Origin of the sequence: Lysinibacillus capsici (genome assembly GCF_020217405.1) — a bacterium.
Lineage (GTDB): Bacteria > Bacillota > Bacilli > Bacillales_A > Planococcaceae > Lysinibacillus > Lysinibacillus capsici.
Map to the genome: position 1 here is coordinate 4,094,678 of NZ_CP084108.1, position 230,686 is coordinate 4,325,363.

203 protein-coding genes, 9 tRNA genes, 6 rRNA genes and 5 riboswitches (2 of these 223 cut by a window edge) are annotated in these 230,686 nt (G+C 37.7%); of the genes, 53 read left to right on the forward strand and 165 right to left on the reverse strand.

The window, feature by feature from the left end:
* The 5 genes from pcrA to LCP48_RS20320 form a co-directional block, all read right to left on the reverse strand.
* Positions 1 to 630, reverse strand: partial view of a DNA helicase PcrA gene (pcrA, locus tag LCP48_RS20300; RefSeq protein WP_004225713.1) — the 5' end (the start) only. Its footprint begins 1,623 nt before the window's first position; the window shows 630 of its 2,253 coding nt (coding positions 1–630); it begins with the start codon at positions 628 to 630; its stop codon lies beyond the left edge, outside the window.
* 32 nt (positions 631 to 662) lie between these two features.
* A complete protein-coding gene (locus tag LCP48_RS20305) occupies positions 663 to 1,352 on the reverse strand; it encodes a heptaprenylglyceryl phosphate synthase (protein WP_004225715.1) in 690 nt (229 codons plus the stop codon).
* Positions 1,353 to 1,463: 111 nt separating this feature from the next.
* Positions 1,464 to 1,784 (reverse strand): YerC/YecD family TrpR-related protein, encoded by a 321-nt coding sequence (locus LCP48_RS20310; protein ID WP_004225717.1) that lies wholly within the window; start codon positions 1,782 to 1,784, stop codon positions 1,464 to 1,466.
* A gap of 15 nt (positions 1,785 to 1,799) precedes the next feature.
* Entirely contained in the window at positions 1,800 to 2,855 is a 1,056-nt protein-coding gene (locus tag LCP48_RS20315) for a DUF3048 domain-containing protein (protein WP_004225719.1), read from the reverse strand.
* Positions 2,856 to 2,924: 69 nt separating this feature from the next.
* Positions 2,925 to 4,646, reverse strand: a complete 1,722-nt coding sequence (locus tag LCP48_RS20320) for an adenine deaminase C-terminal domain-containing protein (protein WP_004225722.1) — start codon at positions 4,644 to 4,646, stop codon at positions 2,925 to 2,927.
* Positions 4,647 to 4,845: 199 nt separating this feature from the next.
* Here LCP48_RS20320 and LCP48_RS20325 point away from each other — a divergent pair, with 199 nt between their 5' ends.
* Complete coding sequence (locus tag LCP48_RS20325; protein WP_004225724.1) at positions 4,846 to 5,271, forward strand: YgaP-like transmembrane domain; 426 nt, start codon at positions 4,846 to 4,848, stop codon at positions 5,269 to 5,271.
* Positions 5,272 to 5,377: 106 nt separating this feature from the next.
* Here the strand turns inward: LCP48_RS20325 and purD are convergent, their stop codons facing one another.
* From purD to LCP48_RS20465, 28 genes are all read right to left on the reverse strand, one after another.
* Complete coding sequence (gene purD, locus LCP48_RS20330; protein ID WP_004225727.1) at positions 5,378 to 6,634, reverse strand: phosphoribosylamine--glycine ligase; 1,257 nt, start codon at positions 6,632 to 6,634, stop codon at positions 5,378 to 5,380.
* Positions 6,635 to 6,715: 81 nt separating this feature from the next.
* Entirely contained in the window at positions 6,716 to 8,242 is a 1,527-nt protein-coding gene (gene purH / locus LCP48_RS20335; RefSeq protein WP_004225728.1) for a bifunctional phosphoribosylaminoimidazolecarboxamide formyltransferase/IMP cyclohydrolase, read from the reverse strand.
* A 113-nt stretch (positions 8,243 to 8,355) separates the two neighbouring features.
* Complete coding sequence (gene purN / locus LCP48_RS20340) at positions 8,356 to 8,925, reverse strand: phosphoribosylglycinamide formyltransferase (protein ID WP_004225729.1); 570 nt, start codon at positions 8,923 to 8,925, stop codon at positions 8,356 to 8,358.
* Positions 8,925 to 9,980 (reverse strand): phosphoribosylformylglycinamidine cyclo-ligase, encoded by a 1,056-nt coding sequence (purM, locus tag LCP48_RS20345; RefSeq protein ID WP_004225731.1) that lies wholly within the window; start codon positions 9,978 to 9,980, stop codon positions 8,925 to 8,927. Before purM ends, purN begins: the two co-directional genes overlap by 1 nt.
* A gap of 84 nt (positions 9,981 to 10,064) precedes the next feature.
* Positions 10,065 to 11,489 carry an amidophosphoribosyltransferase gene (gene purF, locus LCP48_RS20350; RefSeq protein WP_004225733.1) on the reverse strand — a complete coding sequence of 475 codons (1,425 nt, stop codon included), beginning with the start codon at positions 11,487 to 11,489 and terminating at the stop codon, positions 10,065 to 10,067.
* Positions 11,465 to 13,699, reverse strand: coding sequence for a phosphoribosylformylglycinamidine synthase subunit PurL (gene purL / locus LCP48_RS20355; RefSeq protein WP_004225735.1), 2,235 nt, complete (start codon positions 13,697 to 13,699; stop codon positions 11,465 to 11,467). The genes purF and purL overlap by 25 nt, the downstream gene beginning before the upstream one ends.
* Positions 13,686 to 14,369, reverse strand: coding sequence for a phosphoribosylformylglycinamidine synthase subunit PurQ (gene purQ, locus LCP48_RS20360; RefSeq protein WP_004225738.1), 684 nt, complete (start codon positions 14,367 to 14,369; stop codon positions 13,686 to 13,688). The genes purL and purQ overlap by 14 nt, the downstream gene beginning before the upstream one ends.
* 2 nt (positions 14,370 to 14,371) lie before the next feature.
* Positions 14,372 to 14,620, reverse strand: coding sequence for a phosphoribosylformylglycinamidine synthase subunit PurS (purS, locus tag LCP48_RS20365; protein WP_004225741.1), 249 nt, complete (start codon positions 14,618 to 14,620; stop codon positions 14,372 to 14,374).
* A 2-nt stretch (positions 14,621 to 14,622) separates the two neighbouring features.
* Complete coding sequence (purC, locus tag LCP48_RS20370) at positions 14,623 to 15,333, reverse strand: phosphoribosylaminoimidazolesuccinocarboxamide synthase (protein ID WP_004225744.1); 711 nt, start codon at positions 15,331 to 15,333, stop codon at positions 14,623 to 14,625.
* A 129-nt stretch (positions 15,334 to 15,462) separates the two neighbouring features.
* Positions 15,463 to 16,758 (reverse strand): adenylosuccinate lyase, encoded by a 1,296-nt coding sequence (purB, locus tag LCP48_RS20375; protein WP_004225746.1) that lies wholly within the window; start codon positions 16,756 to 16,758, stop codon positions 15,463 to 15,465.
* Positions 16,759 to 16,771: 13 nt separating this feature from the next.
* Positions 16,772 to 17,896: a 5-(carboxyamino)imidazole ribonucleotide synthase gene (purK, locus tag LCP48_RS20380; protein ID WP_004225748.1), complete on the reverse strand. Its 1,125-nt coding sequence runs from the start codon at positions 17,894 to 17,896 to the stop codon at positions 16,772 to 16,774.
* A complete protein-coding gene (purE, locus tag LCP48_RS20385) occupies positions 17,893 to 18,381 on the reverse strand; it encodes a 5-(carboxyamino)imidazole ribonucleotide mutase (RefSeq protein WP_004225751.1) in 489 nt (162 codons plus the stop codon). Before purE ends, purK begins: the two co-directional genes overlap by 4 nt.
* 214 nt (positions 18,382 to 18,595) lie before the next feature.
* Positions 18,596 to 18,694: riboswitch (purine riboswitch) on the reverse strand.
* 93 nt (positions 18,695 to 18,787) lie between these two features.
* Positions 18,788 to 18,982, reverse strand: a complete 195-nt coding sequence (locus LCP48_RS20390; protein WP_004225753.1) for an NETI motif-containing protein — start codon at positions 18,980 to 18,982, stop codon at positions 18,788 to 18,790.
* A 139-nt stretch (positions 18,983 to 19,121) separates the two neighbouring features.
* Positions 19,122 to 19,388: a hypothetical protein gene (locus tag LCP48_RS20395; RefSeq protein ID WP_004225754.1), complete on the reverse strand. Its 267-nt coding sequence runs from the start codon at positions 19,386 to 19,388 to the stop codon at positions 19,122 to 19,124.
* A 148-nt stretch (positions 19,389 to 19,536) separates the two neighbouring features.
* Positions 19,537 to 19,652 (reverse strand): 5S ribosomal RNA (rrf, locus tag LCP48_RS20400).
* Between the two features lie 115 nt (positions 19,653 to 19,767).
* A 23S ribosomal RNA gene (locus LCP48_RS20405) occupies positions 19,768 to 22,695 on the reverse strand.
* A 181-nt stretch (positions 22,696 to 22,876) separates the two neighbouring features.
* Positions 22,877 to 24,429, reverse strand: a 16S ribosomal RNA gene (locus LCP48_RS20410).
* The 16S, 23S and 5S rRNA genes sit together here, the layout of an rRNA operon.
* Positions 24,430 to 24,852: 423 nt before the next feature.
* On the reverse strand, positions 24,853 to 26,154 hold the full coding sequence (locus LCP48_RS20415) for an NCS2 family permease (protein WP_004230532.1): 1,302 nt from the start codon (positions 26,152 to 26,154) through the stop codon (positions 24,853 to 24,855).
* A 131-nt stretch (positions 26,155 to 26,285) separates the two neighbouring features.
* Positions 26,286 to 26,387, reverse strand: a riboswitch (purine riboswitch).
* 209 nt (positions 26,388 to 26,596) lie between these two features.
* A complete protein-coding gene (locus tag LCP48_RS20420) occupies positions 26,597 to 27,265 on the reverse strand; it encodes an MOSC domain-containing protein (RefSeq protein ID WP_225340485.1) in 669 nt (222 codons plus the stop codon).
* A gap of 174 nt (positions 27,266 to 27,439) precedes the next feature.
* Positions 27,440 to 28,993 carry a glutamine-hydrolyzing GMP synthase gene (gene guaA / locus LCP48_RS20425; RefSeq protein ID WP_004230525.1) on the reverse strand — a complete coding sequence of 518 codons (1,554 nt, stop codon included), beginning with the start codon at positions 28,991 to 28,993 and terminating at the stop codon, positions 27,440 to 27,442.
* 156 nt (positions 28,994 to 29,149) lie between these two features.
* Positions 29,150 to 29,251: riboswitch (purine riboswitch) on the reverse strand.
* A gap of 32 nt (positions 29,252 to 29,283) precedes the next feature.
* Positions 29,284 to 31,467 carry a transglutaminase TgpA family protein gene (locus LCP48_RS20430; protein ID WP_225340486.1) on the reverse strand — a complete coding sequence of 728 codons (2,184 nt, stop codon included), beginning with the start codon at positions 31,465 to 31,467 and terminating at the stop codon, positions 29,284 to 29,286.
* Positions 31,464 to 32,645, reverse strand: coding sequence for a DUF58 domain-containing protein (locus tag LCP48_RS20435; RefSeq protein ID WP_004230521.1), 1,182 nt, complete (start codon positions 32,643 to 32,645; stop codon positions 31,464 to 31,466). The genes LCP48_RS20430 and LCP48_RS20435 overlap by 4 nt, the downstream gene beginning before the upstream one ends.
* On the reverse strand, positions 32,642 to 33,586 hold the full coding sequence (locus LCP48_RS20440; RefSeq protein WP_004230520.1) for an AAA family ATPase: 945 nt from the start codon (positions 33,584 to 33,586) through the stop codon (positions 32,642 to 32,644). The genes LCP48_RS20435 and LCP48_RS20440 overlap by 4 nt, the downstream gene beginning before the upstream one ends.
* Before the next feature lie 194 nt (positions 33,587 to 33,780).
* The gene (locus LCP48_RS20445) at positions 33,781 to 34,074 is read right to left on the reverse strand and encodes a hypothetical protein (protein ID WP_225340487.1); all 294 of its coding nucleotides are present in this window, start codon (positions 34,072 to 34,074) and stop codon (positions 33,781 to 33,783) included.
* A 48-nt stretch (positions 34,075 to 34,122) separates the two neighbouring features.
* Positions 34,123 to 34,746: a hypothetical protein gene (locus tag LCP48_RS20450; protein ID WP_225340488.1), complete on the reverse strand. Its 624-nt coding sequence runs from the start codon at positions 34,744 to 34,746 to the stop codon at positions 34,123 to 34,125.
* Positions 34,747 to 34,959: 213 nt separating this feature from the next.
* Positions 34,960 to 35,280 carry an NAD synthetase gene (locus LCP48_RS20455; protein WP_202342910.1) on the reverse strand — a complete coding sequence of 107 codons (321 nt, stop codon included), beginning with the start codon at positions 35,278 to 35,280 and terminating at the stop codon, positions 34,960 to 34,962.
* Positions 35,281 to 35,439: 159 nt separating this feature from the next.
* A complete protein-coding gene (gene nadE / locus LCP48_RS20460) occupies positions 35,440 to 36,264 on the reverse strand; it encodes an ammonia-dependent NAD(+) synthetase (protein WP_004224483.1) in 825 nt (274 codons plus the stop codon).
* An 18-nt stretch (positions 36,265 to 36,282) separates the two neighbouring features.
* Entirely contained in the window at positions 36,283 to 37,743 is a 1,461-nt protein-coding gene (locus tag LCP48_RS20465) for a nicotinate phosphoribosyltransferase (protein ID WP_202342909.1), read from the reverse strand.
* 312 nt (positions 37,744 to 38,055) lie between these two features.
* On the opposite strand from LCP48_RS20465, the gene LCP48_RS20470 reads away from it, so the two are divergent.
* The gene (locus LCP48_RS20470; protein ID WP_004224478.1) at positions 38,056 to 38,397 is read left to right on the forward strand and encodes a P-II family nitrogen regulator; all 342 of its coding nucleotides are present in this window, start codon (positions 38,056 to 38,058) and stop codon (positions 38,395 to 38,397) included.
* Between the two features lie 14 nt (positions 38,398 to 38,411).
* Positions 38,412 to 39,710 carry an ammonium transporter gene (locus LCP48_RS20475; RefSeq protein ID WP_004224475.1) on the forward strand — a complete coding sequence of 433 codons (1,299 nt, stop codon included), beginning with the start codon at positions 38,412 to 38,414 and terminating at the stop codon, positions 39,708 to 39,710.
* A 154-nt stretch (positions 39,711 to 39,864) separates the two neighbouring features.
* Here LCP48_RS20475 and LCP48_RS20480 read toward each other — a convergent pair whose 3' ends face one another.
* On the reverse strand, positions 39,865 to 40,389 hold the full coding sequence (locus tag LCP48_RS20480) for a methylated-DNA--[protein]-cysteine S-methyltransferase (protein WP_004224473.1): 525 nt from the start codon (positions 40,387 to 40,389) through the stop codon (positions 39,865 to 39,867).
* Positions 40,390 to 40,481: 92 nt separating this feature from the next.
* Here LCP48_RS20480 and LCP48_RS20485 point away from each other — a divergent pair, with 92 nt between their 5' ends.
* The 3 genes from LCP48_RS20485 to LCP48_RS20495 all read left to right on the forward strand — a co-directional run bounded on the left by LCP48_RS20485 (position 40,482) and on the right by LCP48_RS20495 (position 43,011).
* On the forward strand, positions 40,482 to 41,213 hold the full coding sequence (locus LCP48_RS20485; RefSeq protein WP_004224470.1) for an ABC transporter ATP-binding protein: 732 nt from the start codon (positions 40,482 to 40,484) through the stop codon (positions 41,211 to 41,213).
* The gene (locus tag LCP48_RS20490) at positions 41,210 to 41,962 is read left to right on the forward strand and encodes an ABC transporter permease (protein ID WP_004224467.1); all 753 of its coding nucleotides are present in this window, start codon (positions 41,210 to 41,212) and stop codon (positions 41,960 to 41,962) included. The genes LCP48_RS20485 and LCP48_RS20490 overlap by 4 nt, the downstream gene beginning before the upstream one ends.
* 74 nt (positions 41,963 to 42,036) lie before the next feature.
* The gene (locus tag LCP48_RS20495; RefSeq protein WP_004224465.1) at positions 42,037 to 43,011 is read left to right on the forward strand and encodes a proline dehydrogenase family protein; all 975 of its coding nucleotides are present in this window, start codon (positions 42,037 to 42,039) and stop codon (positions 43,009 to 43,011) included.
* A 44-nt stretch (positions 43,012 to 43,055) separates the two neighbouring features.
* Here the strand turns inward: LCP48_RS20495 and LCP48_RS20500 are convergent, their stop codons facing one another.
* The 10 genes from LCP48_RS20500 to LCP48_RS20545 form a co-directional block, all read right to left on the reverse strand.
* Positions 43,056 to 43,667, reverse strand: coding sequence for a response regulator transcription factor (locus LCP48_RS20500; RefSeq protein WP_004224461.1), 612 nt, complete (start codon positions 43,665 to 43,667; stop codon positions 43,056 to 43,058).
* Positions 43,668 to 43,683: 16 nt separating this feature from the next.
* Complete coding sequence (locus LCP48_RS20505) at positions 43,684 to 44,832, reverse strand: sensor histidine kinase (protein ID WP_009374109.1); 1,149 nt, start codon at positions 44,830 to 44,832, stop codon at positions 43,684 to 43,686.
* 130 nt (positions 44,833 to 44,962) lie between these two features.
* Positions 44,963 to 45,994, reverse strand: a complete 1,032-nt coding sequence (locus tag LCP48_RS20510) for a Delta(5) desaturase DesA (RefSeq protein ID WP_004224454.1) — start codon at positions 45,992 to 45,994, stop codon at positions 44,963 to 44,965.
* Between the two features lie 109 nt (positions 45,995 to 46,103).
* Positions 46,104 to 46,604, reverse strand: a complete 501-nt coding sequence (locus LCP48_RS20515; RefSeq protein ID WP_225340489.1) for a GNAT family N-acetyltransferase — start codon at positions 46,602 to 46,604, stop codon at positions 46,104 to 46,106.
* A 100-nt stretch (positions 46,605 to 46,704) separates the two neighbouring features.
* Positions 46,705 to 50,136, reverse strand: coding sequence for a methionine synthase (metH, locus tag LCP48_RS20520; protein ID WP_225340490.1), 3,432 nt, complete (start codon positions 50,134 to 50,136; stop codon positions 46,705 to 46,707).
* Positions 50,129 to 51,976, reverse strand: a complete 1,848-nt coding sequence (locus tag LCP48_RS20525; RefSeq protein WP_225340491.1) for a bifunctional homocysteine S-methyltransferase/methylenetetrahydrofolate reductase — start codon at positions 51,974 to 51,976, stop codon at positions 50,129 to 50,131. Before LCP48_RS20525 ends, metH begins: the two co-directional genes overlap by 8 nt.
* Before the next feature lie 89 nt (positions 51,977 to 52,065).
* A riboswitch (SAM riboswitch) is annotated at positions 52,066 to 52,166 on the reverse strand.
* A gap of 99 nt (positions 52,167 to 52,265) precedes the next feature.
* On the reverse strand, positions 52,266 to 53,660 hold the full coding sequence (locus tag LCP48_RS20530; RefSeq protein WP_004224444.1) for a protoporphyrinogen oxidase: 1,395 nt from the start codon (positions 53,658 to 53,660) through the stop codon (positions 52,266 to 52,268).
* A gap of 237 nt (positions 53,661 to 53,897) precedes the next feature.
* Complete coding sequence (locus LCP48_RS20535; protein ID WP_009374113.1) at positions 53,898 to 55,190, reverse strand: globin-coupled sensor protein; 1,293 nt, start codon at positions 55,188 to 55,190, stop codon at positions 53,898 to 53,900.
* A 630-nt stretch (positions 55,191 to 55,820) separates the two neighbouring features.
* Positions 55,821 to 57,107, reverse strand: coding sequence for a tetratricopeptide repeat protein (locus LCP48_RS20540; RefSeq protein WP_225340492.1), 1,287 nt, complete (start codon positions 57,105 to 57,107; stop codon positions 55,821 to 55,823).
* Positions 57,108 to 57,178: 71 nt separating this feature from the next.
* The gene (locus LCP48_RS20545) at positions 57,179 to 58,195 is read right to left on the reverse strand and encodes a YdcF family protein (RefSeq protein WP_004224439.1); all 1,017 of its coding nucleotides are present in this window, start codon (positions 58,193 to 58,195) and stop codon (positions 57,179 to 57,181) included.
* A gap of 184 nt (positions 58,196 to 58,379) precedes the next feature.
* Between LCP48_RS20545 and LCP48_RS20550 the strand changes: the two genes are divergently transcribed.
* On the forward strand, positions 58,380 to 58,841 hold the full coding sequence (locus tag LCP48_RS20550; RefSeq protein WP_225340493.1) for a hypothetical protein: 462 nt from the start codon (positions 58,380 to 58,382) through the stop codon (positions 58,839 to 58,841).
* Positions 58,829 to 59,116 carry a DUF2653 family protein gene (locus LCP48_RS20555; protein WP_004224435.1) on the forward strand — a complete coding sequence of 96 codons (288 nt, stop codon included), beginning with the start codon at positions 58,829 to 58,831 and terminating at the stop codon, positions 59,114 to 59,116. The genes LCP48_RS20550 and LCP48_RS20555 overlap by 13 nt, the downstream gene beginning before the upstream one ends.
* A 50-nt stretch (positions 59,117 to 59,166) precedes the next feature.
* Here the strand turns inward: LCP48_RS20555 and LCP48_RS20560 are convergent, their stop codons facing one another.
* The 4 genes from LCP48_RS20560 to LCP48_RS20575 all read right to left on the reverse strand — a co-directional run bounded on the left by LCP48_RS20560 (position 59,167) and on the right by LCP48_RS20575 (position 62,783).
* Positions 59,167 to 59,535: an ion channel gene (locus LCP48_RS20560; RefSeq protein WP_009374114.1), complete on the reverse strand. Its 369-nt coding sequence runs from the start codon at positions 59,533 to 59,535 to the stop codon at positions 59,167 to 59,169.
* 106 nt (positions 59,536 to 59,641) lie between these two features.
* Positions 59,642 to 61,267, reverse strand: a complete 1,626-nt coding sequence (locus LCP48_RS20565) for an S-layer homology domain-containing protein (RefSeq protein ID WP_004224429.1) — start codon at positions 61,265 to 61,267, stop codon at positions 59,642 to 59,644.
* 109 nt (positions 61,268 to 61,376) lie between these two features.
* Positions 61,377 to 62,543 carry an endonuclease Q family protein gene (locus LCP48_RS20570; RefSeq protein ID WP_004224426.1) on the reverse strand — a complete coding sequence of 389 codons (1,167 nt, stop codon included), beginning with the start codon at positions 62,541 to 62,543 and terminating at the stop codon, positions 61,377 to 61,379.
* 69 nt (positions 62,544 to 62,612) lie between these two features.
* Complete coding sequence (locus tag LCP48_RS20575) at positions 62,613 to 62,783, reverse strand: hypothetical protein (RefSeq protein WP_009374116.1); 171 nt, start codon at positions 62,781 to 62,783, stop codon at positions 62,613 to 62,615.
* 169 nt (positions 62,784 to 62,952) lie between these two features.
* Here LCP48_RS20575 and LCP48_RS20580 point away from each other — a divergent pair, with 169 nt between their 5' ends.
* The 3 genes from LCP48_RS20580 to LCP48_RS20590 all read left to right on the forward strand — a co-directional run bounded on the left by LCP48_RS20580 (position 62,953) and on the right by LCP48_RS20590 (position 64,273).
* On the forward strand, positions 62,953 to 63,531 hold the full coding sequence (locus tag LCP48_RS20580) for a TetR/AcrR family transcriptional regulator (RefSeq protein ID WP_009374117.1): 579 nt from the start codon (positions 62,953 to 62,955) through the stop codon (positions 63,529 to 63,531).
* A 74-nt stretch (positions 63,532 to 63,605) separates the two neighbouring features.
* Positions 63,606 to 63,959 carry a DMT family transporter gene (locus LCP48_RS20585; protein WP_004224419.1) on the forward strand — a complete coding sequence of 118 codons (354 nt, stop codon included), beginning with the start codon at positions 63,606 to 63,608 and terminating at the stop codon, positions 63,957 to 63,959.
* On the forward strand, positions 63,959 to 64,273 hold the full coding sequence (locus LCP48_RS20590) for a DMT family transporter (protein ID WP_004224417.1): 315 nt from the start codon (positions 63,959 to 63,961) through the stop codon (positions 64,271 to 64,273). The genes LCP48_RS20585 and LCP48_RS20590 overlap by 1 nt, the downstream gene beginning before the upstream one ends.
* Before the next feature lie 90 nt (positions 64,274 to 64,363).
* Here LCP48_RS20590 and dapF read toward each other — a convergent pair whose 3' ends face one another.
* The 3 genes from dapF to LCP48_RS20605 are packed head-to-tail and all read right to left on the reverse strand — an operon-like array spanning position 64,364 to position 67,113.
* Complete coding sequence (dapF, locus tag LCP48_RS20595; protein WP_004224415.1) at positions 64,364 to 65,218, reverse strand: diaminopimelate epimerase; 855 nt, start codon at positions 65,216 to 65,218, stop codon at positions 64,364 to 64,366.
* A 51-nt stretch (positions 65,219 to 65,269) separates the two neighbouring features.
* The gene (locus LCP48_RS20600) at positions 65,270 to 66,061 is read right to left on the reverse strand and encodes a heme ABC transporter ATP-binding protein (RefSeq protein WP_004224412.1); all 792 of its coding nucleotides are present in this window, start codon (positions 66,059 to 66,061) and stop codon (positions 65,270 to 65,272) included.
* Positions 66,062 to 66,066: 5 nt separating this feature from the next.
* Positions 66,067 to 67,113 (reverse strand): FecCD family ABC transporter permease, encoded by a 1,047-nt coding sequence (locus LCP48_RS20605; RefSeq protein ID WP_009374118.1) that lies wholly within the window; start codon positions 67,111 to 67,113, stop codon positions 66,067 to 66,069.
* 146 nt (positions 67,114 to 67,259) lie between these two features.
* Positions 67,260 to 67,447, reverse strand: a riboswitch (cobalamin riboswitch).
* A 154-nt stretch (positions 67,448 to 67,601) separates the two neighbouring features.
* Here LCP48_RS20605 and LCP48_RS20610 point away from each other — a divergent pair.
* The gene (locus tag LCP48_RS20610; RefSeq protein WP_004224408.1) at positions 67,602 to 68,198 is read left to right on the forward strand and encodes a biotin transporter BioY; all 597 of its coding nucleotides are present in this window, start codon (positions 67,602 to 67,604) and stop codon (positions 68,196 to 68,198) included.
* Positions 68,199 to 68,312: 114 nt separating this feature from the next.
* On the forward strand, positions 68,313 to 68,882 hold the full coding sequence (locus LCP48_RS20615) for a YdhK family protein (RefSeq protein ID WP_004224407.1): 570 nt from the start codon (positions 68,313 to 68,315) through the stop codon (positions 68,880 to 68,882).
* Positions 68,883 to 68,922: 40 nt separating this feature from the next.
* Here LCP48_RS20615 and LCP48_RS20620 read toward each other — a convergent pair whose 3' ends face one another.
* The 6 genes from LCP48_RS20620 to LCP48_RS20645 form a co-directional block, all read right to left on the reverse strand.
* The gene (locus tag LCP48_RS20620) at positions 68,923 to 69,624 is read right to left on the reverse strand and encodes a response regulator transcription factor (RefSeq protein ID WP_004224406.1); all 702 of its coding nucleotides are present in this window, start codon (positions 69,622 to 69,624) and stop codon (positions 68,923 to 68,925) included.
* On the reverse strand, positions 69,602 to 70,996 hold the full coding sequence (locus tag LCP48_RS20625; protein WP_009374119.1) for a HAMP domain-containing sensor histidine kinase: 1,395 nt from the start codon (positions 70,994 to 70,996) through the stop codon (positions 69,602 to 69,604). Before LCP48_RS20625 ends, LCP48_RS20620 begins: the two co-directional genes overlap by 23 nt.
* A gap of 127 nt (positions 70,997 to 71,123) precedes the next feature.
* Positions 71,124 to 71,666 (reverse strand): NADPH-dependent FMN reductase, encoded by a 543-nt coding sequence (locus LCP48_RS20630; RefSeq protein ID WP_004224403.1) that lies wholly within the window; start codon positions 71,664 to 71,666, stop codon positions 71,124 to 71,126.
* A gap of 63 nt (positions 71,667 to 71,729) precedes the next feature.
* Positions 71,730 to 72,347 carry a nitroreductase family protein gene (locus LCP48_RS20635; RefSeq protein ID WP_004224402.1) on the reverse strand — a complete coding sequence of 206 codons (618 nt, stop codon included), beginning with the start codon at positions 72,345 to 72,347 and terminating at the stop codon, positions 71,730 to 71,732.
* Between the two features lie 70 nt (positions 72,348 to 72,417).
* Positions 72,418 to 73,401 carry a ring-cleaving dioxygenase gene (locus LCP48_RS20640; protein ID WP_004224401.1) on the reverse strand — a complete coding sequence of 328 codons (984 nt, stop codon included), beginning with the start codon at positions 73,399 to 73,401 and terminating at the stop codon, positions 72,418 to 72,420.
* A gap of 50 nt (positions 73,402 to 73,451) precedes the next feature.
* On the reverse strand, positions 73,452 to 73,886 hold the full coding sequence (locus LCP48_RS20645) for a MarR family winged helix-turn-helix transcriptional regulator (RefSeq protein WP_004224400.1): 435 nt from the start codon (positions 73,884 to 73,886) through the stop codon (positions 73,452 to 73,454).
* 152 nt (positions 73,887 to 74,038) lie between these two features.
* Here LCP48_RS20645 and LCP48_RS20650 point away from each other — a divergent pair, with 152 nt between their 5' ends.
* Positions 74,039 to 76,033, forward strand: a complete 1,995-nt coding sequence (locus tag LCP48_RS20650; RefSeq protein ID WP_009374120.1) for a catalase — start codon at positions 74,039 to 74,041, stop codon at positions 76,031 to 76,033.
* A 47-nt stretch (positions 76,034 to 76,080) separates the two neighbouring features.
* Here LCP48_RS20650 and LCP48_RS20655 read toward each other — a convergent pair whose 3' ends face one another.
* From LCP48_RS20655 to LCP48_RS20665, 3 genes are all read right to left on the reverse strand, one after another.
* A complete protein-coding gene (locus LCP48_RS20655) occupies positions 76,081 to 76,545 on the reverse strand; it encodes a YusW family protein (protein WP_004224394.1) in 465 nt (154 codons plus the stop codon).
* A gap of 105 nt (positions 76,546 to 76,650) precedes the next feature.
* A complete protein-coding gene (locus LCP48_RS20660; RefSeq protein ID WP_225340494.1) occupies positions 76,651 to 78,858 on the reverse strand; it encodes a YcdB/YcdC domain-containing protein in 2,208 nt (735 codons plus the stop codon).
* A gap of 128 nt (positions 78,859 to 78,986) precedes the next feature.
* Complete coding sequence (locus LCP48_RS20665) at positions 78,987 to 80,159, reverse strand: glycosyl hydrolase family 18 protein (RefSeq protein WP_412759236.1); 1,173 nt, start codon at positions 80,157 to 80,159, stop codon at positions 78,987 to 78,989.
* Between the two features lie 629 nt (positions 80,160 to 80,788).
* Here LCP48_RS20665 and LCP48_RS20670 point away from each other — a divergent pair.
* Together LCP48_RS20670 and LCP48_RS20675 are read left to right on the forward strand one after the other, a co-directional pair.
* A complete protein-coding gene (locus LCP48_RS20670; protein ID WP_004224384.1) occupies positions 80,789 to 81,208 on the forward strand; it encodes a hypothetical protein in 420 nt (139 codons plus the stop codon).
* Positions 81,209 to 81,220: 12 nt separating this feature from the next.
* Positions 81,221 to 86,311, forward strand: coding sequence for a DUF4132 domain-containing protein (locus LCP48_RS20675; RefSeq protein ID WP_004224381.1), 5,091 nt, complete (start codon positions 81,221 to 81,223; stop codon positions 86,309 to 86,311).
* Positions 86,312 to 86,354: 43 nt separating this feature from the next.
* On the opposite strand, the gene LCP48_RS20680 is transcribed toward LCP48_RS20675, so the two are convergent.
* Together LCP48_RS20680 and LCP48_RS20685 are read right to left on the reverse strand one after the other, a co-directional pair.
* Positions 86,355 to 87,086: a hypothetical protein gene (locus LCP48_RS20680; RefSeq protein ID WP_004224378.1), complete on the reverse strand. Its 732-nt coding sequence runs from the start codon at positions 87,084 to 87,086 to the stop codon at positions 86,355 to 86,357.
* The gene (locus LCP48_RS20685; protein WP_004224377.1) at positions 87,079 to 88,416 is read right to left on the reverse strand and encodes an AAA family ATPase; all 1,338 of its coding nucleotides are present in this window, start codon (positions 88,414 to 88,416) and stop codon (positions 87,079 to 87,081) included. Before LCP48_RS20685 ends, LCP48_RS20680 begins: the two co-directional genes overlap by 8 nt.
* Positions 88,417 to 88,565: 149 nt before the next feature.
* Here LCP48_RS20685 and LCP48_RS20690 point away from each other — a divergent pair, with 149 nt between their 5' ends.
* The 4 genes from LCP48_RS20690 (at position 88,566) to LCP48_RS20705 (ending at position 95,262) form a co-directional block, all read left to right on the forward strand.
* Positions 88,566 to 89,027, forward strand: coding sequence for a hypothetical protein (locus tag LCP48_RS20690; protein ID WP_009374122.1), 462 nt, complete (start codon positions 88,566 to 88,568; stop codon positions 89,025 to 89,027).
* Between the two features lie 526 nt (positions 89,028 to 89,553).
* On the forward strand, positions 89,554 to 91,302 hold the full coding sequence (locus LCP48_RS20695) for a methyl-accepting chemotaxis protein (protein ID WP_004224372.1): 1,749 nt from the start codon (positions 89,554 to 89,556) through the stop codon (positions 91,300 to 91,302).
* Between the two features lie 136 nt (positions 91,303 to 91,438).
* Positions 91,439 to 94,609 carry a non-ribosomal peptide synthetase family protein gene (locus tag LCP48_RS20700; RefSeq protein ID WP_004224369.1) on the forward strand — a complete coding sequence of 1,057 codons (3,171 nt, stop codon included), beginning with the start codon at positions 91,439 to 91,441 and terminating at the stop codon, positions 94,607 to 94,609.
* A complete protein-coding gene (locus LCP48_RS20705) occupies positions 94,606 to 95,262 on the forward strand; it encodes a 4'-phosphopantetheinyl transferase family protein (RefSeq protein WP_009374124.1) in 657 nt (218 codons plus the stop codon). Before LCP48_RS20700 ends, LCP48_RS20705 begins: the two co-directional genes overlap by 4 nt.
* Positions 95,263 to 95,340: 78 nt before the next feature.
* Here the strand turns inward: LCP48_RS20705 and LCP48_RS20710 are convergent, their stop codons facing one another.
* The 5 genes from LCP48_RS20710 to groES form a co-directional block, all read right to left on the reverse strand.
* The gene (locus LCP48_RS20710) at positions 95,341 to 96,351 is read right to left on the reverse strand and encodes an ABC transporter substrate-binding protein (RefSeq protein WP_009374125.1); all 1,011 of its coding nucleotides are present in this window, start codon (positions 96,349 to 96,351) and stop codon (positions 95,341 to 95,343) included.
* Positions 96,352 to 96,361: 10 nt separating this feature from the next.
* Entirely contained in the window at positions 96,362 to 97,123 is a 762-nt protein-coding gene (locus LCP48_RS20715; protein WP_004224363.1) for an ABC transporter ATP-binding protein, read from the reverse strand.
* A 4-nt stretch (positions 97,124 to 97,127) separates the two neighbouring features.
* Positions 97,128 to 98,207 carry a FecCD family ABC transporter permease gene (locus LCP48_RS20720; RefSeq protein WP_009374126.1) on the reverse strand — a complete coding sequence of 360 codons (1,080 nt, stop codon included), beginning with the start codon at positions 98,205 to 98,207 and terminating at the stop codon, positions 97,128 to 97,130.
* Positions 98,208 to 98,560: 353 nt separating this feature from the next.
* Positions 98,561 to 100,192, reverse strand: a complete 1,632-nt coding sequence (gene groL, locus LCP48_RS20725) for a chaperonin GroEL (protein ID WP_004224361.1) — start codon at positions 100,190 to 100,192, stop codon at positions 98,561 to 98,563.
* A 129-nt stretch (positions 100,193 to 100,321) separates the two neighbouring features.
* Positions 100,322 to 100,606, reverse strand: coding sequence for a co-chaperone GroES (groES, locus tag LCP48_RS20730; RefSeq protein ID WP_004224358.1), 285 nt, complete (start codon positions 100,604 to 100,606; stop codon positions 100,322 to 100,324).
* A gap of 171 nt (positions 100,607 to 100,777) precedes the next feature.
* On the opposite strand from groES, the gene LCP48_RS20735 reads away from it, so the two are divergent.
* Positions 100,778 to 101,542, forward strand: a complete 765-nt coding sequence (locus LCP48_RS20735; protein WP_004224356.1) for a CPBP family intramembrane glutamic endopeptidase — start codon at positions 100,778 to 100,780, stop codon at positions 101,540 to 101,542.
* 86 nt (positions 101,543 to 101,628) lie between these two features.
* On the opposite strand, the gene tatC is transcribed toward LCP48_RS20735, so the two are convergent.
* The 3 genes from tatC to LCP48_RS20750 all read right to left on the reverse strand — a co-directional run bounded on the left by tatC (position 101,629) and on the right by LCP48_RS20750 (position 103,429).
* The gene (tatC, locus tag LCP48_RS20740) at positions 101,629 to 102,453 is read right to left on the reverse strand and encodes a twin-arginine translocase subunit TatC (RefSeq protein WP_004224353.1); all 825 of its coding nucleotides are present in this window, start codon (positions 102,451 to 102,453) and stop codon (positions 101,629 to 101,631) included.
* Positions 102,454 to 102,473: 20 nt separating this feature from the next.
* A complete protein-coding gene (gene tatA, locus LCP48_RS20745; RefSeq protein ID WP_004224351.1) occupies positions 102,474 to 102,668 on the reverse strand; it encodes a twin-arginine translocase TatA/TatE family subunit in 195 nt (64 codons plus the stop codon).
* A 125-nt stretch (positions 102,669 to 102,793) separates the two neighbouring features.
* Positions 102,794 to 103,429, reverse strand: a complete 636-nt coding sequence (locus LCP48_RS20750; protein ID WP_004224350.1) for a redox-sensing transcriptional repressor Rex — start codon at positions 103,427 to 103,429, stop codon at positions 102,794 to 102,796.
* Between the two features lie 253 nt (positions 103,430 to 103,682).
* Here LCP48_RS20750 and LCP48_RS20755 point away from each other — a divergent pair, with 253 nt between their 5' ends.
* The gene (locus LCP48_RS20755; protein WP_004224348.1) at positions 103,683 to 105,626 is read left to right on the forward strand and encodes an ABC-F family ATP-binding cassette domain-containing protein; all 1,944 of its coding nucleotides are present in this window, start codon (positions 103,683 to 103,685) and stop codon (positions 105,624 to 105,626) included.
* A gap of 432 nt (positions 105,627 to 106,058) precedes the next feature.
* On the opposite strand, the gene tsaD is transcribed toward LCP48_RS20755, so the two are convergent.
* From tsaD to LCP48_RS20785, 6 genes are all read right to left on the reverse strand, one after another.
* The gene (gene tsaD / locus LCP48_RS20760) at positions 106,059 to 107,075 is read right to left on the reverse strand and encodes a tRNA (adenosine(37)-N6)-threonylcarbamoyltransferase complex transferase subunit TsaD (RefSeq protein WP_004224346.1); all 1,017 of its coding nucleotides are present in this window, start codon (positions 107,073 to 107,075) and stop codon (positions 106,059 to 106,061) included.
* A complete protein-coding gene (gene rimI, locus LCP48_RS20765; protein ID WP_004224343.1) occupies positions 107,075 to 107,527 on the reverse strand; it encodes a ribosomal protein S18-alanine N-acetyltransferase in 453 nt (150 codons plus the stop codon). Before rimI ends, tsaD begins: the two co-directional genes overlap by 1 nt.
* Entirely contained in the window at positions 107,520 to 108,227 is a 708-nt protein-coding gene (gene tsaB / locus LCP48_RS20770; RefSeq protein WP_004224340.1) for a tRNA (adenosine(37)-N6)-threonylcarbamoyltransferase complex dimerization subunit type 1 TsaB, read from the reverse strand. The genes rimI and tsaB overlap by 8 nt, the downstream gene beginning before the upstream one ends.
* On the reverse strand, positions 108,224 to 108,673 hold the full coding sequence (gene tsaE / locus LCP48_RS20775) for a tRNA (adenosine(37)-N6)-threonylcarbamoyltransferase complex ATPase subunit type 1 TsaE (protein WP_004224337.1): 450 nt from the start codon (positions 108,671 to 108,673) through the stop codon (positions 108,224 to 108,226). Before tsaE ends, tsaB begins: the two co-directional genes overlap by 4 nt.
* Positions 108,674 to 108,846: 173 nt before the next feature.
* Positions 108,847 to 109,185, reverse strand: a complete 339-nt coding sequence (locus tag LCP48_RS20780; protein ID WP_004224334.1) for a hypothetical protein — start codon at positions 109,183 to 109,185, stop codon at positions 108,847 to 108,849.
* A 468-nt stretch (positions 109,186 to 109,653) separates the two neighbouring features.
* A tRNA-Asp gene (locus LCP48_RS20785) sits at positions 109,654 to 109,729 on the reverse strand.
* Positions 109,730 to 109,872: 143 nt separating this feature from the next.
* Between LCP48_RS20785 and LCP48_RS20790 the strand changes: the two genes are divergently transcribed.
* The 5 genes from LCP48_RS20790 (at position 109,873) to LCP48_RS20815 (ending at position 115,396) form a co-directional block, all read left to right on the forward strand.
* The gene (locus LCP48_RS20790; protein WP_004224330.1) at positions 109,873 to 110,964 is read left to right on the forward strand and encodes an aminopeptidase P family protein; all 1,092 of its coding nucleotides are present in this window, start codon (positions 109,873 to 109,875) and stop codon (positions 110,962 to 110,964) included.
* 115 nt (positions 110,965 to 111,079) lie between these two features.
* The gene (opp3b, locus tag LCP48_RS20795) at positions 111,080 to 112,003 is read left to right on the forward strand and encodes an oligopeptide ABC transporter permease (protein WP_004224327.1); all 924 of its coding nucleotides are present in this window, start codon (positions 111,080 to 111,082) and stop codon (positions 112,001 to 112,003) included.
* Positions 112,004 to 112,006: 3 nt separating this feature from the next.
* Positions 112,007 to 113,035: an oligopeptide ABC transporter permease gene (gene opp3C, locus LCP48_RS20800; RefSeq protein ID WP_004224325.1), complete on the forward strand. Its 1,029-nt coding sequence runs from the start codon at positions 112,007 to 112,009 to the stop codon at positions 113,033 to 113,035.
* 13 nt (positions 113,036 to 113,048) lie between these two features.
* Positions 113,049 to 115,037, forward strand: coding sequence for an ABC transporter ATP-binding protein (locus tag LCP48_RS23445; protein ID WP_009374128.1), 1,989 nt, complete (start codon positions 113,049 to 113,051; stop codon positions 115,035 to 115,037).
* Positions 115,034 to 115,396 (forward strand): DUF3899 domain-containing protein, encoded by a 363-nt coding sequence (locus tag LCP48_RS20815; RefSeq protein WP_009374130.1) that lies wholly within the window; start codon positions 115,034 to 115,036, stop codon positions 115,394 to 115,396. The genes LCP48_RS23445 and LCP48_RS20815 overlap by 4 nt, the downstream gene beginning before the upstream one ends.
* A 512-nt stretch (positions 115,397 to 115,908) precedes the next feature.
* Here LCP48_RS20815 and LCP48_RS20820 read toward each other — a convergent pair.
* Positions 115,909 to 117,591, reverse strand: a complete 1,683-nt coding sequence (locus tag LCP48_RS20820; RefSeq protein ID WP_004224317.1) for a peptide ABC transporter substrate-binding protein — start codon at positions 117,589 to 117,591, stop codon at positions 115,909 to 115,911.
* 138 nt (positions 117,592 to 117,729) lie between these two features.
* On the opposite strand from LCP48_RS20820, the gene LCP48_RS20825 reads away from it, so the two are divergent.
* On the forward strand, positions 117,730 to 118,794 hold the full coding sequence (locus tag LCP48_RS20825; protein ID WP_004224314.1) for a M24 family metallopeptidase: 1,065 nt from the start codon (positions 117,730 to 117,732) through the stop codon (positions 118,792 to 118,794).
* Between the two features lie 246 nt (positions 118,795 to 119,040).
* Positions 119,041 to 120,327: an RNA polymerase factor sigma-54 gene (gene rpoN, locus LCP48_RS20830; RefSeq protein ID WP_225340495.1), complete on the forward strand. Its 1,287-nt coding sequence runs from the start codon at positions 119,041 to 119,043 to the stop codon at positions 120,325 to 120,327.
* Between the two features lie 67 nt (positions 120,328 to 120,394).
* Here the strand turns inward: rpoN and LCP48_RS20835 are convergent, their stop codons facing one another.
* The 5 genes from LCP48_RS20835 to LCP48_RS20855 are packed head-to-tail and all read right to left on the reverse strand — an operon-like array spanning position 120,395 to position 125,908.
* A complete protein-coding gene (locus LCP48_RS20835) occupies positions 120,395 to 121,879 on the reverse strand; it encodes an aldehyde dehydrogenase family protein (protein WP_216486221.1) in 1,485 nt (494 codons plus the stop codon).
* A 17-nt stretch (positions 121,880 to 121,896) separates the two neighbouring features.
* Positions 121,897 to 122,799, reverse strand: coding sequence for a 4-hydroxy-tetrahydrodipicolinate synthase (dapA, locus tag LCP48_RS20840; protein ID WP_202342876.1), 903 nt, complete (start codon positions 122,797 to 122,799; stop codon positions 121,897 to 121,899).
* Between the two features lie 26 nt (positions 122,800 to 122,825).
* Positions 122,826 to 123,698, reverse strand: a complete 873-nt coding sequence (locus tag LCP48_RS20845) for a proline racemase family protein (RefSeq protein ID WP_225340496.1) — start codon at positions 123,696 to 123,698, stop codon at positions 122,826 to 122,828.
* A 12-nt stretch (positions 123,699 to 123,710) separates the two neighbouring features.
* On the reverse strand, positions 123,711 to 124,730 hold the full coding sequence (locus LCP48_RS20850) for a proline racemase family protein (RefSeq protein WP_004224302.1): 1,020 nt from the start codon (positions 124,728 to 124,730) through the stop codon (positions 123,711 to 123,713).
* Positions 124,727 to 125,908, reverse strand: coding sequence for an NAD(P)/FAD-dependent oxidoreductase (locus LCP48_RS20855; protein ID WP_004224299.1), 1,182 nt, complete (start codon positions 125,906 to 125,908; stop codon positions 124,727 to 124,729). The genes LCP48_RS20850 and LCP48_RS20855 overlap by 4 nt, the downstream gene beginning before the upstream one ends.
* A 175-nt stretch (positions 125,909 to 126,083) precedes the next feature.
* On the opposite strand from LCP48_RS20855, the gene LCP48_RS20860 reads away from it, so the two are divergent.
* From LCP48_RS20860 to LCP48_RS20880, 5 genes are all read left to right on the forward strand, one after another.
* Complete coding sequence (locus tag LCP48_RS20860) at positions 126,084 to 127,775, forward strand: sigma-54 interaction domain-containing protein (RefSeq protein ID WP_192807123.1); 1,692 nt, start codon at positions 126,084 to 126,086, stop codon at positions 127,773 to 127,775.
* A 150-nt stretch (positions 127,776 to 127,925) separates the two neighbouring features.
* Entirely contained in the window at positions 127,926 to 128,195 is a 270-nt protein-coding gene (locus LCP48_RS20865; RefSeq protein WP_004224294.1) for a (2Fe-2S)-binding protein, read from the forward strand.
* The gene (locus tag LCP48_RS20870) at positions 128,192 to 128,533 is read left to right on the forward strand and encodes a (2Fe-2S)-binding protein (RefSeq protein ID WP_004224292.1); all 342 of its coding nucleotides are present in this window, start codon (positions 128,192 to 128,194) and stop codon (positions 128,531 to 128,533) included. Before LCP48_RS20865 ends, LCP48_RS20870 begins: the two co-directional genes overlap by 4 nt.
* Positions 128,523 to 129,740 (forward strand): NAD(P)/FAD-dependent oxidoreductase, encoded by a 1,218-nt coding sequence (locus LCP48_RS20875; protein WP_004224291.1) that lies wholly within the window; start codon positions 128,523 to 128,525, stop codon positions 129,738 to 129,740. Before LCP48_RS20870 ends, LCP48_RS20875 begins: the two co-directional genes overlap by 11 nt.
* Before the next feature lie 283 nt (positions 129,741 to 130,023).
* Positions 130,024 to 131,478, forward strand: a complete 1,455-nt coding sequence (locus tag LCP48_RS20880; protein WP_004232871.1) for an alanine/glycine:cation symporter family protein — start codon at positions 130,024 to 130,026, stop codon at positions 131,476 to 131,478.
* Positions 131,479 to 131,522: 44 nt separating this feature from the next.
* Here the strand turns inward: LCP48_RS20880 and rrf (LCP48_RS20885) are convergent.
* From rrf (LCP48_RS20885) to acpS, 23 genes are all read right to left on the reverse strand, one after another.
* Positions 131,523 to 131,638: ribosomal RNA gene (rrf, locus tag LCP48_RS20885) — 5S ribosomal RNA — on the reverse strand.
* Positions 131,639 to 131,753: 115 nt separating this feature from the next.
* Positions 131,754 to 134,681, reverse strand: a 23S ribosomal RNA gene (locus LCP48_RS20890).
* 181 nt (positions 134,682 to 134,862) lie between these two features.
* Positions 134,863 to 136,415, reverse strand: a 16S ribosomal RNA gene (locus LCP48_RS20895).
* Positions 136,416 to 136,612: 197 nt separating this feature from the next.
* A tRNA-Gly gene (locus LCP48_RS20900) sits at positions 136,613 to 136,686 on the reverse strand.
* Positions 136,687 to 136,703: 17 nt separating this feature from the next.
* Positions 136,704 to 136,780 (reverse strand) — tRNA-Arg (locus LCP48_RS20905).
* 18 nt (positions 136,781 to 136,798) lie between these two features.
* Positions 136,799 to 136,884: transfer RNA gene (locus tag LCP48_RS20910), tRNA-Leu, on the reverse strand.
* 66 nt (positions 136,885 to 136,950) lie between these two features.
* Positions 136,951 to 137,023 (reverse strand) — tRNA-Lys (locus tag LCP48_RS20915).
* Between the two features lie 15 nt (positions 137,024 to 137,038).
* A tRNA-Gln gene (locus LCP48_RS20920) sits at positions 137,039 to 137,113 on the reverse strand.
* A 5-nt stretch (positions 137,114 to 137,118) separates the two neighbouring features.
* Positions 137,119 to 137,194: transfer RNA gene (locus LCP48_RS20925), tRNA-Asp, on the reverse strand.
* Between the two features lie 30 nt (positions 137,195 to 137,224).
* Positions 137,225 to 137,296: transfer RNA gene (locus LCP48_RS20930), tRNA-Glu, on the reverse strand.
* A 1-nt stretch (position 137,297) separates the two neighbouring features.
* Positions 137,298 to 137,374: transfer RNA gene (locus LCP48_RS20935), tRNA-Asn, on the reverse strand.
* Positions 137,375 to 137,465: 91 nt separating this feature from the next.
* Positions 137,466 to 137,927, reverse strand: coding sequence for a SprT family protein (locus LCP48_RS20940; protein WP_004232061.1), 462 nt, complete (start codon positions 137,925 to 137,927; stop codon positions 137,466 to 137,468).
* A gap of 67 nt (positions 137,928 to 137,994) precedes the next feature.
* Positions 137,995 to 140,166 (reverse strand): Tex family protein, encoded by a 2,172-nt coding sequence (locus LCP48_RS20945; protein WP_004232060.1) that lies wholly within the window; start codon positions 140,164 to 140,166, stop codon positions 137,995 to 137,997.
* A 135-nt stretch (positions 140,167 to 140,301) separates the two neighbouring features.
* The gene (gene sigB, locus LCP48_RS20950) at positions 140,302 to 141,087 is read right to left on the reverse strand and encodes an RNA polymerase sigma factor SigB (RefSeq protein WP_009370668.1); all 786 of its coding nucleotides are present in this window, start codon (positions 141,085 to 141,087) and stop codon (positions 140,302 to 140,304) included.
* Positions 141,065 to 141,535 (reverse strand): anti-sigma B factor RsbW, encoded by a 471-nt coding sequence (rsbW, locus tag LCP48_RS20955; protein WP_004232058.1) that lies wholly within the window; start codon positions 141,533 to 141,535, stop codon positions 141,065 to 141,067. Before rsbW ends, sigB begins: the two co-directional genes overlap by 23 nt.
* Complete coding sequence (locus tag LCP48_RS20960; protein WP_004232057.1) at positions 141,535 to 141,867, reverse strand: STAS domain-containing protein; 333 nt, start codon at positions 141,865 to 141,867, stop codon at positions 141,535 to 141,537. Before LCP48_RS20960 ends, rsbW begins: the two co-directional genes overlap by 1 nt.
* Positions 141,868 to 141,930: 63 nt before the next feature.
* Positions 141,931 to 142,881: a PP2C family protein-serine/threonine phosphatase gene (locus tag LCP48_RS20965; RefSeq protein WP_009370666.1), complete on the reverse strand. Its 951-nt coding sequence runs from the start codon at positions 142,879 to 142,881 to the stop codon at positions 141,931 to 141,933.
* Positions 142,882 to 142,939: 58 nt separating this feature from the next.
* Entirely contained in the window at positions 142,940 to 143,341 is a 402-nt protein-coding gene (locus tag LCP48_RS20970; protein WP_004232055.1) for an anti-sigma regulatory factor, read from the reverse strand.
* Positions 143,342 to 143,702: 361 nt separating this feature from the next.
* Positions 143,703 to 144,053, reverse strand: a complete 351-nt coding sequence (locus LCP48_RS20975) for a type II toxin-antitoxin system PemK/MazF family toxin (protein ID WP_004232054.1) — start codon at positions 144,051 to 144,053, stop codon at positions 143,703 to 143,705.
* A 4-nt stretch (positions 144,054 to 144,057) separates the two neighbouring features.
* Entirely contained in the window at positions 144,058 to 144,321 is a 264-nt protein-coding gene (locus LCP48_RS20980; RefSeq protein WP_004232053.1) for a hypothetical protein, read from the reverse strand.
* Positions 144,322 to 144,622: 301 nt separating this feature from the next.
* Complete coding sequence (gene alr, locus LCP48_RS20985; RefSeq protein WP_009370664.1) at positions 144,623 to 145,744, reverse strand: alanine racemase; 1,122 nt, start codon at positions 145,742 to 145,744, stop codon at positions 144,623 to 144,625.
* Between the two features lie 181 nt (positions 145,745 to 145,925).
* Complete coding sequence (locus tag LCP48_RS20990) at positions 145,926 to 146,984, reverse strand: LolA family protein (protein ID WP_004232051.1); 1,059 nt, start codon at positions 146,982 to 146,984, stop codon at positions 145,926 to 145,928.
* A 124-nt stretch (positions 146,985 to 147,108) separates the two neighbouring features.
* On the reverse strand, positions 147,109 to 147,462 hold the full coding sequence (acpS, locus tag LCP48_RS20995; protein WP_004232050.1) for a holo-ACP synthase: 354 nt from the start codon (positions 147,460 to 147,462) through the stop codon (positions 147,109 to 147,111).
* A 65-nt stretch (positions 147,463 to 147,527) separates the two neighbouring features.
* On the opposite strand from acpS, the gene LCP48_RS21000 reads away from it, so the two are divergent.
* Entirely contained in the window at positions 147,528 to 148,151 is a 624-nt protein-coding gene (locus tag LCP48_RS21000) for a rhomboid family intramembrane serine protease (protein ID WP_004232049.1), read from the forward strand.
* A gap of 65 nt (positions 148,152 to 148,216) precedes the next feature.
* Here LCP48_RS21000 and LCP48_RS21005 read toward each other — a convergent pair whose 3' ends face one another.
* From LCP48_RS21005 to LCP48_RS21040, 8 genes are all read right to left on the reverse strand, one after another.
* Positions 148,217 to 148,792 carry a GNAT family N-acetyltransferase gene (locus LCP48_RS21005; protein ID WP_004232046.1) on the reverse strand — a complete coding sequence of 192 codons (576 nt, stop codon included), beginning with the start codon at positions 148,790 to 148,792 and terminating at the stop codon, positions 148,217 to 148,219.
* A 111-nt stretch (positions 148,793 to 148,903) separates the two neighbouring features.
* Positions 148,904 to 150,370, reverse strand: coding sequence for a PH domain-containing protein (locus LCP48_RS21010; RefSeq protein ID WP_004232031.1), 1,467 nt, complete (start codon positions 150,368 to 150,370; stop codon positions 148,904 to 148,906).
* Positions 150,363 to 150,842 (reverse strand): PH domain-containing protein, encoded by a 480-nt coding sequence (locus LCP48_RS21015; protein ID WP_004232029.1) that lies wholly within the window; start codon positions 150,840 to 150,842, stop codon positions 150,363 to 150,365. The genes LCP48_RS21010 and LCP48_RS21015 overlap by 8 nt, the downstream gene beginning before the upstream one ends.
* Before the next feature lie 134 nt (positions 150,843 to 150,976).
* Positions 150,977 to 152,500, reverse strand: a complete 1,524-nt coding sequence (locus tag LCP48_RS21020) for a degradosome RNA helicase CshA (protein WP_004232027.1) — start codon at positions 152,498 to 152,500, stop codon at positions 150,977 to 150,979.
* 352 nt (positions 152,501 to 152,852) lie between these two features.
* Positions 152,853 to 153,545, reverse strand: coding sequence for an alpha/beta hydrolase (locus LCP48_RS21025; protein WP_004232026.1), 693 nt, complete (start codon positions 153,543 to 153,545; stop codon positions 152,853 to 152,855).
* A gap of 75 nt (positions 153,546 to 153,620) precedes the next feature.
* A complete protein-coding gene (locus LCP48_RS21030; protein ID WP_004232025.1) occupies positions 153,621 to 154,988 on the reverse strand; it encodes a UDP-N-acetylmuramoyl-tripeptide--D-alanyl-D-alanine ligase in 1,368 nt (455 codons plus the stop codon).
* Between the two features lie 11 nt (positions 154,989 to 154,999).
* A complete protein-coding gene (locus tag LCP48_RS21035; protein WP_004232024.1) occupies positions 155,000 to 156,079 on the reverse strand; it encodes a D-alanine--D-alanine ligase in 1,080 nt (359 codons plus the stop codon).
* 244 nt (positions 156,080 to 156,323) lie between these two features.
* Entirely contained in the window at positions 156,324 to 157,076 is a 753-nt protein-coding gene (locus tag LCP48_RS21040; protein ID WP_004232022.1) for a hypothetical protein, read from the reverse strand.
* Between the two features lie 353 nt (positions 157,077 to 157,429).
* On the opposite strand from LCP48_RS21040, the gene LCP48_RS21045 reads away from it, so the two are divergent.
* Positions 157,430 to 158,617 (forward strand): FtsW/RodA/SpoVE family cell cycle protein, encoded by a 1,188-nt coding sequence (locus tag LCP48_RS21045; RefSeq protein WP_004232020.1) that lies wholly within the window; start codon positions 157,430 to 157,432, stop codon positions 158,615 to 158,617.
* A gap of 57 nt (positions 158,618 to 158,674) precedes the next feature.
* Here LCP48_RS21045 and LCP48_RS21050 read toward each other — a convergent pair whose 3' ends face one another.
* The gene (locus LCP48_RS21050; protein WP_004232019.1) at positions 158,675 to 158,812 is read right to left on the reverse strand and encodes an Lmo0850 family protein; all 138 of its coding nucleotides are present in this window, start codon (positions 158,810 to 158,812) and stop codon (positions 158,675 to 158,677) included.
* A gap of 368 nt (positions 158,813 to 159,180) precedes the next feature.
* On the opposite strand from LCP48_RS21050, the gene LCP48_RS21055 reads away from it, so the two are divergent.
* A complete protein-coding gene (locus LCP48_RS21055) occupies positions 159,181 to 160,341 on the forward strand; it encodes an MFS transporter (protein ID WP_004232017.1) in 1,161 nt (386 codons plus the stop codon).
* 218 nt (positions 160,342 to 160,559) lie between these two features.
* Entirely contained in the window at positions 160,560 to 162,017 is a 1,458-nt protein-coding gene (gene cls, locus LCP48_RS21060; protein ID WP_004232015.1) for a cardiolipin synthase, read from the forward strand.
* A gap of 49 nt (positions 162,018 to 162,066) precedes the next feature.
* On the opposite strand, the gene LCP48_RS21065 is transcribed toward cls, so the two are convergent.
* The 4 genes from LCP48_RS21065 to LCP48_RS21080 all read right to left on the reverse strand — a co-directional run bounded on the left by LCP48_RS21065 (position 162,067) and on the right by LCP48_RS21080 (position 165,042).
* Positions 162,067 to 162,846 carry a M15 family metallopeptidase gene (locus LCP48_RS21065; protein ID WP_004232013.1) on the reverse strand — a complete coding sequence of 260 codons (780 nt, stop codon included), beginning with the start codon at positions 162,844 to 162,846 and terminating at the stop codon, positions 162,067 to 162,069.
* A 150-nt stretch (positions 162,847 to 162,996) separates the two neighbouring features.
* Positions 162,997 to 163,245 (reverse strand): hypothetical protein, encoded by a 249-nt coding sequence (locus LCP48_RS21070; RefSeq protein WP_004232012.1) that lies wholly within the window; start codon positions 163,243 to 163,245, stop codon positions 162,997 to 162,999.
* A gap of 64 nt (positions 163,246 to 163,309) precedes the next feature.
* Positions 163,310 to 164,071 (reverse strand): membrane protein insertase YidC, encoded by a 762-nt coding sequence (yidC, locus tag LCP48_RS21075; protein WP_004232011.1) that lies wholly within the window; start codon positions 164,069 to 164,071, stop codon positions 163,310 to 163,312.
* A gap of 176 nt (positions 164,072 to 164,247) precedes the next feature.
* Positions 164,248 to 165,042, reverse strand: coding sequence for a helix-turn-helix transcriptional regulator (locus LCP48_RS21080; protein WP_004232009.1), 795 nt, complete (start codon positions 165,040 to 165,042; stop codon positions 164,248 to 164,250).
* 505 nt (positions 165,043 to 165,547) lie between these two features.
* Here LCP48_RS21080 and LCP48_RS21085 point away from each other — a divergent pair.
* From LCP48_RS21085 to LCP48_RS21095, 3 genes are all read left to right on the forward strand, one after another.
* Positions 165,548 to 166,198, forward strand: a complete 651-nt coding sequence (locus LCP48_RS21085; protein ID WP_004232004.1) for a LytTR family DNA-binding domain-containing protein — start codon at positions 165,548 to 165,550, stop codon at positions 166,196 to 166,198.
* A gap of 340 nt (positions 166,199 to 166,538) precedes the next feature.
* Positions 166,539 to 168,059, forward strand: a complete 1,521-nt coding sequence (locus LCP48_RS21090; RefSeq protein ID WP_004232003.1) for a succinyl-CoA:acetate CoA-transferase ScpC — start codon at positions 166,539 to 166,541, stop codon at positions 168,057 to 168,059.
* 154 nt (positions 168,060 to 168,213) lie between these two features.
* Positions 168,214 to 169,356, forward strand: coding sequence for an MFS transporter (locus LCP48_RS21095; protein WP_004232001.1), 1,143 nt, complete (start codon positions 168,214 to 168,216; stop codon positions 169,354 to 169,356).
* Positions 169,357 to 169,373: 17 nt separating this feature from the next.
* On the opposite strand, the gene LCP48_RS21100 is transcribed toward LCP48_RS21095, so the two are convergent.
* The 12 genes from LCP48_RS21100 to LCP48_RS21155 all read right to left on the reverse strand — a co-directional run bounded on the left by LCP48_RS21100 (position 169,374) and on the right by LCP48_RS21155 (position 181,317).
* Positions 169,374 to 169,682: a hypothetical protein gene (locus LCP48_RS21100; RefSeq protein ID WP_004232000.1), complete on the reverse strand. Its 309-nt coding sequence runs from the start codon at positions 169,680 to 169,682 to the stop codon at positions 169,374 to 169,376.
* A 499-nt stretch (positions 169,683 to 170,181) separates the two neighbouring features.
* Entirely contained in the window at positions 170,182 to 170,463 is a 282-nt protein-coding gene (locus LCP48_RS21105) for a GNAT family N-acetyltransferase (RefSeq protein WP_004231997.1), read from the reverse strand.
* A gap of 229 nt (positions 170,464 to 170,692) precedes the next feature.
* Positions 170,693 to 171,607 (reverse strand): DUF1002 domain-containing protein, encoded by a 915-nt coding sequence (locus LCP48_RS21110; protein ID WP_004231995.1) that lies wholly within the window; start codon positions 171,605 to 171,607, stop codon positions 170,693 to 170,695.
* A 158-nt stretch (positions 171,608 to 171,765) separates the two neighbouring features.
* The gene (locus LCP48_RS21115; RefSeq protein ID WP_004231994.1) at positions 171,766 to 172,623 is read right to left on the reverse strand and encodes a CvfB family protein; all 858 of its coding nucleotides are present in this window, start codon (positions 172,621 to 172,623) and stop codon (positions 171,766 to 171,768) included.
* Between the two features lie 29 nt (positions 172,624 to 172,652).
* Positions 172,653 to 173,072, reverse strand: coding sequence for a transcriptional regulator MntR (gene mntR, locus LCP48_RS21120; protein WP_004231993.1), 420 nt, complete (start codon positions 173,070 to 173,072; stop codon positions 172,653 to 172,655).
* A gap of 122 nt (positions 173,073 to 173,194) precedes the next feature.
* Positions 173,195 to 173,491: a late competence development ComFB family protein gene (locus LCP48_RS21125; protein ID WP_004231991.1), complete on the reverse strand. Its 297-nt coding sequence runs from the start codon at positions 173,489 to 173,491 to the stop codon at positions 173,195 to 173,197.
* A 170-nt stretch (positions 173,492 to 173,661) separates the two neighbouring features.
* Complete coding sequence (locus tag LCP48_RS21130; protein ID WP_004231989.1) at positions 173,662 to 175,785, reverse strand: heavy metal translocating P-type ATPase; 2,124 nt, start codon at positions 175,783 to 175,785, stop codon at positions 173,662 to 173,664.
* Positions 175,766 to 176,137, reverse strand: a complete 372-nt coding sequence (locus LCP48_RS21135; protein WP_004231987.1) for an ArsR/SmtB family transcription factor — start codon at positions 176,135 to 176,137, stop codon at positions 175,766 to 175,768. The genes LCP48_RS21130 and LCP48_RS21135 overlap by 20 nt, the downstream gene beginning before the upstream one ends.
* 142 nt (positions 176,138 to 176,279) lie before the next feature.
* A complete protein-coding gene (locus LCP48_RS21140) occupies positions 176,280 to 178,649 on the reverse strand; it encodes a penicillin acylase family protein (RefSeq protein ID WP_004231984.1) in 2,370 nt (789 codons plus the stop codon).
* A gap of 419 nt (positions 178,650 to 179,068) precedes the next feature.
* Positions 179,069 to 179,824: an exodeoxyribonuclease III gene (locus LCP48_RS21145; RefSeq protein ID WP_004231983.1), complete on the reverse strand. Its 756-nt coding sequence runs from the start codon at positions 179,822 to 179,824 to the stop codon at positions 179,069 to 179,071.
* A gap of 52 nt (positions 179,825 to 179,876) precedes the next feature.
* A complete protein-coding gene (gene murB / locus LCP48_RS21150) occupies positions 179,877 to 180,791 on the reverse strand; it encodes a UDP-N-acetylmuramate dehydrogenase (RefSeq protein ID WP_004231982.1) in 915 nt (304 codons plus the stop codon).
* A gap of 220 nt (positions 180,792 to 181,011) precedes the next feature.
* Positions 181,012 to 181,317: a winged helix-turn-helix transcriptional regulator gene (locus LCP48_RS21155; protein WP_004231981.1), complete on the reverse strand. Its 306-nt coding sequence runs from the start codon at positions 181,315 to 181,317 to the stop codon at positions 181,012 to 181,014.
* A 359-nt stretch (positions 181,318 to 181,676) separates the two neighbouring features.
* Here LCP48_RS21155 and LCP48_RS21160 point away from each other — a divergent pair, with 359 nt between their 5' ends.
* Entirely contained in the window at positions 181,677 to 182,204 is a 528-nt protein-coding gene (locus LCP48_RS21160; RefSeq protein ID WP_004231980.1) for a YceI family protein, read from the forward strand.
* Between the two features lie 34 nt (positions 182,205 to 182,238).
* Positions 182,239 to 182,604, forward strand: a complete 366-nt coding sequence (locus LCP48_RS21165) for a DUF2500 domain-containing protein (RefSeq protein WP_004231978.1) — start codon at positions 182,239 to 182,241, stop codon at positions 182,602 to 182,604.
* 31 nt (positions 182,605 to 182,635) lie between these two features.
* Here LCP48_RS21165 and LCP48_RS21170 read toward each other — a convergent pair whose 3' ends face one another.
* From LCP48_RS21170 to LCP48_RS21180, 3 genes are all read right to left on the reverse strand, one after another.
* The gene (locus LCP48_RS21170) at positions 182,636 to 184,996 is read right to left on the reverse strand and encodes a bifunctional 2',3'-cyclic-nucleotide 2'-phosphodiesterase/3'-nucleotidase (RefSeq protein WP_009370650.1); all 2,361 of its coding nucleotides are present in this window, start codon (positions 184,994 to 184,996) and stop codon (positions 182,636 to 182,638) included.
* Between the two features lie 303 nt (positions 184,997 to 185,299).
* A complete protein-coding gene (locus LCP48_RS21175; protein ID WP_225340497.1) occupies positions 185,300 to 185,926 on the reverse strand; it encodes an FMN-dependent NADH-azoreductase in 627 nt (208 codons plus the stop codon).
* A 173-nt stretch (positions 185,927 to 186,099) separates the two neighbouring features.
* Positions 186,100 to 186,807, reverse strand: a complete 708-nt coding sequence (locus LCP48_RS21180; protein ID WP_004231975.1) for a DsbA family oxidoreductase — start codon at positions 186,805 to 186,807, stop codon at positions 186,100 to 186,102.
* A gap of 125 nt (positions 186,808 to 186,932) precedes the next feature.
* On the opposite strand from LCP48_RS21180, the gene LCP48_RS21185 reads away from it, so the two are divergent.
* Entirely contained in the window at positions 186,933 to 188,312 is a 1,380-nt protein-coding gene (locus LCP48_RS21185) for an FAD-dependent oxidoreductase (RefSeq protein WP_004231974.1), read from the forward strand.
* A gap of 38 nt (positions 188,313 to 188,350) precedes the next feature.
* On the opposite strand, the gene LCP48_RS21190 is transcribed toward LCP48_RS21185, so the two are convergent.
* Positions 188,351 to 189,277, reverse strand: a complete 927-nt coding sequence (locus tag LCP48_RS21190) for a manganese-dependent inorganic pyrophosphatase (RefSeq protein ID WP_004231973.1) — start codon at positions 189,275 to 189,277, stop codon at positions 188,351 to 188,353.
* A 436-nt stretch (positions 189,278 to 189,713) separates the two neighbouring features.
* Here LCP48_RS21190 and LCP48_RS21195 point away from each other — a divergent pair, with 436 nt between their 5' ends.
* Positions 189,714 to 190,544 (forward strand): GNAT family N-acetyltransferase, encoded by an 831-nt coding sequence (locus tag LCP48_RS21195; RefSeq protein ID WP_004231972.1) that lies wholly within the window; start codon positions 189,714 to 189,716, stop codon positions 190,542 to 190,544.
* Between the two features lie 110 nt (positions 190,545 to 190,654).
* Here LCP48_RS21195 and LCP48_RS21200 read toward each other — a convergent pair whose 3' ends face one another.
* Positions 190,655 to 191,518: a MurR/RpiR family transcriptional regulator gene (locus LCP48_RS21200; RefSeq protein ID WP_004231971.1), complete on the reverse strand. Its 864-nt coding sequence runs from the start codon at positions 191,516 to 191,518 to the stop codon at positions 190,655 to 190,657.
* A gap of 316 nt (positions 191,519 to 191,834) precedes the next feature.
* Positions 191,835 to 193,064, reverse strand: coding sequence for an MFS transporter (locus LCP48_RS21205; protein ID WP_004231970.1), 1,230 nt, complete (start codon positions 193,062 to 193,064; stop codon positions 191,835 to 191,837).
* A gap of 204 nt (positions 193,065 to 193,268) precedes the next feature.
* On the opposite strand from LCP48_RS21205, the gene thrC reads away from it, so the two are divergent.
* The 3 genes from thrC (at position 193,269) to LCP48_RS21220 (ending at position 196,017) form a co-directional block, all read left to right on the forward strand.
* Entirely contained in the window at positions 193,269 to 194,321 is a 1,053-nt protein-coding gene (gene thrC / locus LCP48_RS21210) for a threonine synthase (protein ID WP_004231969.1), read from the forward strand.
* Positions 194,318 to 195,232, forward strand: coding sequence for a homoserine kinase (thrB, locus tag LCP48_RS21215; RefSeq protein ID WP_004231968.1), 915 nt, complete (start codon positions 194,318 to 194,320; stop codon positions 195,230 to 195,232). The genes thrC and thrB overlap by 4 nt, the downstream gene beginning before the upstream one ends.
* A 98-nt stretch (positions 195,233 to 195,330) precedes the next feature.
* Positions 195,331 to 196,017 carry a 2-hydroxy-3-keto-5-methylthiopentenyl-1-phosphate phosphatase gene (locus tag LCP48_RS21220; protein WP_225340498.1) on the forward strand — a complete coding sequence of 229 codons (687 nt, stop codon included), beginning with the start codon at positions 195,331 to 195,333 and terminating at the stop codon, positions 196,015 to 196,017.
* A gap of 55 nt (positions 196,018 to 196,072) precedes the next feature.
* Here the strand turns inward: LCP48_RS21220 and zupT are convergent, their stop codons facing one another.
* The 8 genes from zupT to LCP48_RS21255 form a co-directional block, all read right to left on the reverse strand.
* A complete protein-coding gene (gene zupT, locus LCP48_RS21225) occupies positions 196,073 to 196,882 on the reverse strand; it encodes a zinc transporter ZupT (RefSeq protein ID WP_004231965.1) in 810 nt (269 codons plus the stop codon).
* A 157-nt stretch (positions 196,883 to 197,039) separates the two neighbouring features.
* Positions 197,040 to 197,648 carry a phosphatase PAP2 family protein gene (locus LCP48_RS21230; protein WP_004231963.1) on the reverse strand — a complete coding sequence of 203 codons (609 nt, stop codon included), beginning with the start codon at positions 197,646 to 197,648 and terminating at the stop codon, positions 197,040 to 197,042.
* Between the two features lie 85 nt (positions 197,649 to 197,733).
* On the reverse strand, positions 197,734 to 197,865 hold the full coding sequence (locus tag LCP48_RS23400) for a hypothetical protein (protein WP_004231961.1): 132 nt from the start codon (positions 197,863 to 197,865) through the stop codon (positions 197,734 to 197,736).
* Positions 197,866 to 197,904: 39 nt separating this feature from the next.
* The gene (locus LCP48_RS21235) at positions 197,905 to 198,804 is read right to left on the reverse strand and encodes a hypothetical protein (RefSeq protein ID WP_004231960.1); all 900 of its coding nucleotides are present in this window, start codon (positions 198,802 to 198,804) and stop codon (positions 197,905 to 197,907) included.
* Between the two features lie 400 nt (positions 198,805 to 199,204).
* Positions 199,205 to 199,816 carry a response regulator transcription factor gene (locus LCP48_RS21240; RefSeq protein WP_225341057.1) on the reverse strand — a complete coding sequence of 204 codons (612 nt, stop codon included), beginning with the start codon at positions 199,814 to 199,816 and terminating at the stop codon, positions 199,205 to 199,207.
* Positions 199,800 to 202,088 carry a sensor histidine kinase gene (locus LCP48_RS21245; RefSeq protein WP_225340499.1) on the reverse strand — a complete coding sequence of 763 codons (2,289 nt, stop codon included), beginning with the start codon at positions 202,086 to 202,088 and terminating at the stop codon, positions 199,800 to 199,802. Before LCP48_RS21245 ends, LCP48_RS21240 begins: the two co-directional genes overlap by 17 nt.
* Before the next feature lie 5 nt (positions 202,089 to 202,093).
* Positions 202,094 to 202,252, reverse strand: a complete 159-nt coding sequence (gene comX / locus LCP48_RS21250) for a competence pheromone ComX (RefSeq protein WP_004231957.1) — start codon at positions 202,250 to 202,252, stop codon at positions 202,094 to 202,096.
* Positions 202,253 to 202,264: 12 nt separating this feature from the next.
* Positions 202,265 to 203,167, reverse strand: a complete 903-nt coding sequence (locus LCP48_RS21255; protein WP_004231956.1) for a polyprenyl synthetase family protein — start codon at positions 203,165 to 203,167, stop codon at positions 202,265 to 202,267.
* Between the two features lie 338 nt (positions 203,168 to 203,505).
* On the opposite strand from LCP48_RS21255, the gene LCP48_RS21260 reads away from it, so the two are divergent.
* Positions 203,506 to 204,051, forward strand: a complete 546-nt coding sequence (locus tag LCP48_RS21260) for a hypothetical protein (protein ID WP_004231955.1) — start codon at positions 203,506 to 203,508, stop codon at positions 204,049 to 204,051.
* Positions 204,052 to 204,142: 91 nt separating this feature from the next.
* Here LCP48_RS21260 and LCP48_RS21265 read toward each other — a convergent pair whose 3' ends face one another.
* The 12 genes from LCP48_RS21265 to putP all read right to left on the reverse strand — a co-directional run bounded on the left by LCP48_RS21265 (position 204,143) and on the right by putP (position 217,684).
* The gene (locus LCP48_RS21265; RefSeq protein WP_225340500.1) at positions 204,143 to 204,457 is read right to left on the reverse strand and encodes an antibiotic biosynthesis monooxygenase family protein; all 315 of its coding nucleotides are present in this window, start codon (positions 204,455 to 204,457) and stop codon (positions 204,143 to 204,145) included.
* Between the two features lies 1 nt (position 204,458).
* Positions 204,459 to 205,484 carry a siderophore ABC transporter substrate-binding protein gene (locus LCP48_RS21270; protein WP_004231952.1) on the reverse strand — a complete coding sequence of 342 codons (1,026 nt, stop codon included), beginning with the start codon at positions 205,482 to 205,484 and terminating at the stop codon, positions 204,459 to 204,461.
* Positions 205,485 to 205,546: 62 nt separating this feature from the next.
* Positions 205,547 to 206,308, reverse strand: a complete 762-nt coding sequence (locus LCP48_RS21275) for an iron ABC transporter ATP-binding protein (RefSeq protein ID WP_004231950.1) — start codon at positions 206,306 to 206,308, stop codon at positions 205,547 to 205,549.
* Positions 206,305 to 207,258, reverse strand: coding sequence for an iron chelate uptake ABC transporter family permease subunit (locus LCP48_RS21280; RefSeq protein ID WP_004231949.1), 954 nt, complete (start codon positions 207,256 to 207,258; stop codon positions 206,305 to 206,307). The genes LCP48_RS21275 and LCP48_RS21280 overlap by 4 nt, the downstream gene beginning before the upstream one ends.
* On the reverse strand, positions 207,251 to 208,201 hold the full coding sequence (locus LCP48_RS21285; RefSeq protein ID WP_004231947.1) for an ABC transporter permease: 951 nt from the start codon (positions 208,199 to 208,201) through the stop codon (positions 207,251 to 207,253). The genes LCP48_RS21280 and LCP48_RS21285 overlap by 8 nt, the downstream gene beginning before the upstream one ends.
* Positions 208,202 to 208,485: 284 nt before the next feature.
* The gene (locus LCP48_RS21290; protein ID WP_004231946.1) at positions 208,486 to 209,538 is read right to left on the reverse strand and encodes a YkvI family membrane protein; all 1,053 of its coding nucleotides are present in this window, start codon (positions 209,536 to 209,538) and stop codon (positions 208,486 to 208,488) included.
* 50 nt (positions 209,539 to 209,588) lie between these two features.
* Positions 209,589 to 210,695, reverse strand: coding sequence for an o-succinylbenzoate synthase (gene menC, locus LCP48_RS21295; RefSeq protein ID WP_004231944.1), 1,107 nt, complete (start codon positions 210,693 to 210,695; stop codon positions 209,589 to 209,591).
* 21 nt (positions 210,696 to 210,716) lie between these two features.
* A complete protein-coding gene (locus LCP48_RS21300; RefSeq protein ID WP_225340501.1) occupies positions 210,717 to 211,541 on the reverse strand; it encodes a GNAT family N-acetyltransferase in 825 nt (274 codons plus the stop codon).
* A complete protein-coding gene (locus LCP48_RS21305; protein WP_004231941.1) occupies positions 211,541 to 212,686 on the reverse strand; it encodes a M20 peptidase aminoacylase family protein in 1,146 nt (381 codons plus the stop codon). The genes LCP48_RS21300 and LCP48_RS21305 overlap by 1 nt, the downstream gene beginning before the upstream one ends.
* A gap of 204 nt (positions 212,687 to 212,890) precedes the next feature.
* Positions 212,891 to 214,378: a peptide MFS transporter gene (locus LCP48_RS21310; protein WP_004231940.1), complete on the reverse strand. Its 1,488-nt coding sequence runs from the start codon at positions 214,376 to 214,378 to the stop codon at positions 212,891 to 212,893.
* Positions 214,379 to 214,777: 399 nt separating this feature from the next.
* Positions 214,778 to 216,064 carry a GTPase HflX gene (gene hflX, locus LCP48_RS21315; RefSeq protein ID WP_004231938.1) on the reverse strand — a complete coding sequence of 429 codons (1,287 nt, stop codon included), beginning with the start codon at positions 216,062 to 216,064 and terminating at the stop codon, positions 214,778 to 214,780.
* A 132-nt stretch (positions 216,065 to 216,196) separates the two neighbouring features.
* Positions 216,197 to 217,684 carry a sodium/proline symporter PutP gene (gene putP / locus LCP48_RS21320; RefSeq protein ID WP_004231936.1) on the reverse strand — a complete coding sequence of 496 codons (1,488 nt, stop codon included), beginning with the start codon at positions 217,682 to 217,684 and terminating at the stop codon, positions 216,197 to 216,199.
* 198 nt (positions 217,685 to 217,882) lie between these two features.
* Here putP and LCP48_RS21325 point away from each other — a divergent pair, with 198 nt between their 5' ends.
* Positions 217,883 to 219,043 carry a class I SAM-dependent methyltransferase gene (locus LCP48_RS21325; protein ID WP_225340502.1) on the forward strand — a complete coding sequence of 387 codons (1,161 nt, stop codon included), beginning with the start codon at positions 217,883 to 217,885 and terminating at the stop codon, positions 219,041 to 219,043.
* 62 nt (positions 219,044 to 219,105) lie between these two features.
* On the opposite strand, the gene LCP48_RS21330 is transcribed toward LCP48_RS21325, so the two are convergent.
* A complete protein-coding gene (locus LCP48_RS21330; RefSeq protein WP_004231933.1) occupies positions 219,106 to 220,425 on the reverse strand; it encodes an ABC transporter permease in 1,320 nt (439 codons plus the stop codon).
* A gap of 1 nt (position 220,426) precedes the next feature.
* Positions 220,427 to 221,113: an ABC transporter ATP-binding protein gene (locus LCP48_RS21335; RefSeq protein WP_048394180.1), complete on the reverse strand. Its 687-nt coding sequence runs from the start codon at positions 221,111 to 221,113 to the stop codon at positions 220,427 to 220,429.
* 425 nt (positions 221,114 to 221,538) lie between these two features.
* On the opposite strand from LCP48_RS21335, the gene LCP48_RS21340 reads away from it, so the two are divergent.
* From LCP48_RS21340 to LCP48_RS21350, 3 genes are all read left to right on the forward strand, one after another.
* On the forward strand, positions 221,539 to 222,159 hold the full coding sequence (locus LCP48_RS21340; RefSeq protein ID WP_004231927.1) for a DUF47 domain-containing protein: 621 nt from the start codon (positions 221,539 to 221,541) through the stop codon (positions 222,157 to 222,159).
* 21 nt (positions 222,160 to 222,180) lie between these two features.
* Complete coding sequence (locus tag LCP48_RS21345) at positions 222,181 to 223,197, forward strand: inorganic phosphate transporter (RefSeq protein ID WP_004231925.1); 1,017 nt, start codon at positions 222,181 to 222,183, stop codon at positions 223,195 to 223,197.
* Positions 223,198 to 223,302: 105 nt separating this feature from the next.
* Positions 223,303 to 225,414 carry an MMPL family transporter gene (locus LCP48_RS21350; RefSeq protein ID WP_004231922.1) on the forward strand — a complete coding sequence of 704 codons (2,112 nt, stop codon included), beginning with the start codon at positions 223,303 to 223,305 and terminating at the stop codon, positions 225,412 to 225,414.
* Positions 225,415 to 225,461: 47 nt separating this feature from the next.
* On the opposite strand, the gene LCP48_RS21355 is transcribed toward LCP48_RS21350, so the two are convergent.
* The 7 genes from LCP48_RS21355 to LCP48_RS21385 all read right to left on the reverse strand — a co-directional run.
* Positions 225,462 to 226,070, reverse strand: coding sequence for an alpha/beta hydrolase (locus LCP48_RS21355; protein ID WP_004231919.1), 609 nt, complete (start codon positions 226,068 to 226,070; stop codon positions 225,462 to 225,464).
* A gap of 17 nt (positions 226,071 to 226,087) precedes the next feature.
* On the reverse strand, positions 226,088 to 226,279 hold the full coding sequence (locus LCP48_RS21360; RefSeq protein WP_004231917.1) for a hypothetical protein: 192 nt from the start codon (positions 226,277 to 226,279) through the stop codon (positions 226,088 to 226,090).
* 22 nt (positions 226,280 to 226,301) lie between these two features.
* A complete protein-coding gene (locus LCP48_RS21365) occupies positions 226,302 to 226,766 on the reverse strand; it encodes a hypothetical protein (protein ID WP_004231915.1) in 465 nt (154 codons plus the stop codon).
* A gap of 134 nt (positions 226,767 to 226,900) precedes the next feature.
* Complete coding sequence (locus tag LCP48_RS21370) at positions 226,901 to 227,524, reverse strand: NUDIX hydrolase (protein ID WP_004231914.1); 624 nt, start codon at positions 227,522 to 227,524, stop codon at positions 226,901 to 226,903.
* An 11-nt stretch (positions 227,525 to 227,535) separates the two neighbouring features.
* The gene (locus tag LCP48_RS21375) at positions 227,536 to 228,627 is read right to left on the reverse strand and encodes an AI-2E family transporter (RefSeq protein WP_004231912.1); all 1,092 of its coding nucleotides are present in this window, start codon (positions 228,625 to 228,627) and stop codon (positions 227,536 to 227,538) included.
* 165 nt (positions 228,628 to 228,792) lie between these two features.
* Positions 228,793 to 230,490, reverse strand: coding sequence for a M3 family oligoendopeptidase (locus tag LCP48_RS21380; RefSeq protein WP_004231910.1), 1,698 nt, complete (start codon positions 230,488 to 230,490; stop codon positions 228,793 to 228,795).
* Between the two features lie 140 nt (positions 230,491 to 230,630).
* Positions 230,631 to 230,686, reverse strand: the 3' portion of a protein-coding gene (locus tag LCP48_RS21385) for a YdcF family protein (RefSeq protein ID WP_004231908.1). The gene runs 505 nt beyond the window's last position; the window shows 56 of its 561 coding nt (coding positions 506–561); the start codon falls outside the window, past its right edge — the gene reads right to left on this strand; its stop codon occupies positions 230,631 to 230,633.

A 230,686-nucleotide genomic window follows, 5' to 3' on the forward strand; every position in this document is an offset into this window, starting at 1 on the left:
AGGTACACGTTTAAACAACGTAATCGTCGTCATAATCAAATCATCAAAATCAAGGGATTGGTTGCGGCGTAATCTTTTCTCATAGCCTTTATAGACACGTGCAACTGTTTGTTCATAAGGGTTTTTATCATTCATTTGTCCAGCGTAATCATCCGCTGCTATACACTCGTTTTTTGCCGCACTAATAGCATTTAAAATTGCTCGTGGCTCAAAACGTTTTGGGTCAATATTTTCTTCCTTCATCACATTTTTGATGACTGAAAGCTGATCCGTAGAATCTAAAATAGAGAAATTACGAGAAATGCCTAGTTGATCGATATTACGACGTAAAATCCTTACACACATGGAGTGGAAAGTCGATACCCACATACTATCGCCAGTACCATTGCCAAGAATGCCATCAATACGATCTCGCATTTCTCGTGCTGCTTTATTTGTAAATGTAATCGCTAAAATTTTAGAAGGATATACTTCCTTTTCGATAACTAGGTAAGCAATACGATGTGTTAAAACTCGTGTTTTTCCTGACCCAGCACCTGCCATAATGAGTAATGGTCCTTCAGTTGTTTTAACTGCTCTTTCTTGTTCAGGATTCATGCCTGCTAGTAAATTTTTTGTTAACTGTTCCATTTCGCACCGCCTTACAAACATTTGTTCTAAAATTATAACGTATTTTTAACAGCCTTAACAGTCGCAAGTGCAGCTTTTAAATCTTCGTAAATAATATTTCCAACTACTACCGTATCAGCAATGCGTGCCATTACCTCTGCTTGCTTTGCAGATGTTATGCCACCACCGTAAAAGAGTTTGGTATGCTTCAGTTCGTTTTTCACAGCACTGACTACCTCTAGATTGCCATACATTCCACTGTACTCTAAATAAAAAACAGGCAGTTTAAAGAAATTCTCTGCCATGCGTGCATAAGCTACCACATCATCAATCGTTAAATCTGTTTTCGCACCCGTTACATGGGCTACTTTACAATCAGGATTTAAAATACAATATCCTTCCGCTACTAATTCATCCCATACCATAATATCACCGTATTCTTTAATAGCCTCATGATGTAAATTTTTAATCCATTTTGGATCATCACTATTTAATACCGTTGGGATGAAATAATAGTCGTAACCTGGTGTTACCGCATCAATCGTAGAAATTTCAAGCGCTATTGGCACCTCAAAACGACGCACTCGAACAAGTAAATCTAATACCCCATCCAACGTTACATTATCTGTTCCCCCAACTAAAATAACATCTGTCCCCGACTCGCAAATTTTTTCTAATGCTTCATCGGAAATGTCCTTCGCTGGATCTAGCTTGAACACATGTCTCCATTCCAAATAATCCATCTATGTTTACCACCTATCATTTTCTATCTATTCGTTTACAAGTATAGCTTATGATTCACGACAAAAAAATGAAAAAGACCGAGTAGAACTTCTACTCAGCCTTTTTTCTGACTATTCTTTTGGTGCTTGGAATGGTTTTTCATCTGGATACAAACGACCTAACATTTCATCATATGTATCATTCCCATAATCGAAGCAGCGACGCACGCGCGAAATAGTTGCAGTACTTGCCCCTGTTTCCTTTTTAATGGATTCGTAGGTTTTCTTTAATCGTAATAAATGTGCAACCTCAAAGCGTTGTGCCAACGATTGAATTTCACTAATCGTACATAAATCATCAAAAAACTTATAGCATTCCTCGATGTCCTTCAACTCTAACACTGCTTTAAATAATTGATCTGTTTGATGCCCCCGAATTTTTTCGATTTGCATGCAATTTTCCTCCCTTTAAGGCTGCGTTTTCACCATTGCTTGTAACCCTGGCGAAGATGGTACGAAATGAACCCACGACTTTCCTGGTACAAGCTTTACAGGATCCCCCGTTTGCTCTACAGCCATTGGTATTCCATTAACATTAGCCCACTTGACTTCCCTCAAATAGCCATTTTGAAATACATACGCATTTCCACCAGACGTTAAATCAATTGCTTGGCGACCAATATCATCGATTGTTTGGTGATCCATTTCGAAAAATAGAACATTTGCCAATGACACTGTTTCGCCTGTTAACATATCTTTTGTATCCACGCTAGCCGATTGTCGTTCATAGTGATTAGTTTGATGATCATACACATACGCGTTATGGAAATCTTCATTATTTCCGTAATAAATGTCAATTTGACTTGTTTCAATACCTATTTTACCACGTTCATCAGGTTCATAAAAAGCCTGAAGTACTTTTTCACTGTAATTCATTGAAGCGCCTACCATTTCAGCACCTTTTAGAATGTTGTCTGATGTAATATAGGAATTGTGTGGCGCAACGCGGTCGTTAGAACGTTTAAACAGAATACCATCATAAGCCATACCGTTGATATTGTCGACGATACGATGATCAAGCATTGTTTTCGCCTCCGGACTATAGCCATGTGCTACATAAAAGGCATCAAATCCCTTGGCCATATCGATAAAATAAGAGCGTGCACTACGAACCGGCCCAATATTTTCAGGCAGTTCACTTTGGTATACTGCTAAAAAGCGTGTCACATTACCTTCTGCAAGCATTTCATAAATAATATCAGCCGCAGCTAAGCCTGACTGTGGACGTGCCGCTGGATGATTATTAATGGTTACGATAATTGGTCGCTGTGTAATTTCTTCTTGTACAGCCTCCCCAGTAAGTGGTGCAACAAAAGCTGGTTGTTGCACAGGCTCCTCCACTACTGCTTCTTCCTCTACAATTGGTTCTTCATCCTCTTTGACTTTTGGTGTATCCTTTGAACATCCCCCGATCACCAAAGCACTAAATGCAAAAGCAATCCATAATTTTTTCGATTTGAACACAAGCATATCTCTCCTTTGAACAATTACACATATTTGTAATTGTTTAAACAACTGAAACACTTTCATGAATTAGCGCATAACAGCAGGTAATAATAACTTATTCTTCATCACATCGAAAATTCCTTGTGGTGTTATACGAATATATGGTAAATGAGTAGATTGTAAAAATAATAATGTATAAATGGCATCTCCTAATTGATAGCCTCTATCTGCTAAAGCTTGTTTTAAAGCCTTTTCTTTCTCTGTTAAAGTGAATACATCTCCATCATATAAAAGTCCACCAATTGTTAATGGTATATCCGCTATAACTTCTCCTTTTTCGACGAGAACAATACCACCATTCATTGCCTTCATTTCTTCGAAGGCTTTCATCATATCGTCTTTATTTTTTCCAATTAACAATATGTCACCTGTGTTCGAATAAGAGGATGCAAAGCCTTGGACATCTGTTGCAAATCCTTTAATCATTGTATTTACATGCCAGTTGCCTTTTCGATTAATGAGCATTAAATAGCACTCATCATGATTTGCCAATTGCCCTTCTTTAGCAATTAAAGAATTATAAGGCTTTGTAATCACATCATTAACTAATTGAATCCCAAACGGCATAGAAAACTGAAAATCCTGTGAATCTAATGAGAAATCTAAATCTAGAGCTGGGATGGCAGAATAATCAATTGTCGACATTCTATGCACCCGATCCCCATCACGCTTCAACCAGACACCCTTTGATAAGACACTTTCTGGAACAGGATGATACTCATCTTGTAAAATATTGAGTGAAGCAAAACGTCCTGTTGCGATAAAACCATGTAAATTAGACATGTTGTAATAACGTGCTACATTATAGGAAGCCATTTGGTAAGCATCAATAGGAGATACCCCTGCATCTAAAGCTACTTGAATGCATTTATCCATCACACCATCCTCATGGAATGAAGGTGTTGAACCGTCTGTTGTCATCATTAAATGATCAAAGATTGGAAGTTCTTTTTCTACTATTCCTTTTAGTAGATGTGGTAAATCTGGTCGAATGGAAGAATGACGTAAAGTTACAGCATAGCCCTGCATAATGCGACGCTCTACCTCTTCTACTGTCATTGCCTCATGATCACCATCAGCACCAAGCAGTTTCATGCGTGCCAATGTTCTTTCTGAAGCTCCAGGGAAATGTCCTTCAATTTTTTTTCCCAGTCCCTTAGCCATTTGCATACGATAAAGCATTTGATCGTCACCATGCAACAGCTTAGGCCAACCTGTCAACTCTCCACCAAGTAAGACATCACTTCGCTCTAACCACTCTAATATAGAAGTATTAGAGAAAACCTCTTCCTCTTGCTCCAATTCAGTTTGTGAGTCAAAGCGAGTCCACCAATAAAAAGAAAACGGTAGCTTTTTCAAACTCTCTAAAATTGAAAACGCTTTCTTATTTTCTAAATTTAAAACAAAGCTTAAATTATCCGAAATAAAAGTTGTTGTCCCAAGCTGACCACAAAAATCTGCAAATGACTGTGGATGATAAAGCTGGAATGGGTGTACATGTGGCTCAATATAGCCAGGTACGATTGTTTTTCCTGTACAATCCACCACTTCTGTTCCTTCTAATAAAGGAGGCATTCTGTCACCAGCATAGACAATGCGATCTCCCAAAATCCAAATGTTTCCTACTATGAATTGCTTTAACATACTATGCAAATAACGTGCATTCTTCAGCACGATATCTGGTGCCTTTTTCCCATCGATTACTGCTAATTGTTGACGTAATTTTGTTATTTTCCATACTGGATCCATGCTATTCGCTCCTTCCTAAATTACGTAATTTTTCATTGTGTAAATCCAACTTGAAATCACATACTACTACTGCATAAACGCATATTTTCATAAAAATTATGCTTTATGCAATCATCTTGTTTCAATCGTAACACAGCACTTTCATAAAGCAAAGTGCACCTCGCTTATTTTTTCCACAATGACTAAAGGAGGAAGTATGATGATGCAGCAAGCAAATTTAAGCGAAAAGAATGCATTTTGTCGTTTTGCCATGGGGACGAGTTTGACCGCATTTGGTATCGCTAAAGTTTCTAGAAATCCTAATTGTACAAAAGGTCGATTAATGATTGCATTAGGTGCCATGAAAATGGCCGAAGGACTTTTTAAATATTGTCCAACGAAAGCAGTTTTAAGCTCCAATATGCAGAATGCCATGAACACCTCTATGCAAAGTATGTTCAGCGGGCAAAATTCTATGTCTACTGAACAAATCGATAAGCTCATGAAGGATTTTTCCTCTGCTATAGCTGGTAATTCTTCAAGTTCACAAGCCACTGTTTCAAAACAATCTGACACCAGCACTTCAACTCAAAATTCCTCAAAGAGTAGCGATTCTTCAACGAATAAAGCTCAGAATCCTTCTTAGTCAAAGGAGCCGTCCCAATCTATTATTGAGACGGCTCTTACCTCTTACGTTTTGAAACAACAAGAGGTTTCAAAAGACGATAAAAAATATTTAGTGAAGATAATAATTACTTAAATGTACGCCAGCCAATATCTTTACGGAAGAAAAAGTGATTCCATGTTTCCGTTGCAATACCTTCATAAACCTTTTCCTGTGCTTCTTGTAAAGTAGCTGCTTTTGCACCAACTAACAGTACACGTCCACCATTACCAACGAATTGACCGTCTACTAATTTTGTACCTGCATGGAAAACTGCAAGAGATGTCGAAAGTGCCTCTAAATTTGGTAATACCTTACCTTTTTCAACGTCTCCTGGATAACCCTCTGCAGCAATGACTACACCAAGCATTGCTTCTTCTGACCATTGTAAATCAAAAGGCTGTTCATCCATTAACGCCATCATAAATGCACCAAAATCTGAAACCATACGTGGCAATACAACTTGCGTTTCTGGATCACCAAAACGAGCATTAAACTCTATAACCTGAGGACCTTTCTTCGTTAAAATTAACCCTGCGTATAAAATACCTGTAAAGGAAGCACCATCTGCCTCCATCCCTTTAACAGTTGGTTCTACAATAGTTTGAAATGCAATATCTACTACCTCTTGTGGAATTTGTGGTACTGGTGAATAAGCACCCATACCTCCTGTATTTGGTCCTTTATCACCGTCATAAGCTCGTTTATGATCTTGTGCAATAACCATCGGATAAATTTGTCCTTTGTGTACAAAAGACATAAAGGAGAATTCTTCACCGTCTAAAAATTCCTCAACGACAACTCGTGAAGAGGATTCACCAAAACGTTGGTTTCCAATCATATCCTCTACAGCTTCAATTGCTTCTTCCTCTGTCATTGCCACGACAACGCCCTTACCAGCTGCTAAACCATCAGCCTTAATGACAATAGGTGCCCCTTGTTCTTTAATATAGGCTATTGCTTTTTCTGCTTCAGTAAATGTTTCATGTGCTGCTGTAGGAATATTATATTTATTCATAATTTCTTTCGCATAGGATTTACTGCTTTCTATTTGAGCAGCAACTTTTGTAGGACCGAATATACGTAAACCTCTAGCTGTAAAGAAATCGACAATGCCTTCAGCAAGCGGCTGTTCTGGGCCAACAAATGTTAATGCAATATCATTTTCCTTGGCAAATTGAGCGAGACCTGCGAAATCCATTGTATCAATAGCAACAACTTCTACTTCGCCTTGCATCCCATCATTTCCTGGCGCTACGAACACGTTGTTTACTGATGGAGAAATGCTAAATTGTTTAGCGATTGCATGCTCACGGCCACCGCTTCCGATTACTAATACATTCATTTTAGAGAATCCTCCTCTTTGTAAGTAAGACCGAGATGAACCAACATCTCGGTCTGTTTTCATTTCTATATAATTCAACAATTAATGTTTAAAATGACGTACACCTGTGAATACCATTGCAATGCCGTATTCATTTGCTTTATCAATGGAATCTTGATCTTTAATGGAACCACCTGGTTGAATAATTGCTGTAATTCCTGCAGCTGCTGCCGCCTCCACAGTATCGCTCATTGGGAAAAATGCATCTGATGCTAATGCAGCACCTTTCGCTTTTTCTCCAGCTTGTTCAAAGGCAATTTTAGCTGCACCTACACGATTCATTTGCCCTGCGCCAACCCCAAGTGTCATTTGAGAATCTGTTACAACAATCGCATTCGATTTCACATGTTTGACAACAGACCAACCAAGTTGCAATGCTTCCCATTCTTGCTCTGTTGGTTCTCGATCTGTCACCACTTTAATATCCGCATTGCCAAAGCCATAACGATCTGGCTCCTGTACAAGAAGGCCACCCTCAACTGATACTACATTGAATGCATCCTGTTTCGCTTGCTCGAAAGGAATTGTTAGTAAGCGGATATTTTTCTTTTTCGTTAAAATATCTAATGCTTCTTGTGAGAAAGCAGGTGCAATAATAATTTCTAGGAAAATATGACTTAGCTTCTCAGCAGTTGCAGCATCCACTTCCATATTTAATGCGATAATACCGCCAAAAATAGATGTTGGATCTGCTTCATATGCTTTATCGAATGCTGCCTCTAACGTGACACCAGTGCCAACACCACATGGATTCATATGTTTCACCGCTACAGCAGCTGGCATTTCAAATTCTTTTACAATTTGCAATGCTGCATTACCATCTTGAATATTATTATAAGATAATTCTTTCCCGTGTAATTGTGTAGCATAAGCTAATGAAAAGTCAGAGCCAAGACGCTTTTGGTAGAAGGCCGCTTTTTGGTGAGGGTTTTCGCCATAGCGTAAATTTTGCTTTAATTCATATGTCATCGTTAAGCTCTCTGGGAACTCTTCTTCAGTCAGGTAGTTCGAAATATAAGAATCATAAGCGGCTGTGTGACGGAAAACTTTCGCAGCTAGTTTACGACGTGTTTCAATTGTTGTGGCACCGTCTGCTTTAAGTTCCTCTAATACTGTTGCATAGTCATTGCTGTCCACGATTACTGTAACATATTGATGGTTTTTTGCAGCAGAACGTAACATTGTTGGTCCACCGATATCAATGTTTTCAATTGCATCATCCCAAGTTACATTAGGCTTTGAAATTGTTTCAACAAACGGATAGAGATTAACACAAACAATTTCAATTGGCTCAATTCCATGCTCATTCATCTGTGCCTGATGAGAGACATCATCAAACTTTCCTAATAGACCACCGTGAATCATTGGATTTAAAGTTTTCACACGACCATCTAAAATTTCAGGAAACTTCGTAACTTCATCTACTGCTGTTACAGCTACCGCATTATCCTGTAACATTTTTTTTGTACCGCCAGTTGATAAAATTTCATAACCTAATGCTACTAATTCCTTTGCAAATTCTAAAATACCATCTTTATTGGAAACACTGATTAATGCACGTTTTGTCACAACAATATCCTCCTAATTTTTATCGTGCTGTCCACGAACTGACTTGCTTCAATAGATTAATAGAGTTAGGTCTTACTTGTTGAGTAGGATTCTCGACCTAACTCCTTTTTCAGTTACTGTAATAATTGCTGTAATGCCTTTGTATATAATAAATGCTCTTGTTTATGAATTTCAGCTTCTGTTGCTTCGCGATTTCCTTCAATGACAGGTACCGCTGCCTGAGCGATAATTGGTCCCGTATCCATTCCTTCATCAACAAAATGCACTGTGACACCTGTTATTTTCACACCATGATTAATGGCTTGTCCAATAGCGTCCTTTCCAGGAAAGGCAGGCAATAGGGACGGGTGAATATTAACAATTCGCTGTGGAAAGGCTGCTAATAATACGTCACTGATTAAACGCATATACCCAGCAAGCACAATCCATTTCACATCACACTCATGTAAAGCTTCGATAATTGCTGTCTCATAAGCTGACTTTGAGACAAACTCTTTTGGATTCAATGCTAACACTGGAATCCCAAAGTTTTCAGCACGCGTTACTACAAATGCTCCAGGCTTATCTGTGACCACTAGTGCGACCTTTGCATGGAGTTCACCACGTTCAATGGCCTCTTGAATGGCTTGAAAATTGCTACCGCTACCTGACGCGAACACGGCTATTTTTGTTGGTGCAGTCATTACACTAAACTCCCATCATGTGAGCCATTAAATACTACTCCGTCACCTTTAATAACACGTCCGATTGTATAAGTCTTTTCACCATTTGCTTCAACTGCAGCGATTACTTTATCAGCTTCAGTTTCTGGTACAGCTATTACAAAGCCAATACCCATGTTAAACACATTATATAAATCTTTATCTTCTAGCTGACCCTTATCTTTTAGGAATTCAAAAATACGTAATACAGGCCAAGAACCTAAGTCGATTTCCGTTGCTAGTCCCTCTGGCATCATGCGTGGTAGATTTTCATAGAAACCGCCACCTGTAACATGTGCACAGCCATGTACATCTGCTGCCTTTAAAGCTGCTAGCACCGGTTTAGCATATAGCTTTGTTGGCACGAGAAGCGCCTCACCGATTGGGCCTAGATCTTCATAGCCTTCTACAATAGCATCCACAGCATATTGATGATCTGCAAAGACAATTTTACGCACTAAAGAATAACCGTTTGAATGTACACCACTTGATGCAATCCCAATAAGTACATCGCCTTCTACGATTTCTTCACCTGTTACGATAGCAGACTTTTCACAAGCACCTACCGCAAAGCCAGCTAGATCATATTCATCTTCTTCATAAAGTCCAGGCATTTCCGCAGTTTCGCCACCTATTAGGGCCGCACCTGATTGCACACAGCCATCTGCAACACCTTTGACAATTTGTTCGATTTTTGCAGGCTCTGCTTTTCCAAGAGCTACGTAATCTAAAAAGTACAGCGGTTCTGCTCCTTGAGCAACAATATCATTTACACACATTGCTACACAGTCCACACCGATTGTATCGTGCTTGTCTACCATGAAGGCTAGCTTTAGCTTTGTTCCAACACCATCTGTCCCCGAAATAAGAACAGGTTCTTTAAGATTCAGTTCTGACAAGTCAAACATGCCACCAAAACCACCAAATGTCCCCATTACACCCAGACGGTTCGTACGTTCAACATGAGACTTCATTCGTTTTACGGCTTCATAGCCCGCTTCAATATTTACACCTGCTTGTTCATATGCCTTTGACACGCAGAGTTCCTCCTTATCATCCAAGTCGCCTAAGTTTCCTAGATAGAAATGACTGTAAGACACTAATTTGTTGCGATGTTGTTCTTAACGTAATAATTCTTTTTCATGTGGCAAAATCGTATCCGGGAAAATCTCTGTTGGATATTTGCCTGTAAAGCATGCAAGACAAAGTCCTCGGTTTTCATCTTCGTATGGTCGTGCAATTGTTTCTACCATCCCCTCAACAGAAAGGAATGTCAGAGAGTCTGCACCAATTGCTTCACGAATTTCATCTACATTATGACTAGAAGCAATTAGTTCTTCATGCGTTGATGTATCAATGCCATAATAACAAGGATTTGTCATCGGCGGTGATGAAATCACAACATGAACTTCCGCTGCACCAGCATCTTTTAGCATTTTGACAATGCGACGAGATGTTGTACCACGAACGATAGAATCATCAACCATTACTACTTTTTTTCCTTTTACGACTTGAACAACAGGTGAAAGTTTCATTTTCACACCACGTTCACGTAGCTCCTGTGTCGGCTGAATAAACGTACGACCAACATAACGGTTTTTAATAAGACCTAATTCATAAGGGATTCCACTTTCTTCTGCAAAACCAATCGCTGCGGAAATACTTGAATCAGGAACACCTGTTACAACATCTGCTTCAATATGCGCACACTCACGAGCAAGCTGTTTACCCATACGTTTTCGTGCCATATGAACGTTAATACCATCAATATCCGAATCAGGACGTGCTAAATAAACATATTCCATCGCACACATCGAACGTTTATCCATATCAGCAAAACGATCTGATTTCACGCCCTCATCATTAATAATGATTAATTCACCTGGTTCTACCGAACGAACAAATTCTGCACCAATTAAATCGAATGCACAAGTTTCAGAAGCTACCACCCAGCCATCTCCTAGCTTTCCAAGAGATAGTGGACGTAAACCATGTGGATCACGTGCAACAAGCATTTCATCCTTTGTCATAATTAAGAAAGAATAGGCACCCTTTAAAAGAGATAGGGCATTTTTTACCTTCGCACGGAATGGTGAATGCGAACTTTTCTTAATAAGATGCGCCAACACTTCTGTATCAGAGCTAGAGTGGAAAATGCTACCTTGTCGCTCTAAATATTGCTTTAAATGTGTCGCATTGACTAAGTTACCGTTATGGGCAATTGAAAGGCTACCAGTTGAGGAGTGGAATAATAATGGCTGTACATTTTCAATACCGCCACCACCAGCAGTCGTATAACGAACATGCGCAATAGCTGCTTTGCCGTTCACTGCTTTTAATTTATCTTCGTTGAAAACATCATTAACTAGTCCTTCGCCTTTCACCGCGCGAAGATGCTGTCCGTCTGAAACGACAATTCCAGCACCTTCTTGTCCACGGTGTTGAAGAGCATGAAGCCCGTAATAGCTAAGGTGTGCTGGATTTGGGTTACCCCAAATACCAAACACCCCACATTCTTCGTTTAAGCCTCTGAGTTCAGCAAGCATGGGATTGCTCCTTTCCAATTAGAACGGAATTCCTCCACTGTACCTTCTACAAGCACACCTTTGTCCCCGTTGATTTTCACAAGTGCATCGTTTGTTACGACACCAATTTTTTGAGCATCTTTCATGATTTCTACAAATGCTGCCGCATTTTCTTCTTTAACTGTGACAACAAAACGAGATTGACTCTCACTGAATAGCGCAGTTGTTGCAGAGCCTGTTAATGTTACATCCACACCAAGACCGTTAGCACCAAATGTTGTTTCAGCAATCGCCACAGCTAGACCTCCCTCTGCTACATCATGCGCAGATTGAACAAGACCTGCTTTAATCGCCTTTAATAAAGCTTGCTGACGTGTCGCTTCAACCTCTAAATCAATAGCTGGCGCTTTCCCTGAAATAACACCATTATTTAAAAGTTTTTGAAGCTCTGAACCACCAAATTCTGTTTTTGTCTCACCAATGACAAAGACAAGATCTCCTGCTGCCTTTACATCCTGTGTCGTTACATGCGCTAAGTCTTCAATAAGACCAACCATACCAATTGTCGGTGTTGGATACACCGCTTCACCTGAACGTTCATTATAAAGAGAAACGTTACCTCCGATTACTGGAGCATTTAATGCCGTACAAGCTGCCGAAATACCATCCGCAGATTTTTCAATTTGCCAGAAGATTTCTGGTTTCTCTGGATTACCGAAGTTTAAGCAGTCTGTAATCGCAAGTGGCGTACCACCAGTTGCCACGATATTACGAGCTGCTTCGGCTACTGCGATAGCACCACCCACTTCTGGATCTAAATAGATATAACGTGAGTTACAGTCTGTTGTCATTGCCAACCCTTTATTTGTGCCACGTACTCGAATAACAGCAGCGTCAGAGCCTGGTTTAACAACTGTTGATGTACGTACCTGATAATCATATTGATCGTATACCCATTCTTTAGAAGCAATTGTCGGTGCTTTTAATAAAGCAATTAGTGTTTCTTTGTAATCAGTCACAGCAGGTTCAGTGTTTTCGATTGCTTGGAACTGAGCATAGTATGCAGGTTCCGCAGATGGTTTATGATAAACAGGTGCATCTTCTGCTAATGCGTCTGCAGGTACCTCTGCCACTACTTGTCCTTTGTGTAGCAGACGAAGCATTTTATCATCTGTAACGCGACCAATCGCTACTGCATCTAAATCGTATTTATCGAAAATCGCTTTAATTTCCTCTTCGCGACCTTTTTTCACCACTAAAAGCATACGTTCTTGAGACTCAGACAACATCATTTCATACGCTGACATTCCTGTTTCACGCTGAGGCACTAAGTCTAAGTTCATTTCTACACCAGAACCAGCCTTTGAAGCCATTTCTGCTGAAGAAGACGTAAGACCAGCTGCACCCATATCTTGAATACCAACTAGAGCATCCGATTTTACAACCTCTAAACAAGCTTCAAGTAAAAGCTTCTCCATAAATGGATCTCCAACTTGTACTGCTGGACGTTGGTTTTCTGATTCCTCAGTTAATTCCTCAGAGGCGAATGTTGCACCATGAATACCATCACGGCCTGTTTTCGCTCCAACATACATCACTGTATTACCTACTCCAGCTGCAATGCCTCGTTGAATATCCTTATGATCAATTAAACCAACACACATAGCATTCACAAGAGGATTACCTTCATAGCAAGGATCAAATTGAATTTCGCCACCTACTGTTGGGATTCCGATACAGTTACCATATCCTGCGATTCCCGCTACTACTTCTTCAAATAGATATTTACCACGTGCTGACTTTAATTCACCAAAGCGTAAGGAGTTTAACATAGCGATTGGACGTGCACCCATTGAGAAAACGTCACGGATAATACCACCCACACCCGTTGCAGCCCCTTGATAAGGTTCGATTGCAGATGGATGGTTATGTGATTCCATTTTAAACACTACTGCTTGTTCGTCACCAATGTCAACAATACCTGCACCTTCACCTGGTCCTTGTAATACCTGAGGCCCTTTAGTAGGGAATTTACGTAGTACTGGCTTTGAATTTTTGTACGAGCAGTGTTCAGACCACATTACTGAGAAAAGACCTGTCTCTGTCCAGTTAGGTAGACGTCCTAAAATACCTTCTACCATTGCAAATTCTTCGTCTGACATCCCCATTCCAGCGTATAGCTTCTCATCTTTAATCTGCTGTGCTGTTGGCTCAAACTTAGTTGTTGACATGATTTTCCCTCCACTGCTTCACGATTGATTTAAATACTGCTAGACCGTCTGCGCCGCCCACCAGTGCATCAACAGCTCGCTCTGGGTGTGGCATCATCCCTAATACATTGCCGCGCTCGTTTATAATCCCTGCGATATCTTCTAAAGAACCGTTTGGATTGTCACCTGAGTATGTGAATACGATTTGATTATTATCTTTTAGTGTTTGTAAAGTTTCCTCGTCACAGTAGTAGTTACCTTCACCATGTGCGATTGGAATATTGATGATTTGACCTTGCTCATATTGATTTGTGAATAATGTATTGTTGTTTTCAACTTTAAGCTGCACTGTACGGCACATAAATTTTAAGTTTTTATTGCGCAATAAAGCTCCTGGCAATAAACCTGCTTCTGTTAGGATTTGGAAGCCATTACATACACCTAATACAGGTTTACCAGCATCTGCTGCCTTCTTAACTTCTGTCATAATGTTAGATTGATTAGCCATTGCACCACAACGAAGATAATCCCCATAGGAGAATCCTCCAGGTACTAATACACCATCAAAACCACTTAGATCTGTTGCTGTATGCCATACATATTCTACTTCTTCACCTAGCTCGTCTTTAATCGCATGATACATATCGATGTCACAGTTTGACCCAGGGAATACGAGTACTGCGAATTTCATGATTAAATAGCCTCCTCGACTTCGTAACGGTAGTCTTCAATTACAACGTTCGTTAAAACCTTTTCACACATTTCTTTTACTAGAGTATCAATGTCACGTTCTGAATCTTTAATTGATAGTTCAAGATATTTACCGATACGTAAATCTTCTACTTCACCGTAGCCCATCTTCGCTAAAGAACCTTGTACTGCAGAGCCTTGAGGATCAAGAATGCTCTCACGTAATGTTACATAGATTTTTACTTTTTTCATTGTTATTTGCCTCCGAGTCTAGAAAGTATAATAGTATAAACTTCAGTTAAATTACCAAGGTCACGACGAAAAACATCTTTGTCTAACTTTTGCTTCGTTGTTGCATCCCAAAGTCGGCATGTATCTGGTGAAATTTCATCTGCCAATAATACATGACCATCCATATCACGGCCAAACTCTAATTTAAAATCAATCAATGTCACATTGACATCTGCAAAGATCGGCTGTAGCACTTTGTTAACGGCTAATGCACCATCATAAATAGCTGTTACTTCAGTTGGTGTGGCAAGTCCAAGAACATCAATATGTTCTGTCGTAATAAGTGGGTCGCCTAAATCATCGTCTTTATAATAAAATTCAACGATTGGTCGTTTTAAAGGTGTCCCTTCTTCAAGACCTAGACGCTTTGCTAAACTTCCAGCAGCAATATTACGAACAACTACCTCAATCGGAATAATTTCTACTTTTTTTACAAGTTGTTGTGTATCGGATAATTGTTTTACGAAATGTGACGCAATTCCGTTAGCTTGTAATTTTTCGAAAATTAATGAAGTAATGCGATTATTTAAAATGCCCTTACCTTCAATTTCCTCTTTCTTTTCACCATTGAATGCTGTTGCACTATCCTTGTACTCAACAAGTAGCACATTTGGCTCCTCTGTTGTGAACAATTTTTTTGCTTTACCTTCATACAAAAGTTGACCTTTAGTCATTTCGTTTTCCCCCTGATATTATGAGATACGCTTGTAATAATGTTCAGAATTGAACCGTATCTCTACGATTCAACTCTGAAACTTTTTACTGGTGGCTCTAACATTTATTAGTAGATGGCTAAATAAATATTAGTTAAGTCCTAGTCGTTCAAAAATCATATCAACATGCTGTAAGTGGTAGTTGTAATCAAAACAATCATCCAACTCTTCTTTTGTTAAATAAGATGTGATTTTTTCACTTGCATCGACTAATGTACGGAACTGAACTTGCTCGTCCCAAGCCTGCATTGCTAAAGGTTGTACTGTATCATAAGCTTCTTCACGTACTAGTCCTTTATCAATCAATGCTAGTAAGATGCGTTGAGAATAAATAAGACCAAATGTACGATCCATATTACGTTTCATGTTCTCAGGGAATACTGTTAAGTTTTTCACAATATTACCGAAGCGATTTAGCATATAGTTCAGAGTAATAGTTGCATCCGGTAAAATAACACGCTCTGCAGATGAATGTGAAATATCACGTTCATGCCATAAAGCGACATTTTCATAAGCAGTCACCATATAACCTCGCATTAAACGAGACATACCAACCATGTTTTCAGAACCGATTGGATTACGCTTATGTGGCATTGCTGATGATCCTTTTTGACCTTTTGCAAAAGCTTCCTCCACTTCACGTGTTTCAGATTTCTGTAGTCCACGAATTTCTGTTGCGAATTTTTCAATTGAAGTAGCGATTAAAGCTAATGCACCTAAATACTGAGCATGGCGGTCACGCTGTAATGTTTGTGTTGAAATCGGTGAAGCTGCAAGGCCTAATTTGTCGCAAACATATTGCTCAACACGAGGATCGATATTGGCATATGTTCCAACAGCTCCAGACATTTTTCCTGTTTCAATTACTTTGGCAGCTGCTTCAAAACGTTCAAGGTTACGCTTCATTTCCTCATACCATAAACCAAGTTTCAAACCGAAAGTTGTTGGTTCAGCATGAACACCATGTGTGCGTCCCATCATAACTGTATGTTTATGTTCTTTTGCCTTAGTAGCAATAATATCAATGAAATTTACGATATCTTTTCGTAAAATATCATTTGCTTGTTTGATTAAATAAGAAAGTGCTGTATCTACTACGTCCGTAGAAGTTAAACCATAATGTACCCATTTGCGCTCTTCTCCAAGTGTTTCAGAAACAGCACGAGTAAAGGCTACAACGTCATGACGAGTTTCTTGTTCAATTTCTAATATACGATTCACATCAAATGAAGCATTTTCGCGAATTTTAGCAACATCCTCTTTAGGGATATCTCCTAACTCTGCCCATGCTTCACAAGCTAAAATTTCAACCTCTAGCCAAGCTTGGTATTTATTTTGTTCTGTCCAAATTGCGCCCATTTCGGGTCTTGTGTAACGTTCAATCATCGCGTATCTCCTTCTATTCTGACCAAATGCCAGAACTCTCGATTTGTTGTAGTGTAGCTTCTAAATCTTTTGTCATAATCGTCACATGGCCCATTTTACGGTTGACCTTAGCTTCAGCTTTCCCATAAAGATGTATGGACCATTCAGGATATTTAGCAATTGAGTTACTGAGTGGCACGACATGCTGCCCTAATACATTGACCATAATGGATGGTGCCCATAGTTGTGGCTTACGTAACGGCCATCCACAAACAGCACGAATATGCTGATGGAATTGTGAAACATTACATGCTTCAATTGAATAGTGACCAGAATTATGAGGTCTTGGTGCTAATTCATTGATAACAATACTACCATCTTCTAATACAAACATTTCTACCGCTAGCGTTCCTACTAAATGTAAATAATCTGCAATTTTCAAAGCTTCCCGTTCTGCAGCTTGAGCTGTGCTTTCAGTTATGCGAGCAGGTACTATTGTCTCGTGAAGAATATGATGAACATGAATGTTCTCTCCAACTGGCTGGCAATACGATTCACCATGACCATTTCTTTGAACAATGACCGATACTTCCTTTACGAAAGGAACAAATCCTTCTGCAATACATTGCGAATGCGTGAATAATTCTTTCGCTAAAGGCAAATCTTCAGTTGATTTTAAAAGCTGCTGTCCCTTGCCATCATAACCACCTCTTGCTGTTTTGACTATACAAGGATAACCAATCGAATCAATATTGGCTACTAATTCTTCATAAGTTTTTGCAACAATATATGGTGCTACTGGGCAACCAGCTTTCACAATAGCTTCTTTCTCTGTTATACGGTTTTGTGTAATACGTACCAACTCTGCTCCTTGAGGAACATAAGCCATTTGTGATAAACGCTTTAAGCCTTCATAATCAATATTTTCAAATTCATATGTGATAATATCACTTACTTCTGCAAGTTCTTCTAAAGCAGCTTCATCATCATATGGAGCTACAATGCGAATATCTGCTACCTGCCCACAAGGTGAGTCCATTGCTGGTTCAAGAACAGCCACTTTAAAACCAGACTCCTTTGCAGCAAGTGCCATCATTCGACCAAGTTGTCCTCCACCGATAATGCCTATCGTTTGTCCAGGATAAATAATCTTCGTCACACTAAGTCACCTGTACTTTCTAATACTTGCTGCTTTGTTGCTTCACGTCTAGCATCTAATTTATTAGCAAGCTCGGCATCTGTTGTTGACAAAATTTGAGCTGCAAGTAACCCTGCATTCGTCGCTCCTGCTTTGCCAATCGCTACAGTTGCTACAGGCACGCCACCAGGCATTTGAACGATGGATAATAGTGAATCAAGTCCATTAAGTGCACGTGATTGAACAGGTACACCGATGACAGGTAGTGTTGTTTTAGCTGCTACCATTCCTGGTAAATGTGCGGCACCGCCTGCTCCAGCAATAATTACTTGTATTCCTCGCTCGCGAGCTGCCTCTGCATATTCAAACATTAAATCAGGTGTACGATGTGCAGATACAACTTTCTTTTCGTACGGTACTTGTAATTCATCTAAAATATCACATGCATGTTTCATTGTTTCCCAGTCACTTGAACTACCCATAATGACACCGATTTTCGGATTCATAAATTGTCGCTCCTTTTAAACGATAGAAAAATGATCAATTATTTATTGTGCTAGCCTCTATTTGAATAGCTACTGCAATTCTTATTTACAAAGAAAATCCCCAAATAAACTACTCTCTACCGGTACACGTGAAAGCAGTTTACTTGAGGATTATTCGGACAAGGTCGTCTCAATGTACATAGAACATAGCTGTACAAAGACCTTCTCACCATACGCCAAAAGTGCTTTCCCGCATAGTCCAGCATTTACGGTGCCGGGTAGAGACACTAGAGCCAATCCTCTAGCATATATGTGGGATCTATTTGTTTTTCCTTCTCACATTTTAACAAGGGATTGTCTTATCGTCAATCCAAAAATGCGAACATTTTTTATTAGGTCGAAAAAAATGTTCGGTTTTTAGTCAAAATCATTCGATATCTTGAGCAGGTATACCTTTAAACTGAATTTTTTGGCGCAGATAAGCTGGCTCACCATCTACGATATGAAAAAGTGGCTCTTCTTTTCGTCCTATGACCATAAAGCCTTCTTTCCGCATTCTTGCCAAACAATCCTCGATTGACTCGTTTTCCTGTACCTCATACCAAATTTGCTTTTTTCCCAACTTTTTCTTCCTTTCCATTGTACATATTCATTCACAATCAATTTGTAATTCATTATACCTTTTGTTGTTTACAGAAGTATGTAAGAACTTAAATAAATAGAAAAAACTGCAGATTCCTCTCCGCAGTTTTAATGAATGCTCATGGAACATAAAATGCCTTTAAATAGATACAAAAAAATAATAGCATTAGGAACAAATGAAGGACAACAAGAACCGTACGATATCCTTTGATGCCAAATAGGGCACTGGTGATGCCTACACCACCTAAAATAAACGGTATAAACATATTTACACGATAGAGAAATGTAAAAAGATTTCCATACCATTTGGTTGAATCGTAGCCAAACATAAAGAATATAAGTAGTAGACTTGTGATCGAAATCGCAGAAAAAATGTTCTGCCTCATTTTGATTCCTCCATTATTAAATCCAGAATGTATCTAGGTGAAAGAATTTTCGTTTAAATCCACTTGAAAATATTAAATATATTATAGCATTTTATGAATAGTTCACAAAATAAAAAAAGTCATGGAATAGATCCATGACTTTATAATTGCCTAGCGACGTCCTACTCTCACAGGGGGAAGCCCCCAACTACCATCGGCGCTAAAGAGCTTAACTTCCGTGTTCGGTATGGGAACGGGTGTGACCTCTTTGCCATCATCACTAGACTTTTATTCGACCTCCAATACACGGCGTATTACGGCGTCTTGAAGCTCTCTTTTTTGTTGAAAGAATTATTCTTTCAAAACTGGATAAACGGTGCATTGAATGTTTCAAACTTTTTTGGTTAAGTCCTCGATCGATTAGTATTCGTCAGCTCCATGTGTCACCACACTTCCACCTCGAACCTATCTACCTCATCGTCTTTGAGGGATCTTACTTACTTGCGTAATGGGAAATCTCATCTTGAGGGGGGCTTCATGCTTAGATGCTTTCAGCACTTATCCCGTCCACACATAGCTACCCAGCGATGCCTTTGGCAAGACAACTGGTACACCAGCGGTGTGTCCATCCCGGTCCTCTCGTACTAAGGACAGCTCCTCTCAAATTTCCTACGCCCACGACGGATAGGGACCGAACTGTCTCACGACGTTCTGAACCCAGCTCGCGTACCGCTTTAATGGGCGAACAGCCCAACCCTTGGGACCGACTACAGCCCCAGGATGCGATGAGCCGACATCGAGGTGCCAAACCTCCCCGTCGATGTGGACTCTTGGGGGAGATAAGCCTGTTATCCCCGGGGTAGCTTTTATCCGTTGAGCGATGGCCCTTCCATGCGGAACCACCGGATCACTAAGCCCGTCTTTCGACCCTGCTCGACTTGTAGGTCTCGCAGTCAAGCTCCCTTGTGCCTTTACACTCTACGAATGATTTCCAACCATTCTGAGGGAACCTTTGGGCGCCTCCGTTACCTTTTAGGAGGCGACCGCCCCAGTCAAACTGTCCGCCTGACACTGTCTCCTGCCCCGCTAAGGGGCATGGGTTAGAATTTCAATACAACCAGGGTAGTATCCCACCGACGCCTCCTTCGAAGCTGGCGCTCCGAGATCTCTGGCTCCTACCTATCCTGTACAAGTTGTACCAAAATTCAATATCAGGCTACAGTAAAGCTCCACGGGGTCTTTCCGTCCTGTCGCGGGTAACCTGCATCTTCACAGGTACTATAATTTCACCGAGTCTCTCGTTGAGACAGTGCCCAGATCGTTACGCCTTTCGTGCGGGTCGGAACTTACCCGACAAGGAATTTCGCTACCTTAGGACCGTTATAGTTACGGCCGCCGTTTACTGGGGCTTCAATTCGCAGCTTCGCTTGCGCTAACCACTCCTCTTAACCTTCCAGCACCGGGCAGGCGTCAGCCCCTATACGTCACCTTACGGTTTTGCAGAGACCTGTGTTTTTGCTAAACAGTCGCCTGGGCCTATTCACTGCGGCTCTCATGCGCTTGCACGCTCAAGAGCACCCCTTCTCCCGAAGTTACGGGGTCATTTTGCCGAGTTCCTTAACGAGAGTTCTCTCGCACACCTTAGGATTCTCTCCTCGACTACCTGTGTCGGTTTGCGGTACGGGCACCTCTCACCTCGATAGAGGCTTTTCTTGGCAGTGTGAAATCAGGAACTTCGTCCATACGGACTCGCCATCACAGCTCAACGTTACAGTGTGCGGATTTGCCTACACACACGCCTTACTGCTTGGACGCGCACAACCAACGGCGCGCTTACCCTATCCTACTGCGTCCCCCCATTTCTCAAACGGTGAGGAGGTGGTACAGGAATATCAACCTGTTGTCCATCGCCTACGCCTATCGGCCTCGGCTTAGGTCCCGACTAACCCTGAGCGGACGAGCCTTCCTCAGGAAACCTTAGTCATACGGTGGACGGGATTCTCACCCGTCTTTCGCTACTCATACCGGCATTCTCACTTCTAAGCGCTCCACCAGTCCTTCCGGTCTGACTTCAACGCACTTAGAACGCTCTCCTACCACTGACATCGTAGATGTCAATCCACAGCTTCGGTGAATCGTTTAGCCCCGATACATTTTCGGCGCAGCGTCACTCGACCAGTGAGCTATTACGCACTCTTTAAATGATGGCTGCTTCTAAGCCAACATCCTGGTTGTCTGTGCAACGCCACATCCTTTTCCACTTAACGATTACTTTGGGACCTTAGCTGGTGGTCTGGGCTGTTTCCCTTTTGACTACGGATCTTATCACTCGCAGTCTGACTCCCGTGTATAAATATCTGGCATTCGGAGTTTGTCTGAATTCGGTAAACCGGGATGGCCCCCTAGTCCAAACAGTGCTCTACCTCCAGTATTCTCATCACGAGGCTAGCCCTAAAGCTATTTCGGAGAGAACCAGCTATCTCCAAGTTCGATTGGAATTTCTCCGCTACCCACACCTCATCCCCGCACTTTTCAACGTGCGTGGGTTCGGGCCTCCAGTAAGTGTTACCTCACCTTCACCCTGGACATGGGTAGATCACCTGGTTTCGGGTCTACGACCACGTACTACTTCGCCCTATTCAGACTCGCTTTCGCTGCGGCTCCGCCTTCTAAAGCTTAACCTTGCACGTAATCGTAACTCGCCGGTTCATTCTACAAAAGGCACGCTATCACCCATTAACGGGCTCTAACTACTTGTAGGCACACGGTTTCAGGATCTCTTTCACTCCCCTTCCGGGGTGCTTTTCACCTTTCCCTCACGGTACTGGTTCACTATCGGTCACTAGGTAGTATTTAGCCTTGGGAGATGGTCCTCCCGGATTCCGACGGAATTTCACGTGTTCCGCCGTACTCAGGATCCACTCAGGAGAGAACGAACTTTCGACTACAGGGCTTTTACCTGCTCTGGCGGACCTTTCCAAGTCGCTTCATCTAACTCGCTCTTTTGTAACTCCGTATTGAGTGTCCTACAACCCCAAGAGGCAAGCCTCTTGGTTTGGGCTCTTCCCGTTTCGCTCGCCGCTACTCAGGGAATCGATTTTTCTTTCTCTTCCTCCAGGTACTTAGATGTTTCAGTTCCCTGGGTCTGCCTTCAAGACGCTATGTATTCACGTCAAGATACTACGCGATTAAACGTAGTGGGTTCCCCCATTCGGAAATCTCCGGATCAAAGCTCACTTACAGCTCCCCGAAGCATATCGGTGTTAGTGCCGTCCTTCTTCGGCTCCTAGTGCCAAGGCATTCGCCGTGCGCCCTTAATAACTTAACCAAGTTATTAAGCCTATAAAAAAACTTAAAAAATAAATGTGTTTGTTACAATTTCAATGTCGTTTTATCCAGTTTTCAAAGAACAAGTTTTGAAGTGTTTCATTCAGAAGAATGAACCTTCAAAACTGAACGCAAAACGTAATCTTACAAACCCAAGGTTTGTATTCCGAAAGTATCCTTAGAAAGGAGGTGATCCAGCCGCACCTTCCGATACGGCTACCTTGTTACGACTTCACCCCAATCATCTATCCCACCTTCGGCGGCTGGCTCCAAAAGGTTACCTCACCGACTTCGGGTGTTACAAACTCTCGTGGTGTGACGGGCGGTGTGTACAAGGCCCGGGAACGTATTCACCGCGGCATGCTGATCCGCGATTACTAGCGATTCCGGCTTCATGTAGGCGAGTTGCAGCCTACAATCCGAACTGAGAACGACTTTATCGGATTAGCTCCCTCTCGCGAGTTGGCAACCGTTTGTATCGTCCATTGTAGCACGTGTGTAGCCCAGGTCATAAGGGGCATGATGATTTGACGTCATCCCCACCTTCCTCCGGTTTGTCACCGGCAGTCACCTTAGAGTGCCCAACTAAATGATGGCAACTAAGATCAAGGGTTGCGCTCGTTGCGGGACTTAACCCAACATCTCACGACACGAGCTGACGACAACCATGCACCACCTGTCACCGTTGCCCCCGAAGGGGAAACTATATCTCTACAGTGGTCAACGGGATGTCAAGACCTGGTAAGGTTCTTCGCGTTGCTTCGAATTAAACCACATGCTCCACCGCTTGTGCGGGCCCCCGTCAATTCCTTTGAGTTTCAGTCTTGCGACCGTACTCCCCAGGCGGAGTGCTTAATGCGTTAGCTGCAGCACTAAGGGGCGGAAACCCCCTAACACTTAGCACTCATCGTTTACGGCGTGGACTACCAGGGTATCTAATCCTGTTTGCTCCCCACGCTTTCGCGCCTCAGCGTCAGTTACAGACCAGAAAGTCGCCTTCGCCACTGGTGTTCCTCCAAATCTCTACGCATTTCACCGCTACACTTGGAATTCCACTTTCCTCTTCTGCACTCAAGTCCCCCAGTTTCCAATGACCCTCCACGGTTGAGCCGTGGGCTTTCACATCAGACTTAAAGGACCGCCTGCGCGCGCTTTACGCCCAATAATTCCGGACAACGCTTGCCACCTACGTATTACCGCGGCTGCTGGCACGTAGTTAGCCGTGGCTTTCTAATAAGGTACCGTCAAGGTACAGCCAGTTACTACTGTACTTGTTCTTCCCTTACAACAGAGTTTTACGATCCGAAAACCTTCTTCACTCACGCGGCGTTGCTCCATCAGGCTTTCGCCCATTGTGGAAGATTCCCTACTGCTGCCTCCCGTAGGAGTCTGGGCCGTGTCTCAGTCCCAGTGTGGCCGATCACCCTCTCAGGTCGGCTACGCATCGTCGCCTTGGTGAGCCGTTACCTCACCAACTAGCTAATGCGCCGCGGGCCCATCCTATAGCGACAGCGAGATGCCGTCTTTCAGTCTTTCACCATGAAGTAAAAGAGATTATTCGGTATTAGCCCCGGTTTCCCGGAGTTATCCCAAACTATAGGGTAGGTTGCCCACGTGTTACTCACCCGTCCGCCGCTAACGTCAAAGGAGCAAGCTCCTTTTCTGTTCGCTCGACTTGCATGTATTAGGCACGCCGCCAGCGTTCGTCCTGAGCCAGGATCAAACTCTCCATAAAAGAAATTTGATTAGCTCAAATTGTTTTGCTGTCATCATGTTTGATGTCCAAAATTGTGTTTCGTTCACTAGCAAAGCTAGCTACTTAAAACTTTATTGATTACGTTTTGCTTGTTCAGTTTTCAAGGTTCATTTACTAGTTACACTAAGTAACTTTTTATAATTTAACATAATGTCAACTTGTTGTCAACTGTTTATGTTAATATTTTTAAGTTGTTCGTTTGTTTCGTAACAACGTTTTTAAATATATCATCACAAATTCAAGTTTGCAAGTGTTTCATTAAAGTAAAACTATTCGCATTATTTAAAACCGAGTTTCTTCTATATAAATGTAAAAATAATAACTTCTTTTATTTTGGATCAACTTAATAAAAAACACCTCTAATTGTTAGCAACTTACTAACAATTAAAGGTGTCTGTTTAACTATCGTACCCAAATGAAGTATGCAAGGAAAACAAAGAAGAGACCATACATCATTGGATGAATTTCTTTTTTACGACCTGCTAATAACATTGTAATTGGGTAGAATACAAAGCCAATTGCAATACCAGTAGCAATTGAATAACCAAGTGGCATCATTAACACTGTAAAGAATGCAGGTACTGCTATTTCGAATTTGTCCCAATCAATTAAACGTAAGGACGATACCATTAGTACCCCTACGATGACTAAAGCTGGAGCAGTAACTGCTGGTGTTACCACCGCTAGTAATGGTGAGAAGAATAAAGCAACTAAGAACAGTACTGCTGTTACCACTGCTGAAAATCCTGAACGAGCGCCTGCAGCAACTCCAGAAGTTGACTCTACGTACGCTGTTGTTGTTGACGTACCAAATAAAGAACCTATAGTTGTTGCTAGTGCATCTGCCATTAAGGCACGTCCTGCACGCGGTAATTTATTATCTTTTACTAAACCTGCTTGTGTCGCTACAGCCATTAAAGTACCAGCTGTGTCAAAGAAATCAACAAACAAGAATGTTAACACTACTACTAAAAACTTCACGTTAAATAATGTACCGAAGTCACCAAGTGGTTCTAGTGCTACCATGAATGTAGAATCTACACTTGGAATAGCTGATACCACGGCTGTCGGAGGATCGATGATACCTGTGATCATCCCAATAACTGCAGTAATCACCATTCCTAAGAAAATACCGATACTGCGCAATTTAATAATAAGAATAACTGAAAGAATAATTCCGAATACCGCTAATAATGTAGCGCCTGTGAAACTTCCTAAAGTGACTAAAGTAGCTGGGCTATCAACAATGATCCCTGCTCCTTGTAAACCAACAAAAGTGATAAATAAACCAATACCTGCAGAAACTGCATATTTAAGTTGTACTGGAATAGCATTAATAACAGTTTCGCGGATACCAGTTAAAGATAAAATAATAAAGATAATCCCTGAGAAGAACACACCTGTTAAACCAGTTTGCCACGGAATACCGTATGCTCCGACTACAGTAAATGCAAAGAATGCATTTAACCCCATCCCAGGAGCAAGTGAAATCGGGAACTTAGCGAAAATCCCCATAATCAAAGAACCGACTGCTGCTGCTAATGCTGTTGCTACGAAAACAGCACCTTTATCCATCCCTGCATTTTCTAGAATACCTGGGTTAACAGCTAGAATATATGCCATTGCAAGGAAGGTTGTAATACCGCCTATTATTTCGCGGCGATAATTAGTTCCTAATTCATCGAACATGAAATATTTTTTCATTATCAAAAAATCCTCCGTGTGGTCGTCTTCAATATCGAAAACAAAAAAGACACGCTGACTACTCTACTAGTCGCATGTCTACGATATATTTCATCACAATTAGTGTGTGAAACAAATTAGTGTTTATACGTTTATGTATAAACCTAAATCGTAGTCAAGTTATTTACGGTAACTTGGTAGAAACTCACGGGCCTTATCCCCGACATTATACGACGACGTATTTAATTTACATTCGTAATATATCATTTCGTTTTTTAGATTTCAACCCTATTTCCGAACATTTTTCTAAAAAGAAATACGAAAGTTCGTGTAAAATCCTTATTTAATGTTCAGGTTCTATTAAATATATTACTAAAGAGGCTTTGTGCTGAATATTCCACCAATCAGTTTAAAGAAAAAATCCCCTAGGAATTCTAGAGGATCCTCCTTTTGAGCTTATGTTTTAACTCATCACTTTACTTTGCAAGACTTGAATTCTTTTTTCTAATTTTTCTTTCCAATCGTCTGCTAATGCATCTATTGCTTGTATTTGTTTCATAGCGATTGCATCATTGTTTTTGAAGTACACTTCATTGCAATACAACACAGAGATACGTGCAGGATGCTTTTCTACAAGCTCAATTGTTGAATCTGCACAGATTGCCCCTTCTTCAAGAACACGCGCAAGGAAACCTGTATAGCCAGTTTCGATTAAACGTTTGAGTAATATGTTTGCCTCCGTATATCTATCAATCGTACTACATGGAATACGTCCCTGTGTAATTTGAATGACAGCATCCCCAATTTTATAAATATCACCAATACAAACATCTGCTTCTAACATATTTGTTACGGTTAAATTTTCGCCAAATGCAGCAATGGGTAACGTTTTTCCAAGTTCCTGTTCCCATTGTATGTAATGCTCCGCAGGATATAAACAAACTGCTCGATCAGGGCCACCATGATGTTTTTTATCAGCTACATCATCCCCTTCAAAGCCTTGAGAGGATAAATAAACTTCTTGCACTCGTTGCTTTTCAATCCCTGTAATCATTGAACGTCCTTTGCTATCAATTAATTCTTTTGGCATCCCAACCGTTAATGTATGAATCATTGGTTTATTTTTCTCCATTTAAATCCCCCCTAATCTGAATAGTATAAATTCTTGTGCATTCATTTAGTTTACTACATACAACACTTTACCAGCAATTTTTGCAGTTGAGATACTTCATTTAGCAATAAATTCAGAAGGAATTAAATCAAAAAAAGCCCTAAAAACCTCTCAGGGCTTTTAGGGCTTTTGCTATTATTCCCACTCAATCGTTGCTGGTGGCTTAGATGTAATATCATATAGCACGCGGTTCACGTGTTTTACTTCGTTTACAAGGCGGACAGAGATTTTCTCTAGTACATCCCAAGGAATACGTGCCCAGTCAGAAGTCATACCATCGATAGATGTAACGGCACGGATACCGATTGCATAGTCATACGTACGAGCATCGCCCATTACACCAACTGAACGGATATCAGGTAATACCGTAAAGTACTGCCAAATGTCACGATCAAGGCCAGCTTTGGCGATTTCTTCACGTAGAATGAAATCAGATTCGCGAACGATTTCTAATTTTTCTTCTGTTACTTCACCAAGTACACGGATACCTAATCCAGGACCTGGGAATGGTTGACGCCAAACGATTTTTTCGTCAAGTCCAAGCTCTAAACCTAGCGCACGTACTTCATCTTTAAATAAAGTTTTCAGTGGCTCGATTAGTTGGAATTGCATATCTTCAGGAAGACCACCAACGTTATGGTGTGATTTGATTGTTTGTGCAGTTGAAGTACCAGATTCAATAATATCTGTGTAAAGAGTTCCTTGCGCTAAGAAATCCATACCTTCAAGTTTAGATGCCTCTTCATCAAATACATAAATGAATTCATTACCGATAATTTTACGTTTTTTCTCTGGATCAGAAACGCCAGCAAGTTTGTCCATGAATCGTTTACGTGCATCAATTTTAATAAGATTCATGTCAAAGTCTTCTGTAAATGTTTTCATTACTTGCTCAACTTCACCTTTACGGTTTAAGTTGTGGTCTACGAACATACAAGTTAATTGATCGCCGATTGCTTTATGGATTAACACCGCTACAACTGATGAGTCTACACCACCAGAAAGCGCACATAATACTTTTTTATCGCCAACGATTTCACGAATTTTTGCAATTTCAAGCTCAATGAAGTTTGCCATTGACCAATCGCCTTTCGCTTCACAGATGTCGAATACGAATTGACGTAATAGATCACTACCATATACAGAGTGACGTACTTCTGGATGGAATTGTACAGCATATAGTTTACGTTCAACGTTTGCCATTGCAGCAATCGGACAAGATGCGCTAGTTGCGATGACTTCAAATCCAGCTGGAACTTCTGTTACATGGTCGCCATGGCTCATCCAAACGATTTGTTCTGTAGGTAACTCACCAAATAATTTGTTTGGTGTTGTTACTTGAATTTCAGCTTTACCATACTCGCGTGTTTCAGCACCTTCAACTTTACCACCGTTTGTATGTGCCATTAATTGCATACCATAGCAAATACCTAAAATAGGTAAACCTAATTCGAAAATAGCTGGATCCACATGAAAGGCATTTTCATCATAAACAGAGTTTGGACCACCTGAGAAAATAATACCTGTTGCGTTCATATCTTTAATTTCTTCTGCAGTTACCGTATGTGGATGTAATTCACTGAAAACACCAAATTCACGAATACGACGTGTAATTAATTGGTTAAATTGGCTACCGAAGTCTAGTACAACAATTTTTTCTTGCTCTCTTAATAAAGGGCTAGCTGTCAAAATTTCCACCTCTTCTATTATTTTTAAAGGATATTTTCATGTGTTCAAAGAAAAACGCGAAGAAAGTAAAAAAACTTTCTACGCGTTCATAAGCTCTAGAATATTGATAAAGGCGAATGCGTAGCAAAGTAAAGTGATTTACTATACTTTTCACCTAACGAAAACATCCGCCTTCATAGAGAAATCATTTAAGGTGATTTCGTAGAAACATCCGAACCCTATTATCGAACTTATATGAAAGCAATCCTTGCATTTAATTTTTTTCATTTTACTCTTTGTCTACGTTAAAATCAACTGATAGTGCGATTGATTAAATATTCCCAACTTTCTTTCAGCTTCATAAAATCAACATCTTCTTTGTCTTTCCCATAAATATGTTGCTCGTAGACTACCGTTAGCTTTTGCATTTCATCTGTTTCTAATGCTGCGTCCACACGCTCTGCGAATGCACTTAACGTTTCTCCATCTTTTCTGCGCAAGCCAATACGAGATAATTGCCTCAATAAAACATGGTAAGAAGAATCGAAATTTGACCAATCTGCTACTTTTTTACGGTATGCTCGAACATGCATCTTCGGAATCCACGTTTTACGCTGTAAGAATAAAGAAATACCCATGATTATTAATAATACAACAATTATCACCCAAACATAGGCAAACTTTTTCATCCATAACCACATTGCATCAAAGCTAAATGTTGAGTTCGGTTGTTCCTTCTCGGTTACCTGTTCTTGTGGTTGTGGCTGCTCAGGTTTTTGTTCTGGCTGCAATACTTCTTCCTCGTCAGACGTATCTAACGGGATATCATAATCAATGTTGACATTGCCGGAAAAGCCGATTGTCGGTTCAAACTCCATCCATCCCGTTCCAGGTATAAAAGCTTCTACCCATGAGTGCGCATTGTCATTCGTGATGCGATATTCACGTAATCCATCTGACATGGGGCCTGCAGTTCCTGGTGCAAAACCCTTTACCCAACGAGCTGGGATCCCTACTGAACGTAAAAGAACCACCATTGACGTGGAGAAATTATCACAATACCCTACTTTTGTATCGAACAAAAATTGATCGACATAATCTTGATTTTCAGCAGGAATAGCGGCTTGCGTTTTATCGTACTTAAAACCATTTGTTCTAAAATAACTTTCTACAGCCTTAATTTGTTCATAAACGGTATCATTCTTTTGCGTTATTTCAGACGCTAAGTCCCTTACACGCTGGGGAAGTTGGTTTGGTAACTGCAAAAATCGGTCAAAGGAAGAATCCATTGTTTCAAGTGTTGCTGGATATGACAATTGGAGCTGCTCCATACTATAAACAGGCTCGCTATAAGACAATGAATAGTTTGATAATGATTTCGATTCCCCTACCTGTTGTTCTATATTCATTCTTTCAGTCTGCTCATCTTGAATAAATAAAGTGGAATCCTGAGCCGAAACAGCAAGCATACCATATGTTTGAATTAAATATGGCATTGGAACAGCAATATCTAATTGAATCTGACGTTCATTTTCGGGTGGCCCAACTTGTAAAGAAGTCAGAATGGGTGTATTTGACTCATAAACATTTTTCCCAAAGTTCCCCTCTGAAACAACCCAACCTTTCGATGTATACGTATCTTTTGTTTCAATGCGCCAGTAATGGCGATCACGAGAAGAGGCAGTGAAAATTAAAGTATTATCTCCTTGGAACGGACCACCTAACTGACTATCATCTTGGCTATAACCAACTGATTTTTGACCATTTCCATTTCTATCTTGTCCAGTAACCCCTTGGATAAACGGCACAGGATCTGCCCATGTTGGTCCAGTCTTTGGTAAAAAGAATGCTACAGAACTAATGAGCAATACAGATACTAGCATGGGAATAACAATTTTCCATTTCTCCATTGCCGTACTTGTAGTTTCCACTTGAAGCCATAGACGCTTGACAAAAAGAACACCTGTCATGATTAACCCTAAAACAACAACTTTTACAATTGCCGCTTTACCATCATAGTCACTAAATGTATCCAAAGTAGCAATAAAGAATACGGTCATGGCAAAGAAGTAGAATATATTTTTTCGCACCGAAACCCAATGGTGAATTAAATAAACTAGCATCCAAATCAACACAAGGAATAATACTGTTCTGAAAACATCTGAAACCTGTCCAAAGTCACCTGTTAGAATCGTGGCCATGTTCCCTTTCCATTCAGCCAATAAAAAAGGCAATGTATCACCAGATAATACAGGACTAGGGCTATAGATAAAAACGATAAACCAGGTAATATAACCAAACTTCACTAATCCTGATAACAATGGATGTACGCGGAAAAGACTTAGCGCTAAAGACATACCGATAAACACTAAGAAAAGATGCATCCCACCTGTATTCGTTAATTGCATAATGGGAATAAGCCATTCACGCAAAATGAAAAATACAATAACATAAGCTATGGCTAATTCTAAAAATTCTCCTAATGATTGCTTCACGGTCTCATCACCTCCGTGAATAAATGATAGAAATCTGCTGGCTTCACATAAATAACTTGAATATGTTTATACCGCATCGCAAGCTCAGATTGCACTGGTGGCTGCTTTGCCACTACAAAACAAATACAGCTTTTCACTATATTTGCAAGAGTATGTAGTAATTCATCTGAAACATCACTTGTCACGTAAAGCATTGTTGCAACTTGCTTAAAGGCTTGTTGATCATGAAATCGAAACTTGACATTCTCCGTAGGTTTTATCGCAGCTAAATGATACATTACTTGATCTAAATGCTTGTCCCCCTGTATAGCAGGGAATACTTTCGTCATTTCTCCAGCAGAAATAAATGATAAATCTCCTCGTTCTTGAACGATCATCTGTAGCATTGAAGCTACTATTTCCACTTTTTCTTCAAACAATGAGGATTTCGTAGCGTCCAGCACTAACAGTAGTTCTGATGATTGTCGATCCTCAAATTCCTTAGACTGCAACTTTTGCGTACGGGCAAATGATTTCCAATGAATCCAAGAAAAACGATCTCCTGGAACGTACTCTCTTAATCCAACAGCCATGGATGTGTCCTTCACTATAGAGTATGGTGACATCATCGGGCCAACATCATATTTTGTTTGAAGCGCAGCATATTTCATCTCTTGTATTCTTGGGTAAACTAAAATAGTTTGGTCCTTTTCTGCTACGACAACCTTTTTAGCCCAGCCAAAAAAATCGTAGAAAACAATTGTAACACCTAGGTAGCGATGTTCACCGCGTGGCATATTTTCCAATTCATATTGCCAGCTAAAGTTTTTTTTAAATCCAACGAACTTTATGGCATTCGCATTTTGGATTTTAGCTTGCACTAATCCCTCACTATCCACAAGTTCCTCCATTACGATATAGGCAAATGGAAAACGTGTTTTACGTTCTATCGTAATAAGCACCTTCGCTGATTGACCTCGTTCTATATGAATCGGGTCGATCTTGCGTTCGATTAGTAAAATATCTTCTTTAACGACAAAGAACATGAATGCATATACTAAAAACGGACTAACCGTAAAAAATACAAACCAGCTAACAAATCCACCTTGGAACATTGCATAACAAAATGTTACGATCATCAAGAAAGCAATTAATAGGAAATGTTTACTTTTTTCTACAAAAGCTTTCCATTGCCTCATTGTTCTGCAAACCTCTTTGTCGGAACTGGTGTTTTAGCAATGATACGCTGGATAATTTCATCTGCTGTCACGTTATCATAGCGTGCATCTGGTTTTAAAACTAAACGATGGCTAAAAACAAATGGCACTAAATATTGAACATCATCAGGGGTAACATAGCTTCGTCCTTTCAAAAATGCGTAAGCCTGCGAAGCTTTCATTAGCGCTATTGTGGCACGTGGACTCACGCCTAAAAAGACATAATTATTTTCCCTTGTTAGGGTAGCAAGCTCCACCATATAATTTTTAACAGAATCTTCTACATACACACCTTGAACAAGCTCCTGTAATTCGATTAATTGAGCTACTGTTAATACTGCTTCGATTTTTTCAATGGCTTTACCATTCTCAGCTCTTCGTAAAATTTCAACTTCCTGCCCCCTAGATGGATAACCCATTTTTATCTTTAAGAGAAAGCGATCTAGTTGTGCTTCGGGTAAAGGATAGGTACCTTCATGTTCAATGGGATTTTGTGTAGCCATAACAAAAAATGGCTGATTGATCATCAGCGTTTTCCCATCAATTGTAACAGAAGCCTCTTCCATCCCCTCTAACAAGGCTGATTGAGTTTTCGGAGACGTTCGGTTAATTTCATCAGCTAATACCACATCCCCCATAATTGGCCCTGGACGAAATTCAAACTCCATTGTCTTAGGATTATAAATTGAAATACCGACTACATCTGATGGCAATAGATCTGGCGTAAATTGAATACGCTTAAATTGTGCATCAAAAGATTTTGCAAGTGCTCGCACCATCATTGTCTTTCCTACTCCAGGTACATCCTCCAACAAAACATGTCCCCTTGCTAATAATGCGACAATACTGAGCTCAGCAACTTCTCTTTTACCAATCATTACTTTTTCTATATTTTCTAAAACGTTCTGTATTTGAGCATTCATTAATCAAAAAGCCTCCCATTCCATCAAGCAATTGTGTGAATTGCAAGCAAACTTAATCTAAGCATAGCGAAATCTGTCCTGTAAAACAATTATCTGAAACTTCTACTTCCTACGAACATTCATAAAAAAGGCTTGTTTGACAACATTCAAACAAGCCTAATCCTTATTATATAACGTCATTATCCATTAGAATGTTACAAATTCAATCTTTTTAACCATATTTCTTCTAAGGATGTAGAATTTTCTTGTAAGAAAATTTCAGTTATCGCCCCAGAAATAATAATTTCACCTTCATGTAAAACTAATAGATCATCTGCTATTTCTTCAGCAAATGACAGCAGATGAGTAGAGAAGATAACTGTATTACCTTTTCCCTTCTCCTCCAACATCATATTTTTCAACTGTGCTATCCATATTCTGCATATACCGTTTGACTTGTAATTAGAAAAAACAAAAAGAACAACATGATTTGCTTCATCACTTTCCACCTCCTCATTGAGCAAGAAAAGACTAGAGGATTTCCCCTAGTCTTTGATTTAATGACCGTGCCCTTCTTCATTCATTTCATTCGAATGCATAGAGCCGGATGCATCTTTTTCATCCTCAGCCTTTTTTTGCATCTTTTTCTTACGTCTCTCCAATGCATCATCTTTAATTTTTTGTAGTTCCTCCACATAAGCTTTCGAATTTTCTTGCATATATTTATCTGCTTCAGCCTTGTCCACGAAATAAATATAGCCCCAGTTCATGGGAGATTTCAGCTCCGTTTTTATAATTGTTACATCTTCAATCTTTGCCCAATCTTTCGTTACAAAATCACGTACAAACTTTTCGTTTTTTTCTTCATTAGCAACCTCTGCATTTAATAAACAGCCAATATCGTCATAAAAAGCGATTGTTCCATCTTCTTTTATTGCCTGTGCTGAAAATACACCCATCTCATGGTCTTTCATATAAACTTTCATATTACACATTTCACAAATTGTATCTTCTCCTGGCTCTTGTAACCGTGTATCTACTAGTGAAGCAACTTGTACGGTTTCTGATTCATTTTTCGTAGTTTCTTGCTCCATTCCCTTTTCTTCTACCTGTTTTTTTTCGCTACCACAAGCTGCAAGTACAAATAATAATATTAGTGCAGGTAACCATAATTTTTTCACAACTTTATCCTCCTAAGTTTAGTTTAGTTTTTTATTGCCATCTCCTACATTACAGATTAGTTGTGAAATTAGTTGAAAATCGCTGTGAAGAAATGGAAAAATTACCTTGAACATTCCATGAACATCTTCACTTCAAATATTTTGAACTTAGTGCTTTCACTTACTTCTCCTCAATAATAAAAAAACTCCCCACACTGATGTGGAGAGTTTAGCTTATATGGAAGAACGATAACTATTGAGTCGCTTCTTTTGTTTGTTTAAACGACTGAGCTTTAGTGCCGTTTCATTTAATTCACGGCGAATTTCCAAATCACTAGCGCTATCTACATGGATAGGTGCAATCGGTTGCTGCTGTTGTGAATTTACAGAAATAGCTGTTGAATTGTACGTCTTCTCTTTATTTTTTTGTAATCTATTTCGAAATTGCTTTTGTGGATTTTGCCCAAAGTTATGGCTGAGATCACCAGCATGTAAATACTGTTGTTCCTGCCGAAAAACACTACTTGTCGTTGCACTCACTCTAGAAGTCCTCATAAAAAGTTACCCTCCTCTACATTTTACTATCCTTATAGGTAATTATATCGACATTATATGCTGACAATTAACAACATAGAACCATAATTCATAAAAAAAGAGTGAAAAGAGCTATTTTTAAAAGTGTAAACACTTTCCTTATAACCCTTTTCACTCATCTTACTTCCAAAAATCGTCAAATATTGTTATTGGCATATGACGCTTATGTTGGGAACGCAAATAATACCCTTCTAATCTTTGGCGAGGTTCTTCTGGAATTTCTTTCCCCTCTAAATAATCATCTATTTGATCATACGACACACCTAGCGCCACTTCGTCTGGCAATGAGGGACGATCTTCTTCTAAATCTGCTGTAGGCACCTTTTTATATAGATGCTCAGGGCATTGAAGTTCAGCTAGCAATTGCTTTCCTTGTCGTTTATTTAAACGAAAGATTGGCATCAAGTCTGCTCCACCATCTCCAAACTTTGTATAGAAGCCTGTAACAGCTTCCGCAGCATGATCTGTTCCTAATACAACCGCTCCATTCATTGCAGCAATGGAATATTGGACCTTCATACGCTCACGAGCCTTTTCATTCCCTTTCACAAAGTCATTCAGCTCAACACCTGCATTTGTTAGAGCTCTCACACTAGCATCCACTGCGTCTTTTATATTTACTGTATAAACCTTCGTTGGCTTTATATAATCAATGGCATCTTGGCAATCTTGTTCATCAGCTTGTACGCCATATGGTAATCGTACAGCGAAAAACGAATACTTCATTTCTCCCTCTTCTGCATTTAATTCATCAATCGCCAATTGCGCTAGTTTACCTGTTAATGTTGAATCTTGACCACCAGAAATACCAAGAACAAACCCTTTTACAAAACTATAGCGTTTTGCATATTCCTTTAAAAAATCAATGGATTTACGTATTTCCCCCTGTACATCAATGTTAGGCAATACGCGTAATTCCTCAATAATTTGTTGCTGTAAAGTCATTGCACCTGTCACTCCTTTTTACATTCGTTTAACCATCGCATGCACTTCTTCAATATTACGCATCTTATTATCCCAGCATTTTTGACTGAGATCGACTGGATATTCTTCAGGATTCATCGCACGCTTATATTCATCCCATAACAGCTCTAAATTCTCCGCCGCGTAATCACGCATTTCCTCTAATGTAGGGTTTTGATAGTTGATCGCTCCAGTTTTAATAACATGCTGATGTAAATTCTTGGCATCAAAATTTGTAACAAACTTTGAGACAAACGTATGAATCGGATGGAACATTTTGATACGTTCCTCAGCTTGAGGATTTTCATCGTGCATTGTGATGTAGTCTCCTTCTGCCTTTCCGTTCTTTTTATCGATAATACGATAGACATTTTTCAAGCCTGGCGTTGATACCTTTTCCGCATTAGCTGAGATTTTTATCGTATCTTCAAGTTGCCCTTCGCTATTCTCGATGGCCACCATTTTATATACTGCACCTAACGCAGGTTGGTCATAAGCTGTAATAAGCTTTGTACCGATTCCCCAAACATCCACTTTTGCTCCTTGAGCTTTTAAATTTAAGATGGTGTATTCATCTAAATCGTTTGAAACAATGATTTTGGCATCATGGAAGCCTGCAGCATCCAACATACGGCGAGCTTCTTTCGACAAGAAAGCAATATCGCCGCTATCTAAACGTATGCCAATAAAGTTAATTTTGTCTCCTAGCTCTTTAGCTACTTTAATAGCAGTTGGCACCCCTGATTTCAATGTATTATAAGTATCTACCAAAAACACACAATCGCGATGACGTTTAGCATAAGCATGGAATGCATCATAATCATTTTTATAAGCTTGTACTAATGCATGGGCATGTGTACCAGAGACAGGAATTTTAAAAAGCTTACCTGCCCGCACATTACTTGTGGAAGCAAAACCACCGATAAACGCTGCACGTGTTCCCCAAATAGCAGCATCCATTTCTTGTGCACGCCTTGTACCAAATTCCATCGCCACTTCATTTTTAATAATTTGTTTGATACGGCTAGCCTTTGTAGCAATTAATGTTTGATAGTTAACAATATTAAGTAATGCTGTTTCAATTAGCTGCGCTTCTACTAATGGAGCTTCGATTCGGACAATTGGTTCATTTGCGAAAACTAGTTCCCCTTCTACCATGGAATACATATCTCCTGTAAATCGGATGTTCTTTAAATACTGGATAAAGTCCTCTTTATAACCTACTTCATCACGTAAATACGCAATATCCGATTCACTAAAATGAAAATCACGTAGATAATCAAGCATTCGCTCTAACCCAGCAAATATGGCATAGCCATTACCAAAAGGTAATTTTCTAAAATACAATTCAAAAACTGCTTTTTTATTATGTATGCCATCCGCCCAGTAGGATTCTGCCATATTGATTTGATATAAGTCTGTGTGTAGCGCTAAGCTATCATCTGCATAGTTTGATCTCAAAAGAAACCCCTTCTTCCGCTTTGATAATTAGTCCTAGTATACACTATATACCCAAATTCTTGCGTATTACATTCCCTCTTATAGATGTTAGGTTTTCTAACATAAATAGTCAGAAAATTTAGAACTGTACACATTTTAGACACAAATTTTAATACCGCTTTCATTCCCTTTATAAAAACCTTTTTCCCAAAATATTTCGGGACTAGAAATAATTAATGTAAACTAACCTTACATATAATCTAAAAAAACAATTGCACTGTTTTTAATACCGTTTTAACATGTAAATTAAATTCACGCAAGGAGCTGGTACACATGAAAAAAATTGAAGTAATCATTCGTCCTGAAGTTTTTGGAGCAGTTCGGGATGGTCTTGCACAGGAAGGAATTGCAGGGTTAAGCGTTTCTGAAATCGCTGGTTGTGGACGTCAGCTAGGTCGAACAGGACTCTTCCGCGGCAATACGTATGAAATTGAATTTTTACCTAAATTAAAATTAGAAATGATTGTAGACGATGGCAAAGTTGATGCCATTGTAGAGATTTTATTGCGTGAAGCAGCAACCGGTAAAGTTGGGGACGGGAAGATTTTCATTTATCCAGTAGAACAAGCAATTCGTATCCGAACAAAAGAAGTCGGATCGATTGCAGTAGAATAAAGGGGGCGATATAGATGGATGAAGTACTATTATCTGTTAATTTAATTTGGGTGATGCTTGGCGCTATTTTAGTATTCTTTATGCATGCAGGTTTTGCTATGGTTGAGGCTGGATTTACCCGCTCAAAAAATGCAGTCAATATCATCATGAAGAATTTTCTTACTATTTCTCTTGGTGGGATCGTCTATTTTTTATGTGGCTATGCCATTATGTTCGGAGACTCAGTAGGTGGCATTTTCGGCACAAGTGGCTTTGCTTTAAAAGGAGTAGATGATCTTTCTTTCTTTATCTTCCAAACAATGTTTGCTGCAACTGGAGCAACTATTTTATCGGGGGCTGTTGCAGAACGTACTAATATTTTCGCTTATGTTGGAGTTATTATACTTATGTCTTTAGTTGTTTATCCTGTAGTAGGCCACTGGGTTTGGAGTGGGCAAGGTTGGTTAACAGATTTAGGTTTTGTTGATTTTGCTGGCTCGACAGTTGTTCACTTAACAGGGGCTGTTGCAGCATTTGTCGCAGCAGTTATGGTTGGACCTCGACTAGGCAAATATGAAAATGGTCGAGTAAATGTTATTACAGGACACAGTATTCCATTAGGTGCATTAGGCGTATTTTTACTTTGGTTTGGCTGGTTCGGCTTCAATGGTGCTTCTACATTAGCTGCTGATCCAGAGCTAGTTCCTAGTGTTATTGCTAATACGTTTTTTGCAGCTGCAGCTGGTGTCGTTGCCACTGCTTTCTATACAAAATTTCGATACGGACATATTGATGGTTCTCTTACATTAAATGGTGCATTAGCTGGGCTTGTAGGGATTACTGCTGGTGCAGCGAATGTCAGCATTTTTGGCTCGCTTATCATTGGTTTAATTGCTGCACCTTTACTTGTGGAATGTGTACGCTTCCTAGAGTGGAAGCTAAAAGTTGATGATCCTGTTGGAGCAATTGCTGTTCATGGTATTTGTGGTATTTGGGGAACGCTGGCAGTTGGCCTATTTGATATTGGTGGGCAAGGCTTATTTTATGGTGGGGGTTTTGGTCTATTAGGTATTCAAGCAATTGGCGTTATTGCAACTATTGCTTGGGTTAGTGTATCTGTAGCAGCAGGTTTATTGATCATCAAAGCATTTGTCCCATTACGAGTAACGGCTGAAGAAGAAATTGCTGGATTAGATGTAATGGAACACGGAACGCCTGCGTACGAATACCAAGATATTTTTAAAAGCTCCGCTGTACGAGGCGAAACCTTCGCTCATCGTTTAACACATTTCGGTAAAACACAGAACAATGTTCAAGAAGAACAACATGTATAGCTAGTGATCTGCTCCTTTATCTCTGGATAATGGGGCAGATTTCTTTTGGTGTACTCCTACATTGGAAACCGTTCATTTACAGATGAAGTAGGTTACTTTGTTTGAAGTAATCAAGTCTATAGAAAAAGCGCTCTTTCCATCATTTAGCAAGAGATTAACATTTACCACTTCTATCGAGCGATTCCTTCTCTAACTCAAGTAAAAATTGTTTCATAGCTAAGCCGCTTCTAAAGCCTGTTAATTGACCATTTTTGCCAATGACCCGATGACATGGAATAATCGCCAGGATTGGGTTTGCTCCAATAGCAGTCCCTACTGCTCGAACCGCTTTGGGATTACCAATGCGTTGAGCAATATTTCCGTAAGTTGTTGTTGTACCATAGGGTAATTCTTTTAGTGCATCCCACACTGCTAATTGAAATGCTGTCCCTTTTACATGGATTGGAAGATTAAATTCAATAAGTTCCTTCTTAAAATAGGCTGTTAACTGCTCTTTATATGGGAGCAACTTTTCTGAATCCTCTTCAAAGCAATATCCTTTAAATGGTTTTTCAGCCCACTCCTTTACTTCTTCGAATGATGCATTTGGTGTACCTATATATACAAGTCCTTTGTCTGAAGCCACTACATACATATCACCTTGTGCATAGGTTAATGTATCGAAATACAATATTTCCATTCCCAAATCCCCTTCTTTCTTTTTTCCACACCATCTTCCAATCATTTCATGCTACAGTTATTTTACTGACTAAAGTAAAGGAGTTTCAATAGATGAATATGTTATATGAACCTGCCATTCACTTTCAACAAGTTCAATTTTCAGTAAATGACAAAATGATATTAAAGTCAATTACTGGGTCATTTCCAAAAGGGCAAATTACCACTCTCGTTGGTCCCTCTGGCGCTGGTAAAACAACTTTACTTAAATTATGTAATGGCCTTCTCTCACCATCAAATGGGCATATACTCGTTGATAATCAACCTATTTCTACATATGATCCAACAGCTTTAAGAAGGCATGTTGGTATTGCTTTACAGGCAGCTCCTATGATAGCAGGTACAGTGTTAGAGAATCTTGCACTTCCTCGTACACTGCAAGGACAAAAACTTTTGCAGCAGGAGGCTATTCAATATTTAGAGGACGTTGGGTTAAACGAAAGCTTCCTGCATCAATCTACAAATGATCTATCAGGCGGACAACGTCAAAAGGTATCCATCGCTCGAACACTTATCAATCAATCCTCTATTTTATTATTAGACGAAATAACATCTGCCTTGGATCGTCAATCCGTACAGGATATTGAAGAATTGATTGTCACCATTAACAAAAAATACAATGTCACCATGATTTGGATTACCCATAATTTGCAACAAGCTCTAACGCTTGGTCACTATACATGGGTTATGATGAATGGGGAGCTCGTTGAAACTGGTAAAAGTTCATTACTCAATGAACCCACAAATCCACGTGTTGCTGAGTTTGTACAGGGGGTAAACAAATGACATTTCCAGCCTTATCACTGACATTAATTTTTGTTTGTATTCCTTTACTACTATCCAAAATATTAAAGTTAGACCTTGAAAAAGATACACTTATTGCAACATTACGCTCCATCATTCAATTGCTTGCTGTCGGCTATATATTAAAATTTGTGTTTGATGCAAATAGTTATAGCTATATTTTCCTGATGGTAGCACTAATGATTATCGTGGCCACGTTAAATGCACGAAAAAAAGGAGCAGGTATTAAAGGAATCACCTGGAAAATAGCACTGACTCTTCTCATGATAGAAATAATTACACAAGGTGTTTTGCTAGGCTTTCAAATTGTTCCAGCAACTGCCCAGTATATCATTCCCATTAGCGGGATGCTAATTGGTAATTCCATGGTGCTATCCATTTTATTCTTAAATCGTTTTACAGCTGAAATTACTAACCATAAGGATCAAATGGAACTAATACTATCCCTGGGTGGCACACCAAAACAGGCTATTCATCGCCAATTAATTAATGCCATAAAAGCTAGTATGATTCCTACGATTGAGAGTCAAAAAACAATCGGACTAGTACAGCTACCAGGGATGATGAGTGGTCAAATTATTGGGGGAGCCGACCCTCTTCAGGCAGTCCAATTTCAACTCTTAATTATCTTTGCTCTCTTAACAACTGCAACATTATCCAGCGTTATGATAGGCTTTTTAAGTTATCCTGCACTATTTAATGAACGTATGCAAATACTTGATATGAAATAATTGTTAGGCTGAATGTAATATAGTTTAAATAATTTATGTTATACTAAAAAGAAAATGCAGTTAGGAGAATGACCATGTTATTACGCGATTTTTTCATCCACTTATCTGAGAACCAACTATTAAATAGTGCTGCAAAGAAATATGGCCTAAAATTAGGAGCACAAAGTGTAGTAGCTGGTACAAATATCGAAGAAACAATTGCAAGCATCAAAGAACTAAATGCACATAATATTTCTTGTACAGTAGATAACTTAGGTGAATTTGTTTCAAGTAAAGAAGAAGCGACTGCTGCTAAAGAAAAAATCCTTACTGTGATCGAAGCTATTCACGAAAATGGTGTAGCTGCACATATTTCATTAAAGCCATCTCAATTAGGCTTAGATATTGATGTTGATTTTTGTTATGACAATCTGTATGAGATTGTAGAAAAAGCCGCTTCATATGATATCTTTGTTAACTTTGATATGGAAGACTATGGACGCCTACAAACTTCCTTCGATATGGTGGAAGAATTATCGAAAACATTTAATAATGTTGGTACGGTCATCCAATCATACTTTTACCGTGCAAAAGATGATATTGAAAAATTTAAGGACTACCGTTTACGTATCGTAAAAGGTGCTTATAAAGAGCCAGTTGAAGTAGCCTATCAAGACAAATTAGATATTGATTTAAACTTTATTGAGTTGATTGAATATCACCTACTAAACGGTAAATTTACATCAATCGCAACTCATGATCACAATATCATTGCGCACGTAAAACGCTTTGTAGCTGATCATAATATTCCGCTTGATAAATTTGAATTCCAAATGCTATATGGTTTCCGTACAGAAATGCAAAAAGAGCTTGCAAAAGAGGGCTATAACTTCTGTGTATACGTTCCATTCGGCGAAGATTGGTACGGGTATTTCATGCGCCGTTTAGCTGAGCGTCCTCAAAACCTTAATCTTGTCACAAAACAAGTATTTACGAAAAAAACGAATACTGTTCTTGCAGTAGCAGCAGGTGCATTCGTTCTTGGTCGTTTAACTAAACGCAATAAGTAAAAAAATGAGAACCTTTTCGCTTATGATGCGATAAGGTTCTCATTTTATTTATTCCATCCTTTTTCTTTAAAGCGTGCAATGGCCTCAATTCGATTGCCAACGTTTAGTTTTTCTAAAATCGTCGAAATATAATTACGAACTGTGCCAGCAGACAAAAACAGCTCAGCAGCAATTTCCTTTGTCGTCTTGCCCTCTGCTACAAGTGTCAGAACTTGACTCTCTCGCTCCGTTAAAGGATTTTCACTATCATCTTCATAGACAAAATCAACGAGCTCTGGCGCATAAATGCGTTTACCGTCCATTATTGTACGGATTGCGCTCACTAACTCCTCTATAGGGCTATCCTTTAATAAATAGCCTCTGACACTCGCTTTTCTAGCACGTTCGAAATAACCAGGTCTAGCAAATGTAGTTAAAATAATGACTTTACAACCTGAGCCAGTGCTATGCATTTCTTCTGCTGCGTCTAGTCCCGTTTTCACCGGCATTTCAATATCCATAACACAAATATCAGGCTGATGCTCTTCCACAAGCATCAATGCTTCCTCACCATTTTTTGCTAAGCCAACAACCTCCATATCCTCCTCCATACTAAGTAAAGAGCGAAGTGCGCCTAATAGCATCCCCTGATCTTCAGCAATCACAATTCGTATCATGTCACAATCCTCTTTTCTATATGTTCTTCAAATTGTCTTTGACATTCTGATGCGTAATAGCTACTGGGATAGTTACCGTTAATGTAGTGCCCTCAACACTTTCAATTTTAAAGGACCCATTAATAAACTCTAAACGTTCCCGCATTCCTTTCAATCCATTACCAGTTCTCCAGGCTTGTTTTTTCGTAATACCCTGTCCGTTATCTCGCACTACCAAATAAACTTCTTTAAAATTTTGATGGAAAGCAATTTCACATTTTGTTGCTCCACTATGTTTGACAACATTATTAACCGCCTCTTTTAAGCACATTGATAAAACATTCTCTACAAGTGGTGGAACTTGCAATGCGTTTTTATCACCCTCAAAGACAAACTCCATTTCAGCTGCCTTTAGTATTTGTGAAATACGCATGATCTCATCTTCAAATTTTGCCGTACGCATATCTGAAACTAATTCCCGAACCTCTTTTAAGGCAATACTAGCCGTCTGGCGTATATCCTTAATCTCAATCAAGGCTTGCTGGGGATCTCGTTCAATCAACCTAGAAGCTAGATCACTCTTCAAACCTATCATGGACAATTTTTGTCCTAATGTATCATGCAAATCTCGAGCTATTCTTTGTCGTTCTTCAAAAACAATTAATTCAGCAATACGTTCATTGGCTGTTTCTAACTGTCCCTCTAAATTTTCACGTTTATTTTTGGAATAAAGCGTTAGCGGTAAAAGGACAACAGCTAAAATAGTTAATACAACGAAAGGCAACTGTGATAAAAATAGGTTGAGCTCTACAAAGAATCCAGCACCAGTTGAAATAACTGTAAATCCAATATGTAGACCATACATAATATAAAAGCCGACGGGTCTTCGGATATTCCCAATAAAAAATGCTGTGAAAATGGACAAATAGACATAGCCATACAAGATGGTCATAATAATGTTTATAACCATTTCAAAGCTAATCCACATATAAACTAAACCGCTTTTCGAATTCATAGCAAATCGATAGAAGATAAAATAAAGCATTAAAAATGTAATGCCTATCGATATTTCGATATAAGATGATTTCCTAAAAATGAAGAAAAACGGTAGGAAACAAAAAATTATCCACAAATATACACTGAGCATCGGACTATTCGGAATAATACTATGCCATTTCCTCAACATAATCTCACGCTCTTTCCTACTTTTCCCTTATTATAACAAGAAAATTAAATTTATGCCTGTGCATGCTTTGACCCATAGTCTTCTCTTTACATAAAACAGCCATCTCTCTTGCAGAGATGGCTGTTATCAACTAAGCGGCAATACTGCCTCTTGCTTTACGTTTTATAATTTCATTTACTTCTTTATACGTCACAAATTTACCTTGATCTTCATCATATAACTTGTAACGTAGTGATTCTAAACTCGTACGTAAAGTAATCGTTGTTGCCATGTGTAATGGCGGTGTCTCATTGTGTGCCTTTTCAAGATTATAATTAGGTACACGAGGAGCTAAGTGATGAACATGATGGAAACCAATATTCCCTGTTACCCATTGTAAAAGTTTTGGCAATTTATAATAGGAGCTTCCTTCAACTGCAGCTTTCACATAATCCCACTCTGAATCGTGTTCAAAATAAGAATCTTCATACGTGTGTTGGATGTAAAATAACCAAATTCCTAAAGAACCTGCAATAAATAAAGTAACGCCTTGCACTAATAAAAACGCTTGCCAGCCCATGAAGAAAATTAAAGCGGCACAAATTCCCACCATGACAATATTCGTTAAAATTGTATTGAGACGTTCCTTCTTCTTCGCATCCTTACGATTAAAACGATTTAAGACAAGAACCATATAAAGTGGGCCTAATCCAAACATCACAAATGGATTACGATAGAAGCGGTACCATAGACGCTGCCCTTTTGAGGCTTGCATATATTCTTCAACTGTCATCATATCAATATCACCGATACCACGCTTGTCTAAGTTTGAGCTTGTTGCATGGTGAATTGTATGCTCACGTTTCCATTTTTCATAAGGGAATGATGTTAGCACCCCAGTAAAAAATCCAACCCAGTCGTTTGCCTTTTTACTTTTGAAAAATGACCCGTGTGTACAATCATGAAAAATAATAAAAGTTCGTACGACAAAACCTGCTGAAATGGCACTTAAGCCAACTGTTAGCCAAGGTGATACATCCACTAACAAGTAACCAGCCACCCATAATGCAATTAACGGTACAATTGTATTTATAATCTGAAAAACACTTTTACGCGTATCTGATTTGGCAAATGGCGCTACATCTTGGCGTAACTTTTTTGTTTTTTCTTTAATAGTTGCCATCTTTTACTCCCTCGTTTCTTTTTTTCTTATGATCTCATCATAAAACAAGAACACAAGTCAATAACAGACGCAAACATCACAAAAAGGATATGACATTTGTCATATCCTTTTATGATTTCGGTCCAGTCAAATGAAGTTGATAGAACACAAGGTCTAGCCATTGTTCAAATTTATAGCCTGCATTTTTAATGGTTCCTGCATATTCAAAGCCTAATTTTTCATGTGCTTTAATACTACCAATGTTTTCTCCATCAATACCAGCAACAAGCGTTTTGACCCCATTTTCTTCAGCCATCGCTATCAGCTTGTTCATGAGTTTTGTCGCAATCCCTTTTTGATAATGCTCTTTATGCACATAGACAGAGTGCTCCATTGTATATTTATAACCTGGATAAGGACGGAATTGACTATAGGTAGCAAAGCCAACAACAAGCCCATTATCCTCAAATACAAGTAAAGGATTATCTAATGCTTGTTGTTCCTTAAACCACTGTACTTTTTCATCAAAAGTTTGTATTTCGTATCGATAGACAGCCTTGCTTGTTAAAATAATATCATTATAGATAGCCAAAACCTGAGGAATATCTTTTTCTTCCATGAATCGTATCATTCTGCTCACTTCCCTTAACCAAATTGTTTTCTTCTATAAAGAAACAGAGATAGACAGTCATTGAATAGACTATCTATCTCCTCTCCTCTTATTTTATGCCTTAAACATTGAAGTAGCGAGCATCAGGATGAGCAAAAACGATTGCAGATACAGATGCTTCTGGCTCCATCATAAAGCCTTCTGTAAGATGGACACCAATATCCTCAGGTTTTAATAGGCCGAATAGTTTCGCTTGATCCTCCAAGTTAGGACATGCAGGATATCCGAATGAAAACCGTTGACCTTGATATTTTGCAGCAAAACGATCTCTCATAGTGAAATCTGTTGCATCAGGGAAGCCCCATTGATCACGAATTTCTTGATGCATACGTTCAGCAAAGCCCTCTGCTAATTCTAAAGCAGTGGATTGCAAGGCATGACTTTCAAGGAATTTCCCATCCTCTTTTAACTGGCGGGCTTTAGCCATAACTCCTTGACCTGCTGTTACAACCATGAGTGCAATATAGTCCATTTCACCGCTCTCTACCGTTTTTAAGAAATCTGCAAGACATAAAAATGGTTCAACCTGCTGACGAGGGAAGGTAAAACGCTCAATTTCTGTCTTACTATCAGCAGGGTCATACACAACGACATCATCACCATCTGCTTGAGCAGGGAAAAATTGATACAAACCAGATGGCTTTAATAGATCACTTTTTAAATAATCATCTACTAAATCCTTGAGCTCTGTTGCTCTTGAATCACCCGCATCAAGCAATTGCTGAACTTGCCCTTTCAAGCCTAAATGGTGTCCCAGTAATGTACGCATATTAACATAAGGATATAAATGAGATACAGAATATTCTTTTTTCACATGACGTCGTAAATCAGCTGGTAAAAATACTGGCGCATCTTTTACTGTTCGTGCAGGCTTTATTGTTACCTCTTTTGCCGGCCGAGCAGCTCGTTTTTCATCGGCCTCTAAACGTTTTTGACGGGATTCTTCAATTTCTGCTAAGAAATTTTCACGTGTCCCTTCACCCATTAATAGATTCGCTTGCTCTAAGCCTTGCATAGCATCCTTTGAATAAATAACAGGACCACCATATTCATCTGCAATTTTTGTTTCAGTAAAACGACGTGAAAGTGCAGCACCACCAACTAAAATAGGAACATCAATTCCTGCCTCTTTAAAATCCTGAGCAGTAATGACCATCTGTTGCGCTGATTTCACGAGTAAACCTGACAGCCCAATAAAATCCGGTTTTTCCTTACGAATCGCTTCAATCAATTGGGCAGGGGTTACTTTAATGCCCAAATCGACTACCTTATAGCCATTATTACTTAATATAATATCAACAAGGTTTTTCCCAATATCGTGAACATCGCCTTTTACCGTAGCAAGTACCATTTTCCCTTTTCCAGCACTCTCTTCATCCTTCTCCATGAATTGCTCTAAATGAGCAACTGCGGCCTTCATCACACCTGCTGATTGTAAAACCTCTGCCACAATGAGTTGATTATCATTAAATAATCGACCTACCTCAGCCATGCCCTCCATTAAAGGACCATTAATTATATCAAGTGGCGCCTCGAAGATTTCCCGTGCAGCGTCTAAATCCTCAATTAGCCCTTCTTTGGTACCTTCTAATATATAGTAAGCTAAACGACCTTCAACCGTTTTCGGAATATCAGCTTCCGTTTTTTCCTTCTTTTTATCTCGATAAAAATCTGTAAACACTGCTAATGTTTCATCATTAGTATTAAAGAGCAGGTCATTTGCGAGTTTGATTTCTTCTTCGGGGATGGATGCATAACGCTCCAATTTCTCTGTATTAACAATGGCATAATCTAAGCCCGCCTGTGTACAATGATAAAGATAAACAGCATTCAGTACTTCACGGCCAACTGGTGGTAAGCCAAATGAGATATTACTTACGCCAAGTACCGTCAATGTCTGCGGCAATTTTTCTTTGATGAGACGAATGCCTTCAATCGTTTCTAACGCTGAGCCAATATACTGCTCATCCCCAGTCCCTACAGGGAACATTAATGGGTCGAAAATGATATCCTCTGGTGCAATCCCCCATTTCTCCGTTAAAAGTTGATAGGAGCGCTCGGCAATTTCGAGCTTTCGATGACGGTCAACCGCCATTCCCTTTTCATCTATCGTTCCGACAACTAACGATGCACCATATTTTTTCACGAGTGGTAATACTGCATCAAATCGTTCTTCACCATCCTCTAGATTAATAGAGTTAATGATGGCTTTCCCTTGTGAAAACTTTAATGCTTCCTCAATTACTTTTTCATCAGTTGAGTCAATTACAAGAGGCACCTTAACCTTTTTTACAACCTCCTGCATAAAACCACGCATATCTGCTAATTCATCGCGATCAGGGTTGGCTAAACAAATATCAATAACATGTGCACCATTTTTGACTTGAGCACGTGCAATCTCTGCAGCCTCCTCAAATTTACCATCGATGATTAAATTCTTAAATTTACGAGAGCCGATTACATTTGTTCTCTCCCCAATAAATAATGGACGCATAGAATCGTCATACAATAATGGTTCAATTCCTGATACCGCATGACCATGTGTTTTTTCCGGTAATTGACGAGGTTTTTCATCTTTTAAGACCTCACGAATGGCTGCAATATGAGCCGGTGTCGTCCCACAACATCCACCTACAATATTAAGCCAACCTTTTTCTGCAAAACCTTTTAATTTTTGCGATAGCGATTCTGGTGATTCGTGATAACACCCTTCTTCATCTGGCAAGCCAGCATTTGGATAACAGCTAATATAGCCTGTTGAAAGCTCTGCTAATGAACGAATGTGATCCGTCATAAACTCAGGTCCTGTCGCACAGTTTAGGCCAACTGATAATGGTTTAATATGCTCGATCGAAATATAAAAGGCATCGATTGTTTGCCCTGCAAGCGTTGTACCCATCGGTTCTATTGTTCCTGAAATCATGACGGGTAGCTCTTTTCCCGTTGATGCAAAAGCGCGCTTTACGCCAAGTGTGCCTGCTTTGACATTGAGCATATCCTGACTTGTTTCTAATAACAAAACGTCGGCTCCTGCCTCAATTAATGCCTTTGCCTGTACATAAAAATTTTCCTCTAGCTCATCAAATGTAATACCACCTGTTACTGATAACGTTTTTGTTGTTGGCCCCATAGCCCCTGCGACAAAACGTGGCCAATCCGATGTGGAATAACGATCCACTGCTTGGCGAGCAATTTCCACTGCACGCTTATTAATTTCTTCTGCTTTTGTGCCAAGATCATATTCATTTAACACAAGAGGCGTCCCACCAAATGTATTTGTACAAATAATATCTGCGCCTGCCTCTAGGTATTTATGGTGAATTTTTTCAATGACATCTGGTCTAGTAAGCACAAGATTTTCATTACAGCCATCAAGTTCCTCGCCACCAAAATCCTCTGCTGCTAAATTTTCATTTTGTAGCATTGTTCCCATCGCGCCATCAAGAATTAAAATACGTTTCTCTAATTGCTCTTCAATCGAGTGCTTAGCCATGTATACTTACTCCTTTTTTCTGTTCATCCAATTGCTCTATATATTTCATCAACTCTAATGTCACATCGTAACGTAAAAATGGTGTAATAAGGTAAATCCCATTGAAATATTGCGTAGCCACTTCTACTAATTCTTTTGCTATGGAAATCCCTTCCAATGTCGCCCTTTCCTTATCTTCTCCACATGCTTTCATTCTTGTTAAGGCATCTTCAGATAATTTGATACCTGGCACTTCATGATGTAAAAATTCAGCACTTTTATAACTCGTAACAGGCATAATACCGATATAAATGGGAGCTTGTAAATGCTTTGTTGCCTCATAAATCTCTACAATTTTCTCTTTCGTATATACTGGTTGAGAAATGAAGTAGTCTGCCCCATGCTCAATTTTATTCTCCAAGCGTTTCACAGCACGTTCTAACACACGGACGTTTGGATTAAATGCAGCAGCAACTGAAAAATTTGCTTTTTTACGAAGTGGCTTACCTGAGAAAGAGACCCCTTCATTTAATTGCTTAATTAATTGGATTAGCTCCATGGAAGATACATCATAAACACTTGTCGCACCTGGGAAATCTCCTACTTTCGTTGGATCACCCGTAACGGCCAACACATCATGAATACCTAAAGCATTTAACCCCATTAAATGAGATTGTAGACCAATTAAATTACGGTCTCGACATGTAATATGAGTTAGTGGGCGTACACCATGTGAGCTCTTCAACAATGCGCCCATTGCAATATTGCTAATACGTGGAGAGGCCAATGAATTGTCTGCCATCATAACTACATCTGCACCTGCATCATATAATTGCTTTGCTCCTTCAAGGAACCCGTCAATCTCTAAATGTCTAGGTGTATCCAACTCTACTATGACAGAGCGTTCACGTTTAACTTTTTCATGAAGAGGCTCATACTTTGTTGGCTCCGCTTCCCGAACAATCTCAATCTTTTTAGGCTTCGCATGCTTCTCCTGAACCGGTGATAACTCTTCTAAATACTTCTTTGCTGCTGCAATATGTTTGGGTGTTGTACCACAGCAGCCCCCTATTAAGCGCACACCTTGATCACGCAATTCAACAGCCGCTCGACCAAAATAATCAGCCTCTGACTCATAAACGACACGCCCATCCTCTAAGTCCAGAAGTGATGCATTCGGGTAGGCCGACATAAATGCCTTATGAGGAAGTTCTACACCTTCAAATGCCTGAATTGTATGGTGTGGACCTAGTCGACAATTGACACCAACAATATCCGCACCTAAGACTTCAAGCTCATGGAGAGCATTATTTAAAGACACCCCATTTTGTAAAACACCAGGCTCATGCATAGAAACTTGTGCAATAATCGGCAATTTTGTTTTTTCTCGTAGCATCTTTAAGGTTGCTGTTAATTCTTCAAAATCATAATAAGTTTCAAGTAAAAGGCCATCTGGATTCCCTGCAAGTAAGACTCTTGCTTGTTCTTCAATAGTCGCTAATATTTCATCCAAGGTTGCATCACTTTTACGAATTCCCCGAATACCACCAATTGTTCCTAAAACAAATTGACCGCCATCAGCCGCTGCTCGTTTTGCGATGGTGATAGCAGCTTCATTAAATTGTTGAACACGTGATTCTAATCCATAGCGAGCTAATTTAATGGCATTTGCACCGTACGTATTCGTTTGAATGATGTCAGCACCAGCTGCAATATATTCTCTATGAATCTTTTCAATTAACTCGGGTCTCTGAACATTCATTTCCTCATGGCAATACTCCAATCCATAGCCGTATAGCACTGTGCCTATTGCACCGTCTGCCGTCAATACATGCGTTTTTAACCTTTCAAGCAATCCCATAAAATTAGCCTCTCTTCCTATGTCTCTATATAATAAAAAGCCTTCTTTCATAAAAAAAGAAGGCTTTAACGATTCATCATTGTTGTTCCTTCTCATCTTCGACTCAACGGTCTTCTGGATTTAGCACCTGACAATAAAGTTGGTTGCTGAAGCTTCAATGGGCCAGTCCCTCTGCTTCTCTTGATAAGAATTAAGTATGAATTTTTTAAATAATTAAAAGAATCATATCGTTTACTGACGAATGAGTCAAGACTATTTCACATAACAAAGTTTTTTTTCACTTAAAAACTTAGAAATTGGCAAGTTCCTTTGCAAGCTCTTCGCCAATTTTTTTCCCGTTTTGAATGCAAGCACCAATACCTACGCCAAAATATGAGCACCCTGCAATCGATAAATTAGGATATTTCTCATGTAATTCTTGTAGTAACCCTTGTAATGCCTCACGATGCGCTAGATCATATTTAGGCATTTGATCAATCCATTTTGTTACATTCATAACGGTTGGCTGCTCTTCTATTCCTAGGCTCTTTCTCACATCTTCTAAAGCAACTGCTGCCAATTCTTCATCCGTCATGGCACGTAGTTGCTCATAGGCTGGATTGATGCTCTTATAAAAGAGTCGCACAAGTAATTTATTTTCTTTCGATGTATGCTTCCATTTACGACTAGTCCAAGTTGCTGCATTACAAGTAACGTCTGAATTATGGGAAACAATATAACCTGTTCCATCTGCTGGCAATTTAGCATCTGGCACATCAAAACCTAGATAGATAGTAATCGCTGATGCTGTCGTAAATCGATCAAAATAGCGGTTTAAAGATTCATCCTGTAGCAGATTTTGGACAGTATCGTTCGGTAATGCTAAAACGACATAATCTGACTCAATAATTTCACCATTAGCTAAGGAAATAGTGTATTTCTTATCTTGTTTTTGAACATTTAAAGTAGTAACACCCTTGATAATTTCTACATCGGATAAGGTTTGTTCAAGTCGATCAATTAAAGAAGATAAACCTTTTTTAAAGGATATAAATTTTTTGTTCGCTGCTTTAACAAATTGCTCACGATTCGCATCAAAGCCTTTAATAATACTTCCATAATCATTCTTATAATCAATCAAATACGGTAAAGTAGAGCCAATAGAAAGCTGATGTAAATCTCCCGAATAAACACCTGCAAGGACTGGTGCAATTTGATTTTTCACCAGTTCCTCTCCTAAATAGTAAGTTAAAAATTCACCGATTGAACTTTCCTTTGTGAAGCTATTGTTTGGCAATGTTAAATCCTTCAACGCTTCTTTTTTTCCTTGCTCGGAAATAAGTGTACTTTCCTCTAAGGATGCTAAACTCATCGGTATTCCAAAAGTTGAATCTGCCGGAATAGCATGTAACTCATTATTCGTATAAATATAAGAAATACCTGTTTCGTTGTAAACTAGTTCCGCCTCAAAATCAAGTTCCCGCACGAGTTCCATAACGCCTTGATGACGGGCTACAATAGAATCAGCACCCGTTTCCATGATGAAACCTTTTTCATGTGCTGAATATAATTTGCCTCCTAAATATGTATTTTTTTCTATAAGCACTAGACGAACATCTAAATTATGTTCCTTTACTTGACGTTGCAAATAATGCATTGTACATAGTCCTGTAATACCGCCGCCTAAAACAACAACTGTTTTCATCATAACCGCCCCTATTATTCATTCTTTCTACAGTATAATCTTTTTTTCATTGAAAATTACGTTAAACCCTTTACAAATTTAGCAAAAATAGAGCTATTTCTTCAGTGAAATAGCTCTTACTTTCTGAATCTCTATAAGATTGATCCTCTATAACGATGGCTTCACAACAAACATTTTAATAGGTACTATAGTGTTTATTACGTCTAAAAACATAAAAAATAGGATGTTGTTAATAGTCTATCCTTTTAAATTTTGCGCAAAGCTCGCTAATTTTTCTGCTGAATTTGTTACCTCAGTAAATGAAGTGCCTAATTCACTTAATATGCCTACAATTGCTTGTATTTTTGTTGCCATACACTCATTTTGATCTTTTGCCTCTGTCATGGCTCCCAATATACTCGTAAATTGGCCTTCAGTTTGTAACATATTTTCTTCACCTGCTGCAACTTCATCTTGAATATTTGTCAAAGAATACTCTAGTTTCTCTGTTCGTTCACCTGTCTTTTTCAATAACAAAGCCACTGCTGTAACAGATTCTTTTGTCTGAATTGATAATTTACGTACTTCATCGGCCACTACACTAAAGCCCTTTCCCGCTTCCCCAGCACGTGCTGCTTCAATTGCAGCATTTAAAGCCAATAGATTTGTTTGATTCGCAATATTGGTCACAACACTCATGATTGTTTCCATTTCCTTAGACATACCTGATAATTGTTCAATATTTTCTTCTATATCATGAAGAGAATGACTAATATTGAGCATATTTTGTGATTGATTTTTTAAACGCTCGCGACCCTCAAGTGCTTGGTTTTCAGCCAGTGTAGACACATCGAGTGATTTTTTTGCCAAATGTTTAATTTCGTCAGATTGCTTACTTAAGCAGGAAAATGAATTATTGGTTTCCTGTGAGATAGCTGCAAGTGCTTCCGAAGAATCTACAATCTGTCGTTCAATCGCTTCTTTTTCATGAACCATTTTTTCTTTCAGTTGTTCCACAGTGTTTTCAAAAGCTTCTAAAACGAGTTGTTGCTCAAAATTACAAATTTTCGATATAGCTCTGATCGTATTAAATTGATCTTGTGGAAATTCTATATTTTTTTCGACTAAATCAATAAATGATATCGATAAATCTTGGAATGCACAGATATACCACTGTGTTCTAAGCCCAATGTGGACATGCACCTTTGCAATTTTTACACGCCTTTGGTAATACATCTCATCAATGGTTCCGTTAAACATTTCAATAATATGTTGCCGTAATGTTACTTTAAGCTTTTCTACAGAACTATGATGACTGATAATATCTACCAAATGATGCTCTGTTCCAATCATGTTGTAAAAACGGTTTACGATGTGATCTACATTATCCATAACTATTGGCTGGAAAGCTTTTAAATATTGTAAGTCGTTCTTCTTTAAGTTCAGCATTTCAATTTGCTTCGCCATCGATTGACGAGAGGACAAATCCATTTTCACTGTGTATTGCTGTAAATCCAATACCTTCGTCTTTCTCTGTTTTTGAAAAATCACACATCTTCCCTCTTTCATTCCGTTTACTTGCATCAGGCTGAGAAACATCAAATCCCTTTTAACATATTGATGGATACACGAAAAAATACCGATAAAATCAGATTAGTCTGATTTAATGGTTACATTCAATAGCGCAATTCCTTATGACAGACTTCCTCCAAAAGTATGTCGGGTACCCCTTTACTCAATTTATCCTAAGATCATATGCTTTCAGCAAACAGATATAGTCACTCCATGACTATCAGTAAATTATTTACGTATGCTTCTTTTCAAAATCACTCATATACATTAATCATTTTATAAATGACTGTCAATCTTATAAGTACCATTTTTTTACACAAAATATATAAAAAGTCCTTGTTGTTAAATAAAGCGTAATAAACAATAAAAAAGCTACCACAATATTATTGGGTAGCTTTTTTAACTATTTTTTTGTTTATTATGCTTACTTGTTTTATATTTATTCTACTTTTTTATTGATCATCTTCAAATTTCACTATACTAATATTTTTTCCCCTCAATCATCATCTATCTAAATACTCGTAAAAAGCAGTCTAATTTAGACCAAAATACTCACGAGTTGCAGCATTATAAATAATTCTAAAAACCTATGTTTTTTTAACACTAAATTTACAATCCTTTAAGTTCCTGTAATATTTTAGCTGCTTCTTCGGATCCTGCATCTGCCGCGAGTCCAAACCATTTAATAGCTTCTTTCAGATTTCTATCTAACCCTGTATCTTTATTAAAAATATGCCCTAACTGTAGCTTGGCTTCCACATCTCCTTGAAGTGCGGCCTGCTTAAACCAATGAATACCTTTTTCGAGATTGCGAATTCCAGCCAGACCATTACTCCATATATAACCTAAATCATAAAAGGCATCTACATGATATTGCTCTGCAGCTCTTTCATACCAAAACAGACCACGATTGACATCTTTCACTTGGCCTAAGCGACCCTCTAAATAAATTCCACCAAGTCGATATTGTGCTTCCACATACCCTGCCTCAGCTGATTTTTTATAGGCGTTAAAAGCCTCTTTCACATCTACCTCAACACCTAGCCCCTGCTCATAAATAATCCCTAACGTAAACATTGCCTCTGCCACATTCTTTTGTGCAGCATAATCAAACCATTTCTTTGCTAATGTATAATCCGTTGAGACACCCTCGCCATTAAAGTACATATCTGCTAAATTATTGGCAGCATCCGCATGTCCCTGTAAAGCTGCTTTTTCATAGTATGAAAAGGCAAGGGAATAATTTTCCTCCATACCTATGCCCCCGAAGCAAAAATTCCCAAGCATATATTGAGCATCTGCATTTCCTTGGGCAGCAGCTAGCTCAAACCATTTCAATGATTTTTCAGGTTGAAAATGTTTACCCTCTCTAGAATTATAGTATTCGCCCAGTTGATATTGGGCATCACCATCCTGCTCTTCAACCGCTTCCTTATACAAATCAATAATGAGCTCATGATCTAAGTCCTCTTCATCTAGAACAGCAACTTGTTCATCTTGATGGCGAAAATACCATTCTACAATATCAAGCACATCATCTACTACTTCTATACTGTTTTTTAACGTTTCTAGCGAAGAAATTTGCCAAATGAGTATATAGATAGGCTGTGGAATGGCATCGCGCAAGACATCATCATATTCTGCCAACAGCGTTAATACATTCTCCTGAATCGATTGAGATTGCACTGTATGGACAATCTGCAAATGACGTTGTTGCTGTTCTTTTAATAATCCTCGTACTACTTGATACAGTATTTTCTGCAAGGCTGTTAGGTTAACTTCAGCGAATGTAAGTAATTTTATATTTTGAGCAAACCACTGATCTTGAGTTTGTGTAAGATTTTGTAGGGAAATTATTCGTTCTTTATTTCGCTTGGCTAAAATTTGCTCGTACATTATTTTCCTCCCTTGCACACTATGTAAAAAACTGCCTTACCACTATTATATGGAAGACAGTTGAAGTTTGGTTACACATATGCTCTCAATAGTAAGCCTACGATAAGCGTAATAATTAAAAATACTGTGACATGGGTCCATTTATACATGGCTAATAAGCCTATAAATTCCCGTGTAAATGCATTAGGAACATAGTAAAAAGCAGTTTTTGAGCCAATTCCCTCGGCATCTAATGCTGCTTTCCTAGCATAAATACTTGCGCGAAACACATGGAAATTATTCGTAACAAAAATGGAACGATAATTCTCTCCATGAGAATGGTGGTCCATTATTTGCTTTGAAAAGATCATATTTTGTTCTGTATTGGCTGAACGATCCTCCATTACTATCTTGTCAGTCGGAATATGATGTACTTCTATTAGGTATTGTTTCATTGCATATGCTTCTGATACCTTTTCATCATTTCCTTGACCACCAGAGACAATGATATAAGGCTTCATCTCATACTTTATATATTGCTTTACTGCTTCATCTAAACGACTTGCTAAAAGCGGAGGTACTGTATCGCCAATTAACCCTGAACCTAATGCAATAATGTAATTTGGTTCATAACGTATTGGTGTAAGAAGATACAATATTGAATAAGCAAGAACACTAGTATATAAGAACATTGTATAGCCAAAAATCAAAAACGCATAGAAGAAAAGAATATGCCAAAATACATTTTCAATTTCAATAAAAATGACGAATACATACCATATCATCATAATAACAAAACTTAGCCCCAATATAGCTAACATTAAGTTACGAAATTTGCGTCCTTCCTTTTCCAATAATACTTTACTATTGAAAAACATGGCTATCGATAAAATAAACATAATGCTTGGAAAGCTTCCTAATATAATGAATATCCCCATTTCGGAAATAATCCCCTGATCATTCGGTAGCAATAAAGGATAATGAATAATGAACGCTCTGACAATATACATACCTATCAGGCCAAGGGCTACCGCGTTAAGAAATCGCCTTTTTTCTGTTAGGTACAAAATAATAAAAATGGTAAGGAAGATTGATAAAGTTAGTAGCATTTTTTCACTCCTTTCTATTGTATAATTTCTGCAATCATTACATCTGCCACTATTTGTCCATATTTTTTGATATAGCTTAATTTTTGAAAGCGTTTGTTTTATTTTTTAATATAGTTCATGTAATATTACTATATAAGAACTAGTTTATGATTAGATTAAAAATTATATTGGAGGAATGTATGTAATGAAAAAAATTCTTGCCGCTCTTTTTGCAGCGACACTGATATTTTCAACTGTTGGTGCAACATTATTTATTTCTGATACGCCAACGGCAGAAGCTAAATCCTATAAATCGGGTAAAAAGGGCTTCTCTAACAATAATAATAGCTCGAATATCCAAAAATCGGATACTACTAAAGATCAAAACAATGCAACAACAAATAAAAACAACTCAACATCTACTAATAAAGCAGATACTCCTAAAAAAGGTGGCTTTTTCTCAGGTGGTCTGATGAAAGGATTAATGCTTGGTGGACTTGCTGGATTATTATTCGGTAGTCTATTTAGTGGTATGGGTATACTGGGAAATATTTTAGGTTTACTTATTAATGTCGCAGCAATTGTTGTTATTGTGATGCTTGTTGTGAAGATAATAAATATGTTTAAAGATAACAAGCGCAAAGAGGAAGCACAATGGCACAAATAATCAACGAACAAGATATTATTAATGCTATTTGTTTATCTCAAGCCTACTATCAAAACATTCGACCCGAGGATGTTCTTGTTGAATTGACTTACGAGGATGATGCAGGCTTTGGTGCGGAGGTCGAAGTCAACGGTCAAATCGAGGTGCTTAATACAGCAGCCATGATTGGTGCCTTACGTGTTTGGATCAAGGATGTTCTACACGGTGATCCATTCTCAACAGGGATTGAACTTGTTTTAGATGACGAAGAAGGCATTATTGCCAAACTATCATAAAAAAATAGCAGTACAATGAATCGTCCAAAAGAATTCATTGTGCTGCTATTTTACTTTTTCAAACGTTTTTTAACCTCTTCTTTTTCTTCTTCATTAAGAGAAAAATCTACGATAGAGCGTCCCAGCATTAATAACATGATAAACATTACTCCTGTACCAACAATTAAATAAATCATTGTAAAAACTTTAGAATAAGCCGTTGTTGGAAATAGTCCTGTTTCGACTCCAGTTGGAATTAAGCTCACTACAGCAAAATACATGGCATCCAACCAGTACCACCCTTCTGTCCCCTTGTAGAATAGAGTGCCTGATAGAATGATTAAAAATAGTGTAGTAAATAATGATAAGAACTGTGGACGTTTAAAGGACCTCCACAAACCTTTTACTAATCTTTTAGCAGATAATATAAATGACAGCATCCCATTCTCCTTTATTAATGGACGTACAACAGCTTAGTTAGACTATACTTCGTTTTTTACGAAAACGTCAAAAGGTAGAGGAGACAATTCCCCTACCTTCTAATTATTATTGAATGAGTAGCTGACTAAGATTGGTAAATATTTTAGCTGCTTGACCTCTTGTTGTGACAGCCTCAGGTGAAAATTTCCCTCCATCCCCTGTCACAATTTCTAATTCATACAGCATTGTGATGGCACGTTTGGTTTCTGCATTATAAGAAGCAACATCTCTAAATGGCACATTGCCTTTTGCAATATACGGCTGATTAGATTGCTGTTCATAGGCGCGATGAATCATTAAAGCTAATTGAGCACGTGTCACAGGGTGTCCAGGCTTAAACTTCCCATCGGTTCCTTTAATAAGACCATGTACATATGCTGCCGCAATTTCTGCCTGTGTTGCTGCATCATAATTTGCGATATCAGTAAATGGTGCTTTTTCTTCAGTAGTTAAGCCAAGACTTCTTACAAGAATGGCTGCAGCTTGGGCACGTGTTACACTACTCTCAGGTCTAAATGTCCCATCTGTATAGCCATTCATTATACCTGTATTTGCGGCTTTTTGGATATACTCTTTTGCCCAGTGATTCTGTGTATCTGTAAAGCTAACGGTTCCTTTCGTAGTGAAAGTTACTGTAGGATTTTGAACACTTTCATTACCAGCACCATCAATGGCTTTGATAGATACATTGTAGGTTGTATTTTCTATTAAATCTTTGAGCGTAATTGTAGTAGTGTCAGCATTTAAAGTTGAAGTTAATTTTCCATTCACATAGACAAGGTAATTTGCTACGCCTACATTATCTGTCGCTTCTTGCCAGCTAACCTTAACAGATGTATGATCTTTTACCTCTACTCCTATAGCCTGCGTGACATCCCATAAAGAGCTTGTTTTAATAATTGGTAAAAATGCTTCATTTGCTACCGCTAAATAACCAGCTTCACTTAAATGAATATTTTCAGGGTTTGGTAGATAGTTGGCAACATCCTTTGCAACAACATCATATGTAGGAACAAAAATAGCGCCCGCTTTTTCAGTAGTTGTTTTGATTGTTGAATTCAAAGTAGCTAATAACAGATTAAATTGTTTTTGTAAGTTCGCACTATAGTATGGGAAGGAATTATAATAGCCCATTACATATACTTCAGCTTGTGGATTAATTTTTTTGATTTCAGATAGAATAGTAGCAATGTTCGATACAGCTTCTTTAGTAGCTTTTATGATAGCCACAGTGTCAATTCCCGTTGTTTGAGATTCTTTTAATATTGGCAATAGATCATTTGCCCCAGCTGTTAATGTGATGATTTCAGCTTCCTTAATAGAAGCTCGTAACTTTGCCTGTTCCTCTGTATAGCCAAAACCAGTCACTGTTTTTTCAACATCATTTTGTAGATCAACTAAAACATTTTTAGTTGTGTAGCCTGACATAGCAAAGCCCTTATTAAAGGAAGTAAGGAAGCCGTCTTGCTGTAATGCCTGTGCAATAAAATCGGTATAGCCTAATCCAATTACACCTACTTCATTCATCCCATGTGCTAATGAATCACCAAGAGCCACATAATCGGTTTGTACAATCCAACTTGGTGCTATACGGTCACCCTGTCCTTCTTCTGCACTAGCTGCTACAGGTATAGCTAATTGCAAAGCCAATATACTTGAAGCTAAAAAACGAAATTTCTTTGATAATCTCATTTACTCTCTCCTCTACTTATAAAATAGTCGTTGTTTTCACTATTTTACTAGAGGAGCGATAAAAATAGGTTAAATTACAACAATCTTTTTAAAACATTTCATTTTTTATCTAATCAACCTGTATCTTTCCATAAATCCCACCACCACCAACTTCAATGGCTAATTGACCCGTTCTCGCTAAATCGATTAATTGGGCTAGTTTATGTGGCACAATTTGTTCAAGCTGGTCGATTGTTACACGATGCAAAATATTCATTTCTGTACCAAATGCTCTGATTAAACGTTCCATCATTTTAGGACCTATACCTGGAATGAAATCAAGTGGTATCTGATGAATGTAAGGTGGTCTATTTCGCTTATTGGGAAAGTCTTCAGATAGCTCCTGTATACGGGTAGCTACTCCCTTTATAATATGAGTACTCCCACATTCTATACAAATGATAGCTTCTTTACTTAGCTGTTGACTACATTTTGAACAAACTGTTTGATGATATTTGCCAAGTAAAGGATTCAGGCCATAGTTGGCTATTACCGCTCGTCCCTCTTGCTCATGCAGAGCCATTTTTAATTCTGTAAAATTCGCTTCTGCTAATCGTAACTTTTGATATTCTCGTGCTAATTTTCCAAGGGAATGCGCATCGGAATTGCTAACGAATGTATATGCTTGTAATTCTTTAATATGACGTACCATATTTGTATCAGAGCTTAAACCTAATTCAATGCCATCAATAAGGTGGGGATCAAAGACTTCAGTTAAACTTCGACGAACCCCTTTGCCAAACAAACTTTTAAATGGTGTAAATACATGTGCAGGAATAAAAATACCTCCCAATTCATGCACCTTTTGCTGCAATGTCTGGCCATCACAATAAATACGCTGTGAACTTAAATGGATATTCTTCATATGTTGTGACATCCATTCTGAGAACTGCTTCATGAGCTCTAGTGTAGGAAAGTAAGCAAGCACATGAATAGGACCCTGACAATGTTGATCATAAATTTCGATCTCTGATCCGGGAATCAAAGTTGTTTCCTGAAATCGCAGACCACCTTCTTTAAGTTCTTGCAGTTCTCCGTGTTCAATCATCCTCACCATTTCTTCGATTACTTCTGGTGAGTGACAGTCAATGATCCCAATGATGTCTAATCCTTTTCTTGCACTAGCCGTCTCTAAAATTCGTGCTAATGTTAACGTTTTACTGCCAGTAATTTTCACTGCCCTTCCACTAGAAGTACGTCCAATATGAATATGTAAATCAGCATAAAATTCATTCAATTCAAACACTCCTTTTAGTACATCTATAAAACGAAAATACCTTACATTACTGCAAGGCATTTCTCTTCATTATGATGGATGGTTTGTGGTAGTGCTATTATTTGACTCCAAAGCTCCAGAACCGTGTGATGGTGTGGAGGAAGCATCATAGGCAACTAATGTTACACCAATCTTTTCTTCAAGCTCATTGATTTTTTCTAGTTGCTGCGGGTTTAAATGTGCAAACTTAATTTCTGTCATGGCCATCAATCCTTTCAATTATACAATTCCCCGAAATATAGAAAATATACTTCTTCGCATAATTGCGGAACATGGAAAATAAAAATGACTGATTATCAGTCATTTTTATTGACATTATTTTTCTTATTCTATAACATAATAATTAAGTAAGGCAAAAGTGAGGGATTGCATGTCAAAAGAAGAAAAAATTATTCAAGCTGCCATTGAGGTTTTTCGAGAAAAAGGAATAGAAAAAACAAAGGTTTCAGATATCGTTAAAGCTGCTGGGATCGCTCAAGGAACATTTTATCTTTATTTCCCATCACGCCTTTCTGTGATGCCAGCTATTGCTAAAAATATGGTAGAAAAAATTATTGCTACCTTAGATGAAGGTATTTCAAGTCATAAGCCCTTTGAACAGCAACTTGAAGAGGTTGTGGAAATGGTTTTCTTAATCACGAAAGATTATGGAGATATCGTTGCACTTATTTATGCAGGTATTGCGCAAACTGAGCATTTAAAAGAATGGGAAAATATATATGCACCCTATTATGAATGGATGAGTCATTTCTTATTATCTGGCCAGCAACAGGGAATGATACGTGATTCAATTGACCCAACACGTTCTGCTAAACTGATGATTGGTCTAATTGAATCTGCTGCTGAACAAATTTATTTATTTGACGATAGCAAGGATGAAACAATGAAATTGCTCAAGCTTGAGCTTATAGACTTCCTATCTCACGCACTTGGCCTACGTCACCCATAAAAGTGACGTTCTTTTTTACTTCAAAAATGACTGAATGTCAGTCATTTCATTACCTAATAGAAAGGATTTTATTTATGAAAAAAGAATGGATGTACGTCGTTTTAACAAGTTTATTTGAATTGCTTTGGGTATTTGGCTTTAACGTAGCAAGCTCATGGTGGCATTGGATAATTATTGTGACAATCATTGCTATAGATTTTCATTTCTTATCGAAGGCTTGTGAGAGCTTACCTACTGGTACAGTCTATGCTATTTTCGCCGGAGCAGGTGCAATTGGTACTACATTAATGGATATTTTCATTTTCGAAGGAGAATTTAATGCCATTAAAGGACTGTTCATGATTATTTTAATATTAGGTGTGATTGGTCTAAAATTAGCGGATAATTCTTCTAAAGTGCAGGTGCAAACGAAAGGAGAGAATGTATAATGGGTTGGGTACTTATTATCTTAGCTGCATTGTCTGAAATTATAGGTGTGATTGGCTTACGCTTCTATAGTCAGCAGAAAACATTACAAAACTTAATTTTATATATTGGTGGTTTTGGTGTGTCCTTTGCCCTTTTATATGCATCCTTCAACTATTTGCAGTTAAGTATTGCCTATGTTGTTTGGGTAGGAATTGGTACTGTTGGAGCTGTACTCGTAAATATCATTTTCTTTGGTGAATCTAAAAATCTATCACGTATTATCAGTATCATAGCAATTATCATAGGTGTAGCAGGCTTAAAAGCAGTATCTTAATGGCTCTACAATACAGGACGCCACTCTTAAATCGGAGGCTTCCTGTATTCATTTTATTTAATATGGCATGACGAAGAAGGATTGGAGTAATTAAGATAAAAATTCATAAATTCCATCCGCAATAAATTCCGCAGGACCACGCATCCAGATATGGTCATTGTCAGCCCATCGTATGACTAAGTCACCGCCACTAAGTTGGACTACTATCTCTTCTCCCTTCTGACAAAAACCATTTAATATAGCAGCCACTACCGCTGCACAAGCACCTGTCCCACATGCCTCTGTTATACCCGAACCTCGTTCCCAAACGCAGCATTTCAACGCCTTCTCATGAACAATCTCTACAAACTCAACATTGCAACGATAAGGAAATCTTATATCATTTGCTATATCACCAAGTGTTCTTAATGGTGCTTGCTCGATTGCATTCACAAAAAATACGGCATTCGGGTTGCCCAAAAACAAAGCTGTTACCAAAAGAGATTGTTGGGGTAACGGAAAAATCTCATTGATGACAAGCTCATTTGGATTTCCTAACATCGGAATGTCTTTGCGCAATAAGAGAGGTTTGCCCATATCGACTATCACCTCTATTACACGATTGTCTTGCACCACTACCTGAGCCAGCATAATCCCGGATTTCGTTTCAATCGTAATTAGCTCTTGTCGTACAATATGACGTTCAAAAACATACTTAGCAACACAGCGAAGACCGTTACCGCAATTTGTCCCCTCAGAGCCATCTTTATTAAATACACGCATACCACAGTCAGCAATTTTAGATGGTTGGATAATAATCAATCCATCCGAGCCAATACCAGTATGGACATTGGCCATTTTTTGAGCCAATTCACAAAAGATATCTTCCTTGTAATTATGTTGGAAAAGATCAAGATAGATATAGCTGTTGCCAATACCATGCATTTTCGTAAAGGCTATTTGCATACAGTCACTCCTTAAAGGATGTTTTATGTATCTAATAGAAGATCTCACTTTCTATATTTGGCTAAACCTCTTCGTGAACTGTTCAGGAACATATGTAAGATACGGCTTCCCTGTCAGTGGATGTATTTGAATATCCGCAAAAACACCGAATACATCTTGTAGCACTGTTGGGGTAAGTACTTCCTCTGGTGTACCATGGCAAACTATTCGCCCTTGCTGTAAAACGTAAATTTGATCGCAATACATAGCAGCGATATTTAAATCATGTAAAGCTGCTACTACGGTTAAATGCAAGGTCTGAATTAAATCCATAAGTTGAAGTTGATGTTGAATATCTAAATGATTCGTCGGCTCATCCAATATTAATACCTGTGCTTGTTGAGCGAGTGCCCTTGCAACCATGACACGCTTTTTCTCGCCACCAGAAAGCGAACTAAAGCTTCGTTTCTCTAAATGCGATATGCCCGTTTGGCTAAGAGCCTCTTTAACAATTTGAAAATCTTTCTCTTGATCAAGCTCTAACAGCTTTTTATGTGGTGTTCTTCCCATACTGACTAAATCATGCACAGTGAAATCAAATAATACGGGTGTCTCTTGGCTTACAACAGCCAAATTTTTCGCAATTGATTTACTTGATTGCTTTAATATATCTTGCTCATTTAATACTACCGTTCCGCTTTCAGGTTTTAGGAGACGATACATATTTTTTAACAATGTTGATTTTCCGCTCCCATTAGGACCAATTAATCCAACAAATTGCTTTTCTTTTATTTGAATGCTTACATCATGTAGTATACGCTGATCGTAAATGGAGAATGATACTCGTTTCGCTTCTAATGTCATGGACGTTAATCTCCTTCACCGAAAGAATAGTTGTTACGACGGAGAAGCCAAATGAAAAATGGTCCCCCGCAAAAAGCTGTAATAATACCAATTGGCATTTCCTGAGGAGAAATAATGATTCGAGCAAAGGCATCTGCCCACACTAAGAATATTCCACCTATTAAAGCACTAATAGGTATGACGTATTTATAGTTTGAGCCCACAATTAAACGCACAATATGGGGAATAATCAATCCCACAAATCCTATAGAACCACTAACTGCGACAAGCACACCAGTTAATAGAGATACTAATAGTATTAACTGAATACGGAATTGCTGAAGATTAACGCCTAATGTCACTGCCGCCTCTTCTCCTAGTAATAATAAATTTAAATTGCGATAGTGTAGCCAGAGTAGCCCAAATACAACCAAGAATACGAAGCCTGGAATCACAATATTATTCCATTTGGCCCCAGCTAAACTACCTAGCATCCAAAACATAACAGCCTTTAAGGCCCCTTCTTGCTTTGACATCATTAAAATAAAATTAGAGATAGCCGTTAAGATAAAGGACACAGCCATGCCTGCCAATAGCAAGCGGAAAATAGAGACACGTCCCCCAACACGTGACAAGAAAAAAACAAGTGTAATCGCAAGTAATGAACCTAGGAATGCGGATACCGAAAGAGCGTAAATACCTAAAAATGAAAAGGCTCCTAAAATAATCACAGAAGTAGCTCCGACAGCTGCACCTGAAGAAATCCCTAGAATATACGGGTCTGCAATAGAATTACGTACAAGTGCCTGAATGGCTGCCCCTGCAATGGCTAACCCCGCTCCTACTATAGCAGCTAGCAAAACACGAGGTGCTCTTATTTGCCAGATGATGATTTCCTGAGAGCGACTCCAATCTTGCTCGATTGAATTTTGTATAAAAGGAATCTTAGAAAGAATAACTTTCCATACATATAACGGTGTAACTGAAACTGAGCCAACCATTACAGCAAAGGTCATTGAAACAATTAATACCATAAAAAGTACGAAGGAAAATAACATAAATTTTTTATTCATCTGTTTTAAACTCCTACTGAATATTGATGAATGAAGCAATAAAAAAAGGTATCTCATGCGAAAATGCGCATAGAAATACCCTAGATTAAACAAAGTCAGAAAAATATCCAGCTATTGTCCGTAATTGCTTGCATCCTCGTGGGCATTACAGGTATTACTAAATGGCAGGTCTCCTGGCTTCGATTCACTATCCTATAATTACCTTCCCATTCTTAAACAGTGGCAAATCATATTATAGGATTCCTCGTTACAGTTGCGGGACAGCGTCGGACTTCCACCGACTTCCCTTTTAAGTGACATTCAAAAATGTCACACCAATAGTATTTGAAGTTATAAAATTGTGACGATTCTATCATACATTTTTATAGATAGATAGTCTACTTCTATTTAACTCAACATTTGAGTTAACCGAAAACAATAATAAGGTTGACACAACGGCATTCGTTTTTTACACTAGCAGTAATAACTTATAAAACGAGGTGAAATTCATGGCAACTGTTACTCAACATAGTCACCATAAATTAAGAACTATTGACATTACCTACATTGGGTTGTTTTCAACGCTAATGATGGTGGGTGCTAATATCACTTCCTTTGCACCCTTTATGGTAGTTGGTGGTGTACCCATTACGCTTCAAACCTTCTTTGCAATTTTAGCAGGGCTTATTCTTGGTAGTAGAAAAGGTGCGCTCGCCTGTACAATTTATATGTGCGTAGGATTGGCAGGAGCTCCTGTCTTTGCTCGTTTCGGTGGTGGAATTGGCCAAATTTTAAGCCCTACCTTTGGGTTTATTATTACATTTATATTAGCAGCATTTGTTGCAGGGCTAATCGTGGAACGAAGCGGGACAAAGAAAAGTTTTATCGTAGCTGCTTTGGTAGCAACGGCTATAAATTATTTGATAGGAACAAATTGGATGTTTTTTGCATATAAGCTTTGGGCAAGTGCGCCAGAGAATTTTTCATATAAGCTCGCTTGGCTTTGGATGATTCCTCCACTACCAAAAGATATTATTTTAGCTATTTTTGCTGGTATCTTCGCCCATAGATTACAAAAAACATTGAAGATCCTGCCCATTCAATAGCATATCTCCCCACCTAATTGTTCCAGACTAAAGAAATGTTTTTCATAGGGTCATATCCATCGTTTCTGCACATTTATTTGCTACATTAGGAGCACATAGTGAGGAGGATATCATATGAAATTCAATAAAAGATGGTCAGTCGGACTATTATCAGTAGTCGCTTTAATTAGTTTATCGGCTTGTACAGAGGATCAAACAGAACCAGCGTCCACTTCTAATGAAACTGCTGAAAAAATGGATCATTCTACAATGAACCATTCAAGTTCTGGCGATGTACCAGTAACGTTAAAAAAAGCTGAAAACCCGAAATTTCCTGTAGGGAGCACAGCCATTATTACAGATGGACATATGGAAGGTATGAAAGGGGCAGAAGCAACAATAGTAGGTGCCTATAATACAACTGCCTATGTTATTTCCTATGAGCCTACATCTGGTGGAAAGCGAATAGAAAAGCATAAGTGGGTGATTCATGAAGAATTAATTGACCCACAAGAAGCACCACTGGCTCCTGGAACAGAAGTAAAAACGGACGCAACACATATGGAAGGTATGGAAAATGCGACTGTCCTTATTGACGAGGCTGTGCAAACAACTGTATATATGGTTGATTATACTTCCACTACAAGTGGTGAAGCTGTAACAAATCATAAATGGGTAACAGAAGAAGAGCTTAGTCCAAAATAATAGAAATAACCTCTACCAGAATTGAAGGTAGAGGTTATTTCTAGCTTTTATGTTCCATTCGCTTTCTATTCGCAGACTTATGCCATTTATAGCCGATGCCCCAAACGGTTTGCAAGTAATCATCCGCCGGAAAACCACTTTTTCTTAATTTTTCTCGTAAATTACGTACATGTGAATCAATGGTACGATCTTCAATCGTTACATCATATCCCCAAACGGCATGTATAAGGTGTTCTCTAGAAAATGCTCTATTTTGATAATCTAAAAATAGGGCGAGCATGGCAAATTCCTTTGGTGTTAATGGGATTGCCTTATGTTGAAAATATACTTCAAAGGACTCTCTATCTAAACAAAGCCCTTCAAAGTTAATCACTTTTTCTTCAGATATCGTTCTTCTTAATACAGCATGTATGCGTGCTAACAACTCCTCCTCATCAAAAGGCTTTAAAATGTAGTCATCAGCACCAAGGTTTAAACCTTTTACAATATCAGCGTGTTCTCCTTTTGCAGTAAGCATAATGATAGGAACATCCCAAAACTTCCTAATTTCCTGGCAAACCTGCCACCCATTCATCTCTGGCATCATAATATCCAAAAGAACTAAATCCACATGTTCTTCTTCTAAAAAATCCAATGCCTCTTGTATAGAAGTCATTGCTCTACAAAGAAATAGTGGTTCCAAATAAAGGGTTAATAAATCTAACATTCTTGGTTCATCATCAATGCATAAAATCGTTTTCATTCGTTTCTACTCCTTTAAATGATAATTCAAAAGTAGTCCCTTTATTGATTTCACTTCTAACCTTTATTTCTCCCCCATGTGCTTGTACAAGCTCCTTGACAATAGCAAGCCCAAGTCCAGATCCACCTAAAGCACGACTACGTGATTTTTCCACTCGATAAAACCGATCAAAAATATATGGTAAATCCTTCTTTGGAATTCCTTTCCCTGTGTCTTCAACGGTGATGCTTAAAGTTCCACTGTCTTTTTTTACAGTGACTGTAGTCATATCTCCTGGCGCACAATAGATTAATGCATTATTTAATAAATTAATCAGGATTTGCTCAAGTCTTGCTTCATCTGCATATAGTGTTAAGCCACTATCACAACGGACAACCAAATAGATACCTTTATCTTGAAAAGCGGGACTTAATTTTTCTTCAATGCTTGTAAAAAACGGCTCTAAATGTAAGTAATGTTTTTCAATTACAAATGAGTTTTCATCCATTTTCGCTAAATCAAATAAATCTTTAATTAATCTAGAAAGTCTATTTGTTTCTTCTATTATAATAGCTAAATACTTTTGACGATCTTGCTCTGTTAAATCTCGTTTAGCAAGAATGTCTGTATAGCCTTTAATAAAAGTTAGCGGTGTACGAAGCTCATGTGCAATACTCGATAAAAACTCCTTACGCTCTTGCCTCAGATGATTTAAATCATTGGATAAAAGCTGGATAGCATTTGATAAATCCCCAAGCTCGTCTTTTCCATTCGTAGAAAGAGCGACTGTAAAATCACCCTTACTCATTTTCAATGTAGCCTCTTTCATTTGAATAAGTGGTTTAGCCAACTTGCGAGATAGAACAACAATGACTGCAATACTGACAAGACCAGATACAATACCCACGATGAGAAAATGCTTATTGAGCCGTTTCATTAATGCATGGATGGAATCGGTATTTTGAAACATAAATACATAGCCAATCGTTCCTTGCTGATTTTGAATAGGGCTTATGGTCGCAATAGCTTTAACTTCTTGCCAATTGTCTTGTAAAACCCTTCCTTCATAAGGTATTTCCCCCTCCATCTCACGAATCAGATCACTGATTTCTTGATGTGGTTGTGAGGATGCAAGGATTGTCCCGAAATGGTCAGTCACCACGACATCTGTACTTGCTTCTGATTCCATAAGAACGACATGTGCTAATGTTTCATTATTGAAGTTCTGTTCTAATATAGTGCGATGTGAATTTCCTCTCGCTTGTAAACGCTCTAGTTCCTCTTCCACTCTAGAATTTGTCAGGGAAACATGCAAAAAAAACATCATAAAGGTTTCAATACAAAATAATGTGATGAAAAAGATAATGCCAAGCTTTAATGATAATTTTCTCATCCGTAACCACCATTTTAGAATTTCTTAAAAGTATATCTTGAAAGTGTGAAGATTTCATGCAGAAGTAGCATCTTTCCAAACAAAAAATGCCCATAAGTATATTGTATACTTATGGGTTAGATTTTAATTAAACGTATTTTTTTGCCCAGCTTAAGAAATTATCAATGACTACGTCAAGGAATTTCACTGTACCTTCATCAGTTAAATTGCCTTGTTCATCAAATTTAGTGTGAACAGCACCAATATAAACGTCATTGCCGCTAAGTAACGGTGAGTTAATGCCTGGAGAGAATAAAATATCACGTAAATGTAATTGTGCTTTTACAGTACCTAAGTTCCCCATTGATGCACCCATAATGATGGATGGCTTGCCAATCATTACTTTATCTACACGAGATAGCCAATCAATAGCATTTACCATAACCCCTGGAACTGTACCATTATATTCTGGTGTAACCCAAAGTACAGCGTCTGCAGCTTTTACTTTTGCTTTAAAATCAAGAACTGCTTGTGGAGCCTCATTTTCAATATCTTGATTATACATTGGTAGGTCCTTTAAGCTTAATACTTCAAGGTCTAACTTTTCTGTATAACGTTTTTGAATAAATTGAGCTAATTGCATATTATAAGATTTTTTACGAATACTACCTACGATTGCTACTACCTTCATGATGTTTCCTCCTAAATGTACATTATTCATAGTATTTGTATAGCTATTGTATTTTATACCATTTCAATAATAAATGGCAAATTCTTCAACTGGCTTACGATACCCACGTAATCGACGACTGCTCTCTTTTTCTTTCCCAATCGTAATCATTAAGGCTATTTCATGTGTTTCTGGCACATTGAAAAGCTCACGCATTTTCTGATTATCAAAGCCAATCATTGGGCAAGTGTCCCAACCACGATTTTTTGCAGCTAGCATGAATAACATAGCAGACAAAGAAGCATTACGAATGGCTTCATCTTTCATGAATCCTTCACCACGATCCTCATAAAATCTTGTATTCTCTGCTACAATATCCTCTAGTTCACCCGCTGTAATTATGCCTAAATCCACCATGCCTTGACTTAGCTCAGCAGTATTTTTATATGCTTCCTTGTCACCTAGTACAAGAATTACACCTGAAGCTGAATGTACTTTATATTGACCATATGCTGCCTCTCTCACCTTTTCTTTCATATCCTCATCCAGCACAACAATATAATTAGCATGCTGTAGGTTAAATGCTGAAGGGGCAAGCTTAACATCCTCCAAAATAGGGCGTATATCTTCTTCAGTCATTTTAACGTCCTTGATAAAATTATTAGCAGAGCGACGCTTATCAATCAGCTTGGAAAATTCCATTTTTTTATCCCCCAATATAGTTATGTATACATCCAGTGGGGCTTTGCTTTCCCAACTGGATGAAATGGTATTACTCATATTCTTTATCGAACATAATGGAACTTCTTACAGTGTCAATCGGACGAACAAGACTTTCAATCTGTTCACGTTTTGGTTCTAAAAACGGTGGTAATGACAGTTTTTCTCCTAATGTTTCATATGGCTCATCGCCCATAAATCCTGGACCATCTGTAGCCAATTCAAATAAAATCTGCGGAGCTACTCGTGCATACAATGATTCAAAGAAATGACGATTTACATAGCCAGAAGTGTGGAAACCAAAACTTTCAAAGCGTGCAGTCCATTCATCTAATACCGCACGATCCTCTACACGAAAGGCAGCATGGTGAACAGTCCCAAAACCTTGACGAGCAACGGGTAACACTGTGTTGTGCTCGACAATAATCTGGGCGCCATTTCCTCCCTCACCTACTTCAAATAAATGGAAATCCCCTTCTTCTGCAATCTCTGTAAAGAGCATTACCTTTTCTAACACATCTTTAAAGTATTTAAAATTAGCGACACGGACAAATACTGGTCCTAAACCTGTAATGGCATACTCAAGTGGGATGGGGCCATCCTGCCAAGGCATACCTGCCGCCACACCTGTATTGTGCTCATCAGAAATTAACTGATAGTGCTGATCATCAAAATCTACGAAAGATAGTGTTTTCTTACCAAACTGTTCTTTCATACCTGTATGCTTCACATTTAAACGGTCAAATCGCTTTATCCAATAATCTAAAGCAGCATCCGTTGGTACACGGAAAGAAGTCTTTGAAATTTCATTTGTACCATGTACACCTTTTGGGATATTAGGGAAATCAAAGAACGTCATATCTGTACCTGCACTACCCTTATCATCTGCAAAAAATAAATGGTATGTTTGAATGTCATCCTGATTCACTGTTTTCTTTATTAAGCGCATTCCTAAAACATAGGTAAAGAATTTATAATTTTCTTCAGCACTACTTGTGATAGCCGTTACATGGTGTACACCTTTTAAATGATTCATAGTATGCTCCTCCTATATATCTCGATATCGAGATATATATTTAAATTTTTTTATTGGTTAGTGGCGTTCTTGCCAACTTTTTTAAGTGATAAAATCATGTTGTCCAGCTCCTGGGCTTCCAATACTTCAAATATCTCATTTATTTTCTGTTCATGCTTAGGGAATATTTCCTCCATCAAAACCTGTCCCTCAAGCGTTAGTAATACGTACGTAACACGACGATCTCTTGGACATGCCTTACGGTACACATAGCCCTTTTGCTCGAGCTTATCAATCACATAAGTAATACTACTGCTTGCAATTAATATTTTTTTACCAATCATTTGAACTGGTTGTTCTCCATGGTGATACAAAAATTCAAGAACCGAAAATTCAGTTTGATTTAAATCGAATTGAAGTAAATCTCTTCTAGTTGCATCTTGAATCGTTTGATATGCACGGAACAAGACCGTAAATGCTTTTAAGTTACGATTGTTTTGCTTCATACGACTCCCTCTTTTTACTTCGAATTTAATTATCTCTAATTCGAGATAATAATAACATATACATTTTTAAACAGCAATCAATTTGTTTCTTTATGTTTGCCATCTTTTCGTTCGGGTAGAAGGTAGTTGTAACTTATAAAGGAGGATTCTAAATGAAAAAAGATGTCAATCAAAAACAACAACAGCTAGAAGCATTCCGAGTAAGTGATAAAGATCAACCTCTTACAACCAATCAAGGATTAAAAATATCGGAAGATGAACATTCACTAAAAGCAGGTGAGCGAGGACCCACTTTACTAGAGGATTTTCATTTCCGTGAAAAAATGACTCACTTTGACCATGAACGAATTCCTGAACGAGTAGTACACGCACGTGGCTCAGCCGCTCATGGAATTTTTGAAACATATGAATGCGCAAGTGATATTACAAAGGCTCAATTTTTAAATGGAAAAGGCACTAAAACCCCTGTTTTTGTCCGCTTCTCTACCGTTGCCGGGTCTAAAGGTTCTGCAGATACTGTTCGTGATGCACGCGGCTTTGCTACTAAGTTTTATACACAAGAGGGCAATTATGATTTAGTTGGAAATAACATACCAGTATTTTTTATTCAAGATGCTATTAAATTCCCCGATTTTGTACACGCTGTAAAGCCCGAACCAAATAACGAAATACCACAAGCACAAAGTGCCCATGATACTTTTTGGGATTTCATTGCAAATAATCAGGAGTCTGCTCATATGGTTATGTGGCATATGTCAGATAGATCGATTCCCCGAAGCTATCGAATGATGGAGGGCTTTGGTGTTAATACTTATCGCTTTATCAATGCCGAAGGAAAAGCCCACTTTGTTAAATTTCATTGGAAACCTGTACTTGGGGTAAAATCATTAGTATGGGATGAAGCACAAATCATTGCTGGAAAAGATCCCGATTTTCACCGCAGAGATTTATGGGAATCCATTGAACGTGGATATTTCCCAGAGTGGGAGCTTGGTGTGCAACTTATTCCCGTTGAAGATGAATTCAAATTTAGCTTCGATATTCTTGATGCCACGAAAATATGGCCTGAAGAAGAAGTTCCAGTACGCATTCTTGGGAAAATGACCTTGAATAAAAATGTGGATAATTTTTTTGCAGAAACGGAACAAGCCGCATTCCATGTCGGGCATGTTGTGCCTGGCATTGATTTTTCAAATGATCCTTTATTACAAGGTCGTTTATTCTCCTACACCGATACACAGTTAATACGACTGGGAGGACCTAATTTCCATGAGCTTCCTATTAATAAACCAATTTGTCCATTTCATAATAACCAACGAGATGGCTATGGCCGACAAACCATTAACGTGGGACAAGTTAGCTACCATAAAAATTCCTTAGCCAATAATACACCACATCCTGTTTCTGAAGCAGATGGTGGATATAAGCATTATGAAGAAAAAGTTGAAGGGCATAAAGTACGTGCACGTAGTGAGAGCTTTAAAGACCATTTTTCTCAAGCAAGATTATTCTGGCTTAGTATGACAGATATTGAGAAAAAGCATATTATCGATGCCTTTAGCTTTGAACTTGGTAAAGTAAAAAATAAAGCGATTCGAAAACAAGTTGTAGACATGTATGCTCATGTCAGTTACTCACTTGCTTCAGCTATCGCTGAGCGTATTGGTATAGTTCCACCTGTAGAAGTGGAAGTACCACATATTCAACAAACTTCTCCTGCTGTTAGCCAAGTAATCAATGCAAAGGAAAGTGTCAAATCTAATAAAGTAGCTATAATTGTTACAGAAAATAGTGGTGAAAAATTAAATGAACTTATTGCTACATTTTTAAGTGAAGATATCGTAGTTGAACTAGTAAGTAATAAGCAAGGCATAGTAAGCGGCTATGAAATTCACGAAACATTTGCTACTACCTCCTCAGTTCTTTATGATGGGGTTTATGTTACAGGAGCCTTTCAGAATTCCTATGAACAAGCAAAAGCAGAACAGTTTATTGAACAAGCCTATCAGCACTGTAAAACAATAGGTTATACGGAAAATGTTTTATTTTTACAGCATATAGCCAATATACATGGGGTTGCAACCGATCCAAAATCTTTTGTTCATGCCCTTGCTAAACATCGACATTGGGTACGAGAATGTAAATGAATGAAAAGCCAGCTAACTGATTAAATCAGCTAGCTGGCTTGTTTTTCTTATTTAATTCGTTTAAATTCCTTTTCATTGCCGTCTACAAATTCGACATCCACTTCAATGGATTGATAGTTATCATCAATATTGAATACTTTGATTACTTGATCAATCACTTCATCATTAGATGTTGTAGAATCAAAATTCAACTGCTTAAATAACGGCTCTAATTTAGTATAAGCTTCATCGCCCTGCAGTTTTTCTTTTTTTCGATCATCTTCTAATTTTGCTTCTATTCCGGTTTTTTTATCCTCATATTCTACCTCATAAGACTCCGTTGCAGAGTAATCAACATCTAATGAAAACTCTATAAAATTAAATGTCACTTGGTCAGTTGGCGTCTCACCAGTCTGTTGAGTAGCATTCTGATCTGCTGGAGCGTTTGCAGGCACATCTTTTACCTCATCCTTATTACAGCCGTAAAGAATAACAGTCATTAAAGAAATCACTAAAATAAATTTCAATTTCAATTTATTCACTCCTTTCTTTACTTATTATTTCCCCATTCTTCTACAAACTAACCTAAAAAGGGCATCTCCAACAATTAAGGAGATACCCTTTTCATGGAATGCGACTTAATAATAGAAGTTACGATCCACTTTATTTTCTTGAATAGCTTTTGCTAAACGAACTGTTGACACAGCCAAATCGGCATATGATACACTCTTGGTAGCATTAAAGTTATTTTGCTGTGTATCTATCAGACCCATCCCATTTGCTATTGCTATATAGCCTGTATACGCTGGATCAATGGATGCTGCATCCGCAAAGTTTAATTTGTAAATATCCTTATACTTTGCAACATTCTCCAATTGCATTGCTTTAACAGCCCATACCGCTAGCTCTTGACGAGTCAATGATTCATCTAAAGCGAATTGGTTTGCTGGCTGTAAAATTCCCATTCTTACAGCTTGTTCAACCACTCCATATAATGGATGGTTTTTATCGATATTGCTGAAGGTTTGCTTTTCACCATCGCCACTACCAAAATGGCCATATGTTAAAGATTTTAGTAGAATCTTTAATGCTTCTCCCTTTGTCACAGCAGCATCAGCATTAAAGTTTGCTATATTTTTTACCTCTAATACATTTTGATTTAAAAGATAATTTAATTCATTGGCTGCTGTTGGGTGTGAAATAGATGGTTTTTCTTTTGAGTCATCTACCTCATACAACCATTCACCAGTAATTGCATCAATTTGATTAACTAAGCTACCGTTGTAAGTTGGAGCATAGACTAGATCATAATGTTGTTTACCTTCAGTATCCTGCTTTACATATTGTAGTTGTAATGTAAGGGCCTTACTATAGGCTTCTTTTGCTTTATCAGCAGAGATTACCTGATTAAGAGAAGGCCAGTTATTAATCTTTTGTTTATTAACATTCAGTGAACGTAATGACCCATCAGAGCCAATACCTACGTTTATTTCATCTCCAACAACCGCAATCCCGTTTACGATGCGTGGGAAGGAGAAGTAATAATCTTTACTATAATCATCATGGACAGGATCATCAATTGGCATCGAATACTCATGTAAATAGGATGGAGCCCATTGCTTTAAGTATTCAACAGCCTTTGCTAATGCCGCATCCTTAGAGAGGGTAGTTGTTTTGTCAGTGTTGATAAAATCTCTCATAATATCGTGATACTGTACGATATCGCCTGTTGCCTTATTCATTTCGAAAGAGGTACCAGAACCGCCATTATTGTACATATACATGTAATTTACTGTATAAACCGTTTCACCATTGTCATTTTCTCTTTCGTCAACCATATCAATCGTGAGCTTTGCCTTGTCTTCATCAACTTTTAATAAATTTTTAGCGAATTCCTCAACTTCTGCTACTGTCATACCGCTTTTTCTTGGTGGTAATTGCTGTGAGGATATTTTCTCAGCCCTTTTCGTCTTAGGAACTTGTGTAGAGAAGCCATTCGTTGTTTGCCATTGACTCGTTAATGCATGTACACCATTAAATCCTGTTGCTGGCATATAGACAAGCTTCACATTACGTTGATCGCTAAAATAGTCTACGTAATAACGAAGTTCAACTGCTAAGTTATCACGTACTTGTGCAACAATTTCTTCCTCATTTTTTTTCTGACTTGAGCTATCAAAGGTTGCTTTACCAATTAATTCTGTATTTTTATACATTCCTGTTATTTGACCATTAGCAAGAACATCTATAGTGATACTTTGATCGCCAATAAGCACTCCATTATAGGTTGGTGAATAAACAAATGAGTAGGTAATTGGTTGTGATAATGGACGATTGATGTCATTGTAATAACCGAAGCCATCTTCACGGAGTTTATAGTTTTCTATTTTCGCAAATTTTTTCAGGAAGTCTTCTGCAATTTTTTTGGCTTCATTCTCTGAATATTTTGCAGGATATACTGCTTCAGCGATATTAGCTGGCTGATAATAGAAATATTCTAACTCTAAATCTTCACCTTTAAATGTAAAACCACCATAGACATCTTTACCATTTATCGTTTTATGGAAGTTTAAATCATAGCGGACCGTTGTATCTTCTCTAAAGAAATGACCGCCACCAGAACTAAACTCATTATCAGCTACAAATTTGAACTCTTCAGGGAATAGTGCACGTAATTTGTTAATTAGCATACCTTTTGTCACTTTTGTCTCTGAGGCAGCCAACTGTATTGCAATACGCTCTGAAGGTTCTTTCACATTTGCAGAAGCTTGTGAAACGGGTGCTAGAATACCAACAGAAAATGCAGTAGTTGTTAAAATAATACCTAACTTTTTAAATTTACCCAAAATATACCTCCTAAAATACTATTTACCATAATTATAATATATTTACCCATAATTAGAAATGAATTTTACAGATAATTTCCTCTTCGAAGAAAATACATTGGGCAATCCGTCCTTTTTTCTTCATTTTCTCATTTCTTTACCACATTAAAATTGGCATCAATTAACACCCAGTTCTGAGGGAATGGTAGTCCTAATTTCCAATAACCAATACCACGAAGGTTATATTGTTTAATGAGATTGAATTTAGCTTGAATAGATCTAGCATCCTCAAACCACACCATATGCGCCCTACCCTGCTCATCATAGTATTCAAAAAATGGTGCTTGGGCTCTCCAATCATACTGAATTGCTGCATTATAACGTTTAGCAATTTCAATGGCTCGCTGTGGACTAAGCGCTTCTGCATACGGTCCCCCTTGAACAAAAGGTAACGTCCAATCGTAGCCATATAAATTTTGCCCTAACATAATTTTGCTTGCAGGTATTTCACTCACCGCATATTTTACAACTGCTTCTACCTCTGGGAGAGGTGAAACAGCCATTGGTGGGCCAGCTGAATATCCCCATTCATAAGTCATGAGTAAGACAAAGTCCACGATTTCCCCATGTGCTCTATAATCATGTGCCGCTGTCCATGGTCCTCGTTCACTATCACTTGTTTTAGGAGCTAATGCTGTAGACACTGTATATCCTTGAGCGTGAAATTTTTCTACAGCTCTTCTTAAAAAATTGTTATAGGCTTGTCGTTGATCTGCTGGCAAATTTTCGAAGTCAAAGTGGATATCTTTAACATCTCCAAGTCGCTTTGCTTCTACAAGAATATTATCAAATAGTAAATCTTGAACAGCTGTACTTTGAAAAATATCTCTCGCTAATTCACCACTAAAACTAAAATTCTCCAAATTAGAAATAACCATTGCCATTGATGCTCCCGTATCATTTGCAATTTGTGTCACACCTTGGCTTGGTGGCCTCTGTAAAGTACCATCACGCCTAGCCTCATAGCTAAATAAAGCTAAATATGTTAAATTAGGACCCGCTTCCCTCGCTTGATTCAAGAGTGCTTCACTAACTGATGTTCCTCTCGGCTCTAAATAGGCTAATGTTTCTGCCCTTGTTTTTGGTGGCTGTGGGATATATAATCTCGTTCCAACTGCTAATGGTTGATTTGGATTAATGCCATTTACTTGTGCAAGTGTTACATAATTAATACCGAAACGTTGGCCAATTGACCATAGGCTATCACCTGGCTGTACATAATAAAAGCTTCCGACAATCGGGATGACAAGAGCTTGCCCCACAACTAAACGATTTGGCTCTGGAATTTGATTGGCATCTATAATGCTCTGAACCGTAGCCCCATACGCCTGTGCAATTACCCATAAAGACTCGCCAGCCCGTACAACGTGTATTTGAATGATTTTGCCTCCTTCTAGCTTTATAAAATCATACCTATAAAGCTTATGAAATCAGAGATGAAAAGATGTCTTTCAACAACTACACAAAAATAGACTACTATTTATAGCGGATGAATATTGGACTGTATTATGTCACCTATTTAATACAAAGAAAATATTCTTCAATCATAGAAACCCAATCTAATTCAAAGCGAGTCTCTTTCATGAAAGAATTTACTTTTACGTATGTATGTCTATAAAGTTACCTGAGTAATATATTCTGCTTCTTCACCGTTATTAGAATAAAAAAGCGCAAAATGATACTTATCTTGATAACAATAATCGTACAAATGTTCTATTTTCCGCATAATCTTCAGTAAATTTTTACCCACTTTCTACCCTACAAATCAGTTGTAGCAGGCTACTTTTGATAACACTTTTCCCAAATTTTTTTACGTAACTAGCGTCATATGCCTTATTCTTTTCACTGTTCTCACTCTTGTATAATGAAATTATTGTAAGGAGGTGTTAGATTGCGTTTATTTTACCAGCAAAAAGTAATCGGTAAGAAGTCTCGTAAACTTGAAAAAATTTCATTTTCAATTGAAGAGCCTGTCATAACGTTACAAGATTTACTTGTTCAACTTGTTACACAGCAGGTTCAACAATTTAATAAGAAAATGGTAGATACACCACTTCATCTTTATTTAACGGATCAGCAATTAGAAGAAGCTGCTCAATATGGCAAAGTACATTTTGGAGAAAAGAAAAAGGATACTGTACAGTCAGTGGATCAAGCCATTTCCACAATGCTTCAAGCCTTTCAGGACGAGCTGTTTTTAGTCCTTCATAATGAAGAATCTTTAGATTCTCTTTCTACACCATTAAACATACAGGAAGACGATGTCTTTACATTTATTAAACTCACTATGCTTGCAGGACGAATTTGGTAAGGAGGGATTTATATGACACTTTCACATGAACAAAAAATACATTTTCAAAGTATAGTAGATTCTGCACCTATAGCAATACAGCCTTTAGCAGCTGCATTGTTAAAATACATGGACAATAGAGATTATGACATTGAAACGCTTATAGCTGCTCAGCAATATTCATCACTGGAGGAGCTATTTAGTGGACCATTATTTGAAGTGCTTACCCTGTTTTCTTCACAAGAACGTGCACTTAAGATCAAGAAACTAGCATTGCGCTTTGATGCTACAATGTTCCAAAGAGGTGTTTTACGTCGATCTTTTCGTTCTTCTCAACCAGTGCAAGACCATCTGTTTCAAAGTTTACAGTTAATAGAAGAAATGCTGACATTTGAGGAAATTACTTTGCAGGAGTTGTTAACGAATCATCGTCAATATGAGCATGGAACCTATCCAAACTATAGCTCCTATGTCTTAAAGAATGAAAATATAAAAGTAATGGGTTTTAACGTCTTTGAGCAGTTGCTCGCTGAAGAACTATCATTAGAAAACCCGTCAATTGAAGAAGCAGTAGAGGGTATTTTATTTGAAGAACATCAAAGTAGCTTTTTCGGTCATCCATTCATTCGAGGTATTTTTAAATCAAATAATCATCGGATGCATGATGCACTTGGCAAACTCTTATTAGCAGCTGCTCGACAAGAAGGTTTACGACAGGCAATAGTAGAAAATATTGACCATGGCAATCTTGATGCACAATTCTACATGATGAAGCTGATTCAGGAACATCGCCTAACACGCTTCTCCTCTGTAATTCGAGCAGTCGATACTTGGATGGGACTTGGCTATAATAGCTTCGAAGATCAAAAAATAACAGAGGAAGTTCTTGCCTTAGCCATCCAAGCAATCGAAGAAGACAGCTTTGTTGAGCAACTGTTAACGAGTGAACGTACAATTGATATCTATGTGGCATTATGGGCAACTGCTACAAAGGACTATACGAAAATAAATGACCTTGTAACAATACTCTTAAAACGTGACAAACATATCCAACTTACAACGCTTGCCTTTTTGAAAAACTTATCGAAAATTTCCTTTACAGCGCCATTTGTAAAGGATTTAATCTTATCAACAAAAGATATCGAATTGTTCGCCTTTGCATGGGGCAATTTTCTTTATACTAATCACCATATTAATAGCGAGTATGCAAGGGACAATGAATGGGCGCAAATCCTTCAAACCTTCATGCAAGAAAACACACAGTTACAAGGGATTGAATACCTTTTATTTGAGCAGCTTGAGTGGGCAAAAAATGAAATTACGAAAGACGGACTTAACATTACAGGTAAACCGCTATCCTTCGTCCATGTCCATTTGTCATTAGAAGATTTAATTTCAACACAAATTATTTTAGCCCATCATGTACAAGACGAGGCATTATTCCAACGAATTATTGAGCATGCAGATTCTTACTCACCATCTAGCAGAATTGGCCTACTGAATATTTATTGTCTAGAACCTGTCACACAAGGTCAACGAGAATTTTTATTTAATTCATTACGAGATCGTAGTTCCATTAATCGTTCTCTTGCGTTAAAAAAAATACGTGCTTTAACACCAACAGAAGAAGAAATAGCAAAGATTGAAGATCTTTTAGCAAATAAATCAGGTGCACTTCGTAAAGAGGCTATTTTACTCTTAAAATTTCAGGCACAGAATAATCTGTTACAAAGTGCTGAAAGGCTGTTAAAAGATAGTAAGCAGTTAAAGAGACTTGGAGGGATTGAATTACTATTAGAAGCCTCTAAGCAACACAACTTAGCAAGCGAACAAATTACAGCTTTATGCTCCTTATTACCAAAAGTAACTAAAAACGAGCAAGTTTTGTTAGAGCAATTAATTACAAAGGATGTCCCTGAGTATAACGAGAGTAATGGCTTTGGCTTGTATACGCCACATCCCCTTATTCAATACGGCTGTATTTCGGATGGAGCCATTCAAATGAATGGTGTAGAGCCTTGGCAACAGCTTGCTCCACTTTATGTACAGGCACCTACACCTTTTGAAAAATTCTTTCAATATGATATTGATAAGTTATTATCTAAGCTTGAGCAGCTTATTCAGGTTTTAGATCAACATGCTGAACTAGAGTATGAAACATATCATTGGAATGACACACCCATTACCACTACATTAGGGCAAGAATATAGTGTAATGGCAACTAAATCAGATAATCAACGACATGCTAGTCTTGATGCTTATCCTATCCCTGAAGAAATTATTCAATGGATGAAGTCAACATTATTTAGTAATGAGGACTTAGCCTATTTTAATTTTTATCATAGTCTATCAGAATACCCTTCTGCTCATGATCTTTCCGAAGCAGCTCATACACTAATTAAACCGTTCTTCCAATACAAAGAATTAAAAGAACGTGTTACTCAATTGAATTCCTTGAAATATGACGATACAATTCAACAGATATTCACAGTATTAACCCAAGATATCGACAAAATCTCAGGTCACAAAATACTACATCAGGAAGCTCTTTCATTACTACAAAAGCATGCACCCGAATTTAATCGCTTTGAACAGGCAATAGGCATTATGCTACAGCTACTCGAACAAATTCCTGTGGATCAGTGGCAACTTGACGTTCGAGAGAAGAGCTATTATTACTATCGTTCCACTTCTACTATTATCGATTTAGATGTCGTTGAGTCATTTGTTGATCGATGCTGGTCTGATTACTCAACCTATGGTGAATATGTCAAAATGCTAGCTATCAATGAAGAGCTAACAAAGCGTATGAAAAATGCTAGCTATAGCCCAAACGTCTACAATTTGTCTTTATTCCAATATTTAGACGCCATGAAAGTTGGTTTATTTACGCAAGATCACTTATTTGAAGCCATATTTACCAACACGCTCGCTTCAGAAATATTTAATGAGCCAACTAAGTTACTAGAACGCTATCAACAGTCGTTTGAAGATTTAACAGATTTCTTTACTATTCGTGAACAAGCGATTGATCGTATTTTAGCCATAGAACTAAAACGTGGTGATACGCCTACTGCTGTAACAAAGCTTGCTAGTAGCATTTCTTATTTTGAGGGTATTGATTATTTCTTACAGATTCTACAGGCACTTGACGGAGAAAAGCTTGCGCGAGGCTATATTTGGCAGGCAGAAACGAAAAAGGATGTATTCTCCCGATTGCTAACTAACTGTTACCCCAAAAAAGAAGAAACAGCGCAGCAATTAAAAGAAGCATGGCAGAAAACAGACATTTCTAAAGAGCGTTTAATTGAAGCAATGATGTATAACCAACATTGGATAGACCTTGTCAGTGAAGTAATTGGTTGGGATGGACTAAAAGAATCAGCTTGGTATTTTATTGCTCACACAACAGATTCCTTGTCCGACTATGCCAAGGATCAAATTGCCCTTTTCTCTAGCATCAATGCTGAGGATTTCCGTGATGGGGCATTCGATTTAGCTTGGTTCCAAAGTGCTTACCAAACACTCGGTGCAAAAAATTTCAAAATTGTCTATGATGCAGCAAAATATGCTTCAGAAGGAGCTAATCATCGTAGGGCACAGCTTTATGCAGATACTGCCATTGGTAAGCTTAGTCCTAAACCATTAATGCAAGAAATCCAAGACAAGCGTAATAAAGATAAACTACGTGCATTAGGCCTTATCCCACTAAAAAAATCAGATGATAAAGATGCCTTAACACGCTACCAATTTATTCAACAGTTTTTAAAGGAAAGTAAGCAATTTGGTGCTCAACGCCGCGCAAGTGAGGCTCGAGCAGCTAGTATCGCTCTAGAAAATTTAGCGCGCAATGCAGGGGATGGAGAAGCCACTCGCTTCACATGGCGTATGGAGTTATCTGCCTTTAACGATATGAAGCAATTATTTAAAGCACAACAAATCGAGCAAATTACAGCCCATCTACAAATAGAGGATGATGCCTCTGTAGCTATTATTGTTGAAAAGGATGGTAAACGTCTAAAGAACGTTCCTGCTGCATTAAAAAAGCATGCTGATATTGTAACCTTGCAGGAAGCCCGAAAAGACTTACAAGAGCAATATAAACGAGCCCGCCCAGCGCTTGAGCAAGCAATGGAATTAGAAACAGTATTTTCGGTCGAGGAGCTTATTCATTTATTAGCTCATCCGATTCTAGCTCCGCTGTTACAAAAACTACTATTTATTAGCGATAATTACGTTGGAATGCTGACATCAGAAGGTTTACAGCTTTTATCGGCTGACGTTGTGAACCTTGCTCCTACGTCCTCTATAAAGATTGCTCATCCTTACCATCTTCTAGAGAGCGGTCAATGGAGACAGTGGCAATCCTATATGTTCGAGCACAACATTAAACAGCCATTTAAGCAAGTGTTCCGTGAGTTATATCTCATCAATGCTGATGAAAAAGCACAGAAACAATCATTGCGCTATGCAGGGCATCAAGTAAATCCTTCACAAACAGTAGCCCTGTTGAAAACACGTGGCTGGCAAATCAGCTATGAAACAGGACCACGTAAAGTATATTATAAGGAAAATATTGTGGCATCCTTGTATGCACAGGCAGATTGGTTTACGCCAGCAGAAATTGAAGCACCTGCAATCGAAGGTGTTTACTTCTATGATCGACTAACAGGCAAAGATATCGTTTTAGATGATATTCCAGCTGCGATATTCTCTGAGGTTATGCGAGATATTGATCTCGTTGTCAGCGTAGCTCATGTCGGTGGTGTAGACCCTGAGGCAAGTCATTCTACTGTTGAAATGCGCAGTATTATCGTAGAAGAATTGGCTAAATTATTGAAGCTAAATAATGTGGAAGTGAAAAAGCAACATGCCCTCATAGAAGGTAAGCTAGCAAGTTACTCCTTACATTTAGGAAGTGGTGTGGTGCATCAAATAGGCGGTTCCATGATCCCAATTATTGCTGTCCCATCTCAGCATCGTGGACGAATTTTCTTACCGATGGTGGATGATGATCCACGGACGGCTGAGATCATGTCCAAACTCTTATTACTATGTGAAGATACAAAAATTAAAGATCCAGCTATTTTAACTCATATTCGAAGCTATGAGCAAATGCACTAACGTACTCTAGATAAAAACAGGTGACTCCATTCGTCACCTGTTTTTACTGTACATCTGTTTTAATCATTTCAAATAATAGTGGTACATTCGTGCCACGATGCAATGAATGACAGCCTTCCATTAAAAATGACCAACTTTTCTTTACTTTTTCCCTATATGACAACTCTGAACTGACTGGGAGATAGGTGCTTAAATATTCCTCAATCGTGCATGTCAGATTGTCCATAAATTCATCTGCTTTTTGTATTTTTTCTGTAGGGATTTCATTGCGCTCATTCCATAAGACATGCTCTAAATTCGTAGAAAAATAAAATAATTGATAAGGTACTTTCATACGGTTAATGCTAAAGTGGTCGTTGGCAATCAAAATTCTAGCATTTTTAGCCTTCATATCATTGCGTTGTTCTATTTGTTCTTTGCGTTTATCCGACTTCACTAAAATAGCATCGTCTATATAAAATAAGTTTTGCTCGATACGCTCATCTACCTTGACGCACTCTGGTGCGATAAAGCATCCATCTGCATCTGTAATATGAACAACCGCTGTTAAATCATTGGCTAAAAATTTATATTTTTCAAGATAGCTTTGAATCACTCGTACAACACTGTTTTTAATATTCGGTATGCGTTTGTGCGCATCCCACTTTGTTAAGATATCTTCTCGTTGTACATCAAAGCGTATTGTGGAGTTCGCAAAATGAGCATCTAAATAATCCTCTAAAATAATTTGCTCCGTCTGCCCTTCCACAATAATTAAAAGTACTTTTTTAGTCATGTTGAACACCCGCTTTACGAAAAGCCCGCTTTATTTTAAAAGTTTTAGTTTCCTTATATATCTCTTCCTCTTGCCCGCCAAGCTGGATAGCACGTAAATAGACATCTCTAGCGTTATCTACTTCTTTCATACCTTTTAGCTGCATATAACGGTGATGTTCATTTGTTGTCGTAAACCATAAATTTTTAATAGCTAGCACCTCTAACACACGTAGATTATGGGAAGTAAAAATAAGTTGCCCTTTTCCGTCCTCATCTATCACTGTTAACAACTCACCTAACAAATATTCAAATACACCTGAATCTAATTCATCAATAACCACGCATGCATTCGGATTATTATATACAGCAATCAATACACTAAGAATAGAAATGATCTTTAAAATTCCCTCTGACTCTGTTCGTAGCGGTAATTCCTGCTCCCCACGCTGAGACAAAAATTCGAAACGGATTCCTTGCTCGCCATTGTCCATCATTTGCTTTGTAATGATATTAATTTTAATCGTCAGACCAGGAATAATGGCTGAGAGCACTTGATTACTTTGTTCAATAACCTCACATAAAGCATAGAATCCATCCTCTGGTAATAACGCTGGGCCATTTAAATCATAAGGAATAAGACCTCTTGTTTTCTCTAAATGAATACTGAATGGCATCATCCGTTCTTCAAATAGTGGGGCAATATTTTGAGTATTAACAACATGTAAGTCTCGACTAAAATCAACAGCAATATTTTGAAGCAACTGCATTTCTAGCTCAGAAAGTCGTTCCTGTAATAATGCCTTTATATCCTTATGGAATAGAAATGACATATATTGTTTTCTTGCTAACTGTTGAATAACCAGTAATTGAATTCGTGCTTGTTCACTCAAATCATCCAGTTTCGATTGACGGATTTGTACATCCCTCTCCGACACAGCCACTAAAATCTTTGATCGCTTCCCTTTCGTGTTTTCTCGATAGGTAAGGCGCTCCAACGTAGTATATAGTCGATGCTGATCCTCCTGTAGCTCCACATAGTAATTTACAAAAAATGTACCGAATTGATTCTGAACTAGAAATTCTACATCCAAGCTAGCTGTTTGCTCTCCTGCCAATATAAGTCTTTTCTTTTGAGAGGGCAACTTCACTTCAGCAAGCCATCCTGATAGAAGTGTCTTCAATAAACTAAATGCATCTACAATGGTTGTCTTTCCAGAGCCATTTTGTCCATATAGACCAACAACATTCGCTTGTAGAAATGTCTCAAAATTTACTGCGAGTACAATTTCACCCTGTCGTACATTTCGTAAATTTTGTAAGTTTATTTTTTTTATCTTAATAATTGCCATATGCTAAACATCCTTTTAGCTTTTTCCCTTATTATAATGAAATTCGTTTTATTTTATAACAAATTCGAACTTAAGCATCCATAGCCTATAGCCTATGACAAAAATTGCAATAGGCATATGTTAGAAAAAATGAAGAAAGGTGTGTTTCATTGGTTTATCCTAGATTAGCCCCTGATGATTTTAACAGTCAATTTCGCCCAGGTATGAAAATATGGGTAACACTCCCTACTGGTACTTATTCAGGTACATTAATTCGAACATTCGGAACTGGAGGAAGAACTGCTGAAATTCAGTTAGATAATGGTCAAATAGTGACTGTGGATGTTAGTCAAATCACTGCTGCAGGTACAGGAACACCTCCTGGTAGTTCCTATCCACCGCCATACCCACCACCATATCCACCATATCCGCCTCAACCTTATCCGCCACGTCCATATCCACCTCAACCTTATCCACCTCAACCTTATCCGCCACGTCCCTATCCACCACAGCCTTATCCGCCTCAACCTTATCCGCCACGTCCAGGGGGGCAATATCCTGGTTTCCCACCACCATTAATACCAGGACTCCCCAATATTCTACCGGGTATATTTGGAAATCCACGACCATAGCAACAACTAGAAAAGGTTATTTCTTTATTTAAGAATAAAGAAATAACCTTTTTTTCATTTTACTCCCATAACAAAAATCATCAAATTCCTTTACATATAAGACATGACAAAATAAGTAAAAAGCCCTAACAAGGAATTGGAAATTGATATTTCAGCCAATTTTTTAATCAACCGAAAATAAGTAAGATTTGAGCATACTTCTTTTTTATACCAGGAAATATGTCGCTTTTTGTAAAAATTCAACCTAACCTAAAAATTATATAGACTAAAAAACTATATATTATCGTTTATTTATAGAAATCATGCCTTGAAATAGTAAGTTTTCTGGGTTGTGAATCAATTTTTTTGGCAGTATAGTAGTTAAATGATAGGGGATAAATAGATTATTTTGCATCTATAAATAGTTTACACGCATCTGGACTTCTACGAATAACATCACCATCTTCAATGTGTATTACATTGACTAAATTATCCATTTATAGTCCTTAGCTTGAAATATTTGCTATATCATATTAGGAGGAAAAGCATGAAAACACGCAAGAAGCAGCAAATGTCTATTAGTAAGAAATTAACTGCAATAGTAGTGAGTATTTTATTATTATTCGGATTAGTTACTTTAGGTCTTTCTTATTATATAGTAAGAAATAGTAATTTAACAGACATGAATCAATCTCTTTCTGACAAAGGCATGATCCTAGCCAAAACCATTGATATTACTACACTAAAATCGATATTAGAGAATCCTACAAATAGTAACCCCGATGCTCTACGATTAACTAGTGAAATGGATGCAATCAATGATAATTCTGATAGCATTACCAATCTATTTTTAATTACCGTTAACGGAGAAAATATTAATGCACCTGTTCTATCATCTAGTATACTTGAACTAGGGGCAGAGTATAACCAAGATATGATTGCAATGGGTTTATCTCCGGATTTCCTAGCAAGAATTAAAGAAGTTTTTGATACAAAAAAAGCAACAGCAACAGATATTTATAGCGATGAATATGGTAGCTATAAAACAGGCCTTACACCAATCTTGGATGAGAATGGGGACATGCTGGCTGCTTATGCCATTGACTATGACGTATCAATGGTAACAGGAAAAGCGATGTCTGAAGCCCTATGGACGTTATTAGTAACGGTTATTTTCTTAATTGGTTCATCCATTGCTGTTTACACTCTTTTAAGAAAAAAATTAACACCAATTCAACAACTTTCCTTACAATCTAAAAAAGTCGCAGAAGGTAATTTAGAGCTTGAACCATTACCAGTTACTTCAACAGACGAAGTAGGAATGCTCACACAAAATTTTAATTCAATGATTGATAACTTAAAAAAAGTTATTAAGAGTACAACAAATGTTTCTGAGCGTGTTTCAAACACAGCCAATGTTTTATCTGTAAATATGCAAGAAGCTTCCGATTCATATAATAATGTAGCATCTTCTATGCAGGAGATTGCAAGTGGCGCTGATCTTCAAGTACAGAAGGCAAAAGAAAGTACAATTACCATTGAAGAAATGAATATTGGTATTCAACGTATTGCCATGACATCCAATCAAATTTCAGAATCCTCGATTTTAGCATCAGAGGAAGCTGAAAGAGGAAATGAATCGACAAATAAATCTGTTGCACAAATGAATGCTATTAGCAAAGCAGTTAATCAATCTGCAGCTTCTGTTAAATTACTTGGCGAACATTCCAATAAAATCGAAGAAATCGTAGGAATCATTACAGGGATTGCTTCACAAACCAATTTACTTGCATTGAATGCGGCGATCGAAGCTGCACGTGCTGGGGAGGCTGGTAGTGGCTTTGCAGTGGTAGCTGATGAGGTACGTAAACTTGCAGAGCAATCTGAGGCATCTGCAAGAGAAATTTCTACACTTATTTCTCATATCCAGCATGATACAAACGAATCTGTAAATATCATGGTTCACGCTGTAGAAGAAGTAGATCATGGGATTGTCATGATCAATGATTCGGAAAAATCATTTAGCCAGATTTTAACTTCCATTCACCATGTGACAGGGCAAATTCAAGAGCTTTCTGCAACAATTGAAGAAATGGCAGCTGGTATGGAAGAAGTAACATCTGCTGTAAAAGATATGGAAGATTTTTCAGTCAATTCAAAGGACAATACAAGAGCAGTAGCAGCAACTTCTGCCTCTCAATTGAATACAGTACAACGAGTTTCTGAAGAAGCTCAAGTATTATCCGAGCTATCTGATGAATTAATGAATGTTGTTAATACCTTTGTAGTGAAATAAAAAATGAAAGGGCTGCCCTTATAAAGGAGATTTATGTCCGTTAGTTTCTCACAGATCGATTCACTACTGTGGACCTAATGACGCTAATCACTCCTTCATAGGTGTCGGCCCTTTTCTAAAATAGGAGTTGTCATAATTGAAGAATAAACAAGAATTTGATGTACACCCATCACAGAATAATACGCATTCTTTTGACCAACAAACGCTACCATCCAATTGTACACAATTATTAAACGGAGAAGACTTACTCGCATATCAAACGTTAAACCGTACAATAGCTGACTATAATCAAAACACCACAATACCTGACGTATTTTATCAGGCAGCACAAAAATATGCGGAACGAATCGCATTATCCTATGAAGGTGGAAAACTTACCTACCGTCAGCTAAATGAACAATCCAACCAAGTTGCTCATATGTTAGTTGCCAACGGTCTACAAAAAGGAAACTATGTAGCGATAGTTATGGAACGTAGTAAAGAAACCGTCATTAGTTTGTTAGGTATCCTGAAAGCTGGTGGAGTTTATGTTCCCATTGATCCGAGCTATCCAAAAGAACGCTGTCAGTACCTATTAAACGATACAGGTGCTCCATTTATCATAACGAAAAACGAACATACAGTTCTACTAAATGATTTTATACATAATGATTCTCAAACACGTACAGTGTTCACAATCAACCAAATGGAGCAAGGGTATTCACAGGAAAATATCCAATGTGAACTTCTTCCATCCGATTTGGCCTATATTATTTATACATCTGGTTCAACAGGTAAGCCAAAAGGCGTCATGCTTAAGCATGAAGCTGTCATTAATTTAATCACAGATAATCAACGAATCTACCATTCAACTAAAGAAGATGTTTACTCCCAGTTTATTTCTTTTAGTTTTGACCCTTCTATAACAGAAACTTTTACTGCTTTATTTTCAGGGGCAAGACTTCATATGCTTACAAGTATAGAACGTTTATCCATTGAGGCATTTGCTGATATGATCGACCGTGAGCAAGTAACGACCGCTACTGTTCCAAATGCTTTCTTTACACAGCTAGCTACACATTTACCAGTTAGCTATAGAAAAAAGCTTTCGACATTAAATTATTTATCTGTAGGTGGTGAAGCCCTATTGCCTGCCATTGTTCAAAAATGGCAAGACAAATTTGGACTTTCTACAGAAATTATTAACGTGTATGGACCAACTGAGTGTACAGTATTGTCCTCCTATTTTAAGGTGAAAAGTCAGATAACAGACATGCAATCTAGTATCCCCATTGGTAGACCAATCGCCAATTATGAAATGTATGTTATTAATACGGACGATCAGCTATGTCCCGTTAATGAAATCGGAGAATTATGTATTGCTGGTGCTGGTTTAGCAGCAGGTTATTTACATCAGCCTGAAAAAACGGCTGAAGTATTTGTCCCTCATCTCTTAAAGCCAGATCAAAAAATGTATCGAACAGGTGATTTAGTTCGACTATTGCCAACTGGTGTCATTGAATTTGTTGGACGTAAAGACTCTCAAATTAAAGTAAGAGGCTTCCGTATTGAACTTGGAGAGATCGAAACAGTATTGAGCAATCATACGAGCATTCAAGAAGCTGTGATCATTGCGAAGAAAATGGCTGATGGGCATAATCATTTATTTGCCTATTATACGGCGGCAAGTGGAATGCAGCTTGAGGAGAGTCTTTTAAGGGATTACTTAGCAAATCTTTTACCAGATTATATGGTACCAGAGCAATTTATCGAATTGCAAGAAATGCCGTTATCCCCTACAGGAAAAATTGATCGTAAACACTTAGCTTCATTGGAATTAACTTTATCACGTAGCACTACATATATTGTCCCAGAAAATGATACACAGCGTATGCTTGCTACTGCTTGGGAATTTGTACTCGGTATTGAGCCAATTGGCATTCACGATAACTTCTTTCATATCGGTGGGCATTCGCTAAAAGTGCTCGAGATTCTTGTACAAGTGAAAAAACATATACCATTCTTAAAGATTCAGGATTTCTTCCAATATCAAACGATTGCTGAACTGGATCATTATATTCGTCATTATCAACCAGAAGCTATTGAAGATCAAGACGAGCCAACTAAAAACATGGTATTCAAGGACTTAATGGAGCCTAGTCCTCTACAAGTCTCCCAAAACGTGAAGCCCTTGCCAATGACTTCGGTATTACTAACAGGTGCTACAGGTTATTTAGGTAGTCATGTATTATATGAGCTATTAGCAACAACAACTGCGCACATATATTGCCTTATTCGACCAAGTACCCAAACTACAATTGAAGAAAAACTAAGAGAGAGTATGCAATTTTATTTTGGCAATACCATTGCTCAGCAGATGAAAGATCGTATTACTGTTATCCAGGGTGACTTAGGGAAGCATCGACTTCATTTATCTGATAAAGATGAAAAAATCATTATGAAAGAAATTAATGCCATCATTCATTGTGGTGCAGATGTACGTCATTTCGGTGCAGCTGATCATTTTAATAATGTCAATGTGAATGGAACTCGCTACTTGCTTGAAATAGCCAAACAGAAACCAGGTGTGCATTTCCATTATGTATCGACAATTGGCATTCCAGAGGAGCTAGCTGCCATACAATGGGGACCAAATGAAGCAAAAGGTAACTTCAATTACAATGTAAAGCTTGATAATGTTTATACTCAAAGTAAGCTAGAAGCAGAAAACCTTGTTCGCAACGCTGTACAGGATGGAATCCCTGTCTCCATTTATCGTGTAGGAAATTTAAGCTGTCATTCTGAAACAGGTAAATTCCAACGTAATATCGATGACAATGCCTTTTACCGTATGATTAAATCAATGCTTAATTTAGGTAAAACACCTACTGCACAGTGGCATGTTGACTTCACACCAATTAATTATGCTAGTCAGGCACTTGTTTCTTTGGCAAGCCAGCCAGCAACCAACGGCCATGTCTTCCATTTATGTAACCCTGTATCGCTTACTTATTTAGAATTAATCGATATGCTTAAGGAAATTGGTTATGACTTAACAATTGTTTCAACACAAGAGTATACTGATTGGCTATTAAATGGCGATCATCCAAAAGGTGTACAGGAATATTTATCGTTAGCCATTGCGCAGCTTGAAGGTGATGGAGCAAGTGACTCCCCATTTATCTTCAATTGCAAAAAAACGATAGAATTTTTAGCTCATACCAAGATTGAATGTGCGGCACCAAATAAAGCCTTTATTCACAGAATGATTCAATATGGCATTGATACAGGCTACTTTCCAGAACCAAAACAAGTCAATATAACATGATAAAACAAACTATACAGTTATTTGCACTTCCTCTAGGAGTAAAGTTAGCACCATCAGAACGGGATACTTTCCTTAAAGTACTCCCTTTTGAGGTTCAAAGAAAAGTTCAACAATACAAGCACTGGCAGGATCAGCAAAGAGCGTTGCTAGGTAGCACTCTAATTAGATGGGCACTCCTTCCCTATATAGATGACGTTCTGTTATATCTAGCTCACAATGAATGTGGGCGCCCATATATTGCAGGACACCCCCATTGGCAGGGAGATTTTAATCTCTCTCATTCTGGGAATTGGATCGTGTTAGCAGTCACCACTTTCGGACGAGTGGGCATTGATGTTGAAGAAATAAAGCCAGTAAGTGAAGATGTGATGGTATATGCGCTTTCTGAGACAGAGCGTCAATTGGTCTCTCATCAGCCTTTACATGTTTTTTATGAGTTTTGGACTTTAAAAGAGGCTCTTTTTAAAACAGGTTTATTGCCAAACTTATCGCCATATTTGCTTGATACCACCAACATAAAAAAAACAAGGAAAGACCTTTTTACTCAAATATTCTATCTCGATCCGCAACATCCTGTATGCGTCTGCTGGAACAATGAAAGTTCTAAGTTAATAACCACAATAGTAAATAAAGAGCAGCTTCTACAGTCATAACAATAATTATCCTCCGTAATAAGAAAACGCTGCCCTAACGTGTCATTTATTCGACCCGCTAGGACAGCGCTTTTTGTTTTATTTAAATAAGTCTGGATACATTTCTTTTGCTAATGCTTCCATTCCATCAATCGTGTTATAGCCATAGCCAAACATGTAATTGTAATCTACAATATACATTTGTTTATTTTTAATAGCCTTCATGCTGGAAAGTTTAGGATTCGCATAAATTTCTTCACGTACTTTTGTCAAATCAGAACCATCCCAGTTTGGTAGAATTAATACATCTGGATCTGCTGCAATTAATGTTTCAACACTTACATCGCCTGTTTCATCTTTGAAAATATTATCTAATTTTACCATTTTGAATGCATCATTAAAGAATGTTTCATCGTGTGCTGGATAAACAAAAAGCTCTTTTGGATCATTTGTATGCAGATAGGCAAATGTTTTTTCTTCTTTTATACTTTCTAATTTTGAGGAAATATCTTGTTGTCGACCTTTTAATTCTTTAATAAAGCTATCTGCTTTGTCTTGAACATTAAAAATTTCACCAATATTTTTTATATCTTTATAAATAGAATCATACGTGCCACCTGTTACGGATGACTCTAAAACATATGTTTTTATACCCATTTCATTAAGAGAGTTTACTGTCCCTACTCCCCATTCAGCATTATCAAATAAGCCACCACGACCAAATACTAAATCAGGATCAGTACCTAATGTAACCTCTTTCCCAACATATTCATCACTTAAAATATTTAGCTTAGCATACTCTTCTTCAACAGCTTTATCAACTGCACCAAAGTTAGCACCAACACCAACGATTTTATCGCCTAATCCTAAATGTAATAATAATTCTGCAGCTGGGCGTGTATTTGCCATAATTCTTTCAGGTGCTTTATCAAATACTTGATCTTTCTTTTCCCATGTTGATCCACCTTCAGCCTTTGTAAAGTTCTCAATTGTCAGTGGATAATGCTCTTTTGTTTGAGTTTCCTTAGATGTATCTTTTGATGTGTTACCGCAGGCTGTTAATGTTAATAAAGCCGCTAAACCAATTCCTAATAATAATTTTTTCTTCATGTTTTTCCTCCTACAGTCCATATGCAAAGCCTAATCCATTCGTCACTGGATTAGTAAACGTTTGACATTTGATATGATATAAAGCTTCTATTGTTTCTGGTGTTAAAACTTCTTGGGGTGTACCATGTGCATAGATTTCACCATCTTTTACTGCATAAAGATAATCACAGTAATGTGCTGCCATTTCTAGATCATGAAGAGCTGCTAAAACACCGATGTTTAAACTTCTTACACAGGATAGTATTTCAATTTGATAACGAATATCTAAATGATTTGTTGGTTCATCCAAAATCATAAATTTAGGCTGCTGGGCAATCGTTCTTGCTAAAATAACCCTTTGCTTTTCACCACCAGATAGTGAAAGAAAACTGCGCTCTCTATAAGATTGTAAGTTTGTTCTTGTCAATGCCTCTTCTACGATGTCAAAATCCTTTTGGTTATCTGACTCTAGCATTTTTTTATGAGGTGTTCTACCTAACATCACCATTTGTTGTACCGTTAAATCAAAGTGCATTTCATTGAATTGTCCAACTACACCTAAGTGTTGAGAAATCTTTTTTTCGGCGCTTTTTAAAACATCTAAATCATCTAAGAAAACCATCCCTTTTTGAGGTACTAGGCTTTTATAAATGCTTTTCAGTAAAGTTGATTTTCCGCATCCGTTTGGTCCGATTAAGCCCACAAATTGTTGCTTATTCACATGAATGGATACGTTTTTTACGATTTCCTTTTTGCCGATTTTTACTTCTATATCCTTTGCTACTAATTCCATTGTTCTACCCTCCGAAGTTGTAACCTTTTTTTACAATCATATAGATAAATAATGGTGACCCAATGACAGAAGTAATAATACCAATCGGTAATTCCACATTTTGGATTAACGTTCTAGACAGAATATCCGCCCAAATCATGAAAAGGCCTCCTAAGAGCAATGTTCCTAACATTAATCGTTTGTGATCTGCCCCGAAAATACCTCTTGTGATATGTGGGATAATTAAACCAACAAAACCGATCATACCTGCATAAGCGACCATCGTTCCTGTAATAAGCGAGGTAAGAATCATATATAATTTACGATAAGCACTTAAATTGATCCCTAAGGTGATAGCTGATTCATCCCCAAGTAGCATTGTGTTTAGCACACGATGTTGGAAAAGGAATAATGCAGCTCCTAGTACAATCACGATTGTTAAAATTGGTGTTTTGTCCCAGCTGGCAGATGCTAAACTCCCCATAGACCAGAACGTAACAGTTTTAATGCCCTCTGCATTATTGGCAAAAAAGATGATAAGGCTTGAAAACGAACTACATAATGCACCGATAACAACCCCTGATAAAACCAATTTTACTGAGGTTGCTTTACCTCCAATGCTGGATAAGATAAGCACTGCCATCGAGGTAATCATCGCCCCTGCAAATGCACCAAAGGCTACTCCAAATTGTGCTAACAATGCACTACTCCCAAAACCAACTAGAATAGCAAAGGTTGCACCTAATGACGCTCCTGAAGAAATACCAAGTATGTATGGATCAGCAAGTGGGTTTTGGACAACTGCCTGCATGACAGCCCCACACAATGCAAGTCCGACACCAATCAATAAGGCAAAAACCACACGCGGCATTCTGACCTGTAGAATAATATTCAAATAGGATTCACTTTCCACGCTATCAAGTGTTCCAAGTTTTCCATTGGATATAGTATGTAGCAAAATATCCATCGATTGCTTGAAAGGAATGCTGACTTGTCCTATTGATACAGAAAAAACGGCAGATATTAAAATAGAGACTATTAAAAGCAAGATAATAACATAATAAATATTGCCCATTCCTATTCTGTTAGCTTCCTGTCTATCCAAAATTTCACCTCTATCTATTAAACTTTTAGTTAATGATAACGATTATCATTTTCATTTTGTATTGTAAGTGATAATCCATTGAAAAACAACAGGAAAATTTTTTATTATAGATTATGCATACATTCAGTAGATGAATATTCCACTACTGGCGGGTTTTAATTCGCTAAAATTATTGTTCCGATAGAAATTAAAACAGCTCATTGTAAATTCCGGATATTATATAGCGAAGAAAATTTAAGGATTTTTATTTAAACTCTGTTCTAATAAAAAATCAAAATAAAAAACCACTTTCCATAAAACTATGGAAAGTGGTCATATTACTTAAAAGATTGTGCTTATAGGCTAACTAAATCTTACATCATTCCTGGCATACCGCCCATGCCGCTCATATCTGGCATTGCTGGTGCTGCTTCAGGGATATCTGCTACAACCGCTTCTGTTGTTAAGAATAGGGCTGCAACTGATGCTGCATTTTGTAAAGCTGAGCGAGTTACTTTTGCCGGGTCTACTACGCCTGCTTCCATCATATTTACCCATTCGCCAGTTGCTGCATTGAAACCAATGCCAACTTCTTCACGTTTTAGACGATCTACGATAATTGAGCCTTCAAGACCCGCATTATTAGCAATTTGACGAACTGGTTCTTCTAAAGCACGTAGAACGATTTTCACACCTGTAGATACGTCGCCTTCTACTGCTTCAGCCGCTTTTTCTACTGCTGCATAGACGTTTAGGAGAGCAGTACCACCACCTGATACGATACCTTCTTCAACAGCCGCACGAGTCGAGTTTAAAGCATCCTCAATACGAAGTTTACGCTCTTTTAGCTCTGTTTCTGTTGCAGCACCAACTTTGATAACTGCTACACCACCTGCTAATTTTGCAAGACGTTCTTGTAATTTTTCTTTATCAAACTCTGATGTAGTTTCTGCAAGTTGTGCACGGATTTGACCAATGCGCGATTCAATTGCGTCTGCTCCGCCTACACCTTCAACAATTGTTGTGTTGTCTTTAGTTACAACAACTTTTGCTGCACGACCAAGTGCAGAAATATCAGCTGATTTTAGGTCTAAACCTAATTCTTCTGTAATCACTTGTCCACCTGTCAGGATAGCAATATCTTCAAGCATTGCTTTACGTCGATCACCGAAACCTGGGGCTTTTACTGCTACAGCATTGAATGTACCACGAAGTTTGTTCACAACAAGTGTTGCAAGAGCTTCACCTTCTACATCTTCAGCAATCATTAAAAGTGGACGACCTTGTTGTACCACTTGCTCTAATAATGGTAATACTTCTTGAATGTTTGTAATTTTTTTATCAGTAATTAAAATGTACGGGTTATCAAGAACCGCTTCCATTTTATCTGTGTCCGTTACCATGTAGTGAGAAGCATAACCACGATCAAACTGCATACCCTCAACTACATCTAGCTCTGTTGTGAAGCCTTTTGATTCTTCAATTGTAATAACTCCATCGTTACCAACGCGTTCCATTGCTTCAGCGATTAGTTGTCCAACTTCATCATCTGCAGCAGAAATGGCAGCAACTTGTGCAATTTCTTCCTTATTGCTTACAGGGCGAGAAATAGCATGTAATTCAGTAAGTGCTGCAGCAACTGCTTTATCGATACCTTTACGGATACCTACAGGATTTGCGCCAGCTGTAACGTTTTTCAAGCCTTCACGAATAATTGCTTGGGCTAATACTGTTGCTGTAGTTGTACCATCACCAGCGATTTCGTTTGTCTTAGAAGCAACTTCTGCTACTAATTTTGCTCCCATGTTTTCATATGGGTTTTCTAGTTCGATTTCTTTAGCGATTGTCACACCATCATTTGTAATAAGTGGTGAACCGAATTTTTTTTCTAAAACAACATTACGTCCTTTTGGTCCTAATGTTACTTTTACTGCATTTGCTAATTTATCTACACCTTGTAACATTAATGAACGAGCGTCTTCTGAGAATTTAATATCTTTTGCCATGAGAATTTACCCTCCTGAAATGGAATATTCGTTAAGCTTCTTCAATATATTTATATCAATTTCACCTTATTGTCACATTTGTTATGCAAACAATAAGTATTCACCTTACGTAAGGTGCCTTTAATGTTCTTATTCAATAATTGCAAGAATATCGCTTTCGCGTAAAATTAGGTATTCATTACCTTCAAATTTAACTTCTGTGCCAGCGTATTTAGAGAAAATAATGCGGTCGTCAACTTTAACGTCAAGCTCTACACGTTGCCCGTTCTCTAATACACGACCTGTCCCAACTGCTACTACTTTACCTTCTTGTGGTTTTTCTTTTGCAGAGTCAGGTAGTACAATACCGAATGCAGATTTTTCTTCTACCTCGATTAGTTCAATTACAATACGATCTCCTAGTGGTCTTAACAAGTGAAACAACCTCCTAATAATTAAATAATTGTTGATATTTATTAGCACTCTATATCAATGAGTGCTAACACAATTATTATGATAATCAATCACTCTTTTTTTTGCAAGTCAGAACTTCAAAAAATTTTGTTTTCTTTCCATATTCCTCTACAATAGAAAGGAAGCATATGAATGGAAAGGATTTTGATTGTGACTAATTCTCAAAAAGTAACGAAACATAAAAAAACAGCCCTGTATGTTTTGCTGATTTATATCTTGATGCAAATCTCTAGCAGATGGTTGCTCTTACCGTTCCATAGGCTCGTCATGAAGGTAACTGGTTTAGCTTCTGAACAAGCGGCTCCTATTACTCAAGGTTGGTATATTGCCCTAAGTTTTGCGGTTGCGCTCATTTTAAGCTTAATCCTTACATCTCGAGATAAAGCATTTTGGAACATTTATCAAGGAAAAAAAGAAACGATACCTCTAACAATTGTGTGGGGAATCATCGGCTTCTTCCTAGTGTTCTTTGGACAAATGATTGGTGCAGCTATTGAGATGGCTGTTTTCGGTATTGAAGGAGGCTCACAAAATACTGCTGATATTGTCGCAATAGCTAAAGGTGCTCCCATTGCCATATTAGCAATTGTTGTATTCGGGCCAATTTTAGAAGAATTCGTCTTCCGTAGAGTAATCTTTGGCTCGCTTGTCCAAACAACAAATTTCTGGGTGGCAGCAATTGTGAGTGCCATTTTCTTTGCGATTATCCACTTCGACTTCTCTCATATCTTGCTTTATACCATTTGTGGCTTAATCTTCGCCTTTTTATATCACAAAACAAAGCGCATTTGGACGTCTATTATTGCACACGTCATGCTTAATGGATTTGTGACACTTGTACAATTCTATGCTGAACCATTGCAAAAGTTTCTTCAAGAACTAGAAAAAATGCAATAAATTTTTGTAAAGCTATGTAAATTTATAGAAAGAAGGAAATTTAACAAAAAAGCTCGATGCCTTTATTTTGGCATCGAGCTTTATCTTTACTGTTGATTGAATCCTTCTATTTGTCGTCTTTGTTGTTCAAGTGCCTCTTCAATCTGACGCTTTTGTTCTGCTTCTTGCTCTTCTTTTAAACGAATCTCTTCAGATTTTAAATATTTGCGATAGCCTATTTTCGCTACCCAAACACTAAACTCATAGAGTAAAAACATTGGTACTGTTACGATTAAATGACTCATTAAATCTGGTGGTGTAATCATAGCCGCAATGACAAAAAGTCCGAAATAAGCATATTTTCTGTTCTTTGTCATAACTTGTGGATTTAGAATACCCAAACGTGCAAAGAATAGGAGTATAATCGGTAATTGGAAAACAAATCCAAAAGGTAAGGTGATTTGAAATAAAAACGAGAAATACTCATTAATTCCAATTGTTAGTTGTACACCTAGACGACTAGATAAATCAATCATAAAGTTCAATACATACGGAAATAAAATAAAGTATGAAAAAACAATTCCAGCTACAAATAAGATAAATGTAAAGGGTATATAGCTTAATGTTACCCGACGTTCCTTTTCATATAGTCCTGGTGAAATAAAGGCCCATAGCTGATATAGAATAATAGGAGACGTCAACAATAAGGCTATATAAAAAATCATTTGAAAATAAATTTTTATAGAGTCTGTTATTCTGAACGCGTTTAAAGAGAAACTCTGTGCGGTTTCACTGCTTTGTAAAAAATGAATAAGCGGCTCCGCCAAAAAAAACGCTCCAGCCACCGCAATAACAAAGAAAACGACTGCAAAGTAAAGTCGTTTCCTTAATTCTTCTATATGCTCAATGACAGTTTGGTTGTTTGCATTCATATTAGAAAGACATCCTTCAGTTACTTATCATCGTTTTTTACTTCGATGACTTTCTTTTTATCATTATCATCATCATCTGCTAACCCTTTAGTAGCATTTTTAAATTCACGCAGTGTAGAACCCATAGCTTTCCCTAACTCTGGTAACTTTTTAGGGCCAAATATTAAAATTGCTACAATTCCAATAATGATAAGGCTCATAGGACCGATACCCATTACAGCCACCTCCTCTTATATATTTTACATTTTAACTCACTTTCGATAATTTGGCTAACTAATATTATGTGAAAGTTTTACGTCTTGCTATTCACCACAACAGCCTAAACACGCTATGTAAAGAATCACTCTTCCTGATTACGAATTAAATAAATAAGCGCTTGCAACTCTACCGATAAATCGATGGTTAAAAGCTGCATTCTATCAGGTACTGTTAATCGCTCTGGCGTAAAGTTTAAAATTCCCTTTGCATTCATGGCTGCTAAGCGATCCGCCATTTTTTGAGCGGAGCGTGGTGAAACGGTTAAAATAGCAAGCTCTGCACCGTATTCTGCATATTTTTCCTCCAATAAATCTGGATGAAAAACAGGAATGTTACTGATCATTTTGCCATCCTTCGGTGCTTTTGAATCGAATGCTACAACAATATGTGTATTATGGTTTTTTTGAAAATTATATTTTAATAATGCACTACCTAAATTCCCCACACCTATTAACGCTACTTTTGTCGTTTCATGTTGATCAAGCGTCTGGCTAAAAAATTGTAATAGATGCTGCACATCGTAGCCATAACCTTTTTTCCCAAGTGCACCAAAATAAGAAAAATCACGGCGAATAGTTGCAGAATCTATTTTCATCGCTTCACTCAATTCCTTCGACGAAATACGTTCCATACCTTCTTGTGCAAAGTTTTGAATAAATCGATAGTAAAGAGGAAGTCTTTTTGTAGTGGCTTGTGGAATTTTTAATTCTTGTTTCAAACTTTTTCCTCCTTATGATGTACCTCCATCAATTTTACTGTCTTTAACTACTAATTTTAATACATTCATCCTTAACAATATACAACATTTTTGCAATCCCCTGCTGTATTTCTCTTTAGTTAATGGCGCCTTATACGCAGCTAACTAAAAAGAAATCGTTTCAATCTTACATGACTGCTAGGAATAAGTAAAGCACGGACATTGCATGCAAATCGTTCATCCATTACACTAAGGTAGAATTGAGGTGTCAAGAATGATTGTTTTACAGGTCAATCAACTAACTAAATCCTTTCTTGCAGATGAAATTTTAAGTGGTGTTAAATTAGAAGTTCAACACCGTGACCGTGTTGCCTTAGTAGGACGAAACGGTGCAGGTAAATCTACTTTATTAAAAATAATTGCTGGTCAAATGTCTTATGATTCAGGTGATATCATTATCCCAAAGGATATTCAAATAGGCTATTTAGAGCAACATGCAGGATTAAACTCTACGCTAACAATTTGGAATGAAATGATGACTATATTTGAATCTCTTTTAGCCCAAGAACAGCTACTACGCTCACTTGAACAACAAATGGCTGATCCTACTGTCTATGATAACCCTACTATGTATGCGAAAGTTATGTCGGAATATGATCAATTACAGCATACGTTTAAAGATGCAGGTGGCTATCAATATGAATCAGACATACGCTCAGTCCTTCATGGTATGCAATTTTATTCCGAAGACTATGACAAACCCATCAGTTCCTTATCTGGTGGACAGCGCACACGTTTAGCACTTGCTAAGCTCTTACTTAGTAAACCAGATCTTTTAATTCTCGATGAGCCAACGAACCATTTAGATATCGAAACACTATCTTGGTTGGAATCCTATTTAAAGGGCTATGAAGGCGCTATTTTAATTGTTTCCCATGACCGCTACTTCTTAGACCAAGTCGTTTCTATTGTCTATGAAGTATCTCGTCATCGCGTTACCAAATATCCGGGTAATTATAGTGCATATCTAGATGAAAAAGCTAAAAATTATGAGCGTGATGTCAAACTCTTTGAACGTCAGCAAGATGAAAAGGCCAAGCTTGAGGATTTTATCCAAAAAAATATTGCACGTGCTTCTACAACAAAAATGGCCCAAAGTCGACGTAAAATGCTTGAACGTACAGAGTGGATGGAATCGCCGGATGGTGATGAGAAATCCGCTAGTTTCGGTTTCACGATTGAACGTCAAAGTGGAAATGATGTTTTATCTGCTGATGAATTAACGATTGGTTATAACGATCGTACCATTTCTAGTGGGATAAACCTCCGCACTTTTCGTGAGGATCGTATTGCCCTTGTTGGTCCAAACGGAGTTGGTAAATCGACATTATTAAAAACAATTGTAAAAGATTTATCTCCTCTTGCAGGTAGTATTCGTTATGGTACAAATGTACAAATAGGCTACTATGATCAAGAGCAAGCAAAGCTATCGAGCAATAAGAGTGTCCTAAAAGAATTATGGGATGAATGGCCACTCATGAACGAAAAAGATATTCGTACTGTATTAGGGCGTTTTCTTTTTAGTGGTGAAGATGTGGATAAAGCTGTATCCTCTTTATCGGGCGGTGAAAAAGCACGCCTTGCACTCGCAAAGCTAATGATGCAAAAGGCTAATTTCTTAATTCTTGATGAGCCTACCAATCATTTAGACTTAGATAGCAAAGAGGTATTAGAAAATGCCTTGATTGATTATCCTGGTACGCTTCTATTTGTCTCACATGACCGCTACTTCATTAATCGTATCGCAACGAAAGTGGTGGAGTTATCTGGAACGGGTTCATTTGAATATTTAGGTGACTACGATTATTACGTTGAGAAAAAGCAGGAACTATTGGAGCTAGCACAAATGAAGGTTGCCTCCCAGCCACAAGTACAGCAAGACCTGCCTGATAAAACGTCTACATCAAAAATTGATAAAGAAGTAAAAAAACGTGAGCGTCAAATTAGACGTACGATCGAAGATTTAGAAAGCAAGATGCAAGAAACATCTGCTATTGTTGCAAGACTAGAAGAGGCTCTTTGTGACTCTGCCATTTTCACAGACCATGAAAAAATTTCAATGCTTCAAGCAGAATTAGCAACTGCTAAAGAACAGCATGAGCTATTAGAATTAGAATGGCTTGAGTTAAATGAAGAACTTGAAAATATTAGTATGTAAAGGATGTAAGCCATGTGACAGGTCACATGGCTTTTTCTTTACTTGTCTTCACTTTTCATATATATTGGTCAAGTGCTATTTTTCGACAAAAAATGCCCACAGTTTTATTCACACTATAAATCTAGTAATACCAACATATCAACAGAGTTTTCCACATTGTCCACAATAGAAATTTATTTTATCCACATTCTATCGTATAAAACCAGCTACTATATATTGAATAATCACAAGTTATGCACAAGTTATCAACAATTTGTGCATAAGTACGCGTGTTCGCCATTTAATTCGCTCCTTTACTTGTGGATAATTTTCTGAAAAATTTGTCAATTTTGATGCTTCTATTGACTATTCCCTTAGCACGGTTCTTTTTTATCAACAATTATTCGACAATAAAAAAGAGATATCTAAAAATATAGATACCTCTTTCTTATACTATACCCAGGATTTTAACTCCATTCCTGGACGTCCATTCATCATTAGATTACCTCGAATACCAGCCTCTAACATCGGCATAGCTGCTGCGCCAATCATTGCCGCATTATCAGTACACAATTTAAGCGGGGGTACAAAAAACGGGATACCTTCCTCTTCAAATACAGTCTCCAAAGAAACTCGCAAACCTTTATTTGCTGCTACACCTCCAGCTGCAATAACCTGCTTCACCTGATATTCGCGAGCCGCACGTAATGTTTTAGCAGACAGTACTTCAACAACACTTTCTTGAAAGCCCTTAGCAACAGCTGCTGGTGAAATAGCTTCACCTCGTTGGTCCATATTATGTTTATAATTGATAACAGCTGATTTTAAACCGCTAAAGCTAAAATCATACGAATCCTCTTCCAACCATACTCTTGGAAAAGGAACAGCCTCTCCTTCTTCATGAGCAAGACGATCAATATGTGGCCCTCCAGGATAAGGTAAATTTAAAACACGCGCCACTTTATCATAGGCTTCACCAGCTGCATCATCTCGTGTTTCACCAATGACCTCAAAAGAGCCATGTTCCTTCATATAGACAAGCTCTGTATGACCACCTGAAACGACTAGTGCTAATAAAGGGAACTCCATTGGCTGAACAAGCGCATTGGCATAAATGTGCCCTGCAATATGATGTACACCTACAATTGGTAAGTTGTTTGCAAAGGCAAAAGCCTTCGCCGCATTAATGCCAATCAACAATGCACCTACAAGACCCGGACCCTCTGTAACAGCAACCGCATCTAAATCTGTCGGCTTTAATTTTGCTTGGGCTAATGCTTCTTCAATTACCATCGTAATTTGTTCAACGTGATGGCGTGATGCAATTTCAGGGACAACGCCACCAAATCGCTTATGACTCTCTATTTGAGAAGCAACAACATTCGACACGATTTCATGACCATTTCGAATAATCGCTGCAGCTGTTTCATCACAGCTTGATTCTATTGCTAATATCAATCCATTATTCATTATAAATTCACCCACATGACAAGGGCATCCTCCCCGTTATCAGTATAATAGCCTTTCCGTATACCACCATCTTGGAATTGAAGCTTACGATAAAGATTTTGTGCAACCGTGTTCGTTACTCGTACCTCCAATGTCATAACCTCCATTCCATGTAAACGAGCTATTTGCAGCGCCTCACGCATTAATCCCTCTCCTATACCTCGTCCACGCACTGCCTCAATAACAGCTACATTCGTAATTTGGGCTGCATCTATAACCATCCACATCCCGCAAAAACCAATAATACTTCCACTTGCATCAACAGCCAGCACATAATGGGCATACTGATTTTCATGCACTTCATAGTAAAAGGAATCCAACGTCCAAGGTACAGGAAATGAAGCGACTTCAATTTCATAAACTGCTGGTACATCATCAGAAACCATTTTACGATAAGTTACATCACTACTCATGTTCTTTCTCCTTCTGTTCTTTCAGCCAATTTGCTTCAGCCTCTGCAATTCGTTTATATTGTGGGACAAAGTGATGAGTAGCTTCAACACTTGGTAACTCCACTTTAGTTCCTACACGAATAACTTCCGTTGCACGTGGCAAGTCAAGACTAAAAGGTGCACGTAAAGCGTTACCGCCAAGCTTCTCTACAATGTTATCCCAAAATATGCCCACATCTGTTCCTACAAATAAAATAGGTGCATCTAATGCCCTTAAACGCTCTAACAAATCAGCGATATGTGTATGATGATCCTCCACAAGAGCCTCTAGTGTCACTCCTTGATAAACAGCTGTATAAACATTGTCTCTTCTTGCATCAAAAATTGGACAAATTAATCCATTATAAAGGGTAGCATTTGCAGCTAATGCTTTTAAGCTAGAGACACCAACTAAAGGTATCTGTAATGTCCATGCTAGGGTTTTCGCTAATGTTACACCTATACGGACCCCTGTATACGATCCTGGCCCTTCAGACACTGCAATGACATCCAAGTCACCTGCCTTCAAACCTGCTCTTGCTAATACCTCTTCAATAGCGGGCATTGCGCCTGCTGAATGTGTTAATTTTATATTTTGTACCAGCTCAGCTACCACTTTTCCATCCATCACCACAGCAACGGAAAGTGGTGTATTCGCTGTTTCTATTCCTAACCAAATCATTTCATTAGCTCCTCACATAGTGCCTCATAACGTTCCCCACTAGGTATGAACACGAATCGTCGTTCAGTGTCTCCGATTCGATAAATCTCTATCGCTAATCGATTCTGTGGCAAATCCTGTTCAATTAAATGCGCCCACTCTACCACTGATACTGCATCTCCATAAAATAATTCATCCCAACCTAGGTCCTCGTCACTTTCGGCCAAACGATAAACATCTAAATGATTGAAGGGTAAACGTCCTTCATACTGTTTAATGATTGTAAATGTTGGACTGTTGACCGTTCTTTTCACACCAAGCCCTTTTGCTAAGGCCTTCGTAAACGTTGTCTTGCCTGCACCCAAATCTCCTTCTAATGTAATCGTATCTTGAGCTTCTAGTAAATTGGCAAGTGCCAGGGCAAACCGCTCTGTATCATCAACTGAATTCATGATTATTTCATACATTCTCATTTTTCCTCTCATCACTACATTATCTCTAGTTTACCTAAACTAGCGAAAATGTTCAAAGCATCCAATATCATTATATCCTACTTAGATTATCTTCGTTAAAAAGCCTAATTTAGGAAGCTCATTTAAATAAAAAAACACGCCTTCTTTTACAAAGACGTGACAACTATTTATCTGTTTGAATGACCTTTCACTGCTATGATTTCTTTGCCAATTAGTTTATCATCCTTAAATTTCACTATATAGGCCTGTGTCATCAAAATTTCATCATTCCAACGATATTCATTATTTTTGATTTTTTTACCTGCGCCGCCTGCTGCTTCTACTACCTCAATATATGACATATCATTTTTTAATTTCTCAAATTCTACTTCGCTCATATTTTTTTGCCAGTGATACGCATTTGATTCTTCAATCTCCATAATAGGATCTCCACAGCCTACCATCATTATCATGGAACCAATAAGCAAAGGTAAATAAATACTTTTAAAAGAATAATCTTTGCTCATCTAAACACCTCCGTAGCCAATCCGATTACTTCTACATTTTTACCCCTAATCTTTATATTAGAAACACCTCTAATTTTACCTTATAGAAACGCTATCATTTATCGGTAATTTTTACTATTTTTAGATAATGTTAAATATATGAAATCCATTATGTTTAAGGCAATATTATCGATCATTTCACAGCGATTTAAGCCGTTTTTTAGACAGCATTGATATGTTTTAGGGAAATAGATGTTGTTTATTGAATAATAAAGGGAAGTTGGTCTCAAATACTTCACAGAATGTTATGCTTTAAGCCTCTGTGTTTCTACTAGGCAGTGATGATCCTTTCGACGTTATTCATTTGTCATGTAATTTCTAATTAATTTTACTGATAAGCTCCTGAAAGATGAATTGGATCCATACGCCAATCACATACAAAAAAGTCCTTATGATATAAAATCATAAGGACTGGAATATCAATTTAAATGGCGGTCCCGACCGGGATCGAACCGGCGATCTCCTGCGTGACAGGCAGGCATGTTAACCGCTACACCACGGGACCTCTTTAAGACATTTATAAATGTATCATAAGAAATACTACAATGCAATACTTTTTTAATAGAATTTGAACAATTCTACAATAATATTTTATTTTTTTGTTTATATGCTATTATTACCTACAAAATATATATCAGGAGGTAATATATGTCTACTATTTACGAAACTCGTAGAGCAATTTTCAAATCAAAGCTTGAGGAGGATATAGCTTTCATTACATCGCCAGCTAATATTTTTTATTACACTGGTTTTTTATCTAATCCTCATGAGCGCTTTATGGCACTTATTTTCAATAGCAAAACAAATGAAGAAATATTATATGTTCCTGCCTTAGATTTAGAAGCAGCAGTACAAGTTACTGATATTCAACACATTGTACCAATAAGTGATGAGCAAATGCCATTTGAGGTTGTCAAAAGCACCATAGGAAACCTTGGTCAAACAGCTGGTGTGGAAGCAAAGGCACTTAATCTTTCACGCTATTTGGAGCTTACAAGTACCTTAGATGTACAAGTCAAAGATATTCAACAACTAGTCAATAGGCAACGCTTGCATAAAACGCGAGATGAACTCAATCAACTGAAAGTGGCCATTGATATTATTGAACAGGTGATGACAGAGGGCATCAAAAAAATTCATATTGGCATGACCGAATTAGACCTTGTTGCCGAGCTAGAATATTTAATGCGTAAATTTGGAGCGGATGGCCAGTCCTTTGCCTCGATTATTTTGTCTGGTGGAAATGCTGCCTTGCCGCATGGTCAACCTAGTATGCGAAAAATCGAGCATGGAGATTTTGTGCTGATTGACATGGGTGTGATTAAAGATGGCTACTGCTCTGATATTACAAGAACATTTGTCATTGGCGAAGCGACAGAAAAACAACGAGAAATATATGAGACCGTACTAGCTTCGACACTAGCTGGTATTAAAGCAGCAAAAGCTAACATTCCATTAAAACAAGTAGATTTGGCTGCAAGAGCAGTTATTGAAAAGAAGGGTTATGGCGACTATTTCAACAACCGCGTTGGTCACGGACTTGGCATTGAAGTTCATGAAGAACCTTCTGTCCATGCAGGAAACAATGATTTAATTACAACTGGTATGGTATTTACAATTGAACCAGGTATTTATATACCCCATTACGGAGGCGTTCGTATCGAGGACAATGTTTATATCAATGAACTTGGCAAAGCAGAAGTGTTGACTACTTTTCCACGCGAATTACAAATTTTATAACCTGCCTAGCACAAAGGAAGTAAATTCGAATTTTTCGAGTTTACTCTTTTTTTGGCACTAATCTTGCAAATAAAATAATAGATTCAACAAACTAAATTAGTAGGAGGTCATTTCCATGATTCGCTACATTTTCACCCGAATCGGCTTCATGATGATTACGTTATTTATCATCATCTTGCTTTCATTTTTACTTATGAAAGCTCTACCTGGTTCTCCATTCAACGATGAACGGTTACCTGAAGCACAAAAAGAATTACTGTACAAAAAATACGGTCTAGATAAACCAGTACCTGTACAGTTTGGGATTTACCTGTCGAATCTTGTTCAAGGGGATTTAGGTGTTTCTTTTGTTTTTGATAATCGCCCGGTTACGAAAATTATTCAAGAACGCATTGGCGCATCGGCTATTCTCGGATTCCAAGCCGTTTTTGTCGGTACTATTATCGGCTTACTGTTAGGTATCGTAGCAGCATTAAAACATAACACCATGATCGATTACGGTGCAACCGTCTTAGCAGTACTCGGTATTTCTATTCCTTCATTTGTATTTGCAGGCTTTTTACAATATTGGGTTGGTGTTAAACTCGGCTGGCTGCCAATTGCTTTTTGGAATGGTTTTGAATACTCGATTTTACCAACCATCGCTTTAGCAGTTGGCGTTGTGGCAACTATTGCCCGCTTTACCCGCATTGAAATGTTAGAAGTACTCAACCAAGAATATATTTTAACCGCTCAATCAAAAGGATTATCGAATGCTTATATTATTACAAAACACGGGATTCGCAATGCGCTCATTCCAATCATTACAATTATCGGACCGTTAACTGTGAATACGATTACTGGTTCACTTGTTATTGAGAAAATTTTCAGTATCCCTGGTTTAGGGGAGCAATTTGTTAATTCGATTATTACAAATGATTATCAACTAATTATGGGCACAACGATTTTTTACGCTTTTTTATTTGTCAGTGTCATTTTAATTATTGATATTTTATACGGGTTCATTGATCCTCGTATTCGTGTAGCGGGAGGCGAATAATTTATGACAACCAAAATCACTGAAGGCACAAAGCATTATCCAGCCGATTTATTTGAACCTGCCTCTCAAGCAGATAACGTCTCTGATATTGTGCATCGACCTGAACAATCATTTTGGCAAGATGCATGGCGTGGTTTACGTAAAAATAAAGCAGCTATTGTCGGCTTATGTATTATTATTTTCGTTATTTTATTAGCTGTTTTCGGCCCATTTATGAATAGCCATGGCTACGATGAACAAAACATTGCGCGCACCAATTTACCACCAAAAGTTCCCGTTCTGGAACATTTGCCTTTCTTAGGTTTGAATGGTGTCGATGGGCGTGGCGTGGACCAATACGAAAAAAAGGGTATAACCGAATATTTTTGGTTCGGTACAGATGAATTAGGACGAGATTTATGGACACGAATTTGGCAAGGCACGCGTATTTCACTTTATATCGCCTTTCTCGCAGCCACGATTGATTTAATTATCGGTGTTGCTTATGGTGCTATCTCAGCCTTTTATGGGGGACGTACTGATAATGTCATGCAACGTATTATTGAAGTATTAGTTGGTATTCCAGGGTTAATAGTCAATATTCTTCTTATTCTGATTTTGAAGCCCGGCATCATTTCTATTACTCTCGCAATGGTTATCGTTGGCTGGATTAGTATGGCCCGTATCGTTCGCGCACAAATATTAAAGCTCAAATCATATGAATATGTACTGGCCTCCCGAACACTCGGAGCGAGTAACCAACGATTAATTTGGAAGCATTTAATTCCTAATACACTTGGCCCAATTATTGTCGCTACTACTTTTACTATACCTGGCGCGATTTTCACAGAAGCCTTACTTAGTTTTATCGGACTAGGGCTACAACCACCTACCGCTTCCTTAGGAACAATTGTGAATGACTCATATAAACTATTGCGCATTTACCCACATGGCATGATTGTTTCTTCTATTATTATTAGCTTAATTATGATTAGCTTCAATTTACTTGGAGATGGACTGCGCGATGCATTCGATCCAAAAGTACGTAAATAAGGAGGTGTTCACAATGAAAACCATTTTAGAAGTCAAGAATCTTAGCGTTTCCTTCAACACGTATAGTGGCGAAGTACAGGCTGTACGCAATGTTTCGTTTGACTTATATGAAGGCGAAACATTAGCAATCGTTGGCGAATCAGGGTCAGGGAAGTCCGTTACTTCGAAAAGCCTATTACGCTTAAATCCTCGTGAAACAACAATGATTAAAAATGGCCAAATCTTATATCATAACAAAAACATTTTAGATTACAGTGAACAGCAAATGCGTGGGCTTCGCGGGGCTGAAATCTCAATGATTTTCCAAGATCCTATGACTGCATTAAACCCTACGATGACGATTGGCAGTCAAATTGCAGAAAGCATTAAAAAACATACGTCTTTACGTGGTAAGCAAATAATAGAGCGGGTCATTGAATTATTACAACTCGTTGGCATTAAAGAAGCAGATAAACGCTATAAGCAATACCCACATCAATTTTCAGGTGGCATGCGTCAACGAATTGTCATTGCAATGGCACTTGCTTGTGAGCCGCGCATTATTATTGCAGATGAACCGACTACAGCATTGGATGTTTCGATTCAAGCCCAAATATTAGAATTGCTTAAAAACATCCAAAAAAAGATGAATCTCTCGATAATATTTATTACCCATGATTTAGGGGTTGTCGCAAAAATGGCTGACCGTGTTGCCGTGATGTATGCAGGTAAAATTATAGAAATTGGCTTAGTCGATGAAATTTTTTACCACTGTCAACATCCTTATACACAAGGGCTACTCGCTGCGATGCCGAATCCAGATATCGATGCGGAATCATTATATGCCATTCCAGGGACACCGCCTAACCTATTGCAGCCACCTGTGGGAGATGCCTTTGCGGCTCGCAATAAGCAGGCACTTAAAATTGACTTTCTAGAAGAACCACCTATGTTTAAAGTAAGCGATACGCATTATGCTGCAACTTGGCTATTGCACAAGCAGGCACCTACAATGATACCTGTTCATCAACAGCTAGCGCAGGAAAAGCAAAAAGAACGTGAGGAGACACCTCTATTTGATACAAACCATCCGTTTTTATCCTTAAAGGAAGTGAAGCAATATTTTAAATTAGGGAAAAATACAATTAACAAAGCGATAGATGGTATTACTTTTGATATTTATAAAGGGGAAATTTTCGGTTTAGTTGGCGAATCCGGCTGCGGCAAATCTACTACGGGACGCTCTATTATCGGACTCAATACGATAACAGATGGCACCATCCAAATTGATGGACAATCCATTTATGATGCACAGACAAAACAAGAGAAGCTTGCCATTCATCGCAAAGTACAAATGATTTTCCAAGACCCCTATTCTTCTCTGAATCCACGGATGAAAATAGCAGACATTATTGCGGAAGGTCTTGCAATTCATGGCGTACCGAAAAGTGAATGGAAAACAAACATTTATGAGCTTTTAGACGTTGTAGGCTTAACCAAGGAATATGCGAATCGTTATCCACATGAACTAAGTGGTGGACAACGTCAGCGCATTGGTATTGCACGTGCGCTTGCTGTAGAGCCGGAATTAATTATTGCCGATGAACCAATTTCTGCATTGGACGTGTCGATTCAAGCGCAAATCGTTAATTTGCTAAAAAAGCTCCAGAAGGAACGAGGGTTAACGTATTTATTTATTGCACACGATTTGTCGATGGTAAAATATATAAGCAATCGTATCGGGGTCATGCATCGAGGTAAAATTGTTGAGTTAGCGGAAAGTCAGGAACTTTATGACCACCCTATCCATCCTTATACAAAATCATTATTATCGGCTATTCCTCTGCCTGATCCTAAACTAGAGCATGAACGACAAAGGATTATTTTTGATGAAACCAAATACAACGCCAATGATCGAGCAAATGAAAAGTTTATAGAAGTCCGTCCAGGTCATTTTGTCATGCTTACGGAGGATGAATTAATGCAATATCACCAAACAAATGCTAAAGGTATATTGCAATGAAGTTATCTAAGGTGATGCTGGTGACTGTTTGCATTTTTTTATGTTCCTTGTGTTATTCGTTATTATCAAGCCACACTGTCGCACTACTAACAATGATTAACTACACGTTTATGTTATCGCTTGCTTGTACAATTGTTGGAGGCTCATTATTTGTTGTGCAAGGTGGTTTTTTCAATGGTATTGGTTATAGCTTTAAACGTTTTTTTGCTCGCGTTTCAAAAAATGGAGCGTACGCTTATGAATTAGATGGTAATCTGGAATTTATCCAAGCACCTACATATTCCTTTACTTATCCTCTTCTACTAGCTGGAACGCTCGGTTGTCTTATCACAACGATTTTATCTGTTGTGTTGTATTGAAAAACCAAAATGATTTCCCATTATACGGAAAAGCATGAGACTGTAGAGATAAAGGATAGATCTTCACTACAACAAGTCCTACCACTACTTTCGTGGTGGGGCTTACCTCGTCATATTCATTATTTGCGCTTTAGGATGCTGTGTAGAAATCTCCATAATGGACATTCATGTGATAGAAAAAGTGTTAGATTGACTGCCATCAATCTAACACTTTTTTTGCTGCGCCGTTGTTGTCCGCTTCGGCGGTGCTTTCCGCAGGCATACACGTAAGCCGCAACCCTCGCTTACGCGCAGGTTTGTTGCGTCTTACGCTGTGTGCGTTCCCGCAGGAGTCACCGCCTCCGCTACCAACAACTAGTTTTTTCTTCTAATTTATTATTCATGGCAAAAGAAAGATCAGTTCATATTTTATGCATGTTCCTTAGTGAAAATTTATCAATACCAATGTACGCTATTTAAGATTTTAAGCTTATGTCCCAGCCACTTTCCCTTTTATCCCTAATTCGTTTTTTTTACTTATCGATTTCAACCCATTTGTAGCTAATATCCGCTGAGAATGGATGTTCATATAAATTTTTCACATAAGGCTTCTTTAAACGACTTACACCTTTTTGGAATGTTGGAGCAAATGCCACATCTTCCATCATCAGCTTTTCAGCTTGTTGCATTAATTGCCAACGCTCCTTAATATCAGCAGTCGTTTTTGCTTGCTTAATTAACGCGTCCACTTCTGCATTTTTATAATGGGATTGGTTATAGTAAGCAGTTGATTCAAATAAATCAATATATGTCATCGGATCTTGAAAGTCCGGACCCCAGCCACCATAGTCTAAATCGTAGTCAACTGCGCCTTCTAATGCTAGTTTTTGTTTATTCGGCTGCATATTAATCGTTAGCTCTAAGCCAGCAAGATTGGTTTCTAATTGGTTTTTAATAAATTCAGCTGCTTTTTTTGATTCTGCTCGGTCATATGTTAAAAATTCTAGAGTTACTTTATCAACTCCTAGTTCTTGTAAACCAGTAGCCCACGCTTTTTTCGCCGCTTCAATATCTGTTTTATTCATATCACCATTCGCTTCGCGGAAATCAACGCCATTCTCATCCGTTGATAACCCTTGAGGGACTAAGTAGTAAGCAGGAATAGAACCGTCCTGTAAAATGACATCCGCAAATCCTTGTTTATCCCAAGCCATATCAATCGCTTTACGAATGTTTTTATTCCCTAAAAACTTGTTTTCATGATTCATACGAATAAAATACGTATTTGGTTTTAAAAATGTTGAATATTCTGGGCTATCTTTGTATTGCGCTACATACTCACTTGATAACTCAGTCGTATCAATTTCCCCTGCCTCATATAAGTTAACTGCTGTAGCAGTGTCTTTTACAATTTTTTGCGTAATTTTCGTTAGCTTAACAGCATCTTTGTCCCAATAGTTTTCATTTTTTGCAAAAGTCCATCCTTGTCCGTGCTGCCAAGACTCCATAATAAATGGACCATTATAAATCATGTTTGCTGCTTCTAACGCATATTGATCACCTTGCGCCTCTGTAAATTCTTCATTTAACGGGAAAAATGGCGCGTAAGTTGTTAAGCTTAAAAAATATGGAATTGGTGCATTTAGTTGCACTTCAAGCGTAAAATCATTTAGCGCTTTTATGCCGATTTTATCTACCTTGCCAAACAGTGGATCTCCTTCTGTTTGCACATTTGCAGCATTTTTAATATCGAGCATTAAATAAGAATAAATTGCTTGTGTTTCAGGATTAATTGCTCTTTTCCAAGCGTAGACAAAGTCATGCGCCGTAACCGGAGTGCCATTGCTCCACAGTGCGTCTTCACGTAACTTGAACGTATACACCGTACCATCTTCTGATACTTCATATGACGCTGCCATACCTGGCACAGGCGTATTCTCTGGTCCAATGCGATATAACCCCTCAAATACTGAATTCATCGCCGTTACAGCGAGTGCATCTACACTTCCTAAAGAACTCATCGTCGTTAAATCTCCGCCTGCAACTAAATGAAGTTCTTGTGTAACAGCAGACTCTCCCCCATCAGTAGCTTCTTTGTCCGTGCTATTTCCCCCAGTTGAGCTACCGGCTGAATTGTCTTCTTTACCATAGCAGCCCACTAATACAACGAGCATAAGACCTAACAATACAACGAGCCATTTCGTCTTTTTAGCCATACTCAAAACCCCTTTGATTTTATTGCACGATGGATACCGTACTGATTAACTAATATGCAATAATCATGCCGATACTTTTCTAGACTTATAAAACTGGCATAGAATTTGCAATATATTCTAGAAAGGGGGAATTACAACATGTCACAATTACAAAAAGTACGAGGAGCATTACAAAAACAACAAACAGAGGCACTTATCATCACAAACGATCAAAACCGTCGTTATTTAACTGGATTTACAGGGAGTGCTGGTACAGTAGTGATTACACCAACAAAGTCAATGTTACTTGTGGATTTTCGTTATACCGAACAGGCAACGAAACAAAGCCGTGCTTTTGAGGTACGTCAAATAGAGCGCGCACATTTATATGAAACGATTCAAGAGATTTTCGATGCCGAATCTATCCAAACAGTTGGATTTGAACAACAGCATGTGAGTTACTATACGTATCAATTAATGGCTAGTAAACTAACAGCTACATTAAAACCGCTATCAAATATTGTGGAAGATTTGCGAATGATTAAAACACCTAAGGAAATAGAACTAATAAAAAAAGCAGCGTGGATTTCAGACGAAGCGTTCCAACATATTTTAACATTTATTAAACCTGGTGTTTCAGAGATTGACATTGCCAATGAATTAGAAGCGCATATGCGTAAAAATGGTGCTACTGGGGCTGCATTCGATATGATTATCGCTTCTGGTAAGCGCTCCGCCCTACCACATGGTGTTGCAACTGACAAAATCGTAGAACAAGGCGATATGCTAACACTCGACTTTGGTGCTTATTATCAAGGTTATCGTTCAGATATGACGCGAACAATCGCTGTAGGTGAGCCACCAGAAAAATTAAAAGAAATCTATCAAATCGTATACGACTCATTGCAGCATGCGCTCATGCATATGAAAGCTGGTATAACAGGGAAAGAAGCAGATAGTTATAGCCGCGACTTTATTACAAGCAAAGGTTATGGGGAACATTATGGACACGGTTCTGGGCATGGGATTGGCTTAGATATTCACGAAAATATTTTTATGTCTACTGTTTGCGAAGATCTGCTAGAAGAGAATATGGTACTTACAGTGGAACCTGGTATTTATATAGCCGATTTAGGTGGTGTCCGAATAGAAGATGATGTCATTATCACAAAAGATGGCATTGAAATCATTACGCACTCACCAAAGGAGCTTATTATTTTATAAGCGCTTCATACTGTGAGAAGAATATTTCTATATTTTATACACTTAGTGTCGGCATGTTTAGATTTTAGACACATTCGTCGCATCTTTTGCTAACAGTAATTTTTAAGTAATTACATGTACATTACATTAGATATGTCAAAGTTTCTAGTCACCGGCTGATAAGAAATACTACCGACACGCTATTTTAATTATGAACATCATTTTCTAACGTTTTCTGGTAATTAAATAGAGAATCGAGGTTTTATTATGCATCTATCAATGAAACAAACACAAGATTTGAATTTAGTGATGACCGTGCAACTTCGCCAAGCCATTGAATTGCTACAGTATTCTACTCAAGAACTAGAGCAGTTTATCCGTGAACAAGAATTGATGAATCCATTAATAGCATTGATTGAGCCAACAGTCCCAGAACGTATGCCTACTTCAAAAGCTATAACTGGTCAAACAAACATGGTAGATACTTTATCTACATATGAACAAAATATTCGCGATGAGTTATTTGAACAAGTGAAGTTAACATTCTCTATAGACACAGATATAAAATTACTTAAACATATTATTTATCATTTAGATGACAACGGTTACTATGAACCACCTATTGTGCCTATTTATAAGGAGCATGAAATTCATAAAGGTATTCACTTATTACAAACAATTGGACCTCTTGGTGTTGGGGCACGCAGTTTACAAGAGTGTTTACTGTTACAAACAATTTATCGTCATGATGGTCCAAAACATACTGATGAAGTGATTGCCAATCATTTAGAAGCATTTGCAAATAAAAAATGGCAACAAATCGCGAATGAGTTACATATCTCGCTTTGCGATATGCAAGCCATTTATCAATTTATTCTAACTTTACAGCCAAAACTAAGTTCACTGTTCCATCAAGAAGCCATTCAACACAATACGCCGGACATTATTGTACAAGTTAAGGATAATGTTATTACATTTTCTTTAAATGACTTTTATTTGCCTAAACTTAAACTTCACCCTGACTACGTTCCATATATTACGAGCAATTCTTCTGACAAGGGTTATTTTAAAAAGCATTTATCAGATTATCAATGGCTCGTTAACAGTATTGAACAACGGCGCCTTACCATTATCAAAATTATGACGGCTCTTATTGACAAGCAAAAAGCCTTTTTTACACATGGCTTTGCTGCTTTACAGCCTCTCACATTGCGTGAAGTTGCTGAGCAAATTGGTGTACATGAATCAACCGTTAGTCGTGTTACAACAAATAAATATGTTCAAACACCATATGGTACGTATGAGCTTCGGGATTTATTTACTTCAAAATTACAAACAACTACAGGAGACAGCGTGTCCCAAGTAAAGGTGAAATCACTGCTGACTGACTATATTAAGAACGAAAATAAAAATAAACCGTTGTCAGATCAAAAAATTGCTAACTATTTCAAAACGAGTCATGGTATCGAAATTTCACGTCGTACGATTACAAAATATCGTGAGGAGATGAATATCCCATCATCTTCACGACGCAAGGAAATTCAATTTAGTTAAGCATTTGAAAGGAGCTATCGCATTGTCGATAGCTCCTTTCCTGTCTATTTTAAGGGGGGTTACACATTCAATTTTGTTTCATATTAACAAAGACGCTTTTTATTTCTGTATAGTTGGACAGGCCGTATTCGCCACCCATTTCGCGACCTATACCTGATTGCTTATAGCCACCAAACGGCATTGTTTCCCATTCTAAACCAAAATCATTGATCCATACGGTTCCTGCTTGTAGTTTACTAGAGATATAGTGAGCTTTTTTTACATTTTCCGTCCAGATACTTGCAGCTAATCCATACTTACTATCATTTGCACGTGCAATGACTTCTTCTATTGTTTCAAACGAAAAGATGGACATGACTGGCCCAAAAATTTCTTCTCGGGCAATTGTCATATGATCTTGTACATCTGCAAATACAGTAGGTTGCACAAAGTAACCTTTGTTAAATGCACGCCTACCACCTGCTACAAGCCGTGCACCTTCTGCTTTTCCTTTTTCGATAAAACCAAGTACTGTATTCAATTGTTTTTGCGACACGAGTGGACCCATTTCTGTCTGTGGATCTAATCCAGGTCCTAGTTTTACTTCTTGTGCTTTCTCAGCAAGCTTTTCCACGAATTGATTGTACAAACTACTGTGCACAAATACACGAGTACAAGCGCTACAGTTTTGACCATGATTATACATTGTTCCTGCAAATGTACCTTCGATTGCAGTTTCAATATCTGCATCTGCCAACACAATTGCTGGCGATTTACCCCCGAGTTCTAACGTCACACTTTTCACATCATCTGCTGCTTTTTTCATAACATGAATACCTGTTTTTGTTGAGCCAGTAAATGCAACCTTTGCGACACCTTCATGTGTGACAATGGCCTCTCCTGCCTCTCCTGTTCCAGGAACAATGTTCACAACACCATCCGGCAAACCGGCTTGTTTCATTAATTTCCCTACATATAATAATGACAACGGTGTTTCCGCTGCTGGTTTAATCACAACGGTACAACCAACTGCTAATGCAGCGCCTAATTTCCATGCAGCCATGGCAAGCGGGAAATTCCACGGAATAATTTGTCCAACAACACCTACCGGCTCATGAACCGTATAGTTTAAATAATTTTTAGATACTTGTACTGTTTGCCCTGTTATTTTTGTTGCCCAACCTGCATAATAACGGAAATGTTGCACAGTACCATCTACATCATCAGCTAATGCTGTTTCGTAAGGCTTCCCATTATCTAATGATTCTAACTGTGCTAATTCCTCACGGTGTTCCTCTAATAAATCCGCAAATTTATAAATAATACGTGAACGTTCAGCTGCCTCCATGAAAGACCACTCACCGTCAAATGCTTTTTGTGCTGCTAACACTGCGACGTTGATATCTTCAGCTTGTGCCTCACTTACAGTTGCAATGACTTCTTCATTCGCTGGATTTAAAACGTCAAAGCTTTTACCTGATTGAGATGCCACGTATTCACCGTTAATGTATAACCCAATCGGTGATTGTAAAAATTCTAGTACTTTTGGTTTCAGCGTTAATAAAGCCTCCATATTTGACACCCCTTTTGTTAATGAAGTTCAGTAACCAACACATCTAAGTCAGCCAAAATAGCTTTTAATTGCGCATCTTCTTCTGCCGTCAGTGGCAAACGTGGTAAACGGCATGGTCCACCTGCCCAACCTTTTAGTTCCATTGCACGTTTAGCAATTTGTACATATTTACCTGAGCCTTCTAAAAACGCACATAATGGTAAAAGTCGATCGTAAATGGACCACGCCTTTTCTAGATTACCCTCTTGTACATTGTTGTATAGTTCAGTTACAAGTTCAGGCACGATGTTCCCTGATACAGAAATCCAACCAACCGCACCGACAAGGAATGATTCAATTGCTAAATCTTCTGATCCACAAAATACTTTAATATCGTCTTGTCCTTGGCGTACAATATCACGTGCTTTGCCGATACTACCACTCGATTCTTTGATATGTGTGATGTTTGGTACTTCTCTGCCTACTTTTAATATCGTGTCCAAACCAATATCCACACCTGATGTGAACGGATTGTTATAAATCATAATTGGAAAGCTAACCGATTCTGCTACTGTTTTAAAGTGTAAATATATTTCCTCGTCTTTCGGATGTGCATAATAGGAGTTAATAAGTAATGCAGCGTCTGCTCCAGCCTGTTCAGCTTGTTGTGTATAGGCAACAGCATCCGCTGTAGTCTCTGCAGCTGTCCCTACGATTAACGTAATACGACCTTTAATTTGATCGACTGCTACTTCTACCGCTTTCATACGTTCTTCTTTTGACAAACTTACAAATTCCCCTGTACTACCGTTAATTGCAATGCCTGTTACACCTGCTTCAATAAAATGTTCAATATTTTGACGGAAACCATCCCAATCTATGTCTGTTTGATTTAACATCGGCGTTACTAATACTGGAAATACACCTTCTAATTTTTTCATCATTCTTTCCTCCTCCGTTTTAGTTATTACACAATGATGAATCCTTGTTGTAATGGATCTTCGATATCTACTACAAATTGATGGATTCCTGTGATATATCCTTTTAATGCAATTTCGTAGCCAACTTCATATTTTCGTGTCAACTCGATACTGCTGCCGAAAATACTATTATTTATTTGAACTGCTTGATCGCCTAATATAGCAGTTAAAGCTAATGTACTATCAACACTTGGCGAACGTAAAATATAGCCATCTCGTTCAAATGTTACTGAACGTACCATACTGTCTAATTTTTCATACACAATTACACCATCAGCATCATGATATTTGGCACTTTCAGTTATTCCCCAAGTGCTAATATAAGCTAATTCATCTAGCACGAGTGCCTTTATATGATGCGGTTTTTCCATCACAATATAGTGTCGTTCATCGTCCACTACAACTCGCTCACCGGCTATCCTTGCTGGCTTCACTGTCAAATGAACTGACAGTACTTCGTCTTTTGATTCCGAAAGTTTTACATATACTTGGTGGATACCTTTTACCGTTTCAATCGAATAGATGTTGTCGTCTGATAATTCAATTGTGCCGCATTCTAGTAATGCCGTTGTCGTTGCTACAAGTGCCTCATACTTAAAATCTGTCGATGCCCCATGTTGGAAAAATAATAACCGAAATGAAGCAACGGCAGATGGCAATATTACGCAGCCATGCATACCACGATGTCCTCGTGGCTCATTTAATAAAAGGTTTTTCGTATTTTCAAATTGTGTATTTAATGCAGTAGCCGCTTCTGCTATTTGTTCTTGATAAATGGCAATAGGTGATTGCACCACTATACGAAAGGCTTCCCCCACTACTTGTGTATCAATTGTTTGAAAAGATTTGTTATAGTTCATCTATATCCTCCTTTAGTGATCCATCGGTGGAATCATTAAATAGCCTTCTTTTAATGGATCTTGCTCATTGTAAAAGAATTTATGCATGCCCATTACCCATGCAGACCCTGTTACTTCAGGGATAACGGCCACCCCATCACCTACTGTTACTTCCTCTAGTACACGTGCTGTAAATAATGTTCCTACGATACTTTCATAAACAAATGGTTCATTGACTGCCAGCTCATTTTTCGTATAAAGCGTAGCAATTTTAGCTGACGTTCCTGTACCACATGGTGACCGGTCTATCCCACCTGGTGGTACAACGACTGTATTTTTTAAATGTGCTAATTCATTGGTAGCATCCGTATAAAACTCCATATGTGTGAGTCCCTCAATAAATGAAAACTCAGGATGGACAATCTTTTCTTTGGCATTGACAGCATTTCGGAGACGAATACCTGTATTAATGATTGCTGTCGCATTTTCTACTGATAAATCAAGACCTATTTTACGAGCATCGACAATACCATAAAAATTGCCCCCATAGGCTATTTCACATTCAACTGTCCCTAGCTCTGGATCCTCAATATCCACTTTTTTTAATAGAAATGAAGGTACATTTTTAAATGTCACTTCTTTCGCAATTCCTTCTTCTACTTTAATTTGTACATCGATTAAACCTGCTGGCGTGTCTAATGTAATATTTGTATACGGTGTTTGAATGTCTATTAATTTTGCTTCGACAAGTGCTGTACATACACCAATCGTATCGTGTCCACACATTGGTAAGTAGCCACCCGTTTCGATATAAATAACACCAAGATCAGCATCTGGATGGCAAGGGTCAGTAATAATCGCACCTGACATAACACTATGGCCGCGGGGTTCGTTCATCAAAAACTTGCGTATCCAGTCGTAATGTTTTTGCATATATAACATTTTGTCTGACATCGTTTCCCCTTTTAGTTTCGGCATACCACTAATAAGTGACCTTGTTGGATTGCCCCCTGTATGGGTATCAATTGTGGTAAATAGCTTTTGGAATTTCATGTGTGAAGTACTCCCTTCTGAAATCGATTCATATTAACTGGCTCCGTCGGAATACACGTATTTTTATGTTGCAGCAATTCTTGCACGAGTTTTCCTGTAACGGCAGCTAAGCTTATACCGTCCCCTTCATGACCTGCCGCTATATAGAAGCCAGGTACTTGCTCTACTTCACAAATAATTGGTAAATGATCCTCCGTCCATGGTCTTAACCCACAATATGTACGAATAATCGACATATCGGCGATTTTCGGATAAAAGCGCATAGCACGCCTTGCAATCATTTTGACAACATCATGATTGACTTTTGTATCAAACCCAACAAATTGACGACTACTCCCGATTAAAAAATTTTGTGCTTCGGTTGGTTCAAAAACTAATGCCACACCGTATTTTTCAATATCCGCATCCACCATCCGCTCTCCACCAAATTTAGAAATTAAATAGCCAAATTCCATCACTTTGCGAAGACCTACTGGCTCTTGACGAGACGCCACAATAAGGTGTCCTTTACGCGGCTGTATTGGAATATCGATGCCTAACATCTGGCCAATGCTTGGAGCCCAAATACCACAAGCATTAATTACTTTGTTAGCCGTCATCGTCTCCACATTTGTATCGATTAAAAATGTGCCATCTGACTGCTTCTTAATCATTCTGACTTCGGTATGTTTTCTTATGTTTGCGCCTAATTTTTCTGCTGAATGGAACATGGAAAACGTCAGCATATACGGATTCACTGTTGAGTCGGTTTTACACTCAAGCCCACCATATAAATCGTCTGCAAAAAACTTTGATTCATTTCTTAAATCTGCGCGGTCTAACATTTTAAAATCTAAACCCGCTTGTTTTTGCCGTGTCACCCATTGCTGTGCAGCTTCCATTTCTACTTCACTTTCACAAACAAGAATACTTCCTGGGTTACGATATTCAAATTTAATTTCCAAGTCTTTATCTAAGTCATGTACTAATTGTTGGCTTACTAATGACATTTGGCTATCAAAGCCCGGGTCCTTATCAATGGCTAAAATATTGCCATCACAACGAGAAGATGTACCACTCGCTAATTCATTTTTTTCGAGTACCGTTATTTCAAGTCCCGCCTTTGCACAATAATAAGCAATTGCCGCTCCAATAATGCCTCCGCCAATAATAACGATATCATGATGAGATGTCCCCAAGGTTCTCCCCCCTTTTTTAACTAGCACTTAACATTGTGCAAAAACTATGCCAATCTAAACATCTGAAATTTGTTTGATTAAGAAGCCACTATATGTCAAAATAAATTTTAATATTCTAAAAAATTTGACACACGGTTACGAAGGGGGACTTACATTGCATCCATACCATTTAATTATGAATAAAATGCTAAAACGAAATTTCGCTTTTATCCCTATAGAAGAAGTCATTACTAAAATGAATAATGATAAAATACAGTATTTTGTTATTGAAAATGACAAACCTTATGCCGTTAAAAGAGGCAAACGAAAAAGTGATATTAACTATATCGCCTGTCAAATTATTCGTATGGATTGTCCGCTCAAAACAGCGCTTGATTATTTAGAGGAATATGAGTATTTACTTGTGCGTGACGAAGAAAAAAAATATATAGGTTATTTATGGAAAGAATCCTTAATGCATGATCTTGCCTATGAATTAGAGTGTACTAACGCTTACTTAAACACTATTTTAGAAACCATTAATGAATCATGTACTGTCATTGATGGTAATCAAAACGTCATTTATTGGACAAAAGGTGCCGAAAGTATTTTTTCTGTATCTGGCAATCATATTATTGGACAACCTATCACGAATTTCTTTAAAGAAGACCAACTTGAAATATTACATACATTACAGCATGGGAAATCCGTTTATCAGCAACAACATTTTCCTCGTGAAGATCTTGTCGTGATGATTAATTCAAACCCTGTTATGTTAAATGATAAAACGATTGGCGCAGTGGTGGCAGAGACAGATATTACGCATGTAAAAAAATTAAACGAGGAGCTCCATATTACATCGGAAAAATTACTGAATTTAGAGAAACAGATGAATACGAATGGCTTAGCGTATGATCCTTTTACATTAATCCGTGGCAATAGCCCACAGCTTAAAAATGTGCTTGAAAAAGTAAAAAAAGTCGCTGAAACAGAAGCCAATATTTTAATATATGGTGAAAGTGGGGTCGGCAAAGAGCTTTTCGCTCGAGCCGTCCATGCCATTCGAGAAAAACCTGAAGCGCCCTTTGTAGCAATCAACTGTGGGGCCATTCCAAGCGGCTTATTTGAAAGTGAGATTTTCGGTTATGAAAAAGGGGCCTTTTCTGGTGCCCATCAAAAAGGAAAAAAGGGGAAGGTTGAGTTAGCACGTGGCGGCACCTTGTTTCTAGATGAAATTGGGGAAATGCCTTTAGACATGCAAGTGAAAATTTTGCGATTGCTACAAGAAAAAACATTTTATGCTGTCGGTGGCACAAAAGAAATGGATGTTGATTTTAATTTAGTTGCTGCTACGAATAGGGACTTAAAACAATTAGTAGCAGAAGGAAAATTTAGAGAAGATTTATATTATCGTTTAAATGTTGTAAATTTCACTGTTCCCCCATTACGAGAGCGTGCATCAGATATTTTAGAAATTAGTAACTATTTTTTATATGAAAAATCGATTAAATACAACCGCCCTATTCAAGGAATTCCTCCTGAGATTGTCAATATTCTATTACACTATCAGTGGCCAGGAAATGTACGTGAACTTAGTAATGTTATAGAACGGCTCGTTGTTTTTTCAAATGAGGGAGCCATTCATGTAGAAGATTTACCAGCCGATATTTTGGCAGCTGTTCCTAAAGCAGAACTACTAGAGGTACCAAAAGACTTGCCCCAAAGCAATGGCACCCAATTAAGTGAACAGCTTGAACATTATGAGCGAGAAATTATTTTGCAACAACTGACTTCTGTGAATGGCAATAAAAAGATGTGTGCAAAAAAATTAGGCATTACACGCGCCACTTTATACAACCGATTAAAAAGGCTAAATATAGATGTCTAATTTTTTTAAACTGTCCATTTTTTATACACGTATTGTTTGATACTTTATACATTCGTTGGATGCTGATTAAAATAATAAAAGAAATTATCTGGCATAGTTTTTGCAGTAACTATATATGTAAATAAAAATTGCGTATTAGGGGTGTAGGCTATGCAAAATAAAACTATGATGGTATGTCGTTGTGAAGAAGTTAGCTTCGATGAACTAGTCAAAACAGCATCTGAATATAATTGTTCTGCACGAGAACTAAAATTACGTACGCGTGCGGGAATGGGCTACTGTGGTGGTCGTACTTGTCGTACAATGGTAGACCAAATCGCACATATCTATCAGCCAAGAAGCAATAATGACATATCATTAAAATACCAAGCGCCCATTCGTCCGGTGCGTTTTGCGGATTTAGGGGAGGTTAAATCATGACAGAACGTATTATGAGTCATCCTATTTTGGGAGATCTGCCACACAAGGAAAAAGTATCTTTTACTTTTGATGATCAATTATACGAAGCATATAAAGGCGAATCATTAGCAGCTGCATTACTTGCCCAAGATATCCGCACATTACGCGTGCATGAGGAAACTGGTCATCCACGTGGTATTTATTGTAATATTGGTCATTGCTTTGAATGCCGTGTAAATATCAACGGCTTAGATGGAGAACGTGCATGTATTACGCCAGTCACTGAAGGTATGGTTGTAAAGAGTGGCAAAGTACTTCCAACGACGGTACGTGATTGGAGGAAACATCATGGGAAATAAAGTAATTATTATCGGTGCTGGTCCTGCTGGTCTTTCTGCAGCTATTACTTTGGCTGAAAAAAATATTGGCGTTGTCGTTATAGATGAGTACCTTTATGCAGGCGGACGTTTACTTGGACAACTTTACGAAGAAAGCCCAAATAAATGGTGGAATGGCATAGTAGAATCCGAACGATTATTAGCTCGTGCCAAAGAATTGAATGTCGAGTTTTCTTTACAAACGTCCGTTTCAGATTTAGAAAAAATAGATCAAGATTGGGTACTCCATACGAATAAAGGTGTTTTCCATACAAAGCAGTTGCTCTTAGCTACAGGTGCCGCTGAATCACCGTTCCCTATTCCAGGATGGACGTTGCCTGGTGTGATGTCTGTAGGGGCTGCGCAAGTCATGACAAATGTGCATCGGGTAAAGCCCGGCAAGCGCGGCGTTATTATTGGTGTTAATGTGCTTTCTTCTGCAATTGCTATGGAGTTGCAAATCGCTGACGTGCAAGTGGCAGCTATCACATTACCTGCAGCCAATTTATTAACAATTAATAGTAGTAATCCATTAGAGGTAATGAATTCTTTATTGCATGTTTCTCATATGGCCCCTTCTCCACTTATAAAAATTGGTAGTAAGTTTATGAAAAATGAATTCCTAAAGAAACTTGGGATTACGTTCTATCCTAAAGATGGGGTTAGAATGTGGGGGATTCCAATTATGTTGCGAAAAGCTGTTATTGAAATTGTGGGTAAAGACCAAGTTGAAGGTGTTGTTCTTGCAACAGTCAATATAGATGGTTCTATTGTTCCAGGCAGTGAGAAACGCATTGATGTAGATTTTGTTTGTATCGCAGGAGGATTATATCCGTTAGCAGAATTGGCCTCTTTAGCAGGTTGCCCCTTCCATTATATTGAACAATTAGGCGGATTCGTCCCTCTACATAATGAACAAATGGAGACGAACTTAACAGGCTTACATGTTGCGGGCAATATTACAGGAATTGAAGGCGCAAAAGTAGCATTAGCACAAGGAAAAGTTGCTGCCCTCACTATTGCATCCAAGTTAGGTGCTAGCGTTACGCAACTAGACATTCAACAAGCAATTGAAGATGTAGAAACAACAAGGGCTAATGCCCATATCCAATTCCATCCGGAAGTTTTAGTAGGTCGTCAAAAAATGAAGGAAATATGGTCACAAACTTTGTCACATACGCTAAGTTAATTATGTCCATTTTTTTAGACAAAAGTAAAAAAGTGTATACAGTTTTTAAATCAATTGTTCCTATAAAAAATCTTTCTCTAGCTTTTTAAGAGAAAGATTTTTTATTTTTTTATAGCCTTAATCCATTCATTTCGTTGTCGAAAAAACATGAAGCTCAATTATTGGCATAAAAAATGCATTATCCATTAGTAAGAAATTAAAGTTGAAAGGAGGGTTTCTATAGAACGATAGAGGAAGAAACAAGGATGTGGGCTGTGAAATGATTCTTTAAGGGGGAGAATAAATGGAAGCAATCGTAAATACTTTAGTTGATTACATTTGGGGAAATGCACTCGTTTACTTAGCATTAGGTGTAGGCTTATATTTCACTGTTATTACAAAAGCTGTTCAATTTCGTTATATTCCTGAGATGATACGGTTATTGCGTCAACGAGGGGAAACGAACGAAGGCATCTCTTCTTTTCAAGCTTTCTGTATGGCGTTGTCTGGACGTGTCGGGGTTGGTAATATTGCTGGGGTGGCAACTGCTATTGCTGCTGGGGGACCCGGTGCAGTATTTTGGATGGGAGTTATGGCCTTCCTCGGTGGAGCAAGTGCATTCATCGAATCAACTTTAGCACAAGTATACAAAGAAAAGGCGGATAATCAATATCGTGGTGGATCTCCCTATTATATTGAAAAAGGGTTAAAATTAAAAGGATTTGCCATCTTTGTAGCAATCGTAATTTGTATTTCGTATGGAATTTTAGTGCCAGGGATTCAAGCAAACACAATAGCTGCTTCATTCGATACAGCATTTCATTTTCCACCATTTGTAACAGGTATAATTATTGTTGTACTTTTAGCATTAATCATTTTTGGTGGCATTAAGCGGATTGCACGAGTAGCAGATAAAGTTGTCCCAATTATGGCGCTTGCTTATGTTCTATTAACAATCATTATTTTAGGAGCTAATTTAAGTGCAATTCCTGGAATGCTTAAATTAATCGTTACAAGCGCATTTGGTACAAATGAAATATTCGGAGGTATCGTTGGAGCGGCTATTGCCTGGGGTGTAAGACGTTCAGTATTTTCAAATGTGGCTGGTGCAGGTGAAGCAACATTCAGTTCAGCTGCCGCTGAAGTAACACACCCAGCTAAACAAGGTTTAGTCCAAGGTTTCTCGATTTATATTGATACGATAATCGTTTGCACAGCAACGGCTTTAATGATTTTAATAACAGGTATGTATAATGTAACACCTCCTGGCGCTACATCACCGCTTGTAGAGAACGTTCCAGGCCTTGTTGCAGGTACTGCTTATACGCAAGCCGCTGTATCTACTGTATTTCATAATCTTGGAAGTAGTTTTGTAGCCATTGCCATTTTCCTTTTTGCCTTTACAACTTTAATGGCATACTATTATATAGCAGAAACGACAATTGTATATCTAGATAAGAAATTACAATATCCAATATTAAAATTCGTTTTAAAAATTATTTTTTTAATAGTCGTTTACATCGGAAGCATTCAATCTGTGAGCCTTATGTGGGGATTGGGGGATATTGGATTCGGAAGTATGAGCTATTTAAACTTTATTGTAATCGTTTTATTATCAAAACCTGCTATCAAAGTTTTGCGCGATTATGATCGTCAAAAGAAGGCAGGCCTGGATCCTATTTTCGATCCACGTGAGGTTGGCATTGAAAACGCCGATTTTTGGATTGCATACAGTGATAGATTTAAAAAGAAGAAATAAGTATGAAATAAAAAACAGTCAGCACTCAGCTGACTGTTTTTGTTGCCTAGCGACGTCCTACTCTCACAGGGGGAAGCCCCCAACTACCATCGGCGCTAAAGAGCTTAACTTCCGTGTTCGGTATGGGAACGGGTGTGACCTCTTTGCCATCATCACTAGACTTTTATTCGACCTCCAATACACGGCGTATTACGGCGTCTTGAAGCTCTCTTTTTTGTTGAAAGAATTATTCTTTCAAAACTGGATAAACGGTGCATTGAATGTTTCAAACTTTTTTGGTTAAGTCCTCGATCGATTAGTATTCGTCAGCTCCATGTGTCACCACACTTCCACCTCGAACCTATCTACCTCATCGTCTTTGAGGGATCTTACTTACTTGCGTAATGGGAAATCTCATCTTGAGGGGGGCTTCATGCTTAGATGCTTTCAGCACTTATCCCGTCCACACATAGCTACCCAGCGATGCCTTTGGCAAGACAACTGGTACACCAGCGGTGTGTCCATCCCGGTCCTCTCGTACTAAGGACAGCTCCTCTCAAATTTCCTACGCCCACGACGGATAGGGACCGAACTGTCTCACGACGTTCTGAACCCAGCTCGCGTACCGCTTTAATGGGCGAACAGCCCAACCCTTGGGACCGACTACAGCCCCAGGATGCGATGAGCCGACATCGAGGTGCCAAACCTCCCCGTCGATGTGGACTCTTGGGGGAGATAAGCCTGTTATCCCCGGGGTAGCTTTTATCCGTTGAGCGATGGCCCTTCCATGCGGAACCACCGGATCACTAAGCCCGTCTTTCGACCCTGCTCGACTTGTAGGTCTCGCAGTCAAGCTCCCTTGTGCCTTTACACTCTACGAATGATTTCCAACCATTCTGAGGGAACCTTTGGGCGCCTCCGTTACCTTTTAGGAGGCGACCGCCCCAGTCAAACTGTCCGCCTGACACTGTCTCCTGCCCCGCTAAGGGGCATGGGTTAGAATTTCAATACAACCAGGGTAGTATCCCACCGACGCCTCCTTCGAAGCTGGCGCTCCGAGATCTCTGGCTCCTACCTATCCTGTACAAGTTGTACCAAAATTCAATATCAGGCTACAGTAAAGCTCCACGGGGTCTTTCCGTCCTGTCGCGGGTAACCTGCATCTTCACAGGTACTATAATTTCACCGAGTCTCTCGTTGAGACAGTGCCCAGATCGTTACGCCTTTCGTGCGGGTCGGAACTTACCCGACAAGGAATTTCGCTACCTTAGGACCGTTATAGTTACGGCCGCCGTTTACTGGGGCTTCAATTCGCAGCTTCGCTTGCGCTAACCACTCCTCTTAACCTTCCAGCACCGGGCAGGCGTCAGCCCCTATACGTCACCTTACGGTTTTGCAGAGACCTGTGTTTTTGCTAAACAGTCGCCTGGGCCTATTCACTGCGGCTCTCATGCGCTTGCACGCTCAAGAGCACCCCTTCTCCCGAAGTTACGGGGTCATTTTGCCGAGTTCCTTAACGAGAGTTCTCTCGCACACCTTAGGATTCTCTCCTCGACTACCTGTGTCGGTTTGCGGTACGGGCACCTCTCACCTCGATAGAGGCTTTTCTTGGCAGTGTGAAATCAGGAACTTCGTCCATACGGACTCGCCATCACAGCTCAACGTTACAGTGTGCGGATTTGCCTACACACACGCCTTACTGCTTGGACGCGCACAACCAACGGCGCGCTTACCCTATCCTACTGCGTCCCCCCATTTCTCAAACGGTGAGGAGGTGGTACAGGAATATCAACCTGTTGTCCATCGCCTACGCCTATCGGCCTCGGCTTAGGTCCCGACTAACCCTGAGCGGACGAGCCTTCCTCAGGAAACCTTAGTCATACGGTGGACGGGATTCTCACCCGTCTTTCGCTACTCATACCGGCATTCTCACTTCTAAGCGCTCCACCAGTCCTTCCGGTCTGACTTCAACGCACTTAGAACGCTCTCCTACCACTGACATCGTAGATGTCAATCCACAGCTTCGGTGAATCGTTTAGCCCCGATACATTTTCGGCGCAGCGTCACTCGACCAGTGAGCTATTACGCACTCTTTAAATGATGGCTGCTTCTAAGCCAACATCCTGGTTGTCTGTGCAACGCCACATCCTTTTCCACTTAACGATTACTTTGGGACCTTAGCTGGTGGTCTGGGCTGTTTCCCTTTTGACTACGGATCTTATCACTCGCAGTCTGACTCCCGTGTATAAATATCTGGCATTCGGAGTTTGTCTGAATTCGGTAAACCGGGATGGCCCCCTAGTCCAAACAGTGCTCTACCTCCAGTATTCTCATCACGAGGCTAGCCCTAAAGCTATTTCGGAGAGAACCAGCTATCTCCAAGTTCGATTGGAATTTCTCCGCTACCCACACCTCATCCCCGCACTTTTCAACGTGCGTGGGTTCGGGCCTCCAGTAAGTGTTACCTCACCTTCACCCTGGACATGGGTAGATCACCTGGTTTCGGGTCTACGACCACGTACTACTTCGCCCTATTCAGACTCGCTTTCGCTGCGGCTCCGCCTTCTAAAGCTTAACCTTGCACGTAATCGTAACTCGCCGGTTCATTCTACAAAAGGCACGCTATCACCCATTAACGGGCTCTAACTACTTGTAGGCACACGGTTTCAGGATCTCTTTCACTCCCCTTCCGGGGTGCTTTTCACCTTTCCCTCACGGTACTGGTTCACTATCGGTCACTAGGTAGTATTTAGCCTTGGGAGATGGTCCTCCCGGATTCCGACGGAATTTCACGTGTTCCGCCGTACTCAGGATCCACTCAGGAGAGAACGAACTTTCGACTACAGGGCTTTTACCTGCTCTGGCGGACCTTTCCAAGTCGCTTCATCTAACTCGCTCTTTTGTAACTCCGTATTGAGTGTCCTACAACCCCAAGAGGCAAGCCTCTTGGTTTGGGCTCTTCCCGTTTCGCTCGCCGCTACTCAGGGAATCGATTTTTCTTTCTCTTCCTCCAGGTACTTAGATGTTTCAGTTCCCTGGGTCTGCCTTCAAGACGCTATGTATTCACGTCAAGATACTACGCGATTAAACGTAGTGGGTTCCCCCATTCGGAAATCTCCGGATCAAAGCTCACTTACAGCTCCCCGAAGCATATCGGTGTTAGTGCCGTCCTTCTTCGGCTCCTAGTGCCAAGGCATTCGCCGTGCGCCCTTAATAACTTAACCAAGTTATTAAGCCTATAAAAAAACTTAAAAAATAAATGTGTTTGTTACAATTTCAATGTCGTTTTATCCAGTTTTCAAAGAACAAGTTTTGAAGTGTTTCATTCAGAAGAATGAACCTTCAAAACTGAACGCAAAACGTAATCTTACAAACCCAAGGTTTGTATTCCGAAAGTATCCTTAGAAAGGAGGTGATCCAGCCGCACCTTCCGATACGGCTACCTTGTTACGACTTCACCCCAATCATCTATCCCACCTTCGGCGGCTGGCTCCAAAAGGTTACCTCACCGACTTCGGGTGTTACAAACTCTCGTGGTGTGACGGGCGGTGTGTACAAGGCCCGGGAACGTATTCACCGCGGCATGCTGATCCGCGATTACTAGCGATTCCGGCTTCATGTAGGCGAGTTGCAGCCTACAATCCGAACTGAGAACGACTTTATCGGATTAGCTCCCTCTCGCGAGTTGGCAACCGTTTGTATCGTCCATTGTAGCACGTGTGTAGCCCAGGTCATAAGGGGCATGATGATTTGACGTCATCCCCACCTTCCTCCGGTTTGTCACCGGCAGTCACCTTAGAGTGCCCAACTAAATGATGGCAACTAAGATCAAGGGTTGCGCTCGTTGCGGGACTTAACCCAACATCTCACGACACGAGCTGACGACAACCATGCACCACCTGTCACCGTTGCCCCCGAAGGGGAAACTATATCTCTACAGTGGTCAACGGGATGTCAAGACCTGGTAAGGTTCTTCGCGTTGCTTCGAATTAAACCACATGCTCCACCGCTTGTGCGGGCCCCCGTCAATTCCTTTGAGTTTCAGTCTTGCGACCGTACTCCCCAGGCGGAGTGCTTAATGCGTTAGCTGCAGCACTAAGGGGCGGAAACCCCCTAACACTTAGCACTCATCGTTTACGGCGTGGACTACCAGGGTATCTAATCCTGTTTGCTCCCCACGCTTTCGCGCCTCAGCGTCAGTTACAGACCAGAAAGTCGCCTTCGCCACTGGTGTTCCTCCAAATCTCTACGCATTTCACCGCTACACTTGGAATTCCACTTTCCTCTTCTGCACTCAAGTCCCCCAGTTTCCAATGACCCTCCACGGTTGAGCCGTGGGCTTTCACATCAGACTTAAAGGACCGCCTGCGCGCGCTTTACGCCCAATAATTCCGGACAACGCTTGCCACCTACGTATTACCGCGGCTGCTGGCACGTAGTTAGCCGTGGCTTTCTAATAAGGTACCGTCAAGGTACAGCCAGTTACTACTGTACTTGTTCTTCCCTTACAACAGAGTTTTACGATCCGAAAACCTTCTTCACTCACGCGGCGTTGCTCCATCAGGCTTTCGCCCATTGTGGAAGATTCCCTACTGCTGCCTCCCGTAGGAGTCTGGGCCGTGTCTCAGTCCCAGTGTGGCCGATCACCCTCTCAGGTCGGCTACGCATCGTCGCCTTGGTGAGCCGTTACCTCACCAACTAGCTAATGCGCCGCGGGCCCATCCTATAGCGACAGCGAGATGCCGTCTTTCAGTCTTTCACCATGAAGTAAAAGAGATTATTCGGTATTAGCCCCGGTTTCCCGGAGTTATCCCAAACTATAGGGTAGGTTGCCCACGTGTTACTCACCCGTCCGCCGCTAACGTCAAAGGAGCAAGCTCCTTTTCTGTTCGCTCGACTTGCATGTATTAGGCACGCCGCCAGCGTTCGTCCTGAGCCAGGATCAAACTCTCCATAAAAGAAATTTGATTAGCTCAAATTGTTTTGCTGGCATCATGTTTGATGTCCAAAATTGTGTTTCGTTCACTAGCAAAGCTAGCTACTTAAAAATTTATTGATTACGTTTTGCTTGTTCAGTTTTCAAGGTTCATATTGTCGCCCTTTTGGACAACTATTTAAATCTATCATACAACCAAAAGGTTGTCAATACTTTTTTTGGAGCGGGTGATGAGAATCGAACTCACGACATCAGCTTGGAAGGCTGAGGTTTTACCATTAAACTACACCCGCATATATTTTCTTAAAAATGGCGCGCCCGGCAGGAGTCGAACCCACAACCTTCTGATCCGTAGTCAGACGCTCTATCCAATTGAGCTACGGGCGCATATGAAATTAATTGACTTGGTGCGGCCGAGAGGACTTGAACCTCCACGGGGTTGCCCCCACTAGGCCCTCAACCTAGCGCGTCTGCCGTTCCGCCACGACCGCATTCGATTAGTAACTTTTTTATTATACTATGATAATTTGAAAAGTCAACTCTTTTTCTTAAAGAGATGAGCCATGAAGGACTCGAACCTTCGACCCTCTGATTAAAAGTCAGATGCTCTACCAACTGAGCTAATGGCTCGAATTAAGAAATGAATGGCTGGGGTACTAGGATTCGAACCTAGGCATGACGGAATCAAAATCCGTTGCCTTACCGCTTGGCTATACCCCAATAAGTGGCGGTCCCGACCGGGATCGAACCGGCGATCTCCTGCGTGACAGGCAGGCATGTTAACCGCTACACCACGGGACCAAAATATTATTTACATTAAATTATGAAAAATGACCCCTACGGGATTCGAACCCGTGTTACCGCCGTGAAAGGGCGGTGTCTTAACCACTTGACCAAGGGGCCATGGCTCCGAAGGCAGGACTCGAACCTGCGACAACCTGATTAACAGTCAGGTGCTACTACCAACTGAGCTACTTCGGAATAATTCATGTTATGTTGTCGCCGTTATCTTGTCGACTTTTACTATTATAGGGACAACTCAACAAAACGTCAACTATTTTTTAAACTTTTTTTACTCCAATAATTTTAATTTCCCCAAACACTTACTGCAACAATACTTTTCAACATTCATTTTTATTTTCCGTATATATAATTGGTGGCAATTGACACAAGTATATGTATAGCGTCGTCGCTGTTTTTTAACTGTAGCTTTAGGGACATGTAAAACTGCACAAAATCGGGGGGCATCTACTTTCCTTAATAATTCTCTAAAATCTTTATCTCGATGCTGATACCCTTTACCTTCAATATGTAGGTGATAATGGCATAATTCGTGTAAAACAATACCTTGAATCTCCTCCAAACCGTATAACTCATAGGCTTTAGGATTAATCTCAATATTATGGGATTGTAAAAGATATCGTCCTCCCGTTGAACGTAATCTCGCATTAAAGTAGGCTTGATGCAGAAATGGCCTCTGAAAGTTTTCTAAAGATAAGCGACGAACAAGCTCTTGTAATTCTTGATTGTCCATAGTAATCACCTCTAACAACAAGAATACCACACTGCTTAGTATAGACAGTGTGGCAAAAATTTAGTACTCAAACTAATACTTGATTTTTAGGTGGAAGCATCGTTAAAGAGATACGTCCTTTCGTTATATCTATTTGTTCAACCCAGACAGTTACAATATCCCCAAGCGCCACAACTTCTAATGGATGCTTAATACGTTTATTTTGGAGTTTAGAAATATGCACAAGTCCATCTTGCTTCACGCCAATGTCAACAAATGCGCCGAAATCTACTACATTTCTTACCGTCCCCTGCAATTCCATACCAACTTTTAAATCTTCCATTTTTAATACATCAGTCTTAAGCAATGGTTGTGGGAATGCATCACGTGGGTCACGACTAGGTTTCATTAAAGTATCCACGATATCTTGAATTGTCACAACTCCTACTCCAAGCACATCACTTAACTTTTGGATATTTAGTGCTGCAATAGCTTCCTCTGCCTTCTGTGTCCCTAACTCTTTTTTATCTATTTGAGCCTCTGCTAATATTTGCTCAGCAAGAGCATAGCTCTCAGGATGAATACCTGTAGCATCAAACGGATTTTTTGCTTCTGGGACACGTAGGAAACCAATAGCTTGTTCATACGTTTTGGCGCCTAACCTTGGAATCTTCTTTAATTGCGCACGTGTAGTAAATTGACCATTTTCCTCTCGCGTCTTTACGATATTCTCTGCAACAGTTTTTGATAGGCCAGAAACGTATTGTAAGAGTGATGATGAAGCCGTATTTACATCAACACCAACTTGGTTAACAGCAGTTTCTACTATAAAAGATAGTGATTCATTTAATTTTTTTTGAGAAACATCATGCTGATACTGACCTACACCCACAGCTTTTGGTTCAATTTTCACTAACTCTGATAAAGGGTCCTGTAAGCGACGTGCAATGGAGACAGCACTACGTTGTTCAACCTGTAAATCAGGAAATTCTGTACGTGCAATTTCAGACGCTGAATAAACAGATGCCCCCGCTTCATTGACAATCACATAGGCTATGTCAGTAGTAAGCTCATTTAATACATCCGCGATAAATTGTTCTGTCTCTCGAGATGCTGTACCATTACCAATGGCAATTATACTTATTGGATACTTTGCCAAAATTCCTTTTACAATAGCTTTGGATTTTGCTACATCTGGTTTCGGTGGATGTGGGTAAATAGCTGTAACCTCAAGCATTTTCCCAGTTTCATCTACAACTGCTAGCTTGCAACCTGTACGGTAAGCTGGATCAACCCCTAAAACATATTTACCTTTCATAGGTGGCTGAAGCAATAGGTTACGTAAATTTTCGGAAAAAATATGAATAGCCTGTGCCTCAGCTTTTTCTGTAAGCTCGTTTCGCAATTCCCTTTCAATTGAAGGCTGAATTAAACGCTTGTACGAATCCTCGATTGCTAGTTTAACTTCTGCAATAGCAGGAGACGAACCAGTTGCAGGTATCCATTCTTTCCACATAATCATTAATACTCGGTCCACCGGCACATGAATAGAAACCTTTAAGATTTCTTCTTTCTCTCCTCGGTTTATCGCTAAAATACGGTGTGGTACAATGCGACTAACAGGCTCTTCATATTCGTAATACATTTCAAAAACATTTTTCTCGTCGATTTCTGTATTTTTCACAGACGTCACAAGAATTCCATCTTTCCATGAATAAGCTCGGATTTTTTCACGAATAGAGGCATCGTCCGCAAAACGTTCTGCTAATATATCTCGAGCTCCTATCAGAGCTTCTTCCGTATTAGCAACTTGTTCATTGTCCACAAAGTCAGTTGCTAATTGCTCTAATGCATCATCACTAAATGCTAACAGGAGATCTGCAAGAGGCTCTAAGCCTTTCTCTTTTGCAATCGTCGCCTTTGTACGTCGTTTTTGCTTATAAGGTCTATATAAATCCTCAACACGTTGTAAGATTGTTGCTGAAAGAATAGCCTGCTCTAATTCTGGTGTAAGCTTTTCTTGCTCTTGGATTAATCGTATAACTTCTTCTTTTCGTTGTTCAAGTTGCTGTATGTAGTGATAACGATCTTCTACAGCTTTAATTTGCACCTCATCGAGTGATCCTGTAACCTCTTTTCGATAGCGCGCAATAAATGGTACCGTATTTCCCTCTTCTAATAAGTTAATAACAGCTTCTACTTGCCCTGGTTTGACTGCTACATCTTTTGCAATGAGCTGTAACATTTGCTTTTGCTCCACATCATCACTACCTTTTTCTTTTCATTTTACCATTACACTTTACTAAAAATGCAAAAAAATAGTCTACTCAGACGAATATGAGTAGACTATTTCCATTCATTTTAAAGGTATTTTTCATTAAACACCCACGAAAGATTAGAGCGAAACACCGCCACTTGCTAGAATAGCCTCTTGTAATTTCTTTATTGCTTTCCTTTGTATCCTCGATACATGCATTTGAGAAATCCCTAATCGTTCTCCAGCTTCTTTTTGACTAAGTTGCTCTAGATATGTAAGCTGAATAATTTGTTTTTCCCTCTCGTTCAAGACGACCAGCGCATCTTGAACAATCATTCGTTGATTTGTCATTTCATAGCCATCGTCTTCCCTGCCCAAAATATCGAATAACGTGACTGTACTACCGTCTGAGTCTGACTCTATCGAATGGTCCATAGAAAGAGCTTGATAACTACGGCTCATTTCCATAGCTTCTAGTACCTCTTCTTCTGCTACTTCTAATCGTTCAGCAATATCTTTAATGGATGGAGAACGCTGCAATTCAATTGTCAGCGCCTCCACCGTTGATTTAATCCTCGGCCCAAGTTCCTTAATACGTCTAGGCACATGCACATCCCATGTTTTATCACGTAAAAAACGTTTGATTTCCCCAACAATTGTTGGCACGGCAAAAGCTTCAAAACTACGACCAACATTCGGATCAAAACGTCTTATTGCACCTAACAATCCCAGCATCCCTACTTGAACAATATCATCATAATAAGATTTACCATTCGAATATTTACGAGCTATAGATTCAACTAGATATCGATAATGAATCACTAAATTGGTTTGTGCTTCATCATCCTCCGTTGACTGGTACAATTCAATCCACTTAAGTACATCTTCTTTAGATGAAGATTTATGTAGTGATTCTTTCGACATTTTTCTCCACCTGCTCCCTAGTGACATACTTTGTCATGAAGACAGTTACGCCACCATCGTTATTAATCATCACCTCATCCATCAAAGTTTCCATTAAATAAAGCCCCAAACCACCTTCTCTTAGCCCTGCAATACTTTCTTCAGGATGATACGGCCCAATCTTAGATTTAATCTCTTCAAAATTAAAACTATTGCCGTAATCTGCAATCATCATTTCCATTTTATCGTCATACAGCGCACACCCAATGACAATTTCACCCTCTTCTTCGTCTTTATAAGCATGGTGAACAACATTTGTCACAGCCTCACTTGCTGCAATTTTCAAATCTTCAATATCATCATAATTAAAGCCAATCCTACTTGCTAAGCCCGAGACAGTTAATCGAATGACACTGACAAATTGCGGTTTAGCAGGAACTCTAATTTCAATATAGTCAAATTCCTTCATTATCTTAATTCCACCTTTTTATCAGTTTCGATATCCATCAAATCACTAAGACCAGTAATTTCAAATAATCTTTGTAACCTATTCGATAAACCAACGAGCTTTACTTTACCATTTTCACGTAATGCTCTCTTATAAAAGGCAACAAAAATCCCAAGCCCTGTACTATCCATGTAATTTACCTTTGATAAATCAAGTTCAATTTCTAAACCCTCTGTAATCTTTACAGCTTCCAACTCCTCTCGTAATCCTGAAGCAGTAAACGTATCAATCTCACCCTCAACAAAGCCAAATAATTTATGATCAATTTCTTTAAAATGTATCGTTACGTCCATATAGCACACCTCCACCATATTTGTTAGACTATTTTCTTTACCCTGTTCAATTAAAACTTAAACCTATTTTTTTAAAATAACTACAGTAAAATCATCAAATAGTTTAAAATTTTGCACTCTCTCTATTTCCTTATAAAGGAGCTGACACAATTGCTGGGCAGATAAATGTCTATTTTCTTTTATTAAAGTTGTGATTACGTCTCGCGAATTTATTTCTTCTTTCACTCTAAATTCTGTCACACCGTCGGTCATCATAATAATCAAATCATTCTCTTCTAAAACAATTTCATGAAACATATAGTTTGTTTCAGACAATACACCCAGTAGTAAACCTTTAGCCTCTAAGGTAAAGAACTGATCGTTCTTTGCACTATAATGTAAAGCTGGTTCATGGCCTGCCGAAGCATAAGAAAAAATGTTATGCTCTACATCTAAGCAACCATAAAACATCGAAACAAACATACTGTCATCCACACCTTTTTCTATTACCCTATTAATAACTTCTAAAACATATGAGGGATCTTTATATGCATATACCAATGTTTCAAGTCCATATTTAACCATCGACATACATAAAGCAGCAGGAACTCCTTTACCGACAACATCTGTCACAGCTACACTCAAATATTCTTCTCCGTCATGAAAAAAATGTACATAATCGCCGTTCATTTTTCGAATAGGTACTGAAATCATACCTATATCAATATTTTGCATATTCGGCACATAAGTTTTCAATAATGTTTTTTGGATGTTTGTCGCTATTTTCATTTCCATTTCATATTCAGCTTGCTTTTGTAGTAAACTTTGATGCTCTCTATGTGCCATTCCATAATGCACCATTACTTCAATCAAAAAATCATAAGCAGGCTGTGATTCGTTCATTTGATTCGGAAATATTTGTTCTACAGCATTTTTATGAATGCTAATAACATCCTCGGGAGAGATATTTTTTTGAATTAACTGACGTGTGAAGTTCTGAGCGATATATAAATTTCTTTCTGTTTGGTTGACCATATAATCTGCTAATATTTTTTTATACTGAGCTTCTAATTGTTTCAGTTTTCTTCACGTCCTAACGCAACCATTTTTCCGCTCTTATTGTTGTTCCCTCTCCAATGACAGATTGAATATCTAAACTATCCATCAATCGTTTAACACCTGGCAAACCAGCACCTAGCCCCCCCGAGGTGGAATAACCATCCTCCATTACTTTACGAACATCTTTAATACCAGGCCCTTGATCTATTGCAACAACAACTATTTTCTTTTCAGTATCCGCCTCCACCCTTTCAATTTCTATGACGCCTATACTTGCATATAAATATATATTTCGTGCTAATTCACTAATTGCCGTGGTGATGCGGGCTTGATCAACAGTGCCAAATCCAAGTGCTTTTGCTTCATTGCGCCCCAGTTGTCTAGCTGCAACAATATCCCACTCTGTAATAATTTCAACCGAAGACCTATATGCCACTGCTGTCCCTCCACTTCTTTTGGAGTTATACTCTAACACTTTTATTCAACCTGCTTGCCATAATTTAAGTTGAATTAATCGCCTCTATAAATGGAATATTCTATGTATATTTTCATATACCTTTTAAGAATTTTTTCAAAAATCTATTTTTATTAAAAATCTTGTGTATATCTTAAAGCTTTTTGTAACATTTATCAATTACACCTTGGCTTAATTATTTCAGGCACTTCATCTTTCGTAGCAAAATCGTTTGCTGAACAAGATCTACAGTAATCCAAATTATAGTAGATGCATTTCAAGCATATAAGACAAAAAAGCATCGAGATTTCATAATCTCGATGCTTCTATACACATATGTATATCAAAATTTAACTAGACCTAAACTAATCATCAATGCACCATCAACTTTTTCCATCACAGCATGATCAAGTTGCGTAATACGATCCGTCAATCTTGACTTATCAATTGTTCGCACTTGTTCTAGCAAAATAACCGAATCACGTTCAAAACCATACTTTTCAGCATTGATTTCAACGTGTGTCGGTAACTTTGCCTTTTGAATCTGTGCAGTGATAGCTGCGATGATGACAGTCGGACTAAATCGATTGCCAATATCATTTTGAATAATCAGCACCGGCCTAGTGCCTCCTTGTTCAGAACCTATTACCGGTGATAAGTCTGCAAAAAAAACGTCACCACGTTTTACATTCAAAGTGTCATCCCCCGCTAACGAGACGCTCCACCATATGTTGTGCTTCATACTCTGCATGCAAGCATTCGCTCGCAATCATTAAATTAATATGAGACATTTCAACATATCCTTTAATCATAGCTTCCCGTATTTGATTTGGTTGCTCCTGCATTAAATTTTTGCGCGCTAAAATACGCACAAAAGATTCACCTTCAATTACTTCCTTTGTTTGTAGAAATAGTCTGTCTTGAACAGCAATTGTAGCTTCTCTTAACTTTTTCTCGTACACAGCAAGCACCTCCAACGGAACCATACACTTTTCATTACTTTCCATTCTATCATTGAAAGATATTGTTGAAAAGACATGAAATGACAAAATATCTGACAATTTGAAGTACAAATTGTAAAAATATGTTGGTTGTCGAAGGTATATGCTGAATAATTATTATTGCAATGTGTTTTCAAATATGAGTCATTACTATGTTTTGGAAAAGAAATAAGTTCTCCAGTGCTAATTTATTTACCAAATTCAACTTGGAACATTGCTCATGACATTACATTGAGATTTGACTAATTCTAATGAAAGACAACTAAAGATATATTCTAGGAACTCTTGTTGTTATAATGCATGGTATTTCATAATTAATTGTTTCGAGCTTTGTTGCCCATTCATCGATCGATACTCCAGTATTTCCTTGTCGACCAATGAGTGTTACCTTCTCACCTATATCATATGCTTTTGGTAGGGCAACCATACATTGGTCCATACAAATTCGTCCAACAATCGGCATTCTTTGTCCATCAATTAAAACCTCTTGCCCACCTAACTTGCGAATCACGCCATCTGCATAGCCTATTGGAATTGTTCCTATCCACATATCTGTCGGAGCAACATATGTAGCTCCATAGCCAACTGAATCACCTGATTTTATTTGCTTTACATGAACAAGTTCACTTTCAAGCGAGAACGCTGGTAACAAAGGAAAAGGTAAAATACTTGTCACATATGCAGAAGGTGATAACCCATACATTGAAATACCAAATCTAACAGCATCATATTGTAAATGCGGATCTTTTACTAATGAGGCTGCTGTATTAGATGCATGAACAAGTCGCGGCTTATTAGGTATTACAGCTAAACATTTCTCAAAAAATTGTACCTGTTGATCAAAATGTAGCGTATCCTCTTCATCAGCTGTCGCAAAGTGTGTAAATATTCCATCCAGCTCCATGTTCTCTGTAGACTGTATTGTTTGATAGAGCTCTAATAATTCCTGCTCTGAGCGAATACCTATTCTACCCATCCCGCTATCTATTTTTATATGAAGTCGTAAAGGAAGCGCTTCATCCACTAACAGAGAAGCAGCTTGCTGCATCCAATCATCGGCAAATGCCGTAAGTATAATACGTTGCTGCGCTGCATAAGGAGCAAATGAAACTGGAGATGCACCTAATATTAATATGTCTGGTTCTTCAAAATGTGCTCGAATATGTAATGCCTCATCGGGCGTTGCCACTGCAAGTACTGTGGCACCAGCTTCAAGAGCTGCCCGTGCAACGGCTACATCTCCATGACCATACGCATTTGCTTTTACTACAGCGATAATTTGAACATTAGGTCGTAAAAATTCTTTTAAGTTTTTTACATTTTGTTGAATTGCTTGTAAGTCTATTATTGCTTTGGTTGGACGAAAAAACTGCTGTGTCTTCATAAGAATACCCTCTTTATTTTTAATTAAAACATTATGTAGGACATACATATTGCAAAGTATGTCAATTTAGCTTGTACACACAAAGTTTTAGCTTTCGCATGAGCCTATACTTTATAAGGTTCACTTTATAATTATCAATAAGCTACAGCCTCCGTATTCCAGAAGGCTGTAGCTAGAAAAGTTACTTCATACTACTTATCGTCATAGATGTAGCAACTTCAATCATTTCTTCTCGCGTTAATTTACTTGATGCTACAAAGAATTCAACACCATCTTTTTCCCAACTAATTGATGTATCTGTAATAGCACCAATTGTATAGCCTAAATCAACTGGATCACCAGGTGACGATACAGGTAACATTGAATTTTCCTTCATTACTGGTTGCTGCATAACAGTAAATGCCTTCTCACCTTCGTATGTTAAGATTACTCGTTCCATTCCACTTTCCTGCACAACTTTTTCATTCGCTAATTGTGCCCAATTTACAACAGGATAATGTGTTTGGAATTCTTGATATTCAACTTCTGCTCCAACAGCTTCCTTATCCTCATTATCTTCTTGCCCTTCTTTTTCGGCAGGTTTAGCTTGTTCACCTTTCGTGTTATCTTTATCAGTGAATTGCTCAACTGCATACTCTTTTGCAGCATGTTGTACACCTAGCTTAATTTTCTTAAATGTGATTTTGATTTGCTCTTCTTTCACATCATTCATAATAACTACTGAGGTTGGCAATAAAGTTTTCTTATCTACTGTTATAACCTGATGTGGCATACTGTTCTTATAGCTATTTCTAGTAGCCGCTTCAAATATATATGCTTTTTCTTCTTCTTTCATGACAAGATTTTTATCTTCTGCTAAATCTTCTGCTAGCGCTCCAATTAAGTATGCCTGACTATTTTTCTTTGGCCAATCACTTTGGAATTTATACATTTTGTTTAATGTCGGTGTTACGACAAAAACACCATCAGCATTACGTACAATCATTTGAGAAACATCTTTCCCACTTTCAACTACTTCTACTCGATAGAAATCAGGTTTTGTGTGCCATACTGTTACATCATAATTTCTTGGTTCCCCACCCGATTTAATTTCCATCGATGCATTTAATTCATAACCATTCGTCTCTGCCCATTTACCATTCACTTTCTTCAACACTTTTTCCTGTGAGGCTGCACCACATGCCGACAGAAGTAATATCGTACAAAGTAAGACGAGCCATTTAACTATACGGTTGCCCACGCTTTCACCCTTTCTTCTTTCAAATCCACTACGACAATATATGAACCGTATTTGTCAGTTATGTCATTTGAAGAAAGGGCAATATATTTAAATTTACATGCAATCCTTTTAGACAAGTTAAGTACTACTCTAATAAGATTACTTGAGCAGCTGCGTATTGCTTAGAATGCGTAATACTAACAAATCCATTGACAAGTTCATCCTTAAAATATAAAACAGGATTGCCTGCCGCTCCTTTTAATACTTCCATATCATGAAGCTTACATTGTTCCCCAAGCCCTGTTCCCAGAGCTTTCGAAAATGCTTCTTTTGCAGCAAAACGCCCAGCTAAAAATTCTATTTTACGAGTTTCTGAATAACCATCAAATATTTTTTTTTCATTTATCGTTAAAATGCGGTCTTTAAATTTATCTGTTCGTTTCATAGCCTTTGCAATACGATCAATCTCTACAATATCGAGGCCAATTCCCTTAATCATGTGAACCTTCTCCTTTACCTATTTCCAACAAGGCATGTATAATAATTGTAAATTGAGGTGGAGCCATGTTTAGTAGAACGGAAAATTTTAAGCAATATACAAAGTATTACCCTGTTGTTTCAACTTTAATAGCAATAAATCTTACTCTTTATGTATTGTCTCTCATACCCAGCATAGGAACACTCTTGTGGAATTACGGAATCCAAGCAAATTTCCTGATTCAAAGTGGTGAATGGTGGCGTGTTTTTTCTGCCATATTTTTACATGCAGGTTTTATGCATGTGTTTTTTAATATGTTTTCCTTATATCTCTTTGGACCAGAGCTAGAAAAAATCGCAGGGAAAGCACGTTTCATTACAATTTATTTAGTATCAGGTATTGTAGGCAACATGGCAACCTATATATTCTATGATAGTAGTTATGCGAGTCTTGGTGCAAGTGGGGCTATTTTTGGAATTTTTGGTGCATTTGGGGCATTAGTTTACTATACTCGACGTACAATGCCAATGCTTCGTAAGCTCATTTTACCAATCATCGTCATCAGTGTCATTATGACTTTTCTCCAACCAAATGTGAATGTCTTTGCACATTTAGGCGGTTTAGTAACCGGATTTATCCTTGGACTTGTCTATTTACATCCAAAAAGAATTTTAAGTTGGCGAAAACAAAAGATGGCTGGTAGACCATAACATTAAAAAGAAAAGAGGAGCTGCTCACCTATAGAGCAGCTCCTCTTTCCTTACCATGACATCCATTATAAAACCACTGTAGCTTCATTTGACATCTTTATTTTTTTCCATTCAGTTGCTGTTAAACCATAAACAACCTGATCTACGTAGTGATCATATAGCCACTCAGCATCCCTTAAACGCCCTTCTTCATGAAAGCCTAATACCTTTGGGATTGTACGACTACGAATATTACCTACTGCAACACGCACTTCTATACGATTTAACTTTAAATAATTAAAGGCAAAATCAATCAATGCTTTCATGGAATTCGTAACGAGCCCCTTTCCTACAAATTCGTTCCCTAGCCAGTAGCCAATACTTGTCCATTTATGTTGCCAGTTGATTTGGTGATAACCAATAACACCCGCAAGCTTTCCATCATAGTATATCCCTGCTTGTATGCCGTTGTGATCAGCATATTGTTGCATAGCATTTTTTACGAATTGCTCAGTATCCCTTACTGTTTTGACATCATCTACAAAGGGCAACCATTCACGTAATGTATCCCTTGAACGATCAGTTAAAGCGAATAACTCTTCTACATCACTTAAATCCAAAAGCTTTAAATAAGCGCTTTCATTAATGTCATATTTAAACAATGTCTCCACCCCTTTTGTTCTATTTACTTTATTATAAACAGCATCTCTATTTATTTATAGTTAAAAAAGCTAATCCTTCCATTAAATTGAAAGGATTAGCTTTTCAGTTCATTAATGTTCATACCAAGTTAAGATCGTCTCGGCATCTTGTTGCTCTAGGCTGGAAACACTCCCCGTTGTACCAGTTGCTCCTGACATGACAGTTGCTTTTACAGATATAACATTCTTTCTTTTTTGAAAGTATGATTGTGTACTTTCAATAGATTGAATTCGCTTCTTCTCCATGATTAACGTAATTCGACTAAACACCCGATACTGCATAGCCAGTTGCTTGCCATCTATTTGATAGCCTGCTGTTCTATGCTGCCAAATACCAAGTAAAATTGTTAATGGAATTAACAGCAACGACAATAGCCCGTATGGATAAAAGAAATAGATAGATGCACCGATAATCGGAACTAGCCAGAAAAAATCAATGCGATAAAAAAATGGCCTTGCCCTTTTTGGTGAGCGAGTAAATGTAGGCTGCCAATTCATATCTGGGAAAAGCTGTTCTAATGTTTGCATACAATCCGGCTTCTTAATAAGTGGAAATAGCGTAATTTTTTTATCATTTCCATCTTCACCGTTACCACCAGCACTTTCAACAACCACTGTAGTAAAGCCTGTTAACTGACGTAATGGATTTTCCACAATACGAATTGCCTGAATTCGATTCAACGGCAAAGTAATACGCTTTTTTTCTAACAGTCCTTTTGTGATAATCAACTTTTCTTCCTCAATGCGGACCGTATAATCATAATAATTTATCAGTGTGATGACCACAGATACAATCCAAGCAATGATTAAAACAACCATCACCGTCAATGCTACTAAAAATGCGCCGATTTTCACAAAATCAGCTAACTCATGAAATACAGTTTCATAAGGAATAATATCGGAAAATTGTGAAGCAACTGCTGCAAGACCTGATAACACAACACCAATTCCACCTGATGTTGTTGCTAATACCAGTAAATCTCGCATAGACATATGGTAAATCATCGGAGTTGGTATCGCTTCCTCTACGACCTGCACTTGATCCTGATGTTGAACCGCTTCGTTTTTAGCATGACGCATTTCTAATTCAATAATATCTGCTGCTGCTTTTCGAATGGCTGTCAGCTCAACCTCAGGTTTTCCTCCTTTACTACCAGCAGTCTCCACCTGAACTTTCACTAAACCAAAAATGCGATGAAAAACACCTTCATTGTAATTTAAACTTTGAATACGTTCAAAAGGGATATAACGTTTCTTTTTAACAAATAATCCATATGTCACACGCAATTCCCCATCTTCAAACCAGTAAACAAATGTCCGCCATTTTATGATTCCTCCCACGAACGCAAGAAGTGCTGCAACTCCCCATACACCGAACAGTAAAATGGTTTCAAAAAAATGATCACTACGAAAATTCAAAGAAAAATTAAAGCCGTTACTTATGATAATAATCGCAATTGGTAATATCATACTTTTCAATGCTTTTACACTTGTTATAATTGCAGACACTGGATGTAAACGATTAATTTCCTTAGACATCATCTTCAGCCACCCTTGCTAAATCAGAAATACGCGCACGCAGTACGTCTGCTTCATCCATAACAAGTGCAGGAATCGTATGTACAGTTGCAGCTGTAGAAATAGAGATATTACCTAGGTCGTATTTTTTTAATATCGGCCCTTGTGTTGTATCAACATGTTGCACACGTACCATTGGAATTAATGTGCGTTTCACAACAAATAAACCATGTTGTACTTCGATTTCATGCTCTCGAACTTCATAGCGCCATCTTTCCCATCTGATTTTCGGGAAAATAAAAATAGATAATATCGCACTTAGTAATACAATTGCACACGCTATGAAGTAAATAAATGAAGGCCATTCAAAATAATAAGTACCATAGCTTACAAGTCCTGCTACAACTAACAGCACCAATGTTTGTATGACTCCATATAAACGCCACACTGTTAGCCCTTTACGAGAAATTTGATGAATCGGTTGTGCTCTCATTGTCGTTCCCCCTCTTTCTTCATTAGGTGTATACGAATTCACTCACCTTTTTGTTTCAACTATAGCCGAAAAAAAACCTTACAGCCATCATGACTGTAAGGTTTAATTAAAAATTAAGTGTATTTCGTCTAAAATTATCCTTCGTGACGTCTTGGAGAACGAGAACGACCTTGTCCACCTTCACGACGTCCACCTTCACGGCGTCCACCCTCTCGACGGCTACTGCTACTGCGACGCTCTCCACTGCGAGCATTATCACGACGTCCTCCACCAAAGCTACGGTTTCCGCGGCCACGATCACCGCCACCACGATTATTGCTAGAACGTTCACGACGCATTGGTAATGGACGTTCTTCTGTGATTGTTACTGGTGTATCGTCTGGCTCTCTTGTTAATGAACGTAGAGCAGCTGCAACAACATCGACTGCATCATGATTCTCTAGTAATTCTGCTGCAAATGTGCGGTAATCACCTAAATTGTTATTAGCAATAAGACCTTCCAGAGTTTCCACTGCTAAACGTTGTTGACCTTCTAATGCTTCATCCGTTGTTGGTGGGCGAAGAGGTGTCATACGTTTTTTCGTAGTTTCTTCTACAATACGTAAGTAGCCCATTTCACGTGGTGTTACAAATGTTACAGCAAGACCTGATTTACCGGCACGACCTGTACGTCCAATACGGTGCACATATGATTCAGGATCTTGAGGAATATCAAAGTTATAAACATGTGTTACACCAGAAATATCAAGTCCACGAGCGGCTACATCAGTCGCAACAAGGATATCGATTTTATTTTCTTTAAACTGACGTAATACTGAGATACGCTTCGCTTGGCTTAAATCACCATGAATACCTTCAGCTAAATAGCCACGAATAGATAGGGCCTGTGCAAGTTCATCTACACGACGTTTTGTACGACCAAATATAATAGCTAGTTCTGGTTGGTGTACATTTAATAAACGAGATAAAACATCAAATTTTTCACGTTCAGCAGACTTAACAAAATATTGATCAATGTTATCAACAGTTAATTCTTTTGCTTTAATTTTTACAATCTCTGGATCACGCATAAATGTTTCTGCAATTTTACGGATTGCTGGTGGCATTGTTGCTGAGAAAAGTAATGTTTGGCGCTCAGAAGGTACGTTTTCTAAGATTGAATTAATATCATCGATAAAGCCCATGTTTAACATTTCATCTGCTTCATCCAATACTAATGTTTGAACATCTTCTAATTTTAACGTACGACGATTTATATGATCAATAATACGACCTGGCGTACCAACAATGATTTGAGGTTTATTTTTCAGTGCACGTATTTGACGACCAATTTCTTGACCACCGTATACTGATAATAATTTTACGCGTTTGTCATAGCCAATTTTATAAAGCTCTTCTGAAACTTGAATCGCTAACTCACGAGTTGGAGCAATGACTAATGCTTGAATATTAGGGTTTTTTGGATCGATTTTTTCAATTAGTGGAATCCCGAAAGCGGCAGTTTTACCAGTACCTGTTTGTGCTTGACCTAATACATCACGGCCTTCAATTGCAAAACGAATAGTACCTTCTTGGATTGGTGTTGCTTCTTCAAATCCCATACGCTTTACTGAGCGTAATGTAGATTCGCTAATATTTAATTCTGAAAAATTTGTCAAACTTCTCAATCTCCTTTTTTTCCTTTTAAGTTGACAAATGGTTACATTTTCAGATGAAGTTGTCGGCAAATTCGAGCCTGTGTAGTGGAACGTTTCCGTTACTTAAAAATTTTCTCTACATGATAGTCCATATAGAGCTCTCTTATATGAAAAGGAAAGCCCGGTCTTTACCGAGCGGTTCGATTCTGTCGTAATTTTTCACTTTAGAATAAAACCGTTGTGTTCAAAAAAAAGTACTCTTCAACCATATATGAAGAGTCTTCGCACAAAATGTATCCATTGCTTATACTAGTCTAACATGGCTTTAAATCCTATGCAACGATAACGCATGAGTCGTAATAATCTGACTACTTTATTTGTCTTTCAAAAACATTAAAACCTGTGGAAACCATTTAGAGCAATCTTCCTCAAAACATATATGATGCTTGCCATTATCAGAAAAATACAAGAATTTGTCTATAGAGGCTAATTCATCAAAAAGAAATTGAGCCGTATGATAAGGCACTATCCCATCCAACTTCCCCTGCACAATATATACAGGAGTTTGAATATGTCGATAATACGGCTCCACCATTCTTACCAGCTTCATAAATTCTACTGTTGAGACAAGCGGCACATTGTTAAACTTATGACGGTATCGTAGATAGAGTTCGTTATTAGTCAAATTATGGTGATAGGCTTCAGTAGTTAACATTTTAAAATCTTTGACTAGCTGTTTAGGGCTCACATACTTTGCAGCAGCACTTAGTAATACAAGCTTTTTCACTTTATAGCGTTTAGCTAAATATAACGCTATAATTCCTCCCATTGAAAAGCCAACAACGATTACCTCATCAACTTTTTTTGCCAACGATCGGAAAGCTAATTCGGCATCCATCAACCAGTGTTTCGCCTTAAAACCACTCATATGTAATTCTTCACCATGCCCAGACAATGTTGGCTCTTCAATTATCCAATCTGTATGTGAACGTAAATAACTTGTGAATGGCTTCACCTCGTATGGTCCACCTGAAAATCCATGAATACATAGTACACCTACTGACAACGTTCTCACCTCATTTAACAAAGATAAACCTACACAAATAAATCGGTGAGCGTTTCTCTCACCGATTCATTGCTACTATGACATAAATGCCTTTAAGATCGTCTCTAATTTCATACCACGTGAGCCTTTAAGTAAAACAATAGATGATTCATTCGCTTGTTCTAGCTTTTCAATAATAGCCGTATAATCATCTTCTGTATACAATAAACGTTCCGCCTCAAAGCGCTTTTCTAATATTTTGTAAAGATATAGCATTCGAGGGCCAAACAAACAGACATAATCAATTTCATCCTCATTAATATGCTCAGCTAGGCCCTCATGGAAAATTCGCTCATTTGGTCCAAGCTCTAGCATATCTCCTAACACAAGCCATTTTTCAGGTCGAATAGTTGATGTAGCCATAAATTGAATGGCAGCTTTTACGGAGGTTGGTGCTGCATTATAGGCATCATTGATAAATAGAGCGCCATTCGTTCCTAGTATCTGTTGCATCCTCATATCTGTTAATACGACATGCTCTAAGGATGTACGTATTTGTTCATTGCTTAAACCAAGCTTATGAGAAATTAACATTGCCACAAGTGTATTTTTCACTTGATGCCTGCCAAGCACTGAAATAAAGAAATCACCCTCCATCATACCGTGTGTAGTGAAGTGGCTGCCATCAGCGTTAGCATGAATATTGTCTGCGTATAAAAGATTATTGGATTCTAATCCGAACGGCACTGACTGTAAGTGCTGTTCCTTTGCCACTAATTCTTGGAGCAAAGGTTCATCGCCATCATAGAATAATAGACCATCATTTTGCATTCCTTGAATAATTTCAAACTTTGCTTTTGCAATACCAGCACGAGACCCCAAATCCTGCATATGGGCCTCACCAATGTTGGTAATAACCGTCATATGTGGACGAGCGAGCTTCGATAAAAACTCAATTTCACCAAATCCACTCATGCCCATCTCAAGGACAGCCACATCTGTATCTTCATCAAGCTGTAAGATAGTAATGGGCAGGCCCAATTGATTATTAAAGTTCCCGATCGTTTTTTGTACTTTAAAGAATGGAGCTAGTGTTCCCGCTAATATATCCTTTGTTGATGTCTTACCATTTGAACCTGTAATGCCTATAAATTTTGCTTTATGTTCATTACGATATGCTCTAGCCATTTCTTGCAAAGCTAATTCTGGATCATCCACAAACAACAAAGGGTAACCTTCTGGTGGGTTCGGCTCATCCTTTTGCCAAAGAGAAGCTCCGGCACCTTTCTCAAATGCCTGCATTACAAACTTGTGCCCATTTGTATGCTCACCACGAAACGGAACAAATAGGTCTCCTTGTTGAATTGTTCTTGTATCAATAGAAATTCCTGACACAACAGTGTCACCAAAAGCCGCCATATCCTCATTTAACCATGCAGCTAATTGTTTTAAAGTTTTTTTCACGATAATCCCACTCAGTCTTTTTTATAGTGAAGCTGTTGTTTTTCTTCATAGCGCTCAATTGCTAGGGTAATTAAACGGTCGATCAGCTCTGGATAACTCACATTTGTATGCTGCCATAATAATGGATACATACTTACAGGTGTGAAACCTGGCATTGTGTTTACTTCATTAATGTAAACGTTGTTTTCAGCCGTTACAAAAAAATCCGCACGTACTAAGCCGCTACCATCTATAGCCTTAAATGCACGCTTTGCCAGTTCTTTTAAGCTTGCCACAGTTTCTACTGGAAGCTCAGCTGGAATAATAAGTGCTGTAGAACCGTCCTTGTATTTTGAATCATAATCATAAAAATCAGTAACGGGTTTAATTTCTCCTGGCACTGATACTTCAGGATAGTCATTTCCTAACACTGCCAGTTCAACCTCACGAGCGACAATTCCCTGTTCAACAACGATTTTACGATCATATTGCAAAGCAACCTCAATTGCTTTTACTAATTGCTCGCGATCTGTTGCCTTGCTAATCCCAACACTTGATCCTAAGTTTGCAGGCTTTACAAACATTGGCCAATTCAAGTTATTTTCACAGCGTTCAATGATTGCCTGTTGCTCATTCTTCCACTCACTACGAATAAAATACGTATAGGGCACTTGAGGTAATCCAGCAATTTCAAATAATTGCTTCATTACCACTTTATCCATTCCAGCAGAGGATGCTAATACACCATTTCCTACATATGGTAAATTTAGAACTTCAAGTAAACCTTGCACTGTTCCATCCTCACCATTCGTACCATGTAACAATGGGAAAATCACATCAAACTTTACCTCATTGCCACTTTTATCAATCAAAAAATCAGTGATATTATTTTCCAAAATTGTAGTATTATCACCAAATTGTAGTTCTTCTATTGCACTTACGGGTTTTTCTAAACGCTCTCCACGACGCCATTCCCCATCAGATGTAATGAAAATCGGATATACTTCATACTCCTCGAAATTCAAAGCTCCCGTGACTGCACGTGCTGTCGATAATGACACTTCGTGCTCCGCTGACTTTCCGCCGTATAATAAACCGATTCTTTTTTTCATTTTTGTGCCCTCCACATACTTCTTGAGTACTATTAGTTTATCATGAAACGTCTTGACAAATGACATAAAAATCTCACCGTATTTTTAACGGTGAGATTTTACGTATATTTCATCGATTATGCCCTGGCATCATTAGTTACTGCTATAGAATTATACAGGAACCATGCAATATGAATAATATCTACCAACATCCTATCTTCAGTTTATAGAAGTCATTGTTCTTTGATTGCGTCACCTTTTAAGATTAAAGAATATAGATTAATTCATCGTGCTCTGTTTTTAGAATCGTACTTAAGTCATCCCAAACTTCATCAGGAAAAGAATATTCAGATAGATTGCGAACTTCTATTCCATACGCTACTTTCGGTTTCTCAATTCGGTACAGAGATAGTAATGCTCCATCTTTCGCAAAGGATCGGTAAGAACGTAAAAAATCTGGTGATATAGCGGGTATACTCGCTTTTACTTTTCGACGCCAAAATCCAGTGCTGCGTTCCTTTTCACGAATTAAACTATTAAAAACATTGGCAACCAATAAATCCGAATCACTTAAATGACGAAAATAAATTTTCGTCATTTTCTCTAAGTCTGAAGAATAATAGACAAATCTATTTTGTAATTTATTAAAAAATGCTGACGTAATCGGTTCTTTCTTGTGACTTATGTAAAGCAATTCTCCTTGTTCCATCGGTGTTAAATGATCTAGCCTCTTCTCGTCCATAAAATCAATCCAGCATAATTCTTTAGATTCAGCAGATTTTTTAACAAAACGAGGAACATCTTCTTCTAATACATATTCAAATTGTGTATGCATATTAAAAGAACCGTCTTCATAGGAATGTTTTAATAACAGCAAGTGATGTAGTGGTTCAAGTGCAGCCACAAATTGCGAGAATTTTAACCCGCTAAATATAACAAATTTATCGACATCATTCATATGAACATAAATATGATACATAAAATCATCAGATGACTTTAATTTTTTAGCCACAACCATCACCCCATTCTTCACTACATTATAAGACTAAACATGATTTTTTTGAAACATTTTATGTTAATTGTCGTCACTACTATATACGCAGGCATAAAAGTAATTTTTGCGTTATAATTAGGAATGTTAAACATGCATTTGCATATAAAGTTTAGATTACTCAATGAGTTGACGTATTTGCTTAAAATTCCATTGACAATATTCAAAGCAAATTGCAAGCTTATCAATAGATATGAGCTATTCTTACACCACTGCTGGTTATTATTTTGCTTTCTTCTTTGACCAATTATAAACGAAATAGGGAGAATCGCATCACATTTACTCATATTGAGATACTATTTTAATTTTAGGTGGCTTTTATGGAAAATAAACGAAATTTCGCAAATCGTTTTGACTGGACACTTGCATTTATACTCTTCACTTTTCTAGTCATTAGTTTGTTAGCTATTGCATCTGCCCAAACCTCAGGACAATATGGCATTAACTACGTACCAAAACAAATGCAATGGTATGTGATCGGTGCAGTAATTATTGGTATAGTCATGTTTTTTGAGCCAGATCAATATAAAAAAATGTCATGGTATATGTATGGAGCAGGGATTGTCTTACTGGTACTGCTTATTTTTATGCCAGAGGGAGAAGGTCAAATCGGTGCACCCGTTAATGGTGCTAAAAGCTGGTATCATACGCCGATTGGAAATATTCAGCCTTCTGAGTTTATGAAAACTTTTTACATTTTAGCACTAGCTCGATTAATTAGTAAGCACCATGAAATTTATTCATTACGATCAATTAAAACAGACTTTTTGCTCCTAGGTAAAATCGCTATCACCCTAATCGTACCATTAGCTATTATTTTAAAGCAGCCTGATCTAGGCTCAGCACTTGTATTCTTTGCTATTACTGCCGCACTCATCATCGTAGCAGGTATTTCTTGGAAAATCATTCTACCAACATTTTTAGGTGGTATGGTAGCAGGCGGTACACTACTGTGGATGGCACTCTATATGCAAGACTTTTTAGAAAAAACATTTGGTTTTAAGGCTTATCAATTTGCTCGTATTTATTCTTGGCTAGACCCCTATTCCTATTCATCCAGCGATGGCTATCATTTAATTACCTCTTTAAATGCCATTGGATCAGGTGAAATTTTTGGTAAGGGATTTAGAAATCGTGAAGTATATGTAGCTGAAAACCATACCGATTTCATTTTTACCGTTATCGGTGAGGAATGGGGCTTTATTGGGGCTAGTATTGTTATTTGTATATTCTTCTTATTAATTTATCATTTAACAAAGACAACCCTTTTATTGAAAGATCCCTTCTCGACCTATGTATGTGCTGGGATTATTGCCATGATTACTTTCCACGTTTTCGAAAATATTGGTATGACTATTCAATTATTACCTATCACAGGTATTCCACTTCCATTCATTAGCTATGGAGGAAGTTCACTTATGGGGAATGCTTTAGCGATTGGGCTAGTCTTTAGTATGCGATTCCATTATCGAACATATATGTTTACCACCCATGATGAAGATGAATAACTATAGAAAAAGGGAAGTCTCGCGTATTGAGACCTCCCTTTTTCTATTGGAAACGAGTTAAGCTTGAACTTGCGGAGTTTGCGTTGGTGGTGTTAGCACTTTTAAAAGTTCTAGTCGAGACTTTGTTACAGTGGCTGTTACACCCAACTTAGATAAATTCGAAACAATCTTTTTCAAATCTACTTCTTTTGTCATACATTCCACCTCAATCTTTCCTCGATTTTATATAACGTTTTATTTACGAAAAAGTTTCATTTTTCTACGAGTATGATGTCTGACAAATTTATCATACCATTTAACTTACCATTAAAATTTTTCAATTTTGTTACATTGTAAATTTTTCACATCATCAAACTTTTCCATCAAACATATTTAAATTACCCAAAATGGCTACATTTTATTCAAAAATCAGAACATAGATTTAAAAAATCTTAAATTGCTTCATTATTTCTTTACTAAATTGTTCCACTTTATTCAAGCTTATCCTCCCCTATTGTTGTAATCGCAAGAACAAGAAGGGTAGAATATACATATTGAAATATCGTATGAAAGCAGGGAACTGTATGAAAAAGGCTATTTTACTATTGATGTCTGTTCAATTCCTAGTTTATCTAGGGTTCGGCATTATTATCCCCGTCTTGCCAGAGGTAATTGTACAGCAAAATTGGCATGATCTCCACGTAGGTGGTTTATTGACCGTCTATTCACTTGCAAGTTTTTTCACAGCACCGTTTTGGGGTATGCTATCCGATAAGGTAGGGCGAAAACAACTAATCCTTACTGGTCTAATTGGCTTTAGCCTTAGTTTTGTTATTTTTTCACTATTTATAGATAACCTAGCTATACTGTATGTTTCACGTATTATTGGTGGTTTATTTTCTGGTGCATTATATACAGCAGTAACAGGATTTATCGCCGATATGTCTAGTGAAGAGGATCGTAATAAGTATATGGGCTTTATGGGCATGTCCATTGGTCTTGGGTTTATTTTTGGTCCAGCAATCGGTGGAATGCTAGGCCATTATAGCTTGCAGCTACCGTTTACTGCATCAGCATCATTAATTGCACTATTATTTATTTATGCAAGTTTCGTCCTAAAAGAACCTAAAAAACGAAAAGATTCAAATAAACGTGCTATAGTGCCAAAAGGTGCTGCAACCATGCTACAATACCGTGTGCGCTATCTGTTTATGTTTTCTTTTTTAGTAACTTTTATGTTAGCGGGCGTTGAGGCTACATTTCAGCTATTTCAAATCGAAAAAATTCACATTACGCCGTTACAAATTGGTTACTTGTTCATGTTTAGTGGCTTTGTCGATGCAGCTATTCAAGGAGGGGTCGTTCGACGCATAAAAAATGGAAGTGAAACGACATGGTTAATTGGCGCACAAATTGTAACTGCTATCGGCATGCTTTTATTTACATTGACAGCTAATCTTTTTATCGCCGGGCTTGCCCTTTGTGTCTTTACAGCAGGTAATGCACTTGCAAGAACATGTGTTGTATCACTCTCCTCTAAAGAATCTGGAGGGCAATATGGAACTGCCGCTGGACTGTCCTATTCAATGGATAACTTAGGACGTATTCTCGGTCCACTATTTTTCACATGGTTATTTACCGTACAAGCAAGTCTTGGTTATTATATTTCCGCTGCAATAGCCATTCTTTCTATAAGCCTAATCTATATATATAAGGCATCTCGTAAATCATTGCGCCATCCATAAAATATAGTAGGTTGCATTTTATGGATACCAAACGTTGAGTCAGTAATCGGAGAAACATCCTATTCTATTAGAGAATTACTAATTAAACCATGCGGATTATCCCTATCTATCAAAGGGATAATCCTTTTCCATGCCATCTAGCCATTTCATATCTTCTTTCCGCATTTGAAGTAGGCTATACTAGGTATGTTATTAACAATACAAAGGCAGGTGTAGGAATGAGCATTTTTACAGATATAGAATATTTAGTTCCTTTAACTTTGTTTTTTAATATTTTATTAGCCATGACCATCATTTTCTTAGAACGTAAAGATGCTACCTCTACATGGGCATGGATTCTCGTTTTATTTTTCCTGCCATTAGCTGGATTTATTTTGTACTTATTACTTGGAAGACAATTACGAAGAAAGCATCTATTCCGTTGGGAAGGACGCAAGGACATCGGGATTGATAATCTGATTACCTATCAGATGGAAGCGATTCGTGATGAAACGTTTGAGTTTCGTATTGCTAATGCAGAAAATTATCAAGAGATGATTTATATGCACCTCCGAACAAACAATGCAGTATTAACACAGGACAACCATCTGGATATTTTTGATGATGGTGCCAATAAGTTCGAGCAGCTTCTTAAAGACATTGAAGCAGCTAAAGATCACATTCACATCCAGTATTATATTTTCAGACTTGATGACTTAGGTACACGTATCGTCAATGCATTGATAAAAAAGGCAAAGCAAGGTGTTAAGGTACGTCTTCTCTATGATGAAATGGGATCACGTAATGTTAAAAAACGCCATTTCAAAAAGTTACTGCATGCTGGTGGCGAAGTAGAAGTTTTCTTCCCATCCATTTTGCCACTTCTTAACCCTCGTTTAAATTTTAGAAATCATCGAAAAATCGTTGTCATTGATGGTCGAATTGGCTATATCGGTGGTTTTAACGTCGGTGATGAGTATTTAGGTTTACAAAAAAAGTTTGGTTATTGGCGAGATACACACTTACGTATTGAGGGTAGTGCCGTACATCCTTTGCAAACACGCTTTTTACTCGACTGGAACCAAGCTAGTGCTCAACAAAAAATGGGCTACTCGGATCGTTACTTCCCTGCCATCCCGAAAAAAGGTGATGTGGGTTTACAGATTGTTTCAAGTGGACCAGACTCAGACTGGGAGCAAATAAAGATCGGTTACTTAAAGCTTATTAATATGGCTCAAAAATATATTTATATTCAAACACCTTATTTCATCCCAGATGTTAGTTTTTTAGACGCCATTAAAATTGCCACCTTGTCGGGCATTGATGTACGTATTATGATTCCTAACAAGCCTGATCACATGTTTGTATATTGGGCTACTTATTCTTATGTCGGTCAATTACTACGTGCTGGAGCCAAAGTCTATATCTATGAAAAGGGCTTTATCCATGCTAAAGCTATTATTATTGATGACGAGGCTTCCTCTGTCGGAACAGCGAATATTGATGTACGAAGTTTTAGTCTGAATTTTGAAGTCAATGCCTTCATATATGATGCAAATATATCGCACCAATTGGCAGAACTGTTTGAGAAGGATATTTTTGATTGTACGGAATTAACATGGGAAATGTATAAAAACCGTTCAACACTGATTAAATTTAAAGAATCTATTTCCCGTCTATTAACACCCATTTTATAAAAATAAAAAGGAAGAGAGCCTGTTCACAGAATGGCTTCTCTTCCTATTATTATTTTACGCCTAAATATTCTTCCAACGTAATGTTTTTCTTCGTTATCTCTTTTGCAATCTCTTTGCCCACATAACGATAGTGCCATGACTCATACATATAACCTGTTATTTCTTCTTTGTTTTGAGGGAAACGCAAAATAAAGCCATACTCCTGTGCATGTGCAAATAGCCATTGCCCTGCTGGAGTTTCCCCAAACGCTTCTGTCAGCCACACATCTTCTTTTCCACGCTCTCCTATATCAAACGCTAAGCCTGTTTGATGTTCTGAGTAGCCAGGACGAGCACTATATCGATCTGCTGCTGCCTGTCCATCACGTTTAACATAATTATCATAAAGTGTTGTTTGATATTCAAAAGATCGGTAGCCACTAAATGCAACTAAATCAAATCCTTGTTGCTTGGCAGCGGCTAACATTTGATTTAACGCTTCTCGTGCTTCTGGATTTTCTTCAGGTGCAAAGGTAGATGGAAGCGGATAAATTTTATTAGCTAACAGAATACCATTGATATAAGTTGGTTCCGTAGGTAATGTTTGATTTGGAAGATACCCATTTTCGTCTGGTTGTTGCTCTGGCTTTGCAGGTGTTTCAGTATTGTCTGGTTTCTCTATTGCAGTAGAATCTTGTTCAGTTGTTTTGTTTGTTTCTGTTGTTTTTGACTGCTCATCAGATGCACTATTTACTTGATTATTTTTATAGTTATAGACTACAAAAATTGCTACGATTAACGCGATAGATATGAAAGCACCAACGATAAGCGGAAGACGATTGTTTTTCACTCTGTATACCCCTTTTAAAATATCAGGTATCTAAAAGGATGTTTTAAAGCATTTCACCTTGAAAATACCTATTTTATTGTATTACTAGTTATAATCTTATTTTAGCACTGTTCACATTTTCAGGTGTAAATTTCCTACGTAAATATTCAATTAATCTGTTAGAACGATGACAAATACTACTATAGATGCAATTGCAAAAAAAATTGCCATATACTGCATCCATTTTGCTTCTTTTATATAACCTTGCTCTTTAAAGCTTTTTGCTCTAAACCCATTTGATAGGGCAAACATGACCGTCATTGCAAGTACGGCAAAATTAAACTTCCCCATAATAATAAATACAAGTGCTGCAATACTAAAAATTGCAACAAGAATAGATGATAGCCATTTTTTGCTCATCTTGCTGTCCTCCTAAAAAAATCGAGGCAACAAAGGCGCCTCGACATCGATCAATTTATTTTGTTTATTTTTTTGCTTTCTCAGGATGTTCCGAATAATATTTACGTCCAATATATGTTTGAATAATTAACAATGCACCACTAACAGACCAATACAAAGGCAGTGCTGCCATAGAAGACATGGAGATAAAGACAATCATAATTGGTGAAATATAAATAAACATTTTCATCTGCGCTTTTTGTTGCTCAGGTACCGTCCACAAAGATACACGAGCCTGGATTAGGTAAACAATCCCTGCAACTATAGTCATCACGATATCAGGTGAACCTAAGCTAAACCATAAAAACTCATGGGATTTCACATCGGCAGAATACAAGATCGAGAAATACAGACCCATAATAATCGGCATTTGAATTAACATCGGTAAACAACCCATATTAAGTGGATTAATGCCATGCTTTTGATATAGAGCCATCATTTCTTGTTGGTATTGCGTTTGCTCCTCTTTTGTCTTAGCTTCCTTCATTTTTTTCTGAACGGCTTCCATTTCAGGTTTAAAAGCATCCATCTTCGTTTTCATTAATTGCTGTTGACGATAGTTCTTTAACATAATCGGCATTAACACTAAACGAATTAGAACAGTAATCGCAATGATTGCTAAACCATAGCTCCCTGAAAAGATATCATTCCCGAAAAACTCCAATAAAAATTCCATAGGTTTTACAAATATACTATAGAAAAAACCTTCTTTGTTTTGCACAGCTTGACAGCCACTAAGAACAAAAACGGCAATACCAAGCATTGAGAATAGCTTCAAATTTTTCATTTTTCCACCTACTATTATTTATCAACTACTGTGAAGTATACCTTATAGGGTCTCTCTTTATCAAATAGCAAGTGCTACTCATTCCTTCAGCTTTTTCCTCAGATGATTCATCAAAAAAGATGCGAGCTTTAGCAACGCTAATATGTTCGCACCTTCTCATTCTCTATGCTCAAAATCTAAACATTTTGTAATTCAGTCTCTGCCATTTCAAAACGATAAAATTCGTGATGAAGCTCGTCTCTAAAATGTTTTGGCGTAACTCCCGTATACTTTTTGAAAATACGTGTAAAATAACTTTGATTACAGAAATGGAATTGATCTGAGATAGAAGTAATACTTTTGTTTGTATGTCGTAAGTAGTACTGTGATTCTTCTACACGTCTTACATTTAAATACTCAACCAATGTAATGCCCACATGTTCTCTAAAAATACGTGATAAGTGACTAGTGCTTATATGAAAGTTATTCGCTATACTTTCAACAGTTAAATCATTTTCAAGCTCGTCATTTATATACATTATCACTTTGTTAACAGTTTGATGTCGGAAAGTCGGTTGTTTGCGATCTGCAATAAAGTAAACAAAGAAATCAATTAAATCATCAGCAAATTGTAAAAATTCTGCGTCTTTCATCTGATTTTCTATCATATCGTTACACGCAATATTAAAAGCAAATGCTTTTTTCGAAGGTACTTGATTGTCCAGCAATTTACGAGCAACAATTGATGACAAAACAGAAAAATAACTTCGAACGATTTTAATGACCTGTTTGCCAAAACGAATTGAGAGAATATCAATTAACTCATGCAAAGATTTTTTCGCTTTTGCAGATTCTAAATGGTAAATTTCAAAAATTAATTTCGACTCAATATTAAAAAATTCTTCGACGCCGATATATTGATTAATATTATCGATTTCTTGGAAGTATCTTTTGGATATCGTTTCTGACATAGAATGTTGATGTAGTTGCATAATCTTCCCCATCTTTCCTCAGAGTGCACGAATTGCATGACAATATTTGACACCAATCCCGACGAATTAAAAATAAGAAAATAGTATTTACTTATTCAATATAAGAACTGAGTCCTATTTCACAAATTTTATTAACAAATAAATCAAAAATAACCCTACTAAAACACCAAATATAAAAAAAATAGACTATACAGTGAATTTTACCATATTCTGCGATTTCCTTTCAACCACATTTTAATTGCTACTCTAGTTCTAATTTATCACATACGCATAGTAGAAACCTCGTAAACTTTTTCCTAACAATTAAATTTTACCATATACATATCAAAATAAATTAGTCATTTTATAAATTTATTTACAAATTATACAAAACAACTAACATCATTCTAATGGATCATTCGACATTTTTCTATTTTATTCCTAAATCTTCTCTATATAATTTATATGAATATGTAGTAAAATAGATGATAATACTATTTTTAAAAGTTTAGACGAGGTGTTTAAAGTGGATCCAAAACAAATAGAAGAGATTATGGAGATTATTAAGGAATTCTTCCCTGAAAATACGTCCATCGCTATCTCTGATACAAATGAATATTTGTATTATCAACCAAGCAAGAAAGTTGATTTAAAAATTAAACCTGGTGACCCTATCAAAGAAGGTTCAGCCGCACACAAAGCATTAAGCTATGGTCAAAAAATCAGCTCTTATATCGAACCTGATGTCTTCGGTGTCGCATATTATGGCATGAGTATTCCTTTAATGGAGGAAGGCGAAACAAAAGGGGCTATTACTGCTATCTTCCCGCAAAAACCATCAGCATTCTTAACAAACTACATTACAATCAAAATTGATGATTGCTGGTACCCAATCAAACATGATCAAGTTATTTATTTAGAAACACAACTCCGTAAAACATTTGTTAAAACAATGACTCGTGAAGGTTATCACCGTTTAAACTTAAGTGATCTAGAGCTATTTTTAGCACCTGACTCATTTATTCGTTGTCACCGCTCTTATATCGTTAACATTGACTACATTGATGAAATTCAACCAGACTCACACTCAACGTTTTTATTAATTATGAAAGATGGTACACGTATTCCGGTAAGCCAACGCTATGCAAGCTATTTCCGTCGTTCTTTAGGTTTCTAATTTGTATGAACAGCGAGCAATTTTTATAATTGTTCGCTGTTCTTTTTTGCGAACAAATCCTCCCCATTTAACTATTTTTGCACTGTTTTTAATGTAGAAAACAACTAAATTTATACAGCTCTACAATAAAACGTTTTCTCTGTCGAAAAATCATCTTAATGCTCGATTTTCCTTTTTTTACTCAATTTAATGCTAATTCTAAAGTTTTTGTGACAATTTGGTGATAGTATTATTCAAATGGTTGGAGTCATACTACAACTGAATAAACAGAAAATTCTTAAATGTTTTTTCTAGTTTTGTAATCGGTTTCCATCAAAATTATTTAGGGGAGGATTTTTTTATGGATGCAAATGTTCAAAAACGCCTAGGTTTAAAAGAACTTGAGAGTAAAATTGTAACTGCTGAAGAAGCAGCAGCACTGATTTCTAATGGTGATGTAGTTGGGATGAGTGGTTTTACTCGTGCTGGGGATGCAAAAGTTGTTCCAATGGCATTAGTTGAGCGTGCAAAAAATGAAGAATTCAAAATTGATGTATATACAGGTGCATCATTAGGACCAGAAGTAGATAAGTACTTAGCAGAAGCTGGTGCAATTCGTAAACGTGGACCATTCCAGGGTGATGCGGGTATCCGTAATTTAATTAATTCTGGGGATATCTTATATGTAGATGCTCATCTTTCTCATAATGCGGAGCTAGTGCGCCAAGGAATTATTGGACCAATCAAGTATTTAATTCTTGAAGCGGTTGCTATTACTGAAGATGGATTAATTATTCCAACAAACTCTGTAGGTAACTCACCTATCTTTGCAGAATATGCAGAAAATATTATTATCGAATTAAATATTTCTCATCCAGAAGCTTTAATTGGTATCCATGATATTTATGTACCTGGAGAACAAGGTAAACGTGAAGCTATCCCAATGACAGATGCTATGCAACGCCTTGGTGATATTGGTATCAAAGTAGATCCAGCTAAAATTAAAGCAATTGTTATTTCTGAAGAGCCAGACGCTCCTTCATTAATCGTACCTCCAGATGAAGAAACACAAACGATGGCAAACATTTTATTAGACTTCTTCCGTGATGAAATTAAAGCGGGTCGTTTAACAAACCAATTAATGCCATTGCAATCTGGTGTAGGTTCTGTAGCAAACGCTGTACTTGATGGCTTTGCAGATTCAGAATTTGAAGATTTAATTGTTGCATCTGAAGTACTTCAAGATGCTGTATTTAACTTAATCGATGCTGGTAAAGTTAAATTCGCCGCTGCAACTTCAATCACACTTACTGAAGAATTACAGCAAAAAGTTTATGGTAATTTAGAAAAGTATGCTGATAAAATTTGCTTACGTCCACAAGAAATTTCTAACCACCCTGAGCTTATCCGTCGTTTGGGTCTAATCTCAATCAACACAGCTCTTGAGTTAGATATCTATGGTAACGTTAATTCGACGCATGTTTCTGGTACTCGTATGATGAACGGTATCGGTGGTTCAGGTGACTTCGCACGTAACGCACGCCTTGGTATTTTTGTTACAAAATCATACGCAAAAGGTGGAGCAATTTCTTCTATCGTGCCAATGGTATCTCACGTTGACCATACTGAACATGACGTTGATGTTATCGTTACGGAACAAGGTATTGCTGACTTACGTGGTCTTGCACCAAAAGAACGTGTACCTTTAATTATTGAAAACTGTGCACACCCAGACTACAAAGAACAATTATGGGATTACTATAACCGTGCAGTTGAAGCAACTGGCAACCACCAAACTCCTCATCTTTTAGAGGAAGCACTTTCTTGGCATGTAAATCTCGCTAAAAACAAAACAATGAAAAAAGAAGTTGCAAAAGCTTAATTATTAAATTGTCGTACGTCTAATAAGTTGATACTTATTAGACGTTTTTTTTACGTGAACGCAAAAAACAAGTGAGAAGTATTATCGATTGGAAAATGCTATAATAGGACTATATCAATCATTGACTATAATGTTCTATTTCATCGGAGGAACCATGAAGAAATTTATCTATGCTATTATTTTCTTTTCGTTTTTCGACCTTTTTACTCAGCTTCCTGTTATGAGTACTTATGCTGAGTCTTTAGGTGCATCGGCATTCCTCACTGGTCTTGCAGTGGGCATGTATTCGCTTTCTAATACATTCGGTAATATCATTTCTGGCTTCTTAACGGATCGCAAAGGACCTTTCGTCATACTCATAATAGGTCTTCTAACAACAGGTCTATCATTAACATTTTATAATTTAGTAGAAGAGCCTATTGCTTTATTAATTGTACGTTTTATCCATGGCCTTGTTGCAGGCTTCATTGTTCCTGCTGCCTTTACATATCTAGCGAACGCTACAGAGCAGGATAAAAGAGGAAAGGGCAGTGCTATTTCTGGCGCCTTTGTAGGTATAGCAGCCATTCTAGGCCCTGCATTTAGTGGCATTTTAGCTAGCCGGACAAGTGTACCCTTTGTTTTCAATATCACAGCAAGCTGTATGCTTCTGCTAGGTATCTTTGCGTTCTTTATATTGAAGGCAAATCAAGTAAAAAAAGAGAAGGCTAAACAGAGTGATTACATTCCGATCAGTGTCTTCTTTAATAACACAGGAACATTAAAAGCCTTTTTAGGAGCGTTTTTCTTAATGTTTTCCCAAGGGGTTATTGCGTATCTACTCCCGCTTAAAGTACATTCCTTAGGCTTCGACTCTCGTTTAAGCGGCACTTTAATGAGTACATTTGGAATTATTGCAGTCCTTGTTTTCCTATTACCTACTAATCGTATTTTTGATAAGGTTAATCCACTTAAAACATTGTCTTTTGGTATAGGTTTAATGGGAATAAGCCAGCTATTAATTAGCCAAGCAAATTCTAGCTCTTTACTCTATACAGCTATGGCTTGCTATGGAATCGGATTCGGTTTCCTATTCCCTTCAGTAAATTCGCTTCTAATTGACTCTACAACTGCTAAAGTACGAGGAAAAGCATACGGCTACTTCTATGCGTTTTTCTCATTAGGTGTTGTTATAGGCTCTTCTTTATTAGGTTGGCTATCACTTGGTACTGTCAGTGGCTTTGCATTTACTGGCTTCGTGTTATTGCTCTTTGCAGGCGCCATCCTTATTCCACACAAAAGACCTTCTCATGCTTAGATGAGAAGGTTTTTTGTTTACTTTTCCTTTTCTTGAATTTCTTCATTATAGAAATGGACACCAGTATGTCCTCCACCTTCAGCTACCATTTCATTCGAGGCAATTTTAGTTGGTGAAGTACCAGCCTCTGTTGCTACCTCTGTTGCTACACGTTCTGCAATATTGTCATGCATATCAGGACCTGTAGTAAGATACGACTCTAATTTTGCTTTCATACTATTAAACATTGTTAGTGCTTTATCACGATTCTCTTTTTTACTGAAATAAGATGCTGCTAGTCCTGCTAATCCTGCAACGACAACACCTGTTCCTTTTCGTTTTGCCATAGTTTATAACCTCCTAAAAGTATAGAAACTAGCTCTGTAGTATAGTTTTTCCCTATTCTTAAAAGAATAAACATTATTTTTTTATACCCTCTAGCATATATATTAATGTATGGATAAATACTTGCCCTTTTATCTAGTAATAACTCCGTCAATCCATTGTAGTTCGTCTAGTTTTTAATGCAGACAATCTCACTCGATTTCCTATTAAAGTCCAGTTATCGGACCCCTATTTTTAGCATTCGTCAAAATTTTGTAACTATTTATGATTATAAAAGGCAAGTAAAGGGAATTAATGAATTACTACTAAAATAGGAGAGTGGTTATGATGAAAGAATTCGATTTAGCATATGATTGGATAGATATGGCTTCATTAATCGGTGGGGCTGGCTTCTTAACAGTACTAATTTATAGTGTCATTCTATTATAAGGAGCTATTTACATGATTTGCTCTAGCAATTAAAAGGCAATCCGCTTAATTAAAAGCAGATTGCCTTATTTTTTATTGTTTCACGTCATTGTATGCATCTGATTTTTCAAATGCAGCCACAACATAAGAACAAACGGCCTTGATTTTATAACCATTTTCGCGTGCATACGATGCTGCTTGATCGAGTAATTGTTTGGCCACACCTTGACCACGGAGCTTATCTGATACATATGTGTGATCCATTACCATTACTGAGCCATTTTGCTGCCAAGTAATTTCTGCTAGTTTTTCCCCTGCTTGCTCATTCAAAAATGCAAACTTATTTTCTGCTAATTGTTGTAATTGGAATTCCATTTCTCACCACTCCTTTTATTCATAGTACCATAAGCTTTTTATATTTTCACAAAATTTGTGTACGCTTCTTTTATCTAATCAGCGAAGCTATGTCCAGATAATCAGTTAGCTTTCCTATGTCGAAAACATCTCACTTCAAAATTTTTCACTTGTTGAATCAAAAAAATCTGTACACCTTCTCTAGTAAAGTGAGAAGGTATAACAGATTTTCTTTCTATCAACTATAAATTTAGTTAAACCATGAAGAAATAGTATCTTTTAAATTAGCAAAAAAGCTTTTTACGCTTTCCCAGAAACCTTTATCTTCCATAAGTGAACCGAATTTTTCTTGGATCGTATTACTGATATCATTTAATTGATCAGACCATTTACTAAAATCAATGTCCAGCTTGCTTATTTTATCCATTAAATCTACTAGCAATTGACGGTCCTTTTCACTTAAATTAATTTCAAGCTTACTTAATTGCTCTTCTACAATTTTCTCCACATCTTCACGTGTTGCTGGCTTTAACTCTGCAATTTGCTTTTTAATTTCTGTCAGTAATTCCGCAACCTTTGCATCGTCTACCCCTGCAGATTCTGCAATGGATGTTGCTACTGATAATTCTTCGTTTGCTACATCTGTACGATCAATATCCAGTGTTTCCCCTGTAGTGACCTCATATGCCTTGTAAATACCTACTAATGCTGAATGCCCTGTAACGGCTTTTGGTGCAGCTACTTGTACGGATGCATCCTGAATTCCTGCTGTTAACATCGCATTTGCGTACATCTCTGAAGTTACCTGCGTTATATTCGATGGTGTGACAATTTGTATTACTAGACCCTCTCCTGCATCTCTGCGTGTAATCTTTGCAGAAGAGTACATACGTGAGCTTGAATTACTATCTTTAATGTATTTTACTAGATCCTCACCAGACACAGTAATTTCTTCAATTTCAGGTTCTTCGCTTACTTTTAATGATTTTTTCACAGATTCTTTTTCAGCCTCAGATAAATTTGCTCCATACACGACGATTGGTACACCTAATTTTTCATCAATTGCTTTTGGAGGCGTATTGTCAGATGCAAATCCTGTTGCTGGTGCCATCACTCCAAATACTAACATTGTAGCAGTTAGTATTTTAATCCATGTTTTTTTCAAATCGTGTGACCCCTTTCGCTAAAACTTCATAATTAGCAAGTATAATGTATGCCACTATACAATAATTAGTACGAAAAAAAGACGAGAAGGTTTCAAGGATGTCTCTCGTCACTTTTCCTGCTGTAAATGTTTTGCTAGCTAGTCAAACTAACCATCCTTTAAATTTCTTCAGTCCAACCGTCCTGTTGTTTCACTTTACCAGCTTTCATTAATGTTCCTAAGGCACGTTTAAATGCCCCTTTACTCATATTAAACATTTCTTGAATCTCTTCAGGAGACGATTTATCACCAAATGGCATTTTACCGCCCACATCCTGTATATAGTTTAATATTTGTTGCGCATCATTTGAAAGACGCTCATGTTTTCTTGGTAAAAGAGAGCCATTCATGGAACCATCGTCTTTTACATCGATAATACGAACAACTACATCTTGTCCTAATCGAGGCTCATTATTTCGCTCAGACTCGTGCACAAAAATACGGTAAGGAACTTCTACACCTAGCAAAAATGTCCCAATCGGTAACAAACGATATGGGCGTGCTTGGATATTCTTATTATGCATATCTTCAAATGCACCTTCATATAGCTCCGAAATTTTTTCCTCTGTGGCTAAACGACCAAATAAATCACCGTTACGATCTGTACGTAGTGTCATAAATAAATGATCGCCTGGTTCTGGCCAAACCTCTTTTAATGCAGGTAAATCCTCTGCTCTTACTAATACTTCACGAGATGTACCAATATCCACAAAAGCACCTTCACGTTCCACTACTTTCAAGACACGTGCCCAGCCGTATTCACCTTGTGTAAAAGCTGGAATAGACGTTGTTGCAGCCAAATCTCCACGACGGTCTGCAAATAAAAATACTTCAAGGCGGTCACCTACTGTTAGTGGCTCAGTTACCTCTGAAGCATTTAAAGGTAGTTCTTCAACTCCATTTGTTAAAATCCATTTTGATGCTTGTTGCTCTAATACCGTTAATGTAACGACTTCACCTGATTTTAATGCGTTCATATTGTCTCCCTTTCCTTCACACCATCATTTTAAAGATTGTGCTGTGTCTTAGATGCCTCTAATTTTTTCACGATGTCTGGATTTTCTTCCATTACTTGCACAAGATCTGCAATACGATCGATTGAATTCCAACTTAAATGATGTTCAATTCCCTCCACATCATCATAAATACGTTCTTCATCCACACCAATCATTCGTAAAAACTGCTCGAGCAATTCATGACGCTGCACAAGACGCTTTCCGAGCTTATCCCCTTTAGGCGTCAATGTCAGTCCACGGTACTTTTCATAAACTAAATAACCATCTTTATCTAATTTTTGAACCATTTTTGTAACAGAAGAAGGAAGAACAGATAATGCTTCAGCAATGTCAGACACTCGCGCATATCCCTTGTTGGCAATTAATAAATATATTTGTTCGATATGGTCCTCCATACTAGGTGTTGGCATATCCTTTTCCCTCTCTTTCCTTTTCTTACTCTCTAGTTTACTACAAGCTTGGCTTAAAAGTTAACTGAAAATACATAGCCTAGAAAAACACTTCCTTTACAACTTAAATAGAGCCTCTTCTATTAAGAAGTAGGCTCTACTTTGTGTCGAGGATACTTATTTACCACATGTAACGCATGAATAATTTCTTTATTAATGCGCTCAATGTTTCCAGGAGTATTCATTTCTTTAAATGCCTCATCTCTAGCTTCCATAGATGTAACATACTTACTTGGCAATGCATTTAGTGTAAGTGCCACCGTGTCTAATTCACAGATTTCGCATTTACAAAATGTTTGATATTCTGGTCCTCGTAGTAAAAAGCTTACTAAACCACGCACAATTTCTTCTGTAACATTTACTAAAATAGGATCTGACATATTCAAACTTTCGCCTCATTTATATTTAATTGTTACATTACTCCTGAAACTATAATAGCCTTAAAAAAAGTCTTTTTCAAGAATCACAAGTAGCATCTATTCGCATAAAATCCCTTGGGTCAAAGCAAGATTAATTTCCTATCTTTTCAGATCGTTCTACACCTTACTTACTACTTTTTTGATCTAATTAGTCTTAATGAATTAAACACAACTAATAGTGTTGCACCCATATCGGCAAAAATTGCTATCCATAATGTTAACCATCCTGGTATGACAAGTAGCAATGCAATTAATTTTAAAACTAGGGCAAATATAATATTTTCTTTAATGATACGTAATGTTTTTCTGCTCAAGTCAATAGTGTAAGGAAGCTTTGTCAAATCATCACCCATTAAGGCAATATCTGCTGTCTCAAGAGCTGCATCCGTTCCTGCTCCACCCATGGCAATTCCTACGTTTGCAGTAGCCAATGCTGGTGCATCGTTTACACCATCTCCAACCATTGCTACAGCACCAAATTGTGCACGTAAATCCTTAATCGCCTTTAATTTTTCTTCTGGTAACAAACCAGCACGCACATCTGTCATCTTTAATGAAGTAGCAATGGCTTGCGCTGTAGGCTCTGCATCGCCTGTTAGCATCACCATATGCTTTACTTTTAAGGCATTTAATTTGTTCAATACGTCCTTGCTTTCATGACGTAATTGATCAGCAATTGCAATCAGGCCAATAAGTTGATTATTTGAAACAGCTGCTACTACTGTTTTACCCTGTTCTTGCAAATTCTTAACCTGATTTTCTATATTTTGATCTACAGAGGTTAATGAAGTAGCCCATTTCATGCTACCTACATAAATAATCTGATTATCAACGGTAGCATAGGCACCTTTTCCTGTTACTGATTGGAAATCTGTTGGTATGAGCTCAGATAATTTTTTATCGTGTAATCTATTTAAAATTGCTTTAGCTAAAGGGTGCTGTGACTGTTTTTCTACCGCTGCCACTAGTTGTAACACATAGTCCTCTGACCAATTTTCAGTCGTTACGATATCTGTTACTGCTGGCTGCCCTTTTGTTAATGTTCCTGTTTTGTCAAAGGCAACAGCTTCAATATGTCCTAGCTGCTCTAAATGAACACCACCTTTGATCAGTACACCTTGCCTTGCTGCATTACCAATGGCTGTAACAATGGCAACGGGAGTAGAGACGACCAGTGCACAAGGACATCCTACCACTAAAACAGCTAGACCTTGGTAAATCCAATGCTGCCAATCACCTACTAATAAAGGTGGAATTACAGCTACTAGAAAAGCAATAATCATAATCGCTGGTGTATAATACTTTGCAAAGCGATCTACAAATTGCTGAGAAGGTGCCTTTTCTGCCTGTGCTTCTTCCACTAGATGAATTATTTTAGCGATAGTAGTATCTTCTACACGCTTTGTCACACGTACTTCAAGTGCACCCTCTTCATTTAAAGTACCAGCAAATACTTCATCATTTACTGTTTTATTTACGGGAATTGACTCACCTGTAATAGCTGCCTGATTGACTGCAGACAATCCACTAATGACTATGCCATCCATCGCAATCTTTTGCCCAGGCTTTACAATCAAAATATCTCCTATTTCTATATCCTCCGTAGGTAACTCAACCTCATGGTAGTGTTCACCGTGGGCTCTTTTGATAATCGCTGTTGGTGGAGCAATATCCATTAATTGACGAATAGATTGACGTGCTTTATCCATTGAATACGCTTCAAGTGCCTCACTCACAGCAAATAAGAATACGACCACTGCCGCTTCCTCCCATTCACCGATAATAGCAGCTCCGATGATGGCGATTGTCATAAGCGTCTTCATATCAAATTCAAAGCGAACTAAATTGCGGAAGCCTATTTTAAAAATACCCACTCCACCCACAAGGATAGCTATAATAAACATGGCAATCGGTAGTGGGTTCGATTCCCCATTCATACCCACAAATAGATAACCTAGAATGACAAAAAGCAATGAAATTCCTGCTAGAACATTTTCCTTTTTGCGATAAAAAGGTGTAGTATTTTCAAGTGCTTTTGCTGCCGACTGTGTAACCTTAATGCCATCAAAGGCACCTGCTTCTTCAATTTGGTCTACACTAATAGCACCGATTACTGTAATTTTAGAAGCACCAAAATTCACTTGTGCATCCTGTACTTCTGGAATAGCCTTCACATTTTTCTCAAACTTTGCGGCACAACTAGCGCAGGATAAATTTTGTAATCTGTATTCTTGTTTAATTGGCGTCGCTGCCATTCGCAATCCCCTCTTTCGCATGTTCGTAGGCAATTGTTACAATTTGATATACATGCTCATCCGCTAAAGAGTAATACATTTGCTTACCTTTACGGTGTGATCTTGCTAAATTATTATCTTTCAAATAGCGTAAATGATGGGATGCTGTAGCAACTGAAGAACCAATAATAGTCGCAACATCACAAACACATAGTTCATCTTCCACCGTTAAAGCATAGGCAATTTTAAGTCTAGTTTCATCAGATAATGCTTTTAAAAATTTTGCTACACCTGATAAATCAGGCATTTGTTGTTTCACCTTTGTGACTGCTTCTTCATGTACATGCGTCACCTCACATATTTCTTTTGGCATTTTTCTCACCTCATTCAAATATTCGTTTGATTGTATTCAATGTAACATATTATTCCATCATATTCAAACCAATATTTGAATGTTAGGATGTATATCCTTAAATAAAAAAAGTTAGCGCACCTTCTGTACGCTAACCCTTTTATTACTTCGCTATTAATTGTAATGTTTTCCCTTTTATCTCTTCCTGTTTGATAAATGTTTGATGGTAATCACCATTTGCCCAATCCAATACCTGATCTTGATACCAATCAGATTTCACATGACCACTTTGACCAGGGCCAACAATATGATAGGCTGAGCTTAAATCACCTACATCCACCACAAAACGCCAAGATGCACCGTGATCTACATTACCAGCTAAATCATTATCTGCTGCTTGTACGGTAACTTTCGAACCACCAATAGGAACCTTTTTAGCATTAAAATAGGCTGCAAGAATAGGCGATGCACTTCCTAGTGTATGGTCAAAAGTAAGCTGATGGTAATCACCCCATTGCCATTTCGAGGAATTCTTCCCGAATTGATTTTCTAATTGTGCAACCGTTAGCTCAAATGCCTTGTATACGGTTTCATCAATGCCACCCTGCTCCTCAACCCAAATACTTTTCTCTCCTGAATAGGCTGTACGTAAGAGCTGGTCTGTAATATTAAACTTCCCATACATGATGCCATACATATCTTCAGGCATTTGATCTTTAAACAAAACTTCCTGTAACTTAATCATTAATGTATGGAACACAAGTGGTGCACCTGATTCCTTTCCATCCACCATATCCCACTTCTCTAGCATGGCCATAATCTCAGCGTACTTCCCATCCCGATCTTTTTCTTTTATCGATGTTAATAAATCAGGCAGAAATTCTCTTGCATAGAGATTGTGCTGATCCATTTGCAAAGCCATCATATCGTCTACTGTAATCGCATCATTTGCCTCTAACACTTCTTTAATTCTTTCGAAACGATAAGGTTGCGCCCAGAAATCAGTGATGTGATAAGGGTAGTCCTCTCCTATTACTTGGTTATTTGCGGTTGCAATAAAACCTTCTTTTGGATTTACTAGAGTTGGTAATTCACCCCATGGTATAAAGCCCTCCCAGCCATAATCACTCGAATCACCTGGAACTGGTAATTGGCCTTCACCTTGCTTACGAATAGGTATTTGACCATTAGCTTTATAAGCAATCGTACCGTCCTTTGATGCAAATACAAAATTTTGTGCTGGCGCTTTAAAGTCTTCTAAAGCTTTTTCGAAATCACCCCAAGTTTTTGCCTTATTAAAACCAAGCACTGCTCTTAGTTCAGCTGTCGGTTGTAGTGCTGTCCACTGCATCGAAAATTGTGCGGTTGGCTCTGTATCTTTAAAAGCTAAATCTGTCATTATAGGGCCGTGACGTGTAACAACGACTTCAAAATCTACCGTTTCTCCATCTTTTACCTTAATTGATTCGTCGCGTACCTCTGCTTGTTCCCACTTTCCATCGTATCTGAATTGTGTTGGATCATCTGGATTTGGTATTTCAATATATAAATCCTGTACATCTGGACCCACATTGGTTACTCCCCAAGCAATTTCATCATTATGGCCTAATATAATACCTGGAATCCCTGCAAAGATAACGCCACTAACATTTTGCTGTGGTGATTGCAGATGCATTTGATACCAAATAGAAGGGGTGCTTAACCCTAAATGTGGGTCATCTGCTAAAATAGGCGTTCCTGATTTCGTTTTATCACCTGAAACTACCCAGTTATTACTTCCATTAAATTCGTTTGGTAGCATTTCCGCACTGAATTGCCCAGCTACTGTTACAGGATTTTGGATATTGGCCTCGATAATCGCCGAAGCATTTTCTGGATATTTAATAAATAATTCTTTTGCCTTTTCTTCATCAAAATTCTGTAATGCCCAATGACGAAAAGCTAATGTATTCCAATTCCCACCCAAATCATAGGCCATATATTTACCAATTGTTAAGGAATCAACAACTGTCCACTCCTCTGGTTCATAGCCTAACAAGGCAAATTCATAGCTTAGTGTATTGCTTTCCTTTGCCTGTGCAATAAAAGCATTTACTCCTTCAGCATACCATTCAAGTACTTGTTTGCTTTCGTCATCATAGGCAGCTAATGATATCTCTGCAGCATTTCTCAAGCTAAATGTACGGAAATGTTTGTCGGTATTAATCGTTGCTTCTCCAATAATTTCAGATAATCGACCACTTGCCTGCCTTCGTGCTAAGTCCATTTGAAATAGTCTATCTTGCGCTTGGACATAACCTTGCGCACGATATAAATCAGCATCTGTTTTGGCAAAAATATGTGGAACCCCTTTTTCATCTCTCGTGACTGTCACATCCTGATCCAGAATAGTAACAGCTAACTCACCATCAATCACCGGCTTAGATTTATTCATAAACCATGTAAATCCAATAAAAGCCACAAGAGCCAAAGCAGCTATTATCCCAGCTATGACAATGAGCCACTTTTTCCAATTAAACTTTCTCTTCCCCACTGAATAACCCCCTCTTTGCACTATATTCCCGTACTCCCTTCCCAAACCCGCTTTGAAACGTAAATTTTTTAGCGAAATTTCTTACTTTATGTATATAAAATTGTCTCTAAATACAAAATTTTATATTTATTCGCTATTAGAATAGTATAAACAATAGAGATTATGGAGGCTACTGAGTAATGTTAAAAATTCGCATTCATAAAGATATGATGATTCTCTAGAGTATATTTTCTTTTTATCCTCTCTCATGAAGCCGTCCTTATGTGGTGGAAGCGGATTCCCACATGATTGGAGCAGCGACTCCTCACTTTCGAGCCATCTCCCCTGAAAATTACCACACCTCACATTTTTAAAAGTCACCTTATTAATTTATAAATACAAAAAAATCGTATTTCCATTTAGAAAATACGATTTAAGTACTAGCATTGTAATTGCAATTCAATTGGACAATGATCACTGCCCATAATGTGTGGGTGAATTGTTGCGCTTTCAATTTGTTCCTTCAATTGATTTGATACAACAAAATAATCGATACGCCAACCAATATTACGTTCACGCACTTTATTCATATAGGACCACCATGTGTAGTGGTCAGTTTCCTCAGGATGCTTGTATCTAAACGAATCTACAAAACCACTTTCCAATAACGCTGAAAATTTTGCTCTCTCTTCATATGTAAAGCCCGAATTTCCAATATTAGATTTTGCATTTTTTAAATCAATTTCCGTGTGTGCAACATTTAGATCACCACAATAAACCACTGGCTTCTGACAATTTAGTTCTTGTAAATAGTTAGCCAAACGATCCTCCCATTGTAAACGTAGTGGTAATCTCGCTAAATCACGTTGTGCATTTGGTGTATAAACATTTACTAAATAGAAATTCTTATATTCTAAAGTTATAATTCTACCTTCATCCTGAGAATCTTCGGCGCCCACTCCATACTTAACAGACAATGGCGTGTGCTTCGTGAAGATTGCTGTTCCGGAATACCCTTTTTTCTGCGCGTAATTCCAATACTGTTCATAACCTTCGATAGAGAGCACTACTTGTCCAGCTTGACATTTTGTTTCTTGGATACAAAAGAAATCAGCATCTATTTGATGAAAGAACTCTAAAAAGCCTTTACCGAGACATGCTCGTATCCCATTAACATTCCATGATATAAATTTCATTTTATCCACACTCCTAAAAAAACGCCCTTCGGCTTATGCGAAGGGCATCCTATTATAGATCGTCACCAACAATTTTAACTTCCGTCTCTAATTCAACGCCAAATTTTTCTTTCACTACACGTTGAACCATTTGGATTGTCTCAATATAGTCTGAAGCAGTAGCATTTCCTTTGTTGACAATAAATCCTGCATGCTTGGTAGAGACTTCAGCATCACCAACACCTTTACCTTGTAGGCCACTATCCTGAATAAGTTTTCCAGCAAAATGTCCAGGCGGGCGTTTAAATACACTTCCAGCAGATGGATATTCTAAAGGCTGTTTTGATTCACGTTGGAAGGTTAAATCAGCAATCTTCGCATCAATTTCCTCCTGTACACCTACTGCTAATTGAAATTCAGAGGACAGCACATAATAACCCTTTTTGGCAATAATGCTTTGTCGGTATCCTAGCTCAAGTTCTTCTTTACCTAATATTAAAATGTCCCCTTCTTTTGTTAACACCTTCGATGAAACAATAATATCTTTAATCTCCCCGCCATATGCACCTGCGTTCATAGCCATTGCTCCGCCAATTGATCCAGGAATACCACATGCAAATTCAAAACCTGTTAAGGATGCTTGCGCTGATAGCTTCGATACATCTTTGATCAGTGCACCACTTTGTGCATACACATGCTCACCAGTAATACGAATCTCATCTAAGCGAGAAAATGTTACAACGATTCCTCTATGACCGCCATCTCGAACAACCATATTAGATCCGTTACCTAACATTAATAAAGGAATATTATTTATATATGCATAGCGAATAACGGATGCTGCCTCTTCTTCTGTTTCAGGAAGAACAAAAACATCTGCTTTGCCACCTAATTTTGTCATTGTGTATTGCTGTAATGATTCATTTAACTTAATATTGGCAGGATTAACACTTTTCGCTAAATCCATCGCCCATTGTTCTTTTGTCATGAGAGCTAATTCCTTTCTAACGTCCTTCTTACTCTACACCAGTATGGATTTACAACCCCAATTTGACAAGTAAAATGAAGGGTATTTTTATCTCATAATTAAAAGACAGGTAAGACCTGTGCAGAGATGATGAATATTATAAAGAAAATTGACAGTCATTCCAAGTGTCGTTTTTAGCACACTATTTCATTGTATTATCTAGTAAAATAATCTATTCACCTTAGAGCCAACTACTTGCCCATGTTTCGATATTACGGATAGCACCTTCAAGTGCCTGACCTTTATCTGTTAATGAATACTCAACGCGTACCGGTACTTCTGAATATACTTTACGTTCAACAAGCCCCTCTTTTTCAAGCTCCTTCAAACGTTCTGATAATAAACGTCCACTGACAGGTAGTGCAGATTCGATTTCATTAAAGCGCTGTGGCCCATCTAGTAATTGATATAATATTAACCCCGTCCATCGTTTTCCGATTAAATCCATTGCTTTAGCTAAACGAGGACACAAAGTTGTCTCATTCATAATTTTTCACCTCTATGTACCTATTGTAACGATTAATGCACTAAATGTAAATTTGAAGTAACTTATTTACGTAAAATAATCTATTAACTTTTATATATTTAATTACAAAAAGTAACTTACAATTTCAAGGTTGGTCATATCTAACAAGGGTACATAAAATTTCTTAGACTAAACGCTATCCTAATTAAACGCACATATTTCCAATAATATGCCTATTCCATTTTAAATATGTTTTGTTTCATGTTCACAGATTACACTTTTATAGAGGGAAATACTTCCACATTTATAAAAAACTCATTGAATATGCAATTTGTTTACTTTATCATTCGTTGTAGAATGCTGTTTTAGGAGGTTTTCAAATGAAAAAATATACTATCGATTTCAGTCATTCAACGATCGGGTTTTCCGTAAGACATATGATGATTTCTCGTATTCATGGTACGTTTGAATCGTACAGCGGTGAAATAGTTGCATCCAATATCGAACAAATGCAGGATGCAACTATTTCTATCACGATTACAGTGGCTAGTGTCTCCACCAAGAATCATGATCGCGATGTCCACCTTGTGTCTCCTGACTTTTTTGATGCAGACGTCTATCCCAAAATAGTATTTACCTCTACATATATTGATAAACTTGATGATAAAAATTTTGCTATTCATGGTGATTTAACCATCAAAAACATAACAAGACCTATCGTATTTACAACAGTATATACAGGAAAAGGTGTGAATCCATGGGCACAAGAAGTTTTTGGCTTCCAAGCTAAAGCCCAAATTGATCGTCGTGATTTTAATCTAGTCTACAATACCTTTTTAGAAACAGGTGGTGTATTGATTAGCGATGAAATAGACGTGATAGTAGATCTTGAATTAAATCCTATTTAAGTATTGTTGCTACCTTAAAGAAAGGGAGGAATTTATGTTTTGGTTTGATAATGATTTTTTATTTGGCTCCGCTTTTATTACCATCATCTTCTTTATTGTTTTTGGGAGCATAGCCTTTATGATTGTAAACGGTATTATCACTTGGTCTAAAAACAACCGTTCACCAATTTTAACAGTACCCGCTAAGGTTGTGACAAAGCGTACGAATATACGTGGCGGATCTAACAATACTGGGGCATCTACGTCCTATTACGTTACGTTTGAAGAGCAAAACGGTGAACGGCATGAACTAAAGATGAATGGCTACGATTATGGTCAGCTTGTAGAAGGTGATCTTGGCATTTTAACCTATCAAGGTACACGGTATCATTCATTCAACAGACATAAAAAAGGAGAGTAGCGATTATCGTTACTCTCCTTTTCCTATTCTTTTATTTAATTAAATATTTAGCAAATCCAGCTTCTGTATCTTCTAAATATTCAATACCACTACCTGCTGGAATGAACTTTTGTGCATCTTTTGCAGATAGGTAGATAACCTTTGTATTGGCTGGGAACGATACAAATGACCAGTTATTATCCGCAGCTGGGTTAATTGTTTTATTCGCCATAATATAATCTACAACAGCTTGTCGATTTTCATAAGCATAGTTTGTTATGTTAGAGCCGTCAGCATTTTTAAATGTCGCCCCATATGATCCACCAACACGATAATTGTTTGTAATGATGATGAACTCTTGTTTCAAATCAATTGGTTTACCATTATATTGTACATTCTTAATTCGATTTGCCTTTTCATCAGTAAGATTACCGCGTCGGTCATATTTTGCCGGCGATGTAACATCAATTTGATATGTTAAGCCATCTAACACATCAAAGTTATATGAACGAGCTTCTGCATCGATAATATTTTGCTCTTCTGTTTTAGTCGGATCAATTGTTGCAAAAATACCAGCAGCCATCTCTAACCACTCGATTGCTTGTGCGCCTGTCACTTTAATCGTAGCAACAGTATTGTCATAATGATAAATGTCAGCCATATTTTTAATAGCAAGTGGTCCTACAGGAATATTTGTATAATCTAATGGATTATTACGAGATCCTGCTTTGAAAGGTGCCCCAGCCGAAAGAATGGGTGTCTTTTCATCAGCCGTACCCTTTAGCTCTTGTTCGATAAACCATTTTTGAGCTTGTGTTACGATTTGAATGGATGGATCATCTTGCACCATTGAAAAATAACTATGGATTGGTGCAGTTGTTTCTCCAACAGGCTGACGGATATACGTTAATGTGCCATCATGTGCCTCTTTAATAGCTTCTAAAACCGTTGTGGATGGTTGTAAACCTTCTTGTTTGATCGATTGCAATGAACCTTTACCATCTACCACTACCCACTCAGACCCTTGTTGTTCTAGTTTTAAATCAATTACACCAAGATGACTACCATAGCTACCTGCCATAACAGTAGGAACACCGTGAATTGTACCCTTTTCTTGATCAACATCTTTCAAATCCTTATAGTCACCAGGGAATGTTAAATGAGAGTGTCCTGTAATTAAAGCATCAATACCATCAATTTCTGCTAATTGGTAACCAACATTTTCAGCACCCTTCACATAAGTATCTTCACCGATACCTGAATGTGACAGAACGACAATCACGTCTGCTCCAGCCTTTTGCATTTCTGGTACTACTTCTTTCACAGCTTCTACTGGCTCTTGCATTTCAACTTTACCTGCTAAATGAATGGCATCCCATTCAACAATTTTCGTTGGAACAATCCCTGTTACACCAACTTTAAGTGTATGCTTTTTACCTGAACTATCTACCACTTCTTTATCAAGAATGACATAAGGTGTAAACATGCGTTCTTTTGTTTTTGCATCATAGGTATTAGCATTTACGACTGGATACTTTGCATCGTTTAACACTTCATCTAAAAAGTCTAGACCATAGTTAAATTCATGATTTCCTAAAGTTCCACCATCGTATTTCAATGCATTAAGTGCAGCAATTGCTGGATGAACTTCACCAGGCTTTAAAACACTTTCTAATGCTTTATATGAGCCAAGTGGTGTGCCTTGAATTAAATCGCCATTATCAAATAGTAATGTGTTTGGATTTTTTGCTCTTGCTTGCTCAATTAGTGTGGCTGTATTAGCCAAACCAAGCTCTGCTGATGGAGCATCTAAATAGTAATTGTAATTAGCTAAATTGGTATGAATATCTGTTGTCCCTAAAATCTGAAGATCAACTGATACGTCAGTTGAAGGTGCTTTATATTCTGCTACAAAGCGCTCCACAATACTCTCCATCTGTTCCTTTGTCACATAGTCACGAGGACGAATAGTATTATCCTCAAATGCTTGTAAAATGTTTGCAGCAACAGCATTCGCTAAATCTTGTTTATATGCCGCTGCAATTTGATCTGCATCCTTGAATTGTTCTAAAACTGTGAGGGAAGCGTTTTCACTAACTAGTCCGCGAGCAGAAATAACAAATGCTTGTTGACGTGTTAATTTGTCAGCTGGACCAAATGTCGTTGCTGTTTTACCTTTAATAAGTTTTAATTGAACAGCTTTTTCTACATAAGGTGCTAAATCCTTAGAGACATCCTTAAAGGCAAGCGAAGAGCCGTCACCTATCTCTACATCTAAATTTTCTACTAATTCTTTTACATAATCTGCGCGTGTTACATCATTGGAAGCAGCATCAGCAGAAATTCCAAATGGTATAAACGCGAAAAGGACTAGTAACGTCGTCAAGAAATTAGTTATTAATTTCTTATACATACAACAACCTCCTTAATAATCTAGTATTTTCCTACAAATTCTATTATATTAAAACCATTCTAATTTTTACTGAATATATAGTCCTAATTATATGTATTTTTAAAAGAATGGTTAATTACTTTCCCTCCAAATCATAGATTTCTACCATTCTTTATTTTTCTATTAAATAGGATGTTAGTAAATGTAAATTCAAAATAATTAGTTACTGTCAATATGTCCTACCTCCATACCACACCATACATCTGTTGACAAAATAAAAAAGGTCCTCCCAAAATTGAGAGGACTTTTAATAAAAAATAATTTTTATGCATTCACAGTTTGTAGTGATTGAGCAACCTTTTTCACTTCTTCTAGGCCATTTGCAATAATTTCTTGCGCTTTATCTGGTGAAGCATTGTGACCTTCAATAATCACTTCTTCAATAACTTTCATCCCGAATACGCCACCTACTACGTTTTTAATGTAGTTTACTGACATTTCCATTGGTTGAGCTTCAGGTGATGAATAGTAGCCACCACGAGCATTTAAAATAATCGCTTTTTTGTCAGTCATTAAGCTAATTAATTGACCATTTTCGCCATATTTGAATGTGAATCCTGCTTGGTATACATAGTCAATAAATGTTTGTAAAGGTGCTGGAATTGTTAAGTTCCATAGTGGGAATGCAAATACAACTAAATCAGCTGCAGTTAATGCATCCATTGCTTTTTGTTTTGCAGCTAATAGACGTGATTCAATGTCTGTTAACTCTCCACCATTTTGTACTTTACCAAAAGCATTGAAAAGATCTTGTCCAAAATAAGGCATATCTTCTGCAAATACGTCAAAAGTTGTTACGTTGGCACCTTGTACATTTTCCATGAAAGTATCATACATTGTTGTTGAAATACCGTCTGGACGGTTGTTAGCTTTTACTACTAAAACGTTCATTATATAAAATCTCCCTTAAATTTCAAAATCTAATATCTCGAATTCAAGATATGTGTTTATCTTAAAAAATTTCATCTAAAATGTCAATGTTACATGTCTCAGACTTTTGACTGAAATATTCTCTCTTTCATCCATCCTAAGGAGTTGAAAGCCTTACTCCTCTCTCTAGTAAGCTAAAATTTACAGTTATCGTCTGTACAAATACCCGCATCACCTGTGCCAGCCATCTTTAGCGATGGTTGTAAGCCCTCTTCCTCAGCAACTTTACGCAATGTATCCTCAAATACCTCCTGCGGTTGTGCACCTGAAATACCATACTTACGGTTTAGGACAAAGAACGGTACCCCTCGTACACCAAGCTGGAGACCTTCTTGAATATCCGCATCTACTTCATTTTTATAAACATCATCGGCAAGAACCTTAGCTACTTCTTCACGCTTTAGTCCTACTTTCTCAGCTATCTCTAATAAAACATCATCTTGACCGATACGCTTTCCTTCAATAAAATGACTGTGTAAAAGTAACTCCACTAGAGCTGTAACATCTCCCTGTTTTTCAGCCCATTTTACAAGCCGATGTGCTTTTAGCGTATTCTCTTCCATCAAATTGCTAAAATCATAGTTTAGCCCTACTTCTTTTGCACGTTCCGTTACACCCATTGTCATTTCCTTTGCCTTCTCTAAGGACATTCCATATTTCTTTGCCAATGATTCATAGACAGTACTATGGGAATCTATTGGAGTAGTTGGATCTAGTTGGTAGCTTTTATAGACAAGCTCCACCTGCCCAGAATAGCCAGTATCCTCAATCGCTTTCTCTAATTGTTTTTTACCAATATAACAAAATGGGCATACATAGTCAGACCAAATTTCAATTTTCATTTCTTACTCACTCCTTTTGCTACATTGTAGCGATAGTTGAAATCACAAGGCAATTTTAATGCCTCACTGCATAAATTTTCAAGTTCTTCTACATACTGAACACAAAAACGATGTGAGGTTTCTATATGACACAATCTCTTTGGCTTGCTACAACTGAATCAGTCTCTTTATCTTCCCTTTCTTCCTCAACAACATGCGATGTATGTATAATCGGTGGTGGCTTAACTGGTTTATATACTGCCTATACTTTAGCAAAAGCAGGTGTGGATGTAGTTCTTCTTGAAGCAAATACCCATTTTGGTCACGGTACGACAGGGCATTCAACTGGAAAATTAACAGCCCAGCATAGTATTGTCTATGCAAATCTTTTAGAAAAATTATCTTTAGAAGAGGCACAGCTGTATTATCAACTGAATCAACAAGCCATTGATAAAGCTAGACAAATACTCCCACAAGACAGCGTTCGTTCAGTGGATTCACTGTTATACTGTCAAACAAAAGAAGGCTATGCACAATTATTAAAAGAATGGAATGCCTATAAGGTTTTAAACATTAAGTCTAACCTTACCTCTGACACAGAGCTCCCATTCCCTATTACAAAGGCTTTATGTATAACACAACAAGCACAAATAAATCCTGTTGAAGTAAGTAATTTTCTTGCGAAAGAGGCACAGAAGATGGGCGCCAAACTTTATGCAAATACTCGTGTTCAGCAGTTAAACATACCACAAAATAACTTATATACCGAAAAAAATATGTCGGTTCAATATAATAAACTTATTTTATGTTCACATTATCCCATCGAAGCATTTAAAGGACTTAAACTTTTTAAATTATCCAATAGTCGCTCCTATATGGTTGCAAGCAAAACCTCTGAGACTATGCAAGGTCAATATTTATCAGTAGATTTTCCTTCTCGTTCGATACGTACTGCCACGATTAATCAGGAAAATTATTTAGTATTAGGAGGGGCGAATCACATTGCTGGCGAGACCGTTCATACTGAGCCATATTATGAGGCTATTTCTAATGAAATGAAGGAGCATTTTGAACAACAGCCACTTTATCGATGGTCGGCCCAGGATATAGAAACACCTGATATTGTCCCTTATGTTGGAAGAATTACAAACTCCTTACCTAACGTACTAATTGCCACTGGCTATCGAAAATGGGGAATCTCCAATTCCTTTGTCGCTGGTGATATCTTATCGTCTCTTTTAACAGGCTCAAAGATCGAAGAGGGTGCTATCGCTCTTTATTCACCATCACGTACTAAATTCGGTGCCCAATTCATGCAAATGCTGAAAGTAGGAGGCTTTGTTGCCAAGGAATATATAGCTGGGTATATGAGGAATGCCACTGCTCCAACCTGTACTCATTTAGGCTGCAAAACGAAATTGAATGAAGCTGATGAAACATGGGATTGTCCTTGCCATGGTTCCCGTTTTAACGCTAAGGGTGAGGTACTTGAAGGCCCTGCAGTACAACCATTAAAACTCGATTAAAAAAGAGGTTGTCTGAATAGACAACCTCTTTCCTATCTTTATTTTAGTGCTTCTGTTAATACTGGTACAATTTGTTTCTTACGAGAAACAACACCTGGTAATACAACACGATTGTTGACAAGTTCAGCACCGAATCCTTTTGCAGCCGCTTCTGCTACTTGCCCAATTGCAACAGCTGTAGAATCATTATTCAAAATGTCAGTCACAACGAAGAAGAATAGATCTAAGCCATTTTCTGCAACATTTTTATTAAGTAGTATTTCTAACTCCTCTTGACGATTAAGCACATCATTAACATCAACTGCATTAACTTGAGCTACAACAGATTTGTACTCACCAAATTGAAACTCTTTTGCATCTAATGATAATAAATCTTCTAATGATTTATCAGATAAATCAGCACCTGCTTTTAGCATTGCTAAGCCATACTCTGCAATTTCCACACCAGCAATTTTTGCTAGCTCTTCACCAGCTTTTACATCTTGTTCTGTACAAGTTGGTGATTTAAAAAGTAGTGTATCAGAAACAATTGCTGATAACATTAAACCGGCAATATTGGCTGGTATCGCTACTTCGTTTTCCTTAAATATTTTGTTTAAAATTGTAGCTGTACAACCTACTGGCTCAGCACGATAGTATAATGGATCAGCTGTTTGGAAGTTTGCAATACGGTGATGGTCGATAACCTCTGTAATTTGTACTTCCTCAATGCCGTCAGCTGATTGCTGGAATTCATTGTGGTCAACAAGGATTACCTTGTCCACTTCACCAGCAACAGAAGAAATTAAACGAGGCGCTTCAAAGCCAAATTTATCTAATGCAAATTGGGTCTCATTATTAATATCTCCAAGACGGACCGCCTCAGCTTCTTCACCAATTTGCTGTTTTAAATAGGCATATACAATTGCAGACGTGATTGTGTCTGTATCTGGGTTTTTATGTCCAAAAACTAATACTTTACTCATTGAATTAATTCCTCCTAAAATGGCACTTACATTTATATTTTATTTTATCATACCTTATAGCCTGAGAAGTGATAAAGTGAAACTTTGGAACAATTTCGCCTCAGCGTAATTGCCACTGACCCTCACTTTCGGTATAACAAACAGTGCTCATGGCCCCTACTGTATTATTCAAATTTAATATGCAAATATAATGGCAGTGCGCTAAATCCATACTTTTCATATAAGATATCTTTATTATAACTAGTTTCAATTGCTATGTATACTTTTAATAGGTCTAATTACTTCTAGAAAATTCTCTATTTTTACCAACCTATTTTTAACAATCAATAGTAAAAATGCCTCTTTTTTATAAAATAATTAGTTTATATAGATATTTAGTTGGGTTTTCATATTTAAGTCATCATAATTTTATGCTATCATCAGGTAGTCTATATTTTTGGATATTCAGGAAATGGGGATTACGATGACGAAGAAGATAGAAAAAAAGTACATTCCTTTAGCTAACTATTTTGATGTAGCTTTACAACAAGAAATTACTTTATCCTTTAGTGAATTAGAAAACATTATGGGACAAGCATTACCGAACGCTGCCTACTTAAATAAAAGCTGGTGGAAAAAAACTAAGCCCCCTCTCTCACATTATTTATCATGGACAAATGCAGGCTATTATGTCACTGATGTTAAACTAGGTTCTAGTGTATCTTTCTCACGTACGCAAATGAAGTCTACCGAAAACAACACTTCTAATAGTGAGGAGAATTCATCTGCATACATAATTCGAGGGATTGAAGCATCTGATGCTAGATCATTTATTCATTTACAAGAGGAGATTTTTCAAGAAACTGACTTCATGTATAATGTTCAAAATGAGCTAGAGCTCACTGTCCAACAACTTCGTAAAAATTTAACTTATTGGAAGCAACTAAAAAACCGTACTATACTACTTTGTGTACTAAACGGAATTTTTGCAGGTTATGCAGTTATTCATGGATATAAACAATCAAAAGCTAGACATGTTGCCTCTATTCGTTTAGCTGTGAAAGCAGAGCATCAACAAAAGGGTATTGGCTCCGCACTGATGAAAGCTGTAGAAAGTTGGTCTAAACAACATGATATATCCCGTTTAGAGTTATCTCTTATGGAGCATAACAATGTAGCTTTACACCTCTTTACAAAGCTAGGATTTCATCAGGAGGGCATTCGAAAAAATGCCATTAAATTAAATGATACTTTTATTAATGAATATAGCTTAAGTAAAATTCTATAATTCACTTTTCCTAGATGTCTAAATACTATTTAGACATCTTTTTATATAGAAAATTTCAAAAAAATACGCATAGATAGTGTGTTTCAACAAACTATCTATACGTATTTACATTAAAAAACCTGCTTTTCTCTAACAGCATCTAAGAATAATACATTACTTTCTACTTGCTCATACAATTGCTGATATTTTTCATAGTGGTCTTTATCCTGGTTTATCATTTCCTCTATCAACGCATGCAAAAATGAAATCAAGACTGGGGCAATGTCTAGAGAAGAATGATTTTTAGTGCCGAGGGTAAATAATGCACTGGCATATTCTCGAATAGGCGAAAATGCAGAACCTGTAATGGCAATAATTTTTACTTTCTTTACCTTTGCAATTTCAACAATCGTTTTAATATCCACAATCTGTTTATCAAAAGATAGTACAATTAAAGTCGTATGTTCGCCCATATTGTTTATTTGATTCACTAAATCATCTGAGTCTAAACGAAGCTGCTTAATATTAGCACGAAGGGTTTTCAATGTATTAGATAACCAATTTGCAACAGATGCATTGTAACGAGTACCTAGAATATAGATATTATCTGCTTCATGCATCCATTTTGAGCATTTTTGGATCTGCTGATCGTTAATCAAATGAATTGTTTCTTGAATATTTTGGCTATCTCGTTGCATCACCTTACCAAAGCTAGTATTAGTCAGCTTCTTAGTATATGTAGGCTGTAGATTTGCACCTACATCTTGAGACATAATATAGCCTCTAATTTCCTCTTGCAGTTCTACATACCCTGACAAATCCATAGCATAACAAAATCGAATCACAGTTGATTCACTTACATTAGCCAATCTGCCAACCTCTGCAGCTCCATTAGCAATCACTGTTGTGGGATTATCCATTACAAATTGTGCTACTTTACGCTGGCCCTTTGACAGCCTTACAAACCTTTTCTTTATATTCTCATGAATACTCATTCCTAACAACCTTTCTTTCAATGACCTTATCACGAACGGGAGATTGTTTCCTACTGACTCAAAATTCGATTAAAAATACAGTATCACGATTACAATTTGAATACAATGACTTTTCTGAAAAATCTTCATCGCATTAACCTGCTAATAAAACAATTTGATTTACTCTTTAACCATTTTATATTGATTTGTCATTTTAACAAATAAATCAGTAAAATCGAATAAAAATTAATAAATGCTCATTTTTATGTATTTTTTAAGCGAAATTAGACAAAAATGTCCTAGATCAATTCTCTGATCCAGGACATTCTGTTTCATATTATTCTAATTCAAGCTGCTTCGTTTCCTTACCAAGGAAGATGACCCCTACAACACCGATAATAATTGCTCCACAGAAAATGGCAAAGATAAAACCTATATCATAGCCTGCCGTTAATAAAAACCCAACGAGCAACGGCCCAAAAATACCACCAATTCGTCCAACCGCTGCTGCCATACCAGCACCTGTTCCACGAATAACCGATGGATATTGCTCGGGTGTATAAGCATATAATGCTCCCCAAGCCCCCAAGTTAAAGAAAGATAAAAACATCCCTGAAGTTAGCAATACGGCTAAAGTATCTGCATTTCCAAAAATATAAGCACTCGCTGCAGTACCAATTAGATAGGAAACAAGGACAAATTTACGTCCAAACTTTTCTATAAACCAAGCAGCTGTAAAGTAACCTGGTAATTGAGCTAAAGTCATGATCAAAACATATTTAAAGCTTGTAATCATGTCAAAGCCCTTCCCTACCATCACACTTGGCAACCATAAAAACATGCCATAATACGAAAATACAACCGTAAACCATAATAGCCACAGCATAAATGTAGAACGAGCATACTTTTTTGACCAAACCTCTTTCATATTTTGACCAATGCTCCGTTTTTTTGCTTCTTCTTTCACTGTAAATTGTGGTGAATCTGGCAAATGCCAACGAAGATAAATAGCATAAAACGCTGGAAGTGCTGTTAGTATAAGGGCTACTCGCCATCCCCATGTGGGAATCACAAAATACGAAATCAGTGCTGCAATTAACCAGCCTGCCGCCCAAAAGCTTTCAAGTAATACAACCACGCGCCCTCTTTCTTTGGCAGCCACACTTTCAGATACGAGTGTTGAAGCTACAGGCAATTCTCCTCCTAGGCCCATCCCTACTAAAAAGCGTAAAATTAAAAATGCAGTTAATGTTGTTGTAAAAGCGGATAAACCACTTGCAATAGAAAAAAGGACAAGTGTCCACATAAATATTTGCTTGCGACCTACTTTATCAGCAAACACACCAAAAAAGAGAGCTCCTACAGCCATCCCGATAGAATTTATACTACCAATCCAACCCGATTGACTTGGTGATAGCCCCCACTCAGCTGCCAATGCTGCAATGACAAAGGATAATATACCAACGTCCATTGCATCGAATAGCCACCCAACCCCCGCTACACCCAATAACTTATTTCTGGAAATGGATTGCTGAGGTTTCTTTGTTACTGCTGTATTTATTGTCATTCTAACCACCTGTCTTTACACATGACTTTACAATATAAGATTACTATACAGTTGTTTCAAGAAAGTGACAAGTACTATTCAAATTACCGAATTGTTTCGACAATTAATGAAATGGTATTGAAATAATAGTGCTATTTGCGTTAAAATGTCTTTTATACAAAAACAACTGTTCATTCTATAAGAACAAAAGGAGATCGTTACGTTATGTGGAAAGGCCTTATTGAAGAATATAAACAATTTTTACCCGTAACTGAAAATACACCTGCTTTAACTTTAAACGAAGGCAATACGCCTCTTATACATTTAGTGAATTTATCTAAGAAACTAGGCATTGAGCTTTACGGAAAAATTGAGGGTGCAAATCCAACTGGCTCATTTAAAGACCGAGGAATGGTATTTGCTGTTGCAAAAGCTATCGAGGATGGAAGTCAATGCGTTATTTGCGCTTCTACAGGAAACACTTCCGCTGCTGCGGCTGCCTATGCAACTCGTGCAGGCATCCAATCAATCGTTGTTATTCCAAAAGGTAAAGTTGCTCTTGGAAAGCTAGCACAGGCAACAATGTACGGGGCAAAGATCATTGAAATTGACGGAAACTTTGATGATGCACTCAATATCGTTCGCCAAGTAAGTGAAACGACACCAGTTGCACTTGTTAACTCTGTAAACCCATACCGTATCGAAGGTCAAAAAACGGCTTCGTTTGAAATCGTAGATGCCTTAGGTTCAGCCCCTGATTATTTGTGTATTCCAGTTGGGAACGCAGGTAATATTACTGCATATTGGAAAGGGTTTAAAGAATATCACGCCGCAAAAAATTGTGGTCTACCAAAAATGTATGGCTTTGAAGCTGAAGGTGCTGCAGCAATCGTTAAAGGTGAGCCAATTGCTAATCCTGAGACAGTGGCAACTGCCATTCGTATTGGCAATCCTGCGAGCTGGACATTGGCAGAAGCTGCTCGAGATGAATCTGGCGGTATCATTGATTCTGTTACAGATGAAGAAATTGTAGCAGCCTACAAATTAATCGCAAGTACAGAAGGCATTTTTGTTGAGCCTGGCTCTGCAGCTTCTTTAGCAGGTGTTATGAAATCTGTTGCAAATGGAAAAATCCCTCAAGGCGCCAAAGTTGTAACAATCTTTACAGGGAATGGCCTAAAAGATCCTGATACAGCCATGAATGTATCCACTGTAGAGGTCGTATCCCTTAAAAACGATGAAGAAGAAATTCGTGCATATATTGAGGGTGTACTATGAGTAAAATGTGGCAAATCTCAGTTCCTGGAAGCACAGCCAACTTAGGTCCAGGCTTTGATTCAATAGGACTTGGCTTGTCTCTTTACTTACAGCTTTCTGTTACCTTGCAAGAACAATGGAAAATTATTCATCTTGATGATAATGGTCCTAAAGAGTTTGAGCTTGAAGAACACTTACTATACGTCATTGCTAAAAAAACTGCAGATCTATATGGTCAACAGCTACCTGCCTGTCGTGTGGAGATGGCTAGTGAACTTCCGTTAGCACGTGGACTTGGTAGCAGTGCAGCAGTTATTGTTGCAGGTATTGAGCTTGCTAACCAAGTCTGCGAGCTGGAATTAACAATTCAAGATAAACTCAATCTCTCTTCACAAATTGAAGGACATCCAGATAACGCAACTGCTTCAGTTTTAGGAGGATTAACGATTTCTTCGATGGATGACAATGGCGTAGTCGATACATTCCACATCAATGATATCGATGCCTCCTTTGTGGTATATGTACCAGATGTTGAATTAAAAACGAGCGAATCCCGTTCTGTTTTACCAGAGCAATTTAACCGTTCCTATGCTGTTCATGCCTCAGCAAATGCGAATATGTTAGCCGCTTCTTTAATGGTACGAGATTTTGAACGTGCTGGACGTTATATGGAGGCAGATTTATTCCATGAACCGTTTCGTGCAAAGCTAATTCCTGGTTATGATGAAATTCGTATGGCTGCAAAATCGAACGGTGCATATGGTACTGCTCTAAGTGGTGCTGGGCCAACAATGATTTCTATTATTCCTTCTGCTATTGCCTCTGACTTCGTTGAATTAATGAAAAAGCAATTCCCAGAGCATCAAATTATTTTAACAAATGCTGATGAACATGGTGTACAAGTCAATGAATGTGTGAAACGTCTACTTTAATAGTAGACGTTTTTTCTTGAAAGCAAGTTTGGATAAAACTAATATTATAGAAGTATAGAATTAGACTTTTATACGCGCTTTTCTAAGGAGGAATTATCTTGAAACCCATTATATTTTGTGATTTCGATGGCACGATAACAGAAACAGATAACATCTTTTCACTTATGACTGAATTTGTACCAGAAGAATCTGAGAAAATCGCTCAAGCGATGATGGAACAAACCATTTCATTTAAAGATGGGCTATCAGCAATGTTTCATCTACTTTCTACTCATCAAAAAGGTGAAGTCATTCAATATCTAATGGAGTCGGCAGTCATACGTGAGGGATTTGGTGATTTTGTCCGCTATGCTCAAAACAACGATATTCCATTTTATATTGTAAGTGGCGGAGTTGATTTTTTCATCGAGCCTTTAGTTGAAAAATTTGTTCCCTTTTCAGGCATTTACTGTAATAGAGCAGATTTCTCTGGTAAACAAATAGCATTGATCTACCCAAATAGCTGCGATGAGGAGTGCGCTAAATACAGCACACAAGGATGCGGTTGCTGTAAACCAAGCGTGATGCGGAAGGTTGCTAAGGAGGATCATTATAAAATTGTAATTGGTGATTCTCTATCAGATTTTGAGGCAGCTAAACTAGCAGATATTGTTTTAGCTAGAGATCATCTTATCCAACGCTGTGAAGAGCTTCATGTTCCATATAGACCTTTTACCACATTTCATGATTGTCTAAAAATAGTACAAGAGCTAATAGAGTCAAAAAAAGCTGTTGTTACACGCTAATAGAAAAAAGAAAAAGGAGCCACTTTTACAAAGATGTCTCCCTTTTCCTACTTATTTATGCTAATAATACTAAGCTAATGGCCATGACCGCCATCCCCCCTACTAGACCATACATCGACAAATGTGTTTCATCATATCTTTGTGCAGCCGGTAGCAATTCATCTAGTGAAATAAAGACCATTATCCCTGCGACCCCAGCGAAAACGATTCCAAACATGACATCTGTTAAAAAGGGCATAAGGAGAAAAAAAGCTACTAATGCACCTACAGGCTCTGCCAATCCTGATAAAAAGGATAATTTAAAGGCTTTCCTTCGATTACCTGTTGCAAAGAAAATTGGAACAGATACAGCAATACCTTCTGGAATATTATGAATAGCAACTGCAATGGCAATAGCAATCCCTACATTCGGATCATTAATAGCTGACATAAATGTAGCGATCCCCTCAGGAAAATTATGAATGCCAATCGCCAGAGCTGTAAAAACGCCCATCTTCATCAAATGTTCTTCATTAACCTGTGGTTTGATGGCATTAACATCCTCTACCAGCTTTACTTCATGAGGATTAGTTGCCTTCGGAATGAATTTATCAATTAAGGCAATAAACAACATCCCACCGAAAAATCCAAGGATTGTCATCCAATAGCCATTGGTTGTACCTAATGCATTGGTTAAAGCATCTTTAGCTTTCACAAATATTTCTACAAGGGATACATAAATCATTACCCCTGCTGAAAACCCCAATGCTAATGATAAAAATTTTGTATTTGTTCTTGAAGTAAAAAATGCTATTAAACTACCTACACCTGTTGCAAGTCCAGCAAACAGGGTTAATCCTAATGCCAGTAAAACATTTCCGTCCATGCCCTTCTTCCTTTGCTCTTTTTCTTATTGTACTCATCTTAACGTAGAAGTTTCCTATACGCAATTCTTTTTTATAAGGCAAATATCATTCTTTACACTGTCTCGGTAAAATGTAAAAAGCAGTATCTATCATGTGAAATAGATACTGCCTGTCTTTTTATTTATGATTAGATTGAAATAAACGTTTACGCCGTTCGTACCAAATGACACAGATGATAAACCAAGTATAGCCGATGCTCCAACCAGCAAGTACATCTGTAGCAAAATGTCGAGCTCCTGCAATACGTGATAAACCAATAAGCACCATTAAAATTGTTGCCCCAAGCCACAGAAGGATTTTACGTCCTTTACTACTATTCTCCGCTAAAATATAAGCAAGTGTAAATAAATAAAGTATACCTGTCATCGAATGTCCAGATGGAAAACTAAAGGATGTCAGTTGATCCTCAATTTCAGGTCGTGGACGCTGCTCCCATTTTTTCAGTAATTGGTTCAGAACATTGCCTGCTGCAAAAGTTAGGACAACAAATAGCATACCTCGATAATTTTTTACCTTCCAAGCTAAATACACCATTAAAACTACTGCAACAGCAACAACAAATTTGGGCTCACCTATATAATGAAAGATCTCAATAAAACGATTACCAAAAAAAAGTTCTGCCATCTTTGCATCAAATGTATTCATCAGTTGACTTTGATAAGTGGCCCTTAATACTATGAAAACAAATAACGTTATAACTGCTAATGGATATGCCCATTTTTTCATTTTTTCACCTCAAAAAACATTCATGCTATGTTCTTCACATCATAACACAAATAGATCTTTTCTGAATGAAATATAGGCCTACATTTTAAGAAAGGTTTACATCATTGACCTCTTGATAAATAGTGATAGATTCTTCATCTGGTTTGTTAAAGTAATTGGAAACAGCCAATGCAACAATGAATAAAATGGCTACTATAGGTAGTATTCTTCTAAACATCCTAAACACTCCCTTATTCTTTTATTAGTCCAAATTTGTCTACTTAATTAGCACTGGATCAAAAAGCCAATCTTTTGGACCAAAGTTTGCATCCTTTTCTCCTCTAACCTCACGTGAAATACCATATTTTATAATAGTTTCTCTAAATCTTTTACTAAACAATGTCTTTCTATATAGATATCTTCCGTCATGACTACACTCCGCTGAGTAGAAAACATCACCTTTTAAGTTTTCCAAATCTTCATGATGATAAATATCAGGACCATTAATGACACCATTTAAACCACAACTGCACGGAGGTTGCTCAGTTGCAAAGTATAATTTAACTCTGTCCTTACTACACTCAGGGAGCATTTGTATAGGAATAATTTGATAAGCTGGCTGTTTGCCTTCTTCAGGGCCTTGATGGATCACCTCTAAAAGCTCATAGCCTTCTAGTTTTTCTCTTTTCATTAATGATACTAGTTCCTCAGAAGCTACCCAATAACCATTTACATGCACTAAATGACGATCTTTCATCTGCGTAGTATCGATGACGATTGGTGATAGCTGTTCTTTATCCATGAGCCCACAGCACTTACAATGTGTACTCAAAGAAAACAGTGTCCCTTTATCTTCTAAGAACATTTCTGGTGAATTACCAGTTGAATTTAAAGTAAATAATGGTGCTCTTTCATACTCTATATCTGAAAATTCAAAATAAAATCGTTCTCCGATTGAAACGATTCCAAATTCACGCTCTAAGGACTCATATAAAGCTGTTACCTGCTCGTATGTTACATCTTCATTTAATGTAAAAATAGGATTAAATTTTGTTTTTAAGTTTCTTTTTCTCACTTCAGGCGCACCAATAGCAATACCATGACGATTATAAACGTTAATAACTTGATCTTGACTAGTTTCATCTATGGAAAACAAATTTTCAAGTTCTACTTTCACAATACACGCCTACCTTTATAAAGTTTTATGGTGAAGTATATTGACTAGCTAGTAACATTCTACAATCTACTAACGCTACTTTATTCATAGATAGTCAGCCTGCTTATTTAATAAAATGATTTATATATTACTCACTAAAGCAAATCTACTTAACCACTGTTAATTTAAGCGTACCAGTAGTTATACCGTTATTTCAACTTCGGGTTTACGCCAATTTTCTGGCGTGATTTGGCGGTTATAAAAAAACACCGCCACTTTTTTGGCGGTGTCTATCATATTTTATAGGCATTTTAGTATAGGGATATGGTTTTATTTTACTAAGGAAATATATAGGATATTTAATTCCCATAATGCCCCCTATTAATTGAAAAATATACCAACAGTATAACATAGAAGTAGTTTAGAGTAAATTCATTCTCTCAGCAAGATTTACAGCTTCTGTTCGTGAATCTACATTTAACAAAGAAAAGAGTTGAGTTAAATATCTCTCCGTTGTACGTTGAGGAATATTTAATTCAATAGCGATAGCTTTATTTGTGTGCCCCTCTGCAATAAGTCTTAAAATTTTCTTTTCCTTTTCATTTAAGTGAATATCTTTAGCACCTTGCAGTTTAAATTTATCATCCAGAAAATCTAAGAAATTTTTAGGTAAAACAATTTCACCGTTTGCAATTGCCCTTACTGTTCTTAATATTTGCTCTTTCGAAGCTGTTTTAGCTAAAATGCCTTCTATTTTTCTTTCTAAAATGAGTGGATAATAATCCGTAATATCATCACCTGTGTAAAGAATAACTGAAGCATTTGACTGAATAGCCTTGATATTACGGGCTAGGTTAATTCCATTTTCTAATGGCATATTGATATCTATTAGATAGATATCGTACGGTTTATTCTTTATCCTTTGAATAACACAAGTTGCATCACTTTCTGTATCGATGATAATATCTTCATTCTCTTGAAATAAATTTTTAGTTCCCTCTAACACTATAGGGTGATCATCCACTATGAGCATCGTAATCAAGTGTTTCACTCCCTTCTTTCACCATGATTCTAATAAACATCCCTTCATTGATATTCGAGTCAATAGTAAATTGTCCGTTAAACGCTTTTACGCGCTCCTGCATGCCTTGAATGCCCATAGATTCTGCTACTATAATGTCCTCTACATTACAGCCTACACCATCATCTTTATAAATGATTTCGAAACCATCGTTCATTTCTTTTAAATGAATTTCAACTGATGCTGCATAGGAATGCTTTAACGCATTATTAAGTAGCTCTTGGAATAAACGATAAATCATTAAATTCATACGCTCATCCTCTAAATAAAGACGATCAATGGTGTAAATAAGCACGAAGTTAGCTCTTTCTTGAACTTTTCGAATCAATTTTTCTAATGCAGCATTTAAACCTAATGTATCTAGTAACGGCGGTTTCAGGTTTTCACAATAAGTACGTAATTCATGTAAGGATGCAACCATTTGTTTATGAATTTTTGCAAGCTTATCTTGAATATCCGTTGTATTTTTTGCATTTACTAGGACATCCACCTCGCGGGCTATATGAAGTTGCTCCTGTAAATTAGTGTCATGTAACTCTTGAGCTAACTGGTATTTTTCTTCTTCAAATCTTAGCCATAATAGTTTATTCAGCCACGGTAACTGACCATCGTCAGCTTGCTTCATATGCTTCAGTTCCTCTAGTAGCTCTTCCACCATCTTGGTATTCTCAATAAAATTGTTTACATATAATAAGAGCAGTTCAAGCCATAAAAGCTCCTCATCTTTTAAATGAATCGTATTATTATGCCCTAGCACTAACGCTCTTTTAAAATGTGCATCCTGGTGGAGGAATGCTATATAAACTTTATCAATTTTGCGTATTTCACCTAATCGGATTTCTTCCATTATGTCAGGATCTATCGTAATACTTTCACCAGCTATTGGTATATATTCATTTTTGTCATAGTTATATGTTAAGACAAAAACATCCTCTAACTCCAGATGCATGGAAACCTCATAAGCAAACTTTTCTAAAAGTTCGTCAATTTTAATTGTTTTCCCAATTTTATCTACGGCTGTATATAGCTGATGAATATAGTCACCCTTTGTGGAAAATAATATTTTCCGCTTGCGATAATCGACCTTCTCCTTTACGTAGAAAAGTATGACTAATGAAGAAAATGTAAAGAAAGATACCCCTGACACAACGGTCATGGTTAAATAACGCCCGGCAATAAAATATAGCCCCACTGTAAACCATACAGTAAAGATTAAAGAGAATATAACATAATAACGTAGTCTTGTAATATGGTACTCAATATCAAATAATCTCTCTGCTAATTGCGTAAAAATAAAGCTAAAGGGTATAAGCAATAAAAATAAGGAGCTTATCTCAGATGAAAGTATATACGTATGAAAAAAAATTTTAGGGAGTGCATATAAAAAAAGAAATGGTAGAAACGGTATTAATATACTATTTAATAAAATTTTCAACTGAGGTGAGCTGTACTTAAAATAGCTTATTAATAAAATACTAAGGATGATCACTAGGAGAATAAAGAAAATAGCCAATATAACATTGGAAAGAATATCATTTGAAGCAGGATAAATAGTACCCATACATCCTAAGACAAAAGCTATGAAAGGAAGTATATAAAAGAGCTTGATATTATTTGTAAACACCCAATTTGTCTTCACAAATGAATAATAATTTCTCAAAAAATGTAATAGTATAACTAAACATAACAGCATACTACTTCGATTTACGATAATGCCAATCGTATCCATCCTACCAGAGACACCACTACTTACATAAGCCAAAGAAACCGTTAACATAAACAGAATTAGTAAGTCTGCTAATTTTGTATTCCGTTGTTTGAAATGTAAATAAAATGCAACAAATAATGTTAATAAATAATAACAAGCTGGAATGATTAATACATAAATGAATTGTTGAGGGATATCCAAATGCTTAATATGTATATTGATTAGATCTCCATCGGGCTTCAGTATTGTTAATTCATTAGCAGATAAAATTTTAGATTTATATCTCAGTTGATTTAATTCATTGATGGGTTCATGATCTACAGTTAAAATTGCATCACCAACAGAAATATTTTGACCCTCTGCCCAGTCTTTATAATAAAGTTGAGAAATGACCCATTTGTCATTCTCCTCTTCTACCCCAATCTGAATATAAGGCTCGCTATAATTCACATAATTTAAATAAAAACCAATAATTAAATAGAGAATTATAGCGGGCCAAAACAACTTACTTCGCAACTTTCTTAGTTCCAAATATCACTTTCTGTATTCATTTCACCGCTAAACGCTTCTAAAATTGCTGTTTGCTCTACAGATGAAACTCCAACTAATGAGGCTTTTTGTTCTTTTAATAGTGCAACTAGGCTTGGATTTTGCTCTAAATATTGGATTACATTAATCATTCTTATCTCTCCTCATTTCAATAGTTTTTGTAGGTATTCTCTACCTACTTGATTTATAGCTACATTTTCAAGGTAATTCAATGCTTTAAATTTATAGACGTTTTTTATAGTAATGGCATAACGTATCGCCCCACCATTTGTCAACGCGTCTTCTGTTGCATTATTATCCAAATCTGTAACTATATCATCATTATAATAGCTAGAAACAGATTTTGAAACATCATTTTTCTGTGATAAAAGATAAATAATAGGCAGAGAGTACCTTTTATTTAGTAGATCATTTTTTGGCCCCCACACCTTTAAGCTTTGAATATCATTCTTAATTTGTTGGATGATCCCTATGTATTTCCCATATTCCTCTACTTCTTGAGATATTACTCCTTTTGCAAGTACTTCGCCAACCAAGCAACCCATTGCTGTTAATGATCCGGATTTCAAGGTAATCATTTTTACATAGGAGTCTTCATCGCGACAACTATTTAGTAAGTCTAATTGCTGTCCATTTATACTTTTTAATGCGTATTCATTAACTAGCTTTATAGCTGCTCTTTTATGTTCAAAAGAGGTTTCATCTATTGTTTTAGACGCCATGATCAGCATAGCTAATGCAACGTTTAATGATAATTCAGGTGTTTTGTTCCAACTATAGTCTGAATCTTTATCCTGCAGATCATCAATAATATCAAAAGACAATATTAGAAGTTCAATTGCAGCAGCTACCTTGTAGATATCTTGATTGATACTACTTGAAAATGCTTCATAATGCCAAAAACACATTTTACCAAAGGAAAAACCTACTGTTGTTTTTTCTTCTTTAAAGCTTTTTAGCATTAATTTCAGCTCAGGTCCAAGTAATAGCTCATTTTCTATAAGGATGTCTAATGATTCATAGATGAGTACATCTAAATCCTTCAATAGTCCTCTCTCCTATCTAGTGTATTAATAGATATTATATAGATTAGTGGGAATTAATACTAGTCACACAATTATATAATACATTAAATACCATTAATTCCTTTATAAAGAGAAAGACCGCCAAAAAATGGCGTTATTCATGCATACCACGCCAGATTTTTGCTAATTATTACTAAAAAATGGCGGTAGAGAACCAAGTACCGCCATTAAAGTGGCGTAAACTTACCATTGAAATGGCGCTCTAACAGATGTTACGCTTAGATTAGCAATAAAATATATTTATAAAGTCAGGATAGATTGATGAACATGAAATCTTTTTGTACTGGGAGTGACTTAAAATGAATGAAACTGTTTTCATACTTACGGCTACTTTTTCATGTAATATCTCTGTCTCAGCTGAAGAAATTACAATTAAACAGCCTAGTAATGATCAACGACGAATTGAACAAATCATAATTCAATCTGAAGTAAAAGCCTATCAAGATACACTGGCTGCGTATAAAAATATTTCAACCTATTCAAAATATATTAGTGATATTCCTGGATTTGAGGATACATTTCAACAAAAACGAGATTATTATATTGAGCAATATGGCATTATTAGAATATCAAACGAAAGTATTTCTACTATGTCATTAGTCAATCCTTTCACTTTTGGTTTAAATATAGATTCCCCTATAGTATATGTAACGCCACATGACACAATTATTAATGCAAGAGGGCTAGCAATGGCGGCCAATGCATCTAATAATAACAATCATTCAGATAGTTTGGATGAAATTTGTAATACAAGTATCTCAGGCTTATCCATTAATGAGAACACCATATCCTTTAATATGGATTCGACATTTAGTAAATGGCGAAAACCAACTATTAAACATTAACTCATCTATCAGCTAAGCAGGTCACAATGATTGTGACCTGCTTTTTGTGTAATAAAAAGGTGTCTCAATCCCTTGAGACACCTTTAGATGATTAACCTTTTACATAATAAACTTCTTGACCGCTTTCAATGATATGATCAGGCTTTGGTTTACCTAGGCTTGCCTTATGACCAGCAATATGCTCAGGGCTCTTCTCCCAATTCTTCCATGCTTCTTCTGATTCCCAACGAACCATCACTAGCACTTCTTCATCACCACGTCGAACTTTCTTAACAAGTACCTGTTTATCAATGAAACCAGGTTGTTGTTCAAGTAATGATGGTCCGTTTGGATTAGCACCAAAACGTTCCACCACTTTATCCGAATTACCTTCCGTCACAACGATACGTTTAATTTGTACAAACATATTAGTTAAACGCCTTTAATACATCTTCAGCTTTTTGTGTTTCTGACTGTAAACCGCCACCTGAAAGGTACCAAATTTCTGGATCTAGGTAGAATACTTTACCGTTTTTCACAGCGTTTGTTGCACTTACGATTTCGTTTTCAATTGCAGCTTTTGTACCTGATTCACCGTTTTCATTTACAACAGCGTCACGGTCAATGACGAATAAGATATCTGGGTTTTTCTCACGTACGAATTCAAAGCTTGCATTATCACCATGTGATTCGATTTTGAAACCACTAGCTTCAGCTACAGCTTTTACACCATATACATCATGAATTACACCGAAACGTGAACCAGGACCGAATACTGATAATGAACCTTCACTACCTAAAACGATTAACGCTTTTTCTTCTGTTGCAGTAGCTTTAGCTTTTACTTCTTCTACTTTTGCTTCATATGCAGCAATTGCATCTGCTGCTTCTTTTTCTTTACCAAAGATTTTACCAGCTAACTCTGTATTAGCTTTGAATGACTCTAAGAAGTTAGTATTATCTACACCAATGTATACTGTAGGAGCAATTTTAGATAATTCAGCATAAGCTGCTGAAGCACGACCAGAGATGAAAATAATATCTGGGTTAATTTCAGATAATTTTTCATAATCAGGCTCGAATAATGTACCAGCGTTTACATAAGTGCTATCTTTAAACTTGCTTAAATATGCAGGTAATGAGTCTTGTACCACTGCTGTAGGATTAACGCCTAAAGCATCTAATGTATCTAAGAAACCATTATCAAAAACGACAACTTTTTCTGGCATTTTATCTAGTGTTACTTCTTCAAATGTTGTACTACCGTCACGACCTTCAACTGTACTACCTGGAATTGTTAGTGGATATACTGATGATCCTTCATTTTGTTCCTCAGCTGGTTTGTCAGTTGAAGTACCTTTATCATCTTCTTTTGCTTCATCTTTCGAACCGCAAGCAGCTAATACTAATAGCATCATTGCCATTAATACCGTAAGTAATTTCCATTTTTTCATTGTGAAATTTCTCCTTTAATTAAATGATTTGATAGTTAGATGTTCATCATCTGGAACTATTTTTACGAATTAAAATAAACACAAATTCTACAGCCATCCTGCTCTTGAACAGGAATATCCATATCATAAATTTCCTTCAATGCATGTGAGTTAATAATGTCATTTGTAGGACCATTTTTAACAACACGGCCATCTTTTAATGCAACAATATGGTCGGAGTATACAGAAGCGAAATTAATATCGTGTAAAACGATAATCACTGTCTTGCCTAACTCATCAACCAACTTACGTAAAATCTTCATAATCTGAACAGAATGCTTCATATCTAAATTATTTAACGGTTCGTCCAGTAAGATATATTCAGTATCTTGGGCAATAACCATTGCGATAAATGCTCGCTGACGCTGACCACCTGAAAGCTCATCTAAATAATTATGTTGCATATCTTCTAAATTCATATAACGAATAGCTTCGTCCACTTTTTCTTCGTCATCAGGTTTTAAGTGTCCTTTGGAGTAAGGGAAACGGCCAAAAGATACAAGCTCGCGAATCGTAAGACGAACATTCATAAAGTTTGATTGCTTTAAAATCGATACACGTTTAGCGAAATCATCCGATTTCCAGCTACGTACATCTGCCTTATCGAGTAGTACTTCGCCAGTATCTGCATTCAGTAAACGACTCACCATAGAAAGTAGCGTGGACTTCCCTGCACCATTCGGTCCAATAAACGATGTGATTTTTCCTGAAACAATATCAACACTTACATCTTGAACGACAGGTTTTTTACCAAAAAACTTTGTAATTTCTTTGACTTGTATCATCCTGCTGACCTACTTTCTCTTAATAATAAGTAGATGAAGTATACCCCACCCACAAAGTTAATAATGACACTAAGTGTAGTAGTGAAACTAAATAAACGTTCAACCATCCACTGTCCACCGACTAAAGCTACAACACTCATTACACATGAGCCAGTAATTAAGATGGAATGCTTGTATGTTCTAAAATACTGATATGATAAATTTGCAACGATTAAGCCAAAGAACGTGATCGGACCAACAAGCGCTGTCGAAACAGCAATCAAAATTGAAGCTAAAATTAACATACGTTGTACAAGCTTATCGTAAGGTACACCTAAATTTATAGCTGTGTCTCGTCCTAGAGACATGACGTCTAATTGATTCATATGACGAGCACCGTAGATAAACGTTATTAAAATGATAACGCCTGCTAGCCAAACTAAATCTGAATTAACATTATTGAAACTTGCAAACATTTTACTTTGTAAGCCTAAAAATTCATTCGGATCTATTAATACTTGGAAGAACGTAGTGATACTTCCTAAAAACGTACCAACAATCATTCCAACAAGCAGTAAAAAATAAATCGGTCGCTTTCCTTCTTTAAACAATACTCGGTAGAAAATTAAAGCGAATAAAATCATCGCCCCAATTGCAAGCGTAAAATTATAGTAGATATTAATAACTAATATGGATGTAGAGCCAAAGAAGAAGTAGATGCATGTTTGAATTAACATATACAAAGCATCTAAACCCATGACACTTGGTGTTAAAATACGATTATGTGTAATTGTTTGGAAAACTACTGTTGAATAGGCAATTGCTATACCCGTTAATGCCATTGCCACAACCTTTATGACACGGCGTGGAAAAGCATAGTGATAATTACCATTGAGTTCCCAAAATAAATATAGGACAACTGCTATAACAGCGAGACCTAGTAAAATGAACATTTTTGTACGATTACGCATATGCTCTCCCCCTAAACAACATGAATAGGAAGATGGCACTTCCAATTACACCAACAGTCATACTTATTGGTATTTCATAAGGGAAAATCAGTACTCGTCCTAAAATATCACAGAATAATAAGAATGACATACCAAGTAATGCTGTGTGCGGCAAGGTTTTTGCCAAATTATCACCTTTAAACAGGGAAATAATGTTCGGAATAATCAAACCAAGGAATGGAATGATACCGACTGTTAACACCACTGTCGTGGAGATAAGAGCTACCAACACCAAGCCTAAATTGACTACAAATTTATACGATAGACCAAGATTTTTTGCAAAATCCTCTCCCATCCCGGCTACTGTAAAACGATTTGCGTAAATGTAAGCTAAAATGAGTATTGGTACACTAACGTATAACAGTTCGTAACGGCCTTTCATGATTAATGAGAAATCTCCTTGTAACCATGCAGAAATGTTTTGGATAATATTCGCCTTATAGGCAAAGAATGTTGTAACAGAGGACAAAATATTCCCAAACATTAAGCCAATAAGCGGTATAAAAATCGCATCTTTAAACTTAATTCGGTTTAATATTTGCATAAATAGTAATGTGCCGGCTAGAGCAAATATGAAAGCGAAGGAAATTTTTTGGAAATACGTAACGTTCGTAAAGAACATCATGGAAATCAATACACCTAACCGTGTGGCATCTAATGTACCAGCTGTTGTGGGTGAAACGAATTTATTCCTACTTAAGCTTTGCATAATTAAACCAGCAATACTCATACCTGCACCTGCCAGCAAGATTGCAACAAGTCTAGGTACACGACTAATTAAAAATAGTCTAGCTTCTTCTGATTGGAAGTCTAATAGGTCGCTAGGCTTAATATCTACTACTCCGATAAAGAGCGACACAATAGACAGCACAACAGTTGCTGTTAAAAGATATCTTATTTTCATAGTAATCCCCGGTAGATTTCATTTTTGTGTGTAACTCACTTATTAGTGAAAATGATTATCATTACTCACGATTTCCATTATAAGCATGATTTTATTCTCAGTCAACAAGTAAATGAGAATTATTCTCGTTTTATTAATGATTAACGAAAAAATATGCCAAATTAACGAAATATCAGCATTACCATAAATCTATCAACAGAAATAATTCACTATTTCTACAATATTTTTATCCAAATAAAAAGGTAATTGAGAATAAAATCTATTCCTCAATTACCATTTTTATATTAGATAATATTTTTTGTGCCTCTTAACCATGCAGAAATAATGAATATGATTAATACTAACCCTACATAGCCCATAACAGCGTATAATTTAGCTACTAGCGTTGTGAATCCTACAAGGCTTGCTAGAAAACCGAGACCACCTATAAATATGACTGCAACCCTAAAGCTTGCTCTGCTTGGCTTGAAAAACCTTACCATAAAGGAATATAGCATCCCTACTGCCGTATTATAAATCATTCCCAAAAGAGAAATAGTCATTAATACTCCAACAATCGGATGAATTTCATTCGCTAACGCTAGCATCGGAATGTCTAGTCCAACAATGATATTCATCTTTGCTAAAAGGGAGAAATTTACAAGCAGGATTAAAGCACCTAACAAAATCCCACCAATTATACCACCCATTCCAGCTACCTTATGATTGCGTATGGATCCACACATAACAGTCAATAAAGAGAAGCTAACCCCTACATTGAACGACATGTACAATAAAGCCGTTACCCACCAACTTTTCTCACTTATTTGAGCACGTTGAGCAATAACTGCTTGCTCTGCAAAGGTAAAATCCATCGTGGCAATAGCATAGATAGCGATGATGGACACAACTGTTAGTAGATACGGTGTGGCAAGTGCTATGATATTGATGATACTCTTCACATCCATCATGACTGTGGCTACTGTAAGTAAGATCATACAAATACTCCCTAGCCAAATAGGCAGTCCAAACATTTGTTGAAATGTTGCACCAGCCCCAGCAAACATGATGACAGCTACACCAAATAAAAAGAGTGATAGAACTAAATCCAAGACAAAGCCCATAGTATTCCCTGAAATTTGATAAATCAAATCCTTATGGGACGATGTGCGAAGCCTAGAGCTCACTTGAGCAACACACATTCCAACAATTGAGAAACCAACCATAGCTAACAATGCTCCATATATTCCTTTAAAGCCATAGCTTGTAAAATAAAGGACAATTTCCTGCCCTGATGCAAATCCTGCTCCAACGATAATCCCCACATAGGCACCACCGATTTGCAAGCTTTTTTTCAATCAGTTCTCTCCTCGTTTTCCGTATACTAAATGATCGACTAAGTACTGCGTTATTGATAGATTTCTTTGCTAATTGTTAATTTATTAATCACAGCCATATTAGGCTTAAAACCAATACCTACTGACTGGGGTACCTCAATATAGCCATCTTTGACTTTTACTTCAGGATCAATGATATCCTCGTACCAATAATGACTAGAACCGGCTGTATCGCCAGGTAAAATAAATTGACTAAGAGATGTTAAGGCAACATTATGTGCTCGTCCAATCCCTGCCTCTAACATACCACCACACCAAACTGGAATATGGTTTGCTTTACATAAGTCATGGATTCGTTTCGCTTCCGTTAAACCACCTACTCGTCCAATCTTGATGTTGATGACACCACAGCTTCCAAGTTCAATTGCTCGTCTGGCATCCTCATATGATGTGATGCTTTCATCTAAGCAAATAGGCGTTTTTAACTTTTTCTGTAACGCTGCATGATCGACAATATCATCAGTAGCTAATGGTTGTTCAATCATTAATAAATTAAAGTCATCAAGCTGCTGTAGTATTCCTATATCCTCTAATGTATAAGCAGAGTTTGCATCTACCATCAAGGGTAAATTTGGCAGTTCCGCACGAATTGCCTGTACTACCTCTACATCCTCTCCAGGCTTTATCTTAATCTTCACCCTTTTGTAGCCTTTTTCAATATGACCTTTTATTAATGCTATTAACTGAGCGACAGAGGGTTGAATACCCACACTGACTCCTACTTCAATACGTTGTTTTTGACCACCTAACGCCTGTGCAAGTGATTGCTTTGTTTGCTGAGCATAGATATCCCATACTGCACCCTCAATTGAAGCTTTCGCCATGCAGTTTCGCCGAATAGGTGCAAATAATGAGGTTACCTCATCTGGATGCCCAATCTCTTTATGTAACAAGATGGGTATCAAAAAATCTTGTAGCATATGCCATGTTGTCTTTAATGTTTCTTCTGTATACCATGGTGCTACAAAAGCAACAGTTTCTCCCCATCCCGTGGCCCCTGATTCATCTTTTGCTTCTATTAGTAACATTTCCTTTTCATCAACTGTGCCAAAACTCGTAGTAAATGGTGCTTTCATAGGCATTTTTAAATGCCTTAATGTAATCTTTTCTAATCTCACATTGTTCACTCCCTATCATTATTATAAAGCTAATAAGGAGCGTCTGACTAACAGATAGCTATGAACATACACTGGATGTTTCTTCATGCGTACGATGGCATAATCTTGGTTAAATAATGTTGTTAAGATAGTGCGAATTTTATAACGCCAGTCCTCTGAAAGTTTTGGACTTTCCACTTTCATTTTCTGTAGAGATTGAGGGATCGGTAAAAGATAGGCATCTTTATAAAAGCATTGTTTTAACTGAAATGTATTTTCTACATCTAGAACAGGTAATCCGTCAACTGTTAATGTCCAAGGTACAATTTCCTGTGCTACTTCTTCTAATTCATCAAGGCTATCTGCCATTGGATCACGCTCGATCCACCATTCAACGACCAATCTATCTGAAGGTAGTCCTTCATTAAAGTCATCTCGAAGCGGACCATAATAATCATTTTCATATTGATAACTAGTGGCGTTTAATTTTAGAAATGCTAGATTCGCTAAACGCGCCTCTAATGGGTCAATTAACCAGCGGACAAGTTGAAAACCATGCTCTTTTGCATATTCTTGTTGGGCATGCTTCAATAATTCACCCACACCTTGTTCACGATATGCTTTTTCTACACCAATCATGTGCGAATGTAAGTACATTTCTCTATTCCGATAGCCAACGAAGCAATAGTTAAAGCCAATTAGCTTTTCAGCTAAATACGCTCCTAATACGATTCCCCCATTTTGTACAGCAGCTAGCAATTGATGAGAGGGGATTGCTTGACTGCCCCATATTTCAGCGTTTAATTTTTGGATCTCTGCAATTTCTTTCGGTGTTGTTACTTTGTGAATTCGCACTTGCTCTAACATTACGCTGACGCCTCCTTTTTATGCCCTGATTCCAAAGCTAATAAAACTGCTCTTGTAAGTATCTCCACTCCCGTGACAAGTCTTGCTTGTTTAAATTTCATTTTCGGATGATGCAATCCTGGTGTTAATCCACAACCCAAGCCCAGCATGGTCGTTTTTAAATGCGGCCGTTGTACAGCATAATGGTGAAAATCCTCTCCTCCAGGTGTATGAACAGGCTTTCTTAAATTTGATAATCCAGCGGCCTGTATAATTGCCTGCTCCATTAAATATTGAGCACTTGTATCAACTTCAGCAGCTACGATATTGGCCACCGTACGTAATTCAATTTGTACTTTATGCAACAATTTAGAGGAATCGATCACACGCTTTACACCTTGTGCTAAATCGTCCATCACCTTGTTTTGCTGTGCACGAATATCAATCGTAAATGAGGCATTACCTGGGATAATATTGCCCGAATCTCCCCCAGCATGGAATTTCGTCATCTTTACAGATACAGGAACCATAGGATCTGTATGAATGGTTCTCAAATCTTCGATGATTGTTGCACCTACTTCAATGGCATTAATACCAAGGTGCGGCCTTGCAGCATGAGCATCCTCTCCGATAATTTCGCCTTCAAGTAAACGAGAGGCACCATGATATAAGGCTGCACAATAAGTGCCGTCCTCTAGCTCATGAACAGGTCTTACATGGACACCAAATAAATAATCTAAGTCATCAATAACACCTTCTTCTAATACAGATAACGCTCCAGTTCCTTTTTCTTCAGCAGGTTGGAAAATAACGCGGATTGTACCATTAATAGATTGCTGTAGTTCTTTTAAAAGTAATAGTGTACCAATGGCCATCGTCATATGACCGTCATGTCCACATGAATGATTCGCTCGGAAATGACCATCTACTTCTTGCCATAAGGCATCTATATCTGTTCTTAGTCCTACTTTGGGGTTACCGGTGCCTACATCAACATATAATCCTGTCGAATTTTTAAATCGTATAGGGGAAAAGCCTTCCTGCTTTAATAGCTCCACGATATAATTGGTGGTTTCTACTTCATGCCAGCTGATTTCTGGATTTGCATGTAAATACGTAAAAATCTCCATTAATCTTGGCCTCAAATAATCTAACTCTTCCTTCATAGATTCCAACCCCTTAAATTTTCTTATTATTAAAATTATTATAACGAAAATGATAATTTTCTACATAGAAACTTATACCCACATTCAACAAAATAACTACTTACGATAATATATTTCACTCTCAGCTTCATAGATAGACTTTTATTTAGATAGCAAAAAAAGATGCAAGTACAGTTTTTTAATAACTGTACTTGCATCTTTCATTTAATTAATACCCTTCATCGCTTTGGAAATAATTGGAGAAAGCACCAATATAATAATACCGACTACAATAGATAAGGTACCTAAGAAACCAAAGTATGTGAATTCGCTTACAACTTCATAGACCTTAACTAATTGCGCATTAATTGCTTGTGCTGCTGCACTTGTTAAAAACCATAAAGACATCGTTTGCGCTGCGAATGCCTGTGGTGCCAATTTCGTTGTGGCTGATAGACCAACTGGTGATAATAATAACTCACCAACAACCACTAAGAAGAATGACAATACTAACCATAAAGGACTCACTAATGTATCTCCACCAGACAGATGTGCTGGAACCATCATCACTAAGAATGACAGACCCGCAAAGAACAATGCATAGGAGAACTTACGTGGTGTTGTCGGCTGCTTGTCTCCCCATTTAAGCCATAGCATCGCAAATAATGGTGCCATCGTAATAACAAATAATGGGTTCAATGACTGGAACCAAGAAGATTGAAGCTGAATACCGCCAAAACTTAGCTGTGTACGCTCATCTGCATAAGTCGCTAAAATGGTTGCTCCTTGTTCTTGAATAGCCCAGAACATTACAGCTGATAAAAATAAAGGAATATAAGCAAGTAGACGAGACTTTTCATCCTTCGTTGTTTTTTTACTGCGATACATATAAATAAAGAATGCAGTTGGAATTAATACACCTAGAGCTGTGATGATTAAACTAAATACATTCATGGTTAAAGTACCAGTTTTAATACCGATAGCACCCAAGATGATAATAAGTAAAGCTGCAACTCCGAATTGTGTAAAGACTTTTTTACGTTCTTCAGGCTTTAATGGGTTGTTTACTTGTAAGCCCGCTAAGCCTAAATATTTTTTCTCTGTTAATTTATAAACAATTAAACCAATAAACATACCTAGACCCGCTAAACCAAAGCCAAGGTGGAAGCTATATTTTTGTCCAATTGTTCCGACAATAAAAGGTGCAATAAATGCTCCCATATTAATACCCATATAGAAAATAGAAAACCCTGCATCACGGCGGCTATCTGTTTCAGCATAAATGTCCCCAACAATACTTGAAACGTTTGGTTTTAATAAACCAGTACCCATAACGATAAATGCCATGGAAGCAAATAACATGCTTACACCACCAGGCAATGCTAGCAGTAAGTGACCAATCATTATTAACACGCCACCATAAAAAATGGTTTTTCGTGTTCCTAAAACTCGGTCGGCAATCCAGCCACCTATAATACCAGACATATAAACAAGTGAGCCGTAGATGGCCATAATAGAGTTCGCTGTTCCGCGGTCTAGACCTAAGCCACCGTCATGTAATTCGTAATACATAAAGAAGATGAGAATTGCTCGCATACCATAGTACGAGAAACGTTCCCAAAATTCTGTGAAAAACAAAGTAAAGAGCCCTTTAGGGTGTCCAACAAAGCCATTTTGAGGGACAGATTTTACAACTTCATCTTTACTAGACATACAATACCCTCTCCCAATAAAAATTATTCTACAAAAACACAACTACCCTAATATAAGGATAAAAAAACTTTATTTCATCATACTAAAGCGTTTTAAAAACTTTAGCAAGAGTTTTAAAAAATGTTGAAAATTTGTCATTTTTCTATAAATTCTGATTGATTATTAGATAAATTATTAAATCCTTTGATATATCTAAGTTTTCTCACACTTTATCCCTAAAAGATTTTTACATCTACAAAGAATTATTCTAAAATATCTAAAATTCAGATTCCTTACTTTACTTGAAAATTAATACAATTTCCCGAGTACACCTTTTACTCTTGTTCTAGATTTTACTATTCCCTCTAATCACAAAAAGCATGCCAAAAATCTTTTGGCATGCTTTGGGTAGTACATTTTTTAATTAATCACATAGTGCTGAAACTTTGCGTAATCTGCTGCTTTTACTTCAAGAGACAATAATGTCCCATTCTCTTCATAGGCTGTATTAAAAACAGAGGCATTTTCATTTAAATAAGAAACAACGTTCCCATGATCATAAGGTATTAACATGTCACACGTTACATAGTGCGAGAAGATGTGTTGACGAATTAGCTGTACTAATTCTTCTAATCCAACCCCCTGCTTCGCTGAAATCCAAATATTATCTCCACTTACCACAGGATATGGAACATCTACTATATCTGCTTTATTGTATACATAGATTGTCGGAATGTCCTCAACACCAACTGCTTTTAGTGTTTCATTTGTCACATCCATCATAAATCCGTGCTCAGTATTAGAAACATCTACCACATGGAGTAAAAGATCCGCATCTCGGGCCTCTTCCAAAGTGGAGCGAAATGCCTTCACTAAATGGTGAGGTAATTTACTAACAAAGCCTACAGTGTCTGTCAGTAAAAATGTCTTCCTATCAGGTAGTTCAATCTGACGAACAGAAGTTTCAAGGGTAGCAAAAAGCATATCCTTCTCAAAGACTTGCTTATGCTCTTCTTGTCCTATTTGCGTAAGCAGTTGATTCATAATCGTTGATTTCCCAGCATTTGTATAACCAACAATCGATACAACCGGAAGAGCATTTTTACGACGCTGTTTACGCTGCGTTTCTCTCTGTTCCTTAACGTGCTCTAGATCCTTTTTAATTTTAGCAATTTGATCTTCAATTTTTCGTCGATCCAATTCCAGCTTTGTCTCACCAGCACCACGGTTTTTAAAGCCTCCTCCAGTACCACCACCCTGACGGCTTAAAGAGGCATGTAAACCCACTAAGCGAGGTAGCATATATTGAAGCTGTGCTAATTCCACCTGCATTTGGGCTTCACGTGTTTTTGCGCGCCTTCCAAAAATATCTAAAATAAGCATTGTTCGATCAATGACCTTCGTTGCTAAATCACGTTCTAAATTACGGATTTGCGAAGGAGACAGTTCATCATTAAAAATAACGAGGTTTGCTTGTGCTTCGTCATAAAAATTTTTGATTTCTTCTATTTTACCTGTACCCACATAATGGGAAGGTGTCACACGTTCCAAATTTTGCGTGACAGTCCCAACTACTTCTACATGCAAGGCCTCAGCTAAATTTTTTAACTCTTCCATAGAATAGTCAAAGTGCTCATCATTTCGTAAATTTACGCCAACTAGTATGGCCTTTTCAATTAATACATCAACTTCCTTCATTCTATCCATTAGAAACCTCCCACCAAAGCTTGGTGTCGCTACGACAAATTTTCTTCATCTTACCATAAAAGACCCTTTTTCGTATTTGAAGATCATCGTTAACTTTTTTAAAAATGCGCCTCATGGAGAGGCGCATCACAACTATTTTCTTTCTTCTTTTAGTAGGGCTTCTGAGCGTGTGAACTCTTCTTCAATTTCTTTATTTGGTTTATATGTCAGCATACTGACAACAACCGCAACAATTAAACAAACAATGAAGCCAGGAACAATTTCGTACAACGCACTTGATAAAGCATCTACTTTACCCCAAATAAATGCAGTTGCAGCCCCTGTTACCATTCCGCTAAGTGCTCCGTAGTTCGTTAGCTTTCTCCAATATAAAGAAAGTAAAATAACAGGTCCGAAGGCTGCACCAAATCCTGCCCAAGCAAAGCCAACTAAGCTTAAGATAGAACTATCTGGATTCCACGCTAGGATTGCTGCAATAATTGCAACAACTAATACAGCCATACGCCCAACAAAAACGTAATGCTTATCGTCTGCTGTTTTATTAAATAATGCTTTATAAATATCCTCTACAAGCGCCGAAGAAGTTACAATTAATTGAGAAGAAATTGTACTCATAACAGCTGCTAAAATTGCCGCCAGCATAATACCCGCTATAAATGGATGGAATAAAATCTGTCCAAGTACAATAAAGACAGTTTCAGCGTCTTTTAGCTCACCCGCATTTTGCTGATAATAAGCTACACCCACCAAGGCAGTTCCAATAGCTCCAAATAAACTTAACATCATCCAGCCAATACCAATGCGTCGTGCTTGCTTCGTTTCTTTAACGGAACTAATCGCCATAAAGCGAACGATAATATGAGGCTGTCCAAAATAGCCTAGTCCCCAAGCAACTGAAGAAATGATCCCTGCTGCTGTCGCAGTGGCTGGTAATAAATTTAGAAGATCTGGATCAACAGATTTTATAGACGAAATAGTTTCCCCTATGCCACCTGTTACAAACAAGCCAAATATTGGTACCATAATAAGTGCTAAAAACATAATAAGACCTTGTAAGAAGTCTGTATAACTTACCGCTAAAAATCCGCCAAAAAGAGTGTATGCTACAACTACAGCCGACACAATTAATAAGCCCGTATGGTATTCATAACCAAATGAACTATCGAAAAACTTACCACCAGCTACCATACCTGAGGAAACATAAAATGTGAAAAATATTAGAATAATGACACCTGAGGCAATTCTTATAAGCTTAGTGTGATCTCGTAATCGGTTATCTAAATAACTTGGGATGGTGATGGAATCATTGGTAACCTGTGTATAAACTCGCAATCGTGGAGCAACAAACAACCAGTTTAAATAAGCCCCCACTGTTAATCCAATAGCAATCCAGGCCTCTACAAGACCTGATAAAAAAATAGCTCCAGGTAAGCCCATTAGGAGCCAGCCAGACATATCTGCAGCACCTGCACTTAACGCAGTTACCGCGGGACCTAATGAACGGCCGCCAAGCATGTAGTCTGTTAAATTTGATGTTTTAGCAAACGCATACCAGCCAATGCCTAGCATAGCGATCATATAAATAACTATCGCTAATAATTGATACATGTTATCTGACATAATTTCTCCTCCTTTATATTCACTAGTATCACCAATTCAAAAAGAATTACTATATTTAAGATACCACGAATATACAATCCTACCTATAAATACTCGGAATTTTTATTAAATTAATTCCGAATACCAAAGATGCCATTGTCTATTATAAAATGTGTTAAACTAGTGCCATCTATTACACAATAAAGTAGGCGAAAATGTATGACCTTTGAAGAAATGAAAGCTCTGCTCACTGAGCAAATTTTGCAACAAAAGCTTGTTACAGCTACAATCAGTCAACCACGTATGAAATCAAATGAAATAAAACGTATAAAATTAAAACCATTAATGTTAAAAAATCAGTACCATATACAAATTGAATACCAATATGAACGGATTTTAAAACATGAAAATATTCTATTGGCTCATTTACCTTCCAAGCTTGACGCGTTTTTTGAGGAGTATCGTCAAGCTCATATTGATTTCGTAGATGAAACAGTACAAGTACAATTATCAAAAAAGAACAAAGTCCTTTGGAAATCAGATAAAACAGCTTCACCTAAACAAGTCCATCTAAGCCATAATCGTAAAAAAAATTATTTACTATCTGATGATCAACCCTATCCATTTTTAATTCGACTGGGGGTACAAACAGAAGAAGGAAAGGTTAAGAAACAAAAGTATGATAAATTTAAACAGATTAACCGCTTCATTGAATTTATAGATGATGCCTTAACCTATTTACCTCAGGATCGACAGGTGAGGATTTTAGATTTTGGTTCAGGAAAATCCTACTTAACCTTTGCTTTGTATCATTATTTAAAAATTGAAAAAGGCTTAGACATTCGTGTTACTGGTTTAGATTTAAAAAAAGAGGTTATTGAAGAGTGCTCAAGAATAGCACAGGATCTAGGCTATGATCAGCTAGAATTTCTTGTAGGAGATATCAATGATTATAATGATGAAAGTGCTGTGGATATGGTGGTGACACTCCATGCATGTGATGTAGCGACAGATATGGCCTTGGCTCGTGCTGTGAAATGGGGAGCAAGTGTCATTCTAAGTGTGCCTTGCTGTCAGCATGAGTTAAATCGTCAACTAAATACACCTGCTCTCGATATTATGTTGCAACATGGACTTGTTCGAGAGCGATTTGCGGCACTTGCTACAGATGCTATTCGAGCTGAAATTTTATCGCTTGTTGGCTATGAGGCACAGCTTTTAGAGTTTATCGATATGGAGAATACACCTAAAAACATATTAATTCGAGCCTATCAAACAGGTAAAAAACCAAATGAAGAGCAACGTGCCAGCTATGATGCCTTCTTAAAATTATTGAATGCAACACCATTTTTAGCGTATGAGTTAAAAGAGTATTTATAACATACAGATGTACTTCAATCCAAATAAAAGGCGATCCAATGTTGATTGGACCGCCTTTTTTATTATAACTCTTGTCGTAAAGCTTGAATAACGTCGATTTTTGTTGCTTTACGTGCTGGGCGATAACCTGAAATCATCGCTACACCAACACTAATGGCTGCTGCAATAATGACTAGTTGCCATGGAATAAGAGAAAATGTTATATCATTTGTTGCAAAAGCTTCCTCCCCTGTTGCCGCCTTAAGAATTAATGGTAATGCTGCATTAGCCGCAAAGCTAATAGCATACGAGATGACAACCGCAATTAGCGTACCAAAAATACCGATAAATGTGCTTTCCATTAAAAATAACCGTTGTATAAGCTTCGGACTTGCCCCAATTGCCTTTAATACACCAATTTCACGTGTTCGCTCTGTGACAGCCATTGTCATTGTATTAAAAATACCAATAGAAGCAATCAACACAGCAATTGTACCAACAAAGATTAAGCCAATTTTTAATACAAGGAAAAATACATTCATTTGATCTAGCTGCTCTGTTACTGAATATACGCTATAGCCCTTATCTTTTAACTTCTCTAAAATCGGCTTTACGTTTTCTAATGTATCCGCATAAATATTAAATTCAGAGTAAAACAGCTCATCCTCTGCCATATTACTATCTGTTGATAAATTTTTAACCCATACTGCCTTTTGCTCTTTATCCATATGAATAGCGTTATCAACCATCCAATCATAAGAAGGTTTCTCCATTACACCAACAATTGTATAGCTCATTTTTTGCGTTTCTTCATTTGTACCCGTGTGAGGAACTAAGGACAGGTCTATGTTCTTTCCAATCAATGATTCTTTATAGCCCTCTTCACTACCATCATAATACGTACCCTCTGCTTCAGCCTTTTTACTTTTTTCCGCAATGACATCACGTTCTCTTTCATTCAATAATGTTTGAGCAAAATGATAGCCTACAACAATTTCATTAGATTTCGTTGGGTAACGCCCTTTTGCAAGCTTTCCATTTACCTGTTCAAAGTCCTGCATATCTGACAATATTAAATTAGAAGTTGTATCACGATCTTCAAAAAATGATTGCGCGGTAGCATTGACACTAATTGTTTCAAGCACTGTTTCTACATGTTCCATTTTTTTAATTTCTTGTACTTGGTCTTCAGTTAATTGCTTATCACCATATACTTGAATTTTTGTAACTGTTTCGTTTGAAAGAATTTCATTGCGTAAAGATTCCTGTAAACCAAAACCAACGGATGCTAGCACGATTAAAAAGGCACAGCCCATCGTTGCAGCTAGTATTGTCATAAACACACGCAGCTTATTTTTCTTGATATGCTGTGTTACAAAATCTAATTGATCCTTAAATAACATGTTAAGCTTCCTCCTTTACAAGTTCTCCATCGTACATGCGGAAGCGTCTATGTGCGATAGTAGCTACTTCTTCATCGTGCGTGATAATGACAAAAGTTAGCCCTAATTCACGATTTAAACTTTGAATAAGCAATAAGATATCCTGCTCGGTTTCTGAATCGAGACTCCCTGTTGGCTCATCAGCAAGTAATATAGGAGGATTCGTAATAAGGGCTCGTGCAATGCTGACACGCTGTTGCTGTCCACCTGACAATTCATTGGGATAATGGTCTGCCACTTCTGTCAAACCAACCTTGTCCATTAATTTCTTCACTTTTTCTTTGCGCATAGCCTTACGCAAACCCTGTAGCTTTAAAGGTAATTCGATATTTTCAAAAGCAGTTAAACCAGGCATCAATTGAAAGTTTTGAAAAATAAAACCGAATTGACGTAAACGGAAGGCAGCACTTTCTGTTTCAGTTAAATGGGCTGTTTCCTTTCCATTTACTTTAATAGAGCCCTGTTCAGCCTTCATAAAACCAGCTAGAACTTGTAATAAGGTCGATTTTCCTGAGCCACTTTTACCTACAATGGCAACAATTTCTCCTTTATGGACCTCGAAGTTCACACCTTTCAATACCGGCACTTGCTTTTCCTTCCCTCGTTTTCCAATTAAAAATGTATGTTGTAAGTTTTCAACCTGAATCATTAGTTAATAAACGCTCCTTTCCTATTCATTTTCCATTGTAGTAAACAATTCTTAATAAAGAGGGAGGATAAAAATGAAGATATTCTTAAGAATAAGAAGGTACTCTTCTGGTTATCAAATGAATTTACAATACCTTTACAATTCGAATGCGCTATTTTTATTACCTTCTATTATCTTTCGTGTCTTAATCTGTACTAATAAGTCACCATTACAGAGGAATAGCCATTTATAACAAGGTTTTATCTGTACTCATAAAAATAAATACAGCTGGATTACCTTATATTTTGTGAACGAATTGTATATTACAGCAATGTAAATTTTCATGTCGATTAGTAAATTTTTATGTAGATAAATTAAAGATTTTGTTATGATAGTAAAGTTTAGAGGTCGATTAATTTATTTATATCCAGGAGGATTCGATTCACATGCTTAACTCAAAAAAACAAGACCCTTTCTTTATTGCATTGCATAAAATTGCTGAAAATATGAGAGAGGCTGTACATTACGCAAATGATTTTCGTATTAACAGTGTAGCTGACCTAAAAGAGATTAGCATTACAATGAAAAATTATGAAACTGCTGGTGATAAGCTTATTCATGAACTGATTGTCATGTTAAACAAATCATTCATGACACCTATTGAACGTGAGGATATTTTAGAGCTCGCCATTCGTATGGATGATGTTTTAGATGGAACAGAACACTGTATTGCACACTTTGAAATGTTTTCGCTCACTGAGATTGATGAATCTATGCGCATTTTCTTAGGGTTTATTTCAAAAAGTGCTGATGAAATAGTCAAAGCGACAGAAGAGTTAAAGAAAAAGAATCTAATTGGCATGCGTCCACACGCAATTCTTATTAAAGACTATGAACGTGAATGTGATGAGGTACAACGTACTTCTATTAAGAAGTTATTTTTAAATGAAAAAGATCCAATCCGCCTCATTAAATTTAAGGATATTTATGAACAACTTGAAGATATCGCTGATCATTGTCAAAACGTAGCAAATACTATGGAAACAATTATCATGCGTAACGCATAATTAGGAGATGGGCACTTTACAATGAACACAATCATTATATTAACCGTACTGGTCGTCATCTTTGCCCTAACATTTGACTTTATCAATGGCTTCCATGATACAGCAAATGCTATTGCAACTTCGGTTTCTACTAGAGCATTGCCGCCACGCACGGCAATCATTATGGCGGCAACTATGAACTTTATTGGTGCTATCACCTTTGTAGGGGTTGCAAAAGCTCTAACAAAAGATATTGTAGATCCTTTTGCATTAAATGCTTTTGAAGGAGACACAACTGGCTCAGTCGTTATTTTAGCTGCATTAATTTCAGCTATAATTTGGAATTTATTGACATGGTATTTCGGTATTCCGTCAAGTTCTTCACACACATTGATTGGGTCAATTGCCGGTGCTGCAATCGCATCCGCTGGTTTTAATGTGTTAAACTATGGCGGCTTTACTAAAATCATCATGGCTTTAGTGTTTTCACCTTTACTTGCTATTTGTGCAGGCTTTATTATGATGACTCTTTTTAAACTATGGTTTAAAAATTTAAATTTATATAGGACGAATAAAGGTTTCCGTACAATGCAAATTTTTACTGCTGCCATCCAATCGTTCACCCATGGTACAAATGATGCGCAAAAAGCGATGGGGATTATGACGATGGCGTTAATCGCTGGTGGCTTGCACACTGGAGATGAAATACCTTTCTGGGTGCGTGCTGCTGCAGCTACAGCAATGGGGCTAGGTACGTCAATTGGTGGTTATAAAATCATTAAAACGGTTGGTGGTAAGATTATGAAAATCCGCCCTGTTAATGGTGTTGCGGCAGATTTAGCATCTGCTACTGTTATTTTTGGCGCTACGCTAATCCACTTACCAGTTTCAACAACACATGTCATTTCTTCCTCCATTATGGGTGTCGGTTCAGCACAGCGTGTGCGTGGTGTAAACTGGGGTATGGCTCGAAAGATTGTTACTACTTGGGTGATTACAATGCCAATTTCTGCCGTTATGGCATCTGTTATTTATTTCATATTATCATTATTCTTTTAATAGTAAGACTCCTGTCCAAAAAGTGGATGGGAGTCTTTACTTTGTCACACGACAAAATGTGACACATCCTTTACACTAATTGAAAAGGGGGATGTATAAACAACTATGAAAACTTTTTCAGCTTTTATTACAGCACATGCGAAAGCAATCGTAGTCATATGGCTTATTATTTTTCTAGCAATGGCGTACTTTGCTTTACAGCTTCCAGGCAAACTTCAAGGTGATGGTTTCTTTGTCGAAGCAGATCATAACTATGTTACCAACGAGCTAGCAGAAAAATTTGATTTACCATCTAATACGATTTTAGTTGTCTTTGATCCAGCTGATGATCAGAAAATTAAAGACACTTTAAAAAAATTAGATAACATAAAAGAGATTCATTCTATTCAATCACCTTTAGAAGACTCCTCTTTACGGAAAGATGGTATTGCCTATGCTATGGTTCACATAAAGAACGATGTAGAAAACCTTCCTGACATTGTTGAGGAATTCCGTTCATTGATTGAAAAAGACGGTATTAGTGTCACTGGAGGGCCTGTTATTTCTGCCGACATAAATACTGCTAGTCAAAAGGATTTGGCATCAGCTGAGGCCATTGGATTGCCAATTGCCATCGTGGTTCTCTTATTAGCATTTGGTACAGTTGTTGCTTCTATTTTGCCAATCATCATTGGTGTTGTAACAGTGGTTACCGCCTTTGGTATGATGACGTTGCTCAGTGCTAATGTCAATCTATCTATTTTCGTCTTAAATATTGTACCAATGCTTGGGCTGGCTTTAAGTATTGATTTTGCGTTGCTGTTTATTAATCGTTACCGAGAAGAACGCACACATACTTCTATTGCTCAAGCCATTCAAACTGCTATTCAGACAGCAGGTCGTTCTATCATTTTCTCTGCAGTCTGTGTCATGATTGGCTTAGGTGCGATGATTGTCATTGATGTAGAAATTTTTCATAATATCGCCCTAGGAGGCACTATAGTCGTCCTGTTAGCCGTTCTTTCTGGCTTAACATTACTTCCTGCCACTATGATGCTATTAGGAGATAGACTTAATAAATGGCGCTTAATACGCGTTAAACCAGATGGGGCAAATCGTTGGCGTGGCTTTGCAGGTTTTGTCATGAAACATCCAGTAGCTATAGTGATTTCAGCATTATTATTACTAGGCATCGGCATGATCCCTTTAAAGGATATCCAATTAACCATTCCACAGGTGGACTCCTTACCTACGAAATATGATGCTCGTGCAGCATACGATAAATTAGATGAAACGTTTGGACTAGGTGAATCCTCTACATTATATTTGTTAGCTGAACGAAAAGGTGGCTGGGAGGATACTGAGGGTAGAGAGTTAATTTATACTATTCAAGAAAAGCTATTAAAGGACCCGTTAGTGACTAATGTTTCAACTATTTATACAGCTGCTAACATTCAAACACCAGAGGAGCTTTCTGCTTCATTAGCTATTCCACAGGTTGCAGAACAATTAAAACCTGTTATTAATTCATTCTCGAAGGATACACAGCTATTTGTCCCCATTACAATTGATGCAGCAGGTTCTTCCTCTACAGCTCAAAAATTTGCCCGAACATGGATGGACAAAGACCTGGGCGTGGATTTTGCACTTGGTGGACCAGCTAAATTCAACCAAGAAATTTTTGATGAAATTGCTAATAAAATTGTTTTAGCTATAGCGATTATTATCGTTTCCACATTCTTTATTTTAATGTTGGCATTCCGTTCTATCTTAATTCCGTTAAAGGCAATAATCATGAACATTATTGGACTTTCATCTGCATTCGGTATACTCGTTTATATTTTCCAATATGGTCATTTTGGTATTGAAGCAAGCTCCATTGTACTAATCATTCCAGTTATTGTTTTTTGTCTTGTATTTGGCTTAAGTATGGACTACGAAGTCTTTTTAATTTCTCGTATCCAAGAGGAATATTTAAAGGGCTCTGATAATACGCGGGCAACAATTGATGGCTTAACATCCACTAGCCGAATAATTACATCGGCAGCGCTTATCATGATTGTTATTACAGGTGCTTTTGCCTTCACAGATGTCATGCCTGTGAAGCAAATTGGTGTGGGTATCGCTATTGCTGTTGCCATTGATGCAACGATTATTCGTCTTATGCTTGTACCTAGTCTTATGAAGCTGTTTGGTGATTGGAACTGGTGGCTTCCTTTCTCAAAGAAAAGTAAATAACATAAAGAAAATCCACCTCCCTTATAAAAGGAGGTGGATTTTTTCAATTAAGCGTAAATGCTTTTATACCATTCTTTTGCTGCTTGTACTTCAGGCATTGTTAGTTGATGACCAAAATTAAACCATTTCGTCGTTACCGTTGCACCTGCAGCTCTTAAAAGGTTTTCTAAATCCTCAGATTCCTGTGCTGTACACATTGGATCATTCGTACCCGCACCGATAAACACAGGTGTTGGAGAAAGTTGCGGTAATTCAATACCACGTCTTGGTACCATTGGGTGATGCAAAATAGCTCCCGCTAACGCATCATCGTAGTGGAATAATAAGCTCGCTGCAATATTAGCACCATTCGAATACCCTATTGCTACAATTCGTTGGCGATCAAAGCCATATTGCTGTGCTGACGTCTGTAAAAATTCATGAAGCTCCTTTGTACGAAAGATTAAATCCTCAATATCAAAGACACCTTCGGCTAATCGGCGGAAAAATCGTGGCATTCCATGCTCAAGTACATTTCCGCGAACACTTAAAATATTGGCTGTTTCATCTATTTCTTTTGCCAGACCAATAAGACTTTCCTCATTACCACCTGTACCATGTAGTAATAATAATGTCGGCTTTGTTTCGTCTGTACCTTTATAATAAATATGTTGCACTGACAGTCACCTCTCATTTATCTTGAATTCGAGATAATTGTAGCCTGTGGCAAAATTAAATTCAAGCTCTTCGACTTATTAATTTCACGATTTTCACGATTTGGCTGTTCTTCGTGATTTTTATAAAAATTAGTAATGGTATAAACTGAAAATAAACATGCCGCAATCACAACAACAATGACAATTCCCACTAATTTTTTTCCGTTCATCTATCATGATCCCCCGTATAACTTATTTCTTTGTACGAAAGCCTTCTTCTAGTAAATACTCCTTTGCTGCCTCATACGTACCAAATGCCTCTTCCAGATTGTCTCCATGATACACGTTCCACGAACGTTGCTCAAAAGCTAGCTGTAACTGACTACCATCTCGACTATGCCAAATCTCTACAATTGGCTCCTGCTCTTCTACTTCTTCAGATAAATATTGGATTGCGTCTTCAATAATTTCACGAAGTTGTTGTTCATCATAGTCACGGATATTTACTAATCCTTTATCATTAGCCTCATTCTCATAGCGTAATAAATCTCCCACAAAGACAAAGCCATTGCCGTTTGGATGTAATTTCTCAACTACAATCGTCTTTTCGTAAAGACTATCCATGTAATGATAATTTAGGCGCTTTAAAGAAATTTCTTTTTTTGTTAGCTCAGAAAACGATTCAATAATCGCTTGTTTTTGTTCAAATGTTAGCATATAAAAAATGCTCCTTTTCTTTACAATCTATCTAACAGTATAACTCATTTTTTCCTATTATATCGTGTCGTTTCTAAATCATTTTTGCGCAAGAAAATAGGACAAGCTAATATTATAGCTTATCCTATTTAAACTTATGAGGTTTGATTAACTATTTTTTCACGTGTGAATTTTATCACCTGTGCAACATACAGTTCCCGATAAGGAACAAATTGTGCAGTACCTACTGGTCTGACAACTCTCACACGTTGACCATCAGGAAAATATTCATACCCTTCAATATTAAGTGTCGTCGTTTCTCCCAAGAAGAAAGCCTCCGCCTCATTTAGCCTTGCTCTAACTACACCCGATACTTCTTCATACTGCAAAGCAAAGGAATCCCAATCATGCTTGAAAGGATATATGTAGACATGGCAAAATTCATTGTCGATCATATTTTCAGAAACGATACTACAAGATGTCATGCCCATTTTGACAACTTCATGGACATCAATATTAAGTCCCAATTCTTCTTTTACTTCTCGAATGCCTGACTCTACTGTCTCAATCGCTAAAAGATGTCCTGCTGCTGTAATATCGAGTAACCCTGGATAATCCTTTTTCTGTGAACTACGTACTTGAAAATAAATATAGTCTTCATTTACAAGCCAGCAATGAAAAGTCTCATGCCAAAGCCCCTTTTCATGCACTTCCGCTCTCGTAGCTGTCCCAATTTGCTCATGCTGTTCATTAAATACCTTTACAATTTCTTGTTCCATTGTTTCGACTCCTATACTGACTTCGTCGCTTTTTTCTTAATTGCATTACGTTGATCATAAATATTGGATACGATAACCTTTAAGACTGCATAAAATGGTACAGCGATAATAATACCAATAAAACCTGCTATATTACCTGCCGCTAAAATAATTGTAATAACGGTAAGGGGATGGATATCAAGTGATTTCCCCATGACATTAGGTGTAATAAAGTTGCTGTCTATTTGCTGAGCAACCAGCGTCACAACCGAAACCCACACCACTAAAATTGGATCTTGAATAACCGCCACTATCAGGGCTGGCGCAAAGGCAATCCAAGGCCCGATAAATGGAATCATATTCATAAAGAATGCAAAAATCACTAGTAATAACGAATAGTCTAATCCGATAATTAAATAGCCTACATACATTATTAGTGCTAATAAAAAACTAATTTGCAGTTGGCCCTGAATATAGGTACGTAATACATCGTCAATCTCACTTAATGTTTTCTTTACCCATTGCTGACGTTCACCACTGAAATATTTATAGATGGATGGAGCAAACTTCTCATGATCCTTCAGCATAAAAATAAAGAAGAATGGAATTAAAATAGCTAGTAACGACACAGAAACAATCGATTGTAAAAAGGACACAAATCCCTTACTCGTTACTACTGCGATATCCTGTACGGAATTCGCCATTTTTTTAATAACATCATTTAATTCCTGTGGGAAGTTATCCTTATTTTGCGTTACATATTCTGTTAGTTGCTGGATGCTCGTACTAATACTCGTACTAATCATAGGGGCATTCTTCACTAATTTATTGACCTGCTCGGCAATCGGGTTACCAATAATCCACCCAAAAATACCTATCATTGCTATTAGTCCGAACACGATCGTCAATATACTTCCCCATCGAGGAAATCTACGTTTTTCTAAAAATCTCTGAATTGGTTCCGTCACATAATAGAGAACACCACCAAGTAGTAAAGGCACAAAAATGGCTTTTAATATGATGACAAGCGGTGAAAAAATCCAATGAATTTCTATAAAATATTTAATGATTAATAGTGTAAGTAGTATCCCTACTCCTACTTGAAACCAAACTTTCCTTGTCACTTTCTTTCACTTCCTTTAATAGCAGTTACTGAAAATACTACTGATATATTAACCATTTCGCAAGTATCCTAGTATTTTTTTACAGAACTCTTCTGACAAACTAAAAAATTCGCTCACTTCCACAATAATAGTTATCGTGGAAGTGAAACGAATTTAAGTCATCCATTATAGAGTAGAATCATCTATGGAATTTAAGAATGTCTCAATTTCTCCAATAACTGATTCAACACAGCCATCCTCAAATGGTGAGATTAAACCTGCCTCTTTTACAAGCTTTGTAAAGGACATAGAGCCACCTAAACCACAAAGATGAATATAGTCTTTCCAAGCCGCTTCAAATTCTTCACGTGAACGTTTCCAGAATTGGAAGGCACAAATTTGTGCTAACGTGTAATCAATGTAGTAGAACGGACTGGCATAGATGTGAGCCTGACGTTGCCAAATGCCCCCAGCCTCTAGGTAACTGTTATGATCATAGTCACGGTGTGGTAAATACGTTTCCTCAATTTTTTTCCATGCAGCTTTACGTTCAGCAGGAGTCATTGTTGGATTTTCATAAATAACATGCTGGAACTCATCTACTGCCACACCATATGGTAAGAATAAAAGACCGCTACTTAAATGTGTGAATTTATATTTCTCTGTATCACCTTCAAAGAACAGCTCCATCCAAGGCCATGTGAAGAATTCCATACTCATCGAGTGAATTTCACAAGACTCGTAGGTAGGCCATAAATACTCAGGAATGCCAATATTACGGCTTGAATAAACTTGGAAAGCATGTCCAGCTTCATGTGTTAATACATCGATGTCACCTGAAGTACCATTAAAATTTGAGAAAATGAATGGGGAATGATAGTTTTCAATAAACGTACAATAACCGCCACTTTCTTTCCCTTTCTTCGCTACAAGATCCATTAAGTCATGGTCAATCATGAAATTAAAGAATTCTCCTGTCTCAGGTGAAAGCTCCTCATACATTTTTTTACCGTTTGCTACAATCCACTCAGGATTTCCTTTTGGTGTAGCATTACCTGATAAGAAGTTAAGTGCTTCATCATAAAATTTGAAATCTTCAATGCCAATTCGCTTTGCCTGACGCTCATAAAGCTTCGTTGCAACAGGCACAATTAAATCACGTACCTGATCACGGAATTTTTTAACCATATCAGCATTGTAATCAATCCGATTCATACGAATATAGCCTAGTTCAACATAGTTGTTATAGCCAAGTTTAATCGCAATTTCATGGCGTACCTTGACAAGTTCATCATATAAACGATCGAATTCATCTTCATGCTGTGCAAAGAAGCCAAAGCGAGCATCCGTTGCTGCCTTACGTGTTTCTCGATCCGTTGACTCTGCAAACGGACCAAGCTGAGCGAGTGTTAATGTTTCCCCATTAAAGTCAATTTGTGCAGATGCAACAAGCTTATTGTACTCAGAAACAAGTCTGTTTTCTTTTTGCATCAAATCAATAACTTCTGGTGAGAAGCCTTTAATTTGATAAGTTGCTAGATCAAATAATTGCTGACCCCATTTTTCTTCTAATTGCTCACGAAATGGTGAATCAATTAAAGCTTTATAGTATTCCGTCGTTACTTCTTCTAACTCAGGACCTACTTCATCGAAATAATCACGTTCTGCTTGATAAAATTCATCGTTCGTATCGATTGAAGCACGAATATATACTAAATTAGCCATTGTCGCAAAGTCATTACTAATTGCATTGTGCTTTTCAATGATATTACTTTGCTCGTCCATCGATTGTGCTTGTTTAAATTGCTCAATGAGTGCTAACTGCTGCTCTTTCATTGATGCCACATTTGGACGGCTGTATTGATATTCTTTAAACGTTGTCATTAAAGTCCCCTCTTTCTGTCCTATACCCCGTAATATTTCTATTATATGCCAAATAGAATCTATTAAGAAACAATTATCTCTTTTCTGTTCCATGATTTTTTGAGAAAGAAGCAGTTCCTAAATATAATAGCGTTGTTGTTTTAATAGCCCACAATATATGTTTTTAATAACGCCGCTCTTTCTCTTATTCTTAATT

Excerpts from the sequence above, each read along its gene's own strand:
- LCP48_RS20860 (WP_192807123.1), top strand. The coding sequence starts at position 126,084 with ATGAATAAAATGCTAAAACGAAATTTCGCTTTTATCCCTATAGAAGAA.
- LCP48_RS20625 (WP_009374119.1), bottom strand. The coding sequence starts at position 70,996 with ATGAGAAAATTATCATTAAAGCTTGGCATTATCTTTTTCATCACATTA.
- purF (WP_004225733.1), bottom strand. The coding sequence starts at position 11,489 with ATGCTTGCTGAACTCAGAGGCTTAAACGAAGAATGTGGGGTGTTTGGT.
- LCP48_RS21080 (WP_004232009.1), bottom strand. The coding sequence starts at position 165,042 with ATGCAACTACATCAACATTCTATGTCAGAAACGATATCCAAAAGATAC.
- LCP48_RS21105 (WP_004231997.1), bottom strand. The coding sequence starts at position 170,463 with ATGGAATTCCAATTACAACAATTAGCAGAAAATAAGTTTGCATTTTTG.
- LCP48_RS21270 (WP_004231952.1), bottom strand. The coding sequence starts at position 205,484 with ATGAAAAAATGGAAATTACTTACGGTATTAATGGCAATGATGCTATTA.
- sigB (WP_009370668.1), bottom strand. The coding sequence starts at position 141,087 with ATGTCGAAAGAATCACTACATAAATCTTCATCTAAAGAAGATGTACTT.
- LCP48_RS20610 (WP_004224408.1), top strand. The coding sequence starts at position 67,602 with ATGGCAACTGTTACTCAACATAGTCACCATAAATTAAGAACTATTGAC.
- LCP48_RS20435 (WP_004230521.1), bottom strand. The coding sequence starts at position 32,645 with ATGAGGCAATGGAAAGCTTTTGTAGAAAAAAGTAAACATTTCCTATTA.
- LCP48_RS20715 (WP_004224363.1), bottom strand. The coding sequence starts at position 97,123 with ATGGAATTAGTAGCAAAGGATATAGAAGTAAAAATCGGCAAAAAGGAA.
- LCP48_RS21230 (WP_004231963.1), bottom strand. The coding sequence starts at position 197,648 with ATGAAAAAATGGGCATATCCATTAGCAGTTATAACGTTATTTGTTTTC.
- LCP48_RS20560 (WP_009374114.1), bottom strand. The coding sequence starts at position 59,535 with ATGCTGTCATTTATATTATCTGCTAAAAGATTAGTAAAAGGTTTGTGG.
- mntR (WP_004231993.1), bottom strand. The coding sequence starts at position 173,072 with ATGCCAACACCTAGTATGGAGGACCATATCGAACAAATATATTTATTA.
- LCP48_RS21165 (WP_004231978.1), top strand. The coding sequence starts at position 182,239 with ATGTTTTGGTTTGATAATGATTTTTTATTTGGCTCCGCTTTTATTACC.
- LCP48_RS20640 (WP_004224401.1), bottom strand. The coding sequence starts at position 73,401 with ATGAATCATTTAAAAGGTGTACACCATGTAACGGCTATCACAAGTAGT.
- LCP48_RS21370 (WP_004231914.1), bottom strand. The coding sequence starts at position 227,524 with ATGGAACAAGAAATTGTAAAGGTATTTAATGAACAGCATGAGCAAATT.
- LCP48_RS20550 (WP_225340493.1), top strand. The coding sequence starts at position 58,380 with ATGAAAAAAATTCTTGCCGCTCTTTTTGCAGCGACACTGATATTTTCA.
- LCP48_RS21280 (WP_004231949.1), bottom strand. The coding sequence starts at position 207,258 with ATGCGTAATCGTACAAAAATGTTCATTTTACTAGGTCTCGCTGTTATA.
- LCP48_RS21040 (WP_004232022.1), bottom strand. The coding sequence starts at position 157,076 with ATGGTTGTGGCTAAAAAATTAAAGTCATCTGATGATTTTATGTATCAT.
- LCP48_RS20965 (WP_009370666.1), bottom strand. The coding sequence starts at position 142,881 with ATGGTCAACCAAACAGAAAGAAATTTATATATCGCTCAGAACTTCACA.
- LCP48_RS20685 (WP_004224377.1), bottom strand. The coding sequence starts at position 88,416 with ATGGCAATTATTAAGATAAAAAAAATAAACTTACAAAATTTACGAAAT.
- purB (WP_004225746.1), bottom strand. The coding sequence starts at position 16,758 with ATGATTGAACGTTACACAAGACCCGAAATGGGCGCAATTTGGACAGAA.
- thrC (WP_004231969.1), top strand. The coding sequence starts at position 193,269 with ATGTGGAAAGGCCTTATTGAAGAATATAAACAATTTTTACCCGTAACT.
- LCP48_RS21200 (WP_004231971.1), bottom strand. The coding sequence starts at position 191,518 with ATGAGTATTCATGAGAATATAAAGAAAAGGTTTGTAAGGCTGTCAAAG.
- groL (WP_004224361.1), bottom strand. The coding sequence starts at position 100,192 with ATGGCAAAAGATATTAAATTCTCAGAAGACGCTCGTTCATTAATGTTA.
- LCP48_RS20865 (WP_004224294.1), top strand. The coding sequence starts at position 127,926 with ATGCAAAATAAAACTATGATGGTATGTCGTTGTGAAGAAGTTAGCTTC.
- LCP48_RS21160 (WP_004231980.1), top strand. The coding sequence starts at position 181,677 with ATGAAAAAATATACTATCGATTTCAGTCATTCAACGATCGGGTTTTCC.
- LCP48_RS21055 (WP_004232017.1), top strand. The coding sequence starts at position 159,181 with ATGAAAAAGGCTATTTTACTATTGATGTCTGTTCAATTCCTAGTTTAT.
- LCP48_RS20500 (WP_004224461.1), bottom strand. The coding sequence starts at position 43,667 with ATGATACGAATTGTGATTGCTGAAGATCAGGGGATGCTATTAGGCGCA.
- LCP48_RS20635 (WP_004224402.1), bottom strand. The coding sequence starts at position 72,347 with ATGGAATTTTCCAAGCTGATTGATAAGCGTCGCTCTGCTAATAATTTT.
- LCP48_RS20735 (WP_004224356.1), top strand. The coding sequence starts at position 100,778 with ATGGAAAGGATTTTGATTGTGACTAATTCTCAAAAAGTAACGAAACAT.
- LCP48_RS21090 (WP_004232003.1), top strand. The coding sequence starts at position 166,539 with ATGGATGCAAATGTTCAAAAACGCCTAGGTTTAAAAGAACTTGAGAGT.
- LCP48_RS20510 (WP_004224454.1), bottom strand. The coding sequence starts at position 45,994 with ATGGCAACTATTAAAGAAAAAACAAAAAAGTTACGCCAAGATGTAGCG.
- LCP48_RS20605 (WP_009374118.1), bottom strand. The coding sequence starts at position 67,113 with ATGAATAAAAAATTTATGTTATTTTCCTTCGTACTTTTTATGGTATTA.
- zupT (WP_004231965.1), bottom strand. The coding sequence starts at position 196,882 with ATGGACGGAAATGTTTTACTGGCATTAGGATTAACCCTGTTTGCTGGA.
- LCP48_RS21145 (WP_004231983.1), bottom strand. The coding sequence starts at position 179,824 with ATGAAATTTATATCATGGAATGTTAATGGGATACGAGCATGTCTCGGT.
- LCP48_RS20580 (WP_009374117.1), top strand. The coding sequence starts at position 62,953 with ATGTCAAAAGAAGAAAAAATTATTCAAGCTGCCATTGAGGTTTTTCGA.
- LCP48_RS21035 (WP_004232024.1), bottom strand. The coding sequence starts at position 156,079 with ATGAAAAAAAGAATCGGTTTATTATACGGCGGAAAGTCAGCGGAGCAC.
- LCP48_RS23445 (WP_009374128.1), top strand. The coding sequence starts at position 113,049 with ATGAAAACCATTTTAGAAGTCAAGAATCTTAGCGTTTCCTTCAACACG.
- LCP48_RS20325 (WP_004225724.1), top strand. The coding sequence starts at position 4,846 with ATGATGCAGCAAGCAAATTTAAGCGAAAAGAATGCATTTTGTCGTTTT.
- LCP48_RS21335 (WP_048394180.1), bottom strand. The coding sequence starts at position 221,113 with ATGATTCAGGTTGAAAACTTACAACATACATTTTTAATTGGAAAACGA.
- comX (WP_004231957.1), bottom strand. The coding sequence starts at position 202,252 with ATGATTAATGTAATCCAATATTTAGAGCAAAATCCAAGCCTAGTTGCA.
- LCP48_RS21095 (WP_004232001.1), top strand. The coding sequence starts at position 168,214 with ATGAAGAAATTTATCTATGCTATTATTTTCTTTTCGTTTTTCGACCTT.
- LCP48_RS20615 (WP_004224407.1), top strand. The coding sequence starts at position 68,313 with ATGAAATTCAATAAAAGATGGTCAGTCGGACTATTATCAGTAGTCGCT.
- purL (WP_004225735.1), bottom strand. The coding sequence starts at position 13,699 with ATGTCAACAACTAAGTTTGAGCCAACAGCACAGCAGATTAAAGATGAG.
- LCP48_RS20565 (WP_004224429.1), bottom strand. The coding sequence starts at position 61,267 with ATGAGATTATCAAAGAAATTTCGTTTTTTAGCTTCAAGTATATTGGCT.
- nadE (WP_004224483.1), bottom strand. The coding sequence starts at position 36,264 with ATGACTTTACAGCAACAAATTATTGAGGAATTACGCGTATTGCCTAAC.
- LCP48_RS20710 (WP_009374125.1), bottom strand. The coding sequence starts at position 96,351 with ATGAAGAAAAAATTATTATTAGGAATTGGTTTAGCGGCTTTATTAACA.
- purE (WP_004225751.1), bottom strand. The coding sequence starts at position 18,381 with ATGAATCCGAAAATCGGTGTCATTATGGGTAGTTCAAGTGACTGGGAA.
- thrB (WP_004231968.1), top strand. The coding sequence starts at position 194,318 with ATGAGTAAAATGTGGCAAATCTCAGTTCCTGGAAGCACAGCCAACTTA.
- LCP48_RS20705 (WP_009374124.1), top strand. The coding sequence starts at position 94,606 with ATGATAAAACAAACTATACAGTTATTTGCACTTCCTCTAGGAGTAAAG.
- LCP48_RS20585 (WP_004224419.1), top strand. The coding sequence starts at position 63,606 with ATGAAAAAAGAATGGATGTACGTCGTTTTAACAAGTTTATTTGAATTG.
- LCP48_RS21015 (WP_004232029.1), bottom strand. The coding sequence starts at position 150,842 with ATGAGAGCACAACCGATTCATCAAATTTCTCGTAAAGGGCTAACAGTG.
- LCP48_RS21000 (WP_004232049.1), top strand. The coding sequence starts at position 147,528 with ATGTTTAGTAGAACGGAAAATTTTAAGCAATATACAAAGTATTACCCT.
- hflX (WP_004231938.1), bottom strand. The coding sequence starts at position 216,064 with ATGGATAGAATGAAGGAAGTTGATGTATTAATTGAAAAGGCCATACTA.
- LCP48_RS20490 (WP_004224467.1), top strand. The coding sequence starts at position 41,210 with ATGACATTTCCAGCCTTATCACTGACATTAATTTTTGTTTGTATTCCT.
- LCP48_RS21330 (WP_004231933.1), bottom strand. The coding sequence starts at position 220,425 with ATGTTATTTAAGGATCAATTAGATTTTGTAACACAGCATATCAAGAAA.
- putP (WP_004231936.1), bottom strand. The coding sequence starts at position 217,684 with ATGTCAGATAACATGTATCAATTATTAGCGATAGTTATTTATATGATC.
- purQ (WP_004225738.1), bottom strand. The coding sequence starts at position 14,369 with ATGAAATTCGCAGTACTCGTATTCCCTGGGTCAAACTGTGACATCGAT.
- opp3C (WP_004224325.1), top strand. The coding sequence starts at position 112,007 with ATGACAACCAAAATCACTGAAGGCACAAAGCATTATCCAGCCGATTTA.
- rpoN (WP_225340495.1), top strand. The coding sequence starts at position 119,041 with ATGCATCTATCAATGAAACAAACACAAGATTTGAATTTAGTGATGACC.
- LCP48_RS20420 (WP_225340485.1), bottom strand. The coding sequence starts at position 27,265 with ATGGAGAAAAATAAACCAATGATTCATACATTAACGGTTGGGATGCCA.
- LCP48_RS20485 (WP_004224470.1), top strand. The coding sequence starts at position 40,482 with ATGAATATGTTATATGAACCTGCCATTCACTTTCAACAAGTTCAATTT.
- LCP48_RS20515 (WP_225340489.1), bottom strand. The coding sequence starts at position 46,604 with ATGATACGATTCATGGAAGAAAAAGATATTCCTCAGGTTTTGGCTATC.
- LCP48_RS21310 (WP_004231940.1), bottom strand. The coding sequence starts at position 214,378 with ATGTCTAGTAAAGATGAAGTTGTAAAATCTGTCCCTCAAAATGGCTTT.
- LCP48_RS20695 (WP_004224372.1), top strand. The coding sequence starts at position 89,554 with ATGAAAACACGCAAGAAGCAGCAAATGTCTATTAGTAAGAAATTAACT.
- LCP48_RS21130 (WP_004231989.1), bottom strand. The coding sequence starts at position 175,785 with ATGGCAGCGACGCCAATTAAACAAGAATACAGATTACAAAATTTATCC.
- LCP48_RS20470 (WP_004224478.1), top strand. The coding sequence starts at position 38,056 with ATGAAAAAAATTGAAGTAATCATTCGTCCTGAAGTTTTTGGAGCAGTT.
- LCP48_RS21380 (WP_004231910.1), bottom strand. The coding sequence starts at position 230,490 with ATGACAACGTTTAAAGAATATCAATACAGCCGTCCAAATGTGGCATCA.
- LCP48_RS20440 (WP_004230520.1), bottom strand. The coding sequence starts at position 33,586 with ATGAATGCTCAAATACAGAACGTTTTAGAAAATATAGAAAAAGTAATG.
- LCP48_RS21045 (WP_004232020.1), top strand. The coding sequence starts at position 157,430 with ATGGAAAATAAACGAAATTTCGCAAATCGTTTTGACTGGACACTTGCA.
- LCP48_RS20495 (WP_004224465.1), top strand. The coding sequence starts at position 42,037 with ATGTTATTACGCGATTTTTTCATCCACTTATCTGAGAACCAACTATTA.
- tatC (WP_004224353.1), bottom strand. The coding sequence starts at position 102,453 with ATGAATGCAAACAACCAAACTGTCATTGAGCATATAGAAGAATTAAGG.
- LCP48_RS20455 (WP_202342910.1), bottom strand. The coding sequence starts at position 35,280 with ATGAGGACTTCTAGAGTGAGTGCAACGACAAGTAGTGTTTTTCGGCAG.
- LCP48_RS20630 (WP_004224403.1), bottom strand. The coding sequence starts at position 71,666 with ATGAAGGTAGTAGCAATCGTAGGTAGTATTCGTAAAAAATCTTATAAT.
- LCP48_RS20820 (WP_004224317.1), bottom strand. The coding sequence starts at position 117,591 with ATGGCTAAAAAGACGAAATGGCTCGTTGTATTGTTAGGTCTTATGCTC.
- LCP48_RS20590 (WP_004224417.1), top strand. The coding sequence starts at position 63,959 with ATGGGTTGGGTACTTATTATCTTAGCTGCATTGTCTGAAATTATAGGT.
- murB (WP_004231982.1), bottom strand. The coding sequence starts at position 180,791 with ATGACAAAAGAACAATGGGCGATGGATTTAGCGAAAAGTGTTAATCCT.
- LCP48_RS20680 (WP_004224378.1), bottom strand. The coding sequence starts at position 87,086 with ATGACTAAAAAAGTACTTTTAATTATTGTGGAAGGGCAGACGGAGCAA.
- LCP48_RS20480 (WP_004224473.1), bottom strand. The coding sequence starts at position 40,389 with ATGGAAATATTGTATTTCGATACATTAACCTATGCACAAGGTGATATG.
- LCP48_RS21050 (WP_004232019.1), bottom strand. The coding sequence starts at position 158,812 with ATGACAAAAGAAGTAGATTTGAAAAAGATTGTTTCGAATTTATCTAAG.
- LCP48_RS20835 (WP_216486221.1), bottom strand. The coding sequence starts at position 121,879 with ATGGAGGCTTTATTAACGCTGAAACCAAAAGTACTAGAATTTTTACAA.
- LCP48_RS20555 (WP_004224435.1), top strand. The coding sequence starts at position 58,829 with ATGGCACAAATAATCAACGAACAAGATATTATTAATGCTATTTGTTTA.
- LCP48_RS20790 (WP_004224330.1), top strand. The coding sequence starts at position 109,873 with ATGTCTACTATTTACGAAACTCGTAGAGCAATTTTCAAATCAAAGCTT.
- tatA (WP_004224351.1), bottom strand. The coding sequence starts at position 102,668 with ATGGGTATCGGTCCTATGAGCCTTATCATTATTGGAATTGTAGCAATT.
- LCP48_RS20600 (WP_004224412.1), bottom strand. The coding sequence starts at position 66,061 with ATGACATTAGAAGCGAAACGAGTATCATTCTCCATTTACGATCAGCGT.
- purC (WP_004225744.1), bottom strand. The coding sequence starts at position 15,333 with ATGACTAAAGGTCAACTTTTGTATGAAGGTAAAGCAAAAAAATTGTTC.
- dapF (WP_004224415.1), bottom strand. The coding sequence starts at position 65,218 with ATGCAAATAGCCTTTACGAAAATGCATGGTATTGGCAACAGCTATATC.
- LCP48_RS21265 (WP_225340500.1), bottom strand. The coding sequence starts at position 204,457 with ATGTTTGTACAAATTAAACGTATCGTTGTGACGGAAGGTAATTCGGAT.
- purN (WP_004225729.1), bottom strand. The coding sequence starts at position 8,925 with ATGACTGCACCAACAAAAATAGCCGTGTTCGCGTCAGGTAGCGGTAGC.
- LCP48_RS21275 (WP_004231950.1), bottom strand. The coding sequence starts at position 206,308 with ATGATACAAGTCAAAGAAATTACAAAGTTTTTTGGTAAAAAACCTGTC.
- LCP48_RS21070 (WP_004232012.1), bottom strand. The coding sequence starts at position 163,245 with ATGAGCAAAAAATGGCTATCATCTATTCTTGTTGCAATTTTTAGTATT.
- LCP48_RS20540 (WP_225340492.1), bottom strand. The coding sequence starts at position 57,107 with ATGTACGAGCAAATTTTAGCCAAGCGAAATAAAGAACGAATAATTTCC.
- LCP48_RS20780 (WP_004224334.1), bottom strand. The coding sequence starts at position 109,185 with ATGAGCAAAGATTATTCTTTTAAAAGTATTTATTTACCTTTGCTTATT.
- LCP48_RS21300 (WP_225340501.1), bottom strand. The coding sequence starts at position 211,541 with ATGTTAGAGCAAGTGCGAATTCACAAAGTAACAACACCGAAAGAAATT.
- LCP48_RS20395 (WP_004225754.1), bottom strand. The coding sequence starts at position 19,388 with ATGAGGCAGAACATTTTTTCTGCGATTTCGATCACAAGTCTACTACTT.
- LCP48_RS21175 (WP_225340497.1), bottom strand. The coding sequence starts at position 185,926 with ATGAACGTTTTAGTAGTAAAAGCTAACAACCGTCCAGACGGTATTTCA.
- LCP48_RS21010 (WP_004232031.1), bottom strand. The coding sequence starts at position 150,370 with ATGTCTAAGGAAATTAATCGTTTACATCCAGTGTCTGCAATTATAACA.
- tsaB (WP_004224340.1), bottom strand. The coding sequence starts at position 108,227 with ATGATTTGGTTAGGAATAGAAACAGCGAATACACCACTTTCCGTTGCT.
- metH (WP_225340490.1), bottom strand. The coding sequence starts at position 50,136 with ATGGCTAAGCACTCGATTGAAGAGCAATTAGAGAAACGTATTTTAATT.
- yidC (WP_004232011.1), bottom strand. The coding sequence starts at position 164,071 with ATGAAAAATTTGAAGCTATTCTCAATGCTTGGTATTGCCGTTTTTGTT.
- opp3b (WP_004224327.1), top strand. The coding sequence starts at position 111,080 with ATGATTCGCTACATTTTCACCCGAATCGGCTTCATGATGATTACGTTA.
- dapA (WP_202342876.1), bottom strand. The coding sequence starts at position 122,799 with ATGAAAAAATTAGAAGGTGTATTTCCAGTATTAGTAACGCCGATGTTA.
- LCP48_RS20310 (WP_004225717.1), bottom strand. The coding sequence starts at position 1,784 with ATGCAAATCGAAAAAATTCGGGGGCATCAAACAGATCAATTATTTAAA.
- LCP48_RS20870 (WP_004224292.1), top strand. The coding sequence starts at position 128,192 with ATGACAGAACGTATTATGAGTCATCCTATTTTGGGAGATCTGCCACAC.
- LCP48_RS21170 (WP_009370650.1), bottom strand. The coding sequence starts at position 184,996 with ATGTATAAGAAATTAATAACTAATTTCTTGACGACGTTACTAGTCCTT.
- LCP48_RS21190 (WP_004231973.1), bottom strand. The coding sequence starts at position 189,277 with ATGAGTAAAGTATTAGTTTTTGGACATAAAAACCCAGATACAGACACA.
- LCP48_RS20320 (WP_004225722.1), bottom strand. The coding sequence starts at position 4,646 with ATGGATCCAGTATGGAAAATAACAAAATTACGTCAACAATTAGCAGTA.
- LCP48_RS20850 (WP_004224302.1), bottom strand. The coding sequence starts at position 124,730 with ATGAAATTCCAAAAGCTATTTACCACAATTGATACCCATACAGGGGGC.
- LCP48_RS21125 (WP_004231991.1), bottom strand. The coding sequence starts at position 173,491 with ATGTCAGATCCTATTTTAGTAAATGTTACAGAAGAAATTGTGCGTGGT.
- LCP48_RS20620 (WP_004224406.1), bottom strand. The coding sequence starts at position 69,624 with ATGAAAACGATTTTATGCATTGATGATGAACCAAGAATGTTAGATTTA.
- LCP48_RS20845 (WP_225340496.1), bottom strand. The coding sequence starts at position 123,698 with ATGAACTATAACAAATCTTTTCAAACAATTGATACACAAGTAGTGGGG.
- LCP48_RS21185 (WP_004231974.1), top strand. The coding sequence starts at position 186,933 with ATGACACAATCTCTTTGGCTTGCTACAACTGAATCAGTCTCTTTATCT.
- LCP48_RS21365 (WP_004231915.1), bottom strand. The coding sequence starts at position 226,766 with ATGCTAACATTTGAACAAAAACAAGCGATTATTGAATCGTTTTCTGAG.
- alr (WP_009370664.1), bottom strand. The coding sequence starts at position 145,744 with ATGAAGACACAGCAGTTTTTTCGTCCAACCAAAGCAATAATAGACTTA.
- LCP48_RS20545 (WP_004224439.1), bottom strand. The coding sequence starts at position 58,195 with ATGCTACTAACTTTATCAATCTTCCTTACCATTTTTATTATTTTGTAC.
- rimI (WP_004224343.1), bottom strand. The coding sequence starts at position 107,527 with ATGAGTAGTGATGTAACTTATCGTAAAATGGTTTCTGATGATGTACCA.
- LCP48_RS20815 (WP_009374130.1), top strand. The coding sequence starts at position 115,034 with ATGAAGTTATCTAAGGTGATGCTGGTGACTGTTTGCATTTTTTTATGT.
- LCP48_RS21360 (WP_004231917.1), bottom strand. The coding sequence starts at position 226,279 with ATGAACGGAAAAAAATTAGTGGGAATTGTCATTGTTGTTGTGATTGCG.
- LCP48_RS20880 (WP_004232871.1), top strand. The coding sequence starts at position 130,024 with ATGGAAGCAATCGTAAATACTTTAGTTGATTACATTTGGGGAAATGCA.
- LCP48_RS20940 (WP_004232061.1), bottom strand. The coding sequence starts at position 137,927 with ATGGACAATCAAGAATTACAAGAGCTTGTTCGTCGCTTATCTTTAGAA.
- purD (WP_004225727.1), bottom strand. The coding sequence starts at position 6,634 with ATGAATGTATTAGTAATCGGAAGCGGTGGCCGTGAGCATGCAATCGCT.
- LCP48_RS20530 (WP_004224444.1), bottom strand. The coding sequence starts at position 53,660 with ATGAAAACAGTTGTTGTTTTAGGCGGCGGTATTACAGGACTATGTACA.
- cls (WP_004232015.1), top strand. The coding sequence starts at position 160,560 with ATGAGCATTTTTACAGATATAGAATATTTAGTTCCTTTAACTTTGTTT.
- LCP48_RS21345 (WP_004231925.1), top strand. The coding sequence starts at position 222,181 with ATGAACACAATCATTATATTAACCGTACTGGTCGTCATCTTTGCCCTA.
- LCP48_RS20415 (WP_004230532.1), bottom strand. The coding sequence starts at position 26,154 with ATGAAAAAATATTTCATGTTCGATGAATTAGGAACTAATTATCGCCGC.
- LCP48_RS20575 (WP_009374116.1), bottom strand. The coding sequence starts at position 62,783 with ATGACAGAAATTAAGTTTGCACATTTAAACCCGCAGCAACTAGAAAAA.
- LCP48_RS20305 (WP_004225715.1), bottom strand. The coding sequence starts at position 1,352 with ATGGATTATTTGGAATGGAGACATGTGTTCAAGCTAGATCCAGCGAAG.
- tsaE (WP_004224337.1), bottom strand. The coding sequence starts at position 108,673 with ATGTATGAAATAATCATGAATTCAGTTGATGATACAGAGCGGTTTGCC.
- LCP48_RS21240 (WP_225341057.1), bottom strand. The coding sequence starts at position 199,816 with ATGCTCATAGTGGATGATCACCCTATAGTGTTAGAGGGAACTAAAAAT.
- rsbW (WP_004232058.1), bottom strand. The coding sequence starts at position 141,535 with ATGAAGGAATTTGACTATATTGAAATTAGAGTTCCTGCTAAACCGCAA.
- acpS (WP_004232050.1), bottom strand. The coding sequence starts at position 147,462 with ATGATTAAGGGAATTGGCCTCGATATTGTAGAGATTGATCGTATTGCA.
- LCP48_RS21115 (WP_004231994.1), bottom strand. The coding sequence starts at position 172,623 with ATGAACGCATTAAAATCAGGTGAAGTCGTTACATTAACGGTATTAGAG.
- LCP48_RS21180 (WP_004231975.1), bottom strand. The coding sequence starts at position 186,807 with ATGAAAATTGAAATTTGGTCTGACTATGTATGCCCATTTTGTTATATT.
- purS (WP_004225741.1), bottom strand. The coding sequence starts at position 14,620 with ATGAAAAAAGTAAAAATCTATGTAACATTACGTGAGAGCATTCTTGAT.
- LCP48_RS20825 (WP_004224314.1), top strand. The coding sequence starts at position 117,730 with ATGTCACAATTACAAAAAGTACGAGGAGCATTACAAAAACAACAAACA.
- LCP48_RS20505 (WP_009374109.1), bottom strand. The coding sequence starts at position 44,832 with ATGTTGAGGAAATGGCATAGTATTATTCCGAATAGTCCGATGCTCAGT.
- LCP48_RS20475 (WP_004224475.1), top strand. The coding sequence starts at position 38,412 with ATGGATGAAGTACTATTATCTGTTAATTTAATTTGGGTGATGCTTGGC.
- LCP48_RS20645 (WP_004224400.1), bottom strand. The coding sequence starts at position 73,886 with ATGAAGCAAAACAATCGTAACTTAAAAGCATTTACGGTCTTGTTCCGT.
- LCP48_RS21305 (WP_004231941.1), bottom strand. The coding sequence starts at position 212,686 with ATGAAGGAAGAGTTAGATTATTTGAGGCCAAGATTAATGGAGATTTTT.
- LCP48_RS20875 (WP_004224291.1), top strand. The coding sequence starts at position 128,523 with ATGGGAAATAAAGTAATTATTATCGGTGCTGGTCCTGCTGGTCTTTCT.
- LCP48_RS21205 (WP_004231970.1), bottom strand. The coding sequence starts at position 193,064 with ATGACAATAAATACAGCAGTAACAAAGAAACCTCAGCAATCCATTTCC.
- tsaD (WP_004224346.1), bottom strand. The coding sequence starts at position 107,075 with ATGAATAATGGATTGATATTAGCAATAGAATCAAGCTGTGATGAAACA.
- LCP48_RS21155 (WP_004231981.1), bottom strand. The coding sequence starts at position 181,317 with ATGAATGAGACAACTTTGTGTCCTCGTTTAGCTAAAGCAATGGATTTA.
- LCP48_RS21340 (WP_004231927.1), top strand. The coding sequence starts at position 221,539 with ATGCTTAACTCAAAAAAACAAGACCCTTTCTTTATTGCATTGCATAAA.
- LCP48_RS21285 (WP_004231947.1), bottom strand. The coding sequence starts at position 208,201 with ATGAAAATAAGATATCTTTTAACAGCAACTGTTGTGCTGTCTATTGTG.
- LCP48_RS21350 (WP_004231922.1), top strand. The coding sequence starts at position 223,303 with ATGAAAACTTTTTCAGCTTTTATTACAGCACATGCGAAAGCAATCGTA.
- LCP48_RS20755 (WP_004224348.1), top strand. The coding sequence starts at position 103,683 with ATGATTGTTTTACAGGTCAATCAACTAACTAAATCCTTTCTTGCAGAT.
- LCP48_RS20675 (WP_004224381.1), top strand. The coding sequence starts at position 81,221 with ATGACACTTTCACATGAACAAAAAATACATTTTCAAAGTATAGTAGAT.
- LCP48_RS20525 (WP_225340491.1), bottom strand. The coding sequence starts at position 51,976 with ATGGGATTGCTTGAAAGGTTAAAAACGCATGTATTGACGGCAGACGGT.
- LCP48_RS23400 (WP_004231961.1), bottom strand. The coding sequence starts at position 197,865 with ATGTTTAGAAGAATACTACCTATAGTAGCCATTTTATTCATTGTTGCA.
- LCP48_RS21135 (WP_004231987.1), bottom strand. The coding sequence starts at position 176,137 with ATGCCAAAAGAAATATGTGAGGTGACGCATGTACATGAAGAAGCAGTC.
- LCP48_RS20650 (WP_009374120.1), top strand. The coding sequence starts at position 74,039 with ATGAAAAAAGATGTCAATCAAAAACAACAACAGCTAGAAGCATTCCGA.
- LCP48_RS21100 (WP_004232000.1), bottom strand. The coding sequence starts at position 169,682 with ATGGCAAAACGAAAAGGAACAGGTGTTGTCGTTGCAGGATTAGCAGGA.
- LCP48_RS21260 (WP_004231955.1), top strand. The coding sequence starts at position 203,506 with ATGAATGAAACTGTTTTCATACTTACGGCTACTTTTTCATGTAATATC.
- LCP48_RS20960 (WP_004232057.1), bottom strand. The coding sequence starts at position 141,867 with ATGGACGTAACGATACATTTTAAAGAAATTGATCATAAATTATTTGGC.
- LCP48_RS21325 (WP_225340502.1), top strand. The coding sequence starts at position 217,883 with ATGACCTTTGAAGAAATGAAAGCTCTGCTCACTGAGCAAATTTTGCAA.